At 69.6% G+C, this 230,686-nt stretch carries 183 protein-coding genes, 4 tRNA genes, 1 other RNA gene, 1 pseudogene and 1 riboswitch (1 of these 190 cut by a window edge); of the genes and pseudogenes, 86 read left to right on the top strand and 103 right to left on the bottom strand.

Translation table 11 applies throughout. The features are described 5' to 3' along the window. Positions 1 to 424, bottom strand: partial view of a hypothetical protein gene (locus U9J66_RS13045; RefSeq protein ID WP_017534342.1) — the 5' end (the start) only. The gene continues 623 nt to the left of window position 1, outside the view; the window shows 424 of its 1,047 coding nt (coding positions 1-424); its start codon is at positions 422 to 424; the stop codon falls past the left edge of the window. Positions 425 to 765: 341 nt separating this feature from the next. Beyond that, the gene (locus U9J66_RS13040; protein ID WP_326337787.1) at positions 766 to 1,596 is read right to left on the bottom strand and encodes a hypothetical protein; all 831 of its coding nucleotides are present in this window, start codon (positions 1,594 to 1,596) and stop codon (positions 766 to 768) included. A gap of 313 nt (positions 1,597 to 1,909) precedes the next feature. On the opposite strand from U9J66_RS13040, the gene U9J66_RS13035 reads away from it, so the two are divergent. Next, positions 1,910 to 3,664, top strand: a complete 1,755-nt coding sequence (locus tag U9J66_RS13035; protein WP_042284683.1) for a GAF domain-containing sensor histidine kinase — start codon at positions 1,910 to 1,912, stop codon at positions 3,662 to 3,664. 217 nt (positions 3,665 to 3,881) lie between these two features. On the opposite strand, the gene U9J66_RS13030 is transcribed toward U9J66_RS13035, so the two are convergent. The 6 genes from U9J66_RS13030 to U9J66_RS13005 form a co-directional block, all read right to left on the bottom strand. Further along, positions 3,882 to 4,889, bottom strand: a complete 1,008-nt coding sequence (locus tag U9J66_RS13030; protein ID WP_161111001.1) for an ABC transporter ATP-binding protein — start codon at positions 4,887 to 4,889, stop codon at positions 3,882 to 3,884. A gap of 3 nt (positions 4,890 to 4,892) precedes the next feature. Continuing rightward, on the bottom strand, positions 4,893 to 5,753 hold the full coding sequence (locus tag U9J66_RS13025) for an ABC transporter permease (RefSeq protein ID WP_017534338.1): 861 nt from the start codon (positions 5,751 to 5,753) through the stop codon (positions 4,893 to 4,895). Beyond that, the gene (locus tag U9J66_RS13020) at positions 5,746 to 6,552 is read right to left on the bottom strand and encodes an ABC transporter permease (protein WP_326337786.1); all 807 of its coding nucleotides are present in this window, start codon (positions 6,550 to 6,552) and stop codon (positions 5,746 to 5,748) included. The genes U9J66_RS13025 and U9J66_RS13020 overlap by 8 nt, the downstream gene beginning before the upstream one ends. A gap of 144 nt (positions 6,553 to 6,696) precedes the next feature. Beyond that, positions 6,697 to 7,440 (bottom strand): SDR family oxidoreductase, encoded by a 744-nt coding sequence (locus tag U9J66_RS13015; RefSeq protein WP_036568032.1) that lies wholly within the window; start codon positions 7,438 to 7,440, stop codon positions 6,697 to 6,699. A gap of 114 nt (positions 7,441 to 7,554) precedes the next feature. Continuing rightward, positions 7,555 to 8,193, bottom strand: a complete 639-nt coding sequence (locus U9J66_RS13010) for a DAK2 domain-containing protein (protein ID WP_326337785.1) — start codon at positions 8,191 to 8,193, stop codon at positions 7,555 to 7,557. Positions 8,194 to 8,207: 14 nt separating this feature from the next. Continuing rightward, positions 8,208 to 9,203 (bottom strand): dihydroxyacetone kinase subunit DhaK, encoded by a 996-nt coding sequence (locus tag U9J66_RS13005; protein WP_326337784.1) that lies wholly within the window; start codon positions 9,201 to 9,203, stop codon positions 8,208 to 8,210. A gap of 327 nt (positions 9,204 to 9,530) precedes the next feature. Here U9J66_RS13005 and U9J66_RS13000 point away from each other — a divergent pair, with 327 nt between their 5' ends. The 9 genes from U9J66_RS13000 to U9J66_RS12960 all read left to right on the top strand — a co-directional run bounded on the left by U9J66_RS13000 (position 9,531) and on the right by U9J66_RS12960 (position 21,815). After that, positions 9,531 to 10,730, top strand: a complete 1,200-nt coding sequence (locus U9J66_RS13000) for a DUF418 domain-containing protein (protein WP_326337783.1) — start codon at positions 9,531 to 9,533, stop codon at positions 10,728 to 10,730. Between the two features lie 123 nt (positions 10,731 to 10,853). Then, positions 10,854 to 11,615: a L,D-transpeptidase family protein gene (locus U9J66_RS12995; RefSeq protein ID WP_014913200.1), complete on the top strand. Its 762-nt coding sequence runs from the start codon at positions 10,854 to 10,856 to the stop codon at positions 11,613 to 11,615. A gap of 146 nt (positions 11,616 to 11,761) precedes the next feature. Further along, on the top strand, positions 11,762 to 12,508 hold the full coding sequence (locus U9J66_RS12990; RefSeq protein ID WP_014908656.1) for a hypothetical protein: 747 nt from the start codon (positions 11,762 to 11,764) through the stop codon (positions 12,506 to 12,508). A gap of 428 nt (positions 12,509 to 12,936) precedes the next feature. Further along, on the top strand, positions 12,937 to 13,398 hold the full coding sequence (locus U9J66_RS12985; protein ID WP_017534330.1) for a hypothetical protein: 462 nt from the start codon (positions 12,937 to 12,939) through the stop codon (positions 13,396 to 13,398). Positions 13,399 to 13,553: 155 nt separating this feature from the next. Further along, entirely contained in the window at positions 13,554 to 14,078 is a 525-nt protein-coding gene (locus U9J66_RS12980) for a PadR family transcriptional regulator (protein ID WP_014908322.1), read from the top strand. Then, positions 14,075 to 14,800: an ABC transporter ATP-binding protein gene (locus U9J66_RS12975; RefSeq protein WP_326337781.1), complete on the top strand. Its 726-nt coding sequence runs from the start codon at positions 14,075 to 14,077 to the stop codon at positions 14,798 to 14,800. The genes U9J66_RS12980 and U9J66_RS12975 overlap by 4 nt, the downstream gene beginning before the upstream one ends. After that, the gene (locus U9J66_RS12970) at positions 14,797 to 17,151 is read left to right on the top strand and encodes an ABC transporter permease (protein WP_326337780.1); all 2,355 of its coding nucleotides are present in this window, start codon (positions 14,797 to 14,799) and stop codon (positions 17,149 to 17,151) included. Before U9J66_RS12975 ends, U9J66_RS12970 begins: the two co-directional genes overlap by 4 nt. 54 nt (positions 17,152 to 17,205) lie before the next feature. Then, the gene (locus tag U9J66_RS12965) at positions 17,206 to 19,995 is read left to right on the top strand and encodes a DEAD/DEAH box helicase family protein (protein ID WP_326337778.1); all 2,790 of its coding nucleotides are present in this window, start codon (positions 17,206 to 17,208) and stop codon (positions 19,993 to 19,995) included. Positions 19,996 to 20,123: 128 nt separating this feature from the next. After that, entirely contained in the window at positions 20,124 to 21,815 is a 1,692-nt protein-coding gene (locus U9J66_RS12960; protein ID WP_042284669.1) for a choice-of-anchor I family protein, read from the top strand. A gap of 157 nt (positions 21,816 to 21,972) precedes the next feature. Here U9J66_RS12960 and U9J66_RS12955 read toward each other — a convergent pair whose 3' ends face one another. Further along, positions 21,973 to 22,287 carry an ArsR/SmtB family transcription factor gene (locus U9J66_RS12955; RefSeq protein WP_020379952.1) on the bottom strand — a complete coding sequence of 105 codons (315 nt, stop codon included), beginning with the start codon at positions 22,285 to 22,287 and terminating at the stop codon, positions 21,973 to 21,975. Positions 22,288 to 22,481: 194 nt separating this feature from the next. Here U9J66_RS12955 and U9J66_RS12950 point away from each other — a divergent pair, with 194 nt between their 5' ends. From U9J66_RS12950 to U9J66_RS12935, 4 genes are read left to right on the top strand one after another with little or no spacing between them, the layout of a single operon-like run. After that, a complete protein-coding gene (locus U9J66_RS12950) occupies positions 22,482 to 24,089 on the top strand; it encodes an ABC transporter substrate-binding protein (RefSeq protein WP_326337777.1) in 1,608 nt (535 codons plus the stop codon). Beyond that, a complete protein-coding gene (locus U9J66_RS12945) occupies positions 24,077 to 25,120 on the top strand; it encodes an ABC transporter permease (RefSeq protein WP_326337776.1) in 1,044 nt (347 codons plus the stop codon). Before U9J66_RS12950 ends, U9J66_RS12945 begins: the two co-directional genes overlap by 13 nt. Further along, the gene (locus U9J66_RS12940) at positions 25,113 to 26,885 is read left to right on the top strand and encodes a dipeptide/oligopeptide/nickel ABC transporter permease/ATP-binding protein (protein WP_326337775.1); all 1,773 of its coding nucleotides are present in this window, start codon (positions 25,113 to 25,115) and stop codon (positions 26,883 to 26,885) included. Before U9J66_RS12945 ends, U9J66_RS12940 begins: the two co-directional genes overlap by 8 nt. Next, on the top strand, positions 26,869 to 27,558 hold the full coding sequence (locus tag U9J66_RS12935; RefSeq protein ID WP_326337774.1) for an ABC transporter ATP-binding protein: 690 nt from the start codon (positions 26,869 to 26,871) through the stop codon (positions 27,556 to 27,558). Before U9J66_RS12940 ends, U9J66_RS12935 begins: the two co-directional genes overlap by 17 nt. A gap of 54 nt (positions 27,559 to 27,612) precedes the next feature. Here U9J66_RS12935 and U9J66_RS12930 read toward each other — a convergent pair whose 3' ends face one another. From U9J66_RS12930 to U9J66_RS12905, 6 genes are read right to left on the bottom strand one after another with little or no spacing between them, the layout of a single operon-like run. Further along, entirely contained in the window at positions 27,613 to 28,383 is a 771-nt protein-coding gene (locus U9J66_RS12930) for an urease accessory protein UreD (RefSeq protein WP_014909026.1), read from the bottom strand. Beyond that, on the bottom strand, positions 28,380 to 29,081 hold the full coding sequence (gene ureG, locus U9J66_RS12925) for an urease accessory protein UreG (RefSeq protein WP_051067462.1): 702 nt from the start codon (positions 29,079 to 29,081) through the stop codon (positions 28,380 to 28,382). The genes U9J66_RS12930 and ureG overlap by 4 nt, the downstream gene beginning before the upstream one ends. 40 nt (positions 29,082 to 29,121) lie before the next feature. After that, positions 29,122 to 29,838: an urease accessory UreF family protein gene (locus tag U9J66_RS12920; protein WP_161110992.1), complete on the bottom strand. Its 717-nt coding sequence runs from the start codon at positions 29,836 to 29,838 to the stop codon at positions 29,122 to 29,124. An 8-nt stretch (positions 29,839 to 29,846) separates the two neighbouring features. After that, the gene (locus U9J66_RS12915; protein WP_161110991.1) at positions 29,847 to 31,556 is read right to left on the bottom strand and encodes an urease subunit alpha; all 1,710 of its coding nucleotides are present in this window, start codon (positions 31,554 to 31,556) and stop codon (positions 29,847 to 29,849) included. After that, positions 31,553 to 32,086, bottom strand: a complete 534-nt coding sequence (locus U9J66_RS12910) for an urease subunit beta (RefSeq protein WP_017534319.1) — start codon at positions 32,084 to 32,086, stop codon at positions 31,553 to 31,555. Before U9J66_RS12910 ends, U9J66_RS12915 begins: the two co-directional genes overlap by 4 nt. Next, entirely contained in the window at positions 32,083 to 32,385 is a 303-nt protein-coding gene (locus U9J66_RS12905) for an urease subunit gamma (protein ID WP_017534318.1), read from the bottom strand. The genes U9J66_RS12910 and U9J66_RS12905 overlap by 4 nt, the downstream gene beginning before the upstream one ends. Before the next feature lie 958 nt (positions 32,386 to 33,343). On the opposite strand from U9J66_RS12905, the gene U9J66_RS12900 reads away from it, so the two are divergent. Together U9J66_RS12900 and U9J66_RS12895 are read left to right on the top strand one after the other, a co-directional pair. Then, a complete protein-coding gene (locus U9J66_RS12900; RefSeq protein WP_326337773.1) occupies positions 33,344 to 33,835 on the top strand; it encodes a hypothetical protein in 492 nt (163 codons plus the stop codon). Between the two features lie 140 nt (positions 33,836 to 33,975). Continuing rightward, positions 33,976 to 34,365, top strand: coding sequence for a helix-turn-helix domain-containing protein (locus U9J66_RS12895; RefSeq protein WP_326337772.1), 390 nt, complete (start codon positions 33,976 to 33,978; stop codon positions 34,363 to 34,365). Positions 34,366 to 34,487: 122 nt separating this feature from the next. Here U9J66_RS12895 and U9J66_RS12890 read toward each other — a convergent pair whose 3' ends face one another. The 4 genes from U9J66_RS12890 to U9J66_RS12875 all read right to left on the bottom strand — a co-directional run bounded on the left by U9J66_RS12890 (position 34,488) and on the right by U9J66_RS12875 (position 37,535). Further along, on the bottom strand, positions 34,488 to 34,850 hold the full coding sequence (locus U9J66_RS12890; RefSeq protein ID WP_014910472.1) for a hypothetical protein: 363 nt from the start codon (positions 34,848 to 34,850) through the stop codon (positions 34,488 to 34,490). A gap of 258 nt (positions 34,851 to 35,108) precedes the next feature. Beyond that, positions 35,109 to 35,300, bottom strand: coding sequence for a hypothetical protein (locus U9J66_RS12885; protein WP_326337771.1), 192 nt, complete (start codon positions 35,298 to 35,300; stop codon positions 35,109 to 35,111). Positions 35,301 to 36,046: 746 nt separating this feature from the next. Continuing rightward, positions 36,047 to 36,122: transfer RNA gene (locus U9J66_RS12880), tRNA-Arg, on the bottom strand. A 159-nt stretch (positions 36,123 to 36,281) separates the two neighbouring features. Then, on the bottom strand, positions 36,282 to 37,535 hold the full coding sequence (locus U9J66_RS12875; protein WP_014913256.1) for an aspartate aminotransferase family protein: 1,254 nt from the start codon (positions 37,533 to 37,535) through the stop codon (positions 36,282 to 36,284). Positions 37,536 to 37,695: 160 nt separating this feature from the next. Here U9J66_RS12875 and U9J66_RS12870 point away from each other — a divergent pair, with 160 nt between their 5' ends. Further along, entirely contained in the window at positions 37,696 to 39,159 is a 1,464-nt protein-coding gene (locus U9J66_RS12870; protein WP_017534313.1) for an NAD-dependent succinate-semialdehyde dehydrogenase, read from the top strand. A 66-nt stretch (positions 39,160 to 39,225) separates the two neighbouring features. On the opposite strand, the gene U9J66_RS12865 is transcribed toward U9J66_RS12870, so the two are convergent. From U9J66_RS12865 to U9J66_RS12850, 4 genes are all read right to left on the bottom strand, one after another. Beyond that, the gene (locus U9J66_RS12865) at positions 39,226 to 39,924 is read right to left on the bottom strand and encodes a GntR family transcriptional regulator (RefSeq protein WP_014911865.1); all 699 of its coding nucleotides are present in this window, start codon (positions 39,922 to 39,924) and stop codon (positions 39,226 to 39,228) included. A 96-nt stretch (positions 39,925 to 40,020) separates the two neighbouring features. Further along, positions 40,021 to 40,767 carry a maleate cis-trans isomerase family protein gene (locus tag U9J66_RS12860; protein ID WP_014911557.1) on the bottom strand — a complete coding sequence of 249 codons (747 nt, stop codon included), beginning with the start codon at positions 40,765 to 40,767 and terminating at the stop codon, positions 40,021 to 40,023. 88 nt (positions 40,768 to 40,855) lie between these two features. Continuing rightward, the gene (locus U9J66_RS12855; protein ID WP_042284738.1) at positions 40,856 to 41,647 is read right to left on the bottom strand and encodes a maleate cis-trans isomerase family protein; all 792 of its coding nucleotides are present in this window, start codon (positions 41,645 to 41,647) and stop codon (positions 40,856 to 40,858) included. Positions 41,648 to 41,790: 143 nt separating this feature from the next. Then, positions 41,791 to 42,273, bottom strand: a complete 483-nt coding sequence (locus U9J66_RS12850; RefSeq protein ID WP_026124966.1) for a DUF3830 family protein — start codon at positions 42,271 to 42,273, stop codon at positions 41,791 to 41,793. A 326-nt stretch (positions 42,274 to 42,599) separates the two neighbouring features. Between U9J66_RS12850 and U9J66_RS12845 the strand changes: the two genes are divergently transcribed. The 9 genes from U9J66_RS12845 (at position 42,600) to U9J66_RS12805 (ending at position 51,378) form a co-directional block, all read left to right on the top strand. After that, positions 42,600 to 43,628 (top strand): D-2-hydroxyacid dehydrogenase, encoded by a 1,029-nt coding sequence (locus U9J66_RS12845; RefSeq protein ID WP_014912812.1) that lies wholly within the window; start codon positions 42,600 to 42,602, stop codon positions 43,626 to 43,628. Positions 43,629 to 43,654: 26 nt separating this feature from the next. Continuing rightward, positions 43,655 to 45,175, top strand: a complete 1,521-nt coding sequence (locus U9J66_RS12840) for an amidase (RefSeq protein ID WP_017534311.1) — start codon at positions 43,655 to 43,657, stop codon at positions 45,173 to 45,175. Between the two features lie 286 nt (positions 45,176 to 45,461). Beyond that, on the top strand, positions 45,462 to 46,133 hold the full coding sequence (locus U9J66_RS12835; RefSeq protein WP_014913384.1) for a response regulator: 672 nt from the start codon (positions 45,462 to 45,464) through the stop codon (positions 46,131 to 46,133). Between the two features lie 294 nt (positions 46,134 to 46,427). Continuing rightward, entirely contained in the window at positions 46,428 to 46,964 is a 537-nt protein-coding gene (locus U9J66_RS12830; RefSeq protein WP_326337769.1) for a DUF1062 domain-containing protein, read from the top strand. Between the two features lie 180 nt (positions 46,965 to 47,144). Further along, complete coding sequence (locus U9J66_RS12825; RefSeq protein WP_326337768.1) at positions 47,145 to 47,519, top strand: hypothetical protein; 375 nt, start codon at positions 47,145 to 47,147, stop codon at positions 47,517 to 47,519. Continuing rightward, entirely contained in the window at positions 47,509 to 49,140 is a 1,632-nt protein-coding gene (locus tag U9J66_RS12820) for a sensor histidine kinase (protein ID WP_014911494.1), read from the top strand. The genes U9J66_RS12825 and U9J66_RS12820 overlap by 11 nt, the downstream gene beginning before the upstream one ends. Then, on the top strand, positions 49,137 to 49,796 hold the full coding sequence (locus U9J66_RS12815; protein WP_042284648.1) for a response regulator transcription factor: 660 nt from the start codon (positions 49,137 to 49,139) through the stop codon (positions 49,794 to 49,796). The genes U9J66_RS12820 and U9J66_RS12815 overlap by 4 nt, the downstream gene beginning before the upstream one ends. A 113-nt stretch (positions 49,797 to 49,909) precedes the next feature. Then, positions 49,910 to 50,509 carry a DUF4956 domain-containing protein gene (locus tag U9J66_RS12810; RefSeq protein WP_014912105.1) on the top strand — a complete coding sequence of 200 codons (600 nt, stop codon included), beginning with the start codon at positions 49,910 to 49,912 and terminating at the stop codon, positions 50,507 to 50,509. Beyond that, a complete protein-coding gene (locus U9J66_RS12805; RefSeq protein WP_014910772.1) occupies positions 50,506 to 51,378 on the top strand; it encodes a polyphosphate polymerase domain-containing protein in 873 nt (290 codons plus the stop codon). The genes U9J66_RS12810 and U9J66_RS12805 overlap by 4 nt, the downstream gene beginning before the upstream one ends. A gap of 206 nt (positions 51,379 to 51,584) precedes the next feature. Here the strand turns inward: U9J66_RS12805 and U9J66_RS12800 are convergent, their stop codons facing one another. From U9J66_RS12800 to U9J66_RS12790, 3 genes are all read right to left on the bottom strand, one after another. After that, the gene (locus U9J66_RS12800; RefSeq protein ID WP_014908637.1) at positions 51,585 to 51,869 is read right to left on the bottom strand and encodes a hypothetical protein; all 285 of its coding nucleotides are present in this window, start codon (positions 51,867 to 51,869) and stop codon (positions 51,585 to 51,587) included. A 414-nt stretch (positions 51,870 to 52,283) separates the two neighbouring features. Next, on the bottom strand, positions 52,284 to 54,338 hold the full coding sequence (locus U9J66_RS12795; RefSeq protein ID WP_326337766.1) for a heavy metal translocating P-type ATPase: 2,055 nt from the start codon (positions 54,336 to 54,338) through the stop codon (positions 52,284 to 52,286). Positions 54,339 to 54,523: 185 nt separating this feature from the next. Beyond that, positions 54,524 to 55,279 carry a phosphatase PAP2 family protein gene (locus U9J66_RS12790; RefSeq protein WP_036568029.1) on the bottom strand — a complete coding sequence of 252 codons (756 nt, stop codon included), beginning with the start codon at positions 55,277 to 55,279 and terminating at the stop codon, positions 54,524 to 54,526. A 740-nt stretch (positions 55,280 to 56,019) separates the two neighbouring features. On the opposite strand from U9J66_RS12790, the gene U9J66_RS12785 reads away from it, so the two are divergent. The 5 genes from U9J66_RS12785 (at position 56,020) to U9J66_RS12765 (ending at position 61,888) form a co-directional block, all read left to right on the top strand. Continuing rightward, the gene (locus U9J66_RS12785; protein ID WP_014911282.1) at positions 56,020 to 56,697 is read left to right on the top strand and encodes a GntR family transcriptional regulator; all 678 of its coding nucleotides are present in this window, start codon (positions 56,020 to 56,022) and stop codon (positions 56,695 to 56,697) included. A gap of 499 nt (positions 56,698 to 57,196) precedes the next feature. Further along, on the top strand, positions 57,197 to 58,300 hold the full coding sequence (gene pdhA / locus U9J66_RS12780; RefSeq protein WP_014913521.1) for a pyruvate dehydrogenase (acetyl-transferring) E1 component subunit alpha: 1,104 nt from the start codon (positions 57,197 to 57,199) through the stop codon (positions 58,298 to 58,300). A 16-nt stretch (positions 58,301 to 58,316) separates the two neighbouring features. After that, entirely contained in the window at positions 58,317 to 59,330 is a 1,014-nt protein-coding gene (locus tag U9J66_RS12775; protein WP_014908958.1) for an alpha-ketoacid dehydrogenase subunit beta, read from the top strand. A 10-nt stretch (positions 59,331 to 59,340) separates the two neighbouring features. Continuing rightward, complete coding sequence (locus tag U9J66_RS12770; protein WP_014912256.1) at positions 59,341 to 60,624, top strand: dihydrolipoamide acetyltransferase family protein; 1,284 nt, start codon at positions 59,341 to 59,343, stop codon at positions 60,622 to 60,624. Positions 60,625 to 60,787: 163 nt separating this feature from the next. Beyond that, a complete protein-coding gene (locus U9J66_RS12765) occupies positions 60,788 to 61,888 on the top strand; it encodes a hypothetical protein (RefSeq protein WP_017534306.1) in 1,101 nt (366 codons plus the stop codon). 150 nt (positions 61,889 to 62,038) lie between these two features. Here U9J66_RS12765 and U9J66_RS12760 read toward each other — a convergent pair whose 3' ends face one another. From U9J66_RS12760 to U9J66_RS12735, 6 genes are all read right to left on the bottom strand, one after another. Continuing rightward, the gene (locus U9J66_RS12760) at positions 62,039 to 62,806 is read right to left on the bottom strand and encodes an ImmA/IrrE family metallo-endopeptidase (protein ID WP_017534305.1); all 768 of its coding nucleotides are present in this window, start codon (positions 62,804 to 62,806) and stop codon (positions 62,039 to 62,041) included. Positions 62,807 to 62,823: 17 nt separating this feature from the next. Further along, positions 62,824 to 63,162, bottom strand: a complete 339-nt coding sequence (locus tag U9J66_RS12755; protein ID WP_326337765.1) for a helix-turn-helix domain-containing protein — start codon at positions 63,160 to 63,162, stop codon at positions 62,824 to 62,826. 89 nt (positions 63,163 to 63,251) lie between these two features. Continuing rightward, complete coding sequence (gene ccrA / locus U9J66_RS12750; RefSeq protein ID WP_014912743.1) at positions 63,252 to 64,613, bottom strand: crotonyl-CoA carboxylase/reductase; 1,362 nt, start codon at positions 64,611 to 64,613, stop codon at positions 63,252 to 63,254. Between the two features lie 80 nt (positions 64,614 to 64,693). Then, positions 64,694 to 65,701 carry an NAD-dependent epimerase/dehydratase family protein gene (locus U9J66_RS12745; protein WP_326337764.1) on the bottom strand — a complete coding sequence of 336 codons (1,008 nt, stop codon included), beginning with the start codon at positions 65,699 to 65,701 and terminating at the stop codon, positions 64,694 to 64,696. 10 nt (positions 65,702 to 65,711) lie between these two features. Continuing rightward, positions 65,712 to 66,512 carry an ABC transporter permease gene (locus tag U9J66_RS12740; RefSeq protein ID WP_014911462.1) on the bottom strand — a complete coding sequence of 267 codons (801 nt, stop codon included), beginning with the start codon at positions 66,510 to 66,512 and terminating at the stop codon, positions 65,712 to 65,714. Beyond that, complete coding sequence (locus tag U9J66_RS12735; protein WP_202421495.1) at positions 66,505 to 67,446, bottom strand: ABC transporter ATP-binding protein; 942 nt, start codon at positions 67,444 to 67,446, stop codon at positions 66,505 to 66,507. The genes U9J66_RS12740 and U9J66_RS12735 overlap by 8 nt, the downstream gene beginning before the upstream one ends. Before the next feature lie 305 nt (positions 67,447 to 67,751). On the opposite strand from U9J66_RS12735, the gene U9J66_RS12730 reads away from it, so the two are divergent. Then, positions 67,752 to 68,516, top strand: a complete 765-nt coding sequence (locus tag U9J66_RS12730; protein WP_326337763.1) for a TetR/AcrR family transcriptional regulator — start codon at positions 67,752 to 67,754, stop codon at positions 68,514 to 68,516. 74 nt (positions 68,517 to 68,590) lie between these two features. Here the strand turns inward: U9J66_RS12730 and U9J66_RS12725 are convergent, their stop codons facing one another. The 13 genes from U9J66_RS12725 to U9J66_RS12665 form a co-directional block, all read right to left on the bottom strand. Further along, positions 68,591 to 69,331 carry a methyltransferase gene (locus U9J66_RS12725; protein WP_042284735.1) on the bottom strand — a complete coding sequence of 247 codons (741 nt, stop codon included), beginning with the start codon at positions 69,329 to 69,331 and terminating at the stop codon, positions 68,591 to 68,593. A gap of 32 nt (positions 69,332 to 69,363) precedes the next feature. Next, positions 69,364 to 70,101, bottom strand: coding sequence for a thioesterase II family protein (locus U9J66_RS12720; RefSeq protein WP_108914158.1), 738 nt, complete (start codon positions 70,099 to 70,101; stop codon positions 69,364 to 69,366). Positions 70,102 to 70,121: 20 nt separating this feature from the next. Further along, positions 70,122 to 76,091, bottom strand: coding sequence for a polyketide synthase (locus tag U9J66_RS12715; protein ID WP_326337762.1), 5,970 nt, complete (start codon positions 76,089 to 76,091; stop codon positions 70,122 to 70,124). Next, on the bottom strand, positions 76,075 to 79,362 hold the full coding sequence (locus U9J66_RS12710) for a non-ribosomal peptide synthetase (RefSeq protein WP_326337761.1): 3,288 nt from the start codon (positions 79,360 to 79,362) through the stop codon (positions 76,075 to 76,077). The genes U9J66_RS12715 and U9J66_RS12710 overlap by 17 nt, the downstream gene beginning before the upstream one ends. A 90-nt stretch (positions 79,363 to 79,452) precedes the next feature. Continuing rightward, a complete protein-coding gene (locus U9J66_RS12705) occupies positions 79,453 to 86,301 on the bottom strand; it encodes a non-ribosomal peptide synthetase (protein ID WP_326337760.1) in 6,849 nt (2,282 codons plus the stop codon). 5 nt (positions 86,302 to 86,306) lie between these two features. Beyond that, on the bottom strand, positions 86,307 to 90,947 hold the full coding sequence (locus U9J66_RS12700) for an SDR family NAD(P)-dependent oxidoreductase (protein ID WP_042284627.1): 4,641 nt from the start codon (positions 90,945 to 90,947) through the stop codon (positions 86,307 to 86,309). A gap of 36 nt (positions 90,948 to 90,983) precedes the next feature. Beyond that, the gene (locus U9J66_RS12695) at positions 90,984 to 95,555 is read right to left on the bottom strand and encodes an SDR family NAD(P)-dependent oxidoreductase (protein ID WP_326337758.1); all 4,572 of its coding nucleotides are present in this window, start codon (positions 95,553 to 95,555) and stop codon (positions 90,984 to 90,986) included. Continuing rightward, positions 95,552 to 96,799, bottom strand: coding sequence for an ACP S-malonyltransferase (locus U9J66_RS12690; RefSeq protein WP_042284624.1), 1,248 nt, complete (start codon positions 96,797 to 96,799; stop codon positions 95,552 to 95,554). Before U9J66_RS12690 ends, U9J66_RS12695 begins: the two co-directional genes overlap by 4 nt. After that, positions 96,796 to 106,863 carry a non-ribosomal peptide synthetase/type I polyketide synthase gene (locus U9J66_RS12685; RefSeq protein ID WP_326337757.1) on the bottom strand — a complete coding sequence of 3,356 codons (10,068 nt, stop codon included), beginning with the start codon at positions 106,861 to 106,863 and terminating at the stop codon, positions 96,796 to 96,798. The genes U9J66_RS12690 and U9J66_RS12685 overlap by 4 nt, the downstream gene beginning before the upstream one ends. A 60-nt stretch (positions 106,864 to 106,923) precedes the next feature. Then, positions 106,924 to 108,072, bottom strand: a complete 1,149-nt coding sequence (locus U9J66_RS12680) for an acyl-CoA dehydrogenase family protein (protein WP_326337756.1) — start codon at positions 108,070 to 108,072, stop codon at positions 106,924 to 106,926. Then, positions 108,065 to 108,319, bottom strand: a complete 255-nt coding sequence (locus U9J66_RS12675; RefSeq protein WP_017534292.1) for a phosphopantetheine-binding protein — start codon at positions 108,317 to 108,319, stop codon at positions 108,065 to 108,067. Before U9J66_RS12675 ends, U9J66_RS12680 begins: the two co-directional genes overlap by 8 nt. A gap of 31 nt (positions 108,320 to 108,350) precedes the next feature. Further along, positions 108,351 to 109,370 carry an HAD-IIIC family phosphatase gene (locus U9J66_RS12670; RefSeq protein WP_234305902.1) on the bottom strand — a complete coding sequence of 340 codons (1,020 nt, stop codon included), beginning with the start codon at positions 109,368 to 109,370 and terminating at the stop codon, positions 108,351 to 108,353. 51 nt (positions 109,371 to 109,421) lie between these two features. Beyond that, a complete protein-coding gene (locus U9J66_RS12665) occupies positions 109,422 to 110,279 on the bottom strand; it encodes a 3-hydroxyacyl-CoA dehydrogenase family protein (protein WP_326337974.1) in 858 nt (285 codons plus the stop codon). Between the two features lie 590 nt (positions 110,280 to 110,869). Here U9J66_RS12665 and U9J66_RS12660 point away from each other — a divergent pair. Beyond that, on the top strand, positions 110,870 to 111,241 hold the full coding sequence (locus U9J66_RS12660) for a DUF952 domain-containing protein (RefSeq protein ID WP_326337755.1): 372 nt from the start codon (positions 110,870 to 110,872) through the stop codon (positions 111,239 to 111,241). A gap of 7 nt (positions 111,242 to 111,248) precedes the next feature. Here the strand turns inward: U9J66_RS12660 and U9J66_RS12655 are convergent, their stop codons facing one another. Both U9J66_RS12655 and U9J66_RS12650 read right to left on the bottom strand, forming a co-directional pair. Then, the gene (locus tag U9J66_RS12655) at positions 111,249 to 111,524 is read right to left on the bottom strand and encodes a hypothetical protein (RefSeq protein WP_326337754.1); all 276 of its coding nucleotides are present in this window, start codon (positions 111,522 to 111,524) and stop codon (positions 111,249 to 111,251) included. Then, the gene (locus tag U9J66_RS12650; RefSeq protein WP_326337752.1) at positions 111,422 to 111,868 is read right to left on the bottom strand and encodes a helix-turn-helix domain-containing protein; all 447 of its coding nucleotides are present in this window, start codon (positions 111,866 to 111,868) and stop codon (positions 111,422 to 111,424) included. Before U9J66_RS12650 ends, U9J66_RS12655 begins: the two co-directional genes overlap by 103 nt. A 290-nt stretch (positions 111,869 to 112,158) precedes the next feature. On the opposite strand from U9J66_RS12650, the gene U9J66_RS12645 reads away from it, so the two are divergent. Both U9J66_RS12645 and U9J66_RS12640 read left to right on the top strand, forming a co-directional pair. Continuing rightward, on the top strand, positions 112,159 to 112,428 hold the full coding sequence (locus U9J66_RS12645; protein WP_326337973.1) for a Scr1 family TA system antitoxin-like transcriptional regulator: 270 nt from the start codon (positions 112,159 to 112,161) through the stop codon (positions 112,426 to 112,428). Then, positions 112,425 to 112,604: a DUF397 domain-containing protein gene (locus U9J66_RS12640; RefSeq protein WP_326337751.1), complete on the top strand. Its 180-nt coding sequence runs from the start codon at positions 112,425 to 112,427 to the stop codon at positions 112,602 to 112,604. The genes U9J66_RS12645 and U9J66_RS12640 overlap by 4 nt, the downstream gene beginning before the upstream one ends. Before the next feature lie 73 nt (positions 112,605 to 112,677). Here U9J66_RS12640 and U9J66_RS12635 read toward each other — a convergent pair whose 3' ends face one another. Then, the gene (locus U9J66_RS12635) at positions 112,678 to 112,839 is read right to left on the bottom strand and encodes a hypothetical protein (protein WP_326337749.1); all 162 of its coding nucleotides are present in this window, start codon (positions 112,837 to 112,839) and stop codon (positions 112,678 to 112,680) included. A 242-nt stretch (positions 112,840 to 113,081) separates the two neighbouring features. Next, positions 113,082 to 113,450, bottom strand: coding sequence for a PLD nuclease N-terminal domain-containing protein (locus U9J66_RS12630; protein WP_017536052.1), 369 nt, complete (start codon positions 113,448 to 113,450; stop codon positions 113,082 to 113,084). A gap of 348 nt (positions 113,451 to 113,798) precedes the next feature. On the opposite strand from U9J66_RS12630, the gene U9J66_RS12625 reads away from it, so the two are divergent. Continuing rightward, positions 113,799 to 114,524, top strand: coding sequence for a GntR family transcriptional regulator (locus U9J66_RS12625; protein WP_014912880.1), 726 nt, complete (start codon positions 113,799 to 113,801; stop codon positions 114,522 to 114,524). 103 nt (positions 114,525 to 114,627) lie between these two features. On the opposite strand, the gene U9J66_RS12620 is transcribed toward U9J66_RS12625, so the two are convergent. The 5 genes from U9J66_RS12620 to U9J66_RS12600 form a co-directional block, all read right to left on the bottom strand. Next, positions 114,628 to 115,689 carry an aspartate-semialdehyde dehydrogenase gene (locus U9J66_RS12620; RefSeq protein ID WP_017536053.1) on the bottom strand — a complete coding sequence of 354 codons (1,062 nt, stop codon included), beginning with the start codon at positions 115,687 to 115,689 and terminating at the stop codon, positions 114,628 to 114,630. Beyond that, entirely contained in the window at positions 115,686 to 116,957 is a 1,272-nt protein-coding gene (locus U9J66_RS12615; protein WP_014910675.1) for an aspartate kinase, read from the bottom strand. The genes U9J66_RS12620 and U9J66_RS12615 overlap by 4 nt, the downstream gene beginning before the upstream one ends. A gap of 181 nt (positions 116,958 to 117,138) precedes the next feature. Then, positions 117,139 to 117,738, bottom strand: a complete 600-nt coding sequence (recR, locus tag U9J66_RS12610) for a recombination mediator RecR (protein ID WP_014912795.1) — start codon at positions 117,736 to 117,738, stop codon at positions 117,139 to 117,141. 175 nt (positions 117,739 to 117,913) lie between these two features. Beyond that, positions 117,914 to 118,252 carry a YbaB/EbfC family nucleoid-associated protein gene (locus tag U9J66_RS12605; protein WP_014910247.1) on the bottom strand — a complete coding sequence of 113 codons (339 nt, stop codon included), beginning with the start codon at positions 118,250 to 118,252 and terminating at the stop codon, positions 117,914 to 117,916. A 61-nt stretch (positions 118,253 to 118,313) separates the two neighbouring features. Further along, positions 118,314 to 118,721 carry a MerR family transcriptional regulator gene (locus tag U9J66_RS12600; protein WP_014910327.1) on the bottom strand — a complete coding sequence of 136 codons (408 nt, stop codon included), beginning with the start codon at positions 118,719 to 118,721 and terminating at the stop codon, positions 118,314 to 118,316. Positions 118,722 to 118,806: 85 nt separating this feature from the next. Here U9J66_RS12600 and U9J66_RS12595 point away from each other — a divergent pair, with 85 nt between their 5' ends. Both U9J66_RS12595 and U9J66_RS12590 read left to right on the top strand, forming a co-directional pair. Beyond that, positions 118,807 to 119,928, top strand: coding sequence for an alkene reductase (locus tag U9J66_RS12595; protein ID WP_326337748.1), 1,122 nt, complete (start codon positions 118,807 to 118,809; stop codon positions 119,926 to 119,928). Positions 119,929 to 120,063: 135 nt separating this feature from the next. After that, complete coding sequence (locus tag U9J66_RS12590) at positions 120,064 to 121,212, top strand: rRNA adenine N-6-methyltransferase family protein (RefSeq protein ID WP_026125277.1); 1,149 nt, start codon at positions 120,064 to 120,066, stop codon at positions 121,210 to 121,212. A gap of 60 nt (positions 121,213 to 121,272) precedes the next feature. Here U9J66_RS12590 and U9J66_RS12585 read toward each other — a convergent pair whose 3' ends face one another. From U9J66_RS12585 to ffs, 3 genes are all read right to left on the bottom strand, one after another. Beyond that, the gene (locus tag U9J66_RS12585; RefSeq protein WP_014909422.1) at positions 121,273 to 121,467 is read right to left on the bottom strand and encodes a DUF6243 family protein; all 195 of its coding nucleotides are present in this window, start codon (positions 121,465 to 121,467) and stop codon (positions 121,273 to 121,275) included. Between the two features lie 219 nt (positions 121,468 to 121,686). After that, complete coding sequence (locus U9J66_RS12580; RefSeq protein ID WP_326337746.1) at positions 121,687 to 123,852, bottom strand: DNA polymerase III subunit gamma and tau; 2,166 nt, start codon at positions 123,850 to 123,852, stop codon at positions 121,687 to 121,689. A 116-nt stretch (positions 123,853 to 123,968) separates the two neighbouring features. Next, positions 123,969 to 124,064, bottom strand: an RNA gene (ffs, locus tag U9J66_RS12575) — signal recognition particle sRNA small type. 116 nt (positions 124,065 to 124,180) lie between these two features. On the opposite strand from ffs, the gene U9J66_RS12570 reads away from it, so the two are divergent. Further along, positions 124,181 to 124,268, top strand: a tRNA-Ser gene (locus U9J66_RS12570). A gap of 68 nt (positions 124,269 to 124,336) precedes the next feature. On the opposite strand, the gene U9J66_RS12565 is transcribed toward U9J66_RS12570, so the two are convergent. From U9J66_RS12565 to U9J66_RS12555, 3 genes are all read right to left on the bottom strand, one after another. Continuing rightward, positions 124,337 to 126,076: a pyruvate dehydrogenase gene (locus U9J66_RS12565; protein ID WP_161110960.1), complete on the bottom strand. Its 1,740-nt coding sequence runs from the start codon at positions 126,074 to 126,076 to the stop codon at positions 124,337 to 124,339. A gap of 102 nt (positions 126,077 to 126,178) precedes the next feature. Further along, entirely contained in the window at positions 126,179 to 126,505 is a 327-nt protein-coding gene (locus U9J66_RS12560) for a helix-turn-helix domain-containing protein (protein WP_014908786.1), read from the bottom strand. Further along, entirely contained in the window at positions 126,502 to 126,882 is a 381-nt protein-coding gene (locus U9J66_RS12555) for a type II toxin-antitoxin system RelE/ParE family toxin (RefSeq protein WP_326337972.1), read from the bottom strand. Before U9J66_RS12555 ends, U9J66_RS12560 begins: the two co-directional genes overlap by 4 nt. 170 nt (positions 126,883 to 127,052) lie before the next feature. On the opposite strand from U9J66_RS12555, the gene U9J66_RS12550 reads away from it, so the two are divergent. After that, positions 127,053 to 129,068 carry an NADPH-dependent 2,4-dienoyl-CoA reductase gene (locus U9J66_RS12550; protein ID WP_161110959.1) on the top strand — a complete coding sequence of 672 codons (2,016 nt, stop codon included), beginning with the start codon at positions 127,053 to 127,055 and terminating at the stop codon, positions 129,066 to 129,068. Between the two features lie 64 nt (positions 129,069 to 129,132). After that, positions 129,133 to 129,687: a PadR family transcriptional regulator gene (locus U9J66_RS12545; RefSeq protein ID WP_161110958.1), complete on the top strand. Its 555-nt coding sequence runs from the start codon at positions 129,133 to 129,135 to the stop codon at positions 129,685 to 129,687. A gap of 39 nt (positions 129,688 to 129,726) precedes the next feature. Here U9J66_RS12545 and U9J66_RS12540 read toward each other — a convergent pair. The 4 genes from U9J66_RS12540 to U9J66_RS12525 all read right to left on the bottom strand — a co-directional run bounded on the left by U9J66_RS12540 (position 129,727) and on the right by U9J66_RS12525 (position 131,354). Beyond that, positions 129,727 to 129,811, bottom strand: a tRNA-Ser gene (locus U9J66_RS12540). A 10-nt stretch (positions 129,812 to 129,821) separates the two neighbouring features. Further along, on the bottom strand, positions 129,822 to 130,274 hold the full coding sequence (locus U9J66_RS12535) for a nucleoside deaminase (protein WP_036568561.1): 453 nt from the start codon (positions 130,272 to 130,274) through the stop codon (positions 129,822 to 129,824). 49 nt (positions 130,275 to 130,323) lie between these two features. Continuing rightward, positions 130,324 to 130,812: a tRNA adenosine deaminase-associated protein gene (locus U9J66_RS12530; RefSeq protein WP_017536063.1), complete on the bottom strand. Its 489-nt coding sequence runs from the start codon at positions 130,810 to 130,812 to the stop codon at positions 130,324 to 130,326. A 41-nt stretch (positions 130,813 to 130,853) separates the two neighbouring features. Next, positions 130,854 to 131,354, bottom strand: a complete 501-nt coding sequence (locus tag U9J66_RS12525; RefSeq protein WP_036568550.1) for a tRNA adenosine deaminase-associated protein — start codon at positions 131,352 to 131,354, stop codon at positions 130,854 to 130,856. Between the two features lie 324 nt (positions 131,355 to 131,678). On the opposite strand from U9J66_RS12525, the gene upp reads away from it, so the two are divergent. From upp to U9J66_RS12485, 8 genes are all read left to right on the top strand, one after another. Further along, a complete protein-coding gene (gene upp, locus U9J66_RS12520) occupies positions 131,679 to 132,332 on the top strand; it encodes a uracil phosphoribosyltransferase (protein ID WP_326337745.1) in 654 nt (217 codons plus the stop codon). A gap of 438 nt (positions 132,333 to 132,770) precedes the next feature. Continuing rightward, a complete protein-coding gene (locus U9J66_RS12515; RefSeq protein WP_017536064.1) occupies positions 132,771 to 133,013 on the top strand; it encodes a three-helix bundle dimerization domain-containing protein in 243 nt (80 codons plus the stop codon). 364 nt (positions 133,014 to 133,377) lie between these two features. Further along, complete coding sequence (locus U9J66_RS12510; protein ID WP_014913358.1) at positions 133,378 to 133,542, top strand: hypothetical protein; 165 nt, start codon at positions 133,378 to 133,380, stop codon at positions 133,540 to 133,542. A 19-nt stretch (positions 133,543 to 133,561) separates the two neighbouring features. Continuing rightward, positions 133,562 to 134,071, top strand: coding sequence for a PH domain-containing protein (locus U9J66_RS12505; protein ID WP_014911622.1), 510 nt, complete (start codon positions 133,562 to 133,564; stop codon positions 134,069 to 134,071). 291 nt (positions 134,072 to 134,362) lie between these two features. After that, a complete protein-coding gene (locus tag U9J66_RS12500; RefSeq protein WP_014911583.1) occupies positions 134,363 to 134,593 on the top strand; it encodes a hypothetical protein in 231 nt (76 codons plus the stop codon). 665 nt (positions 134,594 to 135,258) lie between these two features. Continuing rightward, positions 135,259 to 136,317 carry an AraC family transcriptional regulator gene (locus U9J66_RS12495; RefSeq protein ID WP_326337744.1) on the top strand — a complete coding sequence of 353 codons (1,059 nt, stop codon included), beginning with the start codon at positions 135,259 to 135,261 and terminating at the stop codon, positions 136,315 to 136,317. Between the two features lie 41 nt (positions 136,318 to 136,358). Continuing rightward, positions 136,359 to 137,369 carry an NADP-dependent oxidoreductase gene (locus U9J66_RS12490; protein ID WP_326337743.1) on the top strand — a complete coding sequence of 337 codons (1,011 nt, stop codon included), beginning with the start codon at positions 136,359 to 136,361 and terminating at the stop codon, positions 137,367 to 137,369. 31 nt (positions 137,370 to 137,400) lie between these two features. Beyond that, positions 137,401 to 137,985 (top strand): NAD(P)H oxidoreductase, encoded by a 585-nt coding sequence (locus U9J66_RS12485; RefSeq protein WP_017536067.1) that lies wholly within the window; start codon positions 137,401 to 137,403, stop codon positions 137,983 to 137,985. Positions 137,986 to 138,230: 245 nt separating this feature from the next. Here U9J66_RS12485 and dnaB read toward each other — a convergent pair whose 3' ends face one another. Further along, a complete protein-coding gene (gene dnaB / locus U9J66_RS12480) occupies positions 138,231 to 139,583 on the bottom strand; it encodes a replicative DNA helicase (protein WP_014911375.1) in 1,353 nt (450 codons plus the stop codon). A gap of 348 nt (positions 139,584 to 139,931) precedes the next feature. Between dnaB and U9J66_RS12475 the strand changes: the two genes are divergently transcribed. Continuing rightward, positions 139,932 to 141,281 carry an MATE family efflux transporter gene (locus tag U9J66_RS12475; RefSeq protein WP_326337742.1) on the top strand — a complete coding sequence of 450 codons (1,350 nt, stop codon included), beginning with the start codon at positions 139,932 to 139,934 and terminating at the stop codon, positions 141,279 to 141,281. A 44-nt stretch (positions 141,282 to 141,325) separates the two neighbouring features. Here U9J66_RS12475 and U9J66_RS12470 read toward each other — a convergent pair whose 3' ends face one another. The 6 genes from U9J66_RS12470 to U9J66_RS12445 all read right to left on the bottom strand — a co-directional run bounded on the left by U9J66_RS12470 (position 141,326) and on the right by U9J66_RS12445 (position 147,190). Further along, positions 141,326 to 142,159 (bottom strand): peptidoglycan recognition protein family protein, encoded by an 834-nt coding sequence (locus tag U9J66_RS12470; RefSeq protein WP_326337741.1) that lies wholly within the window; start codon positions 142,157 to 142,159, stop codon positions 141,326 to 141,328. 181 nt (positions 142,160 to 142,340) lie between these two features. Continuing rightward, positions 142,341 to 142,787 carry a 50S ribosomal protein L9 gene (gene rplI / locus U9J66_RS12465; protein ID WP_014908814.1) on the bottom strand — a complete coding sequence of 149 codons (447 nt, stop codon included), beginning with the start codon at positions 142,785 to 142,787 and terminating at the stop codon, positions 142,341 to 142,343. A 27-nt stretch (positions 142,788 to 142,814) separates the two neighbouring features. Then, entirely contained in the window at positions 142,815 to 143,051 is a 237-nt protein-coding gene (gene rpsR / locus U9J66_RS12460; RefSeq protein WP_013155832.1) for a 30S ribosomal protein S18, read from the bottom strand. A 108-nt stretch (positions 143,052 to 143,159) separates the two neighbouring features. Further along, positions 143,160 to 143,744 (bottom strand): single-stranded DNA-binding protein, encoded by a 585-nt coding sequence (locus U9J66_RS12455; RefSeq protein WP_042284593.1) that lies wholly within the window; start codon positions 143,742 to 143,744, stop codon positions 143,160 to 143,162. A 107-nt stretch (positions 143,745 to 143,851) separates the two neighbouring features. After that, on the bottom strand, positions 143,852 to 144,142 hold the full coding sequence (gene rpsF, locus U9J66_RS12450) for a 30S ribosomal protein S6 (RefSeq protein WP_014910833.1): 291 nt from the start codon (positions 144,140 to 144,142) through the stop codon (positions 143,852 to 143,854). 237 nt (positions 144,143 to 144,379) lie between these two features. After that, a complete protein-coding gene (locus U9J66_RS12445; RefSeq protein WP_326337740.1) occupies positions 144,380 to 147,190 on the bottom strand; it encodes a transglycosylase domain-containing protein in 2,811 nt (936 codons plus the stop codon). An 862-nt stretch (positions 147,191 to 148,052) separates the two neighbouring features. Here U9J66_RS12445 and U9J66_RS12440 point away from each other — a divergent pair. Both U9J66_RS12440 and U9J66_RS12435 read left to right on the top strand, forming a co-directional pair. Then, entirely contained in the window at positions 148,053 to 149,129 is a 1,077-nt protein-coding gene (locus tag U9J66_RS12440; protein ID WP_017536073.1) for an inositol-3-phosphate synthase, read from the top strand. Between the two features lie 66 nt (positions 149,130 to 149,195). Further along, positions 149,196 to 150,488, top strand: a complete 1,293-nt coding sequence (locus U9J66_RS12435) for an MFS transporter (protein ID WP_326337739.1) — start codon at positions 149,196 to 149,198, stop codon at positions 150,486 to 150,488. On the opposite strand, the gene U9J66_RS12430 is transcribed toward U9J66_RS12435, so the two are convergent. Further along, a complete protein-coding gene (locus U9J66_RS12430) occupies positions 150,489 to 151,004 on the bottom strand; it encodes a GNAT family N-acetyltransferase (RefSeq protein ID WP_326337738.1) in 516 nt (171 codons plus the stop codon). It lies immediately after the preceding gene. 157 nt (positions 151,005 to 151,161) lie between these two features. Between U9J66_RS12430 and U9J66_RS12425 the strand changes: the two genes are divergently transcribed. Next, entirely contained in the window at positions 151,162 to 151,887 is a 726-nt protein-coding gene (locus U9J66_RS12425) for a class I SAM-dependent methyltransferase (protein ID WP_014909823.1), read from the top strand. A gap of 8 nt (positions 151,888 to 151,895) precedes the next feature. On the opposite strand, the gene U9J66_RS12420 is transcribed toward U9J66_RS12425, so the two are convergent. After that, a complete protein-coding gene (locus U9J66_RS12420) occupies positions 151,896 to 153,398 on the bottom strand; it encodes a CCA tRNA nucleotidyltransferase (RefSeq protein ID WP_326337737.1) in 1,503 nt (500 codons plus the stop codon). Between the two features lie 351 nt (positions 153,399 to 153,749). On the opposite strand from U9J66_RS12420, the gene U9J66_RS12415 reads away from it, so the two are divergent. The 6 genes from U9J66_RS12415 (at position 153,750) to U9J66_RS12390 (ending at position 163,626) form a co-directional block, all read left to right on the top strand. After that, a complete protein-coding gene (locus U9J66_RS12415; RefSeq protein WP_326337971.1) occupies positions 153,750 to 156,275 on the top strand; it encodes a DUF6049 family protein in 2,526 nt (841 codons plus the stop codon). Between the two features lie 179 nt (positions 156,276 to 156,454). Next, positions 156,455 to 158,338, top strand: coding sequence for a murein biosynthesis integral membrane protein MurJ (murJ, locus tag U9J66_RS12410; protein ID WP_326337736.1), 1,884 nt, complete (start codon positions 156,455 to 156,457; stop codon positions 158,336 to 158,338). A gap of 168 nt (positions 158,339 to 158,506) precedes the next feature. Continuing rightward, positions 158,507 to 160,297 (top strand): murein biosynthesis integral membrane protein MurJ, encoded by a 1,791-nt coding sequence (murJ, locus tag U9J66_RS12405; protein ID WP_234305899.1) that lies wholly within the window; start codon positions 158,507 to 158,509, stop codon positions 160,295 to 160,297. A gap of 246 nt (positions 160,298 to 160,543) precedes the next feature. Next, positions 160,544 to 162,115 (top strand): protein kinase family protein, encoded by a 1,572-nt coding sequence (locus U9J66_RS12400; protein WP_326337735.1) that lies wholly within the window; start codon positions 160,544 to 160,546, stop codon positions 162,113 to 162,115. A gap of 33 nt (positions 162,116 to 162,148) precedes the next feature. Beyond that, on the top strand, positions 162,149 to 162,775 hold the full coding sequence (sigM, locus tag U9J66_RS12395; protein WP_014912916.1) for an RNA polymerase sigma factor SigM: 627 nt from the start codon (positions 162,149 to 162,151) through the stop codon (positions 162,773 to 162,775). Then, the gene (locus U9J66_RS12390; RefSeq protein ID WP_326337734.1) at positions 162,772 to 163,626 is read left to right on the top strand and encodes an anti-sigma factor family protein; all 855 of its coding nucleotides are present in this window, start codon (positions 162,772 to 162,774) and stop codon (positions 163,624 to 163,626) included. Before sigM ends, U9J66_RS12390 begins: the two co-directional genes overlap by 4 nt. Here U9J66_RS12390 and U9J66_RS12385 read toward each other — a convergent pair. Both U9J66_RS12385 and U9J66_RS12380 read right to left on the bottom strand, forming a co-directional pair. Beyond that, positions 163,623 to 164,300 carry a response regulator transcription factor gene (locus U9J66_RS12385; RefSeq protein WP_326337733.1) on the bottom strand — a complete coding sequence of 226 codons (678 nt, stop codon included), beginning with the start codon at positions 164,298 to 164,300 and terminating at the stop codon, positions 163,623 to 163,625. The genes U9J66_RS12390 and U9J66_RS12385 overlap by 4 nt on opposite strands. Continuing rightward, positions 164,297 to 165,460, bottom strand: coding sequence for a sensor histidine kinase (locus U9J66_RS12380; RefSeq protein WP_326337732.1), 1,164 nt, complete (start codon positions 165,458 to 165,460; stop codon positions 164,297 to 164,299). Before U9J66_RS12380 ends, U9J66_RS12385 begins: the two co-directional genes overlap by 4 nt. Before the next feature lie 174 nt (positions 165,461 to 165,634). Here U9J66_RS12380 and U9J66_RS12375 point away from each other — a divergent pair, with 174 nt between their 5' ends. The 3 genes from U9J66_RS12375 (at position 165,635) to trxA (ending at position 167,511) form a co-directional block, all read left to right on the top strand. After that, complete coding sequence (locus U9J66_RS12375) at positions 165,635 to 166,072, top strand: hypothetical protein (RefSeq protein WP_014910065.1); 438 nt, start codon at positions 165,635 to 165,637, stop codon at positions 166,070 to 166,072. 137 nt (positions 166,073 to 166,209) lie between these two features. After that, entirely contained in the window at positions 166,210 to 167,142 is a 933-nt protein-coding gene (gene trxB, locus U9J66_RS12370) for a thioredoxin-disulfide reductase (RefSeq protein ID WP_014912754.1), read from the top strand. A 45-nt stretch (positions 167,143 to 167,187) separates the two neighbouring features. Continuing rightward, positions 167,188 to 167,511, top strand: a complete 324-nt coding sequence (gene trxA / locus U9J66_RS12365; protein WP_014912343.1) for a thioredoxin — start codon at positions 167,188 to 167,190, stop codon at positions 167,509 to 167,511. A gap of 101 nt (positions 167,512 to 167,612) precedes the next feature. Here the strand turns inward: trxA and U9J66_RS12360 are convergent, their stop codons facing one another. The 8 genes from U9J66_RS12360 to rpmH all read right to left on the bottom strand — a co-directional run bounded on the left by U9J66_RS12360 (position 167,613) and on the right by rpmH (position 173,437). Next, entirely contained in the window at positions 167,613 to 168,605 is a 993-nt protein-coding gene (locus U9J66_RS12360) for a ParB/RepB/Spo0J family partition protein (RefSeq protein ID WP_326337730.1), read from the bottom strand. Between the two features lie 75 nt (positions 168,606 to 168,680). Further along, the gene (locus U9J66_RS12355; RefSeq protein ID WP_187294547.1) at positions 168,681 to 169,508 is read right to left on the bottom strand and encodes a ParA family protein; all 828 of its coding nucleotides are present in this window, start codon (positions 169,506 to 169,508) and stop codon (positions 168,681 to 168,683) included. A gap of 203 nt (positions 169,509 to 169,711) precedes the next feature. Next, a complete protein-coding gene (rsmG, locus tag U9J66_RS12350; protein ID WP_041561778.1) occupies positions 169,712 to 170,443 on the bottom strand; it encodes a 16S rRNA (guanine(527)-N(7))-methyltransferase RsmG in 732 nt (243 codons plus the stop codon). A 336-nt stretch (positions 170,444 to 170,779) separates the two neighbouring features. Further along, positions 170,780 to 171,268 (bottom strand): Jag family protein, encoded by a 489-nt coding sequence (locus tag U9J66_RS12345; protein ID WP_014910891.1) that lies wholly within the window; start codon positions 171,266 to 171,268, stop codon positions 170,780 to 170,782. A gap of 146 nt (positions 171,269 to 171,414) precedes the next feature. After that, the gene (yidC, locus tag U9J66_RS12340; protein ID WP_014908764.1) at positions 171,415 to 172,353 is read right to left on the bottom strand and encodes a membrane protein insertase YidC; all 939 of its coding nucleotides are present in this window, start codon (positions 172,351 to 172,353) and stop codon (positions 171,415 to 171,417) included. Between the two features lie 28 nt (positions 172,354 to 172,381). Then, positions 172,382 to 172,696, bottom strand: coding sequence for a membrane protein insertion efficiency factor YidD (gene yidD, locus U9J66_RS12335; RefSeq protein WP_014909391.1), 315 nt, complete (start codon positions 172,694 to 172,696; stop codon positions 172,382 to 172,384). Continuing rightward, positions 172,693 to 173,166, bottom strand: coding sequence for a ribonuclease P protein component (rnpA, locus tag U9J66_RS12330; RefSeq protein WP_014911370.1), 474 nt, complete (start codon positions 173,164 to 173,166; stop codon positions 172,693 to 172,695). The genes yidD and rnpA overlap by 4 nt, the downstream gene beginning before the upstream one ends. Before the next feature lie 127 nt (positions 173,167 to 173,293). Beyond that, the gene (gene rpmH, locus U9J66_RS12325) at positions 173,294 to 173,437 is read right to left on the bottom strand and encodes a 50S ribosomal protein L34 (protein ID WP_014909187.1); all 144 of its coding nucleotides are present in this window, start codon (positions 173,435 to 173,437) and stop codon (positions 173,294 to 173,296) included. Positions 173,438 to 174,194: 757 nt separating this feature from the next. Between rpmH and dnaA the strand changes: the two genes are divergently transcribed. The 12 genes and pseudogenes from dnaA to U9J66_RS12265 all read left to right on the top strand — a co-directional run bounded on the left by dnaA (position 174,195) and on the right by U9J66_RS12265 (position 189,753). After that, positions 174,195 to 176,111 carry a chromosomal replication initiator protein DnaA gene (gene dnaA / locus U9J66_RS12320; protein ID WP_442789856.1) on the top strand — a complete coding sequence of 639 codons (1,917 nt, stop codon included), beginning with the start codon at positions 174,195 to 174,197 and terminating at the stop codon, positions 176,109 to 176,111. A 1,198-nt stretch (positions 176,112 to 177,309) separates the two neighbouring features. Next, complete coding sequence (dnaN, locus tag U9J66_RS12315) at positions 177,310 to 178,449, top strand: DNA polymerase III subunit beta (RefSeq protein WP_014912073.1); 1,140 nt, start codon at positions 177,310 to 177,312, stop codon at positions 178,447 to 178,449. Positions 178,450 to 178,543: 94 nt separating this feature from the next. Beyond that, positions 178,544 to 179,452, top strand: a pseudogene (gnd, locus tag U9J66_RS12310) (phosphogluconate dehydrogenase (NAD(+)-dependent, decarboxylating)); the annotation flags it as partial. Between the two features lie 102 nt (positions 179,453 to 179,554). Continuing rightward, positions 179,555 to 180,685, top strand: a complete 1,131-nt coding sequence (gene recF / locus U9J66_RS12305) for a DNA replication/repair protein RecF (RefSeq protein ID WP_326337728.1) — start codon at positions 179,555 to 179,557, stop codon at positions 180,683 to 180,685. A gap of 25 nt (positions 180,686 to 180,710) precedes the next feature. Further along, the gene (locus U9J66_RS12300) at positions 180,711 to 181,238 is read left to right on the top strand and encodes a DUF721 domain-containing protein (protein ID WP_017536091.1); all 528 of its coding nucleotides are present in this window, start codon (positions 180,711 to 180,713) and stop codon (positions 181,236 to 181,238) included. Between the two features lie 472 nt (positions 181,239 to 181,710). Further along, positions 181,711 to 183,648, top strand: coding sequence for a DNA topoisomerase (ATP-hydrolyzing) subunit B (gyrB, locus tag U9J66_RS12295; protein ID WP_081536485.1), 1,938 nt, complete (start codon positions 181,711 to 181,713; stop codon positions 183,646 to 183,648). 49 nt (positions 183,649 to 183,697) lie between these two features. Next, positions 183,698 to 186,298 (top strand): DNA gyrase subunit A, encoded by a 2,601-nt coding sequence (gene gyrA / locus U9J66_RS12290; protein WP_017536092.1) that lies wholly within the window; start codon positions 183,698 to 183,700, stop codon positions 186,296 to 186,298. 101 nt (positions 186,299 to 186,399) lie between these two features. Then, entirely contained in the window at positions 186,400 to 186,978 is a 579-nt protein-coding gene (locus U9J66_RS12285; protein WP_026125284.1) for a DUF3566 domain-containing protein, read from the top strand. A gap of 199 nt (positions 186,979 to 187,177) precedes the next feature. After that, positions 187,178 to 187,251: transfer RNA gene (locus tag U9J66_RS12280), tRNA-Ile, on the top strand. 202 nt (positions 187,252 to 187,453) lie between these two features. Further along, positions 187,454 to 188,290 carry an alpha/beta fold hydrolase gene (locus tag U9J66_RS12275; RefSeq protein WP_326337726.1) on the top strand — a complete coding sequence of 279 codons (837 nt, stop codon included), beginning with the start codon at positions 187,454 to 187,456 and terminating at the stop codon, positions 188,288 to 188,290. Positions 188,291 to 188,361: 71 nt separating this feature from the next. Further along, positions 188,362 to 188,949, top strand: a complete 588-nt coding sequence (locus U9J66_RS12270) for a TetR/AcrR family transcriptional regulator (protein ID WP_326337725.1) — start codon at positions 188,362 to 188,364, stop codon at positions 188,947 to 188,949. Between the two features lie 105 nt (positions 188,950 to 189,054). Continuing rightward, entirely contained in the window at positions 189,055 to 189,753 is a 699-nt protein-coding gene (locus U9J66_RS12265) for a type 1 glutamine amidotransferase domain-containing protein (protein ID WP_017536096.1), read from the top strand. Between the two features lie 110 nt (positions 189,754 to 189,863). On the opposite strand, the gene U9J66_RS12260 is transcribed toward U9J66_RS12265, so the two are convergent. Further along, positions 189,864 to 192,053, bottom strand: coding sequence for a sensor histidine kinase (locus tag U9J66_RS12260; protein ID WP_326337724.1), 2,190 nt, complete (start codon positions 192,051 to 192,053; stop codon positions 189,864 to 189,866). After that, positions 192,043 to 192,741, bottom strand: coding sequence for a response regulator transcription factor (locus U9J66_RS12255; RefSeq protein WP_161110940.1), 699 nt, complete (start codon positions 192,739 to 192,741; stop codon positions 192,043 to 192,045). Before U9J66_RS12255 ends, U9J66_RS12260 begins: the two co-directional genes overlap by 11 nt. Positions 192,742 to 192,948: 207 nt before the next feature. Between U9J66_RS12255 and U9J66_RS12250 the strand changes: the two genes are divergently transcribed. Next, positions 192,949 to 193,710, top strand: a complete 762-nt coding sequence (locus U9J66_RS12250; RefSeq protein WP_326337723.1) for a L,D-transpeptidase family protein — start codon at positions 192,949 to 192,951, stop codon at positions 193,708 to 193,710. A gap of 40 nt (positions 193,711 to 193,750) precedes the next feature. After that, positions 193,751 to 194,026 carry a hypothetical protein gene (locus U9J66_RS12245; RefSeq protein WP_159068804.1) on the top strand — a complete coding sequence of 92 codons (276 nt, stop codon included), beginning with the start codon at positions 193,751 to 193,753 and terminating at the stop codon, positions 194,024 to 194,026. A 357-nt stretch (positions 194,027 to 194,383) separates the two neighbouring features. Here U9J66_RS12245 and U9J66_RS12240 read toward each other — a convergent pair whose 3' ends face one another. Further along, a complete protein-coding gene (locus U9J66_RS12240; protein WP_042284560.1) occupies positions 194,384 to 195,067 on the bottom strand; it encodes a TetR family transcriptional regulator in 684 nt (227 codons plus the stop codon). Between the two features lie 39 nt (positions 195,068 to 195,106). Here U9J66_RS12240 and U9J66_RS12235 point away from each other — a divergent pair, with 39 nt between their 5' ends. Beyond that, positions 195,107 to 195,988 carry a CPBP family intramembrane glutamic endopeptidase gene (locus U9J66_RS12235; RefSeq protein ID WP_326337722.1) on the top strand — a complete coding sequence of 294 codons (882 nt, stop codon included), beginning with the start codon at positions 195,107 to 195,109 and terminating at the stop codon, positions 195,986 to 195,988. 9 nt (positions 195,989 to 195,997) lie between these two features. Here U9J66_RS12235 and U9J66_RS12230 read toward each other — a convergent pair whose 3' ends face one another. Both U9J66_RS12230 and U9J66_RS12225 read right to left on the bottom strand, forming a co-directional pair. Continuing rightward, the gene (locus tag U9J66_RS12230; RefSeq protein WP_326337721.1) at positions 195,998 to 196,600 is read right to left on the bottom strand and encodes a TetR/AcrR family transcriptional regulator C-terminal domain-containing protein; all 603 of its coding nucleotides are present in this window, start codon (positions 196,598 to 196,600) and stop codon (positions 195,998 to 196,000) included. Between the two features lie 16 nt (positions 196,601 to 196,616). After that, entirely contained in the window at positions 196,617 to 198,068 is a 1,452-nt protein-coding gene (locus U9J66_RS12225) for an FAD-dependent monooxygenase (RefSeq protein WP_326337720.1), read from the bottom strand. 118 nt (positions 198,069 to 198,186) lie between these two features. Between U9J66_RS12225 and U9J66_RS12220 the strand changes: the two genes are divergently transcribed. Then, positions 198,187 to 200,520, top strand: a complete 2,334-nt coding sequence (locus U9J66_RS12220; protein ID WP_017536106.1) for an ATP-binding cassette domain-containing protein — start codon at positions 198,187 to 198,189, stop codon at positions 200,518 to 200,520. Positions 200,521 to 200,590: 70 nt separating this feature from the next. Here U9J66_RS12220 and U9J66_RS12215 read toward each other — a convergent pair whose 3' ends face one another. Next, the gene (locus U9J66_RS12215) at positions 200,591 to 201,910 is read right to left on the bottom strand and encodes an LLM class flavin-dependent oxidoreductase (RefSeq protein ID WP_326337719.1); all 1,320 of its coding nucleotides are present in this window, start codon (positions 201,908 to 201,910) and stop codon (positions 200,591 to 200,593) included. After that, entirely contained in the window at positions 201,910 to 202,698 is a 789-nt protein-coding gene (locus U9J66_RS12210; protein ID WP_017536108.1) for a 3-oxoacyl-ACP reductase, read from the bottom strand. Before U9J66_RS12210 ends, U9J66_RS12215 begins: the two co-directional genes overlap by 1 nt. A 56-nt stretch (positions 202,699 to 202,754) precedes the next feature. Continuing rightward, positions 202,755 to 202,861, bottom strand: a riboswitch (TPP riboswitch). Positions 202,862 to 203,150: 289 nt separating this feature from the next. On the opposite strand from U9J66_RS12210, the gene U9J66_RS12205 reads away from it, so the two are divergent. Beyond that, complete coding sequence (locus tag U9J66_RS12205) at positions 203,151 to 204,518, top strand: MFS transporter (RefSeq protein WP_042284549.1); 1,368 nt, start codon at positions 203,151 to 203,153, stop codon at positions 204,516 to 204,518. A gap of 69 nt (positions 204,519 to 204,587) precedes the next feature. Here U9J66_RS12205 and U9J66_RS12200 read toward each other — a convergent pair whose 3' ends face one another. Further along, on the bottom strand, positions 204,588 to 205,256 hold the full coding sequence (locus U9J66_RS12200; RefSeq protein ID WP_014911450.1) for an esterase/lipase family protein: 669 nt from the start codon (positions 205,254 to 205,256) through the stop codon (positions 204,588 to 204,590). Between the two features lie 119 nt (positions 205,257 to 205,375). Here U9J66_RS12200 and U9J66_RS12195 point away from each other — a divergent pair, with 119 nt between their 5' ends. Beyond that, positions 205,376 to 208,153, top strand: coding sequence for an AAA family ATPase (locus U9J66_RS12195; RefSeq protein WP_042284546.1), 2,778 nt, complete (start codon positions 205,376 to 205,378; stop codon positions 208,151 to 208,153). Between the two features lie 85 nt (positions 208,154 to 208,238). Here the strand turns inward: U9J66_RS12195 and U9J66_RS12190 are convergent, their stop codons facing one another. Then, the gene (locus tag U9J66_RS12190) at positions 208,239 to 208,736 is read right to left on the bottom strand and encodes a phosphoribosyltransferase (RefSeq protein WP_017536110.1); all 498 of its coding nucleotides are present in this window, start codon (positions 208,734 to 208,736) and stop codon (positions 208,239 to 208,241) included. A gap of 348 nt (positions 208,737 to 209,084) precedes the next feature. Here U9J66_RS12190 and pdhA (U9J66_RS12185) point away from each other — a divergent pair, with 348 nt between their 5' ends. Genes pdhA (U9J66_RS12185) through U9J66_RS12175 form a run of 3 tightly spaced genes read left to right on the top strand, consistent with a single transcriptional unit; the run spans position 209,085 to position 212,517 of the window. Further along, complete coding sequence (gene pdhA / locus U9J66_RS12185) at positions 209,085 to 210,170, top strand: pyruvate dehydrogenase (acetyl-transferring) E1 component subunit alpha (RefSeq protein WP_014913225.1); 1,086 nt, start codon at positions 209,085 to 209,087, stop codon at positions 210,168 to 210,170. Between the two features lie 2 nt (positions 210,171 to 210,172). Beyond that, entirely contained in the window at positions 210,173 to 211,159 is a 987-nt protein-coding gene (locus tag U9J66_RS12180; protein WP_026125285.1) for an alpha-ketoacid dehydrogenase subunit beta, read from the top strand. Next, positions 211,156 to 212,517: a dihydrolipoamide acetyltransferase family protein gene (locus U9J66_RS12175; RefSeq protein WP_326337718.1), complete on the top strand. Its 1,362-nt coding sequence runs from the start codon at positions 211,156 to 211,158 to the stop codon at positions 212,515 to 212,517. The genes U9J66_RS12180 and U9J66_RS12175 overlap by 4 nt, the downstream gene beginning before the upstream one ends. Positions 212,518 to 212,563: 46 nt before the next feature. Here U9J66_RS12175 and U9J66_RS12170 read toward each other — a convergent pair whose 3' ends face one another. The 3 genes from U9J66_RS12170 to U9J66_RS12160 all read right to left on the bottom strand — a co-directional run bounded on the left by U9J66_RS12170 (position 212,564) and on the right by U9J66_RS12160 (position 215,991). Next, positions 212,564 to 213,040 (bottom strand): SRPBCC family protein, encoded by a 477-nt coding sequence (locus U9J66_RS12170; protein ID WP_014908164.1) that lies wholly within the window; start codon positions 213,038 to 213,040, stop codon positions 212,564 to 212,566. A gap of 108 nt (positions 213,041 to 213,148) precedes the next feature. Then, the gene (paaZ, locus tag U9J66_RS12165; protein WP_326337717.1) at positions 213,149 to 215,182 is read right to left on the bottom strand and encodes a phenylacetic acid degradation bifunctional protein PaaZ; all 2,034 of its coding nucleotides are present in this window, start codon (positions 215,180 to 215,182) and stop codon (positions 213,149 to 213,151) included. 287 nt (positions 215,183 to 215,469) lie between these two features. Then, on the bottom strand, positions 215,470 to 215,991 hold the full coding sequence (locus tag U9J66_RS12160) for a YbaK/EbsC family protein (RefSeq protein WP_014910690.1): 522 nt from the start codon (positions 215,989 to 215,991) through the stop codon (positions 215,470 to 215,472). 149 nt (positions 215,992 to 216,140) lie between these two features. Here U9J66_RS12160 and U9J66_RS12155 point away from each other — a divergent pair, with 149 nt between their 5' ends. Both U9J66_RS12155 and U9J66_RS12150 read left to right on the top strand, forming a co-directional pair. Beyond that, the gene (locus U9J66_RS12155; protein WP_326337716.1) at positions 216,141 to 217,865 is read left to right on the top strand and encodes a DUF2207 domain-containing protein; all 1,725 of its coding nucleotides are present in this window, start codon (positions 216,141 to 216,143) and stop codon (positions 217,863 to 217,865) included. 96 nt (positions 217,866 to 217,961) lie between these two features. After that, positions 217,962 to 219,731: a PASTA domain-containing protein gene (locus tag U9J66_RS12150; RefSeq protein ID WP_326337714.1), complete on the top strand. Its 1,770-nt coding sequence runs from the start codon at positions 217,962 to 217,964 to the stop codon at positions 219,729 to 219,731. A gap of 25 nt (positions 219,732 to 219,756) precedes the next feature. On the opposite strand, the gene U9J66_RS12145 is transcribed toward U9J66_RS12150, so the two are convergent. From U9J66_RS12145 to U9J66_RS12135, 3 genes are all read right to left on the bottom strand, one after another. Further along, the gene (locus tag U9J66_RS12145; protein WP_326337713.1) at positions 219,757 to 220,593 is read right to left on the bottom strand and encodes an SDR family oxidoreductase; all 837 of its coding nucleotides are present in this window, start codon (positions 220,591 to 220,593) and stop codon (positions 219,757 to 219,759) included. Positions 220,594 to 220,724: 131 nt separating this feature from the next. Then, a complete protein-coding gene (locus tag U9J66_RS12140) occupies positions 220,725 to 222,725 on the bottom strand; it encodes a helix-turn-helix domain-containing protein (protein ID WP_442789855.1) in 2,001 nt (666 codons plus the stop codon). Further along, complete coding sequence (locus U9J66_RS12135) at positions 222,710 to 223,579, bottom strand: 3-hydroxybutyrate dehydrogenase (RefSeq protein WP_187294546.1); 870 nt, start codon at positions 223,577 to 223,579, stop codon at positions 222,710 to 222,712. Before U9J66_RS12135 ends, U9J66_RS12140 begins: the two co-directional genes overlap by 16 nt. A gap of 233 nt (positions 223,580 to 223,812) precedes the next feature. On the opposite strand from U9J66_RS12135, the gene U9J66_RS12130 reads away from it, so the two are divergent. Next, on the top strand, positions 223,813 to 225,060 hold the full coding sequence (locus tag U9J66_RS12130; protein ID WP_326337712.1) for an extracellular catalytic domain type 1 short-chain-length polyhydroxyalkanoate depolymerase: 1,248 nt from the start codon (positions 223,813 to 223,815) through the stop codon (positions 225,058 to 225,060). Between the two features lie 187 nt (positions 225,061 to 225,247). On the opposite strand, the gene U9J66_RS12125 is transcribed toward U9J66_RS12130, so the two are convergent. The 5 genes from U9J66_RS12125 to U9J66_RS12105 all read right to left on the bottom strand — a co-directional run bounded on the left by U9J66_RS12125 (position 225,248) and on the right by U9J66_RS12105 (position 229,710). After that, positions 225,248 to 225,733, bottom strand: a complete 486-nt coding sequence (locus tag U9J66_RS12125) for a MarR family winged helix-turn-helix transcriptional regulator (protein WP_014913523.1) — start codon at positions 225,731 to 225,733, stop codon at positions 225,248 to 225,250. Positions 225,734 to 225,874: 141 nt separating this feature from the next. After that, on the bottom strand, positions 225,875 to 227,524 hold the full coding sequence (locus U9J66_RS12120) for an AMP-binding protein (protein WP_326337711.1): 1,650 nt from the start codon (positions 227,522 to 227,524) through the stop codon (positions 225,875 to 225,877). A gap of 234 nt (positions 227,525 to 227,758) precedes the next feature. Next, positions 227,759 to 228,430: a hypothetical protein gene (locus U9J66_RS12115; protein WP_014909430.1), complete on the bottom strand. Its 672-nt coding sequence runs from the start codon at positions 228,428 to 228,430 to the stop codon at positions 227,759 to 227,761. Positions 228,431 to 228,598: 168 nt separating this feature from the next. Next, positions 228,599 to 229,060 (bottom strand): DUF6114 domain-containing protein, encoded by a 462-nt coding sequence (locus tag U9J66_RS12110; RefSeq protein WP_014908274.1) that lies wholly within the window; start codon positions 229,058 to 229,060, stop codon positions 228,599 to 228,601. After that, the gene (locus U9J66_RS12105) at positions 229,051 to 229,710 is read right to left on the bottom strand and encodes a DUF6230 family protein (protein ID WP_014909571.1); all 660 of its coding nucleotides are present in this window, start codon (positions 229,708 to 229,710) and stop codon (positions 229,051 to 229,053) included. The genes U9J66_RS12110 and U9J66_RS12105 overlap by 10 nt, the downstream gene beginning before the upstream one ends. Between the last annotated feature and the right edge of the window lie 976 nt (positions 229,711 to 230,686).

Raw genomic sequence — 230,686 nt, 5'->3', positions numbered from 1 at the left:
TGGAACCCCCGCTGAGGGGCAGGGTCTCGCCGGCGCCGTTCAGCGGCAGGCTCTCGGTGGTCTCACCGAGGTCGAGGGGGCCGACACCGGTGGAGTTGTCCTTCCCGGTCTCCACCGGGGCCTGGGCGGAGACGCCGTCGCCGACGACGTGTCCGATCGCGTCCGTGGGGCTGCCCGACTGGTGCCGGACATCGGGCTGTGCGGAGATGTCGCCGGGCTCGACCTGGATCAGATCGCCGACAGGGGTACCGACGCCTTCGGTCAGGGCGGTGGGGACCTGGGATCCCAGGTCTCCCAGGGGGAGGCCGTCCGTGACACCGCCGAGCGTGTCGGCTCCCGCGATCCCGGCCCCGAGGGCGACGAATCCGGCGGCGCCGGCGGCCACCAGCATGGTCCGGGCGGAGGTACGGGCGGTGTGGAACATGAGAGTCCTTCCGGAGTGTGTTTCGTGTCCGTGTCGCTGATTCCGACGGGGCGGTCTCCCGCTCCGTCGCCGGGGTCCGTCCCCCTGGCCAGGGGTTCGGGATCCGGTCGTGCTCTGGTGGAGCTCCTCCGGTCGACTCCCCGTCGCGTCTCTGGAAGAGGCGGTGCGGGTCGGACCGGACACAGTCGGTAGGTCTGGCGGACCACCGGCTGACGTGAACCTCGTCGATGAGGTACGGGGCTCACGTCAACCCCCAGCTCCCGGCTGGGAAGGCGTGCCAGGGGACCGGTCGCGCGGAGGCGGGCCGTCGAGGGCCCGGCGCGGTACCGGTGGGTGGTCCGTTAGTCCGGAGAGAAGGTGGGCTCGTCCGTGGACTCGGCGGGAGCCGAGCGCAGGACGTGCCGGGCGGCCTCGAACAGGCCGGGCATGGGCGCCGGGGCGGAGACGGCGTTGAGGAAGCCGGCGACGGCGGGGCCGGTCGCGGTTCCGCCCGAGGCGGGGGCCGGTGCGGTGGCGGGAGCGCCGGCACCGGCGGAGATACGGTCGAGACCGTCCTCGACGACCTCGCGGGCATCGTCGCCCTCGTCGTGGACGACGTTCTCACCGGTGGGCGCGACCGCGGCCACCAGGGCCTCGGGCGGCTCGGGCGCTTCGGTCGTCGCGGGGTCGGTGGTCCCCTCGTCGGGGAGGGTCCTCTCCTCGGTCTCGGTGGGCTTCTCCACCTCGACCGGGCTCTCGCTCCACGCCGGGGCCGGGTCGGAGACCGGGCCGGTGAGCGGTGCGAGAGACTCGGGGAGTCCTTCGACGGACGGCGTGGAGGCCGCCCGCACGGTGTCGTGCACGGTCCGGACGGGCTCGGAGGCCTCGTTCTCGACCGCGCGAGCGGTCTTGGAGGCGTCCTCGACGGTCCGGGTCGCCCGCTCCCCCACGGCGGTGACGGTGTCACCGATCGAGCCGCCCAGCGTCTCGGCGCCCTCCACGACGGAGGGCCCGGTGGGCAGGGCGGGTTCGGTGAGCACGAGCTCCTCGGCCTGGGCCGAGCCGGAGGTCAGCCACACGGTGAACAGGATCCCCATGACCAGACCGGCGAACAGGAGGGCCCTACGGAGTGGTTCCGGGCACACGGAGGGACGGACGCCGGTGGCGCCGACCGTACCGTGGTATCCAGACACCGGGGGTTTCCTTCCGCCGTGCTGTGGGTCCTCCCCCGACGAACGAGGGGCCGACAACTTGTGGGGGTTCATGTGAATGGCACCGGAAACATGATCTTCCGGGCGTTCGGCACCAGGTCGCAGAGGCCTTCGTGTGCCGACTGACCGCGACGTTAGCATGAATTACCGGCCCCCCGTCCCCGTTTCCGAAGGAATTGATCCGCCCTCCCTGCCGACTTCTGAGCACCCAGATGTGGCAAAACGGGAAAAAACCAACGACAATTCAACTATTAGCCCTCAACCCCTCAACGGCTCTGCGGAGGTTGACCCACACATGACCGAGATCCCTCAGAGCCACCGGTTGTCCCCACGGCCCCTGGTGTCCCCACAACCCCTGGGCGAGCTTCTCGCCGAGATGCGTTCCCGAACGAACCCGGGACTGTCCGCCCAAGGACGGGTGGACTCCCTGCTCCAGGCGGTACTGACCATCGGTGGCGACCTGGACCTGGCCACCGTCCTGCGCAGGTTGACGGAGGCCGCCGCCCACCTCGCGGGCGCCAGGTTCGCCGGACTCGGCGTGATCGGCGAGGACGGCGGCTTCACCGAGTTCATCGCCGTCGGACTGAGCCGGGAACAGGCCGAACGGATCGGCCGCGCCCCGAACGTGCCGAGCGCGCCCTCCCACGGGGGTTCGGCGCTCCACTACTCCGACCTTCCCGACCATTCGGACCTGGGACACCTCTCCGACGACCTCCCCGGAAGGGCGGGGTTCCTCGGGGTACCGATCCAGGTCCGCGACGAGGTGTTCGGCAACCTCTACCTGTCCGAGAAGGAGAACGGCGGCGACTTCGACCGGGAGGACGAGGCGATGGTCACCGCGCTGGCGACCGCCGCCGGCGTGGCCATCGAGAACGCCCGCCTGTACGAGGAGACCCGGCTGCGCGAACGATGGCTGGGCGCCTCCACCGAGATCACCACCCGGCTGCTGTCGGGGGCCGACACCAACGAGGTGTTGGCCTACATGGCGGCCCAGGCCCGGGAGATCGCCGGGGCGGACACCGCCGTGGTGATGCTGCCGGACCCGCACGCGCGGGGGCACCTGTTCGCCGAGATCGCCGACGGGCCCATCGCCCAGGAGATCCTCGGGACCCCCGTGGACATCCACGACTCCGCCTGCGGCCGGGTGTACGAGACCGGCGAGGCCATGGCCATCCCCGATCTGCACCAGGCCAACTGCCCGATGCTGACGCACCGGGGCTACGGCCCGGGGCTGCTCGTGCCGTTGGGCACGCCCGGTAACACGCGCGGGGTCCTGCTGTTGGGCAAACTGACCGAGCGGGCCCCGTTCGACTCCAACATCCGACGGATGCTGCACTCGTTCTCGGCCCAGGCCGGGGTGGCGTTGGAGCTGGCCGAGGCGCGTCGGGACACCGAGCGGCTCGTGGTGCTGGAGGAGCGCGACCGCATCGCCAAGGACCTGCACGACGTGGTCATCCAGCGTCTGTTCGCCTCGGCGATGACCCTGATGAGCACGGTCCGCCTGATCGGCTCCTCCGAAGCGGAGGAACGGGTCCAGCGCACCATCGACGAGCTGGACGGCACCATCAGGGAGATCCGCTCGACCATCTTCGACCTCCAGAATCCGCCGAGCCGACGGGACACCTCCCTGCGCGGACGGATCCTGAGGTTGGCGGAGAACACCGCGCACAGCCTCGGCTGCCATCCGGGGGTGAGCCTGGACGGGCCGATCGACGCACTGGTCCCGGACGAGGTCGGCGAGCAGTTGTTGGCGGTGCTGGGCGAGGGGCTGACCAACGTGGCCCGGCACGCCCACGCCACGGAGGTGCACGTCTCGGTCGTCGTGGAGGAGATGGCGGTGACCGGGAGACCCACCGCGTTGACACTGACGATCACGGACAACGGTGTGGGGCTGCCCGAGGAGGGGCGCCGCAGTGGTCTGCGCAATCTGGACGAGCGTGCCCGGGCGCTGGGCGGCGGCTTCACCGCGCGGCGCGGCGAGCTCACAGGCACGGTGCTGACCTGGCGGGTCCCCGTTCCGGACCCGGAGCCCGGTGTGAGCACCCTCTGAGCGTTCCATCGCCGAGCGGGAGCGGACCCTTTCCGGGCCCGATCCGTTCGTTTCGTCACCCTGGGCGGAATGGCCACGATCGCCCCGGGGACGACGAAACGGCACGCACGTATCGTCCGTGACGCGACTCCGTCGTGACGGAACAACGCAACGAAAACGCGTTCGGCCCGAGAGGGGCGGGCCGGGCGCGACACCGCCCGGCCCGCCGGGCCGGCCCTCAGGAGGCGAGGGCGCCCCGTTCGGGGGCCGCGCCCCGGTAGAGGGCCGATACGACCGTCTCGATGTCGGGTTCGCGGAGGGTCAGATCGACCACCTCGTGGTCCCGCGCCACCCTCTCGATCACCCGGGCCGGGTTGTCGGCCAGTTCCAGCCACTGCCGCGGCCCCTCGACCCGAACGGTACGGGCCCCCTCCACCTCGATCTCCGGGACCGGCGCGACCAGGTCGACCACCAGGACCCGCGGGGTGGGGACGGTGGCGCGCAGCTCCGAGAGCCCTCCGTCGAAGGCCAGCCGTCCGTGGTCGATCACCATCACCCGATCGCAGAGACGCTCCACGTCGCCCAGGTCGTGGGTGGTGATGAGGATGGTGGTGCCGCGCTCGGCGTTGATCCTCAGCAGGAACTCGCGGATGGTCGACTTGCTCACCACGTCCAGGCCGATGGTCGGCTCGTCCAGGACCAACAGGCTCGGGGCGTGCAGGAGGGCCGCGGTGAGGTCGCCCCGCATGCGCTGACCGAGGCTGAGCTGCCGCACCGGGGTGTCCAGGAAGGGGCCGAGTTCGAGGAGTTCGGTGAGCTCGGCCAGACGCTCGGCGTGGAGGTCGGCGGGGACCCGGTACAGGTGTCGGGTCAACGTCAGGCTCTCGCGCAGCGGAAGGTCCCACCACAGGGTGGTGCGCTGGCCGAACACGACGCCGATCTCCCGGGCCAGCCGGGTCCGGTGGCGCGAGGGCTCCATCCCGGCGACCCGCACCGTGCCCGAGGTGGGGGTGAGGATGCCGGTGAGCATCTTCATCGTGCTCGACTTACCGGCGCCGTTGGGTCCCAGATAGCCCACGATCTCTCCGGGACGGACCGTGAAGGTGACGTCCTCGACCGCGGCGATCCTGCGTCGGGTCCTGCGCAGGAAGGGGCCTTCGGAGCGCACGTAGTCGCGCCCCAGACCGACCGCCTCGATGATCGGCCCCCGTTCGGGCGCCCGGTTCGTGTTCTCGTTCGAGGTCATGGCTCAACTCCCGGTGGATCGGTAGTGGCGCAGTCCGAACCGCCAGGCCAGGGCGGCGCAGACGCAGAGGAGGACGGCGACGAAGGGACCCGCGTAACGCAGGCCCTCGGGCATGCCGAGCGGATCCGACCGGTCCAGGACGAACAGCGCCGGCTGCCAACTGATGAAGGCGAGAGGGACCACGTAGGTGACCGACCGGACGATCTCGGCCCCGTAGATCGCCAGGGGGTACTCGGAGAGGGCCTGTCCGCCGTAGGTGAGCGTGTTCGCGGCCTCCCGGGCGTCGGCGACGAAGAACTGGAGACAGGCGGTGATCACCCAGATCGCCCCGCAGATCAGGACCCCGGAGAGCAGCATCGTCGGTAGCAGCAGCGCCTTGGCCACCGTCCACTCGATGTCGGCGCCGGCCAGGGAGACGCCCAGGAGCACCAGGGCGGGGACGACCTTGCCGAGCCTGCGCGGGGAGAACTCGTCCGCCGCCAGTTGGATCAGCGGGGAGACCGGGCGGATGAGCATGGCGTCGAGGGAGCCGGTGCGGATGTGCCGGCCGAGACGTTCCACCGAGCCGATGAACAGGTCCGCGATCCCGAAGGCGCTCGCCGCCAGGGCGAACACCATCAACCCCTCGTACACGGTGAACCCGGAGAGGGAGCCCGCGTGGCCGAACAGGATGATCACCGCGCCGGCCTGGGTGAGGACGCTCACCGCGACGGCCAGCGACATGAGGATCATGGAGAGCGGGTACTGGGCCGCGGAGCGCACCCACGTCCAGGCCAGCAGCCGGTAGTCCCGGAACGGGCGGAGGAGGTCCCCGACACGAGGACGCTCCGGGCCCGACCGGGCGGGGACGTTCGTGTCAGCCACCCTGGACCACCACCCTGCGCGTGGCGACGGTGCTGAGCCACGCGCCCAGAGCGAGCAGGACGACCGCCCAGAAGGCCTGGAGCGCCAGCCCGCCGAACGCGCCACCGCCCGGCAGGGTGTCCTTGCCCAGGAGGATCTCGGTGGGGATCTGCACCATCGACGCCCAGGGCAGCAGACGGAGCGTGTCGCCGATCGCCGTGGGGAACAGCGCCAGCGGCAACAGCATCCCGGCGGCGATGGGGCCGATCAGGCCGGTCACCATCCACACCCCGCGGGTGTCGAGGATCCAGAACCCGCTGAGCGAGTACAGATAGCGCAGACCGAAGCCGACCAGGGCGGCGAGCGCCACCGATACGAGGAAGGCCAGGGCGTCGCCCACCCCGCCGGGGAGGGTCGCGTCGAACAGGATCAGGCCGACCGCGAAGACCGGGGCCCCTCGGAAGAGGAGGCCGAACGTGGCCCTTCCCAGGTCCTGGGAGAGCCACCACCCCTGGAGGGAGAGCGGACGGAGCAGATCGGTGGCGATCTCACCGGTACGGATGTGCTCCGCGAGGTCGAGGGAGGGGGCGACGCTGATGACCATCGTGACGGTCAGGAGCATCTGCCCCACGAAGACCTGGGTGACGGCGTCACCGGCGTCGTAGCCGTTGATCTGTGGGCGCGCCTCGAACACGGCGAGCAGCACCATCGCGTTGATGGCGCCGAAGACGGCGTTGGTGAGGGCACCGGCCGCGGTGGCGGCGCGATAGGTGGAATGGCGGCGTAGCCCTCGGGCGTACACCGCGAGGTGGACACGCATGGACGCGGCTCCCCTTGGCGGATCGAGAACGTGCATTCGGCACGTCCCTGGGCCGAGGGGCCAGGTCCGGGTCGCCGCGAAGAAGCGACGTTAGCACGGCTCGGGCGGGGATGGTGGGGTGCTCGTCCCACCACCCCCGCCGGCTCACCCGCGTCCGGCGAAGGGCATCTCCCTGGCCATGACCGTGAGGGAGGGGACGTTGACGTCCAACGGCAGGGACACGATGTGCGCGATCGTGTCGGCGACGTGACCCGCGTCGATGGTGGGTTCGGGCCGGACCGAACCGTCCGCCTGGCGGGCGTTGGCGCCGATCCCCGCGGTCATGGCGGTGGCGGCGTTGCCGATGTCGATCTGGGTACAGGCGATGCCGTGGGCGCGCAGGTCCAGGTTCATGGAGGCGGTGAGGCCGCTGATCGCGTGCTTGCTCACCGTGTAGGCCACGCTGGAGGGGCGGGGCACGTGCGCGGAGACGGAACCGTTGTTGATGATCCGTCCGCCGCCGGGCTCCTGCTCCCGCATCATCGCGGCGGCCTCGCGCGCGCAGTACAGGGATCCGGTGACGTTGGTGTCGAGGGCCTCTCGCCAGGCCTCGTCGGTGATCTCGTCCACCGAGGCGGTCGCGCCGAACACCCCGGCGTTGTTGAACAGCACGTCCACCCGCCCGTACCGTTCGCGCACCGCGCGGAACAGCGCCCGGACCGACTCCGAGGAGGTCACGTCGGTCTCGACCACGCTCGCGCCGGGGCGCCCGTCCGCGGTCTCCTCCAACGTCTCGCGTCGACGGCCGGCCAGCACCACGGAGTGGCCGTCGTCGAGCAGACGGCGAGCGGTGACCCGCCCGATCCCCGCCCCGGCCCCGGTGATCACGACGACCTTGTGGTCGTTCACGGTCCTGCCCTCGGTACCCACGTCGGCCCCCTCGTTCGCTCTTTCGAACGGGAGCCTACCGAGCCGGTCCGCCCGGGGGTCCACGGGCCTCCGCGCTCCCCCGGGCGTCGTCGTTCACACGTCCTCGGCCGCCTCGAAGAACCAGGCCACGGCCACCGCCCCGGGGTCCAGCACGTCCTGGGCCCGCTCGCCCAGATAGCTGGCCCGGCCCCTGCGGGCGATCATCCCGCCGGTGGAGTCGGCCCCCGCGCGGGCGGCGCGGGCCGCCTCCGCCACGGCCTCGCGCCAGGTGTCCGAGGTACCGGAGGTGAGCACGTCGGTGGCCGGCACCATCGCGTCGACCATGGTCTTGTGGCCCACCTCGGCCCCGCCGAGTCGTCGGACCGCCTCGGTGGCCGTGCCGAAGGCCGCTCCCAGATCGACGACGGACCAGGGCCTCTCGGGCCCCGCGCCCAGTCGACCGAACCACAGGCCGAACAGCGGGCCGCTCGTTCCGCCCGAGGCCAGGAAGGCGTCGGACACGGTCTGGAACACCCGGGCCGGGTTCTCCCCGGTCCGGTCGTCACCGTCCAACCCCGCACGGGCGCGTTCGAGCGCGGAACCGATGTTCCATCCGAAGTCGCCGTCCCCCGCTCTGCGGTCCAGGTCGGTCAGCTCGTCCACACCGGCGGCCACCCGGTCGGAGAACACGGTCAGCCACGCCTTGGCCGCCTCGCCGCTCAGTTCGGCCTCGGCCCTCGTTCCCTCGGTCATCTCCACCGCTCCCCTCACCAGACCAGCGCCGGGGTCCGTACCGGCGCGTCCCACAACTCCACGAGCCCGTCGGTCATCGCGGTGAGCGTGATCGACAGCCCCTTCATGTCCAACGAGGTCACGTACGGGCCGACCAGGGAGCGGGCGACGCGGACGCCCCGGCCCCCGAGGACCCGGCGCGCCTCACGCGCCGCCACCCCCAACTCCAGGCCGTGGGTGGCGCCCAGGCCGTTGACGATCATCGACACCACGTCCCCCTGACGGACGCCCAGCCGCTCCATCAGGGGCGTGACGAGGGCTTCGACCATCGAGGCCGCCTCGGTGACCGGCCGGGTCTCGATCCCCCGCTCACCGTGGATCCCCACCCCGAACTCCATCTCCCCCGGTTCCAGGTCGAAGGAACGGAGCCCGCTCATGGGGTGGGTGCACGCCTCGAACGCGATGCCGAGGGTCGCCGACCGCGACACCACCTCCCGGCCCAGGTCGCGGACCTCGGTGATCGGCGCTCCGGCCTCGGCGGCGGCCCCGCAGATCTTCTCCACCGCGACGACCGCCGCGGTCCCCCGACGACCGGGGCCTCCGTCGTCCTCGCTCTGGGTGGCGAGATCGTCGTCGACCAGTACCCGTTCGACCCGGTGCGTCTCCGCGAGGAGTTCGGCGGCGATGGAGAAGTTGAGGACGTCACCGGTGTAGTTCTTGACGATCATCACGGTGCCCTCGCCGGAGTCGGCGGCCCGGATCGCCGCGCGCACCTGGAGGGCCGTGGGGCTGGCGAACACCTCGCCGGGTACGGCCGCGTCGAGCATGCCGTACCCCACGAACCCGGTGTGCAGGGGTTCGTGACCGGACCCGCCGCCCGAGATCAGGGCGACCTTCCCGGCGGCCGGTTCGCGTCGTGTGACGAACAGGGGGTCCGTATGCGCGTCGACCAGGTCGCCGTGGGTCTCGACGAGGCCCTCCACCGCCTGTCGTACCAGGGTCTCGCGCTCGTTCATGAAGAACCGGCTCATGCCGCCTCCCGGGTCGTCGGGGATCCCTCGGACCGGCGCTCGGTTGGCCGGACGCCGTTCCCTCGATCTACCCGCTTTCCACCGATCGCCCCACCCGTCTCCTCCGAACCGTCCTCACCGCTCCGACCGGCCGTCCCCCGTGGCCGAACGACCGACCCGCGCGCCCGTCGAACCGGTCGAAGAGCCGGCCGGTCGACCGATGCCTCCGAAGCGCCCCCGTCGGGACACTGGAGCTCCGGTGGAGACCGCCGCGCGCCCGCCCCTCGGGCCCCTCCGCCGGAACGCGAAGACAGGGTGCGGTACCCGCCACGAGAGAGGAAAGTCGACATGTCGATACAAGCGGGCGGTCCGGTCGACCCCGGGCTCCCACCCGCCTCGCCCCGTCGCCTGGCCCCGGACCTCGCGCGCGGGGCCATGCTCCTGCTCATCGCCATGGCCTACGCCGGTGTGTACGCGGGCGGTGGTTTCGGCACGGACGTGTCCGCCGACCCCATTCAGGACCGGATCGCGACCCTGTTCACCACGCTCTTCCTGGACAATCGGGCCTTCCCGATGTTCGCGATCCTCTTCGGCTACGGGATGGCCTGGATGGTCGCCCGACAGAGAGCCCGGGACACCTCCGAGCGGGAGATCCGCCGTCTGCTCCGCCGCCGGGGATTCTTCCTCCTGCTCTTCGGTGCCGTCCACGCCTTCCTCGTCTTCCCCGGCGAGATCCTCGCCTCCTACGGGCTGGCCGCGTTGGTGACCGGCCGGCTGCTGTTGCATTCGAACCGGACGATCGTGCGGGCGGCGGTGGTGTTCGCGGTGTTCTACGTCGTCACCGTGCCGCTCGCGTTCATCGGTATGAACATGGGCGAGTCGCAGGGCGGCGAGGTGGAGTTCGCCCTGCCCGGTTACCTGACCGCCGGGGACTGGATCGAACGCCTGGTCTTCCTGCCGTTCGGCCCCCTGTTCATCGCGGTCGCCTTCCCGCTGTTGCTGCTGGTGGTCCTCGGTTACCTGGCCGGGCGCGCGGGTCTGTTGGACGACCCGGCCGCGCACCGGGGCCTGCTCGTCAAGGTCGCCGTGTTCGGCGTCGGCCTGTCCGTGCTGGGCGCGGTGCCCTCCGCGCTCACCTCCCTCGGATACCTGTCCCCGGACACGGTCACCGGTGGGCTGTTCATGGGGGCGCAGGTGCTCACCGGTGTCCTGGGCGGCGCGGGCTACGCGGCCCTGTTCGCCCTCTGGGGGACCCGGCTGGAGGCGGACCCGGGGCCGGCGGTCCGGGCCGTCGCGGCGATGGGCAAGCGCTCGCTCACCTTCTACCTGTTGAATTCGGTGCTGGTCGCGATCCTCCTCCACCCGGACCTGGTCGGTCTGGGCTCCGAGGTGGGGTCCGCCGGTGCCCTCCTGGTGGCCGCTCTCGTCTGGTCGATCTCCCTCGTGCTGGCCGCCCTCCTCGCGGCCCGGGGCCGACCCGGCCCTCTGGACCTGTTGATGCGCCGCTGCGTCCACGGCGGCCGTGCGAAGAGCGAGGCACGGGCCTGACCTGCGCCGAGGGATCCGGAGCCTCTCGAGGCTCCGGATCCCTCGCTCCGCCGGGTGTTCCGCCTCTCACGGATTCGGGGGTCGAGGGGGCGAGAGAACGGGTTCTGTGGGTAAATGGAACGTATGGTCTCCCCCCGAACCCCCTTCAGACGGAACGCCGCCCGAACGACCCTTCTCCTCGGCCCGGCCTGCGCCCTGGCCCTGAGCGGAGCGCTGCTCGCCTCCCCCGCGCACGCCGCCCCGACCGCCCCCGCCTCCTCCCCCGTCGCCGAGAGCGCCTCGGCCATCACCTCGGACCTGCGCACCGGTGACACCGGCGACCAGGTGACCGCCCTTCAGGAGCGCCTGAGCGAACTCGGCTACTGGATCGACGGCGTGGACGGCCAGTTCGGCATGCACACAGAGCACGCCGTCATCGCCCTCCAGAAGGCCGCCGGCATCGACCGGGACGGCATCGTGGGTCCGGCCACCCGCGCCGCGCTCGCCGAGGGCACCGTCCCCACCCCCACCTCCTCGGGAACGGCGGTGGAGATCGACCTCGAGCGCCAGCTCCTGCTGGTGGTCGTCGACGGTGAACTGAACAGTGTCATCCACACGTCGACCGGTTCCGGACAGCCCTATGAGGGCTCCGACGGCGATGAGCGGATCGCCACCACCCCGGAGGGCACCTTCGCCGTCTTCCGCGGCGTCGACTCCTGGGACCCGGGGCCCTACGGTGCGCTGTACCGGCCCAAGTACTTCAACGGCGGCATCGCCGTGCACGGCTACCCCAGCGTCCCCGCCCAGCCGGCCTCCAAGGGCTGCGCACGGGTGAGCCTGGCCGCCATGGACTGGCTCTGGGAGCAGGGCCACCTGGAAGAGCACGCCACCGTGGTGGTGCGCTGACCCTCGACCCCGGGCCGTCCCTCCCTCGCCGGGAGGGGCGGCCCTCGTTGTGCGCGGTGCTCGCATCGCCCGTGTCGAAGGCGATGTGAGCCGGACGACCCCCTTCGGGGAGAGTGCGATCCCTCCCCTCGGGTAGGACGTGGCCCGTGCCCTTCCTCCTCGCCACCGAAGCCGCCTCCCCCGACCGCCCCAACGAGGACTTCGCCGCGGTGACCGCCTCCGCGGCGGTACTGCTCGACGGTGTCAGCGCTCCGACGGACATCGAGAACGGCTGCTCCCACGGGGTGGCCTGGCACGTTCGCAGACTCGGGGCGCTGCTGTTGGCCGGGATCGACGCGGGTCTCTACCTGCGGGACGCGTTGGCGGAGGCGATCACCACGGTGTCCGCGTCGCACGAGGGGATCTGCGACCTCGGGAACCGGGAGACCCCCTCCGCGACGGTGATCGCCGTCCGGATCGACGGGGACGAACTGGAGTACCTGGTGCTGTCCGACTCGGTGCTGCTGGCCGAGGAGCGGGGCGGACTCAGGCTGGTGGCCGATACCCGGTTGGACGATCTGCGGCCCCGTGTGGAGCCCGGAACCGCGATCCGCGCGTGGCGGAACGTCCCCGGGGGCTTCTGGACCGCCGGGGCCGACCCTCGCGCGGCGGAGGAGGCCCTGACCGGAACCCTCCCCCGAGGTCCCTTTCTCGCGATGTCCGACGGGGCGAGTCGCTCGGTGGAGGTCTTCGGGGACCTGTCCTGGCGTGAGGCCTTCGCCATGGCCCGTGACCTGGGGCCCCGGGCTCTGGTGGAGCGGGTCCGCGCCTTGGAGTCGGACGATCCGACGTGTCGTCGCTTCCCCCGGGGCAAGGTCCGGGACGACGCCACCGCGCTCTGGTGGACCCCCTAGTTTCGGTCGTCCTTAATTAATAGTTTCGGTCAACCTTTTCTAGAGTTCAGAAAGATCGTCTTTCCCGACACGCCCGAGCGGGACGGGTAAATGAATACACTCGGCTTTGTGATCACTTTCCGTGGCACCCCAGGTCACCTTTGGTGTTCTTTCCCGAAAAAAGATCGAGAGAGGGCCCCCTAGCGGACCGTAGGGCCCAAGCGAAAGAGACCAACGCCTCTCACAGACCCGGACACCAGGCGCTTTCGTGTGTCGCCTTCATCCGGTAGATTTCCCTGTAACCGATCGGTCGGTGTTCACGCCACAACATCCCCATCCGCCGATCGGTGATCACAGAACCCCCTTTGTCCCCACCCGTGTATCACGGGTGCGGGTGAGTGTATTTCCATGTCCTCGGCCGTCGTGGTGACCGCCGAAAAGGAGACCGAGTGAGTGTCCCTGGCGTCCTCGAACCGACCGGTCCCAACCGAGCGTTCTCCCGGGACGGTCGGCCCCAGCGTGCCCATATCGAACCCGTGAGATCGGAACCGGAACCCGAGACCCCCGAAGCGGACGACCGCCCCAACCCGGCGGACGCCCGTACTCCGGAGGAGTTCCTGCTGACCATGCGCCGCTATCTCGCCTGGGCGGGCGGCTGGTCCTATCTCGAACTGGAGTACAAGTGCGGCGGCGTGGTCGCCGCCGACAAGTTCCAGCGCGCCCTGGAGGGCACCGAGCTGCCCGGCTACGTGTTCCTCATGGCCTTCGTGACCGCCTGCGTCGGCACCGACGAGGGCGAACGTCTGCGCTGGGCCACCTCCTGGCATCGGCTGCGCCGCGCGGCCCGTGCCGCCGAGCCCGCCAGACCCCACCTGCACGGGCTGCCCGGAAACCGGACCGACCCCCGCTGATCCCTCCCGCCCCGGGCCTCGACGGCCCGGGGCGGGCCTTCTCACCACGGCCCCGCCCACGTGACCTTCGGGCCCGGCCCCCTCACCGACGTGCGCCCGATCCACCCACAGCCAGCTATACATGATGTGTATAGACGTTGTGTATAGTCACGATCATGTCCCTGGGAACCACCCTCCTCGGCCTGTTGGAGCGCAGCCCCCAACACGGCTACGACCTCAAGAACGCCTACGACGAACGCTTCGCCACCAGGCGCCCCCTCGCCTACGGGCAGGTGTACGCCACCCTCTCCCGCCTACTGAAGAACGGTCTGGTGGAGATCGAATCGGTCGAGGCCGGCTCGGGCCCCGAACGCAAGCGCTACGCGGTCACCGACGCGGGGGTCACCGACGTCGAACGGTGGCTGTCCCGACCCGAGAGCCCCGAGCCCTACCTCCAGAGCACCCTCTACACGAAGGTCGTGCTCGCCCTGCTCACCGGCCGCCCGGCCGACGAGATCCTCGACGTCCAACGCGTCGAGCACCTGCGCCGGATGCGGGAGTTCACCCGCCGCAAGAGCGAGGGCGACCTCGCCGAGCAGCTCATCTGCGACCACGCCCTCTTCCATCTGGAGGCCGACCTGCGCTGGCTGGAGCTCACCGCCGCCCGGCTGAACGACCTCGCGAAGGAGGTCCGCCGGTGACCACCGACCTCTCCCCCCACCCCGGTGGAACCCCTTCCTCCTCCGCCGTCCCCCTGCTCACCGCCTCCGGGGTGAGCCGCTCCTTCGGCCCCACACCCGCCCTGCTGGACGCCTCCCTCACCCTCTACCCCGGAGAGATCGTGGCCGTCATGGGCCCTTCGGGCTCCGGAAAGTCCACGCTGCTGCACTGTCTCGCCGGTGTGGTGCGCCCCGACGAAGGCCGGATCGAATACGACGGCACCGACCTCACGACCGCCTCCGACACCGAACTGAGCGCCCTGCGTCGGACCGAGTTCGGCTTCCTCTTCCAGTTCGGTCAGCTCGTCCCCGAACTCTCCTGCCTGGAGAACGTCGCGCTCCCCCTGCGCCTGGACGGGGAGTCCCGACGCCGGGCCGAGCGCACCGCCGCCCACTGGCTGGACCGCCTGGACGTGGGCGACCTCGCCGCGAAGACCCCGGGCGAGTGCTCGGGCGGCGAGGGCCAGCGGGTCGCGGTGGCCCGGGCCCTGGTCACCCGCCCCCGGGTGGTCTTCGCCGACGAGCCCACCGGCGCACTCGACTCCCTGAACGGCGAACGGGTGATCCGCCTGCTCACCGACGCCGCCCGGGAGAGCGGGGCCGCCGTGGTCGTGGTGACGCACGAGGCCCGGGTCGCCGCCTACGCCGACCGGGAGGTCGTCGTGCGCGACGGCCGTACCCGGGACCTCGGAGGGGTCGGATGAGCCCGCGCGAGGACCCGCCCCCCGGGACCCGACGCGGACGGTCCCGATCGTCCTTCCTCAAGGACCTCCGGCTGGGCGCGCGGCTCTCGCTGCGCGGAGGCCGTGAGGTCGTGGCCAGGACCCTGCTGACGGCGCTCGGGGTGGGCATCGCCACCGCCGCCCTCCTCCTGGCCGCCTCCCTTCCGGTCATCCTGGACAACCTGGGGGAACGGAACGCCGAGCGTATGGACTACCAGGTGGCGGAGTACCCGCCGCCTCCCCCGGGCGACGACACCCTGCTGTTCAAGGTCACCGACACCGAGTACGAGGGCTCGATGATCCGCGGGCGACTCCTCAGGGCGGAGGGGGACGACCCGCCGCTCCCGCCCGGGGTGGAAACGTTCCCCGGCCCCGGAGAGATCGTGCTCTCCCCGGCCCTGGCCGAACTCCTCGACGACCCGGAACGGTCGGCGCTCCGACGCGGGTACGACCACACCGTCATCGGAGAGATCGGCCCCGAAGGCCTCATAGGGCCGCACGAACTCGCCTACTACCTCGGCGACGACGACCTGACCCTGGACGACGGCGCCGGCCGGCTCCCCGGTTTCGGCGGTGAACAAGGATCCAGCGACGAACCCGTCATCCTGCTGCTAGGCGTGGTGGGCGTGGTCGTCATGCTCACCCCCGTGGTGGTCTTCCTCGGAGCGGCGGTGCGCTTCGGCGGTGAGAAGCGCGACCGTCGCCTGGCCGCGTTGCGGTTGATGGGGGCCGACCGCGGCGCCACCCGGCGCATCGCCGCGGGCGAGACCCTCCCCGGGATGGCGCTCGGTCTGGTGCTGGGCGCCGGGCTCTTCCTCGCCGGTCGCCCGATCGTGGAGGCGGTGCCGGTCTCGAGCGGCCTGTACACCGCCGACGTGGTCCCGCATCCCGTGCTCGCCCTCCTGGTCCTTCTCGGGGTGCCCCTGCTGGCCCTGTGGGTGGTGCTCGTCTCCCTGAGCCGTGTGGTGATCGAACCGCTGGGCACCGTTCGCCGTGCCGAGCGACGCCGCCCTCGACTGTGGTGGCGGCTCCTCCTGTTCGTGGCGGGCATCGCCCTCATCCTCCTGAGCATGCGGATCGACCTGGGCGGGGTCGGATGGGCGCCGCTGATGGCGACCGGCCTGTTGGCCGCGCTGTTCGGCACGACGGCCGTGCTCCCCTGGCTGCTCGACCGGCTCTTCGGCCGGGCCTCGGGCGGCCCGCTCTCCCTCCAGCTGGCCCTGCGCCGTCTGGCCGCGGCGGGCGACGGCCCCGTCCGCGCCGTCGCCGGGATCGTGGTGACCGTCGCGGGCGCCATCGCGTTGCAGAGCCTGTACGCCGGCGCCTGGCAACAGCTGACGGTGTTCCAGGCGGAGTCCGTCGAGGAGGCGTACGAGGAGATGGAGTTCGGAGCGGCCGGGTACCAACTCCAGGCCGATCTGCGCGAGGTCCCCACCTCAGCCGAGATCGACGCCCTCGTGGCGGAGGTCCCCGGGCTGGAGAAGGCCCTGGCCTACGAGGAGACGTGGGGCGTCACCGCCGAGGGCTCCGACGTCCGGATCGTGATCGCCGACTGCCCCTCCCTCCGACAGATGGCCGAGCTGCCGGGATGTTCCCCCGGAGACGTCTTCGGCGACGTGGCGGGGGTGGAGGCCGGCGACACGCTGCTGGTCGGCGCCGGGGAGGAGGTGGAGCCCGCCGAGTGGACGGTGCCACGATGGTCCACGTTCGAGGGACCTCCGCTCGACCACCCCTGGTACTCGGAGACCTCCGTGTCGGACGCCGTCCTCGCCACCCCGGAGGCCATGAGGCTGCCGGAGGGCGTCTCCGTCCGGGGCGAAGTGTGGCTTCGGAGCGACCCGTCCGTACCCGAGATGCGGGAGGAGCTCCAGGGTTCCATCAGGGCCCTGGACCCCGCCTCCAGCCTGATCTTCCCGGTCGCCTTCGTCGCCGATCCCGACATGATCGACATGCGTGACGCGCTCATCGCCGGCGCCCTCGCCTGTCTGGCGATGATCGCCGCCGGACTGGTGGTGGGCACGATCGAGCAGGTCAGGGAACGCAAGAGGGTGCACGCGGTACTGACCGCCTTCGGCACACGGCGACGCACCCTGATCGCCTCGGTGCTGTGGCAGACCACGCTCCCCGTGCTCTTGGGCATCGTCTTGGCCGCGGTGGCCGGGACCACCCTGGGGGCGCTGGCCCTGATCGCGGTCGACCTCCCCGTGACCTTCGCCCCGGTCGACATCCTCATCATCACCGGCGCGGGTGTGGTGGTCGCGATGCTGACCACGCTCCTGGCGGTCCCGGCCCTGCTGCGGACCATGAGCCCGGAGGGGCTGCGCTCGGAGTGAGCGGGAGGGCCGGGGCCGCCGAGGAGGCGGTCCCGGCCTGGCTAGTCTGGGGGGATGTCGCAGACCGGGGAACCGACCGCGGCCGGACCGTCACCGGGCACGGCCCCGCTGAGCGGCGCCTTCTGGCCGGGCGAACCCCGCCCGTACCAGAACGACGCGCTCGCCCGGGTGGACGAACGTTGGGCCGAGGGCGACCGGCGGACCTGGATCGTGCTGCCGCCCGGTGCCGGCAAGACCCTGGTGGGGTTGGAGGCCGCGCGCCGGCTGGGGCGCCGCACCGTGGTGCTGGTCCCCAACACCGCCATCCAGGGCCAATGGATCCGCCACTGGAGGGCCTTCGAGCGCCCCGAAGGGTGCGACGCGGGCGGCGATCGGGCTCTCGGCGACGCCGTCAACGTGCTCACCTACCAGTCTCTGGCGGTCTTCGACCCCGACGCCGAGACCGACGAGGAGGGACGCTCCGCCACCCCCGTCCGCGACAGGCTGCACGCCAACGGGCGGGCCCTGGTGGCCGCCCTGCACGGCGCGGGCCCGCTGACCCTGCTGCTCGACGAATGCCACCACCTGCTCCAGGTCTGGGGGCGTCTGCTCGCGGAGATCCTCGACGAACTGCCCGACGCCCACGTGATCGGGCTGACCGGCACCCCGGCGGGAAGTCTCACCGCCGCCGAACGCGACCTGGTCGACCGGCTGTTCGGGCCGCCGATCGTCGGCGCCTCCCTGCCCGCCCTGGTGCGCGACGGATATCTGGCGCCCTTCGCCGAACTGGTGCACGTCACCGAGCCCACCCTGACCGAGCACGAATACCTCGCCGGGCAGGGCGCCCGCTTCGCGGCCCTCTGCACCGATCTGCTCGAACCCGGGTTCGCGGACACCGATCTCCTCCCATGGTTGGACGCCCGCTTCGTCTCGCGGGACGCGGAGGAGGGCGGCGGTGTGGCCTGGGGGACGCTCGCCGCACGCGACCCCGCGCTCACCGACGCGGTACTCCGCCTGCACCATCAGGGCCTCATCGCGCTGCCCGACGGGGCCCGCCTCCATGAGCGGCACCGGCATCCGCCGAGGGCCGAGGACTGGACCGCGCTGATCGGCGACTACGCGCGGCACTGTCTGGACCCCGACTCCCCTCGGGACCGTGAGGCGCGCGAACGCATCCGCGCCGCGCTGCCGTCCGTGGGCCACCACCTCACCCGTAAGGGGGTCCGCAAGGGCGCCTCACCGGTGGACCGGGTCCTGGCCCGCAGCGCCGCGAAGTCCCTGGCCACGGTGGACATCCTCGCGGCGGAGTGGGAGGCCATCGGACCGCGGTTGCGAGCCCTGGTGCTGTGCGACCACGAACGCGCCTCCTCCCGCGCCCCGGCGGCGTTGCGCGGGGTGATCCCCGACGACGCCGGTTCGGCCTGGCTCCAGGTGGTCCGGCTCGCCGCCGATCCCCGCACGAGCGTTCTGGAGCCGGTGCTGGTCACGGGTCGGACCGTGGCGACCGGACCGGCGACCTCGGCGGCGCTGGTGGAGTTCGTCCGTTCGGAACTCCCCTCGGTGGACCCGGTCGCCCGCGAGGTCGACGGGCTGCACGTGTTGGAGGGGGCGTGGACCTCGCGTTCCTGGGTGGGCGCGGTGACGCGCTTCCTGGAGAGCGGCCGGTCGCACGTGCTGGTGGGCACGCGCGCCCTGCTCGGGGAGGGGTGGGACGCCCGCGGGGTCAACACGGTGGTGGACCTGACCACCGCGACCACCCCGACGGCGGTCGTCCAGAGCCGGGGGCGGGCCCTGCGGCTGGATCCCACGTGGCCGGAGAAGGTGGCGCACACCTGGACGGTGGTGTGCGTGAGCCGTGAGCATCCGCGCGGGGCGGCCGACTGGGACCGCTTCGTCCGCAAGCACGAGGGCTATCTGGGGGTGGACGCGGACGGCGGGATCATGAGCGGGATCGCGCACGTGGATCCGGAGCTCTCCCCCTACGAACCGCCCGAGGACCCGGGCCGGGTCAACCTCCGAATGATCGAACGCGCGGCCGACCGGGAGGGGACCCGCGCGCGTTGGCGCCTGGGTGCGGGCTACGAGGACGTGCTGCTGCCCACGCTCCGGGTGCGCGGCCCGCGTTCGGCCCCGGTCGACCACGGACCCGACGGGGTGGTGGCCCGTCCGGAGCAACCCGAGGTGACGGTCGGCGAGGGCGGGCTCGTGCCCGTTCCGAGAAGGCTGCCGGCCGCGCGCGACCTGGGGCTCGTCTGGATCGCGGGTCCCGTCATGGCGGTGTTCCTCGTGGCCGGCCTCCTCCTGCCCTGGCTGTGGGCTCCGGCCCTGGCCGCCGCCGTGCTCGCCGGGGCCTCGTGGTGGCGGGCGTTCGGGCGTACCGCCCGGGAGGCCGAGAGGCTCCGCGCCCTGGCCCGCGCTCCGGTCGAGACGGCCCGTTACGCCTGTGCCGTGGCCGACGCGCTGCGCTCGGTCGGTCTCTCCGGCACGGGGGCGCGAGGGGTGCGGATCCATGTGGACGGCGATGGCGTCTACCGGTTCACCCTCGACGACCCTGAGGCGGCGGCGCTGTTCACCGAGGCCCTCGACGAGGTCCTGGGGCCGTTGGTCGGCGAACCGCGCTATCTGGTCCCCCGTTACGTGCTCACCGGTTCCGATGAGGAGACGGTGGCCGTCTTCCACGCGGTGCCGTCGGCCTCGGGGCGGAACCGGAAACACGCGCTCGCCTTCGAGCGGGCGTGGAACCGGTGGGTCGGTCCGGGCGAGGTGGTCCACACCCGTTCCGACGCGGGCCGCGCCCTGCTGTCCGCCCACCGAGGGAGCGCCCCGCTGGAGGTGTCGACCGCCCACCGCCTGACCTGGGAGTGAATCGGACAGCACATCGAGGGGTATCGGGTACGCCCCTTCACCCGAAGGTCATCGGATGTTCGGGTTCCCCTCGTCCCGAGATGGTTGGGTTCGTGAGCATCCCCCTCTCACGAACCTCAGGAAACACCATGCGCAGATCCCTCACCGCCGCGGCCGCCCTCGCGTTCGGCCTCACCCTGGCCTCCCCGGTCCAGGCCGACGAGGCCCCCTCCTACGGAGCCCCCGAGGCCACCGAGGCCATCGGCCTCTCCGTGCTGGGCACCTACAACACCGACGTCTTCGACTCCTCCGGGGCCGAGATCGTCGCCCACGACCCGCGCACCCAGCGCCTGTTCGTGGTCAACGCCGCCGCGGCCGTGGTCGAGGTCCTGGACGTGTCCGACCCCGAGAACCCCGAGAAGCTCTTCGACCTGGAGACGGCCGGGGTCCGGGCGGCCGACGGTTCCGTGGTGGAGCGGGGCGGGGCCGCCAACTCCGTCGCGGTCCACGGGAACGTGGTGGCCGTGGCGGTGGAGGCCGCCGACCGCACCGACGACGGCTGGGTGGTCCTCTTCGACACCTCCGGCCGGTCGGTGAACGCGCTCCGCGTGGGTGCCCTGCCGGACATGTTGACCTTCACCCCCGAGGGACGCACCCTGCTGGTGGCCAACGAGGGCGAGCCGAACGACGAGGTCACGGTCGACCCCGAGGGTTCGGTCAGCGTGATCGCGGTGAACCGCAGGCCCGCCTCGCTCACCCAGGACGACGTGCGCACCGCCGACTTCCGCGCCTGGGACGAAGGCCGCGAGCTCCACCCGGACGTGCGGGTCTACGGCCCGGACCTGTCCACCGGCGAGCCCGGGACCCCGGGGCGGGTCGCCCGGAACCTGGAGCCGGAGTACATCGTCGCGGACAGCCCCCACACCGCCCACGTGATGCTCCAGGAGGCCAACGCCTTCGGCGTGCTCGACCTGCGCACCGCCGAGATCACCGACATCGTCCCCCTCGGCGTCAAGGACCACATGGAGCCGGGGAACGGGTTCGACGCCTCCGATCGGGACGGCGAGATCGCCATCGAGAACTGGCCGGTCCTCGGCATGTACCAGCCCGACGGCTTCGACGGCTACCGGTGGCGGGGACGGACCCTCCTGGTGACCGCCAACGAGGGCGACGCCCGTGACTGGGACGGCTACTCGGAGGAGAGCCGGCTCAAGAACCTGGACGTGTGCGAGGACTCCCCGCGCGTCCAGGAGTTCCTGGAGAACAACGATCAGGGGATCGAGAGCGTCGAGGAACTGACCGCCGACGAGAACCTGGGCCGACTCTCGGTCAGCGCCGCCGAGGGTCTGCGCGAGGACGGTTCCTGCTACGAGGAGATCCACTCCTTCGGCGGCCGTTCCTTCTCGATCTTCGGGGACGACGGCGAGCTGCTGTTCGACTCGGGCTCCGACTTCGAGCGGATCACCGCCGAGGCGGCCCCCGAGTTCTTCAACTCCAACCACCGCGAGAACAACTTCGACGGCCGCAGCGACGACAAGGGCCCCGAGCCCGAGGGCCTCGTCCTGGGCAAGGTGAAGGGCCGTACCTACGCGTTCATCGGCCTGGAGCGTGTGGGCGGGGTGATGATCTATGACGTCACCGACCCGCGGAACGTGACCTTCACCGATTACGTCAACAACCGTGACTTCGGCGCCGACCCGAGCAGCCGTGAGGCCGGTGACCTGGGCGCCGAGGGTCTGACCTTCATCAGCGGCGGCGACTCACCGATCCCGGGCGTCCCGGTGCTCGCCGTGGCCAACGAGGTCTCCGGCACCACCACGCTGTTCCGCATCGACTCCTAGAACCGGCATCGACCGCCGACGGGGCGGGTGCGTCACCTGTGACGCGCCCGCCCCGTCGGCGTTCCCGAGGTTCGCGCGCTGGGAGAGGTGGGCGGGTGTGCCCATGTGCGCGGGGACGTGAGATGTCGAGGGCGGCCGGGCGGCCCCGTCGGCGTTCTCAGTGTTCGGCGCCCATCTGGTGCAGCAAGGCGTGCACCGTGGTGTCGACCAGCGTGTAGCGCACGGTGCGCCCGTCCCTCTCGTCCTGCACCCATCCCTGAAGACGCAGGGTCCTCAGGGCCTGGGACGCGGCGACGTCGGTGATCCCGGCCATCTCGGCGAGCTCGCCGACCGAGGCCTTGGCCGGTCCGGCGTGGTGCATCGCGGCCAGCAGGCGCAACCGGGTCGGGTCTCCGAGCAGGCGGAACCGGTCCGCCCAGGCTCCGATGTCGATCTGGGCATCCGTAGGAGGTCGTTCACTGCGGGAGGTCATCGGGTCCATTATCCCCGATCCGGGCCGAAGGGTGACAGTCGTCTCCGATCCCCCCGAAAGGGGCGCGCCGTGACCGGGATCGAGGGCCCTGTGGTCGACCGCGTGGCCGGCGCGAACGGGACATACCTTATCATCTGATCAGATGGTCAACTATTCGCCATCGAAAGACCACGACTCCGACAAGGAAGCAGTGAATGACCGGAACCGTCCCTACACGTGCCCTCCTCGCGACCGCTCTCGTACCGACCCTTCTCCTGACCGCCTGCTCCGGCGCCGCCGAGACCGAGGCCTCCGGAACCCCCACCCGCATCGTCCTCGCCGACGCCCAACCCGTCGGTGAGTTCGACCCCGTCAACGGCTACGGCGAACTCGGCGTCTCCCCGATCTTCGAGGGCCTCCTGCGCCCCGAGTCCACCGGCGACGACGCGCTCCCCGAACTCGTACCGGCCCTCGCCGCCGCCCCTCCCGAACCCAACGACGACAACACCGTCTGGGACGTGGAGCTGCGCACCGACGTCACCTTCTCCGACGGCTCGGCCTTCGACGCCGAGGACGTGGTGGCCACCTACTCCGCCGTGCTCGACCCCGACACCGCCTCGGAGGTCGCCGGTTCCTACTCGATGATCGAGTCGGTCACCGCCCTCGACGACCACAACGTGCGCTTCACCTTGAACGCCCCCTACTACGCGATGCCCGCGCGGCTGACCCTGGGCATCACCTCGTCGGAGGAGATCACCTCCGGGCCGGCGGCTGACTCCGGGCGCGACCGGAACCCGATCGGCACCGGCCCCTACGTGCTGGCCGACCTGAGCGCCGACCAGGCCGTCTTCGAGGTCAACCCCGAGTACCACGGCCCGGAGCCCGAGGTCACCGAGATGGTCGTCCTCTCCATCCCGGACGACAACACCCGGGCCCAGCGCATGCGCGCCGGTAACATCGACGGCACCGTCCTCCCACCGGTGACCGCCGCGACCTTCGCCGACGTCGACGGCTCCGAGGTCCTCCCGGTCCGCACCGCCGAGTGGCGCGGTCTCTCCCTTCCCTCGGACAACCCCTTCACCTCCGACCCCGACGCCAGGCTCGCGATGAACCTGGCCGTGGACCGCGACGGTGTCGTGGAGAACGTGCTCGCCGGGCACGGGCGCCCCTCCCACACGCCGATCCCCGACGTCTACGGTGAGGCGCACGACCCGGACGCCGTCTTCGAGTACGACCCCGAGACCGCCGCCGACCTCCTCGACGAGGCCGGCTGGGAGGAGGGATCCGACGGGATCCGGGTCCGCGACGGCGACCGCGCCGAGTTCACCCTCTACTACCTCGCCTCGGACAACCTGCGCCGCGACCTGGCCACGGCCTTCGCCGCCGAGATGCTGCCCCTGGGCATCGAGGTGGACATCCAGGGCGCCTCCTGGGACGAGATGGAGAAGAACACCACCGAGGCGGGCATCCTCCTCGGCGGCGGGGACAAGCCCTACGACCTGGACACCCAGGTCTACGCCACCCTGCACAGCCGCGAGGACGGCACCTCCACCTACGAGAACCCGGGCGACTTCTCCATCCCGGGGGTCGACGAGGCCCTCGAAGAGGCCCGGGCCACCCTGGACCCCGACGAGCGCGTCGAGGCCTACCGCAAGGTCCAGCGGGCCTACATCGAGAACCCGACCTACGTGTTCATGGCGTTCGTCGACCACACCTACATCGCCGCCGAGGACGACTGGGATCGCGGCCCGCTCGTGCTCGAACCCCACGCCCACGGGGTCTCCTGGGGCCCCTGGTGGAACCTCGCCACATGGCGTCGATGAGCTCCGATCCCGCCCACCGGGTACAGGACCGGCGTCGCCGGACCCGGTGGCGGGATCGCCGCCGCGAGCTGGCGGGACTGGTGGCGCGCCGCGTCGCCATCGGACTCCCGATGCTCGTGGGACTGAGCGCGCTGGTGTTCCTGCTCGCCGCGCGCTCCCCGTTCAACCCTCTCGCCGCCTACCTGGGCGCGGGCTATCAGTGGACCACCGCCGAGCAGCGTGAGTCCCTCGGCCGGGCCCTGGGGTTCGACGTTCCCTGGTGGCAGGCCTGGTGGTCCTGGGCCGGCGACCTGCTCCGAGGCGACCTCGGCTGGTCACGGGGGTATTCGATGCCGGTCTCGGAGGTGTTCGCCGAACGTCTCCCCTGGACCCTGCTGCTCTCCGGCACGGCCCTCGTCCTGGCCATCATCCTCGCCCTGTTCTGGGGCACGGTCGCCGGTCTGCGCCCGGGGTCGTGGTCCGACCGGATCATCACCCGCCTCGGCGTACTGGTGCAGGCTGTGCCCCCGTTCGTCCTCGCCCTGGGCTCGGTCACCACGTTCGCGGTGATCCTGCGCTGGGCCCCGGTCGCGGGGGCCGCCGAGCCCGGCGAGCCCTACACGCTCGGCGGGGTGGCGACCCACCTGGTGCTGCCGGCCTGCACCCTCGCCCTCACCCAGCTCCCCTGGCTCCTGTTGGCGGTGCGCACCGCCGTGGCCCGGGCCCGCGGCTCCGAACCGGTCCGCGCCGCCCGGGCGCGCGGGGTGCCCCCGGCCACGGTGGTCACCGCGCACGTGCTGCCCGTCTCGCTCGCCCCCCTCGTGACGATCGTGGGCGCCCGGTTGCCCGAGCTCGTGGTGGGAGCGGTCCTGGTGGAGGAGATCTTCGCCTGGCCCGGGATCGCCGCCGCCCTGGTGGCCTCGGCCCAGTCGCTCGACTTCCCCCTGCTGGCCGCCCTCACCGTGGCCACCACCGCCGTGGTGCTGCTCGGTTCCCTGCTCGCCGACTCCGCCTACCTCTTCCTGGATCCGAGGGTGAGCGCCGATGTCTGAACCGACCACGCGGCCTCGCCGACGCCGGGCCCTGCGTCCTCTGCCGGTGGCGACGCTGCTCGTCCTCATCGGCTACGCCGTCCTCACACCCTGGTGGGCGGGAACCCAAACCGCCGACTTTTCCCAGGCCCTGCTCCCGCCGGGCCCCGGACAGTGGTTCGGCACCGACCACTCCGGCTACGACCTCTTCGTACGCTCCGCCGAGGGGCTACGGGTGTCGCTCCTGATCGCCCTGGTCTGCGCCGTGGTGGCCACGGTCCTCGGTGTGGCCGTGGGGGCCGTCGCCGCCACCGTCGGCGGCCGGATCGACCGATTCCTCATGCGCGCCACCGACGGGGTGAACGCCCTGCCCCACCTTCTGATCGGTGTGGTCATCGTGGCGCTCTACCCCGGGTCGCTGACGGCGATCATCGCCTCGATCTCGCTCACCCACTGGCCGCAGATCGCCCGTGTCGTCCGCGCCGAGATGCTCTCGGTGCGCTCCTCCGAGTACGTCGAGGCCGCCTATCTGTGGGGTGCCTCCCGTGGTCAGGTGCTGTACCGGCACCTGCTGCCCGCGGCGCTCCCCCAGGCCGCGGTGGGTCTGGTCATGCTCGTTCCGCACGCCGTCTGGCACGAGTCCACGCTCAGCTTCCTCGGTCTGGGGCTCTCCCCCGACGAGGCCAGCCTGGGAACCCTCCTCGAAGTGGCGCGCGGAGACGTGTTCACCGGGGCCTGGTGGACTCTGGCCGCCCCGGCCGGGGTGCTGGTGGCCACCACGTTGTCCGTGGCCGGGCTGAGCAACGCGCTCGGCGGCCGAAGCCGATCCGCCCTCGGTCGCGGGCGTGGCCGGGACCCGCTGGCCGGGATCGTGACGGAGGGGTCCGACCGGGACGGCGAGGGCACGGGGGCGACCTCCACCGCCCCACCGCTCGTCCGAGTGCGCTCCCTGACCCTGCGGCTGCCCACCGAGGACGATCGTTGGGTGCACGCGGCCACCGGGGTCGACCTGGACCTGCGCGCGGGCGAACTGACCGCCCTCGTCGGCGAGTCCGGTTCCGGGAAGTCCACCCTCGCCTCGGCCCTGTGCGGGCTGTCGCCCGCCGGCACCCGCTCGTCGGGAAGCGTGTCGATCGACGGCCGGGAGATGCTCGACGCCGACGAACGCGCCTGGCGCGGACTCCGAGGCCGGACGATCGGCCTGGCCGCCCAGTCCGGGGCCGAGACGTTCACACCCGTGCGACGGGTGGGACCGCAGATCGCCGAGGTGATCGACGCCCTGGGCACCGAGGTCTCCGTCCCCGAACTCCTGGAACGGGTCGGTCTGGCCGCCGACACCGCGGACAAGTTCCCGCACGAGCTCTCCGGCGGAATGGCCGTGCGGGCCGTGACCGCCGCCGCGCTCGCGGGCGAACCGGCCGTACTCGTGGCCGACGAACCCACCGCCGGGCTCGACCCGGAGCTCGCCGCGCAGATCCTGCTCCTGCTCCGCCGGGTCGCCGACGCGGGCACCGCCGTCCTCGTCATCACCCACGACCTCCAGGTCCTGGAGACCACGGACGTCGCCGACCGGATGGCGATCATGTACGCGGGACGGATCGTCGAACAGGGTCCCGCGCGCGACGTGCTCACCGCTCCCGAACACCCCTACGGTCGGGCGCTGATGGCGGCGCTTCCCGCGCACGGACTGCACCCGCTCCCGGGGCTGCCGCCGGAACTGACCGACCTGCCCGACGACCACTCCTTCGCCGACCGGACGGGAGGAACCGATGTCGCTGACCGCTGACCGCGTCACCTGCCGCTACGGGGATCACGTGGTCCTCGAAGAGGCGAGCCTGACCCTCGAACCCGGCCGCGTCCTGGGGCTCACCGGCCCCTCCGGCAGCGGCAAGTCCTCCCTGGCCCGGATCCTCACCGGGCTGCGTCCCCCCGACGGGGGGACGGTGCTGGTCGACGGCGAACCGGTGACCACCCGACGAGGGCGGATGGACGGCCGCGTCGGGCTGCTGCACCAGTCGCCCCGGGCCGCCACGGACCCGAGGATGCGGCTGCGGAGGATCATCGCGGAACCGTTCTCGGCCCGAGGTCGCTCCGGGCCACGCGGGTCGGAGGCCGACGACCGGGTCGCCGAACTGGCCCGGAAGGTCGGCCTGACCCCGGACCTGCTCGACCGTCACGGTGATCGGGTCTCGGCCGGCCAGCTCCAACGGGCGTGCGTGGCACGGGCGCTGGCGGCCTCACCGCGCTACCTGATCTGCGACGAGCCCACCGCCATGCTCGACGCCGCCTCCACCGCGACCATCGCGCACCTGCTGTCCGAACTCGCCGCCGAAGGGGTCGGCCTCCTCGCGATCAGCCACGACCACGCGTTGTTGAACGCCTGGGCCGACGAGGTGGTGGACCTGAAGGAGACCACCTCCCGCACGGCCGAACCGCTCGCCGATCACACCGTGCGGTGACACGACGAAGGGCCGGGGAGCGCGCTCCTCGGCCCTCGGCGATCTCGACGAGGCTCAGGCCGCCTCGTCCTCGTTCTCCTCTTCATAACCGACCGGGTCGGCGAACCCCGACCGCCATCTCCCCCAGGAGTCGGCGACCGCGGCCTCGGCCTCGTGTGCCTGGCCGGCCACGGCCCGGGACAGCGCCCCCGGACCGTGCAACAGGGTCTCCTGCACGCCCACCGACCGTTCCGGTCGGGCTCCGAGCAGGAAGGTCGAGGTCATGACACGGTTGCCGCCCATGACCCCGGGGGCCCCGGCCAGCACCGGATCGCGCAGATCCAGGTCCTCGACCAGCAGCGGCCGTCCGTCGACGTCCGCCCGGGTGAGCGAGCGCAACGGCCCCCCGGACGACTCGTAACTACGGCCCATCACCAGGGTCTCGTGCACCAACGCCCGACCGGAGCCGGACAGGTGGACGTTCATGTTCCGGGTGATGTCCGCGCCCGAGGTCACCACGAACGGGGCGCTGCGCCACACCAGACAGCCGCCGTCGGCCACCCGCAGATCGGCCCGCCAACTCGCGGAGCCGCCACGGGCGTCGTAGGCGACCATCCCCGACGGTTCCACCAGCTCCAGCCACACGCCGGGGCCGACGGAGACCTCCATCCGCAGGTCATCGCCGGCCAACAGCAGGGCGTAGGTCCCGAGCAGGGCCACCCGAGCGGCCCCGCCCCGAACACCCAGGGGCTGGGCCCTCAGATACGTTCCACCGACCAGGTCGGTCATGCGTACACGACCGCCGACCCGCTCGACGGTGATCCGAGCCGCCACGGTCCCGCTCATGCGTGCTCGTGGCCGTCCTCGCCACCCTCGTGGGTGTGCGTGGTGCCGTCGGCGTGGCTGTGCGGGGCCATCGGGCCCGGGTCGCGGGGCACGTGGGTGCCGGAACGGTAGTCCGCCAGCACCTGGTGCACCCACCCGGCCAGAGCCTTGATGGAGACCTCGTCGTGCTGGCTCAGAGCCAGCACCGGAAGCCCGCCGCGAGAGGCCTTGGCGTCGGTGACCATCTGCTCGGCGTCGACCCCCACGTGCGGGGCCAGGTCGGTCTTGTTGACCACGAGCAGGTCGGCGCGCTCGATGCCCGGGCCGCCCTTACGGGCCACGTCGCCGCCACCGGCGACGTCCAGGCAGAAGATCTGCGCGTCGGCCAGCGCCGGACTGAACGTCGCGGTGAGGTTGTCGCCACCGCTCTCCACGACGACCAGGTCCAACGGAGCGAACTCCGCCTCCAGGTCCTCCACGGCGAGCAGGTTCGGCGTGACGTCGTCACGGATGGCCGTGTGCGGGCACGCGCCGGTCTCCACAGCGTGGATCCGCTCGATCGGCAGGACCCCGGCCGCGCGCAGCAGACGGGCGTCCTCGTCGGTGTAGATGTCATTGGTGACCACGGCCATGCTCAGCTCGTCGGCGAGCTCGCGGCACAGGGTCGCGATCAGCGTGCTCTTACCGGTACCGACCGGCCCGGCCACACCCAGGCGCATGGCGCGGCGGGTGCCGGTGGTCGCGTTTCCTTCGGTCTGCTCAGGCAACGAAGATCCTCCTGGTCTTGACTTGATGTTCGAGAGACCACCCCTCGATCTGAGGAGCGGTACGGGCCGGCAGGTCGTCGATCCCCTCCACCGCGAGCGCCTCGGCGACCACGGAGGAGATCACCCCCTCGGCCCCGAGAACCCACCCGGCGGCGTCGACCGGGTCGACGGGTGCGAGCTTCAGCGCGGCGGAGGCCACCGTCTGGGCGTCGTCGTACAGACTCACCCGGGCGACCTCGGCCTCCTCCGACCCCATGACGGCGGCCACCACCCCGAGGGCGATCGGCCGTTGCGGGGCCCGTCCCAACGTGCGCAGCGCCTTCACCGCCGGATGTTCCGGCCACAGACGGTCGGCCAGACGGACCAGCCCGCGGCCGAGAAGCCCCGAGATCTCCCGGAGCGGAGCGCTCGGCGAACGGGCCAACAACGCCTCGTGCACGTCGGCCAGCGCCTCGGCGTCCACGCCGAGCCCCTCCGGTCCCGCCTCGATCCGGCCGGGGACGAACGCGCCCCCGACCGCTCGATACGCCAGGACCGAGGCCGCCGCCTCCGCCAGACCCACCGTGCGCATCCGGGCCTCGATGTAGGCGGGGATGCGCTCCACCGGCAGGCCGTCGAGGAGCGCGGGTTCGAGTCCGGCCGAATAGGTGTGACCGCCCACCGGCAGTCGGGCGTCGGCCAGCAGCAGTGTGCCCAGTCCCGTGCTCACACGAGGACCTAGAACATCGTGTACCGCTGCGCGAGCGGTACGACGTCCACGGGCTGCGGCTTCACGAACTCGCCGTTGATACTGATCGCGAACGTCTCCGGGTCCACGTCGATATCGGGCAGAGCCGTGTTGTTCGGCATGTCCGCCTTGGTGATGTCGCGGGTGGGCTTCACGCCCACCAGCTCGCGCTGGAGCCCCAGCCGCTCGGCCAACCCGTCCTCGATCGCCATCGGGGACACGAAGGTCACCGCCAGGTCGGCCGCCGACGTGGCCTGCGCGGCCAGGGTCGGCCGCACCAGCACCGGCTGCGGAAGGGGGACCGCGCCGTTGGGGTCGCCCAACGGGGCCGCGACGATCGCCCCGGACTTGATCACCGCGGTCGGCCGGATACCGAAGAACGCCGGGTCCCACAGCACCAGGTCGGCCATCTTCCCGGGCTCGATGGAGCCGATCACGTGATCGACGCCGTGGGCCACCGACGGACAGATGGTGTACTTGGCCACGTACCGGCGGGCACGGGCGTTGTCGGCGGGCAGCTCCGAGGGGAGCGGACCGAACTTGTTCTTCATCACGTGCGCCACCTGCCACGTGCGGGAGATCAGCTCACCGATACGCCCCATCGCCTGGGCGTCGGTCGAGGTGATCGCGATCGCGCCCATGTCCAGCAGGACGTCCTCGGCCGCCATCGTGGACGCGCGGATCCGGGACTCGGCGAACGCCAGATCCTCCGGAACACGCGGATTCAGGTGGTGCACCACCAGCAGCATGTCCAGGTGCTCGTCGACGGTGTTGACCGTGAACGGCAGCGTGGGGTTGGTGGAGGCGGGCAGGACGTTCGACTCACCGGCGGTGATGATGATGTCCGGCGCGTGACCACCGCCCGCGCCCTCCGAGTGGAAGACGTGGATACCGCGGCCGGCGATCGCCTCCAGCGTGTGCTGGACGTAACCGGTCTCGTTCAGCGAGTCCGCGTGCAGGGCCACCTGGAGACCGAACTCGTCGGCGCCGCGCAGCGCGGCGTCGATCGCGGCGGGGGTCGCGCCCCAGTCCTCGTGGACCTTGTAGCCGCCGGCCCCGGCCAGGGCGTCCTCGGCGAGCGCCTCCATCGACACCGTGCTGCCCTTGCTGAACAGCAGGATGTTGAGCGGGAACTTGTCCAGGGCGCGGTGCATCATCCGCAGCGCGTGCGCGCCCGGGGTCACCGTGGTGGCCTTCGAACCCTCGGTCGGCCCGGTACCGCCACCGATCAGTGTGGTCGTGCCCGTCGTGAGCGCCTCGTGCATCTCGATCTCGCTGAGGAAGTGCACGTGGGTATCGACCGCGCCCGCCGTGAGGATCTTGCCCTCACCGGCGATCACGTCGGTGCCCGGACCGATCAGCAGATCCGGGTGCACACCGTCCATGACGTCCGGGTTACCGGCCTTGCCGATCGCCACGATACGACCGTCGCGGATACCCACGTCACCTCGGACGATCCCCCAGTGGTCCAGGACCACCACGTTGGTGATCACCAGGTCCAGGGCGCCCTCGGAACGCAGGGTCATGCCCTGCCCCATCGACTCACGGATGGTCTTACCGCCACCGAAGACGACCTCGTCTCCACCCGCGGTGCGATCCTCCTCGACCTCGATCCACAGATCGGTGTCGCCCAGGCGGATCTGGTCCCCGACCGTGGGTCCGTACAGCTGCGCGTACTCACGGCGGTCGATGCGGCTCACGGCTGCTGCTCCTCTGTGTCCTCTGTCGCTTCCTCGGCGTCCGCTTCCTGATCGGCGTTCTCGGCGGGCGGGGCCTCGGTGGGTACCACCTCGGCCGGGTCACCGTCGTGCGCGTCCACCTCACCGACGCGCATCGCGGTACCGGAGGCGCGCTCCGGCTCGGGCACGTCGACGCCCGGGGTACCGAACGGGACCACCGGACGCGGGGTACGCTCCCCGGTCTCGGGCTGCTTGCTCAGGTCGTGGATCTGTAGACCCGGGACGTACCGTCGGCCGCCGAAGGCGACCAGTTCGACGGTGCGGCTCACGCCGGGCTCCAGACGGACCGAGGTACCGGCGGGAACGTCCAGACGGAACCCCTGGGACTGTTCGCGATCGAAGCGCAGAGCCGGGTTGGCGTCCGGGAAGTGCAGGTGAGAGCCCACCTGAATGGGGCGGTCACCGGTGTTGACGACGACGAGGGACAACCGTTCGCGGTCGTCGTTCAGGTCGAGGGGGGTGGAGCGGGTACGAATCTCACCGGGAATCATTGGATCGGCTCCGTGATCGTGACGAGCTTGCGTCCATCGGGGAAGGTGGCCTCGACCTGGACGTTGGGGATCATCTCCGGGACCCCGTCCATGACCTCGTCCCTGGTGAGGACGTTGCGACCCTCGCTCATCAGCTCGGCGACCCTGGCACCTTCTCGTGCCCGCTCGATCACCCAGCAGGACAGCAGCGCTACCGATTCCGGTTGGTTGAGCTTGACGCCCCGTTCCCGTCGATCCCGGGCGATCATGCCCGCGACGGCCAGGAGCAGCTTCTCGGTATCGGAGGGAAGTAGATGCATGAACCACCTCTCAACGATTCGTTATGGGTTTGGTAGCAAAAACCAACCCATCTAGGTTTTAGCACGTGAGAGGCGCGTGGCAAGCCCACCCCTCGCCAGAGAGACGCCTCAGAGTGCCTCCCGGTGTACCGGGAAGCCCTGTCGGACAAGGGAAAACACGGCGGCCGAGGTGCGACAAACACTGGTACATTTTTTGGTGAGATGACCCCCTCCGCCCCGCTCCGACGGAGTGATCGGGACGCCTCCGGAACGAACGCGCGTTCGCGTTCTTTCGAAGGCTCCGACGGGGTCGTTCGGCGTCCCCTCCGACGGCCCGGTCACCCCCTTCGACGTTCCACGGCATCGGGCCCGCGAGGCCTCCTCCCCCGCTCCGGCGACCCGCCCGGAACCCGACGGCCGGAGCGACGCGTCCGCGGACGGACCACACGAGGTCCTTTCGAGAACACACGACAGCACCCCGATTTCACGCCGATCAATCCGCCGTTACACCCGCGTGAAGAGATCCCGGAAAGGGAATTCCGGCACGCGAGGAGAGACCGATCCCGCCCTTCGCCGGAGGCTTCCGGTGGGCGGACGCCCCTCCCCCGAGCGTCCTTCTCCGAACCCCGAACCCGCACTCCACCAGGCGCTCAGCCCCGGCACCTCATCACCCCGTCAGGTTCGGGAACAGCGCCGATGGCGGAAAAACGCACCCCGCCGACACCACGGAGAACCACCGCCCCGGAACGAAGCGAAAGCGCCCCGGAGAAGCCCTCGCACAATTCCCTGATTCCCGACCTGACATGTATTGAATTCCTCATGGAGGGCCACCTCACCACCGCGCATGATCCCCCCGGACGCCTGAGCGGACCATTCCGTTGCCTCCATGGCTGAAATCGGTCACCAGCCCACAAATCAGCACATAGACAACAGTAGAGCCCTACAGTCCAGAGGAGATCGACGACAAGGAGCATCCCCCATGCGTTCCTCCTCCATCGCCGCCTGCGCGGCGCTTCTGCTCACCCTCACCGCCTGTGGCCCGGCCGACGCGGGTGACGACACCACGGACACGGCCACGGACCGGACGGCATCGAGCCCGGAATCCGCCCCCACCCCCGCGACCACACGCGAGGCCGCCGAACAGGCGATGGAGGGCGACCCCTGGTACGAGGGCCTCACCGACGAACAACTCGACCTCGTCCACAGTGGCTCCGCGGACCTGTGCTCCGTCGCCGACGAGGAGATCACCTACGGCGAGGTCGAAGACGGCGCGCAGTCCATGTCCTACACCCGGACCCTGGTGATGCAGATCGGCCTGGCCGGCGCTCTCGCGGCCGTGAACAAGGGCGAGGAGGTGGAGGAGTCCGCGCGTCGATTCCTGATGACCTACATCGGCGAGGACTGCCCCGAGCACACCGACGCGATGATGGTGATCCTCGACGAACAGCGCGACGTCCTCTTCGGCTCGTAGCCGGAAACCCCCGAGCGGCCCGCCATCACCGTCGGGCCGCCCCTCCCTTTTCAGAGAAGGCCACCCGGCGAACACCCGCACCATCCGAGCCATCTGCTTCGGCGATCGCAGCGTCCTCGAACGAGGACGGGGTGATCACGATGGTCGAAGAGTTCACTCTGACAGGGTGGTCCAAGCTGGGCGGTCTGGTCAGAGATACCCGACTCTCCAAAGGCCTCAGCCAAGCGACCGTGGCCTCACAGGCCGGTGTCGCCCGCTCCTGGCTGTCCCGGGTCGAGGCGGGGCACCGCGGTGTCGAGCTGGAACCCCTGCTCCGATTGCTCGGCGCCTTGGACCTGACGCTGATCCTGAGATCGACCGCCGAGAACGATCAGGCGACGGACCCGCCACCCGACCAGGCCTCCACAGGGACAGCGGTCCCCCCACGGAAACCACCGCAGGACCGGGCCCACACCGAGCTACGCTCCGTCTCGGAAGCCCGCCGAGCATCGTGGGGTCTACCCATCGGCGACGGGGACGATGATGCCTGAACGTCTGTACGTCCTGCTGTCGGGCGAGATCGTAGGCCACTTGGACCGCGAATCCCCTGATCAGGCACCTTCCTTCCTGCCCAACGTGTCCTCACGTGCTCTCGTTCGAGCTGCTCGAACCTCTATGTAGGGCCCTGGCAGGCCTGATGACAGGTCCAGGTGAACACCTCGTCGAGAATCGTCGGAACGGTCTCATCCGGATCCAGAAACTCACCGTCATAGCCGATCCCGTCCACCCCCGAAAAGACCTCCGAAAGATGGTCGAACAGACTCTCGGGCACCGCGGCCTGGTCATTCTCGTCGACCTCGGGTTCAGCGTGGGCGCGGGTCACCACACCTGGCCGAGGGGTGATCCAGTCCCCCGCAGCGTCCTTCCCGAAAATCCTCACGTAAAGGCGATGTGGGTGTGGTTCCCCTCGCTCCGGAGGAGACAGAGTCTCGTCCACCAGAACTTCCAGAACGGCGCCCTCGAACCTTCGCTCCATCGGTGCTCTTCTCCCTATCGACCGGCACGGCCCGACCACCCTCCCCGGATCACCGCGAACGCGAAGGCCGCTCGAAACGGTGTTCCGGGAGACGATGATCGGCGCGCTCACCCTGCCACAACAGTCCGGCGCCCGTAGAGGAATCCGGGAAACGCTCTCGGCCTGCGCGCCTATCGCAGGTGTCTTCCGTTAAGCGGTGGGCCGGCCCTCTCCTTCGGAAGAGGTGGCCACTCCGCGGGGACGTACACCGGCGTGCGGCTATATCGCCGACTCTCCTTCTGCCGAGGAGGTGAGCCGATGGGAGTCCGCGGCGTGTCGGCGCCTCTCCCGGGCGACCCATATGAACATCGGGGTGTACCAGAGCAGCAGTGCCGCGAGGGCGTAAGCCCATCCTGCGTAGGAGAGCAGAAGAAAGACGGCCAGGTTGGGCACTCCATGCCTGAGGACCATCCAGCGATCCACTGATCCGGTGTCGTTCATCGGGTGGGGGCTCCCGCTCTGTGGCCGTGGGGGTGACGCTGATGCCGCCCCCTACCGGTAAGACAACCCGGGCCGGACCACTCGCGCAAGCCCCCGGCCCGAGAGGCGGAGCGGACCATCCCTGCGTTAGAGGCCCACTCCCGACAGATCCTGAACCGCTTGAGCGGCTGAACCGTCAAGGCCCCGTTGCGGCGGCTACGACGTGGGGTCCTTGTCAGAGGCGTCCGCTCCACGGACCAGGACATCACTGAGATGGCCGGCGGCTACACATCGGGTTCTGTACCGGCAGGAGAGGCGGCCTGGCGGTGGCGGTGAGCAACCCATTTGCGGCAGTAATCGAAGATCGCCAGGACCAGGCACACCGACCACGTGATGAGTACGTCCCAAGCCACGAAGGCCGAGTAACCGTCGATCTCTCGTCCGTGAACAAGCCAGAGGGACGCTGCGACGACAAGGACCACACTGACCAGCAAGAACCACGGTCGTGGTGGATGAGTGCGCACTTCTTCGGGGCTCCCGCTCTGTGGCCGTGGGGGTGACGCTGATGCCGCCCCCTACCGGTAAAACAACCCGGGCCGAACCACTCGCGCAAGCCCCCGGCCAGGGAGGTGACCGAACAGGTCACCACCGACCATGGTGAGAGTTCCGGCAGTAGAAAAGAGACCGCCGGGCCTGTGTGGTGTGCAGGTCCGGCGGTCTTCTCCACTGTCTCAAGGTGGCGCACTCGGGAGGACTCGAACCCCCAACCTTCTGATCCGTAGTCAGATGCTCTATCCATTGAGCTACGAGTGCAGGTATTCGGTTGTGTGTCGCCCGGGCGGGCTCTGCGCTCTCCCTTGCGACGTCTCCGACTCTATCACGGTGTCGGAGTGCCTTTGCGCCATTTTCCGGTGTGACCCGGACCATGGGTGCGCCGCCACCTCGGACGGCGCCCCCATGGGGTCCTGGTCGCTAGGAGACGGTCTCCTCGACGGAGGCCGCCCACAGTTCGAGGGCGGTGTCGACCTGGTCGCCATCGACGATGAGCGGCGGGATGAAGCGGACGACGTTGCCGGCGGGGCCGCAGGTCAGCAGGAGCAGGCCGTTCTGCGCGGCCGCCTGCTGGGCCTTCTGCGCGGACTGGCCGTCGGGGGTTCCGTCGGCCTTGACGAACTCGCAGGCCCGCATGAGGCCCCGGCCCCGGACGTCGCCGATGGCGGGGTGGGCCTCGGCGATCTTGGCCAGCCCCTGGTGGAGGCGCTCGCCCTGGCGGGCGGAGTTCTCCACCAGACCCTCCTCCTGGATGACCTCCAGGGTGGCGAGGGCGCCGGCGCAGGCGACGGCGTTGCCGCCGTAGGTGCCGCCCTGGGAGCCCGGCCAGGCCTTGTCCATGATCGCGGCGGGGGCGGCGATGGCGGAGATCGGGAAGCCGCTGGCCAGCCCCTTGGCGGTGATGACGATGTCCGGACGCACACCGGAGGGCTCGTGCCCCCAGAAGGTGCCGGTGCGGCCGAAGCCGGTCTGCACCTCGTCGAGGACCAGCAGGAACCCGTGCTGGTCGGCGCGCTCGCGCAGCCCCTGAAGGAAGGCGTCGGGGACCGGAACGTAGCCGCCCTCGCCGAGGACGGGCTCGATGAAGACGGCCGCGGTGTCCTTCGGGGAGGTCACCGTGGCGAACTGGTAGTCGAGCTCGCGCAGCGCGTAGGCGACGGCCTCCTCCTCGGACATGCCGAGCCGGTAGGCGTACGGGAAGGGCGTGACCACGACGCCGGGGACGAGCGGGCCGATGCCGGCGCGGATCTTGGTCCCGGAGGTGGTGAGGGAGGCGGCGCCCATGGTGCGTCCGTGGAAGGAGCCCTGGAAGACGACGGCGTTCTGACGCCCGGTGGCCTGGCGTGCCAGGCGCAGGGCGGCTTCGACGGCCTCGCTGCCGGAGTTGACGTAGAACAGGCGGTCGAGCCCTTCGGGCAGGACCTCGCCGAGACGTTCGGTGAGTCGCAGCAGGGGCCGGTGCATCACGGTGGTGTACTGGCCGTGGATCAGGGTCGCGACCTGCTCCTGGGCGGCGGCGACCACCTTGGGGTGGCAGTGGCCCGTGCTGGTCACCCCGATGCCGGCGGTGAAGTCGAGGAAACGGCGGTCGTCCTCGTCGTACAGGTAGACACCCTCGCCTCGTGCGGCGATGACCGGTGTCGCCTGCTTGAGAACCGGGGAGAGTTCCGCCATGCGATGGCCTCAATTCCTTGTATCGGGTTCCGTAGGATTGTTGACAATCGACGCTGCTATGGAAACATCCGGGAGCGGCGGTGTCCAGAGGACGCACGCCGGGCAGTTCTGACACCACAGGCCGTCCCGTCGGGTCGGCCCGTCGACTGAGGAGCGAAACATGTCGGATCGGGAAGTACGGGTCGTCGAACAGGTGAACAAGGCGCTCTTCCTCGGCGGGAAGTGGCGTGAACCCGCCTCGGGTGCCTCCTTCGCCGTCGAGGACCCCTCGACCCGAAAGGTGCTGTGCGAGGTCTCGGACGCGGGCGAGCGGGACGCCATGGAGGCCCTCGACATCGCCGCCAAGGCCCAGCCGGGCTGGCAGCGGACCGCTCCGCGCGAGCGCGGCGAGATCCTGTACCGGGCCTACGCCCTGCTCATGGAGCGCCAGGAGGATCTGGCGACCCTCATGACGTTGGAGATGGGCAAGCCCCTCGCCGAGGCGCGTGGGGAGATCGCCTACGCGGCCGAGTTCTTCCGCTGGTTCTCCGAGGAGGCGGTGCGGATCGAGGGCGGGTTCTCCCTCTCGCCGGACGGGAAGTCGCGCTTCCTGATCATGAAGCAGGCGGTCGGGCCCTGCATGCTCATCACCCCGTGGAACTTCCCCATGGCGATGGGGACCCGCAAGATCGGCCCGGCCATCGCCGCGGGTTGCACGATGATCCTCAAGCCGGCCCACCAGACCCCGCTGTCCGCGCTGGCGCTGGCCGGGATCCTCACGGAGGCGGGGCTGCCCGAGGGTGTGCTCAGTGTCCTGCCGACCACGGACCCGGGTGGGATCACCGAGCCGCTGCTCACCGACGGGCGGATCCGCAAGCTCTCCTTCACCGGTTCGACGGCGGTCGGCCGCAGGCTGCTGGAGCAGAGTTCGGGTCAGGTGCTGCGCACCTCCATGGAGCTGGGCGGCAACGCGCCGTTCCTGGTGTTCGACGACGCCGACCTGGACGCCGCGGTGGACGGGGCGATGCTCGCCAAGATGCGCAACATCGGTGAGGCGTGCACGGCCGCGAACCGCATCTACGCCCAGTCGGGTATCGCGGAGGAGTTCTCCCGCAGGCTCAGCGAGCGCATGGGCGCGCTCCGCCTGGGCCGGGGGCTGGAGGACAACGTCGACGTGGGCCCGCTCATCGACGACAAGGCTCGGAAGAAGGTGCAGGACCTGGTCGACGACGCCGTGAACCTCGGCGCGAACGTGCTGGTGGGCGGCGGACCGGGCGACGGTCCGGGACACTTCTACCGGCCGACGGTGTTGGCGAACGTGCCCTTCGCGGCGGAGCTGTCCCGCACCGAGATCTTCGGTCCGGTGGCCCCGGTGATGCCCTTCGAGACGGAGGAGGAGGTGCTGCGGGCCTCCAACGACACCGAGTTCGGGCTGGTCAGCTACGTGTACACCCGTGACCTGAACCGGGCGCTCCGGGTGGCCGAGGCGCTCGAGACCGGCATGGTGGGGTTGAACCAGGGTGTCGTGTCCAACCCGGCGGCCCCGTTCGGCGGGGTGAAGCACTCCGGCCTGGGCCGTGAGGGCGGTCGGGTCGGCATCGACGAGTTCCTGGAGTCGAAGTACGTCGGCATCGGCGGGCTCTAGAGGGCGCGAAGACGGGCCCCGACCGCGACGGACCGTGGTCGGGGCCCGTCGGGTTCGTCGTTCCGGTCAGTCCGAGGTCTCGTCCTCGGCCGTCGCCTCGTCGGCCGTCTCGCCGTTGATCCGGTCGACGGTGTCGAGCATGTGGGTCTCGATCAGGCCGAGTAGACGGTTCTCCTCGCCCTCGACGATCGCGTCCAGGATCCTGCGATGTTCCTCCAGGAGCTCCTCGGGTTCGGGGTAGACGTCCTGCATCACGGTGAGGCACATACGGGTCTCGACCAGCAGTGTTCGCGCCATGCGCTCCAGACGCGAGTTGCCCGAACAGCTCACGAGGGTCTCGTGGAACTCCTGGTCGGCCTCGCTCATCGCGTGGCGGTCCGCGGCCGCGGCGGCCCGGGCCAGCCGGTCCAGGGCCGGGGTGAGGCGGGCCACGGCCTCACCCCTGTTGCCCCGCATGATCAGCTCGCAGGCGGTCCTCTCCACCGCGAGCCGGGCGACGTAGACGTCCCGGACGTCGTCGGGTGTCAGCTCGCGCACGAACAGGCCCCTGTGCCGTTCACTGCGGAGCAGCCCTTCTTGGACCAGGCGTTGCATCGCCTCACGGAGCGGACCCCGGCTCACTCCCAACCGTCCGGCCAGGTCGGCCTCGCCGAGCTGGTCCCCCGGTGAGAGGGAGCCGTACATGATCGCGGCGCGGAGCTGGTCGGCGATCAGCTCGGCGGTGGACCGCCGTGGGACGGGACGAAGTTGGCCGGGGGCCGACATGGGACTTCCCTTCTCGGGACGTGGTCTGAACTCGATCGAGAATACGGGGACGTGCCGGACATCAATGGACGAATCGGCACGGATGGGTCCCCGAGGTCATCGCCGTTCGAAGGCGTCGCGGACCGTGGAGGTTCCGGAGCGGAACAGGTTCCCGGGCCCCGGACGCGACTCGCAGCGGCCGACCAGACGCAGCCCCTCCCAGACGCTGACCTGGTTGGCTGTGAGCACCGTCTTGCCCAGCAAGGCCTCCATCGGGTCGATGAGGTCGGCGCTGTGCAGGGCGGTGTCCGGGACCAGCACGGCGTCGGCGCCCGGGTGGTCGTTGGAGATGACGAAGTCGAGCGCCTCGTCGGGGTCGAGCCGCCCCACCTCCGCGGCGGTGACGATGCCGTGGCTGGCCAGGGACAGGACGGTGACGCCGGCCTCGGTGAGGAACCGTTCGAAGCGTCGGGCGACGTCGTCGGGGTAGGTCGCGGCGATCGCGACCCGGGAGAGGCGCAGTTGTCGTAGGGCGTGCACGAAGGCGAAGGAGGTGCTGGAGGCGGGGACGCCGACGACGTCGCGCACCCCCTGGACCTGCCGACGCGCCCCGTCCCAGCCGAAGACGAAGCTTCCGCTGGTGCACGCCCAGATGGCGGAGTCGATCTCCATCGCGGAGAGCTCCTCGGCCCCCTTCGAGAGCACCTCCTCGCTGCCGACGTCCAGTAGGGCGTCGACCCGGTGGGCGTCCTCGCGCATGAGCGTGTGTACAAGGGGCAGTTCGACGTCGTCGATCTGCGAGGCGAAGGTCTGGTAGTCGTCCTCGGCGCTGAAGCCGGGGTAGAGGATTCCGACGCGGGTCATGCTTCTCCTCAAGGTCTGTGGGGCCCACCGGGGCGGCCGGCCGTCGAGGTCGGGACCGCCCCGGTGGGTCGTTGGTCGAACGGTCGGTTCAGCCGACCCCGGTGGGAGCCATGCCGATCAGGCTCTGTCCGTGGGCGACCGCCCGGTGGCCGGCGGCCCGCATGACCGCCCACATGGTGACCTGGTTGGCCGCGATGACGGGTTTGCCCAGCTCGCGTTCCAAGGGCGCGATGATGTCGTAGGTGAGGACGTTGGTGCAGCTGATGAAGACGGCCTGGGCGTCCGGTCGGTCGGCCTCGTGCACCGCGCGGGCGACCTCGGAGTAGGTGACCTTCCAGATGTGGCTGAGCAACCCCAGCCCGACGCTGGAGGTGACCCCGACGCCGTGTTCGGCCAGATAGGCCAGGAGCCGGTCGGTCACACTGTCCACGTACGGGGTGACCACCGCGATCCGGTCGGTGCCCAGGGTCTCCAGGGCGCTGATCAGCGCCCCCGACGTGGTGACGGCCTCGGGCGCCCCGGCCGTCAGCATGGTGTGGCGCAGCGTGCGCTCCCCGTGGGCTCCGTGGACGAAGCTTCCGGACGCGCAGGCGTAGCCGATGGCCAGGGGCTCGGGCGCCATGAGCTCGCGTACCGCCTTGCCCACCCTCTTGCCCTTGCTGAGCGCGGCGGCCTGGTCGACCGTCACCGGAACGCGCACGTAGGGCAGGCGGGTGATGAAGAGCGAGACGTCGTCGGGCGTCCACCGCCATAGTTCGCGGTCGAGAGCGAAGTCGTAGGGCGCGATGACGCCCACCCCTGCCTGCCAGGGTGTCGTCGTCGACGCCGACAGTTCGACGATCTCGGACGTCTCCGGCTGTACGGGGACGGCCGGGGTCATGGGGTCGAAGCCGCCCGCGGGGTTCGGTCCGTTTCCCTCGGTTCGCATCGGTCACTCACCTCCCGTTGATGTGCTCTGTGGTGATCGTTCGGGTGTGTCGGTCGATTCGTCGGTCTCGTGCCGTCTCGGCGCCACGGGGCCGGTCAGCGTTCCAGCCGTTCGTACAGGAGACGCTCACCGACGCTGCCGGAGCGCCAGACGTCGTTGCAGGCCTCGGCCATGGCGGGCAGGTTCTCCACGACGGTGGCGAACACGTTGCCCGGCACCCAGCCCACGTCGCCGTTGAGCAGCAGGTTGTTACGTCCGTAGAAGAGGGCCAGATCGATCACTCCGGGAAGGTGGCCGATGCCCTTGTCCTCCTTGAAGGAGCGGTCGAGCATGCCGGAGTCGAAGGAGAAGTAGACGATGTCCCCGGGGATGGGTGTGACGGTGGGGTTCTCCTGGCCCGGTTCCGGATCGGCGAACCTCGGGACCATCGTGTAGACCTCGTTGCGCGCGTACTTGGCGTGTTGGACCGCGTCCCCTTGCGGGAGGGCGTTCCATACCGCCTCGCAGGTGCGGGGCGCGTCCTCGTCGAGGAGTTCGGCGACGCAGGAGACCCCGCGTCGGGCGAGCGTGACTGTCATGTACCTGGGCAAGTGGGATCCCTTCGGCGGGGCCTACGTGCTTCCTTTGTGGGACGGTCGGCCCGGGGTCCTGTTCCGGGCCTGCGGGGTCACGGCACTGTTGATTGTCGACAATCTTATGATCAACCCTCCGAATGCGGCAATAGACCCGTCTAGTACGGGTATCCCCAGATCGCCGACCGGGTATGAGGTGGAGCTTTGTCGTACGACAGTCCTTTTGTGGATTGTTGACAATCCTATGCGGGCTCCCTAGCGTTCTCCGTGCAGGGCGAACCCTCACCCCGACGGCACCAGTCCAGAACCCGTCAACCGGAAAGCTCACGCCAGTGAACCGTCCGCCCAGTACCGCCACCGTCTCCGCACCCGAACGGCCCAGGCTCCTCGTCCTCCACGGAGAGGAGACCCCGTCGGGGCTCGAACGTCTCCACGACCACCCCGGACTCGGCGAGGTCGTCCACACCACCGCCGACGGACTCGCAGGAGCGCTCCCCGGAACGGACGCGCTCCTCGTCTGGGACCTGTTCACCGAGGCCCTGTCCGCCGCCTGGCCCAAGGCCGACTCGCTGCGGTGGGTGCACGCGGCCACCACCGGTGTGGACAACCTGATGTTCCCCGGGCTCGTGAACAGCGACGTCGTCGTCACCAACTCGCGCGGTGTCTTCGACGAGCACATCGCCGAATACGTCCTCGGGCTGATCATCTCCTTCGCCAAGGACTTCCCGCGCTCCTGGGAGCTCCAGCGAGAACGGCACTGGCTGCACCGCGAGACCGAACGCGTCACCGGCAAACGGGCCTTGGTCGTCGGCACCGGCCCGATCGGCCGCGCGATCGGCCGCAAGCTCACCGCCATCGGGATGCGGGTCGAGGCCTCGGGCAGCCACGCCCGGGAGGGCGACCCCGACTTCGGCCGTGTGTACGCCTCCCACCTCGACCCGGATCACGGCCCCGGCCTGCGCGAAGCGCTCCCCGAGGCCGACTACGTGGTCGTCGCGGCGCCGCTCACCGACTCCACACGAGGTCTGGTCGACCGGCCCTTCCTCGACCTGATGAAACCCACCGCGCGGCTGATCAACGTGGCCCGCGGCCCCATCGTCGTCCAGTCCGACCTGGTCCGAGCCCTGGAGGCGAACTCGATCGCCGGGGCGGCCCTGGACGTCTTCGAACGGGAACCGCTCAAGGCGATCAATCCGCTGTGGGGCCTGCCCGGGTCCGTCGTCTCACCGCACATGTCGGGTGACGTGATCGGTTGGCGCGACGACCTGTGGGAGCTGTTCCTGGACAATCTCGACCGCTACCTGGGCGGGCGGGAACTGCGCAATGCCGTGGACAAGGACCGGGGTTACGTACCCGGCTGACCCCTCGCGTGACTTGGGAGGCTGTAGTGACGATCCGTTCCGACCGAGCCGGGGCCGACGACACCGGCTCGGGCCTCGGTGCGGCCCCGACCGGAACCGAGCCGGGGGCCGCCCACACCGTCCCCAGGGCGCGTTCCGGCGACCGCACACCGGCCGACCTGTCCGCCGAGCAACTGTTGAGCGCCTACTCCACCGGGGAGCTGTCCCCGGTGGAGGCGGTCGCCTCGGTGCTCGCGCGTATCGAGCAGGACGATCCGGCGCTCAACGCGTTCTGCCTGGTCCGCCCGGAGGAGGCCTTGGAGGCCGCCCGCGCCTCCGCCGAACGGTGGCGACGGGGCGAGCCCGCGGGACGGCTCGACGGAGTGCCCACCTCGGTCAAGGACATCCACCTGACCAAGGGGTGGCCGACCCGCAAGGGGTCGAGGGCCTCCTCCGCGGAGGGGCCGTGGGAGGAGGACTCCCCCGTGGTGGCCCGCCTGCGCGAGCAGGGCGCCGTGTTCGTCGGCAAGACCACCACCCCCGAGCTCGCCTGGAAGGGGGTCACGGACAACCCGCTCACCGGTATCACCCGCAATCCGTGGGACCCGTCCACGACCCCGGGAGGGTCGAGCGGAGGTTCGGCCGCCGCCGTCGCCGCCGGCATGGGTCCGCTGGCCACCGGCACCGACGGAGGCGGTTCCATCCGGATCCCGGCGAGCTTCAGCGGGATCTGCGGCATCAAGCCCACCTGGGGGCTGGTCCCGCACTACCCGGCCAGCCCGTTCGGTTCGCTGGCGCACACCGGGCCGATGACGCGGACCGTCGGCGACCTGGCGCTCATGCTCGACGTGATCTCCGGCTTCGACTCCCGGGACTGGATGGCCATGCCCACCCCGCCCCCGGGGCTGGCCGAAGCGGGGCGCGGCGAGGACCCGAGGGCGCTGGTCCAGGGCATGCGGATCGCCTACAGCCCGACCCTGGGCGGCCAGTACGTGGACCCGGAGGTGGCCCGGGTGGTCGCCGACGCGGTGCGCGTGTTCGAGGAGCTGGGCGCCGAGGTGGAGGAGGTCGACCCGGGGCTGCCGGACTCCAGGCACGAGTTCCACGTGCTCTGGTACACGGGGGCCGCGAAGGCCACGGAGGCGCTCACCGACGCCCAGCGCGAACTCCAGGATCCGGGGCTGCGGGAGATCATCGAGGAGGGTCTGACCTACTCGGCTCAGGACTATCTGACGGCGATGGCGTTGAGGATGGCCATGGGCGCCCGGATGGGGCGCTTCCACGAGACCTACGACCTGCTGCTGACGCCGAGCATGCCGATCGTGGCCTTCGAGGCGGGCCTGGAGTCGCCTCCGGGGTCGGACGACCGCAGGTGGACGTCCTGGGCCGGGTTCAGTTACCCGTTCAACATGACGCAGCAGCCGGCCGCGAGCGTTCCCTGCGGGTTCGGCGGCTCGGGACTGCCGATCGGACTCCAGGTGGTGGGTCCCCGCCACTCGGACGCCCGGGTGTTGCGCGCCTGCCGCGCCTTCGAGCTGGCCCGCCCGTGGGCCGGCCTCAGGCCCTGATCCTCACCGCCGCCGCCCGTCCCGGATCCGCTCCGGGGCGGGCGTTTTCGCGACCGGATGCGGTCGGCCGGGCCGAGGGGCGATAGGTTGACTTCGGCACCGCGGCCACCACGTCCGAACCGTGGGTGAACAGGGGCTTTGAACGGTCGCTATGCACTTTGTCCTGAAATAGGACTTTTGGCAGGTCACTTCGATGCCCTAAGACCCCCGCTGGACCTCGTCCACGTATTAACGTCTTTCTCGGAGTGATGTCGCGAGCCTCAGGAGACGGGAAGAGGGAGAACCGATGGCGGGCGGTGGGACCGAAAGGCCTCAGAAGCGGATCAGGGTCTTCCTCGTCGACGACCACGAGGTCGTTCGACGCGGTGTCGCCTCGCTCTTGGAGACCGAGGACGATATGACCGTGGTCGGCGAGGCGGGGACCGCCGAGCAGGCCCTGTCGCGCATCCCCGTCGTCCTGCCCGACGTCGCCGTGCTCGACGTCCGCCTCCCCGGCGGCTCCGGGGTCCAGGTGTGTCGTGAGATCCGCTCCGACCACCCCGAGATCGCCTGCCTCATGCTCACCTCCTTCGCCGACGAGGACGCCCTCTACGACGCCGTCATGGCCGGTGCCGCCGGCTACGTGCTCAAGCAGATCCACGGCGCCGATCTGGTGGGCGCGGTGCGCACCGTCGCCTCCGGTGGCTCGCTGCTGGACTCCGGGAGCACCGGAGCGATGCTGGAGCGCCTGCGCGGCGCCCAGGCCGAGCCCGACCCGCTGGCCGAACTCACCCCGCAGGAGCGTCAGATCCTCGACCTCATCGGCGAGGGCATGACCAACCGGCAGATCGGCGAACGCCTCTACCTCGCCGAGAAGACCGTGAAGAACTACGTCTCGGCCCTACTGGCCAAGCTGGACCTCAAGCGCCGTACCCAGGCCGCGGTCCTGGTCGCCGAGCTGCGCGGCCGCCGCTACTGACGGTCCGCCCCTCGCCCCTTCCACGCGAGGGCCTTCGCGCACACGCCGGAAAACCCCTTGAAGTCGGCCCCGGAGCCTCGTAGGTTGCCCGGGACCGTTCATCGTGAAGACAGGGGAAGTACCCGCGTGACCCCGCCTGCCCTTTGACCTGACACCTTTCGCTCAACGTGAGGCCGACCATGCCGTCGGCTCCGCCGGGCTGCCTTCGAGCGCCCGGTAGTACAGCGTTCGAGGCCGCGCGTAATCGGCCTCGTGTCAGGTTCGAGAGCACTCATGTCTTCACAACCTCATACCGTGCCGTCCTGGACCGTCCGTCGGACCGGGCTGCCCCTGCTGTCGCTGCGCTGCGTGGACTGCCGATCGGAATCGGCCACCACCGGCGAGGGCAGGTTCCGCGTCAACGCCAACGGCGGACGACTGGACGTGTGGCTACTGGTCCGCTGCGTGGACTGCGACCGCACGAACAAGCTGACCGTGCACGAGCGCGCGGCGGTGGGTTCCTTCGACCCGGCCGTGCTGGACGGATACCACGCCAACGACCTGGAGCTCGTGACGTCCCGGCTGTTGGATCCGGCTCTGGCACGGCGCCACCACTTCACCCTGGACTGGCGTGACGCCTGGCGGCTGGACGCCCCGACGGTGCCGATCGACCATGCGTGGCCGATCGGGTCGAAGGTCGTCTTCGACGCTCCGGTGCCGCTGCGTCCCGATCGGCTCCTCGCCCGAGGTCTGGGCCTGAGCCGGAGCGAGGTGGCGCGCCGGATCAAGGCCGACGTCTCACTGCGCCGTCCGAGGAACACAGATTTCGCGTTCACACTGATGCCCGTCTGAGGACGGGACCCGTCCCGCCCGGGGAGGCCCGTCGACACGGGTCGCCCCGGGCGGGCCCTCCGGAGCGGAGGGGCCTCCCCTCCCCCCCGCGCGACCTGGGAACATGAAGATCTCCTCATCTTCGTTTCATGAGGACTTCGTGTGGATCGGGCAGGCTCGGCGAATATGAGATCACCTTTGATGCCACTGGTCACAGGGGCGTTGACGGTCGTCCTCGTGGCCTCCGCGGCTCTGGTCTGGGTGCTGTTCCTGCGCGCTCCGGAGTCGACACCCGTCTCCGAGGTGGTGATCGGGACCTCGCCCGAGGACGCGTCGCCCGACCCCACGGACGAGGGCGTGGTGTCGCCTCCCTCGACCGTCACCGGCGAGGAGGAGCCCGCGGCGAGCGAACGACCGTCGGAGCCCGGGGAGACGGAACCTCCCCCATCGCCGACCGGTTTCCCCGTCGACTGCCTCGACGGCGCCTCCGGCCACGAGAACTGGGGAGAGGACCAATGGGAGAGCTGGTGGGACGCCTGCCTGGAAGCACGGTTCGAGGACGACGATGACGACTGACCCCGACGAATCCCCCGACTCCACCACCGTGCGGATACCCCCCGGAGGCAGACCCGGGGGCGGGTCCGGCGCGACCTCGCTCTTCCCGACGATGGTCATCCGCGGACCTCAGCCCGAACTCCCCCAACGGCGGCGGATCCCCGCTCGCCTGCTCATCATGGCGTGGCTGGTCCTGCTGATGACCGCCGTCCTGGTCCTGGTCAACGTCGTGACCTGGAGCGCCCTGACCACCCGAGGCGAGGAACGGGTCGACCGGGCGTTGAGCCAGGAGACCGCGGAGTTCGAGGAGTTCGCCTCGATCGGGGTCGACCCCCGCACCGGCGAGCCCTTCACCGACGTCTCCTCGCTCATCCGGGTCTACCTGGAGCGTCAGTACCCGGACGACGCCGAGATCCTCTTCGGCTGGGTCGACGAGAGCACGGGCGAGTCCTCACGGCAGCGCGGCGGTGCCCCCGGCGGCGAGGCCCCGCCCGCCGACTCCGGGCGGCTCCGGCACGGCCAGGAGCCTCCGCACGACCTGTCGGCCGACCCCGAGGCGGTCGGGGAGATCCTGGACTCCCCCGACGCCCGCGGCTCCCTGGACACCCCGGCGGGCCCGGTCCGCTGGGAGAAGGTGCGCGTGCTGCCGCCGGACGGGCGGGACGGCCCGGCCGGATGGTTCGTGATCGGCTACTTCACCGCCGAGGAACAGGACACCATCGGTTCCACGATGGGCACGATCGCCCTGGTGAGCGGGCTCGGCCTGCTCGCGGCGGCCACCGCGGCATGGTGGGTGGCCGGGCGCATCCTCGCCCCGGTGCGGCTGGTCCGCCAGACCGCCGCGGCCATCGGCGAGGAGGATCTGACCCAGCGCATCGAGGTGTCCGGGCGGGACGACATCGCGGCCCTGGCCGAGCAGTTCAACAGCATGCTGGACCGGCTGGAGGGCGCGTTCACCGCCCAACGTCGGTTCGTCGACGACGCCGGACACGAACTGCGCACCCCCATCACGATCGTGCGCGGCCACCTGGAGCTCATGGGCGACGATCCGGAGGAGCGTCGTGAGGTGGTCCGGCTGGTCACCGACGAGCTGGACCGGATGGGCCGTATCGTCGAGGACCTGTTGCTGTTGGCCAAGGCGCAGCAGCCCGACTTCGTCCGCCCCGAACCCGTCTCCCTGGCCGAGCTGACCAGCGACATCGACGCCAAGGTCCGTCCTCTGGGAGACCGGTCGTGGCGGCTGGAGGCGATCGCCGACGGCACCGCGAGGCTGGACCCGCAGCGCGTCACCCAGGCGATGGTGCAGTTGGCGGCCAACGCGGTCCGCTACTCTCCCGCCGGTTCGACCGTCCGGATCGGTTCGGCCCTGGTCGGCTCGGACGTGCGTCTGTGGGTGTCCGACCAGGGGTCGGGGATCCCCGCCGAGGACCATGGTCGCGTGTTCGAGCGCTTCTCCCGGGGCCGCCGCACGGAACGCGGCGAAGGGGGCGCCGGGCTGGGGCTGGCGATCGTACGGGCCATCGCCGAGGCCCACCACGGCCGGGTCGATCTGCGTTCGGCCCCCGGTCAGGGGTCCACGTTCACTCTGGTCCTGCCGGTCGATCGGCCCGCGGGAGGAAGCATCGGAAGGGAACAGGCTTGAGTCGCGTACTCATCGTCGAGGACGAGGAACGGATCGCCTCGTTCGTCCGCAAGGGGCTGACCGCCAACGGGTTCACCACCACCGTGGTGGGGACCGGGGCCGACGCGGTCGACTACGCCGTCACCGGCGGCTTCGACCTGATGTTGTTGGACCTGGGGCTGCCGGACACCGATGGTTTCGACGTCCTGCGTCGGCTCCGGGCCATGGGGGTGGATCTGCCCGTGGTGATCCTGACCGCCCGGGACGGGGTGCGCGACACCGTGACCGGGTTGGAGATCGGGGCGGACGACTACGTCACCAAACCGTTCCGCTTCGAGGAGCTGCTGGCGCGGGTCCGGCTGCGGATGCGCAACGAGCGCACGGCCGACCTGACGGTACTGCGCGTCGGAGACCTGTCACTGGACCTGAGGACCCGTCGGGTGTCGGTGGAGGAGGCCACGGTGGACCTGACCGCGCGCGAGTTCGCTCTGTTGGAACTGCTCATGCGCCATCCGGGGCAGGTGATGACCCGACAGCAGATGTTGTCGCACGTGTGGGGCTACGACTACGACCCCGGTTCCAACGTGGTGGACGTGTTCGTGCGCGCCCTGCGTCGCAAGGTGGGCGCGGAGCGGATCGTGACGGTGCGGGGCATGGGGTACCGGCTGACCGGCTGATCCGCGGGTGCCGGAGCGCCTCGAGGGTTCGTTCCGGGGTCGTGCGGCGTTCATGAGGATTTCCTCATCCGAGGCTCATGGACGTCTCACGACCGCCCCACAGGATGATGGCCATGATCTGGTTCGCTCTCGCGGTCGACCTGGCCGCCATCACCGTGTTGTCCTACGTCCTCTACTTCCGTCGGCACGGCCGTCGTGATCTGGTGCTGGCCTACGTGGCCCTCAACGTCGGCATCTTCGCTGTGGTCGCGATGATGGCCCGCCAGGAGGTGGGGCTCGCGGTCGGGTTCGGCCTGTTCGGTGTCCTGTCGATCCTGCGGCTGCGCTCGGATCTGATCAGCCAGGGCGAGATCGGCTACTACTTCGTGGCGATCTCCCTGGGCCTGGTGAACGCGATCGCGCCGCCTCTGGTGATGGTGGGTCTGAACGTCCTGCTGCTGGGGGTGCTGTACGTGGCCGGACACCCGAGGCTGTTGCCGCGCACCCAGCGTCGGATCATGACGTTGGACGTCGTGCACGAGGACCCCCTGGCGCTCCGCCAGGACCTGGAGGGTCGCCTTCGCGGCAAGGTCCGGCACGTGGAGGTCACCGAGGTGGACTACGTGCGCGACCTCATGGTGCTGGACGTCCGCTTCCAGGTGCCCCCTCCCGAGTCGGTCCCCCGTACCGGGCAGCGGACCCGCCCCCTCGCGACGCTGTGGGGTGGCCGGTGAGCGTCCGCCCCTCCCCCGCCCCGACGGGGTCCCTCGCCGCCGGGAACGACCTCGACCCCTCCCCGCTCGGGCCGATGCCGCCCGGACTGGAGCGGCTGCGCCCCCTGTCCCTGGCCGAGACCAACGAACGCGCCTCCCTGGTCACCCGCACCTGCCGCAAGTACCTGGTGCCCGTGAGCTCGATGTCCGACCTCTTCGCGGGGGCCGAGCGCGACTTCGGGGTGCTGGAGATCGGCGGTCGGACCTCCTTCCTGTACTCGTCGACCTACCTGGACACACCGGACCTGAGGACCTTCCACGACCACCGGCAGGGGCGCCGACTCCGGTACAAGGTGCGCACCCGCACCTACCTGGACACGGGCACGAGGATGTTCGAGGTGAAGACGAAGGGCGCGCGGGGGATCACCGACAAGGTACGGATCGAGCTGCCGATGGAGACGCCGGAGGACCGGCTCACCCCGCGGACCCGGCGGTTCCTCGATCGGACCCTCGACCGGTGCCGGCTGGGATCCCCGGACACGTTGACCGCGTCGGCGGTGACCGACTACCGCCGGAGCACGGTGGTCTCCCTCTCCGGGCTGGAGCGGGTGACCGTCGACACCGGGCTGGTGGGGTACCGCGGGGATCGCATGGTGCGCATGCGGCCGGACGTGGTGCTGCTGGAGATCAAGACCCGGGGTGGCCTGACCCCGACCGAGCGTCGTCTGCACGAACTCGGGTTCCGTGAGGCCCGTTTCAGCAAGTACGCCGCGGCGCTGGCCGCGCTCGAGCCGGGACTGCGCGGCAACCGTTGGCTGCGGGCGATGGGGCTCTGCCTGGACCACCCCGAACCACGCCGCGATCTCCTCGCCGAGAGGCGTGGGGCATAGGAGGAGGTCACGGACGCGCGTGATGTTTCACGTGGAACATCCGCCGCTCTCCGGCTCCTTCTCGAAGAGAGCCGCCGCCTCGTAACCGGTCGAGGCGGCGGCCCCATCGCGTGCCCCTCCCGCTACAAGAGGGCGATCACGACCTCACCATGGTCGCAGTCGCGGTGACGCGGGTCCAGACCACCGACGAAGGTGGAACCGGAAAGTCATACGAACCCGGGATCGGTGAGGGCCCGCGCGACCCGACGCCAGTCCACGTCGCCGAGACCGCCCCACCGGAGGTCCTCCACCACCGCCTTCAGGGTGCGCAGATCCCAGTCGTCGGTGATGGGTATGTGGCCGTCGCGATGGTCGCGCACCAGCTCGGTCACATAGTTCCGCAGGTGGTCGGAGCCCCTGTGGGCGTGCCGACGCGCCTGGGCGTGCCATCGGGCGTCGTGCGGGATCCAGGCCTCGATGACCTCGGTGGGGTCGGGGGTGGCAGGGGGCACTAGGACCGCCCGTTCCCCGCCGATGTTCCGGAACGAACACCGAGTGGGCGTTGACAGTTCCTGCACTTCTGGTTCACTCCGCCGTTCCAGCTTCCGCAGTAGTCGCAGTACATGAGAGCTCCTCCCCGCCTTGTTCGTGCCGAGACTAAGGCCATTCCGGAGTCGGGAGGTGTGGAACGGGACAAGTGACCGCTCTGAGGTGGGTGTTCACAAAGTGCCCTCTGTGACGGCAGGGACTCATGTGAACTTTTCGTGGGCGAGGAGACGATCACCGCCTTCGGCACCGGGTGGGGCGTCGGGTCGGGATCGTGCCCTCCCTGGGCGAAGCGGATGGAGGGGCGCGACGATCCCGCCGCCGGCCGTGAATCACGTCCGACGGGATCCGTCGCGCCCCTCCCGTGGAGAGAGCGTCCCTCAGTCGGCCGGCCTCAGGTCGAGCCGCCGCAGAAGCTGGGCGTTGAGCGCCACGATGATCGTCGACAGGCTCATCAGCACCGCGCCGACCGCGGGCGCCAGCACGATCCCGATCGGGGCCAGGACACCGGCGGCCAACGGCACCGCGACCACGTTGTAGCCGGCCGCCCAGGCCAGGTTCTGGATCATCTTCCGGTAGCCCGCCTCCGAGAGCCGACGGACCGAGAGCACCCCGCGCGGATCGTCGGAGGCCAGCACCACTCCGGCGGACTCGATGGCCACGTCGGTGCCCGCGCCGATGGCGATCCCCACGTCCGCCCGGGCCAGCGCCGGAGCGTCGTTGACCCCGTCTCCGACCATGGCGACCCGGTGCCCCCGTTCCTGGAGGTCGCGGACGACCGCGTCCTTCTGGTCGGGCAGGACCTGGGCGAAGACCTCGTCCAGACCGAGACGATCGGCCACCGTGTCGGCGACGTTGCGGGCGTCGCCGGTCACCATCGCCACCCGAACGCCCTGTGCCTGGAGGTCGCGTGTCGCGGCGGCGGACTCCGGACGGATCTCGTCGGCCAGCGCCAGAGCGCCGACCACCTCTCCGTCGGAGACCACGTGCAGGACGGTCGCCCCCTGGTCCCGCCAGGTCCGGGCGCCCTCCACCAGCTCGGAGGGCTCGTCGAGCCCCAGGGACTCCAGCAGCGCCGGCCCGCCCACGTAGGCCTCGGCCCCGTCCACGGTGGCCCGGACCCCGCGTCCGGTGAGGGAACGGAGGTCGGTGGCGGTCGGCACCGCCCCCCGTTCCTCCGCCGCCCGGACGATCGCCCTGGCCAGCGGATGTTCGGACTCGGACTCCACCGCGCCGGCCAGGGCCAGGACGTCCTCGCTCCGGCGTCCCGTGGCGGCGATCGTCCCCGAGAGCGCCGGCGTGCCCTTGGTCAGGGTCCCGGTCTTGTCGAACAGCACCGTGTCGATCAGACGGGTGCGTTCCAGGGCCAACCGGTCCTTGACCAGGATGCCGTTGCGCGCGGACAGGGTCGTGGAGATCGCGATGACCAGGGGGATCGCCAGACCGAGGGCGTGCGGGCAGGCGATGACCAGCACGGTGACGGTCCGTTCGACGGCCTGGCCGCTCTCGCCGAGCAGCACTCCCCACACGAACGCGGTGATCACGGCGGCGGACAGGGCGAACCAGAACAGCAGCGCCGCGGCCCGGTCGGCCAGGGCCTGGGACCGGGACCTGGAGGCCTGCGCCTCGCTCACCAGGCGTTGGATCCCGGCGAGGGTGGTGTCGTCGCCGACGGCGTCCACCCGGACCCGGATCGAGGAGTCGGTGGCGACGGTGCCCGCCACCACCCGATCCCCTTCGGACCGGGTGACGGTGCGGGACTCACCGGTGATCATCGACTCGTCGACGGCCGCGCTCCCCCGGACCACGTTCCCGTCCGCGGGCACCCGTCCTCCGGAACGGACCAGGACGGTGTCCCCGAGCCGCAGGTCGGAGACGGCGACCTCCTCGATCCGCTCCTGATCGTCGACCCGCTCGGCCCGATCGGGCAGCAGGGCGGCGAGGGCCTCCAGGGCTCCGGAGGCCTGCCCGAGGGCGCGCATCTCCAACCAGTGCCCGAGGAGCATCACCACGATCAGGAGGACGAGCTCCCACCAGAAGTCCAGACGCATGCCGACCACCCCGAGGGTGGCGAGCATGCTGGAGACGAAGGCGACGGTGATCGCCATCGCGACCAGGGTCATCATGCCGGGGCGCCGATCGCGCAGCTCGGCGGGGAGCCCGGACAGGAACGGCCATCCTCCATAGAGGAAGATCACGGTCCCCAGGATCGGGGGGATCCAGGTGAGGGCCTCGGGGACCTCATAGCCGAGCCAGGTGGAGATCATGTGGCTGGTGAACACCACCGGGACGCTCAGCAGCAGGCTCCACCAGAAGCGTCGGCGGAACATCGCGGCGTGGTCGCCGTGCCCCGCGTGGCCGCCATGGTCACCGTGGCCCGCGTGTTCCTCTTCCTCTTCCCCGTGCCCGTGTTCGTCGTGTGCGCCGTGATCCATGTGTCGCGGGTCCGAGCCTGTCGTCGCGCCGTACCTCGCCCGGCCCTTCCTCCCCACCCATCCAGTACCCGACCGGGGTATCCGTTACGGGGATGTCCGCGAGTTCCGCGTGTCACACGCCTCGTCCGGACACGAGAAGGGGCGCCCGTCGATCTTCGACGAGCGCCCCTCTTCGCGCGGTCCGTTCAGGTCTTGAGCTCCGACTCCTTGCCGTACCAGGGCCACCACTGCACGGTGTGCCCGTGCGGGATCATCCGGTCCAGGCGGATCGTGAGCCGCAGCGCGAAACCCCCCGCGATCATCCCCGCCACCAGGTCCGTGAACCAGTGGAAGTGCAGGTAGATCGAGACGGTGGACTGCAACAGGGCGATGCCCACGATGCAGTACCCCAGGCGTTTGATGATGTGCGGCCGGGCCGCCCCGAACCTGATGATCAGGAACAGCACCAGCCCGTAGATGAGGATCGCGTTGGCCCCGTGCCCCGAGGGGAAGGCCACGTTCCCCATCCCGGCGAAGAAGTCGGGGTCGAAGTACTTGGCGTGCCCCCGGTTGAAGAACAGCTTCATCACCGAGACCATCGACATCATCCCGAAGACGCCGCCCGCCCCCAGGATGATGGGCCGCCAACTTCGATGCCAGTAGGCCAGTTGGAGCGTGGTCACCCCCAGGACCGGAAGCGCCACGTAACGGGAGGCCACGTTGTCGGGCCAGAAGATCAGTGGTTCGCGCAGCGTGTCCCAGTAGGGCCGCGGCAGTTCGTTGAGGAAGTTGTCGACCGGGTGGAGGGGCCCCGCCGCGAGCATCGTCACCACGATGAGGGCGACGAAGAGGATGATCGCGATCCGATCCGAGGCGAGCCCCCAGGCGATCTCGCTCACACTCGGCCACTTCACCGCGCGCACGACGGGCGGCCCCGGAGCGTACTCCTTGGCTCTCACCACGGGGATGGGACCGCTGTAGGGACCGGGCACGGGTCTGCTCCGTTCCGGTTCGTGATGCTCGGTCGTCTGTCCGGACCTTGCGTGCCTGGTCCTCGAAGAATGCGTCATGTGCTCAGTGCTGTCTCACACGTCGTGGGCTTGCCTGTGGCACTGCTTCAGGCGTGGGGGACGGGCTAGCCGCGGTTGTCGGGACTGGTTCTGACGTCCTCGGGGTCGACACCGGGTGTCGGTAGGGTGCCGAGGGGACTCTCCCCTCCACCCTGGTTCGACGGCCGAACCTTCCGACCGGTTCGCGTGGTTCGCGACCGGGCGTTCGCAGGTCCGGCTTCCGAGGGACGGAACCGGCAGTCGAGCGGCGCCGCACCGGCACTCGCTCCCACTCCGATTCTGTTCGCGCAGGTCAGGTCGGCCCTCTCGGGCCTGGACCGTGACGTGGACTACACTCCGTACGGCCTTGTCTGGATATCGCCGACAGACGAGCCTACCCGGACACACCCCTCCATTGGTGGTCTCGGGGGCCGAGTGTGACCCTTCTGCCTCGGACTTTGCCCGAGGCATCCCTCCCGGATCCCTCCGCTTCACCGGGGCGCGATCCGTTCGTGAGTGTTTCGTTAGTGGCCCGTGGCCGTTCGTCCGGGCGACCCGTCCGCATGTGGCACTCTTCAAAGAGCTTGTCAGACAAGAGAGTGCGTCGACCCGTGTGCCACTCGCGTACGGGACGGAGAACGGAAGGGCCCTGGATGGTCGACCTCCCGCGGTTGCCGGACGACCCCTCGAAACTGGCCCGAGAACCACTGAGGGAACAGATCCGGCAGGTACTGGTCGAAGGCCTGCTGTCCGGCCGATGGCAGCCCGGCGAGCGCATCGTCGAACGGCGGATCGCCACGGAGCTCAACGTGAGCCAGGCTCCGGTCCGCGAGGCTCTGCGCGAACTGGAGACCCTGCGTCTCATCGAGACGGTGCCGAACAAGGGTGCCAGGGTCAGGGCCTTCGGTGTACAGGACATGGCCGAGATCTACCCCGTTCGCGCGGGCCTCGAGCTCGTCGCCGCGCAGTTGGCCGCTCCTCGCCTGGCCAAGGACCCCTCCGCCCTGGAACACGAGGTGGAGGCGCTCAAGGACGCCACCGCCCGCGGGGACGTCACCGAGCAGATCCGCCACAGTGTGGAGTTCCACCGCGAGATCGTGAAGGCCGCCGACAACAGCGTGCTCCTGCACACGTGGGAGTCGTTGGGCGTGGAGGTGTGGACCGCGCTGTCGGTGCGCTGGCTCGACATGGAGCTGCACGCCAAGGCCGCCGACCACGCACAGATCACACGGGCCTTCCGCGAGGGGGATCCGGCCGTGGGTCAGATGCTCAGCGAGCATGTCCTGAACTACGTCGAGGCGGCCCTCAGAACCCACGGGGGCGGGCGCTAGGAGCGGTGGGGCGGACCCCCGTCCCACTCGATCCGCGCTCTGACCTGCCGACACCCCTTCCCTCACCGATCGTCATCACCTGACCCTCCACACAAAAAAACGGGCATCTGACGTAAAGTTGTATTGATCGATCATCGATCAGACCGTAGAGTGTGCGCGACGCACGTCACATCCATGCGCGCGTGCCCCCTGGTGGTACGGGATCGTTCATCCGGCTGGTGAGCGAGACCGGACATGCTTACCGCTCTCCGCAACGGGAAGCAATGCCCTCAAGGGTCGCGGCGCCACAACTGCACACGCGACCCGATTCGCTTCGCGTCCGTCCCCGGTCCCCGCCACGGCCCGAACGGACGCGCCCCGCAACAGCCACAGGTGTCGTCGCCGAATGAGCCCGGCGGCGACACACGCCAGGGCCACGCCTGACAGCGGGCCCGGGCAGGCCTCGCCACCCGTCCCACAGGCCGGAACGCGGGCCTTCTCGCACGTAGAAAGGCACACCATGGCTGACACGGCCAAGCCGAAGGGCGGCAGCGCCCGGGCCTCCGGGTCCAGGCGCCGGAGCCGCAAGGACACCAACGGCCTCGGCAACGAGACGCCGGAGACCCTTCTCGACTACTACCGCCAGATGCTGTTCATCCGGCGCTTCGAGGAGCGCACCGGCCAGGCCTACACTCAGGCCCGCATCGGCGGCTACTGCCACCTCAACCTCGGCGAGGAGGCCACCGTCGTCGGTCTGATGACGGCCCTCCAGGAGCGCGACTACCTGTTCACGAACTACCGTGACCACGGTTACGCCATCGGCAAGGGCATGGACCCCAAGCGGGTCATGGCCGAGCTCTACGGACGCGTCGACGGCGTGTCCAAGGGCTGGGGCGGCTCCATGCACATGTACGACACCGAGACCCGCATGCTCGGTGGCTACGGCATCGTCGGCGGCCAGCTCCCCCTGGCCACGGGCGCGGCCCTGGCCGTCACCTACCGCGGTGGCGACGAGGTCGTCATGTGCCAGATGGGCGACGGCACCACCAACATCGGCGCCTGGCACGAGTCCCTCAACATCGCCAAGCTGTGGAACCTGCCGATCGTCTTCGTGGTGATCAACAACTTCACCGGCATGGGCACCACCGTGGAGATGTCCTCCGCCGAGCCCGACCTGTACAAGCGCGGCTCCGCCTACCGCATCGAGGGCGAGCGCGTCGACGGCCGTGACGTCCTGGCCGTCCGCGACACCGCCTCCCGCCTGATCGAGCGCGCCCGCGAGGAGCAGACCCCCTTCATCCTGGAGGCCTGGAGCTACCGGAAGAAGGGCCACTCGGTCGTCGACCCGGCCAAGTACCGCACCGACGAGCAGCGCGAGCTGGCCTCGGCCGACGAGAACGACCCGGTCCTGACCTTCGGCGACCAGCTCGCCAAGGCCGGCATCCTCACGGACGAGCTCCGCGAGGAGATCGCCGCCTCCGTCAAGGCCGAGGTGGCCGAGGCCGCCGACTTCGCGGAGAACAGCGCGAAGCCGGACCCGTCCACGCTCTTCGACTACACATACGCCACCCCGGTCCCCAACGAGTCGCGGCGCATGCCCGCCGACCCGGTGTTCGCGGAGTAGGGAAGGAACCAGTCACATGTCCGTGATCACATACCGCCAGGCTCTGCGGGACACCCTGCGCGCCGAGATGGTGCGCGACGAGAACGTCCTCGTCATCGGCGAGGAGATCGGAGTCTTCGAGGGCTCCTACAAGATCACCGAGGGGCTCCTCAAGGAGTTCGGGCCCCGCCGCGTCAAGGACACCCCGATCGCCGAGGAGGGCTTCGTCGGCGCCGCCATCGGTGCCGCGATGCTGGGCCTTCGCCCGGTCGTCGAGCTGATGACGATCAACTTCTCGCTGATCGCCATCGACCAGATCATCAACCACGCCGCCAAGATCTACGGCATGTTCGGTGGTCAGACCAGCGTTCCCCTGGTCATCCGGACCCCCGGCGGCGGTGGCCAGCAGCTCGGCGCGACGCACTCGCAGAACATCGAGCTGTTCTACTCCTTCATCCCCGGCCTCAAGGTGATGGCTCCCAGCACCCCGGCCGAGGCCTCCTCCATGCTGCGCGCGGCCATCCGCGACGACGACCCGGTCCTGTTCCTGGAGAACCTGGGTCTGTACAACTCCAAGGGCGAGGTCCCCGACGACTACGCCGAGCCGAAGAACGACAACGTCGCGACCATCGGCCGCGCCGCCGTCACCCGCGAGGGCAGCGACATCACGCTGATCGGCTACTCCCGGATGGCCATGGTCGCCGGCCAGGTCGCCGAGAAGCTGGCCGACGAGGGCATCAGCGTCGAGGTCGTCGACCTGCGCAGCCTGCGTCCGCTCGACCGCCAGACCTTCGTGGACTCGGTCAAGAAGACCGGCGCCGCGGTGATCTGCGAGGACGACTGGCTCACCTACGGCATCGGCGCGGAGATCGCCGCCTCCATCCAGGAGGGGGCCTTCGACTACCTCGACGCCCCGGTCCGCCGGGTGGCCATGGCGGAGGTTCCCATGCCCTACGCCAAGCCGCTGGAGACCGCGGCCCTGCCGTCGGTCGAGTCGATCACCACCGCGATCAAGGAGACCCTGAGCGCCGTCGGCAAACGGGTCGGGTAGAGGAGTTTCAATGAGCGAGATCCACATGCCGCGCCTCTCCGACACCATGGAGGAGGGCGTCATCTCCACCTGGGTCAAGAAGGTGGGGGACAAGGTCGCGGCCGGTGACGTGCTGGTCGAGATCGAGACCGACAAGGCCGTCATGGAGTTCGAGGCCTACGAGGACGGCTACCTCGTCAAGCAGAACGTCTCCGAGGGCGACACCGTACCGATCGGCGAGGTCATCGGCCTCATCGCCGACTCCCCGGACGCCGTACCCGAGGAGAGCCCCGCCCCGGCCGCCCCCGCGGCCGAGGAGAAGGCCGAGGAGCCCGCCGCCGAGGAGAAGCCCGCCCCCGCCGCTCCGGCCGAGACCGCCCCCGCGGCCTCGTCGGACGAGGCTCCGGCGGACCGTCCCCGTACCTCCCCGCTGGCCCGCCGGCTGGCCAAGGAGTACGGCCTGGACATCACCAAGATCAAGGGCTCCGGACCCAAGGGTCGGATCGTCCGCGCCGACATCGAGGCCGCCGCCAAGGACGGCTCCGCCGAGCACGCCGCCCCGGCCCCCGAGCCGGCCGCGGCGAAGTCCGCTCCGGCCCCGGCCGCTCAGGCCTTCGACGATGGTCGCGACTCCGAAGAGCTCAAGATCAACAACGTGCGCAAGGTGATCGCGCGCCGTCTGACCGAGAGCAAGCAGACGGTCCCGCACTTCTACCTGCGCCGGACGATCGACGCCGAGGCCCTCAAGGCCTTCCGCGGCCAGATCAACGAGCAGCTGTCCAGTACCGGCGTCAAGATCAGCTTCAACGACCTGATCGTGAAGGCCTGTGCCACCGCGCTCAAGCTGCACCCGGCCGTCAACACCTCCTGGGTCGACGAGAAGCTGCTCCAGCACCACCGGGTCAACGTCGGTGTCGCGGTCGCAGTGGACGCCGGCCTGGTCGTTCCGGTGCTGCACGACACCGACAAGGCCACGCTGTCGGAGATCTCCACCCGCACGCGTGAGCTGGCCGGCAAGGCCCGCGACAACAAGCTCAAGCCGCAGGAGATGAGCGGCGGCACGTTCAGCGTGTCCAACCTGGGCATGTTCGGCGTGGACAGCTTCTCCGCGGTGATCAACCCGCCGGAGGCCGCCATCCTCGCGGTCGGCGCCATGCGCCAGGAGCCCGTGGTCGTCGACGGTGAGGTGCGGGTGCGCAACCGCATCTCGCTGGAGCTGTCCGTGGACCACCGCGCGGTGGACGGTGCCGTCGGCGCCGCCTTCCTCAAGGACCTCGCGGAGATCCTCGAAGAGCCGATGCGCATCATCCTGTAGGGATGTCGTGACGTCGTAGCACGTCGCGGCGTTCGGACGCCCCGGCCGGAACCTTCCGGTCGGGGCGTCCGTCGTCATGTCGGGCCCGCTCCCCGATTCCTCAAGGCGTTCTCGTCCCCTGCCCCTGGCAGGATCTTCTCGTCACCGAAAGGAACGGACACCCATGACGAACACCCTCTGGCCGGCCGACCGGGTCGCCGAACTCGCCGTCCTCCTCCGAGGGTTCCGCCCGGGCAAGTGGACCGAGGCGGACCTGTCCCAAGGGGCGGTCGCCCAGGGCTGGGAGTGGAGCGCGGGAGAGCTCGGACCGATCCTGCACACGGGCCGACCGTTCGGCGAGGGGCAGCTGCTGCCCGTCGAAGACCACATGGACATCCACGTGACCACCGAGGAGTACACGGGGCTGCACTTCCCGCTGGGACGGGTCGAGGGCGGTGTCCGGAAACAGGTCGAGGCCTTCCGAGAGATGGGTCGGGCCCTCCGCGAGCGGCTCGGCGAGCCGAACGTCATCGGCTCGGACGACCCCGACGATCCTCTGCACGGTTCGGCCCCGGAGTGGGGCGCGCCCTTCCTGCGCTGGAGGGATCGGGCCAACAGTCTGGAGCTGCGGGTCTCCGGAAGGGGAGACCCCGTGCTGTCACTGCTGCCCACCTCTCCCGCCGAGGGCCGGTACCGGTACGACCGCGAACACGGGGCGGGCCTCGTGGGCGGGTTCCTCGGGGTCTCCCTCACCGGGGACATCGCCGGTATGACCATCGCCGGGATCACCAGGGGAGACGACTGGAAGGGCTACGCGCGCCGGCTGGTCGACGTCCTGCGCACCATGCCCGCCGAGCTGACCGCCCTGGGGTTCGAACGCTCCTTCGGCCTGCACGGTGACATCCCCGGTGAAGGAGGGCCCTGGGTCTTCCAACTGGCGCTCGGGCAAGACGTGGAGCTGGGGCTGGACGAGGCCGCGGCCGACATCATGAAGCGCTCCCCCGAGATGCCCGATCCCGAGGAGCTGGGCTGGACCGAGGCCACCGAGGCACGTCACCTCCAGGAGGAGATCGCCTACCTCGCGCCGAGCTACCGGTACGACGAGGTCAACGCGGTGCGGCTGGCCATGCTGGTCCTGGAGACCGCCGAGGCTCTGGGCATCGCCTCTCCGGAGGGCCTGTCGCTGACCGACAACGGCGGTCGTATCCCCAACCCCGGCGGAGACGGCCCGCACACGGACTACCGGATCAGCGACTACGGCCTCGCCGTCACCGAGAACCCCTGACCGGAACCGGAAGGACCGCCATGGTCCGCGCTCGGAGGTGCGTCCCTCCCCCGCGTCCGTGGGCCGATCCCTCCACCGGCCACCACCGCCCCGGCCACCGATAGCGGCCGGGGCCTGGCCGTTCGGCGGCCGCCCTCGTGGGTCCGCGGGTCAACCGGCGAAGCGCGGACGCCGTACGGGGACCACGCCCGCGTCCCGCAGTTCCATCTCGGCCTCCTGCCTCGTGATACCGCGCAACGTGGCGATGGCCTGTACCGACAGGACGCCTTCGGCGTAGGCGTTGACGGCCCGGCCGAGGAGTCGTTGCGGTGCCCGGCGCCGGGCGGACTCTTCCCGCAGGGCACGGTATTGATCGCTCCACCCGAACCGCGTCGCCAACTGCGGCGTGGTGGGCGACAGCCACGCCCGTTTGGTGGCGTCGTCGATGTAGCCGGCCTGGCACAACGCGATCGCGGCGATCGGCGGTGCGACCAGGAAGCGCTGGACGACCTCGGAGAGTTCGGAGAGTTCGGCCTTGGCCGGTGATCCTCGTTCACCGAGGAACTCGCGCAGGCCGTCGAGGGGGACGAGCAGATGCCGTGCGAAGGCGTCGGCCCGGCTCTCCTCGAAAGGGGGGTGACCCCAGGCGCCCGCCGGACCGCCCATCGCGTCCCCGAACAGGACATGGCCCAGTTCGTGGGCGAGTGTCTTGCGTTGCCGCATGGGGCGACGAGTGGACGCGACACCGATGAACATGACGTCTCGTTGCCGGTCCCGCACCATCATGCCGTGATGGTCCTGGTCCGCTTCGAGCGCGGCCACGTTGATCCCCGTGGCCCGCTCGATGATCGCGATGAGGTCGCCCAAGGGCTGCACACCGAGATTCCGTTCCTCCCGGAACCGTTCGGCCGCGGTGCGGCCTTCGACTTCTGCGCTCACGTTTCGACCGTCCGGTTTCAGGTTGTGGCGGAGACGGCCTGGTCGTCCAGGTAGGCGTCCAGTTCCAGGAAGTCCAGCAGTGTCTGGCGCATGCCGCTCATCGCGGAGCCGGTGGTGAGGAGGGGCACGCACTGAACCCGCTCGGCCACCGTCCCGACCCCGGTGAGCTGGGTGACCGTACACCCGGTCTCCCAGGCGATCGCCGCGATCTCGGCCGTCTTCGCCTCCCGATTCCCGGAGATGATCCGCGACAGGGTGGACTGTGAGATGCCCGTGGCATCGGCGAGAGCACGCTGGCTCAGACCCGCCGCCGCCCGGGCTCGCTCGATCCGTGCACCGATATCCGTCAACGACATTGCCACCGACCTACCAATGTGAATCATTACCAACGGCCATCAGATCAGTAGAGGAATCACGAATTTCCCGATTCCGGAAAAGAGCGGAATCAACCGGAGACCGTGTCATGCGCGTCGCCCTCACGAAAACGTTCGATCTGCTCGACGTGCGAGGCCCGGAACTCGGGAGCGTCGATTCCCAGACCCGGCCGGGGTGCCAGGGCCAGCACACCGACCTTGCCGCTGTGCTCGTTCTGGTGCACCCGACGAGCGGCCAGTCCCACGTCGTCCAATCCGTACACCGCGGAAAGGGTCGGGTGGACCACGCCCTTGGCGATGAGTCGGTTGGCCTCCCACGCCTCGCGGTAGTTCGCGAAGTGCGTACCGACGATCCGCTTCAACCCCATCCACAGATAACGGTTGTCGTACTGGTGCTGATAACCGGAGGTGGACGCGCAGGTGACGATGGTGCCGCCGCGCCGCGCCACGTACACGCTGGCGCCCATCGTCTCCCGCCCCGGGTGCTCGAACACCACATCGGGGTCGTCGCCGCCGGTCAGGTCGCGGATCCGGGCACCGAAACGCTTCCACTCCTTGGGGTCCGGTGTGTCCGGGTCGCTCCAGAACCTGTAGCCCTCGGCCGCCCGGTCGATGATCAGCTCCGCGCCCTGGGACCGCACCAGGTCGGCCTTGGCCCGGCTGGAGACGACGCACACGGGGGTGGCCCCGGCGCGCAGCGCCAACTGGGTGGCGTACGAGCCGAGTCCACCCGCGGCCCCCCAGATGAGGACCACGTCTCCGAGCTTCACACGCGCCCCGTTGCGGGAGATGAGCTGACGATAGGCGGTCGAGTGCACCAGCCCTGAGACCGCCGACTCCTCCCAGGTCAGGTGGGCGGGCTTGGGCATCAACTGGTTCGCTTTGACCAGGCTGAGCTGAGCGAGCCCACCGTAGTTGGTCTCGTATCCCCAGATGCGCTGCTCAGGGTCGAGCATGCTGTCGTCATGACCGTCCGCTTCGGACAGTTCGACCGACAGGCAGTGCGCGACCACCTTGTCACCGGGCTTCCATCGCCGTACGCCCGCTCCGACCCTCAACACGACACCGGACATGTCCGAACCGAGCACGTGGAACGGCTGATCGTGGATCCCCGCGGAGGGGACCTGACTCGCGTACCGCCGGAGGAAGCCGAACGTGGGAACCGGTTCGAAGATCGAACTCCAGACGGTGTTGTAGTTGATGCTGCTCGCCATGACCGCGACGAGTACCTCCCCCACACCGGGCTCGGGTGTGGGCACTTCGCGGAGGGTCAGCGACTTGGCCGGGTCCCGGCTCTGCGACGGCAGACCGGAGAACATCTCCGTGTCCTCCCGCAGAACGACCGCCCCCTTGTAGCTCTCCGGGACGCCCATGCCGGCGACCGTGTCGGCGTCGATGTCACCTGAGGCAAGATAATCCGCGATTTCCCGCATTCGACCTGTCCCTTTCACGATTTCCGGCATTGGGGGCGTTCTCCTTTGTTCTCCGAGCCACGAGGGCCCGCGGCCCGGGGTCAGGGAACGGCGGTGTCGATCCTTTCGAGCAGTTCGGTCTCCTCCACCGAGGTCAGACCGGCCTGCCGTTCACGATCGAGCCCGGCCTCCTTTTCGTACGCCAGGGTCGCTTCGGCGGTTTCGGCGAGAGGACGGACGGACAGCCCCGCCTCCAGGGCGGGGGCGGTGTCCCGGTCGACCACTCCGTGATGGCTCTCGGGGAGCCAGAGCGGCAGCGAGTGCGGCCCCTGCCAGGGCATCACGCCCGCTTCGAAGAGCCGGTCCGGTGACACCGGAACCGGTTCCAGGTCGGAGGCGCCGACCGCGTCCGCTATCCCCTCCAGCACCGACCCCAGCGTCGTCCGCGGACCGGACGCGTCGAAGGTTCCGGTGAGTCCGCGCTCTCCGGAGAGCACGATCCACTCCGCGAGGTCGCGCACGTCGATCAGTTGGCACGGCTGGTCGGGTGCGTCGGGAACCAGCGCCCGCCCGCCGCGGGAGAACCGGGCCGGCCAGTACCCGAACCGGTCGTACGGGTCGCCGGGGCCGCAGACGAGACCGGGCCGCACCACCAGGGCGCGGTCGCCGACCGTCTCGACGACCGCCTTCTCGGAGGCGACCTTGATGGACCCGTAGGCGCCGAAGTCCTCGGGGCCCTCCGGGTCCGCGTAACGCGGTTCCAACAGGGGGTCGTCCACACCGCCGCCACGCCGGGACAGGTCGGAGTACACGTTCATCGTGGAGACGAACGTCCAGTGCCCGGCCGTATCCGCGAACTCGGCGAGGGCCTCGCGCACCCACCGGTAGGAGATGATCGCCGTATCGACCACGGCGTCGAACCTCTCGCCGCGCAGCGGGGCCAGTCCGTCCTCGTCGTCACGATCCACTCTCACCAGTCGGGCGCCCTCGGGGACGGGCCCGGACCGACCTCTCGCCGCGCAGACCACCTCGTGTCCGCGGGCCACCGCGGCGGCCGCCACCTCTCGGGACAGGAACTGAGTACCGCCCAGTACCAACCAACGACTCATTTCGTCACTCCTAACCACGTCGGATCACGGCGCGAACACTGATGATCAGCCCCAGCAGGCACCACACGATGAGCACCACCAGGCCCTGGCCGCTGGGCTCGAACCTGTCCGAGAGCAGACCGGCGCGCAGCAGGTCGGCCGCGGCCTGGAAGGGAAGGACGCTGTGAACGGCCTGGAACCATTCGGGCAGCTGCTCCTTCGGGAAGGTGACGGGCGAGAAGAGCATCACGAAGAACACCATCACCTGGCTGACCAGCTGCGACATCATCGGTGACAGCAGCATCGCCGTCGCGTAGCCCACCGAGACGGCCATGATCGTGGCGAGCACGAACGCCCCCACCAGCAGCGGCCAGTCGATCGAGTACTCGATCCCGTAGCGCAGGCGGGCCACCAGCACCGTCACCGGAATGCTGGGCAGGGCGATGACCAGCCAGACCACCAGATCGGCCACCAGCAGCAGCGGACGCGGAACGGGCAGCGCCCGCTGATAGGTCAAGGTGCCGCTGGTCCGGGCACCGGCCACCCCCCACGGGCACAGGACCAACCCGATGACGAGGATCAGGATCGTGGGAGCGCCCGTGGACAGCAGCTCGGCGGTGGGGGCGTCGATATCGGGGACGAGGAGCCCGAACCCGACGACGACCGCTCCCGCGATGGCCGCCTGGACCACGATGAACAACGGCATCATCGCCCCGGTCTGGGCCATCGTCCAGCGCAACAGGGTCCAGACCGTCATCCCCAGGTGGGCGCGCTCGGGGATCGGTGGGAGCGCTTGACCCTCACGGCGCTCGCGCGTGATCGCTTCAGACATGGGCGGACTCCTCGTGGATAGATTCGGCGTCGGCCGTGGCTGCGAGGTAGGCGTCCTCGAGCGTGGTGGGTGTGAGCGTGTATCCCTCGACCCGACCGGAGGCACGGAGCGCGGTCGCCCAGGCGACCGCGGTCGCGGCGTCGGACTCGGCGAGGCTCAACAGCACCCGACGCCCGTTACGGACTCGGCGGACGAACCGGAAGGGCGGTTCCTGGGAGGACGGGTCCTGGGCGTCCAGGGGCAGGGAGAGCTCGAGACGCATTTCGTCTCCCTCGGCTCCGCGCAACTGGCTCGGCGACCCGGAGGCCACCGCTCGACCGCGGTCGAGCACCACCAGCTCGTCCATCACGTGTTCGGCCTCGGCGACGTTGTGCGTGACCAGCAGGACCCCCGCGCCCTCGTCGCCGAGCCGGCGGACCATGTTCCACAGCCGCCTGCGGCGGGCCGCGTCCACGTCATTGGTCGGCTCGTCGAGGATGATCAGCGGCACCGGTGCGACCGCGGCCATCGCGAACGCGGTCAGACGGCGCACCCCGCCGGAGATCCCCCCGCCGTCGGGGGTGGCCCGCCGATCGATCCATTCCCGGATGTCCAGCTCATCGGCCATGCGCTCGGCGGCGTCCCGAGAGGCCGAACGGGACATGCCGCGCAGCCGCCCGGCGATCACGATCGCCTCCTTGGGCGTCAGCCCGTCCAGTGGTGCCTGGGCCTGGGCCTGAAGAGCCACACAGCGACGCGCCGTACCGGGGTCGGCGACGGCGTCGACCCCCACCACCCGGATGGACCCGCCGTGGGGTCGGAGCAGCCCTACGACCTGGGAGACCAGGGTGGTCTTGCCGGCACCGTTGTGCCCCAGCAGACCGACCACCTCTCCGGGTCTGACCCGCAGGCCGACCTCGTCGTTCGCCACGACCGAACCGAATCGCCGAGTCAAGCCCTCGATCTCGAGTATCGCGTCACCCACGCGTCACCTCCGTAGCTTCCTCGCGGCTCACAAACCATCAGACTTGAAATACCGCTGGTATCTTCGTAACAACAGTAGGAGCGTACCGATGGAACGTCAAGACTGCTACCGTTGAATGAGAGGTGACCCGAGAGTGACCGGCGGAGGGCGCTCTCCAGGGGGCGTCGGACAGGAGGAGACCCCGTGGCCGGACGAACTTCCATGAGCCCTCGGGCGGCGTGCCGCGCACGGCACGTGATCGCGCCAGATCCACGACGACCCTCCGGGCTTTCAGGATGAGCTCCGAACGGGATTACGCCAAGGGCTACAATAAGAACATGGATCAAAATCGGCTGACGCCCGTTCGAAGGAAACGAAAAACGCGGGCCGAGCAGAAGCAGGAAACCCGCAATGCTCTGATCGAGGCGGGTCTTTTGACCTTCAGCCGTGACGGTTACCATGGCGCTTCATTGGAGGAGATCGCCGATACCGCAGGATTCTCCAAAGGGGCGGTCTACTCGAATTTCGGAGGCAAATCCGAACTCTTTCTCGCGGTCCTGGACTACAATCTCAGCATCTTGCGCGGGGAACAATGGGACCCTCTCTCCCTCGCCGGTTCCACCGGGGAGGCCCTCCCCGGCCAGATCTTCGACGACCGGGACCAGGCCGAGAAGCTGGTGCGCGGATTCGAGCTCGCGACGCTGGAATTCATCACCACCGCCGCCCGGGACGACGCGCTCGTCCCGGCTCTGCGCACCCGGATCCAGGCTCTGCTCGATGCCTACCAGCGCGTCGTGGTCACCCACCGGGCACCCGACGAGGAGCTCGAGGTCGACGAGATCGCCCGGCTCATGGCCGCTCTCGAGCAGGGTGTGTCCGTCCTCGCCCTCAGCGGCATCTCCTCGATCGACGGTTCTCTGCTGCGCCTGGGGATGCGGCGACTGCTCGGCGACTCGGGCGGCTCCACCGACCGGTCCGATCACACCTCGATCCTGCCCACCGTCGAGCAGGTGCAACGGCTGATCAACGACGGCACGTCGGAGTCGGACACCTCCGATTAGGCCCGATCTCCGGCCGTGCCCACCGATCGGCGGGCACGGCCGGAGACCCGTACGACGGGCTCCGCGCGTGCGGGTCAGTGCCGTTGGAACTCGAACATGGTGAAGTCCACGTGGACGACGCCCTGTTCGTCGGCGGCGGCGGTGGCGGCGGGCGGAGACCCCATGAGCACCGCGGGGATCCCGATCGACTCACTGCGGTACACCCGGCCCGAGAAACCGGCGTCGGCCGCCAGTGTCCGCAGCCCCGCGGGGTCGCCCAGCGTCTCACTGGTCAACATGTAGATCCGCCCTCCGTCGGCCAGGTGCGGCCTGACCTCCTGGAAGAAGCGCCGGTGCAGCGCGTACCCGGGGTCGAAGACCGACCGCTCCACCTCGGTGGCGTGTCGACGCGATTCCGGCGCCCTGACCAGCGGGGGGTTCGAGCAGACCAGGTCGAACTCGTCGTCCGGGTCCAGTTCGGCGAACAGGTCGCTGGTCAACGCCTCCACCCGGCCGGCCAGACCGTGCCGGGCCGCGTTGCGCCTCGTGTTCTCCGTCGCGGCGGGGACCACGTCCAGGCCCACCACCCGCGTGCAGCCGCTCTTGGCCGCGACCACACAGGTGACGCCGGCGGCACAGCCGACCTCCAGGAACCGGGAGCCCTCGGCGAGTGGCAACCACGAGGTGAACAGGCGTGTCCCCGGATTGGGCTTCCAGACCCCGGGCAGCACGTCCCACCGCATCCCCATCAGGGTCGTGGTCGACCTCGCGCCGTCCGAACCCTCCGTTCGCGACAGCAGCCAATCGCCCACCTCGGCCGCAAGGGCGTTCTCCATGTTCCGTCCCTCCGTCGCCCGCGCTCGAACCATCAGAGAACCTCTCCCCCCGGGCGCGCAGGCGCGCCCACGGCCGTACGCGTCTCCCTCAGCTGCCACGCCAACTGGAGCCTCGACTCCATCAGCGCCACCATCGACTCACGGTGTCGATCCAGGAAGAAGTGCCCGCCCTCGTATTCGTTGACCTCGAGCGAGTGATCTGTGTAGTGCTCCCACTGATCGGGGGTCACCGTGTCGCCGCGCCCCAGCATCAGCACGAGGGGGCAGCGCAGGGGCACGCGCCCGGTGTCCTGATAAGCGCTCAAAAGGCGCAGGTCCGCCTTGATCGCGGGCGCGAAGTACGTCATGAAGTCCGCGTCCCGCAGGTACTCCTCCGGCACTCCGCCGTAGCGCAGCAACACGTCCCGGAAGCCCTCGGGCGTGTCCAGGTTCCCGACCCTCCTGAACCGGGCCCGGCACGGCGCCGAGGAGCCGGAGCTGAAAAACGTCAACGGCGCGTTTCCCAGCCGATCCTGGCACAGTTTCGCCACCTCGTAACCGAGGACGCCGCCCATGCTGTGACCCCAGATCGCGTAAGGACCGCGAAGCACGTCTTCGAACTCTTCGAAAATGTCTTCCGCGAGTTCACCGACCGATTCGGGCATCGGGGTGTTCAACCGGTTCTCGCGCAAGGGGTATTGGACGATGTTCAGGTCCACGATTCCACTGAACGCCTGCTGCCACCGGCTGTAGTAGAACCTGCCGGCGCCCGCGTGCGGAAAACACACCATCGAAATACTGTCCATAAGGATTACCGGGCACCTTCCGATTCGACGTTCACGTCCGACTCCCCGGACTCGGCCGCGGCCCTCCGCGCCAGGTACTCGACCTCCTCGTCGAGGATGGAGACCACCTCGGCGGGGTCCTCGACCCACGTGGACAGGATCACGATGTCCTGTCGGGTCCCGCTGACCTTGGACACGCAGTAGCAGTCGGCGTAGTCGAGCGTGTCCTGGTCCTCGGTGAGCAGTTCGAGGGTCATGTCCCAGATGGCGTCGTACTCGGCCTCGGTGCTGCCCGCGAAGTTGAGCATGCACGACGGTCGGAACCCGGTCCCCCGGGCCTCCTTGGTCGTCTGGAAGACCTTCCCGTACTTGAGCGCCGTCAGCGGGCCCGTGACGAGGTTCGAGAAGTTGACGTTGAACTTGTTCATCGATTGGAACTTCTGCTGGATGAGCACCTCCAGGTCCTCACGAACGCCCTGCTCTCCGGACACCACCAGGGGCAGGACGTCCGCCACCATCCCCATCACCCCGGAGTAGTCCACGTCCTCGTACACACGAGAGTTGAAGACCAGGTCGAGCGCGACCTTGTCGACGCCGAGCAGTCGGGCCACCAGACGCGCGTAGAGGTACAGGACCAGGGAGAACGGCTCGACGTCCTCTCCGTCACCGCTCTGTAGGCGCCGTAGGTCGACCGAGTAGCGGACGTCGCACATCCGACCGGTCCCCCGGCCCTCCGACGCGGCGAGGATCTCCTTGCCGTACCGCCCCCACGCTTCGAGATCGAACCTCTCGATGATCTCGTCGGCGCCGATACCCACCGGGCCCTTGCCCGTCTGCTCCTTCAGGTGCCGGAAGCTACGCGTGCGGGGCAGCGCCCGGGTCGTCCCCTCCGCCAGTTCCTGATAGCGCTTCACCAGGTCGGCGCGGAAGGCCTGACCGGACGCACCGTCGAAGATCGAGTGGTCGAACTGGAAGATCATGTCGTAGCTGCGTTCGTTGTACTTGACCAGCACCGCCTGGTACAGGATCGTGTCGGTCTTGAGGTCGACGTTCCATTCACGTTTGACCAGCTCCGCCCGTACTTCCTCCTGACGTCGCAGCGGGAGCGCCGAGAGGTCGATCCGGGGCAGCGTGAACGTCATCGGGGGCTCGTGCTCCTTCCACATCCTCCGTCCGAGGGATCTGACGAGGACACTGCGCATGAGCCCGTGGCGTCCGACGACGTCGCCCAGCGCACGCTCCAGCACGTCGACGTCGATCAGCTCACGGAACTGCACCAGGTACAGCTGCGGGCGCGCCCCGCGTGAGAAGTAGTGCTTCTGGGTCCCGCTGATGGGATAGGTCCATCGCACCGGCCGGGACAGGATCGAGCGCCGCATGTCCTCCTGTCGCCGGTCGATCTCGCCGAACAGCCGGTCCAGGCCTCCCTCCCGGGTCGGATCGCCGCCGAGCCGCAGGGAGGCGAAGTCCCGTCCGGCCAGGAAGTCCCGCTCGGCCTCCCTCGGCAGGATGTAGTGCGGTGTGAAGGCCTGTGGCAATCGCAGTTCGTTGATCCTCCTGACGATCGACACCCGGTCCTCCTCGCGGAAGCCGTCGACGAACAGGACGACCGACTCCTCCTCGTCGGCTCCGGCGGTGATCTCATAGAGGGCGCATCCGCTCTCCAGGCGCTCTCCGAGCAGGGCCGCCGCGCTCTCCAGCGAGTCGCACTCCTGATTGACCTGCTTGTCCGATCGGGCGAGCAGCCCGGCCAGCTCGCCGATGGTCGGATGGCTGTGCACGTCGCTGGCCAGAACGGTGTAACCGTGCCGCTCCAGGGCGCTGGTGAACTGGATCAGCTTCAGTGAGTCGAGCCCTGTGTCGAACAGATCGGCGCGCGCGTCGATCCCCTCCAGGCCGAGCAGGTCGGCCATCTCCCGCTCGATCACCGCCGCGACGGAGCTCCGTTCGTCGACCGCGCCGGACTCCTCCGGCTCCCCGATCGCCTTCCGTGTCGCCGCCGTCTCCAGCAGGTCCAGCCCGTGGTAGCCCGTCCGCATGCCGGAGACACGCATCTCGTACAGCAGGTCCAGCACCGACGGGTCCCCGTCATCGAGCCGCCCGAACGAGTACAGTCGCACGCCGTCGGCCTCCGCGTCGGTCACCGCGTTCCGGGCGAACCGGGCGGTGACGTCCGCGTTCCACTCGAACCGGTCGAGGTCGGCACGCGACACCACGCCGTACGAGGTTCCCAGTTCGTCCCCGGCCTCGCGGAGGCGGCGCGACAGCGTCCCCGGGTCCGGAGCGTCCGAGGCGTCGGAGCCGGTACGGGCGGCGTCCCGCAACGACGTGTCCCAGAGCACCAGGTGCGTCGTCCCCTTCAGAGCGCGGAGCCGGGAGATCAGACCTTCCGTGGTGTCCGCCCCCGTACGTCCGGTGACGGCGGCCATGACGGTGCTCCGTCCCTCCGTCCGGGCCCCGGCCTCCGTCGGCCCGTCCGCGCCGACGGCGAAGGGCAGGACGTCGACGCTGCGTTCGGGGCCGGTCGCCGAGAGCACGTCGTCGACCGCGTCGACCGGGCACACGACCACCGTCCGGCCGGAACGGGCCGCGGACCGACCACGATGACCGTGCAGCGGCACCATCGCGGGAACGAACCGGCCGCCGTCCCGGTAACGAGCGGCGACGGCCTCCTCCCTCTCCGCCTCCAGCTCCCTGCGCAGGCTCTCGCTCCAGGCCCTCGGGCCGCCGGGAGCGGTCAGCGCGGTGTCGCATCCGAGCGCCCGGACCCGCAGGTGCGGGTACTCCAGGTTCAGGCCGATCATCTCCGGCAACGATGATCCCTCGGGGCCGGCGGGGGCGACGGTCTCCAAGAGCACCAGATCGCGCACCGGCCTGTCCCGCAGACCGGATACGACGTCGCACAGCCGCCGCACCAGCACCGACGCGTCCGCGCCCGGCCGATGGTGGACCACCACGGTGTCCCCGACCAGCGCGTGTTCCTCCAGGTCCGCGGCCAACCTCCGCAGATCGTCCTCATGGCCTCGACGAACGCGGGCGCCGACCGCCCCGTCGAACCGGTACTCCCCACCGAACTCGACGTAGAGCGGCGTCCAGTACGGCACCTCGTCCATCACGCGCCGGATCCGCGACCGGTCCTCGGTGAACACGAGGAGCACCCTGTGCCTGCCGCTCTCACCCGAGTCCGGGAGCAGAGCGGAGGACCAGGTCAGCTGGAGCGCGTGCCGCGGTGCTCCGGTGGCGGGAACGGACACCGGCCGCCGTTCGACGACGGGGCGCGGCCGGTCGTCGGCCGTGGAGAGGAGCTGTTGGAACTCGCCGATGTCGATCGGGTACTCGGTCCGGTCGAAGGCGTAGAGCGGGAGCCGCACCTTGCTCGGCGCTCGGCCCTTGTGGAACGCCGGCCAATCCAGCGCGACGCCCGCCTCCCACAGCTTCCTGATCGCGGTGGCCAGGTGCTCGCCGTCGTCGACCTCCTCCAACCGGTGGCGCAGCATATTGATCGCACCGGTCCGCGTGCCCCGGGCGGTACCGCGTACGAACGACGACAGTGACTTCCCCGGCCCGACCTCGACGAACAGGGCGTCGCCCCGCTCCATGATCGTCTCCACGCCGTCCTTGAACCGGACCGTGCGTCGGATGTGCTCGCAGTAGTAGTCGGGATCGGTGGCCTGTTCCGGTGTCACCCACGTACCCGTCACGTTCGAGACGTAGGGGATCTCGGGCGCTCTGAGGTCCACCGACGAGGCGATCTCCCGGTACTCCTCCAGGATCGGCTCCATGTACTGCGAGTGGTACGCGTGGGCCGCCTCGACGTGGGTGAAGGTGATCCCCTGCTCGGCGCACCGCTCCTCGAACGCGGCGATCGCGGCGGAGGCGCCGCTGACGGTGCAGTCCTCCGGCGCGTTCACCGCCGCTATGGAGAGCTCGTCGGTCAGCATCGGCCGGATCGTGTCCTCGGACGCCTTCACCGAGGTCACCGCGCCCTCGGGGGTGGTGTCCACCAGAGAGCCCCGGGTCAGCACCAGCCGGAGCCCGTCCTCCAGGGAGAACACCCCGGCCACGCACGCGGCCACCAGTTCGCCGGTGCTGTGCCCGATCATCCCGCGCGGCCGGATCCCCCAGTCGAGGAGCGTGCGCGCCATCGAGTACTCGACGACGAACAGCAGGACCAGGCTGACCGCGATGTTGTTCAGCTGCTTCTCCTGCGCCACCGTCTCGCCGAAGAAGACCTCCCGCACCACCGGGCTTCCGAGTTCGTCGGTGATGGCCAGGCAGTCGTCCACACGGGCCCGGAAGACGCTCTCGGTCTCGTAGAGGCCGCGGGCCATACGCAGGTGCTGCGCGCCCGCCCCGCTGAAGAGGAGGTAGACGTCGCGCCGCCCGTTCCTGGGCAGGTGCGCCGGTTCGTCTCCGGCGTCCAACGACTCCTGTAGGCGCTCCCTCAGCCGACCGATCCCCCCGAAACCGACGGCGTAGCGATACGGCAGGTCGCGCTGGCGATTCTGGAGGGTCCAGGCGAGATCGGCGCCGTCGATGTCCGGGTTCGCGGCCAGATGGTCGACGAAGTCCCGCTTCATCCGCGTGATCGCCTCGGCGGAGGCCGCCGACAGCACGAACGTGTTGTGGGCGCGGCCGTCGGAGGCCGGACGCCGGGGTTCCGGGGCCTCCTCCAGCACCAGGTGGGCGTTGGTCCCGCCGATGCCGAACGCGCTGACGCCCGCCCGTAGCGGGAGCTCCCGCCCCGACTCGGACCGTTTGCGCCGCATCTCCTGTCGCTCCCCGGCGATGTAGAAGGGAGTGCCGTCGAGCCTGATCCCCGGGTTGAGCGTGTCGAAGTGCAGGCTCTGCGGGATGGTGCGTTCCTTGAGCACCTTGCAGGCCTTGATGAACGAGGCGACCCCCGCAGCGGTGTCGAGGTGCCCGATGCTCGCCTTGAGCGAGCCGACGCCGCACGAGTCCGGTTCACCGGGGCCGAACGCCTTGGACAGCGCCTCCATCTCCACCGGGTCGCCGAGGGCGGTGCCGGTGCCGTGCGCCTCCACGTAGGAGATCTCGGAGGGTTTCACCCCGGCGACGCGATGGGCCTTGCGGATGACCTCCGCCTGCCCCTCGATGCTGGGCGCGGTGTAGCCGACCTTGCGGGTGCCGTCGTTGTTGACCGCGGAGCCCTTGATCACCGCGTAGACGCGGTCTCCGTCGCGCAGCGCGGCCTCCAGCCGCTTGAGGACCACGATCCCGACGCCGTTGCCCTCGACGGTGCCGCCGGCCGCCGCGTCGAACGCCCGGCAGTGCCCGTCCGGGGAGTGCACCATGTTGGGCCGGTGCTGGTAGCCGTTCTTGTGGGGCAGGCTCAGACCGCTCCCGCCGGCCAGCGCGATCTGGCACGAGCCGGTCCAGACGTTGCGGCACGCCACGTCGATGGCGACGAGGGAGCTGGAACAGGCGGTGTGCAGAGTGAAGGCCGGACCCCTCAGACCGAGGGAGTGGGAGATCCGGGTCGCGGCGAAGTCCTTGTCGTTGAGCTGCATGCCGGAGAAGGCCGAGCCCGCGTCCTCGTTGAACCTCCGCTGGGTGTCGACCTCCCAGGGCATGTTGTTCGTCGCGCCCAGGAACAGGCCGATGGCCTCCTTACGTCCCTCGGCGGAGTAACCGGCGTCCTCGAGCGCGTGGTAGACCTCCTCGTGCAGGGCGCGTACCTGCGGGTCGAGCACGGTCGCGTCGGCGGGCGTGTAGTTGAAGAACCTCGAATCGAAATACTCGATGTCCGGGAAGACGCCCTTCGCCCGAACGTAGTGCTCGTCCTCCAGCGCCTTCGGGGAGACCCCCATCTCGATCAGCTCGTCGTCATCGAACCGGGAGATCCCTTCGACTCCGGCGAGCAGGTTGCTCCAAAGGTCCTCGACCGACGCGGCCGAGGGAAACCGACCCGCCATGCCGATGACGGCGATCTCCAGTCCGGTGTACCGGTAGTCGGGCTCAGTCGCGTCGGACATCGTCGACGCCCCCTTCACTGTCGTCCATCATCCGGGCCATCAACAGCTGTGTCCTTACCGCCTGCTCCTGCTCGGGCTCGTCCTCGGGTTCCTCGTCCACGGACGGTCCGGCGACCGAACCCGAGTCGAGGTGCTCCGCCAGCGCGGAGATCGAGGTGAACTCGAAGAACAACGTCAACGGCAGATCGCGGTCGGCCTTCGCGCGCAGCCGGTTCCTGATCGCCAACAGCGTCAACGAGGTCACGCCCAGGTCGAAGAAGTTCCGCTCGACGTCGACGTCACCGCTGTCGACCTCGAGGACGTCCGCCACGATCTCGTGCAGGATCCGCTCGGTGCCGTGGGCCGGTCCCGGGTCCCGGCGGGCGCGGTCGGCCACGGCGCGAAGACGGGAGCTCTCCAGCCCCTCCTTGTCGACCTTCCCGTTGCGGTTGATCGGGACGGCCTCGATCCGCGTCACCGAGGCGGGGATCATGTAGCCGGCCACCTTCGTGCCCAGCTCCCGCTGCACACGGTCGGGGGTCAGTTCCCCGTCGGCCACGTAGTATCCGGCGAGCCGTGTGCCGTGCTCGAGCTCGACGGTGGTCACCACGGCCTCCTTCACGCCCTCGACCGAGCACAGGGCGTTCTCCACCTCGCCCAGCTCGACCCGGAATCCGCCGACCTTCACCTGGTCGTCCATGCGGCCGAGGCAGTCCAGGGTGCCGTCGGGGAGCTCGCGAACCAGGTCCCCGGTGCGATAGAGGCGTTCTCCGGGGATCCTCGCGAGGGAGACGAACCGCTCGCGGTTCAGATCCGGCCGGTCGTGGTAGCCGGTGGACACGCCCTCTCCTCCGACGCACAGCTCTCCGACCGCGCCCGGCGGCAGAGGGTTCAGGCCGTTGTCCAGGACATGGGCGGTCGAATGGGCGATCGCCCGGCCGATGGGGACGCGCGCACCCTCGAGGTCCTCCGGCCGGATGGTGTGCGTCGTGGAGAACACCGTGTTCTCGGTCGGCCCGTATCCGTTGACGAGCTTCACGTCCGGACAGGCCTGGGCCACCTTCGCGACGTGTCGGACCGACAGCGCGCTGCCCACTACGCACAGGTATCGCAGCGGCGCGAAGATCTTCGGATCGTGGTCGCCGTGCTGGTTGAAGAGCACCGTCGGGATGGTGACGTTCCGGACTCCGTGCCGGACGATCGTGTCCCGGAAGCGATCGGCGTCGAGCAGGTCCAGTTCGTCGTCGGGGAGGACGAGCGTCCCCCCGCTCAGCAGCGCCCCCCACACTTCGAGGGTGCTTCCGTCGAAGGCGGGCGAGTTGACGAACAGAATGGACTGCTCCTCGCGGAAGTCCACGAACTCCTGGTCGGCGAAGAGCCGGAGCACGTTGCGGTGCGTGATGTAGCAGCCCTTGGGCACGCCCGTCGACCCGGAGGTGTACATGAGGTAGGCGCGGTCCTCGCCACTGATCCTCGGCGGCTCCGGGGCGTCCCGGCCGGTGTCCTCTCCGGGCCCCTCGACCAGGAGGGCCTCCACCGAGCTCGGGACCAGGTCGGTGAAGTCCGCGACGGTGCACAGGTGTCGCACCCCGGCGTCGGCCAGGACGGTCTCGATGCGTACCGGGGCGTCCTTGACGTCGACCGGGACATAGTGGTTCCCGGTCTTGAGGATCGCGAGAAGGGCCACCACCAGTTCGGGACGGCGGTCCGCCAGGACCCCGATCCCGGTGCCCCCGCCGACGCCCCGGTCGATGAGGGTCCGGGCGACCGCGTCCGACCAGCGGTCCAGGGTCCGGTAGGTGTACTCCGTACCTCTCCAGACCATGGCGGTCCGGTCGGCGTGCGTACGGACGACCTCCCCGAACACCTCCACCAGGGAGGAATCGATCGGGATCCGACCCGCGCCGGTCGGCGCGGGCTCCGACACGCGCGGCTCCGGCTCCCACATTCCGATGTCCCTGACCCGGACGTCGGCGTCCCGGACCACGGCGGACAGGACGGCGACCAGGCACCGTTCCAGCGTCTCCATCAGACCGTCCGAGTGGACGGCGGCGTTGTAGAGGAAGGCCACACCCAGGCGGGCGCCGGGGGTGACCACGATGTTGAAGTCGTAATCGGTCCGCTCGAAGACCTCGACGCCGTGGAGGCGAGGACCGCCGTCCTCTCCCGCCCCGAAGTCCCGCAGCCGCTCCGACAGCGGATAGTTCTCGAAGGCGATCACGTGGTTCAACAGCGCGTTGCGCAGCGGCGACAGGCTCTGCACCTCGTGCAGCGGGAAGTGCTCGTGGCCGCTCGCCCTCAGAGAGTCCGCGTGCACCGCACGGCACAGGTCCGCGAACCCCGTGTCCTCCCCCGCCGTCACCCGCACCGGCCGGGTGTTGGTGAACAGGCCGAGCATCTCCTCGATGCCGTCCATGTCGGCGTTGCGCCCGGAGACCACGCTGCCGAAGACGACGTCGTCGGTGTAGGTGAACTTCTGTAGCACCACGCCCCACACCGTTTGGAAGACACTGTTGGGCGTCACCGAGAGCCGACGCGCGAGGGACACCAGACCGTCGTGGAGGTGCCGCGGCAGCTCGAACCGATGGGTCGCGTCGACGTAGTCCGCTGATCTCTCGGGCACCGAGGACGGCGCGCCGCGACGGTCCCGAGGGAGCGACGCGGGACGCTCGTATCCGTCCAGCGCCTCCGTCCAGAACCGCCGCGCCTCGTCCTCGTCGTGCCGGTCCTCGTACCAGGAGACGTAGTCGGAGTACGGGCGGTCCTCGTACCGTTGGGTGAGCGAACCGGTGCGGACCAGTTCGTCGTAGTACCCGAACCAGGTCTGGAACAGCGGTGCCAGCGACCAGCCGTCCAGGATGATGTGGTGGAAGGTGACGACCAGGTGCCAGTGGCCGTCGCCGGTCCGCAGCAGCGCCGCCCGCAGCAGCACGTCCGCACCGAGGTCGAAGCCCCTGGCCCGGTCGGCGGCCTTGAACTCCTCGACCGCCTGTGCGGCGTCCTCCCGGTCGCGGTGGTCGATCACCTCGAACCGGGGCGGCCACTCCTTGAGGACCAGCTGGTAGGGGTCGTCGGTCCGCTCGAAGGAGAAGACCGTCCGCAGCACGCTGTAGTGGCGCGAGGTGGCCACGAGCGCCTCGCGCAGCCGGTCGGCGTCCACGTCGCCGGTACCGGTGAAGTCGAACTGTTCCACGTACGCGTCGGATCCGGTGTCGACGGCGTAGCTGAAGAACATGCCCTTCTGCATCGCGGCGAGGCCGGAGACCGATTCGATGTTCTCTGTGTCAATCATGAACTGAGCTCTCTCTGTACGCCACGTGCGGCGAGGACGCGGGTTCCGAGGGGGAGGGGTCCGTGCCCGGTCGGGGCCCGGCGGTGACCGTCACCGCTCTCCACCTCCGAGACCGGCGAGGATGTCGTCCAGCACACCCGGCCGGACCGAGGACGAGGTGCGAAAGCCCGGCCGGTCCGGTGCCGTCACCGCGTCACGGACGGTGTGGAACTCCTTCCGAACGGCGTCGGCCAGGGCCCGGTCGTCCCCGCGGGCCCGCCACGCCGCCGGATGACGCAGCTCGATCAGCAGATCCCCCTCTCTACGCCAGGCGATGACGTCGAGGACCCGAGGGGAACGGAGGTCCTCGTCGACGGTGACCTCCGCCGGCAGATGGACGACCTCGACACCCTCCGTGCGCCCGCCCTGCTCGCCGAGGTAGTTGACGCCGACCTGCGGACGGATCCCGGTGAGCAGGGCACCGTCCTCACCCGTCCCCGGGTCGAATCGGCGCAGAGGACCGTAACCGGACCCCTTGCCGGGAAGCCGGTCGAACGAGCGGCGGACGGCGTGCAGGGTGTCCGCGACCCCGTCCTCGACCCGCACGAGATGGGGGAAGACGGAGGTGAACCATCCCACCGTCCGGGTCAGGTCCCGCTCCTCGGAGAACCGCTCCCGCCCGTGCCCTTCGAGGGCGACCAGGATCCGGTCGCGGTCCCGCCAGGCGCCCAGGGCACGGGCGATGATGGCGAGGACGGTCTGACCGGGCTCCACGCCGTGGGACGTGCGGGCCGCGTCGAACACCTCCTTGACCTCGGCCGCCGGGAAGCGGAGCACTTCCGAGACGGTGTCCGCGCGCCGGACGTCGTCCTCGTCGAACATCCTTCCCGCCGCCTCGGCCCGCCGGGCCAGGCCGGTCCAGTACGGCCTCTGATCGCGAAATCCCCCTTCCCGCGCGTGTGCCGCCAGTTCCGCGGTCCACGACGGGAACGACACGGTCTTGGGGGCGAGCGGAGCGGACGGGTCCGCGAGGCAGGACAGCAGGTCCTCGATCAGGATCCCCCACGAGACCACGTCCACGGCCAGGTGGTGGACGGCCAGCGCGCACTGTTCGCCCCGCTCCCCGAGCCCCGTCGCCAGTGCGACGGCGGGGCCGGATTCCACGTCCACCCGCCTCTGGAGCGTCCTCAGGTAGTCGGTGAGCTCCTCCCCGGCCAGGCCGGCGGGCGCCGTCTCGGAATGGACCGATCGTTCCGCGTCGGGATCGCACAGCACCAGCGCGTCACCGTCGAGTCGAACGCGCAGGGCGTCGTGGAAGCGGACCAGCCGCTCGACCGCCTCCACCAGGGCCCGTTCGGGCAGCGGGGTCTCGGAGGTGAGCAGCACGCTCTGGGTGAAGACCCGGTGGCGGTCGTCGACCGCGTCCACGAACTCCTGTTGGACGGGGCTGGGGACCAAGGGCCCCGACACGGGGTTCTGGTCGTGGAGCCGTTCCTCGCCCCGGTCGACGGACGCCCGCCCGGCCAGCATGCGCACGGTCTGGTTCTCGAGCAGATCCGATGCCCGGATCACCAGCCCCTCTCGCTTGAGCGCGGCCGCGATCTGGATCGCCTTGATCGAATCCCCGCCGAGGGCGAAGAAGTTCGCGTCGATGTCGGCCACCTCGGCACCCAGGGCACGTTCCCAGGCCGAGGCGATCCGCCGCTCGGCCCCGGTCCGCGGCGGAGTCGCGGTCGCCGCCGCGGAGAGGTCCGGAGCCGGCAGCGCCGCCACGTCCAGCTTGCCGTTGTCGGTGAAGCGGACGTCCTCGTCGACCCGGACGATGAACGACGGCACCATGTAGTCGGGCAGCCGTCGGCTCAGGGCGGAGCGCAGGCGCGCCTCGTCGGCTTCGGCGCCGTCCTCGTAGCGGACCCACAGGCAGAGGCTTCCGCCGCCCTCGCCGGCCTCGTGGACCGCGGCGTGAGCCCACCGGACGTCCGGTTCGTCGACCGCGGCGTGCACGATCTCGGCGGTCTCGACGCGGTGGCCCCGCAGCTTGACCTGCTGGTCGATACGGCCCGTGTAGAAGAACAGCCCGTTGCTCCGGAGGGTGGCCAGGTCACCGGTCCGGTACAGCCGGACGCCGGGGACGTCGGGCGACTCCACGAAACGCTCGGCCGTCAGCCCGGGCTGGTTCAGGTAGCCGTCGGCCAACCCCGCGCCGCCGATGCAGAGCTCGCCGGGGACCCCGATCGGCCGCATCCTCAGAGCCTCGTCGAGGACGTACAGCGAGGTGTCGTTGATGGGACGGCCGATGGGTACGGCCTCCCGCTCCTCATAGGAGTCGAAGACGTGCACGGCGGCGAAGACCGTGGACTCCGTCGGCCCGTAGCCGTTGGCGATCCGTCCCGGGCCGAGGAGGCGGAAGGCCCGCTCGACGTGGGCGGGCGAGGCCGCCTCTCCCCCGAAGATCAACCTACGGATGCCTCCCAGGCGCTCCGGAACGTTGTCGATCAGGGCGTGGAACATGGTGGCCGTGATGAAGAAGCTGGTGACGCCGTGGCGTTCGATCTCCGAACCGAGCCGGTCGAGGTCCAGCACCTGCGCCCGTTCCAGGACGACGAGCGACGCACCGTTCGTGAGCGCGCCGAACATGTCGTAGACCGCCCCATCGAAGGAGTAGTCCGACATCAACAGGAAGACGTCGTCGGGGCCTGCGGTGTAGAACACCGATCCGCGCACCACGCGCAGCACGCTCTCGTGCCGGATCACCGTGCCCTTCGGGACACCGGTGGTGCCGGAGGTGTACATGACGTAGATCGGATCCTCGCCGCCGCCCGACAGGCCCGGGTCGAGGGCGTCCTCGGGACCGGCCGTGGACTCGGCCGTGGCCGACTCCACGATCCGGACCCGTTCGTCGGCGAACCCGGCGGCCCGTTCCGCCCGTCCGGCCGTGGTCACGACGAACTCCGCGCCCGAGTCCCGCAACATCAGGCCGAGACGTTCGCCGGGGAACTCGGGGTTGAGGGGCACGTAGTAGCACCCGGCCTTCAGCACTCCGAGGACGGCGACGACCATCTCCGGCGAGCGGTCCGCGAGGATCGCGACCGGCGACCCCGGTGCGGCCCCCTGCCGGGCCAGGTGGTGCGCGACCCGGTTCGCCCGCGCGTTGAGCTCGCCGTACGAGACCCGCTCGTCACCGGCGATCAGCGCCGTGCGCTCGGGTGCGATGGCGGCCTGTCGCTCGAAGAGCCCCGCGACACCGTGCTCCTCCGGCCGCGGAGACGGTGTCGTGGCGAAGCTCCGGATCAGCTCGGTCTCCCGCTCCGGCACCAGGGGGAGCGTGCCCAACGCGTCCGAGTCGTCCGCGGCGAGGACGGAGCGCAGCAGCGTCATGTAGCGGTCGGCGTAGAGCCGCAGCGTCTCCTCCCGGAACAGTGCGGTGGAGTACTCCCACTCCATCAGCAGCCGTCCGCCGGATTCGCGGGCGCTGAGCGTGATGTCGTACTTGGCGCTGCCGTCGTCGAACGTCACCACCCGTTCCCCGGAGTGCTCCAGACCCATGTCGGTGTTCTGGTAGACGAAGCAGGTGTCGAACAGCGGACGGCGCCCGGGTTCACGCGGCGGCCGCAGGTCCTCGATGATCAGTTCCAGCGGGCAGTTCTGGTGCTCGAACGCCTCGAGCACCGTGGACCGCAGGGCGGAGTAGAACCGACCGACACCGTGGTCGCCTTCGACGGACGTTCGCAGTGGCAGCGTGTTCACGAACATGCCCACGACATCGGAGTAGCCGGCGTCCGGCCGACCGTGGACGGGCATGCCGACGACGACGTCGCGCTGCCCGCCGAGCCGGCTCAGCAGCTGTTGGAAGACCCCCAGCAACACCATGGAGGGCGTCAGGTTACGGGCTCGCGCGTACTCCTTCACCGCGTCGAGGGTCGCGGCGTCCGCCTCGGTGAACAGGGTCGCCCCCGCCCCGGAGACGGCGTCGGTCCGCTGCCGGTCGGTGACCAGGTCCAGCACCGGGACACCGTCGGCGAACCGGTCCCGCCAGTACCGGCGCCCGCGCAGGACCTCCTCGGACTCCTCCAGTTCGAGCAGTCCGATCACCGCCGAACGGTAGCCGCGGGTCGGCGCGTGGAGTTCGGCCCCCTCCACGATCGCCGCGAGGTCGCGGAAGAGGATCCCCATCGACGTGCCGTCGGTGACGATGTGGTGGAAGTCGATCGCCACGCAGCTCACGCCGTCACCGAAGTCGAAGCAGCCGATGCGGAAGAGCGGGCCCCGGTCGAGCCGGAACGGCCGCACGAAGGACGCCATCTGCTCCCGGGCCCGGTCCTCGTGGCTCTCTCCGGGGCCGGGGGCGTCCAGGAGGCGATGTTCCACCGAGACCTCGACGTCGGCGTGGACGCGCTGCACCGGTTCGCCGTCGACGAGGTGGAAGGTCGCGCGAAGGCTGTCGTGGCGGCGCACGAGATCGCGCATACCCGCTTCGAGACGGGCGATGTCGATCGTCTCGTCACTGATCGTCAGCCCGGTGATGTTGTACGCGACCGAGTCGGCCACCAGGTCGGAGGAGTGGAACATGGACCGCTGGGACGCGGTGAGCGGGAGCTCGTACTCCCGGGGCTCTTCGCCGACGGGGCCGTCACCGTCTCCGGCGGTCTCCGGGGCGCGGGCGAGGTGGGCGCGGATCCGTTCCTCGGTGAGACCGAACTCCTCGGCGACGGCGGTGGCGAAGTCGTCGAACACCGGCGTCCTCAGCAGCAGGGGCGGAGGTACTCCGAGGTCGAACTCCGCGTTCAGCAGCTGGACGATCTTCAGGGAGGACACGGAGTCGCCCCCGAGGGAGAAGAGGTCCTGGTCTCCGCCGATCTCGGCGTGGCCGAGGACCTCCGACCACACCGCCGCGACGACGGTGTGCGCCGTGAGCGGCTCGGGCGCGTCGCCGGAGCCGTCCACGCCCCGTGCCCACCGTTCCAGGACCTCCCGCAGACGGCCCGTGCCCGCCGCGTCTCCCTCGCCGCCCCCGATGGGGGGCGTCGAGGCCGCGACCACAGTCTCGTCCCAGTAGCGGGCGTGGTCGAAGGGCTGTGGGGGAAGCGGGACCCGGCGGCCGCTCTCCTCGAGGGCCTCGAAGGGCCTGGCTCGACGGAGGAGATAGGCGGTCACCACGTCCCGATGGCGCCGGAACCGTTCGGGGAGGTCGGTCCATCGGTCGGTTCCGTCGCCGGAGGGGAGGGCGGCTCCTCCGCTCCGCCGCCCACGGTCGGCGGCGGAGGCCTCGGGGCGCCCGCGTAGGACGGCCGTACGCCCGTCGGGGAACGGCTCCTCGTGCTCATCGCACGGACGGAGGAGGCGCTCCAGGCCGGCCCGCAGGGCGGCGCGATCCTCGCAGAGGACGGCGGCCCGCACCGGCTGGTGCTCACGGCCCACGCGCATGGTGTGGCAGATGTCGTCGAGGTGGTACTCGGGGTTCCTGTCGAGGAACTCCAAGTGCCGCGCCGCGGACCGTGCGAGCAGCGATTCGTCGCGCGCCGAGATCACGAAGAGGTGGGGCTCCCCGTCCGTCCTCGGTCGTGGCGGGAGCGGAGGCGCCTCCTCGAGCACCACGTGGGTGTTGGTCCCGGTCAGGCTGAAGCTGCTCACACCCGCCCGCCGGGGCGTCTCTCCCGGTTCCCATTCCGCGAACCGGGAACTGATGTACACCGGCGAGTCGACGAGGTCGAGGTACCGGTTGGGGACGTCGAAGTGCAACGACGGGAGGAGTTTCCGGCGATCGAGGCACAGGACGGTCTTGACCAGCGACACCAGCCCCGCGGCCCCGACCGTGTGCCCGACGTTCGACTTCACCGATCCCAGAGCGCAGAACTGCCTGCGATCGGTGAACTCGCCGAACGCGGCTTTGAGGCCCTTGACCTCGATGGGGTCCCCGAGGGCCGTTCCGGTTCCGTGCGCTTCGATGTAGGACAGCGACTCCGGCGGGACGCCGGCCCGCTTCCAGGCCTTCACGAGCACCTCCTTCTGGGCCCGGGCGTTGGGGGCGGTGATGCCGTTGCTTCGACCGTCGTTGTTCACGGCGTTGCCGAGGATGACCCCGTAGACGTGGTCTCCGTCGGCCGTGGCCCTGGCCAGCGGTTTGACGTGGACACCGACGACGGCCTCGCTCCAGACCGTGCCTCGCGCACGGGCGTCGAACGCCCGCACGTGGTCTCCCGATTCGGTCTCGCTACCGAGGCTTCCCGGGGAGAGGAACAGGTTGACCCCGGCGACGAGGGCGCTGTCGCAGTCGCCCTGGCGGATGGCCTTCATCGCCGAGTCGAGCGCCACCAGCCCTGATGAGCAGCCGGTGTCGGTGACCGAGGCGGGCCCCCGCAGGTTCAGGTGATAGGAGAGCCGACCGGCCAGCATGCCCGGCCACGACCCCGTGAACGCCGCGAAGTCCGTCTCGGAAAGGAACGGCAGATAGGACATGCTCAACCGGTGCGAGTGGTCGTTGCCGACGAAGACACCGACCGGAGCGCCGTCCATGGAGTCACGGGCGTGACCCGCGTCCTCCATCGTCTCGATGAGGACCTCCAGCACCTGCCGGTGGTAGGGGTCGAGTTCCATGGCCGCGCGCGGAGGGATCCCGAAGTACTCCGGGTCGAACAGGTCGATACGGTCCAGGAACCCGCCCCGGCTGAGGTCGGTGGGGTTCGGAAGGACCCGGCGCAGATCCTCCATGCGAGCCGGGGGGAAGTCGCCGATCGACTCACGTCCCGCCGCGAGGTTGTCCCAGAACTCCTCCTTGTTCGACGCGCCCGGAAGGCGGCAGGCGATCCCCACCACGGCGATCGGATCGTCTCCCGAGCCCGCCGCGCTCTGGGGGGATTCGATGGCGCGGATGAACTCCTTCGCCCGTTCGACGCCCAGGCGCTCCTCCCGCACCTGCGTCAGCAGGTACTTCAGGAGCTCCTTGCGTGTCCGTTCCCGCACCCCGGTCACCATCGCTCTCCGCTGTCCTCGATGTCGTCGAAGACGGAGATCAGCTCCGTGTCGCCGATCTCGGCCAGTGCCTCCCGCAGGGACCGGTCGCCTTCCCGGTCGTCCGTCCCTCCGGCGTCCGCGCCGCGCTGCTCGTCGATGTAGGCGGCCAGGTCGACGACGGTGGAGTACGAGAAGAGGTCGGCGACGTCCACCGTCTCGGGATACGCCTGCTCGACCTTCGACAGCAGGTTCGCGGTCATCAGCGAGTTCCCGCCGAGTTCCTGGAAGCCGGCGTAGGCGTCGATCTCCGTGAGGCCGAGCACCGAACCGTAGATGGACGCGATCCGGAGCTGGGTCGGGGTCGGATCCGACACTCCGGCCAGGACGGCGTCACCGCCCGCTTCGCCGGTCTCCGACGGCTCCTTGGCCGCGTTGCGGGCGGCCGTGGCGACTTCGGCCGAGACGGTGAAGGGGAGCGTGTCCCACTCGCGCTCCAGTACCGGCAGGTTGAAGTCGGCCGGAACGGCTCCGTCGACCGGATGGCGCAGGAAGTACGCCAGCCAGGCCAGGCCGCCTTGGATCGAGACGGGCGTGAACGGGGCGTCGTCCGCGTCCACGTCGTGGTCGACGGCCATACCCGCACCGGTCCAGGTCGGCCAGTCGACGGACAGGACACGTGCGCCCTCCGCCCGTGCCCCGGCCGCGAGGGAGTCCATGAAGGCGTTCGCCGCGCTGTAGTCCCCCTGCCCGAATCCGCCCGTGACCGCGGTGATCGACGAGAAGAGCACCACGAACGGGTCCGGATGCTCGGAGGCGAGCTCCAGCAGCGCGACGCTTCCGTCGACCTTCGGGGCGAGGACGGCGTCGTAGACCTCCCGCCGCTTGGAGCCGAGGAAACCGTCGCCGGCGACGCCCGCCGCGTGGACGATGCCGGTCAGGAGCACCCCGTCGGCCTTCAGCCGTTCGCCCAGACCGCGGACCTCCTCGGCCCGCGACACGTCGCAGCGCACGTACTCGGCCGCGGGGAGCCGTTCCAAGCGCCGCTTCGTCGCCTCGCCCAACTCCGAGCGTCCGGTCAGGACGATCCTCTCCGCCCCCCGCGCCGCCATCTCCTCGGCGATGTTCAGACCCAGTCCACCCGCGCCTCCGGTGACGAGGAAGGCGCCTCCGGCGTAGGGGTTCTCGGAGACCTCGTCCTCGACCGCCGTGACGCGCTCCAGGCGCCGGGTGTACAGACGGGTCCCGCGGATCGCCCGCGGCACGGGTCCCGGAGCGCCCAGGCACGCGCGGACCAGCAGATCCGTGTCCGTACCCGGCGGCGCGTCGAGGACGCCGACCGGCAGGTGCTCCTGCCCGATCACCATGGCCAGTGCCGCGGTGGCCGCCGCGTAGGGGTCCGTGGCGGTGTCGTCGTCGGTCACCCGCCAGGCGTTGCCGCCGAGCACCCGCAGCCCGAGGGGGAGCTTGACCCGGTGGGTCAAAAGCTGCTTGTACAGCTCGAACAGAGCGTCGACGCCGCCGCCGCGACGGTCCGCGTGGGCGAGCCCCTCGTCGGCGGTGAGGTCGGCGGCGAACAGCAGGCCTTGGGCCCCTTCCGAACGCAGCCGGGCGCACAGGGCCCGTACGTCGTCCTCGTCGGGCGCGCCCGATCCCAGGTGGCACGGGAGGACCCGCACCCCCGCCTCGGTCAACGCTCCGATGAGCTCATGGCCGGCCGCGGTCTCGCCCACCACGACCCCCCAGACGGCGTCCGGGTCCTCCCGCTCCTCGGGCGGCTCGGTCTCCGTCCAGCCGACCCGCAGGAAGCGACGGGGTCCCGTGACGCTGAAGCGTGTCCAGTCGACCTTCTTGACGGTGTAGCCGCCGATCCTTCCGAAGACCGCGCCGTCGAGGTCGAGCAGGTCGATGTCGAAGGTGATCGTCTCGTCGCCGGGGGCACCGCGGACCGTGCGCACCAGCGAGTAGTACGACTCGGGTGCCGACCGGTGCAGGACGAAGTCCTTGTACATGTAGGGCAGGTAGGTCCGGCCCTCGCTCTGCGAACTGACGTTGACCGCGTTGTCGAGCATCGCCGGGTGCAGTCCGTAGACCTCGGTCTCGGCGTCGACGCCCTCCCGAGGCCGCAGCAACGCCAGGGTCCGATCCTCGCCCCGCCACTCCGCGCGTACGGAGTCCCAGCGCGGACCGAACCGGAAGACGCCGGTGTCGGCCTCGAAAGCGACCGGGTCGACCGTCCGGGCCGCCGCGTTCCGCACCGCGGGGACGTCCACGGTGCCCGGCCGTTCCTCGGCGGGCGCCCCGCCCACCCTGCCCTCGACGTGCGGGATCCAGTCCTCTCCGTCCTTGCTGAGCACCTGGAACGTGTAGTCGTCGCCCGACCGGTCGAGCCGTGTCCGGACGGCCGCCTCGGAGCCGGCGTCGACGGAGAGCGGCATGAGGAAGACCACGTCCTGGAACCGTACGGCTCCGGCTCCGGCGACGGCGGCGTAGGCGGCCCTGGCCATCTCCAGGTACGTGGTGCCCGGCACCACCGCCCTGCGATCGATCCGGTGGTCCGCCAGTACCCAGTGCCTTTCGACCGACAGCGTGTTCTCGAACACGGCACCGGTGTCCGTCCGACCGACCTCGGTGCCGAGCAGCGGGTGGGCCTCCGAGCTCCTGAAGTCCCGCACCCGGGTCCGCAGCGGCCTGGCCCAATGGCGGGTCCGCGCGAACGGATAGGTCGGCAGCGGAACCCGCCGTCGGGCGTCCCCCCGGTGGTACGCGGCGAAGTCGACCCGCGCGCCCCGCACATAGAGGGAGGCCAGCCTGTCGAGCGTCTTCTCCTCGCCGGACGTCCGATCGGCGACGACCGCGTCGGCCTCGGCCGAGAGGCGTTCCAGCGACTGCCGGGTGACGTCCCCGGGGGAGAACACGCCCTTCTTGTCGCTGACCACGGTGTGCGCCCCGTAGTGGACGCCCTGGTCCTCGTCGGTGCCCAGGCCCCGGGCGCGGACCCGGTCCACGGCCTCCGCGAGCTGCTCCTTGCTCTCCGCCGTGATCAGGAGCCGGTGCTCGTGGTGCGCGCGCCCGACGTTGGACGTGTAGCAGATGTCGGCGAGCGACCACGCGCTCTCCGCGAGCATCGCGGAGTAGCGTTCGAGCAGCTCGTCCAGGGCCTCGCCGGTCCGGGCGCTGACGGTGAGGCAGTAGCGCCGTCTGCTCTGCTCCGCGGGGCGGTACGCGGGGGCCTGTTCCAGTACCAGGTGGCAGTTGGTCCGGACGAAGCCGAACGAGCTGACCGCGGCGCGTCTCGGGGTCCCCGCGGGGGTGTCCCAACTCGAAAGACGGTCGTGGACGTAGAGCGGGCTCTCGGGGAAGTCGATGTAGGGGTTGGGTACCTCGAAGTTCGCCGTCGGGGGCAGCACGCCCGTCTCGAGGGCCTTGACCACCTTGGTGACGGCCGCCACCCCGGAGGCGCCCACCATGTGTCCCATGGTGGTCTTCAGCGACCCGACCCCGCAGAACTGCCGACGCGAGGTGTGTCGACGGAACGCGTCCGACAGACCCTTGATCTCGATGGGGTCTCCGAGCGCGGTACCGGTGCCGTGGGCCTCGACGTAGGTGATCGTCTCCGGGTCGACGCCCGCCCTCGACCAGGCGTCGAGGATGACCCGCTCCTGTTGCTCGGCCCTCGGCGCGGTGATCCCGCTGGACATACCGTCGTTGTTGATGGCCGAACCCTTGATGACCGCCAGTACGTGGTCCCGGTCGGACAAGGCGCGCGCCAGCGGCTTGAGGACGACCATGCCGGCGCCCTCGCCCCACACGGTCCCGTCGGCCCGGGCGTCGAAGGTGCGCACGGTGTCGTCATGGGACTCGACGCTGTCCATCGTCGCCCCGGACATGTACGCGGCCTTCACCTCACCGACCTGCGACATGTTGAGCCCACCGGCGAGCGCCATGTCGCACTCGCCGGCCTGCAACGACTGGACGGCCTGGTGGATGCTCACCGCGCCCGCGGAGCAGGCGGTGTCGGTCATCAGGCACGGGCCGGTCAGATCCAGCACGTAGGAGATCCGGCTGGCGACCAGCCCCTCCCACGAACCGGAGAGCTGCATCGGATCACGCTCGGAGAACATGCGGTAGTACGAGTAGTTCGTCTGGTCACGCCCGAGGAAGACCCCGGTCCGCGTGCCGCGGACGCCGTCGCCGCCGTATCCCGCGTTCTCGAGCGCCTCGTACGCGGTCTCCAGTCCGATCCGCTGGTACGGGTCCATGTAATCCGCCTCCAGCGGCGGAATACCGAAGAAGCGCGCGTCGAACCGGTCGATCCGGTCCAGATAACCGCTCTTCGAATAGATGCGGTCCAGGTCGGCACCGTCCACCACCGAACCGAGGATGACCTCGGAGTAGTAGGGGTTCCGCAGGACCTCGTACATGTCCTCCTTGCGGGAGCGCGGAAAGTCGCGCACGCTGTTCCTGCCCTCCCGTAGGAAGTCCCAGAACTCGTCGACGTTCCCGGCCGCGGAGTAGCGTCCGGCCATCCCGATGACGGCGATGTCGGGCCGGGGGGACGACGAGGTCGTCACCTCCTGCAACAGCGTCTTCGCCTCCTCCTTGCCGATCCGCCGCTGCGCGACCTGCTCGAGGATGAAAGCCTTCACCTTGTCCATCTGGCATCCCGATTCTGTCGAAATAGCGCGGTCCAGCTACAGAAGTCCACGGGTCTCCTCCACCGTGATCTCCCCTTGCTCCACCATGTCCAGCAGCCGGTCGAGGTCGTCGGCGCCCGCCGTGTCGTCCGTCGGCGTCGCCCCGCCGCCCGTACCGTCCCCTCCGGCGCCGAGGCGGGAGGCGACGCACGCGGCCTGGTCGGCGATCGTCAGGAATCGGAACAGGTCGGTGATGTCCATGAGGCCGGGGAAACGCTCGTCGTAGAGCTTCAACATCTGCGAGGTCAGCAGAGAATTGCCGCCGAGGGAGACGAATTCGTCGTAGGCGTCCAGTTCCGTGACGTCGAGCGTCCGTGCCCAGATCTCGGCGACGGCCCGCTCGATCTCCCCGACGTGGTCCAGGCCGTAGAGGGAGACGGGCCGGTCCCCGGCCGTGCCGGGCCCGTCCGCCCGCCGTGCCGGCTCCGCCACGTTCGCCGCCGGCCGTTTCCTGCCGGGCATGATGACCGGCGGCCGCCCCTCACCCGCCATGAGCTCCCGGAGCAGGCCGGTCGCCTCGGCGGGATCCAACGGAGGAAAGAGTTCGTCCTCGTCCACGGCGCCCAGGCGCTCGGCCATCCCGACCTCCCGCCACGCGGGCCACTGGACGCTCAGCGCGGGCAGGTTCCGCGCGCCGCGGTACTGGGCCAGGCTGTCGAGCACCAGGTTCGCGGCCGTGTAGTCGGTCTGGCCGTGGATCGGCAGAAGCCCGGAGACGCTCGAGAACACCACGAAGAAGCGCGGATCGTCGTCCCGGGTCGCCTCATGGAGGGCGATACCGCCCAGCGCCTTCGGTCGGTACACGGCCATGAACTCGTCGATGGTCTTGGTGTGCAGGAATCCGACGCCCGGCCGTCCCGCGAGGTGGATCACTCCCCCGATCCGTCCGTACCTTTCCCTGATCTCGCGGACGGTGCGCTCCACCGCCTCCGGGTCTCCCATGTCCAGGCGGAGGACCTCGGCGACGGCGGGGTCGTCCTGCGGTCCGAACGGAGGAGCGGAGGCGGGGTCCCGCCCTTCCGAGCCCAGCAGGACGAGGTTCCGGAACCCCTGTTCGGCCAGGTCCCGCGCCACCGCGGCGCCCAGGCCGCCCGTGCCACCGGAGATGATGACGGCACCGTCCGGAGGGGGCGGCCCCGGCGTCTCGTCCCGCGGCACCACGGCGTGCCGCTCGACGACCGGTTCGTGGGGCCGCTCCCCGCGATAGAACAGCAGCGGCGGCCGATCGGTGGCGCGTGCCTCCGTGATCAGGGCCTTCGGCGGGGTGTGCTCGTCGATGTCGACGCAGCGGATCCCGAGGGCCCGATACTCCAGGGCTGCGATCCGCGTCAGGCCGAGCACACCGGCCTGCCCCGGATCGACGGACTCCTCACCGGTGACGGCGAGCGCGCTCCGGGTCACGGCCAGCAGACCCGCGCCGAGCTCCGGCCGACGAGCGGCCAGCCCCTTCAGCAGGGAGACGGTCCTCTCCACGGGCTCGACCGCCCGTTCGGCCAGGGGCGTGCCGTCGTCCTCCGGAACACCGGCGAGGATCGCGAAGGCGAACGCGCGGCCCTCGTCGATCCGGTCGACGGCGGCGGTGTCGGCCACGTGCAGGTGGTCGTGACCGGCCGACCGGAGCTCGTCGGTGAGGTCGTCGAGCATCGGACCGAAGTCGCCGCAGAGCAGGACCGTCCCCGTCGGGGCGTCCCCGGTTCCGACCTCGACCGGTGGTGAGGCCTTCCGGTAGCCCTGCACGTGCCCGTATCCACCGGAGCCGCCCAGGTCGAGGCCGACCGCCGATTTGACGCAGTAGTTGTCCACCGCCAGTACGACCCGACCGTCGGGGTCGGTGACCGTTACGTCGAACGCGTACAACCGTCCCTCGACCGAGGTGGGACGCTTGCGGAAGTGCGCCAGTACGCGGGCGGGCAGCGGCCCGTGGACCGTCAGTTCGCCGTAGGAGAGCGGAAGGTAGAGCCGTTCGTCGTCGTAGAGGCCGTTGGCCGCGTTGATCAGGGTGTCGAGCAGCGCCGGGTGCAGGAAGTAGTCGTCGGTCTCACCGTGGTACCGCGATGGCAGTTCCAGCTCGTAGAGCATCTCGGTCGCGTCGGCGTTCGCCCGACCGCCCCGCAGGCTCCCGGTCCACCGTTCGCCCAGTGTCAGTCCGTTGGAGAGGTCGAGCCGGTCGTCGTAATGCAGTGCGCGGCTCATTCGGCTCCGCACCCCCGCGAGGTCGACCGGCTCCGGTACCGCGATGTCCGGCTCGGTGACGAGTTCGGCGGTGGCGTTGCGCACCCACGCGCCGTCCGCGCCCCGTGCGGCGACGGTCACCTGGCGGACTCCGCCGTCCGTATCGGCCTGCCCGAAGACGATGTGGACCTCGACCTCGGTACCGTCGTCGACCGCGAGCGGCGTGAGGAACCGAAGGTCGCGCAGCCTCATCCCGGAACCACCGTGGCCGAGGCCGCGGGCGGCCCGCACGAGCAGTTCCAGGATCCCGGTGCCGGGGAGCACGCCGACCCCGTCGATCCGGTGCTCGGACAGCTCCCAGAACCGCCGTGGGGAGAGTTCGCACACGGCGATGTCCGACTCCAGGGAACGCACCAGGTGGAGTTCCGCGCCCGGCCCGCCGCGGCGTTCCCCGCCGTCGGTCTTGAGCCAGCAGCGCAACGGCTCGAACGGATAGGTCGGCAACGGGATCCGGCGGGCGCCCGGGGAGGCGGCCCTGTTCCAGTCGACGTCGGCGCCGCGGACGTAGAGGCGGGCGAGGCGCCGCAGACCGTCGCGGTCGGGTGCCCCTCCGTCGAGCGACCGTGCCGCCTCACGGCTCAGCCGCTTCCTCTCGTCGGCGGTGAGGCCGCGGGGATCGCGTCGTTCGCCGCCGGCGGCCGCGAGTCGGAACTCCCCGGTGGCGATGTCGTCGGTGCCGTCCGTGCCGTCGGCGAAGCGTTCGAGGAGGGTCAGCAACTCCTCCCGGTCCTCGCACACGAAGGCGACCCTGGACCGGTGGTGCATGCGCCCCGTCGACGCGGTGTGGCACAGATCCGCCAGGTGCACGTCACGTCCGCCCAGGAACCGCCGATAGCGCTCCACCAGCCGCTTGAGGCCCTCGGTGTCCGGCGCGCTCAACGGGAGCAGCATCGGACCGGTCGCGGCGACCCGCTCGGGTCCGGGGTCCGGATCCGCGCTGCGCACCACGAGGTGGCAGTTGGTCCCGCTCAGGCCGAAACTGCTGATGCCCGCGTACAGGGTCTCGTCCGGGTCGCCGCCCCACGGCACCGTGCGGTCGTTGACGTACACCGGAGACGTCGGGAAGGAGATGTTGGGGTTGGGGTCCTCGAACCCGAGGCTCGCCGGCAGGGTCCGATGTCTCATCGACAACACCAGCTTGGCCAGGCCCGCCAGTCCGGAGGCGTTGTCCATGTGGCCGATGTTCGTCTTGACCGTGCCGATCCCGCAGAACTGCTTCCGCGTGGTGTGACGGGAGAACGCCCGCTCGATACCCCCGATCTCCACCGGGTCGCCCAGGCGGGTCGCGGTGCCGTGCGCCTCGATGAAGCTGATCCGTTCCGCGGGGACACCGGCGTCGGCGAGCGCCGCGTCGATGAGGTCGCCCTGGGCGTCCGCGTTGGGCGCGGTGATGCCGTTGGAGGCGCCGTCCTGATTGACCGCGCCGCCCAGGATGACCGCATGGACGGTGTCGCCGTCGCGCTGTGCCCGATCGAGCGCCTTCAGGACGAAGACGACGCAGCCCTCGGCCGCGCTCGTCCCGTCGCTCCTGCGGTCGAAGGTCCGCGTGCGGCCGTCCCGGGACGAGGTGTCCTGTAGGTCCTTGATGCCGATCCCGGAGCCGTCGTCCACGACCGGGAGCAGGTCGCTGTTGACGGCTCCGACGATCGCCATGCCGCAGTCCCCGCGCTGGATCGCGCGGCAGGCGGTGTGGACGGCGACCAGGCCCGAGGAGCACGCGGTGTCGACCAGCATCGAGGGGCCCCGGAGGTTCAGCAGGTACGCGATCCTGCTCCCGATGATCGACTTGACGTTTCCGGCGACGGAGATCTCCGGGGCGTCGGGGGAAACGGCCTGGATCATCGTCCGATAGTCCTCGCCGAAGTCGCTCGACATGCCCACGTAGACCCCGACCCTCCGGCCCTGGATCTCGGTGTTCAGGTGCCCGGCGTCCTCGAGCGCGGCCCAGGCGGTCTCGAGGAAGATCCGCTGGTCGGGATCGACGGCCCGGGCCTCCTGCCGGGACATGGAGAAGAACCGGTAGTCGAATCCGGCCACCGAGGGCAGGCGGGTGCCGTTCCAGTAGCGTTCGGGGGAGGGTCGTCGCGCCCCCCGGGCGGCCAGGTAGGCGTCGACGTCGGCGCGCCGCTCCTCGGAGAGCTCCCGGTGGCCGCGCTCGCCTCGCACGACCATCTCCCAGAACTCGTCGAGATCGGCGGCGTCGCCCACCCGCCCGCTCATCCCGATGATGGCGATCGGGGTATCCCGACTCCCGACCCCGGAGTGGTCGATCCGCACCTCGGCGTCCTCGGGGAGGTCGGCCAGGTCCAGGTCGCCGATGGACAGCAGGGGATTCATGAGACGGCCCCTCCGGTCGGCTCGAGCAGCGCGGAGTCGCCGGTGCGCCGCAGGATCGACGTGATCCGCTCCCGCTGCTCGGCTTCGGGGACGCCCTTCGTCCCCATGATCGTGCGCAGCAGGTCGAGGGCCTCCCTCTTCCCCGCGTCGGTGAGCTCCTCGTCCTCGGTGGAGGCGAGCTCTTGGAGCCGGCGGTAGGGCGCGATGACACCGGAGGCGTACTCGTCGTCGTCGAAGTTCCTGTTCCGGGTCGCGGCGGCCGCTCCCAGGCACAGGCCTACGAGACCGGGGCGGTTCCTCCGCTCCTCGATGGCCCGATCGAGCGCCGCGTACGTCCCCTCGGCGTCCTCGCCGAGGCTGTGGGCACGCGCGTCCTCGACGGCACCGGCGACCATCTTGCCGAGGACGTTCTTCGGCCCCACCTCGATCCACAGCCCGACACCGTCCGCGGTCAGCGTCGACATGACGGCGTCCCACCGGACCGGGCTGGTGAGCTGCTCGGAGAGGGCTCCCCTGATCTCCTCGACGCTCTCGTACACCCGGCCCGTGACGGTGCTACAGACCGGGACGGTCGGCTCCGTGAACCCGATCCTCCCGATCTCCGCCGCGTACGCGGGGACGGCGTCGGCCATGTGCGTGCTGTGGAAGGCGCCCGCCACGTTGAGCCAGGCGACCCTGGCGCCACGCTCCTCGAGCAGGCCGGCCATCCCCCGCAGCTCTTCGAGCGTGCCGGCCAGCACGGTCTGCTGCTCGGCGTTGTAGTTGGCCACCTGTACCGCGTGGCCGTCGGAGTTGAACTCCTCGGCCCATTTCTCGACCTGGGCCGCCGGCGTCCGGAGCGCGGCGATCATGCCCGTGTCACCGGCGGTGGTGCAGGCCTCCATGGCCTCGCCCCGGACCTTCACCAGCCGCACCGCGTCCTCGAAGCCCATCGCTCCCGCCGCGAGCAGCGCGGTGATCTCGCCCAGGCTGTGCCCGGCCATGTGGGTGACCGGCAGCCTGCGGTCCCTACTGATCACCTCGTACATACCGAAGCTCAGGACCAGCAGCGCGACCTGCGCGTGCCGCGTCCGGGTGAGCTCGGACGCGGGTCCGGTGAAGCAGAGATCGGCGAGCGAGTAACCCACTATCTCGGAGGCCTGGTCGAAGCGTTCTCGAACGCTGCTCTCCGACTCGAACCAGGAACGACCCATTCCGGTGAATTGGGACCCCTGGCCGGGAAACAGGAGCGCGAGGTTGGTCATGACTGATCCTTCCGGTCCGGTGCGTGCGCGTGTCCAGTTGTGGTGTCGACCGCACGGGGAGGGGTGCGGGAACCGGAGTCTCCGGTGGGCGGGGCGAGGAGCCCCAGCAGCCGCACGTAGCCGTCGAGCAGTCCGTGTACGGCCTCGGGGGCGATCTCCCCCCGGTGGGCGAGCGCCACGGTCGCCGGCCGCGCGGTCACGTCGGTCCCCAGAACGAGGTCGGCGTACCGGAGGAGCTCGCTCTCCTCCGTTCGTGCGCGATCGGTGCACGCGATGGTCACCCTGGCGCCGTCGCCGCGACCCGGGCGTATCCGGTCGAGCTCCACCTCGCGGTCGGCGTCGCCGACGGATCGCAGGTGATCGTCGACCAGCTCGGCGAGGTCGGTCCGGCCGACGAGGTCGAAGGTGACCGCGGCGACCCGTCCGGGGGCGGTCGCCACGTGGAGCGTGACGTCGTCACAGGACAGTGCCTTGCCGACGGTCAACGCGAACGCGGCGTGCGCCAGGGCCCGCGCCGTGGCCCCGTCGCCCGTGCCGTGCCGCAGCAGCGCGGACCGCACCCGGTCCGGCAGGGCGACCTCCGCGGTCCCGTCGACGCCCCGGCCCGGCACGAACCAGTCCTCGGGCGGCCGCACACCGCTGTCGGTCGGGGCGTCGGCCGGGCGGCTCCGCGCCGACCTCCGCTCCAGGAGTTCCTGCTGCCCTCCGAGAGTCGGTTCGGCGAACAGGTCGCTGACGTCGAGCGTCCCGGGGAAGGCGGCGTTCAGCTTCTCCAGCAGCAGGATGAGGCTGAACGAGTTGCCTCCCAGGTCGAAGAAGCTCTCGTCCGGGCCGAACGGGACGTCGCCGAGCACCGACCTCCACGCCATGAGAAGGTCCTCGCTCACCTCCGAGGGCTCGTCCGGCCGGCCGCCACCGACCGGTACGGCCTCCAGGAGGGCCAGGGCCGGGCGGTCGATCTTGCCGCTCGTCGTCATCGGCACGGCGGGGACCGCCGTGAGCGTGGCCGGGACCATGTGGCCGGGCAGTCTCCCGTTCAGGAAGTCCTTCAGCGACTCCGGCCCGACCTCCGCGTCCTCGCGTACTTCGTAGAACCCGCGGATGACCCGGTTCCCCGGCGAGACCTCGTCCACGATCACCCCGGCCCCGACCACGTGTACGTGCTCGGTGAGGGCCTGCTCGATCTCCTCGAGCTCGATGCGGTGCCCCCGGACCTTGACCTGGTTGTCCAGCCGACCGAGGCAGCGGACCTCACCGTCGTGCCACAGGGCGCGGTCCCCGCTGTTGTAGATCCGGCCCTCTCGGAAGGGGTCGTCGCGGAAGGCCTCACGGGTGAGCTCGGGACGGTACAGGTACCCGGGCGACACTCCGCGGCCACCGATCCACAGGGCGCCCTCGGTGCCCTCGGGGACGAGTTGGAGGTCGTCGTCGAGCACGTAGAAGGTGGTGTTGGCGATGGGCCTACCGATGGTGACGGGGGCCTGGCCGGTGAGCTCCTTGACGCTGGACCAGATACAGGTCTCGGTGGGCCCGTACACGTTGAAGATCCGGCCCGACGTCCCGGCCCGCAGATCCGGCAACAGGTCCTCGGGGAAGGCCTCGCCTCCGACGACGAGCCTCTCCAACGGCGCCAGTGCCCTGCGCGCCGCGTCCGGGTCGGCGCACAGCATGCGCAGGCGGCTCGGCGTCATCTGCATGTAGGCGACGCCGTTGGCGGCCACGAACTCCGCGATCTCCGCCGGTGTCCGTGCCTCCCCCTCGCCCGCCATCGCCACGGTTCCACCGGTGACCAGGGTCATCAGGGTCTCGAGGAGATGGATGTCGAACGACGGGGTCGTCAGGCACGCCGTCGTCACGTTCTCCTCCCAGTCCAGCGCCTTGGGCATGCCCCAGAGGAAGTTGGCCAGCGCGTCGTCGGCGACCGTGACTCCCTTGGGGCGACCGGTGGAACCGGAGGTGAAGATGATGTACGCGAGACCGTCGGGGTCGTCCTCCGAGGGTTCCGGTACGACCGTCTCCGGGAGGTCCCGGTCACGGATCGTCAGCGCCCTCCCGTCCGGTGGAAGGACCGATTCGTTCTCGGGAAGGCACAGGATCCTCGTCGGCTTCGCGACCTCGATCACGGAGTGCAGCCGCGCCGGCGGATCGGTCACGTCCAACGGCAGCCAGGTGGCACCGACCCGGTGGACGGCCAGCATGGTGGCCACGAGGTCCGGAGACCGTGGCAGCAGCAGCCCGACCGGATCCCCCCTTTCGACCCCGGAGTCACGGAGCAGGGCGGCGAGCCGCCCGGCCCTCTCGGACAGTTGGGCGTACGTCGTCACCTCGTCCTGGAAACGGATCGCCGGACGGTCGGCGTGCTCGGTGAACACCCGGTCGAACAGCTCCGCGAGGCCGGGCACGTCGGTCGTACGCGGACCGGAGCCCCAGGACAGGAGCCGCTCCGTCGTGTCGTCGTCGATCAGCGGGATCTCACCGATCCTGCGATCGGGGTCCCGCACGGCCTGCGCGACGAGTGCGTGGAACCGGGCCATCAGATCGGCGATTCTCCGCTCGCCGAACACGCCGGAGTGGTTCAGGTCGACGAACAGACCACCGTCGCGCTCGGTGATCTCCAGGGTCAGGGCGAGCATCGAGCCGCGCATGCCGAAGTCCTCGGTGGTGGCGGTGAGATCACCGAACCTGTGCGCGCGCCCCCGGGCGTTCGTGTAGATGAACATCGTGTCGTACAGGGCGTTGCGTCCGTGGTCGCGCTCCAGGTCCAACTCCTCGATCAACGTCTCGTAGGAGTAGTGCGCGTGTTCGATCGCGGCGAGACCCGTGTCGCGTACCCGCCGAAGGTGATCCGACAGGCGGGTACCGGAGTCCGGCCTCAGCCGCAGCGGCAGCGACTGGGCGAACATCCCGACCGTGCCCTCGAAGGAGCCCAGGGAACGCTGATCCAACGGCACTCCGACGCACAGGTCGCTCTCGCCGCTCGTCCTGGCCAGCAGTACAGACCACAACGACAGGTAGAAGAAGAACGGTGTCGTCCGGTGCTCGCGAATGACCTTCGTGGCCGCCTCGTGCACCTCGGGGTCGATGCGCGTGTAGTGGTGGCCCCCGCTGAAGTCGTTGATGGCGGGGAGGGGCTCGTCGGTCGGGACCGCGAGGGGAGGGGGCGGTGTCTCGAACTCGCGGAGCCACCACCGCCGGTGGTCCTGGTAATCGGGTCGATCGGGCAGCTCGGATCGGATCCGTACGTACTCCTCGTAGCCCGCGGGCTCCTCGGTGTCGGTCGGACGCCCGTTCGACAGGTGGTCGGCGAGCTCGCCGATGATCAGTTCCAACCCCCGGCCGTCGACGATGACGTGGTGGAACGAGACGACGAGGTCATCGGTGCCGTCCTCGCCGACGACGATGCCGTAGCGCCACAGCGGCGCCCGGGTCATGTCGAGCGGAGCGTTCATCACGTCCGCGATCTCCTCCGGTCCCGCCCCGTCGAAGAGGTGGGCCTCGGGCTCGATGTCCTCGAGGACACGGCAGACGACGTCTCCGGAATCGATCTCGTAGCGGCTACGCAGTTTGGGGTGCCTTCGGGCGATGGCGCGAAAGGCCGCGTCCACCCGGTCCGGGTCCAGCGATCCGTCGAAGTGGAGGCGGGCCGGGACCTGGTAGGCCTCGTTCCCGCCACGCATACGGGAGTTCACGTAGACCCGCTTCTCCTCCGCGGAGAGCGCCATGGAGCGGGGCCCGCTCCGCGTGGCCGCGGGCTCCGTCCCGGTGCCCACCGCGTCGGAACCGGAGCGGGAGACCGACCGCGAACGCCGGAATTCGAAGCCCCCGGCCCGGATCTCCCGCACGGCCGTCCGGAACGCCTCGAGGACGCGTTCCTTGTCCTCCTCGGTGTGGGCCAGCGAGAAGTACCCCGACCGGCGTTCCCACACGAACACGCCGTGGTGGGCCATCAGTTTGAAGAAGAGGTTCGTGGTCAGGGTCATCAGGGCCATGTCGCGCTGCGCCACGTTCTCGTACTTGTACATCGAGGCGCAGTGCGACAGCCGGATCGGTACCTCTTCCCGATCGAAGAAGTCGTTGGCCCTCCGCACGAAGTCGTCCGTGAACCTGTTCAGCTCGGCGAGCCGCTCCTCGCCGTTCTCCTTGAGGAAGGTCAGCACCGCACGGCAGGCGGCCATGGTCAAGGGGTGCTTGCAGAACGTTCCGGCGAAGAAGGTCGTCGGCACCGCCGGCCGGGAATCGTCGACGTCGGAGAACCCTCCACCGTCGACGGCGTCGAGATAGGTGCTCTTGCCGGCGACGATGCCCACCGGCATACCGCCGCCGACGAGCTTGCCGTACAGCGAGATGTCGGACTCGACCCCGAAGTACTCCTGGGCTCCGCCCAGTGCGAGCCGGAAGCCGACGATCATCTCGTCGAAGATCAGCGCGATCCCGTGCTCGGTACAGATCCGTCGGAGCTCGCGCAGGAACTCCGCGGGTCGCAGGCCCGGATTGCGGGACTGCACCGGTTCCACCAGCACGGCGGCCAGGTCGCCGCCCTGCCGGCGGATGCGCTCCAGCGATTCCTCGGCCCCGTAGCGGAGAACCACGGTGTCCTCGACCATGGCCGGGGGGATACCGATGGTCAGCGGAACGCTATCGGTTCCGTCGCTCTCGGCCAGGACCGCGTCGGAACCGCCGTGGTAGGAGTCGGTGAACCGTACGATCTTGTCCCGTCCGCTGACCGCCCTGGCGAGCCGCAGCGACACCATCACCGCCTCGGTACCGGTGTTGCAGAAGGCGACCCGTTCGGCACCGGTCATGTCGTGGATCAGTTCCGCGACCTCTCCGGCGACCCTGTTCTGGGGGCCCAGCTCGAACCCCGACTCGAGTTGCTCGCGCACCGCGCGTACGACGAAGTCGGGCTGGTGTCCGAAGAAGTGGACGCCGTAACCGATCCCGGTGTCGACGTACCGGTTGCCGTCCACGTCCCAGAACGCGGCGCCTTGGGAGCGGGAGGACACCAACGGATAGGAGGTGTCCCTCAGGTCCGTGTCGAAGTTGAGCGAGTTGATCCAGTCCGCCATGTGCCGGCGGTGGGAGTCGGCATAGGCCCGCGACCCCGCGGTCCTGGCGGTGTAACGGGCGACGAAGTCGGCGATGAACCGCCGCTGCCGTTCGGTGAGCCTGCTGCCGCTCAGCGAGATGTTGTTGGTGTACGCGCCGACCTTGCGAGACCTGCCCGGCGCCCGGCGCCGCGGCACGGCCTCGAGGTCCGGCTCCGGTGCGCCGGCCGCGCCGGCCGCGGGCGCCGTGCCCCCGAGCACCTGGAGCTGTTCCCGCATGAGGGCCAGTTGGGAATGGACCACCGCCTCGATCCCGGAGGCCGAGGTACCGCCCGGCCCGGCGACGGGCGGGGACGACGCCTCGCCCGGCCGCGGATCGGGCACGGACGACACCGAAGGCGCCGGCGCCGGTTCCGGGGAGGGTTCGGGCTCCGGACGGTTCCGCAGGACGAAGTCGGTCACCCGTCCCACCGTGTGGAGCGATTCGAAGAACGTGGTGATCGGGATGTCGAGCGCGTAGTGCTTCTCGATGCGCTTGCCGAGCTGCACGAGCATGAGCGAGTCGACACCGAGCGAGAACAGCTCCACGTCCGGGTCCAGTTCCGAGGTCGCCACGCCGGTGACCTCGCTCAGCGCCCGCGTGATGACCTCCGCCACGGCCTTCTCCTCGGCGTGCCTGCGGGGGGCGTCGGCGGGAACGGCCGCGGTGTCCCCCGCGGAGCCGCTCGTCGGACCACTCGGCGTGACGTCGGCCGTCACGGTGTCGTCGGCTCGGACGTCCACGGTCGCGCCACCCTCTCCGGTGCGGTCTCGGTACCAGATCCGTTGCCTGTCGAACGGGGTGTGCGGTAGGTCGTGGAGCAGCCGCCCCGTGCCAGACGGTCGGCCGAGGTCGAGCTCGGCGCCCAGCTCCCACAGCCGGCCGACGCCCTCGAGGAACTGCCGCACGTCGGACCTGCCCTTGCGCAGACTCGGGAGGACCACCACGTCGTCACCGAACTCCTGGGCGACGAGCCCGCCCAGCGTCGCCGTGGAGCCGATCTCGACGAAGGTACGCAGACCCGCCCGGACGGCCCAGGCCACGGCGTCCTTGAACAGGACGGGTTCGACCATGTGCCGACTCCAGTGGTCGGCGTCGACCGGAGAACCGGGTTCGACCGGCCTCGCGGTCCGCGTGGAGATCCATTCGATCGACGGGGCGTCGAAGTCCCATCCGCGGATCCGATCCCGCAGGCTCTCCGCCGCCGAGGCCATCCGTGCCGAGTGGAAGGGATGCGACACGTCGAGCCGCTCCACGAAGACGCGGTTCCGACGCGCGGCCTTCAGGACCGCGGCCAGGCTGTCGGCCGGGCCTGAGACGGTGACGTTCTCCGAGGAGTTCACGGCCGCCAGTGAGACGTCCGGGGCGGAGGCGAGCAGCTCTCTCGCCCGTTCGGCGGAGCACAGAAGGGTCGCCATCGAACCGTCGGCCGGAGAGTCCGCGACCACGCGCGCCCGGTGAACGACCAGTTCGACGGCCTGTTCGCGGCTCATGGCCCCCGCGAAGCAGGAGGCGGCGTACTCGCCGATGCTGTGGCCCATGACCGCGGCGGGGGTGACGCCCCGGCTCGCCCAGTATCGGGCGAGCGCCAACCCGACCGAGAAGATCATCGGCTGGGTGTACATCGGCGACCGGAAGCGCTCGTCCTCCTCCTCGGCGAACATGACCTCCAGGAGGGAGATGTCGGCGACCCTGCGGAACTCCCGGTCGAGCTCGTCCAGTTCGCGCCGGAACTCCTCCGCGTGGTCGTAGAGCTCACGGGCCATGCCCGGGTACTGCGTCCCCTGACCGGAGAACATGAACACCGGCCCCGACCCGTGCGGGTCGGCCTTGACCATCTCTCCGGCGGATTCCGTTCCGGCGACGGTCCGCATCTCCTCCATCGAGGCGCAGACCAGGGCCCTCCGGTACTTCAGGCCGCGCCGCCTGCCCAACGTGTGCGCCACGTCGCCGAGGTCCGCCGTGCTCTGGGCGCTCCAATCGGAGAGACCGCGCAGCCCGCTCCGGAGCGCCTCGGCGGAATTCGCCGAGACCGGCAGCAAACGGGGTGTGTCCGAAGCGCCGAGGGTGGGCCGTGTCTCCTCCCGCCGCTTCTCGTGCTCCGCGACGATGACGTGGGCGTTGGTCCCGCTGACGCCGAACGAACTGATCCCCGCCACACGGCGCCCGTTCGAGGGCTCCCATGGAACGTCATCGGTGATGACCTCGACCGGGGCGTCGTCCCAGTCGATGAGGCGGTTTCCTTCGCGGAAGTGCAGTGTGGCCGGCAGACGCCCGTGCTGGAGGCTGGTCACGACCTTGCAGAGCGCCGCCATGCCCGCTGCGGACTCCAGGTGCCCCAGGTTCGACTTGACGCTGCCGACGCCGACCTTCTCCGTACGGCCCGCGAAGACCCTGGCCAGGGAGTTGATCTCCTGAGGATCACCGATGGGTGTTCCGGATCCGTGGGCCTCGACGTAGGAGACGTCCTCCACCCCCACCCCGGCCTCGGCCATCGCGTCCCTGATCACCTGGCTCTGGGCGACGCTGCTGGGTACGGTGAATCCGCCGCCGCGACCGTTGTGGCTGACCGCGGAGCCGTGCAGGACGGCGAGGACGTCGTCGCCGTCACGCTCGGCGTCCGCCAGCCGCTTGAGGATGACGACGACGCCACCCTCACTGCGGATGTAGCCGTCGGCCCCGTCGTCGAAGCTGCGGCAGCGGCCCGATGGCGACAGGGCGCCCAGCCTCGACCACGACAGGTGCCCCTCGGGGCTGAGGATCAGGTTGACGCCCGCGGCCACGACGAGGTCGCATCCGCCCCGCTTCAGCTCCTGACCGCCCAGGTGGAGGGCGTACAACGAGGACGAGCACGCCGTGTCGATCGCCATGCTGGGGCCCCGGAAACCGAAGGTGTAGGAGATACGCCCGGCGGCGGCGTTGGCCATGTTGCCGGTGTACGTGTACGCCTCGTGGGAGTATCCGAGGTCCTGCCCGACCTGGCGGTAGTCGTTGTTGTAGATGCCGACGAACGTTCCGACCCGGCCGGCGGTACCCGCGGCGTACGGGTCGAGGCCCGCGTCCTCGAAGGCCTCCCAGGTCAGCTCGAGGAGCAGCCGCTGCTGCGGGTCGATCAGCTCGGCCTCGCTCGGCGAGATACCGAAGAACGCCGGGTCGAACCGGTCGACGTCGCGCAGGTAGCCGCCCTGCGTGGTGGTCACCTCAGCGGTGTCCAAGGAGCTCTGCGCCCATCGGTCCTCGGGGATCGGCTCCACGACGTCGGTCTTCTCGATGAGCACGTCCCAGAGCCGTCGCCGATCGTCGATGCCCCCGGGCAGCCGCATCCCCATACCGACGATCGCGACGGGTCCGCCCGACGCCGCCGGAGCGGGGGACGGAGACGGACGGGGGGCCGGTTCCCTCGCCCGGTCGGGGGGATCGAGCGTCCGCCGTATCTCCTCGACCAACGCCATCGGCTCGGGGTGGTCGATGATGCACGTGCTCTCCAGGCGAATGTCGAGCCTGCGCTCGAGCTTGGCCTGTAGGGAGACCAACCGGATCGAGTCGAGGCCGAGGGAGAACAGGTTCGCTTCGCGCAGCGCCGGGTCCAGGAGGACGTCGTCGGCGGACCCGCCCTCCAGTTCGCCGACGATGTACGAGACGATCGCGTCGACCAGCTCACCGCCGGCCGCGACCGGCTCGGAGGGCGCGTCCGGCCCGGTGGACACGGTCGGCCCGGTGGCGTCGTCGTCCACCGGCAGCGGTCGGCTCCAATCGACCGGCGCCCCGTGCGTCCAGGCCTCCGCCAGGGAGACGACGAAACGGGACGCCCCCTGACGGTCACGACGCAGGGTGCCGATCACCCGCGCGTCGCTCCCGAGATCCGCGACGACCTCCTTCGTGGGACGAACGAGCACCGGGTGGGCGCTGAGCTCCACCAGTGTCCGGTGGCCGTCGGCGAGCACGGCACGAGCCGCCCGCTCGTACATCACCGGACTGCGTAGATTGCGGTACCAGAACTCGGCGTCCAGCTCCGCGGTGTCGATACGTCCACCGGTGGTACCGGCGTAGAAGGGGAGTTCCGTCTCCCGCGGGGAGACACGACCGAGCGAGGCGAGCAGGGACTCGCGTTGCGGTTCGACCCTTGGAGAGTGCGCGGGGAACTCGACGGACAGCCTCTGGGCGTAGATCCCCTCGTCGCGCAGGTCCTCGACGATGCGGTCGACGGCCGGATCGGTGCCGGCGATCACCACCGAACGGGCATCGAACACCCCGGCGACGTCGATGGCGTCGGATCCGCCGGAACCGAAACGCTCATGAACCTCCTCGGTGGTCAGTCCGACCATCGCCATACCGCCCTGGCCCACCATCGGGACGTGCGCCCTGCTCCACAGCACGGCGACACGCGCGGCCTCGTCCAGCGGCAGAGCACCCGTCACGCACGCCGCGGCGATCTCACCGAGGCTGAAACCGAGGACACCCGCCGGCTCGACGCCATGGGAGCGCCAGAGGCCGGCCAGAGCGACCATGATCGAGAAGAGGACCGGTTCCACGACGTCGGGCCGCCGCAGCTCCGACTCCGAGCCCGCGCCGCGCAGGACGTCCACGAGGGACCAGTCGACGTGCGGGGCGAGAGCGTCGGCGCACTCGCCGATCCGCCGGGCGAACTCGGGAGAGGCCTCCAACAGGTCGACGCACATCCCCGGGAAGACCGTGCCCTGCCCGGGGAAGATGAACACCGGCCGCTCGTCGCGGTCGGCGACGCCCCACACCACCCGCGGGTCCTCGTGTCCCTTGGACACGGCGGTCAAAGGCTCCCGCCAGTCGTCTCCGCGGGGCAGCAGGACGGCCCGGTGCGCGCGTGCCGGGCGCGTCGACACCAGGGAGTCGGCCGCGCCCGAGGAACCGGCCGTCCCCTTCTCGACCTTCCTCAGGAGCCGTGTCGCGCGATCGCGCAGGGCCCTCTTACTCGGTGCGCTCAGAACCCATGGAGTCGTCATCGACACCGCCGCCCGTACCCGGAGGCGACCAGAATGCAGAAGCTGTACATCTTTCCCGAGTCAACCTTTCCTGGAAAAAGTTTTGAGACCGAAATCAGCAATGAGCGTCTCCTGCACCTGCGAGGTCCCCTCAATGATCTCCAGAATCTTCGCTTCCCTGAAAAAACGCTCGGCCGGATATCCGTTCCAACACCCGTTCCCACCGAGCACCTGAACCGCGTTCGAAGTGACACGGCAGGCGGCGGTCGAAGAGAAGTACTTGGCGATGTTCGTCGCCGCGATCGCGTCCGGGCTGCGTTCGGCGCTCAGCCTCCCGGCCCTCACGCACAGCTCGCGTGCGGCGGACACACTGGTGACCGCGTCCGCGATCATCCCCTGTACCAGCTGGAACGACCCGATCCTGCTGCCGAACTGGCGACGCCGGACCGCGTACGTGCACATCTCCTCAAGGGCGGCCTGCGCGAGCGCCACACCCGCCCAGGCGATGCTGTAGCGCCCGTGGAACAGTGCCGTATTGGCGACGAAGGCGAATCCCGCACCGATTCCCGAAACGAGGTTCTCAGCCGGGACCTCTACGTCGGAGAGGACGATCTCGGCCATGTGCGTAGCCCGGTTTCCGAGCATCCCCGACATCGAAAACGTCTCGACCCCCGGCATGTCCCGGTCGACGAGAAAGGCGCTGACGACGCCGTTGTCCACGGCGAAGACGAGGAATACATCGGCGATTCCGGCGAAGGAGATCCATTTCTTGCGGCCGTTCAGAAGGAACACGTCGCCCTTCCGCGTGTACCTCGTGGACATCCCTCCGGCCTCGGACCCCGCGTCGGACCCGGACTCGGCCTCCGACAACGCGAAGCAGGCGATCCTCCGGCCTCGCGCGAGGTCGGGCAGGTACTTCTCCTTGATCCTTCGGGACGTCCTGCCGGCCAGGGTCTGGGCGACGAGGGACGCGTGAACGGTCAGCAGCGCGCGGGTCGAAGCGCACGCCTTGCCGATGATCTCGGTGAGCTCGCCGTACTCGATCGGGGTCAGGCCCAGGCCGCCCCACTCGACCGGGACCGTCGCTCCGAGGAAACCCTCGTCCGCCATCCGCTCGACGACCTCGCGTGGAAGCCGCTCCTCGCGGTCGAACTCACCTGCGCGGGGCGCCAGTTCCATGGCGAAGGCCTCGGCCCGCTTCAGGACGGAGTCCGGGGAACGGTCACTCACGGCGCACCGCTCTCAGCTCCGACACCATCTCCGCCATCCGCTCGACCGAGCTGAAACGGTGCAGGTTCAGGTGCTCGTCGGGGACCTCGACGTCGAAGGCGCTCTCGATGTGGGCCAGAAGTTGCATGGCGAACATCGAGGTGACGAAGCCCTTCTCGAAGATGTTGTCGTCGTCTCGAAGGCCGTCCTCGCCCAGCGAGGCGATGTTGTCCTTGATGTAGCCCCGGATGCTCTCGCGAACATCCATGTCGGGAGCCGCATCGACCGGTGTTCCGCTGTCATGCATCGACGTTCACCCTTACGTGGTCGGGGTAGTCACGGACGATCTCGAGATCGTTCTCGAACAGGTGGTCCACTCCGTCACGTGAGACGACGTGGAAGTTCGCCAACCGGTAGGTGAGGAGCATCTGGCGGTTGCGGTCCGTACGCCGGAACCTGGCGAAGAGGCGGGCTCCGCGCTCCGCGGCCCGCTTGACCAGGAACTGCAACAGCACCGTTCCGACGCCCTTGGAGACCGTTCGGCAGGACATGAGCAGCAGCGCGATCGTCCACTGGTCGCCGGACTTCTCCACCAGCGCCATCCCGACCTTGCCGTAGGAGCCATAGCGGTCCGTCAGCTCACAGACCCACAGGTCATGGCCCGGATCGTCGATGAGCTTCTCGAGTTCGTCGTACGAGTAGTGGATGCCGGTGGAATTGAGCTGGCTGGTCCTGTGGGTCAGCTCCTCCAGACGCAGCAGGTCGTCCCCTCCGGCCGGGGAGATGTCGAGGACCATGTCGAGGCTGCGCAGGAACTCGTCGTGGGGTCCTTGGAAGGCGAGCTCGGACCGGTCGCGCTGTTCGCCCTCCCGGTACATCAGGCGCCTGCGCCTCGCGTCCTCGGTGACGTGGACCGGGGACAACCGCGGCAGGTCCGTCAGCAGGAACCGGTCGGCGGCGTCGATCGTCTCGACGTCCGGGTGGACGAAGGCGACCTCGTCACGTTCGAACTCCTGGTCGTCGATGAAGATGAAGGTGTCCAGACCGATGTTCAGCTTCGCCTGAAGCTCGGTCAGGGAACTGGACTTGCTGTTCCAGTTGATCTGCGGGTGGAGAAAGTACTCCGCGAGACCGAATTCCTCGAGTTTGCGCATGGCGTCGTCGTGGTTGTTCTTGCTCGCTATGGACTGTAGGATGCCGCGCTCGTCCAGCGTCTTGACGGTCTCGAGAATCCGCGGATCCACAACCACTTCGTCACCCGATGAGAGGGTTCCCTTCCAGAGCGTATCGTCGAGATCCCACACGACACATTTCGCCATCTTCACCGACTGCTTCACTCCCATGCGCGAACCGTCACATGACTTTCACGTTCAACGAGAAACACCGTAGGTGTAGAAACCCTGTCCGCTCTTACGACCGGTCAGTCCGGCGTCGACCATCTTTTTCAATAGCGGACAGCAGCGGAACTTCGGATCCTGTAGATCGTCGTACAGAACCCGCAAAGAGTCGACGACGGTATCCAGACCGATCAGATCAGCGGTGGCGAGCGGCCCCATCTTGTGCCCGTAGCCCAAGGTGAATATCTCGTCGATCTGTTCAGGGTCGGCGACCCTTTCTTGAACGAGAAACGCCGCCTCGTTCATGAACAGGTGGGACAGCCTGTTGGAGACGAACCCGGGGCTATCGCGCACGACGACGGGCCGTTTCCCCAGCGAGTCGACGAAACCCTCGGCCAGCTTCACCGTCTCGTCGGACGTGTGGTGACCTCGCACGAGCTCCACGCACTCGATGAGCGGTACCGGGTTCATGAAGTGCATGCCGATCACCGACTCGGGCCGTGCGGCCAGGGCCGCGAGCCTCGTGATCGAGACGCAGCTGGTGTTCACCGCGATCAGGGGGCCCTCCCCGCACACCTCCCGCAGCTCGCGGTGGACCTCCTCCTTGACGGCGGCGTCCTCGACGACATTCTCGATGATCCGGTCGGCCCCGGCGAACTCCGCCATGTCATCGGTGATACGAATACGGCCGGGAATGCCTTTGTCACGCCACCGAGGATCTTCTGGAGCCGTCATCCGGTAACGCCTTACGAGGGTGCGTATGTCACCTTCGGTCGCCCCGAGAACACCGGGGTCGTGATCGTAAAGCACCACGTTATACCCGCTGGCGGCGCAAGTAACGGCCACGTCCTTACCCATCACTCCGGATCCAATGATCCCGACAACGGACATCGCCACCTCACCTCCCTTGGCAGGATCATGCGACTGTTCCAATGACGCCCCGCGAAACCCTCGCTCGGCGGTTGGCAGCCTAGCGTCGTCCACTGCGCCAGGGAAGAGAGGATTCAAGACTCCTTCGGTTTGAATTGATCTTCCAGAGCGTGATTCAGGCGCTCTTGCGGGAGTTATCGCTGGCCCTGGGCGCGCGGACCGCGACAATCCAGGATCGTCAATTATTGGAATTACATTAGGAATTCCTCTTATGACGCCGAGTGACGATCCCCCCTTGAGTCGAGCAAATGTCCGAGAAGTGACTCCGAGATGTGGAAACCTCGACCCGTGTCCTTTCGGGGAGAGCGAACGGGGCGACCGCCCCTGGACCGGGATTCCGACGGAGTGGGACGGCGAGACGTGAATCACGCCTCCACCTGCGTTATCAGCTGGTTCGAGCGCGTCCGAAGCGGCCGGGCAGGGGGGGTTCTCCCTCCACCGTCCGACCGGAGAACGCGCCCCGATGCACCGACGCCCGTGCTCACTTCTGGACCGCCGGGGGCGAGCGGACCCCACGTCAGGGCCGCGCCCGAACGTGTAGCGTCCGGCTCATGACTCGCATCCTGCACCTGACCGAACTGTCCCGCTGGCGTGCCGGCGGGGACATCGAGGCGGAGTCGCTCGTCACCGAGGGGTTCCTGCACGCCTCTCCGGACGAGCCGACCATGCTCGCGGTGGCGAACCGGTTCTACGCGCGGACCGCGGAGCCGATGGTGGTCCTGGTGGTCGATACGGATCACCTCGAAGCCGAGGTCCGTTGGGAGGCCGCCGACCCCGCTCCCCCGCCCGGGGTCGGCGCGGAGGTGCTCTTCCCCCATGTCTATGGGCCGATCCCTCGCGCCGCCGTGGTCGAGGTCCTGTACCCGGTCCGCGACGCCCAGGGAACCTACACCACCTTGGAGGCGTCCCCCGAGCGAACCTGAGGGACTCCTACGGAAACGCCCCGATGACCGGGGCGATCATCACCCCGAGCACCGACAGCGCCCCGTGGAACAGGGCCCGCCGGCGGCACCATCGGCTCGGAGCCCGGTGACGTCCCCGTGCCCGAGTCCGATGGGGTGGGGTCAGGGTCTGTGGAGGCAGGGGCGGCGGGGGCGCCGTGTTCATGGCGGCGGCCTCGCGCTCACGGCGTTCCCGCGCCACGTCCATCCACTGCGGGAGGACCCCGTGCTCGATGCGGTGGGCGACCCTGGGGTTGTCGGCCATCTCGCTCGCGCACAGGGTGGCGGTCTCGACCGGTCATGGGGACGGCCGCCGGTGGCCAGATGGATGTCGGGCTTCGTGCGCGCCCAGGCGTTGACCAGGCTTCCCTGGGCTTTGAGCCTTCGGTCCAGGTACTCGGCGAGGTAGAGGGGGACGTCGGTGTCGCCCTTCTCGATCCGTTGGACCGTGGAGCCTTCTCGTATCTCCCTGGTGGACAGGTCACCGACGCTGAGCCCGACCGCTTCCCGTAGTTCCCTCACCCGCAGCCCGAACCGCGCCCACTCCTCCTCGGAACCTCCCTGCGGGTTACCCGGGTTCCCCTTGCCTCGATCGCTGGAACTCTTCATGCGGATACCCCCGAGAGGGACCGTCGGGACACCAGGCCACCGGATTTAGAAATCAGTTGAGGGAAACCCTCTACTCGACTTCGGAGTACCCCGATATCGCTCACTTTCGACTCTTTCAGAATCCATTTCACGTTCTTTCTCACAGCGCATCGACCTCCACGGGAGACCTTCCCTGAAGCACACTCACATGATGGATGACCTGGTCACATGGGCGTAAGTGCGAACGTGATTGTGAGCGACATCGAACATGAGTGTGGAATCACGAAGGATTCTGAGCACACAACACGAAACTGGCGGAGCAGGAGCGCGTGAACCTTCAGGTGGCCCCTCTGGATGTCCCTAAGCACCCAGGAAACGCTAGAGCTTTCAGCGTGCTCGTGACGCAGGACAATCCAGACTCGGGGTACGTGGAGAACGCCCGCGAAGGACAGTCCGTCACCGAGGCCGACGAGGTGGCACACCGCCGGATGCTGTTCGCCGCGCTCCAAGCCGTGGCGCCGGCCCCGGACAGCTCCCTGGAGCATGTCCGAGAAGAGATCAAGAGGTTGGACAAGGCATGAATCAGCAGTGGCACAAGTCGTCGTACAGCGGCGGAACCAATAACTGCGTCGAGGTCCGGGAGACGCCCACCATCGTGCACATGCGAGACACCCAGAACAGGGACCTCGGCCACCTCTCCTTCCCCGCCGAGGAATGGACCGCCCTGCTCACCGCCACCCACACCGAGCAGGCCTGAACCACCCGCACCCATGACGCCCCCGGTACCAGCCGGGGGCATCGTGTTGTCGGCCGCCGGATAAAACCGGCCTTCACTCGGGGACGCGGCAGGTCAAGGTGAACCGACCGCCCTGATCCGCCTCCACCCTCATCTCCCCGCCGAGACAGGCGCAGCGCTCGGCGATGCTCCTCAACCCCGTGCCCGGCACGATCTCCCCCGTCACCGGGGCCCCATCGTCGGCCACCGACAGCACGATCCACCTTCTCCGGGGATCCCTTCCTTTCTCCTTTGTCCGTGGGAAGGGCACTCCGCATGACTTCACCATGCGTTTCGCATGGTCGCCCTCACCTCCACCGGCATCTCGGCCAGGGGTGCGTCAAGACTCCGCGTGTTCTGTCCACAGGCTGTGGACAGAACACGCCGACACGACGAGGCCCCGGGGCGAAGGTCTCCCTCCGCCCCGGGGCCTCTACACGCTCGCCCGGGCGAGTCGCGTCAGGCGTTGCCGAGCCCGGTCTGGTCGGGCGGCGCGACGTTGCTGTGCTGGCCGACACTGGTGGGAATCGTGTGTCGAGCCTTCCCCTTGTCGATGCCGAGGAGCCGGTTGAGGTGGCCCTTCTTCCCGACCACGAACCAGGCGATCGCCCCGAACAGGGGGAACCAGAGGATGAGGACCACCCAGAGCAGCTTTCCGCCGCCGGAGGTGTCGGCGTCCATCAACGTCGAGACGATCGCCGCGATCACCAGCACCAGGACGGCCAGGAACACGATCAGGACGAGGACGCCGGCGATACCGCCCAGCCAGGTGATCTCCCGGCCACCCGGTTCCGCCAGACGCGACAGCTCCGACAGGTTCGTGAACATGACTCCCCCAAGCAATGCGTAGTTGCCTCAATACATAGGGTAATAATCGGGGTGGTCAGGAGCGTACATTCCTTTGGTTTCGGGCGTTTCCCCGGCCACGTTCCACCCGTGTCCGCCACCGCCCCCGACCCGAGCAGGGACGATCACTTTCCGAGAGCACCCCCCACCAGGCTTTTCCGCTGCTTTACTGGAACCATGGGCGAGCTTCGGCGATCTGGCAGGTTCACTCCCTCCCTCAGGCCCGGCGTCGGCACCGGCGACCACCGGGCCCCTGACATCCTCGACCACCGACCCCCTTCGAGAACGGCTCGGGCGTATCGGCCGCCGACCTCGAAGGTCGGGTGACCGGTGGCCAGGCAACCCCGATATCTCTGGCTGGCCGAACAACTACGCCGACCCATCCTCGACGGAGAGATGGCACCGGGGGCCAGGCTTCCCTCCCGCACCAGCCTGGCGCGCACGTACCGGGTCAGCGAGCAGATCTCGCGCACCGCGTTGCGGCTCCTGGTGACCGAGGGCCTCGTCGAGTCCCGACCCGGCTCCGGTTACTTCGTCCGCACCGTCCCCGAGATCTTCCGACTGTCCCGGACCGACGCCACCTCGGGCTCCGGCCTGGGGCGGCTGGGACGTGAGCGGATCAGCACCGAACAGGAACGCTGTTCCGGCCGTCTCGGCGCACGGCTGCGGCTCCGCGACGGGGACCCGGTCTACCGCACCACCTCACGTGGGCTCTCCGCCGACCGACCGGTCACCCTGCACCGCTCCTGGGAACCCGCGGTCCTCACCGCGGGCACCCTGCGCACACCGTTCGACGCCGCCGACGTCGGTCCCCTCGAACGGCTCGGCGCGGCGGGCTACCCCGTGGACCGGGTCGTGGAGGAGGTCGGCGTGCGCGCGCTGCACGACTCCGAGGCCATCCTCCTGGACTCCGCCCCCGGGGTACCCGTCCTCGTGGTCGAGCGCACCCACTTCAGCGGTGACCGGCCCGTGGAGACCTCCGACCTCATCGGCGCGGCCGAACAGTGCCGCCTCCTCTACAAATTGTCCCTCGGCCGCCCGCGTATCCGCGGATAGCGGCGGCCCCGACCACGAAGCGGAAACGACGAAGGCGGTGGCCCCTCCCCCACGCTGGGAGAGGGGCCACCGCCCCTACCGTTTCACGCGCTGGACGGCCGGGTCAGGCCTGGGTGAACTCCTTGGCGACGACCTCGGCGATCTGCGCGGTGTTCAGCGCGGCGCCCTTGCGCAGGTTGTCCCCGCACAGGAAGAGGTCGAGCGACTTCGGGTCGTCGAGCGACTGGCGGATACGGCCGACCCAGGTCGGGTCGGTGCCGACCACGTCGTTCGGGGTCGGGAACTCGCCCTTGGCCGGGTCGTCCAGGACCTCGACACCCTCGGCCCCGCCCAGGAGCTCACGGGCGGCGTCCGCGGTGACCTCCCGGTCGAAGGTCGCGTGCACGACCAGCGAGTGCGTGGTGATCACCGGGACGCGGACACAGGTCGCGGAGACGCGCAGGTCCTCCAGGCCCAGGATCTTGCGGGACTCGTTGCGGACCTTGAGCTCCTCGGAGGACCAGCCGTCGTCCTTGAGCGAACCCGCCCACGGCACGACGTTGTAGGCCAGCGGGGCCGGGAACGGGCCCAGCTCGTCGACGGCCTCGCGCATGTCGCCCTTGGTGTCGCCGAGGGAACGGTCGCCGCCGGCCTTGGCCATCTGGTCGCGCAGGACGTCGATGCCCTCCTGGCCGGCGCCGGAGGCGGCCTGGTAGGAGGAGACCACGAGCTCCTTGACGCCGTAGGTGCGGTGCAGGGCACCGATCGCCACGATCATCGACAGGGTCGTGCAGTTGGGGTTGGAGATGATGCCGCGCGGGCGGTTGCGGACCTGGTCCGCGTTGACCTCGGGCACCACCAGGGGGACATCGGGGTCCAGGCGGAAGGCGCCGGAGTTGTCGACGGCGACCGCGCCGCGGGCGGCGGCGATCGGCGCCCACTCCTTGGACACCTCGTCCGGAACGTCGAACATGGCGACGTCGACGCCGTCGAAGACCTCGGGGGCCAGGGCCTGGACCACGACGTCCTCGCCGCGGACGCGCAGGACCTTGCCGGCGCTGCGCGGGGAGGCGATCAGACGGATCTCGCCCCACACGTTCTCACGCTTGCTGAGGATGTCGAGCATGACGGTGCCGACGGCACCGGTCGCGCCGACGATGGCGAGGGTGGGAAGACGGTTGCTCATCGGCCGGTACCTCCGTAGACGACAGCCTCGACCTGGTCCGCGTCGAGCTGGAACTCACTGTGCGCGGCCTGGACCGCGGCGTCGACCTGGTCCTCCTCGACGATGACCGAGATGCGGATCTCCGAGGTGGAGATCATCTCGACGTTGGTGCCGGAGGTGGCGATCGCGTCGAAGAAGCGGGCGGTCACACCCGGGTAGGAGCGCATGCCGGCGCCGATCAGCGAGACCTTGCCGATCTTGTCGTCGTAGCGCAGGGAGTCGTAACCGACCTGCTCCTCGACCTTCTTCAGGGCCGAGACGGCCTGCTTGCCGAAGTCCTTCGGCACGGTGAAGGAGATGTCGGTGCGGGAGGTGGAGACCGCCGACACGTTCTGGACGATCATGTCGATGTTGATCTCGGCGTCCGCGAGCGCCTTGAAGATCGTGGCGGCCTCACCGACCTTGTCGGGGACGCCGACGACGGTGATCTTGGCTTCGCTCCGGTCGTGGGAGACCCCGGAGATGATCGGCTGTTCCATGCCTTCGCTTTCCTCGACTTCCGAGACGATCCACGTTCCGGTCTTCTGGCTGAAGGACGAACGGACGTGCAGGGGGATGTTGTACTGACGCGCGTACTCGACGCAGCGCAGATGCAGGATCTTGGTGCCGCTGGCGGCCATCTCCAGCATCTCCTCGTAGGAGACCTGGGGGATGCGCCGCGCGGTCGGCACGACACGCGGGTCGGCGGTGAACACGCCGTCCACATCGCTGTAGATCTCGCAGGCGTCGGCGTTGAGCGCGCCCGCGAGGGCGACGGCGGTGGTGTCCGAACCGCCACGACCCAGGGAGGTGATGTCCTTGGTGTCCTGGGAGACACCCTGGAACCCGGCGACGATACAGATCGAACCCTCGGAGATGGCCTCCTGGATGCGCCCGGGCGTCACGTCGATGATCTTGGCGTTGCCGTGCAACGACGTGGTGATGACACCGGCCTGGGAGCCGGTGAAGGAGCGCGCCTCGTAGCCGAGGTTCTCGATGGCCATCGCCACCAGCGCCATCGACATGCGCTCTCCGGCGGTGACGAGCATGTCGAGCTCGCGCGCCGGGGGCATCGGGGAGACCTTCTCCGCCAGGTCCAACAGTTCGTCGGTCGTGTCGCCCATCGCGGAGACGACGACCACGACGTCATGTCCCGCCTTTTTCTGAGCCACGATCCTTTGGGCTACTCGCTTGATGGCTTCCGCGTCGGCCACGGAAGACCCACCGTACTTCTGCACGATTAGGGCCACGATCGATGCTCCTGAGGAGTTGGGATCAAGACAATTAACAATGGAGTGTAATCAGGGACGCACACCGCACCCGCTCCGACCTGCGATGGAAGGGGCGTGGCGTCTTGACACGCCAGCGCTCGGACCTACCCGTTAAGGCGGAGGTTACTCATATTTCGCCCGTATCACGGGGAAATGTGACCTAGAACTCCAGGCTTCGGCGGCCTTCGAAGGCCCGCCCGAGAGTGACCTCGTCGGCGTACTCCAGATCGCCGCCGACGGGCAGCCCGCTGGCGAGGCGGGTGACTTTCAGACCCATCGGTTTGACCAGCCGCGCCAGGTAGGTCGCGGTGGCCTCCCCTTCCAGGTTCGGGTCGGTCGCCAGGATCAGCTCGGTCACCGTGCCGTCGGCGAGACGGGTCATGAGTTCCTTGACCCGCAGGTCGTCCGGGCCGACGCCCTCGATGGGGCTGATGGCGCCCCCGAGCACGTGGTAACGGCCCCGGAACTCCCGGGTCCGCTCGATGGCGACGACGTCCTTGGACTCCTCCACGACGCAGATGACGGCGGCGTCGCGGCGGGGGTCACGGCAGATACGGCACTCGGACTCTTCGGCGACGTTGCCGCAGATGGAGCAGAAGCGGACTCGCTCCTTGACCTCCACGAGCGCGTTGACCAGGCGTTTGACGTCCGCATGTTCGGCGGACAGCAGGTGGAAGGCGATGCGTTGCGCGCTTTTCGGACCGACGCCGGGCAGCCGCCCGAGCTCGTCGATCAGATTCTGTACCGCGCCTTCGTACATGCCTACCCGCCTGGTCGAAGCCGGGGCGAGGGCCCCGGCGGGGCGTTCTCCGCCCCTCGCCCTCCACCGTATCGGGGGCCGGCGACCTCTTGGGCCGAGGGTGCGCGTGTCGTGTCCGCGTCGTCCCGGTTCTCTCCCACCGGGACGACGCGTACCGGGCGGCCTCGGGTATCGACTAGAACCCGGGGAGACCGGGGATGCCGCCGCCACCGGGCATGCCCTGGGTCAGCGGGCCCATCTTCTCCTGCTGGAGACGCTCGACCTGGGCCTCCGCGTCACGGATGGCCGCCAGGACCAGGTCGGCGATGGTCTGGGCGGTCTCCTCGGCGTCCTCGGGGTCCACGGCCTTGGGGTCGACGGTGATGTCCTCGACCTGACCGCGCCCGCTCAGCTTGACCTTGACCAGGCCGCCACCGGAGGTGCCCTCGACCTCGCTCTCCTCCAGGGCCTGCTGGGCCTCCACGAGCTGCTGCTGCATCTGCTGGGCCTGCTGGAGCAGGGCCTGCATGTCCATTCCGCCAGGGTTCACGGCCGTCTCCTCGTCACACGCGTGGTGCTGGGTGTCGATGCTGGTGTCACTTGTCTGCGAGGGTAGCCGCTGCCTCCACCCGCGATCCTCCGACGAGTGTCCCTCCGACGTCCGCGCTCCGGTGGATGACGCTGTCCAGGGCCTCCCTCATGTGCTCCAACTCGTGGATGGAGCGGGTCACCCGTTCGCGTTCGGCGCACAGGTGGTCGAGGAGGTCGGGGGCGGGCTCTCCGCGTTCTCGCGCGTACAGGCAGGGCAGAAGGTCGCGGATGGTGGCGAGGTTGAGGCCGGCGCCGAGGAGCCCGCGTACACGGTCGACCCTTTCCAGGGTCTCCTCGCCGTACTCGCGGTGTCCGCCCGGGGTCCGCCGGGAGGAGATCAACCCCTGGTCCTCGTAATGGCGCAGGGAGCGGGGGCTGGCCCCGGTCCGTCTGGACAGTTCCCCGATCCGCATCGGCGCCTCCCCGTCTCGCCCGACCGGGTGACACCGGCCACAAAGGCTTGAATCTCACATGGGTGTCAGATTCTACGCTCCTGCCATGAGCACCGCACGGAATCTCACGAACCCGCTGTTGACCGCCTACGACCTCGGCCCGATCCGCCTTCCCAACCGGGTCCTCATGGCCCCGATGACCCGTCTTCGCGCCGACCGCGACGGGGTGCCCGGCGACCTCATGGTCTCCTACTACGCCCAGCGGGCCGGAGCCGGACTGATCGTCTCCGAGGGCATCACGCCCAGCGTCGAGGGCCGCCAGTATCTCACCGAACCCGGACTGCACACCGAGGCCCAGGTCGAGGGCTGGCGCCGGGTCACCACCGCCGTGCACGAGGCCGGGGGGCGGATCTTCGCGCAGATCATGCACGCCGGACGCGGCGGCCACCCCGAGAACCGGCCCGACCACGGTGTCCCCACGGCGCCCTCCGCCGTGGGCAGGACCGCCCTCGTGCACACCCTGGACGGCAAGGTCGAACCGGTCGTCCCCCGGGCCATGACCCTCGAGGAGGTCGAGAGGACCGTGGAGGACCACGCCGAGGCGGCGCGGGCGGCCGTCCGCGCCGGGTTCGACGGGGTCGAGCTCCACGGCGCCAACGGGTACCTGATCCACCAGTTCCTGGCCGACAACACCAACCTGCGCACCGACCGCTACGGCGGCGACGTCGCCGGACGCCTCCGGTTCGCGGTGGAGGTGGCCGAGGCGACCGCCGACGCCATCGGGGCCGACCGGGTGGGGATCCGGCTCTCGCCCGGAAACCCGGAGGCCGAGATGGTGGAGGCGGACCCGACCCCGGTGTACCGTTCCCTGCTCTCCGCCCTGTCCCCGCTCGGCCTGGCCTACCTGCACGTGGCCGACGTCCGGGACCACCCGGCCCTGGACGAGGCCCGCCGCCACTGGAACGGCACCCTCGTCGGCAACACGGGGGAACACGTGGAGACCACGCAGGAGGGCGCCGCGGCGCTGATCGCCGAGGGGAGGGCCGACCTGGTCTCGATCGGCCGCCCCTACATCTCCAACCCCGACGTGGTCGAGCGGATCGCCGACGGGTTCCCCTGGGAGCCCATCGCGGAGAAGGACTTCCACTACACGTCCGGCCCCCACGGCTATGTCGACTACCCCGACCGCTTCTCCCGTCGGGCGGACTTGGTGGCACCGTTGTCCTGATTTCACCAGCCGCAAGGACGAAGAACGGGGCACGGCGGGACACGGGTTGAAATGATGGTCGGCAAGAGGAGATCACTCCCGGCGGTGTCATCGACACCGCCCCCGACCAGCGAAGACCGGGGGACTGAGGACGTGTTGACCGCCAAGGAGCGCAACTCGGCTCTGATCGAGGCGATAATCGCGGACGGCACGCTGACGGACACCGCGCTCGTCGAGACCTTCCGTGCCGTGCCCCGCCACCTGTTCATCCCGGAGAGCGGTGTGTCGACCACCCGGGGCGACACGTTGAACGCCGAGACCGACCCCGACCGGTGGCTGGCCGCCGTCTACGCGGACAACGCCATCGTCACCCGGGTGGACGACTCCGGGACACGGAGCCGGAGCAAGGCGGTCAAGGAGGGCGGCACCTCGTCCAGCTCGGCGCCGACCGTGCTCGCCCGCGTCCTGGAGATGGCCGACCTCTCCGAGGGTCTGGAGGTCCTGGAGGTGGGGACCGGCACGGGCTGGAACACCGCCCTGCTCTCCCACCGGCTCGGAGGCCACGCGGTGACCTCCGTGGAGATCGACGAACGGCTGTTGGAGACCGCGCGCAAGGCGCTGCGCGGGGCCGGTCTCTCCCCCACGACCCATCTGGCCGACGGCCTGCACGGCTACCCGGCGGGCGCGCCCTACGACCGGATCATCAGCGTCTGCGGGATCGAACGGGTGCCCCGGGCCTGGGCCGAGCAGATCCGTCCGGGCGGCCTGGTGGTGTGCCCGTGGGGGTTGTTGGAGAACGCGGGCGTACTGATGCGTCTGGAGTTCGACGAGGAGGGAGCGGCTTCGGGTCGCTTCCGCTCCGGGGTGGGTTTCGTCCCGCTGCGCACCCCCGATTCGATCCGGCCTCCGATCAGGGACACGGGCCGACAACCGGACGAGTACCGACTCACCCAGGCCGACCCGGTGGCCCCGCTCATGGCCTTCCCCTCGGCCTTCGCCCTGTCGGTGCTGGTCCCGGACTGGCGTATGCGCAGACGCTGGATCGGCACCGGTTCGGGCATGTGGCTGTGCGACCGGGAGGGCGAATCCTGGGTCCGGATCTACCCGTACGGCACCTCGTGGATGGTCGAGCAGGGCGGTCCCAGGAGCATCTGGGACGAGGTGGAGGAGGCCCTGGAGCTCTGGGGCGACCTGGGCGAACCGGAACCGGAGCGGTTCGGGCTGACCGTGACGCCTTCGGGCGGACAGCGGGTGTGGCTGGACTCCCCCGAGGGTCGTTCCTGGCCGGTCGACTCGCCGGCCTGAGCGGCCCGTGGAACGACGACGGCCCCCGTCCCGAAAGGCGCGGGGGCCGTCGCAACGTGTTCAGGCCTGCTTATCGGCGCCTTCGTCCGTGCGCTGTTCCTGCTTCTCCCGAAGCCGGCGCAGGAGGTCCTGCTTGCGTTCGCGGGCGTCGCCGTCGGCGCCGCCCCTGCCTCCGGCCTGACCACCGCGCAGTGCGGAACGGGAAACGGTGGAGCGTTGACCGCCCACGCCGAGCAGGCTGTTGTTCTTCGCCAACACGACCCCCTCAAGATAAAGAAACGAGTCGTCTCGTCTTGTTTTAGCGGAACATCTCGATCCTAGCCCGGATGGAACGAAACGTCCCCTCCTTTTCCGGGGCCGCTCCGTGAACACCGCTCGAACCACCCCCACCAGGGGGAACACCCTCCGATAAAGAAGCGGGGCCGGGTCGGCCACGTATATCCACGCGGTCGGCCCGGCCCCGCCCCGAGGTTTCTAGAACCCTTCGGAAGGCTCGTGCTCGATCTCCTCGATCAACTTGCCGCCCAGCTCGGTCTCGATGAGGGAGACACCCCCGCCCCCGGACCCACCGGAAGAGGAGGGGCCGGCCGAGGCCGCGCCGGCGGAGGCCGGACGAGGCGCCGGAGCGTTCGCGGGCCGCTCCTCACGGGGCGCGCTCTCCTCGGGACGCCCGTTCCCGGGGCCGGCGTTCCGAACGGGGGCCGGGGGCCCGTGGTCCTCGGGCGGCGGGGCGGCCGCGGCGTCCTCATAGGGGTCCGGCGGAGGCTCCGGACGGTCGCTGAGCAGCCGTTCCGGCGGCGGCCCCGCAGGACGTTCGGGCTCCGGAGCCGGTTCCGGACGGGCCTGGACCGGGGCGGGTTCGTTCCGTACCGGAGGCGCGTCCCACCCCGATGGCTCCGCCGGGCGCGGAGCCGGTTCGGGGCGGCGGGGCGGAGCCGGCGGACCGCCCACACCCGCCGGGGCCACACGGACCTCGGCGCCCAGCACCTGCTGGATCGCGCCCGCCACCACCTGATCGCTGCCGCTGGTGGTGAAGCCCTTGGCCTCGTTCGGCTTGGAGAAACCGAGCAGCACCGTGTTGCCCTCGACGCCCACCGGCTGCACGTCGCCGCCGTGCAGCATCATCCAGGTGAACCGGCGACGGCCCTTGACCGCCTCCATCACCTGATGCCAGGCCCCCTGGAGACGTCCCAGGTCCAACGGGCCACCGGAGGCGGGCGCCGCCGGACGGGGCTCGGCCGGAGCCGGGGCCGGGGCGTCCCACCCCGACGGCTCGTTCCGAGAGGCGGGCTGCGAAGGCCGGGGGGCCTGCCGCGGCGCGGGTTCGGGGGCCTCCGTGCGGGCCGGCCGCTGAGGCGGCGCGGCCTGAGGGGCGGGAGCCGCGGGCTGAGGCGGAGAGGGCTGACGCACGGGGGCCGGAGCCGCCGGGGCCGCCGGGGCCGGGGCGGGAGCCGAGGCCTGCGGGGCGATCGCGCCCGAGGCCACTCGACGTTCCATCTGCTCCAACCGGGCCAACAGCGCGACACCCTGGTCCCCGTCGGTGGCCGGCAGCAGGATCCGCGAGCACAGCAGTTCGAGGAGCAGACGCGGCGCGGTCGCACCGCGCATCTCGGTGAGCCCCTGGTTGAGCACCTCGGCGGCTCGGGACAGCTCGGCCGGGCCCAACCGGGCGGCCTGCTCCTTCATCTGGTCCACCGACTCCGGAGAGACGTTCACCAGACCCTTGTCGATGGCGTCCGGCACCGCCGAGAGCACCACCAGGTCGCGGAAGCGCTCCAGCAGATCGGTGGTGAAGCGACGCGGATCGTGACCACCCTCCACCACCCGGTCCACCAGGCCGAACGCCGCCGCGCCGTCCCGGGCGCCCAGGGCGTCGACCATCTCGCCCAGAAGGCTGGAGTCGGTGTAGCCGAGCAGGGAGACGGCGCCCTCGCGGGTGATGCCGCCCTCGTCCGAACCGGCGATGAGCTGGTCCAGGACCGACAGGGTGTCGCGCGCCGACCCCGCCCCCGCGCGCACCACCAGGGGAAGCGCGGCCGGGTCGTAGGTCACCTCCTCCTCCTTGAGGAGGTCCTCCATGAGCTCCTTGAGGGTGCTCGGCGGGATCAACCGGAAGGGGTAGTGGTGGGTGCGCGAACGGATCGTCCCGATGACCTTCTCGGGCTCGGTGGTCGCGAACACGAACTTCAGGTGCGGAGGGGGCTCCTCGACGAGCTTGAGCAGCGCGTTGAAACCCTCACGGGTCACCATGTGCGCCTCATCGATGATGTAGATCTTGTAGCGCGAGTTGACCGGCGAGAAGAAGGCACGTTCACGCAGGTCACGAGCGTCGTCGACACCACCGTGGGAGGCGGCGTCGATCTCGATCACGTCGATGCTGCCGCCGCCGTCGGGGGCCAACGACACACACGAGTCACAGGTGCCGCACGGATCCGGGGTGGGACCCTTCGCGCAGTTGAGGGAACGCGCGAGGATCCGCGCGCTGGTGGTCTTGCCGCAACCACGCGGCCCGCTGAAGAGGTAGGCGTGGTTGATACGTCCGCTCCGCAGCGCCTGGCGCAGCGGGTCGGTCACGTGCTCCTGCCCGCGCACCTCGCCGAACGTCGCGGGACGGTACTTGCGGTACAGCGCGATGCTCACGGTGTGATCACTCCCCTGGTCCCTGCCACGGTCCCATTCAACCCGCCGGCGGTGACAACTCACGCCAGGTCCGGGAAACCGGAAGGGGTGGATTCGGGATGAGCACCCCCGAAAACAGAAAGGACCCCCCGCGCACCCGCCAGAGCCTACTTATCCTTGCTGCCTTCCGGCCCTGGGGAGGTTCATAGGGTGACGCCGCACGAGGGGTCTGCCTCGAGTGTATCCGAACCGGGGACCCCCGCAACCCCGGCGCCGTGTGCCCCGCGCCGCCCCTCCCGTCGACGGAACCCGTTCGAAGCACTCCCCGGAAGCCTGTAGAGTTGTCCGTGGAGGATTCGCCTAGTGGCCTAGGGCGCACGCTTGGAAAGCGTGTTGAGGGCAACCTCTCAGGGGTTCGAATCCCCTATCCTCCGCCACAGGAGCGAAGGCCCCGACCGGGAGACCGGTCGGGGCCTTCGTCGTTTCCGCACCCCGCCCGCGCCTCTCAGGGGCGGGGGATGTTGCGGAGGTTGGAGCGGGCCATGTCGATCATGGTCCCGACCCCGCCCTGGAGGACGGTGCGTCCGGCCGACAGGGCGAAGCCCGTCACCTGCCCGGCGGTGATCCGGGAGGGCACCGAGAGCGCGTTGGGGTCGGTGACCACGTCCACCAGCACCGGCTCGTCCGCGGACAGGGCGTCCTCGAAGGCGGCGCGCACGTCGGTGGGGCGCTCCACCCGGATCGACCGCATACCGATGGCCTCGGCGATCGCCGCGTAGTCCACCGGCGGATGGTCGGTCTGGAAGGCGGGCATGCCGTCCACCATCATCTCCAGGCGGACCATGCCGAGCGAGGAGTTGTCGAACACCACCGTGGTGATGGGCAGACGGTGCTGGACGACCGTGATGAGCTCGCCCAGGAGCATGCTCAGACCTCCGTCGCCCGACATCGACACGATCCGACGTTCGGGGGCGGCGTAGGCGGCGCCGATGGCGTGCGGCAGGGCGTTGGCCATGGTGCCGTGGGTGAAGGACCCGATCACGCGACGGCGCCCGTTCGGGGTGAGGTAGCGGGCCGCCCAGACGTTGTTCATGCCGGTGTCGACGGTGAACACGGTGTCGTCGGGCGCCACGTCGTCCAGGATCCCGGCCACGTACTCGGGGTGGATCGGCGTGTGGTGTTCGATGTTCCTGGTGTAGGCGTCCACGACCTTGGTCAGGGCCCGCTCGTGGCGCCGCAGCATCTCGTCGAGGAAGCGGACGTCGGTCCGTTCCCGGATCCTCCCCTGGAGGGCGCGCAGGGTGGCGCCGACGTCGCCCTGGACCCCCAGGTCGAGGGGGACGCGGCGGCCGAGCCGGCGCGGATCGTGGTCCACCTGGACGACGTTCCTCTTGGGCAGGAAGTCGTCGTAGGGGAAGTCGCAACCCAGCAGGATCGTGAGGTCGGCCCCTTGGAGCGCGTCGTAACAGGCCCCGTAGCCGAGCAGGCCGATCATGCCGACGTCGTAGGGGTTGTCGTACTGGATCCACTCCTTGCCGCGCAGTGTGTGCCCGACCGGTGCCTTGAGCCTCTCGGCGAGGTCCATCACCTCGGGGTGGGCATCTCGGACGCCGGCCCCGCAGAACAGGGAGATCCGGTCGGCGCTCTCGATCCGGCGGGCGAGCGCCTCCACGTCCTCCTCCGCGGGCTGGGAGACGGCGTTCCCCGCGGTGACGGGGGTGGTGTCGGCCGGACCCACGGCCTTCTCCCCGGCGATGTCACCGGGCAGGACGAGGACCGCCACTCCGGGGGCGCCCAGGGCGTGCTGGATCGCGATCCGGGCCAACCGGGGCATCTGCTTCGGGTGGGCGACGAGTTCACGGAACTCGGTGACGTCGGCGAAGAGCCGTTCGGGGTGGGTCTCCTGGAAGAAGCCGGTGCCGATCTGGTGGGAGGGGATGTGCGAGGCCAGGGCCAGAACGGGGGCGCCGCTGCGCTGCGCGTCGTAGAGGCCTTGGACCAGGTGGGTGTTGCCGGGGCCGCAGGATCCGGCGCACACCGCGAGCCCGCCGTCGACCTGGGCCTGGGCGGATGCGGCGAACGCGGCGGTCTCCTCGTTGCGGACGTGGATCCACTCGATGCCGTCGATCTCGTGTACGGCGTCGACCACCGGGTTGAGGCTGTCCCCCACCACTCCGTAGATCCGGGTGACCCCGGCGGAGATCAGGGTGCGGACGAGCTGTTCGGCGACGGTGTTCCTACTCAAGACGAACCCTCCCGGGAGCGTGAGGCGGCCGGGGGACTCTGCGTCGCCCCGGGTCAACGCTAGGAGCGCCTCGCCGTCAGCGCCCGCATCGCCACACCGGGCTCATCCCACGCGCAGCGCCTCGTCCCCGAACCGGGCCACGATCTCCACCGTTCCACCGAGGGCTTCGACATAGCTCTTGATGGTGGCAAGCTCGGAACGGTCGATCTCTCCCCGTTCGATACGGGACACCCTCGACTGCGAAACCCCCAGCTTCTCCGCCAGTGTCGTCTGGTCGATGCCATGCCGACGCCTGATCTCGGCCAGGCGATAGGCACGCTCCGCCGCCCGCATCCTCCGCCCGAGTTCGGTGATGCGTTCCTCATCGAGCCCACCGGCCGCGATGACCTCCGCACGACTCTCACCCCAGGTTCTCGCCAAGGCGCTCATCCCCTCTCTTCCGAGTAGCCGCCGGCCAACCACCTCTGATAACGGATCTCCGCCAGAGGGATGTTCCTGTCGTACCACTGCTTCCAACGCCACGTCTTGTCCCCCGCGACCAACAGGACGGCCTGTCTGTCCGGGTCGAAGACGAACAACACCCGAACCACCGCGTTCCCGGTGGATCGGGGGCGCAGCTCCTTCAGGTTGTGGATTCGAGAGTGATTGATGACGTCGACGAAGGGGCGGCCGAGCGTCGGCCCCACCTCCGCCAACGTGTCGATCGCCGCGACGACGCCATCGGCCGTTCTCGGATCCTCCTTGGCCAGAATCATGAGCCAGTCGTGCACCTCGTCAAGCAGAATCACGTTCCATGACACAGTCATTATGCTATAGGCATCATAGAACGCCAAGGTTCTAATCACCGAGATCCCTCACACCGACACGGTGGACCCCCGTTCCTTGAGAGGCGCCCTTTCCTGTGTTTTGCAACTTGTTGCATAATGAGATGAGGTCGGCCGGACACCGACCGAGAGGCACCGCGCGAGGAGAGACGATGAGCGACTACCCGCACCTTCTGGAACCCCTGGACCTGGGCTTCACCACCCTCAAGAACCGCGTGATCATGGGATCCATGCACGTGGGCCTGGAGGAGGCCCCCAACGGCTTCGAGCGGATGGCCGCCTTCTACGCCGAACGCGCACGCGGCGGCGTCGGCCTGATCGTCACCGGAGGCATCGCCCCCAACCCCGAGGGGGCCACCTTCACCGGCAGCGCCAAGCTCACCACCGGCGAAGAGGTCGAACAGCACCGCCTCATCACCCAGGCCGTCCACCGGGAAGGCGGCCGCATCGCCATGCAGATCCTGCACACCGGCCGCTACGCCTTCAGCGAGGAGTCCGTCTCCGCCAGCGCCCTCCAGGCCCCGATCAGCCCCTTCGTCCCCCACGCCCTGACCGAGGAGGAGATCGAGCGCACCATCGAGGACTTCGCCCGCTGCGCCGAACTCGCCCGCGCCGCCGGCTACGACGGCGTCGAGATCATGGGCTCCGAGGGCTACCTCATCAACCAGTTCATCGCGCCCGCCACCAACAAGCGCGAGGACCGCTGGGGCGGCTCCTTCGACAACCGCGTCCGGCTCCCCCTGGAGATCCTCCGCCGGGTCCGTGAACGCGTGGGCACCGACTTCATCATCGTCTACCGCCTGTCCATGCTCGACCTCGTCCCCGACGGCTCCACCTATGACGAGGTCGTCGAACTCGGCCGCCGAGTGGAGACCGCCGGCGCCGACATCGTCAACACCGGAATCGGATGGCACGAGGCCCGCGTCCCCACCATCGCCACCTCCGTCCCGCGCGGCGCCTACACCTGGATCACCGCCCGACTGCGCAAGGAACTGTCGGTACCGGTGGTGGCGGTCAACCGCATCAACACCCCCGAGGTCGCCGAGCGCATCCTCGCCGAGGGCGAGGCCGACATGGTCTCCCTGGCCCGCCCGATGCTCGCCGACGCCGACTTCGTGGCCAAGGCCGCCGCCGGCACCCCGGAGGAGATCAACACCTGCATCGGCTGCAACCAGGCCTGCCTGGACCACACCTTCAGCCTCAAGATCACCTCCTGCCTGGTCAACCCGCGCGCCTGCCACGAGACCGAACTGATCCTGTCCCCCACCAGGGTCCGTAAGAACGTGGCCGTGGTCGGCGCCGGACCCGCCGGGCTCGCCTTCTCGGTCTCCGCCGCCTCCATCGGCCACAGCGTGACCCTGTTCGACTCCGCGTCCGAGATCGGCGGCCAGCTCAACATGGCCCGCCGGGTCCCCGGCAAGGGCGAGTTCGACGAGACCCTCCGCTACTACCGGGTCCAGCTCGACAAGCACGGTGTGGACGTGCGGCTGAACACCACCGTCACCGAGTACGACCTCGGCGGCTACGACGAGATCGTCCTCGCCACCGGGGTGAGCCCGCGCACCCCCGACATCCCCGGCATCGACCACCCCAGCGTGGTCGGCTACGTCGACGTGCTCCGCGGCGGGGCCCCGGTCGGCGAGAAGGTCGCGATCATCGGCGCCGGCGGGATCGGCTTCGACGTCGCCGAGTTCCTCACCGACACCGGGGAGAACGCCGGGGAGGACCCCGAGGCCTTCTTCCGCCAGTGGGGCGTGGACACCGACTACCGGGAGCGCGGCGGTCTGACCGGCCCCTCCCGGGTCGCCCCGCCCCGCCGGGTCCACCTGCTCCAGCGCAGGGAGACCAAGGTCGGCAAGGACCTCGGCAAGACCACCGGTTGGATCCACCGTCTCGAACTGCGTCACCGCGGCGTCGAGATGGTCGCGGGGGCCGACTACCGGCGGATCGACGACGAGGGCCTGCACCTGACCGTGAACGGCGAGGAGCGCGTGCTCGACGTCGACACCATCGTCGTGTGCGCCGGCCAGGACCCCCGACGCGACCTCGCCGACCGGCTCATCGCGGCCGGGCACACCGTGCGCCTGATCGGAGGCGCCGACGTGGCCGCCGAACTGGACGCCAAGCGCGCCATCAAGCAGGGCACCGAACTCGCCGCCGCCCTGTAGCCGTCGTCGGCGCGGTCGGGCCGAGAACCGGTCCGGCCGCGCCGATCCTTCCTAGAATGCGCTCATGTCCCTGCCCCACGCGATCCTCACCGCCCTGCTGGAGAAGCCCTCGTCGGGGCTGGAGCTGACCAGACGGTTCGACCGTTCCATCGGCTACTTCTGGTCCGCCACCCACCAGCAGATCTATCGCGAACTGGGCAAGCTGGAGAAGGCCGGGCTCATCCGCGCGCTGCCGACCGACGTCCCCGCCCGGGGCGGTCGCAAGGAGTACGAGGTGCTGGCCGCCGGACGGGGCGAACTCGAACGCTGGGTGGCCGGGACCGAGGAGCCGCGCGCCCTCCGCGACCCCCTGATGCTGCGCCTGCGCGCGACCGGCGTCGTGGGCGTGGGACCCGACTTCGTGGCCGAACTGCGCAGGCATCGGGAACTGCACGCCGCCCGGCTCGCCGAGTACCGCGAGTTCCAAAGGCGCGACACCGCCCGGGACCGTGGGACCGAACGCGACCGGGCCCAAGGGCTGGTGCTCCAGGGCGGCATCGATCTGGAACTGTTCTGGGTGGATTGGCTCGACAAGGCCATCGACGAACTGGACCGGGACACCGACCGGCCCCGGACATGAGAAAGGCCGCCCCCGGAACGAACCGGAGGCGGCCACATGCGGTGGATGAGGGATTTGAACCCTCGAAGGGTTGCCCCTTACCCGCTTTCGAGGCGGGCGCCATCGGCCACTAGGCGAATCCACCGAGAGGTACTCTACCGGATACGTCGCCGTGCGAAAAACCGGCTGAGCAGATCCGAGCACCTGAAGGCGACGTCCTCGCTGATCAGATCCGGGGGAACGACTTCGGGACGATGGTTCTGGCGCGGGTCGCGGACCAGGTCCCACCGGGAACCGACCGCCCCCGCCTTGTCGTCCCGGGCCCCGTAGACCAGGCGGTCCACGCGTGAGAGCACCGTGGCGCCGGCGCACATCACACAGGGCTCCAGGGTGACCACCAGGGAACATCCGGACAGTCGCCACTCGCCGCGACGTTCGGCGGCCGCGCGCAACGCCAGCACCTCGGCGTGTCCGGTCGGGTCCCCTGTGGCCTCGCGTTCGTTGTGCCCTCGCCCGAGGATCGCCCCGTCGGGACCCAGCACGACGGCTCCGACCGGAACGTCGCCGGTCCTCAAGGCCAGCTCGGCCTCGGCCAGAGCCTCGCGCATCGCCTCGTCCGCGGCCTCACGGTCGAGTTCGGGCAGGCCGCTCACCCGATCACAGCCGCATCGTGTCGAGGAGGTCGGCGAAACCGGAGCGTTCCGCCACCACGGCGAGCACATCGCCGGGCAGCACCCCGCCGCCGACGGAGAGGGACCGCAGTTCCTCCCCGTCCACCCCCAGATCGCTCAACAGGTCGTCGTCGCCGTCCGGACGGGGGTCCGGGCGGGCCCCCGCGCTCTCGACCGGGGCCGGAGAGCCCAGCCCACCGGCCTCGGACAATATCCCGGCCACCGGATGGTCGTGGACGACCCGTTCGTCGGAGAGGTAGACCCTCGGATCCGATCCCGTCTCGTCCACTCTGACGACGGCGAACCACTCGTCGTCCGCCTCGATCAGGAGCAGGGTCATGTCACTGCCCGACTCCGTCCCGAAGTCCAACATGAGGTCGGTGATGTCGTCGATGGCATCCGCATCGCCGAGATCGACCTCGGTTCCCCGCCACGTCCCGCCATCGGGAGCGAAGACCGCTGCGAAGGTCGACACCGCGCACCCTCCCGTCTCTCCAGGTCGCTTCCGAGGCGTCCTTACCCCATCCCGTCGAGGACACGCTGAAAGGCCTGGGCGAATCCCAGACGCTCGGAGACGCTGGCGAGCACTTCGTCCGGGTAAAGGTCCAGATCGCCCGCCAGGGCGCCCAGTTCCATCTCGTCCAGACCCAGGTCGGCGACGACGGACAGATCCCCCGCCGGCAGCACCTGGTCGAGGTCGTCATCGTCGGGAAGGTCGATGTCCAGGTGGTCGAGGACGTCCCGGGCCACCTGCCAGTCCACGGACGCGGTCACATCGGACAGGAAGAGGGAGACCTCCTCGCCGTACACCCGGACGATGATGAAGAAGTCGTCTCCGACGGAGACCAGACCGAGGGAACCGCTGATGCTCGGCTGCTGGCGCAGGGCGTGGATCAGGCCCTTGAGATCGTGTGTCAGCGCGACGGGGAGAAGATCGACATCCCAGTACTCCTCTTCCCTGTACGCGACGGCCGCGAAGTCACCCGAGTCGTCGTCACCATGATCGAGCACTGTCATCGTCACCCCAACCCGGACGGTATATCGGCGCGGACGAGAGGATCCGGAACGCCCGCGCGAATGCCATCGTAACGATCACCCGTGCGCCACCGCCGCCGCTCGTCCAACGTGGACCGGACCCACGTTCTCACGACAGGCCGTTCCTCCGCGCCCCCACCAGCGAACCCGTTTCCCACCTGTATCTCTCCTCCGAGAGCCGATACCTCCTCACCCTTCCTCCGACCGCGTCGAGAATCCCCGGTTCGGGGGATACGCGCGGTTAGACTCGAAGCGTCCCCTCCACACGCTCAACGTCCTGTTGTCCCAGCTCACCCGGAGAACGTTTTGGAAACCCTGGTCGTCGACCACCCCTTGGTCGCGCACAAACTGACCACCCTGCGCGACGTGCGGACCGACTCCCCCACCTTCCGGAGGCTGACCGACGAGCTGGTGACCCTGCTCGCCTACGAGGCGACCCGCGATGTTCGAGTGACAGAGGTCACCATCCGGACCCCGCTCGTGGAGGCCACCGGCACCCAGCTCTCCCGGCCGACGCCGTTGGTCGTGCCGATCCTGCGCGCCGGCCTGGGCATGCTCGACGGCATGACCCGTCTGCTGCCCACCGCCGAGGTGGGCTTCCTCGGCATGGCCCGTGACGAGGAGACCCTTCAGCCCGCCACCTACGCCGACCGGCTGCCGCAGGACCTGTCGGGTCGCCAGTGCTACGTACTGGACCCGATGCTGGCCACCGGCGGCACCCTGGCCGCCGCCCTGAAGCTTCTGGTCGAGCGCGGCGCCGACCACATCACCGCGATCTGTCTGCTGGCGGCCCCCGAGGGCCTGACCGCCGTGGAGCGGAAGCTGGCCGAGAGCCTCCCGGAGGACCACGGGGCCACGCTGCGCGTGGTGACCGCGGCCGTGGACAAACGCCTCGACGAGAACGGCTTCATCCTCCCCGGACTGGGAGACGCCGGAGACCGCCTGTACGGCTGCTCCTGAACCCCACCGAGGCGCGGCGCCCCCGCCGAACCCTTCCCTGAGCGTCCAGCCGGATCACCGGCTGGACGCTTTTTCGGTTCTTTTCGGCTCGGGGTGAATGATCGTCCGAAAATCGGGCATTGGTCCCTCATGACCGCCTCCCCGACCGACGTCCCTCCAGGTCGAGCCCGCTCGTCCGGTCACCGGGAGACACGATGCCGCATTAGCCGAATTCATTTCGAGATTGGAACGTAACAGATTAGGGTGATCATAGTTCTTGGCCACCCGTAACCGGGTAGATCAGCCAGACCGAAACCGCCCCCAGGGGATCCGCCACCGATATCAGCACCCAGCCGCCCGCTTTCGGAGCGGCACTCAGGCGACCCCTCGGTCGCTACGCAAAGCCCCCGAGCGCGCACGCAACGTGCCGACCCGCCGCACAGCCCTCGAAGGAGTGAGATGCCCGAGACCCCCTCCACCTCGACCACCCAGGCCGCCCACGACCCTCATTTCAGCCGAGTCGTCAGCCGCCTCGCCTCGGAGTTCTCGAACGTCCACCACTCCTCCACCGTGTCCCGTTGCGTGGACGCCGCGCACCACGGGGCCAAGGACGTGACCGGGCGGGCCACCCCCGACCTCGTCGAGCGGATCGCCCGACAGCACCTCCAGGTGCTGGCCCTGGCCTTCGCCGAACAACACTGACCCCAGGCGTTTCCTTTTCGGCCCTGCACCACCCCGGAACTTCGGAAGACCGGGATGACCCGGCGCTCACGCGCCCGACACCCCTCTTCCCGAGTTCCGGGTCCGCTGTGCGGTACCGACTCGCCCTTCCGGAATCACCCTCCCGCTCCTCGACACCACACCTGACCTGGGTCGCGAGAGGGATCCTTTCCGGGCTGCCATTACCAGGGTTAACAACATCACCGAAACCGGACACAGACCACAAGCGTGGAAGGTCCGACATAACGCCACGCCGAGGGTGCGCCCGAGGCTTTACGGGCATGATGGTCGATGGAACAATCACTGCTGGGTCGGTGGGTCAGGTGGATTCCAAGGGGAGTCAGTCGTGGCGAAGTTGAAGAAATGGGGCGGTTACGCGCTCATCGGTTTCGTGGCTTTTTATCTGCTCACGCAACCGGAAAGCGCGGCCGGGGTCATCCAGGGCGCCCTGGGCGGCCTGATGGGCGGCGCGGAGTCGATGTCCCGCTTCGTCAACGCACTACTGCCGTAGGCGTGAGAGAGCGGGTGCCATGAGGCTCGTAGCGTCCAGCAACGCGGCACCGGCGTCGGTCAACCGCTACCTCCTGCCGCACGAGCAGGACGTGGTGACCATCCGACGCCACCCCGCGGTCCTCATCGGCCCGGTGGCCACGGTGTTGGCCGCGTTGATCCTCGCCGGGATCCTGAGTCGGACGATCGGCGGCAACAGCACCGCCACCCTCGCCGTCATCTGGTGGCTCTGGCTGCTGGTGCTGGTGTGGTTCGTCTGGCGGGTGGCGGAGTGGTCCGTGGACTATTTCGTCATCACCTCGGCGCGGTTGCTGTTGACCACCGGACTGATCACCCGCCAGGTGAACATGATGCCCTTGGGCAAGGTGACGGACATGAGGTTCGAGCGCACCCTGATCGGACGCTTCCTCGGGTACGGCACCTTCGTCATGGAGTCCGCCGGTCAGGATCAGGCGCTCAGTCGGATCGACTTCATTCCCTATCCCGAGCAGCTCTACCTCGAGGTCGTGGGGTTGATCTTCAAGGAGTAGCCGAGTACGGCACCCGATACGACAGTCGTCGAAGAGCACCCGTCATGTCGACGGGTGCTCTTTCGTATGCGCTCCGTCCCCCTCCGGGAACCGGGCACCGAACGGACCCGGGTTCGGATCACCGCTCCACGGGTACGCCTCGGTTACCCGGTTGTTCACCTTATGTTCACCTTGAACTCCACGCCCTCCCGGCACACCTGCGAGATCGGGCACATCGCCCCGAATCCAATTGACTCAAAGGTGAACAGATGGTTAACATGGGTCATCCACACAGGAAACGAGGAGGGCTACATGGCACGCAGGACCGAGCACGCGCCGCACCTCTCTCGCACGTCCACCGACCGTCGGCGCACCCGCTCCGCCGCTGCGAGCCGCCGCCTCTCCGGCCTGGCTCCCGAGCCCGCGCTGGTCCCCCGACCGCGCGAGGACGCCGACGCCACCACCACGGAGCACCCGATCATGCACTGGGTTCTGATCACCGACGAGAACGGCCGCACGCGCCCCGAGGCGCGCTGGCTCTAGATCGCAACGATCCCCGAAGGGCCGTCCGCATCGCGCGGGCGGCCCTTCGTCATGCCCGGCTCCACTCGCATCGACCAATCGGCGCGACATGAATGACGAATACGGACGTCCAGATCGCCCCTCTTGAAGTGACATCAAGGGTGATACCCGTCTCACCCCTCCTCCCTGAATGATAAATAAACGAACCGTATCGTCTTATTTATAGAGCACCGACTCTCTCTGAAACCGACATACGGGACACCCGCCCATCGGCCTCGGCTCGGCCCACGCCCTCACGGCGCGCCACCCTCGGCCGGCACCCCCACCTCTCGGCCAGGACGACCCTCGCCTTCCCACGGCGACCGACCCCTTTCGGACACCCATGAATCAGCGATCCACTGTCCGAAACCGACCCCCGCCCCCTAGGCCAGGACGCCGTCTCGCCCATGGGAGGACAGCGGCATCGGATCGACGCGGTCCGGCCGGACGACACGGCGGAGCCTCACCGGGCACGCGCCGCGCAGGAAGCGGGCCCTCACGGATGTCTCGTCGACAAATCCCCTTGTCGACTTTTCGGTCTACACATAAATCAGAAAATAGAGCGACCGATACCTGGGAAAGCAGTCCACGAAGGACGCACCCCCAAGGACAAAACCGCACGATAAAGGCAAGAATAGGATGCTTCCATGATCGATGGAACGTCCTCGACCGCCCTGGTCCGCCTGGTCCGCGACACCGCGCTGGCCTCCGGGGTGTCCGCACCGCTCATCACCGCGTTACCCGGCGCGACATCACTCGACGACGACCGTCTCCGCATCCCCCTGACCACTCTGGGCCGCCTGTGGGAGCTGCTGGCCTACTCCCTCCCCGAAGGGACCGCGGGACTACGCGTCGCCGAGTCCGCCCGACTGGGCAGCATGCCCGCCTGGGACTACCTCCTGGTCAACGGGGTCGACCTCGGTGACGCCCTCTCCGAAAGCCTCCCCTACCACCGTGTCGTCACCGCCGCCGAGGAGCACTTCGAGGTCCATGACCGCGACGGTGCCGTCGAGATCGAATACCGCACGACCATCGACGACCCCCGTACCTCGGCCGCCGTCCACGAGTACGTCCTCGCCTACTACCTACGTCGGGCACGCGAGGCCACCCGCCGGGACATCGTGCCCGCCAAGGTCACCTTCGGCCACGCCGCCCCTCCGCACCACGGACCCCTCGTCCGCGCCTTCGGCACCGACCGCATCGAGTTCGAGGCCGAGAGGGACACCATCCTCTTCGCCGCCGAGGACGCGCACGTCCCCCTGCCCGACTCCGACCCCCGCCTGGCCGCCCTGCTCCGCGACCACGCCGGAATGCTGTTGGAGACCTCACGCCCCCTCCCCGATTGGCGGGAGCACTTCCGCATCGCCTTGGAGAGCGAACTCGACCTGGGTGCTCCGACCCTGGACGCCGTGGCCGCCCGACTCGTCCTGAGCCCACGCACCCTCCAACGCAAACTCTCCGAGCACGGGACGACCTGGCGGGCGGAGGTGGACACGGCCCGATACCAACGGGCCCGCCGCCTCCTGGCCCAGGACCTCCCCGTCGACACGATCGCCGCCCGACTGGGATTCACCGACGACCGCGCGCTGCGCAAGGCCTTCCACCGTTGGAGCGGCCACTCCCCCGGCCGGGAACGACGACGCCTGACACGTACGGACCGGTTCGTGGCGCCCGCGGACCTGGGACGGGAGATCGTGCGCTCCTAGATTCGAAGGTGTCGACAGGACACCCGAGAAAGGCGCACACCATGCACTCCCTGCCCACCACCACCCGCGAGATCCACCTGGTCGCCCGCCCCGTCGGCGCCCCCGGCGACGAGCACTTCACCCTCACCGAGGTCCGTATCCCCGAACTCGCCGAGGGACAGATCCTGGTCCGCAACACCTGGATGTCGGTCGACCCCTACATGCGGGGCCGCATGGACGACGCTCCCTCCTACATCCCTCCCTTCGAACTCGGTGCCCCACTGGAGGGCAGCGCGATCGGCGAGGTCATCGCCTCCCGAGCGGACTCGATCCCGGTGGGCGCGCACGTCTCCCATTTCCTCGGCTGGCGCGAGCACTCCGTGGTCGACGCGACGGGCGTCGTGGTGGTGGACATCGACCCGGTCCCCGCCTCCGCCCATCTGGGGCCGCTCGGTACCACCGGCTTGACCGCCTACCTGGCACTCACCGAGATCGCCCCCGTCAACGAGGGCGACACCGTCTATGTCTCCGCCGCCGCGGGCGCCGTGGGAAGCGTCGCGGGACAGATCGCCCGCCGTCTGGGCGCCGCCCGTGTCGTGGGTTCGGCCGGCGGCCCGGAGAAGACGGCCCTTCTGACCACCGAGTTCGGCTATGACGCGGCGATCGACCGCCGAGAGGGCGATCTCGCGAAGAGCCTGGGCGAGGCCGCCCCCGACGGGATCGACGTCTACCTCGACTCCGTGGGAGGCGACCACCTCGACGCCGCCCTGGAGGCGATGAACCCGCGTGGCCGCGTGGCCCTGGTCGGCGCGATCAGCGGCTACAACGCGACCGGCCCTCTCGCCGGACCCGACCTGTACCGGGCCGTCACCAAGGAGTTGAGCCTGCGGGGCATGATCGTCGGCCACTACCTGAACCGGTTCCCCGAATTCCACGCCAAGGCCATGCCGTGGCTGCTCGACGGCACCCTGCGCACCCGGGAGACCGTGCTCGACGGCCTCGAGAACGCCACGAAGGCGTTCTTCGGAGTTCTGGACGGTGCCAACACCGGAAAGATGCTCGTCCGTCTCTGACCCCGCCCCGGCGACTCGAAGGAGCCCCGTCATGCACGCACTCGTCGTCCGGTCCCACCCGAGAACCGACTCCCTCACCACCGCGGTCGCGGAACGCGTCACCGAACGGCTGACCGACGAGGGATACACCGTGGACCCCCTCGACCTTCACGGAGAGGGTTTCGACCCGGTCCTGCCTCCTGAGGACGAACCCGACTGGACCGACCCGAACAAGGCGTACACGCCCGAAACCCGGGAGCACATGGCCCGCGTGTCCGCCGCCGACCTGATCGTGGTCGTCTTCCCGGTCTGGTGGTTCTCCCTGCCCGCCATGGCCAAGGGCTGGATCGACCGGGTGTGGAACCGGGGGTTCGCCTACGAACCGAGCACCCTCCACGGCAAACGGATGCTCTGGATCGGCCTGGCCGGCGGATCCGCGAGCTCCTACGCCGAGCACGGATTCGACCGGTCCCTGGAGATCCAGCTCGGGGACGGGATCTCCCGGTTCTGCGGAATCTCCGACGCGTTCGTGCACCTGATGTACGACAGTCTCGGCTCCCCCGACCTGGAGGCCGTGGACCGGAGCCTGAACCGGATGCTCGTTCGAGAGCCGGCGGAACGACTCCCGGTGTCCTGACCTCGAAGACAGGGAGCACCGCATCGACAAATCTCTTTGTCGACTTTTCGGCCATCACATAAACAGAATTACAGAGCGACCAATATTGCAGGGCGCGGCCTGGAAAGGCCGCGCCCCGCACACGTTCACATCACATCATCCCAGATCAAAAGGGTGAATCATCCGCTTGAAGGCATGGTGTCCATCTTCGGTCGAAACACCCGTTTGGAGCCGGACCAGAGGAACGACTCGTCACGAGATCGGGATCAGCTCGGCGCCATGTCCACGAAACGGCTGTAGTGACCCTGGAAGGCCACCGTCACGTCGGCGGTCGGGCCGTTACGGTGCTTGGCCACGATGATGTCCGCCTCGCCCGCGCGCGGCGACTCCTTGTCGTGCACGTCCTCGCGGTAGAGCAGGATCACCATGTCCGCGTCCTGCTCGATCGATCCGGACTCACGCAGGTCGGAGACCTGGGGGCGCTTATCGGTACGCTGCTCGGGACCACGGTTGAGCTGGGAGAGCGCCACCACCGGTACCTCCAGTTCCTTGGCCAGGAGCTTGAGCGAACGCGACATCTCCGAGACCTCCTGCTGACGGCTCTCCACCCTGCCCGGCGAGCTCATCAGCTGGAGGTAGTCGACGATCACGAGCTTGAGGTCGTGCTGCTGCTTGAGCCGTCGGCACTTGGCCCGGATCTCCATCATCGACATGTTCGGGGAGTCGTCGATGAACAGCGGCGCGCTCGCCACCTCGCCCATGCGTCTGGCCAGGCGGGCCCAGTCGTCGTCGGTCATCAACCCCGACCGCATGGTGTGCAGCGGCACCCGCGCCTCCGCCGAGAGCAGACGCATGACGATCTCGTTGCGCCCCATCTCCAGGCTGAAGAAGACCGAGGTCATCTCGTGCTTGATGGACGCCGCACGCGCGAAATCCAAGGCCAGGGTCGATTTACCTACAGCCGGGCGGGCGGCGATGATGACCATCTGACCGGGGTGGAGGCCGTTGGTGAGGGCGTCGAAGTCGGCGAAGCCGGTGGGCACACCGGTCATGCTGCCGTCGTTGGCGCCGATCGCCTCGATCTCGTCCAGGGCGCCCGGCATGATGTCGCCGAGGACGACGTAGTCCTCGCCCGTGCGTTTCTCGGCGACCTTGTAGATCTCGGCCTGGGCGTGGTCGACCAGGTCGTCCACCTCGCCGTCGCCGGAGTAGCCGATCTGCGCGATACGGGTGCCCACCTCGACCAGGCGTCGCAGGACGGCGCGGTCGGAGACGATCTTGGCGTAGTAACCGGCGTTGGCCGCTGTGGGGATGGCCTCGGTCAGGGTGTGCAGGTAGGGGGCCCCGCCGACGCGGGCGGCCTCGCCGCGTTTGGTCAGTTCGGCGTTGACCGAGATGGCGTCGACCGGTTCGCCGCGGGAGAAGAGGTCGACGACGCTCTCGTAGATGATCTGGTGGGCCGGGCGGTAGAAGTCCGCGGAGCGGATGATCTCCACGACCTGGCTGATGGCGTCCTTGGACAGGAGCATGCCGCCCAGGACGCTCTGTTCCGCCTGGATGTCATGGGGTGGGGTGCGCTCGTATCCGCCTTCTTCAGGTGGTTGCTCAGCGACACTCACGAACTCTCCCCCACACCGGCAACGTGCGCCGACCCCGGTTCGGGCCGTCCTCTCCAGGATGCCCCATCCCGGAGACGGAGGAGGCCGTGGAGGCACCCTGTGGAAAGCCCTTTACCATCACATCCGGAGCCCTGTGGGGCATTGTGCGGACAGGTTGTGCACATCACCTGTGGATAACTTTTCCCTGTGCCGGCTATACCCGCTTTGAACTGCGAAAACGCAGTTCCCGGCCAGGACGCGCAAGATGTCTCACAGAGGGGCTTTCCACAGGTTATCCACAGGCTTACGACCTCCTGTGGAAAACTTCACCCACCCGATCGAACGTCTGTCCGGTACTGTTGCCCCGTCATGGCCACTCTGCTCTCCGCCGCTCCGTTCCGGCATCGCCACGACCGCGAGATCTTCGCTCTCGCCGTCCCCACCTTCTTCGCCCTCATCGCCGAACCGCTCTTCCTCCTGACCGACACCGCGATCGTCGGCAGTCTCGGAACCCAGGCGATCGGCGGACTCGGCGTCGCGGGCCAGGTCCTGCTGACCCTCGCGGCGGTGTGCATCTTCCTCGCCTATGGGACCACCGCGGCCGTGTCCCGCAAGTTCGGCGCGGGCGACATCCCCGGCGGTATGCGTGACGGGATCGACGGCCTCTGGCTCGCCGTGATCCTCGGTGTCGTCGCGATCGGCATCGGCTGGCCGCTTGGCCCCTGGATGATCGACCTCCTCGGGGCCTCCCCCGAGGTGGCGCCCTACGCGCTGACCTATCTGCGGATCAGCCTGTTGAGCACGCCGTTCCTGCTGATCATCATGGCCGGGACCGGTGTGCTGCGCGGCCTTCAGGACGCCCGTACCCCGTTGGTGGTGGCGGTCGCCTCCTATATCGGCAACGCGGTGCTCTGCGCGACCTTCGTACTGGTGCTGGACTGGGGCATCGCCGGTTCCGCGTGGTCGACGGTGCTGGCCCAGGGCGCGGGGGCGTTCTGGTACGTGGCGTCCATCGCCCGGTCGGCCCGGCGGGAGGGCGTCTCCCTGGCTCCGAGCGTGGCGGGGCTGCGCGCCTCGGCCTCGGCCGGGTTCGCGTTGTTCCTGCGCAGTGTGTCCATGCGTGTGGTGGCGCTGGTGACCACGGCGGTGGCGGCCCGGCTGGGCGACGAGTCGATCGCGGCGCACCAGGTGAGCTACAACCTGTGGGCGCTTCTGGTGTTCGCGATGGACGCCATCGCCATCGCGGGGCAGTCGATCGTGGGGCGTTATCTGGGGGCGGGGGACGTGCGCGGCACGCGGGCCGCCACCCGTCGCATGGTCGAGTGGGGTGTACTGGCGGGACTGGCCTTCACCGTGGTGGTGTTCCTGGTCCTGCCCTGGGCCCACCTTCCCTTCACCTCGGATCCGAAGGTGGCCTCGTTGATCACGGCCTCGTTGGTGGTCGTGGCGCTGATCCAACCGCTCAGCGGGGTGACGATGGTGCTCGACGGGGTTCTGATGGGCGCCGGCGACCAGCGTTACCTGGCCTGGGCCTCTCTGTGGACGATGTTGGTCTTCCTCCCGTTCGCCCTGGTCCTGCCGTCGCTGGCGACCTCCCAGACCTGGGGGCTGGTCGGTCTCTGGGGCGCCTTCTCGGTATGGATCGTGGCGCGGGCGGTCACCCTGGGTCTGCGGGCCCGTGGCACCGCCTGGCTGGTGACCGGGGCCACTCGAGACTGACGTCCCGAGACGCGGGAAGGGGCCGGTCTCCCGGCCCCCGCGACTCAGCGCCCCGTGTCGAGGTCCCCGAGCGTGGGACCGTGGTAGAAGGTGGCGACGCGTTCGTCGGAGGGTGCTTCCGGGAAACCCGGGAGGCGGGACGGGTCGATGCCTCGGGAGGCCTGGCGGCTCATGTCCCCGAGCTGCTTCCGGAGCCTGCTTCCGACGTCGTCGCGCAGCTTGGGCAGCATCGAGTAGAGCTTGTCGCCCGGGCAGTTGGTGGAGTTGTAGTCGCGGTGGCCCACGATCGCCTCCCGGGGGTCCAACCCGTAGACGGCGCACAGCCAGACACAGGTCTCCACCAGAGAGGACATCAGGGCGGCGGGCGGGGTCTCCGACGAGTACGTGCCCTCGTTCTCGATACCGATGGTGTGCGAGTTGTGGTTCGCGGTGTGCGCGCCGATGACGTGACCGCCGTCGCGGATCGCCTTGAAGGAGTTGTCGCGGCCCTCCATGATGTGGCCGCCTCGGCTGATCGTCAGTTGCTGTCCGGTGTCGGTCCAGCCGTTGTTGTCCATATGGTGGCGTTGGATCGAGCGCGACAGTGCGGCGGCGTGGCTCGCGGAGGTGTCCGATGCGTTCCCGGTCGCGGTGTGGTGGACGACGATGTGGGTCGGGGCCTGCGACTGGATCGAGATCGGCGACTTGGGCACGCGCGCCTTCCAGTCGGATCGGGTGTACAGCCTGGGTTCGGCCGCGGCGGCCGCCGATCCCACCGCGGAGATCCCCAGCGCGCCACCGAGGAGTACGCCTCCGGTGGCCAGGGCCGTGCCGCGCAGCATCGTCCTTCGGTCCACCGCCAGGGGGTGGTCGGTCTCGGATCGTTTCTCAACGGCCATCGGTATGTTGTCCTCTCCGTGCGGAGCGTCGCGGAAAGCGACACGACACAGAGAACACGATAGGTTACAAACAGTAATCAAAGAGGATGTACGACCGGGCGTGTCCCGTGAACGACGAAGGCCCCGCCCCTCCAGAGGAGGGACGGGGCCGCGAGACCGTGGCCGGTCACCGGGTCCGTGATCAGACGCCGGCGATGTCCAGCTTGATCGTGGCGACGACCTCGGGGTGCAGGCGGACCTGGACCTTGTGGGCGCCGACCGACTTGATCGGGTTCTTGATCTCGATACGACGCTTGTCCAGCTCGGGACCGCCGGCGACCTTGACGGCCTCGGCGACGTCCGCGGGCGTGACCGAACCGAACAGACGGCCGCCTTCGCCGGCGCGCTGCTTCAGGCGCACGGTCAGGGCACCGACCTGGCCGGCGACCTGCTGGGCCTCGTCCAGGGTGCGGATGTCACGCGCCTTGCGGGCACGCTGGATCAGGTCGATCTGCTTCTGACCGCCACGGGTCCACCGAATGGCGAACCCGCGGGGCAGCAGGTAGTTGCGACCGTAACCGTTCTTCACCTCGACGACATCGCCGGGGGCTCCGAGACCGTTGACCTCGTGGGTCAAAATCAGCTTCACGACTAAAACCTCCCTCGGATATCGCCGCTAGCGAGCGGTGCTGGTGTAGGGCAGCAGGGCCACCTCGCGCGCGTTCTTGATCGCGGTCGCGACGTCGCGCTGGTGCTGGGTGCAGTTACCCGTGACGCGGCGGGCACGGATCTTGCCGCGCTCGGAGATGAACTTGCGGAGAAGCGTGGTGTCCTTGTAGTCGATGTAGGACTGCTTCTCCTGGCAGAAGAGGCAAACCTTCTTCTTGGGCTTGCGCGCTGCCGGCTTAGCCATCGTGGTGCTCCTTCGCAAGAGCCCCGGGGTCCTCCCGGGGATGGGCTGGGACATGGAAGAGATGACTCGGCGGTTCCGGACCGCCGGGTCGGGTGTGGTGGTGCCGGTCTAGAACGGCGGTTCGTCGGAGAAGCCTCCGCCGCCACCGCCGCCGAAGCCTCCGCCGCCACCACCGTTGGTCGCCCACGGGTCGTCGGCCGGGGGACCGCTGCGGCCGCCCTGGCCGCCCTGCGGGCCACCGAAGCCGCCGCCCTGGTTCCCGTAGCCGCCGCCCTGGGGCTGGCCGCCACCGAAACCGCCACCGCCGCCGCCGAAGCCGCCGCCCTGGCGCTGCGTCTTGGTCACCTTGGCGGTGGCGCTGCGCAGGGCCGGACCGACCTCTTCGACGTCGACCTCGAAAACGGTGCGCTTCTCGCCCTCGCGGGTCTCATAGGAACGCTGCCGCAGACGGCCCTGCACGATGACGCGCATGCCGCGCTGAAGGCTTTCGGCCACGTTCTCCGCGTACTGTCGCCACACCGAGCAGGTGAGGAACATGGACTCGCCGTCCTTCCACTCCCCCGACTGACGGTCGAAGGTGCGGGGCGTCGAGGCCACACGGAAGCTGGCGACCGCGGCTCCACTGTTCGTGAAGCGCAGTTCAGGGTCGTCGACGAGGTTGCCGACGAGCGTGATCTGGGTTTCGCCTGCCATGATCGGCTCCGGTTCGAGATAGTTCGGTTCAGGCGGTTACGCCTGTCCCCGCATCATCCTCGTCACCGAGGACAGAAACAGGGACAGGGGGACGGGCACCGGGGTGCCTAGTGAACCTCGGGACGCAGAACCTTGGTGCGGAGCACGGCCTCGGCGATGCCGAGCTGACGCTCGAGCTCCTTGACCGTTGCGGGCTCGGCGGTCAGGTCGATGACCGCGTAGATGCCCTCGGAGTTCTTCTCGATGTCGTAGGCGAGACGACGCTTGCCCCAGATCTCCGTCTTCTCGACCGAGCCGCCGTCGTTGCGGACGACGCCGAGGAAGTTCTCCAGCGACGGGGCGACGGTGCGCTCGTCGAGGTTCGGGTCGAGGATGATCATGATTTCGTAACGACGCATAGGCGTACGTTCCTCCTCTGGACTGTCGCGGCCATGGAATCTCCATGGCAGGAGGGCAGGAGCCCGGGGTTTTCACCGCCCCGTTCGGAGTGGGGCGGCCGCACAGGCTCTGAGCCATACGGGAGCCAAGATTACCAGCAGCGGCGTACCACCGGTGTTGCCCCTGTGGGAACGACCGAGGGCCGGTGCCGGAGGGTCTCCCCTCCGGCACCGGCCCTCATCGCCGGGTCCGCCGGATCACTCGCGCGGTCGGATCAGCCCCGCGGGGCCGTTCCCCGGCTGTCCGGGGCCGCCGTTCTCGCCACCGTTGTCACCGCCGTCCTCGTCTTCCTCACAGGGCGGGGTCCAAGGCCAGTTGCCACAGTCGTCGGGGTTGTCGGTCTCCCCGCCGTCCTCACAACCGACATCCCAGGGCTCGCACTCCTCCGGCTCGTCGCTGGGCTCGTCGCTCGGCTCGTCGCTGGGCTCCTCGCTCACCTCTTCGCTGGGCTCGTCGCTCGGCTCGTCGCTGGGCTCCTCGCTCGGCGGCGGCGTGGGCAGGAAGCTCTGGTCCTCGCCGACCCACTGGGGCGGCGGGAACTGCTGGTGCTCCTGGCCGGCCATGGCGACCTCCATGTAGGCCTTCCAGACCATCGCGGAGGTGGTACCGCCGTAGACATCGCCGAAATCGGTGCCGAAGTCCAGCGGCTGGCCGCTGTGGCGGCTCAGCCCCACGGCCGTGGAGAGCTGGGGGGTGTACCCGGAGAACCAGGCCGAGACCGCGTCGGAGGAGGTACCGGTCTTACCTGCCACCGGCCGTCCGTCGTCGAGCGCGGCCCTGCTCGCACCACCGTTGAGCACGGCCTCCTGCATGGCGTAGGTGGCGTCGGCCGCGACCCCCTCGGGGAGGACCTCGGTCCCGGTCTCCAGTTCGGTCTTGTCGTCCGGTTCGAGGACCTTGCCGTCGGCCGTCTGGACCTCGGTGACCATGTGCGCCGGGAAGTGGCGCCCCTGGGCCGCGAAGGTCGCGTAGCTGCTGGCCATGTCGAGGGAGTTCACCTGGTGGGTGCCCAGGGCGATGAGCGGACCGACCGTGGAGGTGGTGCTCCGGGCCGGATCGACGCCCATCTCGATCGCGAGCTCGTCGACGCGGGTCTCGCCGACCTCGATCGCCAGTTCCACGAAGCTCGTGTTCACCGAGTCGGCGGTGGACTGGATGAGGTCGACCGGCCCGTAGTCGACGTTGCCGGAGTTGTGCACCGGGCTGGCCAGTCCGGGGAACTCGCGCGCGTTGTCGCCGTCGAACTGGCTGCGCAGGCCGATATTGTCCATCAGCGCGCGCGCCAGGACGTAGGGCTTGTAGGCCGAACCCGCCTGGGTCTGGTGGACCAGGGAGTTGTTGATCACCGTGGCGACATCGGGACCGCCGTTGAAGGCGACGATCTCACCGGTGGAGGGGTCGACCGAGGTCAGGCTCCGCATGGTGTCGTCGGCGGCGGACTCGGGCAGGACGCTGAAGGCCTCCTCGGCCGCGTCCATCAGCTCCTTGTCCAGGGAGGTCTTGATGACCAGACCCTCGGTGGCGATCTTGGCGCCGGTCACGCCTTCCTCGGTGTAGCGCCGTTCGACCTCTTCGATCACGGCCTGACGGACGTAGCCCTGTTGGGGATCGGCCGCCTCCTCCGGGTTGTACTCCAGGGTCTCGGGGATCTCCAGGTTCTGGGCCTCGGACTCGGGGAGGCCGCGTTCGCCGCCGGTCTCCTCGTACATCTGGGCGAGCTGGTTCTGGACGTAGGGCCAGCGCTCGTTCTCCAGGTAGTTCTGGGTCCAGGGGCCGAGTTCGGTGCCCTCGAAGTTGCTGGGCATCTGGATGATGATGCCGAGGTAGGCGCCCTGGGCCTCGTCGAGTTCGCTCACGCTCTTGCCGAAGTACTCCTGGGAGGCCATCTCGATACCGGAGGCGCCGCGACCGAAGTAGATCGTGTTGAGGTAGGTCGTGAGGATCTGGTCGTGGGTGAGCTGCTGGTTCAGCTTGATCGCGATGAAGATCTCGCGGATCTTCCGGGTCAGGGGGGGCTGCCCGTCGAGGTCGCTGTAGTAGTTACGGGCCATCTGCTGGGTGATGGTCGAACCACCACCGTCCTCGCCTCGGCTGAGGATGGCGCGGCCGATGCCGCGGATGTTGATGCCCGGGTCCTCGTAGAAGGTGCGCTGCTCGGCGGCGAGCACACCGTTGACGACCTCCTCGGGGATGTCGTCGCGGGTGATGGAGACCCGCTTGACCTCACCGGTGGTGACGGCGAGTTCCTCCTCGCCCTCCTCGCCGGCCCAGTAGATCTGGGTGGCCGAGGCGGTCTTCTCCGCGTTCTCGGTCAGGTCCCTTTCATCGGGGGCCATCGCGTAGAGGATGACGAAGGCGGCCACGCCGCCGATGATCATCAGGCCGCAGAAGGCCAGCGCGGGCTTCCACGCCTTGGAGAGGAAGCGCTTGAACCAGGGACGGTCGTCCGGTTCCTTGTCGCGGGGGCGTCGGCGTCCGCCGCCTCCACCGCCGGAGCCGCGTCCGCCTCTGCCGGAACCCCGGCCTCCTTCGGAGCGGGCACCGTGCTCACGGTCGCGAGGGTCACGGGGCCCGGAACCGGCGCGCCGGCGGCCTCCCGCCCGGGGGTCGTCGGGACGGCGGCGGGGGCGGTCGCCGTCTTCGGGGCGGCGCGGGCGTTGTCCCTCGGGGCGGCGGCGCGGCCGGTCCCCGTCGTCGGGACGACGGCGCCGGCCCTCGGGGTCACGAGGCCGTTCGCCGTCGGCGCGGCGGCGTCCGCCCTCGGGGCGCGGACGTCCTTCGGAGCGGGCGCCGGCCTCGGGCGGGCGGGCCCTGCGTCGGGGTTCGGCTTCGTCGTTCCCCCAGAAGCCGCCCTCGTCCTCGGGGTCGGGACGGCGACGCCCACCGGCACGTTCTTCCCGGGGCGGGCCGTCGGCCCTGCGCCTTCCGCCGTTACCGCGCGGACCGTCGTCCGGGCCGTTGGCCCGGCGACGGCCGCCGTCGGCACTCCGTCGTCGTTCGGTACTCACGTGGTCCTCGATTGCCTCTCACGGCCGGTCGGCCTGACGATTCCTTGGTGGAAACGGGGGACGGTCCCCCTGGGGGATCGGTGGTTCGCGACCTGTCGCGGTATACCGGCGAGGGTCCGGGCCGGTGTGGCCTGTCTCCACCGCTACGCCTGTCGTTCAAGGCTTGATAAAGAGACGCCCACTTGAGGTCGAAGGTTTTCAACAGGTCGCGAAGACGTTGGCCGCTACTTCCTCCTGGTCGTTGGCCCGCGGGTGCGTTTGCCCCTGTCATCGGCGCTTCGAGCCGACGTGAACGTCGCCGCGGCGGTGGCTTCGTTCCGGGTTCCTACCGGCCGCACACGCAAAGCAAAGGTCACGTTAGAGCGACCGAACGGTAGAGCACAACCCACGCGCGAGAGTATCGCGTGCTTTCACCGTGATCGTCACCTTGCACCGGAATACGCACATCCCCGCTGCTCAGGGGTGGTGCGAACTTTCGTGGACGCCATTGTGATCGCGGCCACTCCCGTTACCCGAGAGGGGGCGGGGCCTTCGGTGACCGGCGAGGTCGGGGCCGGTGCCGCGCGCCGGCCGGGAGACCGCGGGGATTCTTACCCTCGTGTGAACATCACGTTTCCGCCGCACCCCGCCGGAGACGGCCCACATGACAGGCAAAGATAGAGTCATAGCAGAACAAACCAGCCGGACATTCACAGTTCGCCCCCCGTGGTCGACCACCATGAGGGGGAACAGAACCGCCGTGTGCGCTGCTGACCACATACGGGATACGGACGCAGGACGACGAGCCCCGGACCGCTTCGGCGCGGGCCCGTCGCCATGCGCTGTGGAATCCATGTTCACCAAGAAGAAGGAGCAAGGACCAATGGGTTCGGTACGTGTAGCCGTCGTGGGCGTCGGCAACTGTGCGGCGTCGCTCGTCCAGGGCGTGCACTATTACAAGGACGCCGACCCGGAGTCCCGGGTGCCCGGTCTGATGCATGTCCGATTCGGCCCCTACCACGTGCGCGACATCGAGTTCGTCGCGGCCTTCGACGTGGACGCCAAGAAGGTCGGCCATGACCTGTCCGACGCCATCGTCGCGAGCGAGAACAACACCGTCAAGATCTGTGACGTCCCGCCGACCGGCGTGACCGTCATGCGGGGCCCGACCTACGACGGTCTGGGCCGGTACTACCGCGAGACCATCCAGGAGTCCTCCGAGGACGCCGTCGACGTGGTCGCCGCGCTCAAGGCCTCGAAGGCCGACGTCCTCGTCTCCTACCTCCCGGTGGGTTCCGAGGAGGCCGACAAGTTCTACGCCCAGTGCGCCATCGACGCGGGTGTCGCCTTCGTCAACGCGCTCCCCGTCTTCATCGCCTCCGACCCCGAGTGGGCCGAGAAGTTCACCAAGGCCGGGGTGCCGATCATCGGCGACGACATCAAGTCGCAGATCGGCGCGACCATCACCCACCGTGTGCTGTCCAAGCTGTTCGAGGACCGCGGCGTCGTCGTCGACCGCACCTACCAGCTCAACTTCGGCGGCAACATGGACTTCAAGAACATGTTGGAGCGCGAGCGCCTGGAGTCCAAGAAGATCTCCAAGACCCAGTCGGTCACCTCGCAGATCCCGCACGAGCTCAACGCCGGTTCCGTGCACATCGGCCCCTCGGACCACGTGCCGTGGCTGGACGACCGCAAGTGGGCCTACATCCGTCTGGAGGGTCGCGCCTTCGGCGACGTCCCGCTGAACCTGGAGTACAAGCTGGAGGTCTGGGACTCCCCGAACTCCGCGGGCATCATCATCGACGCGGTCCGCGCCGCGAAGATCGCCAAGGACCGCGGTATCGGCGGACCGATCCTGGCCCCCTCCTCCTACTTCATGAAGTCGCCGCCCGAGCAGTACAGCGACGCCGAGGCGCACGACCGTGTCGAGCGCTTCATCGAGGGCGAGAACGTCTGATCCTCCGCCCGGGGCCGTCTCCGGCCCCGGGCGTTCCTCATCCGGCGCACGCTCTACCCTGTGTCGGTGTCCTTCTTCGGTGATCTGCGCGAGGTCCTGCGGGGCCCACGTTTCCGCCGGTTGTTCGGTACCCGGTTGGTCTCGCAGTTCTCCGACGGGATCTACCAGGCCGGTCTGGCCGGTTTCGTCTTCTTCAACCCCGAGCAGCACACCGGCGCGGGCGAGGTCGCCATGGCGTTCGCCGTGCTGCTCCTCCCCTTCTCCGTGGTCGCCCCGTTCGCCGGGGTGCTCATCGACCGCATGCCGAGGCGTCAGGTCCTCTTCCTGTCCTCGCTGATCAAAGCGGCCCTGGCCACGGTGACCGCGCTCCTGATCGCCCACGGCGAGGGGCCCGCGTTCTTCATCGCCGCGCTCCTGGTGTTGAGCGTCAATCGTTTCCTGCTCTCCGGGCTCTCCGCCGGCCTGCCCTACGTGGTCCCGCGCGACCGGTTGATGATGGCCAACGCCGTCACCCCCACCTGCGGCACCGTCGCCAGTTCCCTGGGCACCGGGGTCGGGTTGGCCATCGGGATGATCGGCGGGGAACGGGCCCTGGGCACCGGGATGATCCTGTTCGTCGCCGCGTTGGGCTTCGTCGGGGCCGCCCTGGTCTCGCTCACCCTGCGCCATGGGGAACTGGGTCCGCACCTGGACGAGGAGCCGGAGGAGGTCCGTGCCGCCCTGCGCAACGTGGTGGTCGGTATGACCTCGGGGGTCCGGCACGTCTGGGGGCGGGTGCCGGCCCGGGTCGGGCTGCTCACCATCGGCGGCCACCGGGTCCTGTTCGGGATCTCCACCCTGATCACACTGCTGCTGTACAACAACACCTTCACCGGTGGCGGGGTCGCCGGGATGGCCGGTTTCTCCGTGGCGGCCGGACTGCTCGCCCTCGGGTTCTTCCTCGGGGCCGTGGCCACCCCGTCGGCGACCTCACGGATCGGGGAGAACGCCTGGATCGCCTCTCTGCTCTTCGCCGCCGGGACGGCGCTGCTGGTGTTCGGGCTGCCCTTCTCCCCCGCCCTGTTCCCGGTGGCCGCCTTCGTCCTGGGGTTCGTGTCCCAGGGGGTGAAGGTCACCGTCGACACCCTGGTGCAGCGCCACGTCGACGACGCCTTCCGAGGCCGGGTCTTCTCCGTCTACGACGTCCTGTTCAACGCGACCTTCGTCCTGGGCGCGGCGCTGGCCGCCGCTCTGATCCCCCCGTCGGGGACCAGCGTCCCCGTGGTCGCGGCGATGGTGATCGCCTTCCTGTCGATGGGCGCGGCCTGGACGGTACGCGCCCGCCGCGAGAACCGCCACGAGGTGACCCGGATCCCCTGATCAGGGCTCGGTCGTCTCCCGGTACAGCCGCAGGCCTCGTGCCCGGTAGTTGGCCAGGGCGTGCTCCCCGTCGAGGGAGCACGTGTGCAACCACACCCGGCGGGTCGCCTCGTGACCGGCCGGCCGCTCCCCCATCGACCAGGCGCGTCGCAGCGCCTCGGTGAGCATGTGGCCGCCGAGGCCGCGTCCGAGGAACCCGGGTAGGAGACCGAAGTAGACGATCTCGACGTCCCCGGCGTCCTGCCCCTCCAGCTCGACGTAGCCCGCCGGGGTCCCCCGTTCGTACAGGACCCAGGTCTCCACACGGGGATCCTCGGTCCGGGCACGCCACTCGTCGATCCCCCAGGAGCCGCGATCCACCCATTGGTAGTCGCGGCCGACCTCGGAGTAGAGGAAACGGGAGAGCTCGGCGGAGGGGAGCTCCGCGTGGACGAGGGCGACGTGGCCCCCCGGGTCGCGCCCCGGACGCAACTCGTCGGGGGCGGTGGTCTCCAGATACCAGATGGTGGTGCTCACCGGAGTATTCTCCCGATCCCCGCGTGATCGGCCGAGACCGGGGTCGACGGGGAGACCCCCGCCATGGGTCGACATATCGCCCCATCGTTCGGTGACCGGAGCGTCACCTGATGTAGTGTCCCCCGGGAGAACCCATCCACGAGCGGGAACGGTGGCCATGACCGGTGACCACGGACTCGGCGCCCCTTCGAGCTCCTTCGGGGAACGCGGGGTCGCCAAGCGGATCGAGACGGTGCGCCGACAACTCCCCGTCCGCGGCGATCGACTGCTCGACGTCGGCTGCGGAGACGGCACCTACACCGTCGAACTCGCCGGAGGATACGTGCGGGTCGACGCGGTGGACGTCGAACCCGGACGGTTGGAGTCCTTCTCCGACCGCATCGCCGGAACCGAACTGGAGGACCGGGTCGGCGTGCACAAGATGTCCGTGGACTCCCTGGCCTTCGACGCCAACACCTTCGACCGGGTCACCGCCTTCGAGGTCGTGGAACACCTCGACCACCTGGAGGAGGGGCTCTCCGAGATCCGCCGGGTGCTCAAACCGGGAGGCGCCCTCTCCCTCACCACCCCCAACCGCTGGTTCCCCTTCGAGACCCACGGGGTGCTGTGGGGCGCGCGGCGCCGTTCGGCCCTGACCGCGCCCTTCCTGCCCTGGGTGCGCCCCCTGCACGACAGGATGTCGGACGCCCGCGCCTTCACCACGCAGGAGATGGGCGGGCTGTTGCGCGGCGCGGGCCTTCGCGTACGCGCCATCGACTATCTGATGCCGCCCTTCGACCGCCGCCCCCGTGCCCTCCAGCACGTGGCGGACGGGCTGGAGGGCACCCCGCTCCGGGTCTTCGGCATGGCCATGGCCGTCACCGCGGTCAAACCCGGGCTGTAGTGAGGGGGCTAACGCTCCAGGTGGTCGGCGGCCCAGGAGCGCAGCTCGCGTTCGGCCGTCTCCTTCTCCATCGGACCGTGTTCCAGGCGCAGTTCGAGAAGGAAGCGGTAGGCCTTGCCGACCAGGGGGCCGGGGCCGACGCCGAGGATCTCCTGGATCTCGTTGCCGTCGAGGTCGGGACGGATACGGTCCAGTTCCTCCTGTTCGGCGAGGGTCTCGATCCGACGTTCGATGTCGTCGTAGGAGCGGGCGAGGGCCGCCGCCTTGCGCCGGTTGCGAGTGGTGCAGTCGGCGCGGGTGAGGATGTGCAGCCGCTCCAGCTGGTCTCCGGCGTCACGGGCGTAGCGGCGCACCGCGGAGTCGGTCCACTCCCCCTTGCCGTAACCGTGGAACCTCAGGTGCAGGGCGACCAGGTGGCCCACCTGACCGACGACGTCCTTGGGGAAGCGCAGCGCGGTGAGCCGCTTACGGCTCATGGAGGCGCCGACCACCTCGTGGTGGTGGAAGGTCACCCGGTTGCCGCCTTCGAAGGCACGGGTCTTGGGTTTGCCGATGTCGTGCAGGAGCGCGGCCAGACGCAGCACCAGGTCGGGCTCGTGTCCGCGCGAACGCTCCAGATCGATGGCCTGGTCGAGAACGGTGAGCGAATGCTCGTAGACGTCCTTGTGCCGGTGGTGCTCGTCGATCTCCAACCGCATCTTGGGGATCTCCGGAAGGACGTGCTCGGCGATGCCGAGGTCCACCATGAGTTCGATGCCCCGGCGCGGGTTCGGGCTGAGCAGGAGCTTGGTGAGCTCGTCGCGGACACGCTCGGCCGAGACGATGGTGAGCCGGTCGGCCATGTCGCGCGCGGCCTCGGCCACCTCGGGGGCGAGCGTGAAGTCGAGCCGGGCGGCGAAACGGACCGCGCGCATGATGCGCAGCGGGTCGTCGCTGAAGGAGTCCTCCGGCCTTCCGGGGGTGCGCAGCACCTTGGCGCGCAGATCGGCCAGGCCCCCGAAGGGGTCGACGAACTCTCCGCTCGGCAGCCGGACCGCCATCGCGTTCACGGTGAAGTCCCGGCGCAGCAGGTCGTCGCGGATGTCGGTGCCGTAGGACACCTCGGGCTTGCGCGACTTGGGCGAGTAGGCCTCGCTGCGATAGGTGGTGATCTCCAACTGATCGCCGCGCTTGCGCAGACCGACGGTGCCGAACTCGATGCCGACCGTCCACACCGAGTCGGCCCAGCCGTCGACCAGTTCGAGGATGCGCTGGGGGACGGCGTCGGTGGTGAGGTCGATGTCGTTGGAGGCGCGGCCGAGCAGAGCGTCACGGACCGGACCGCCGACGAGGGCGAGCTGTTGGTCGTGCGCGGCGAACCGGTCGCCGAGTTCCTCTGAGACCGTACGCATCGAGTCGATCAGCGCGGTGATCGCGGCGCGCTGCTCACCGGTCGGCTCGTCCACGACCGAGCTCCTTCCGATGCGCTCGTCACGTGCGGTGTCGTTACTCGAAAACTCTGTGTTCGGCACACAACGCAGATTAAGTGGCCGCGCGGGCAAACCGCGAATCGTCTCCGACCTTCGGCGGAGGGTGTGGAGACCCTGGCGTGGACCCCGTGGCGGATGAAAGGCTGGCCTCACCACACGCCAGGGCGAGGGCCGCGCCAGGACCGGGGTTCGGGGAACGCGGTATCTTCGGGTGCAGTGGTGGCTTGTCACGGTCAGCCCGAGGCCACCTGCCCCGCTTCCGCCGAGCGCGCCGTGCGGGCACCCCGCTCCGTCCCCGCCCTGTCACATCCACATCCCCGGCGGGATGGACATCTGGCCCCGAATCAGGAAACCGGTCAAGCGTTGCGTCGAACTGCTCCCGTGGCCGCGGTCATGACCATGGCCGCCGCGCTGCTCCCGATACCGGCCACGCTCTCGCCCGCCTCCGCGGAGCCCGAGAACGAGGAGTCGGCCCCTCCGGTCGCCGTGGAACGGATCACCCCTTCCTCGCTCGACGAGGACAGCACCCTGCGCGTCTCGGGTGAGGTGACCAACACCACGGGCGCCTCCGTGGAGGACGTCACCGTCCGGATCCGCTACTCCAGGAACGCCTTCACCTCGCGTGACGAACTCGACGGGTTCGCCTCGGGCGAGGGCCTCCAACCCGATTCGCGGGGTCCGAAGAAGGAGTTCGAGGGCGAGCTGAAGCCCGACGGCACCATCGAGTACTCGCTCAGTACCCCGGTGGAGGATCTCGAGCTGGGGTCCTACGGCGTCTACCCCTTGGTGGTGGAGGCCGTCGGCGGTGACGGCGAGCTGCTGGGCGCTCAGTACACCTTCCTCCCCTACGTGGGCGAGGACGACAAGGACGTGGACCCCGTCGATCTGGCCTGGGTCTGGCCGTTGATGGACGATCCGGGTCGGGCGGACGACGACACCTTCCTCGGGGAGGGTCTCCACGACTCCGTGACCGCGGAGGGGCGTCTCGGCCGTCTTCTGGAGGCCGGGGCCCAGGTTCCGCTCTCCTTCGACGTCGGGGACGAGGACCTCGTCAAGGAGCTCGGGCTGAACGAGGACCCGTCCGAGGAGGCGGAGGATCCGTCCCCCGAGGCCGGATCACCCTCTCCCGACGAGGAGCCGAGCGACTCCTCCCCCTCTCCCGAGGAGAGCGGTGAGCCTCGGGACGAGGCCTCCGCGTCGCCGAAGGACGAGGAGTCCGATGAGGACGAGGATCAGGACGGCGGCGAGAAGGAACGTTCGCCCGAACGCACCGAGGGCATCCCGGTGACCTGGGCCGTCGACCCGGGGACCATGGACGACATCCTCAGGATGGCCGCCGCCGACCACACGGTGGTCGAGGACCTCTCGGAGGTTCCGGCCGGCAGTGACCCCGAGCGGAACGAACGCGCCGCGGACCAGGCGGCGCAGGTATGGCTGCGGGAGGCCCGCGGTGTGCTCGCGGCCGACGCCGTGGTGGCGTCCTCCTACGCCGACACGGACCTGGCGTCCCTGCTGCGCAACGACATGCGCACGGACGCCGAGGCCTCGCTGAGCATCTCCAGGGAGGCTCTGCGACGTTCTCTGGCCCTGGAGGCCGATGAGCGCTTCGCCCTGCCCGCCGAGGGGTTGATGGACGAGGGCGTGCAGGAGTTGTTCTCCTCGGACGGCGCCGACCGCTTCCTGTTGACGGAGGAGGCCCTCCCGCCGGAGCCGTGGATCGACACGACCCTGACCGCCGAGGCCCCGCTGCCCGCCACCGGGGCCGAGGAGGAGGGCGTGGATCCCTTCGCCCTGGTCGCCGACGCCGGTCTGACCGACGTGCTGTCCATGCCCTCGCACGGCCCCGGGGAATCCGCGCTGGCGCTCCAACGGTTCGCCGCCGAGACCGCGATGATCGCCGGCGAGGACGGTGGGAAGGACCGCGTGGTGGTCGCCGCCCCCTCACGGGACTGGGACCCCAGCGCCGAACTCGCCGCCGGGGTGCTCAAGGCCACCGACGACCTGCCCTGGCTGTCGCCCGAGCGGCTGGACCGGGTGAAGACCCCCGACCCCGACGAGTGGGAGGACACCCGGCAGGACCTGAACTACCCCCAGGAGTCCTACGGGCAGGAGCTCAGCTCGACCTACCTCGGCCAGATCGAGGACGTGAGCCGGGACGTCCGACTGTTCAACAGCATCCTCGTCGGGGACAGCGACCCCTTCCGCCCCTCACTGGTGCGGCTGGAGTCGGTGTACTGGCGTGAGCGCGAGGCCCTGGCGGGGGCGACCCGTTCCCTCGTCAGCCAGGCCGTCCAGGGCCGCATGGAGGACGTGCGCATCATCCCGGGCGAGCCGGTCACCCTGGCCAGCCGGACCGGGATCACCGGTGTGCTCGTCGCCAACGACCTGGAGGACGAGTCCGTCTACGTGCACCTGTCGATCTTCTCGGAGAACTCCGAGCGGCTCAGCATCGGTGACTACACGTCCTCCTTCGAGATCGCCCCGGGAGCGAAGACGACGGTCTACGTTCCGCTCTCGGCCCGGATCAACGGCAGCACCACCGTGCACGTGAGCCTCCAGAACGCGGACGGCGAGCCGATCAGCCCGCAGGACACCATGCTCCAGGTGAACGCCACCGGCCTGGGGACCCAGGCTCTGCTCATCAGCGGGATCGGCCTGTTGATCCTGATCGCGGCGCTCGCCCCTCGGGCGCTGCGCAAGTGGGCCCGCCGTCAGGCGGCCAAGGCCGAGAAGAACGAGGACGGCGAGTCTCCCTCCGCCGAGATCCCCCGGGACGAGGGCGCCGAAGCCGGTGACGGCGAGGCCGCCGGGTCCGAGACCGACGAACGGTCCGACGGGACCGAGGGGTCGGCTTCCCGGGACGACGGTTCCGAAGAGGCCGAGGACCGGCCCGACGACGACGGCGACGCGCGCAAGTGATCTCGCCGGCACCGCGGCCGACGGGGCGACGTTCCGACACGTCGCCCCGTCGGCCGTGTCACACCCCTTTTCCCTCCCCGGGTCCCCGGACCCGGGCTTTCCGCCCTTTCCGCGTATCCCCGCACGGAGCCGCGGTACCGATCTCCTTCCCTGCCGGACGAAAGGAACCCTGATCCACAGTGGTCACCGACTCCCCTAACGGCGACGAGTATCCGCCTCGTTACGCCCCCAGGCACCGCAGGCCGGCCTCCGAAGGGCCGCTTCCCGGAGAGGGTCCGATCCGGCCCTATCCCGGGCCGACCCCGTCCTTCGAGGAGGGCGAGCTCCCCGAGCCCGCCGCCGACCCGTACGGCCCCGTGCTCGGCGGAGACCGCCGGAACGCCGGGGAACGCCGGGAGACGGCCGAGGAGCCGGTGCAGGAGTCCGCGGGCGAGGCGGAGCCCTCCGGCGGCATGATGCGCTCCAGCGCGATCATGGCCGTGGGGACCATGGCCTCCCGCCTGACCGGGTTCGCCCGCACCATCGTGCTGGCCGCCGCCATCGGTACCCACCTGCTGGGCGACGCCTACCACACGGCGCACACGATCCCCTTCATCCTCAACGACCTCCTCATCGGTGGTCTGATGGCCTCCGTGGTCATCCCGTTCCTGGTCAAACGGCGCAAGAACGACCTGGACGGCGGCAAGGCCACCGAGGACCGGCTCTTCACCTCGATGGTGCTCGCGCTACTGGTGGTGACCACCGTCGCGATCCTGGCCGCCGAGGCGCTGATCTGGTTGTACGGATCGCGCTTCACGTCCCTCCAGTTCGACACGTCGGTCTATCTGGCCCGGTTCCTGCTCTCCCAGATCTTCTTCGTGGGTCTGAGCGGCCTGCTCAGCGCCATGCTCAACACCCGAGGCAAATTCGGCGCGGCCGTGTGGGCCCCGGTGCTGAACAACATCGTGATCATGGGTGTGGCGGCGATGTTCCTGGTCGTGGCCGGCCCGGGGCGGACCCCCGAGACGGTCACCTCCGCCGAGCTGACCCTGCTCGGCGCCGGAACCGCCGCCGGCATGGCCCTCCAGGCCGTGGTGCTGTTCGTCGCCCTGACCCGCACCGGATACCGCTGGAGGCCCCGCCTCGACCTGCGCGGCTCCGGGCTCGGCGAGGCTCTGCGCTCGGCCGGCTGGATGATGCTCTACACCCTGCTGACCCAGGCCGGTCTGTGGATCACCACCAACATCGCCAACGCCGCCAACGTCGCCGGTATCGAGCAGGGCCTGGACGTGGGTGCCGGTATCAGCGCCTACAACCTGGCCTACCAGCTCTTCCAGCTTCCGTACGCGATCATCGCGGTCTCCCTCATCACCGTGCTGCTGCCCCGGATGAGCGCTCACGCCGACGACCGGAACTGGGACGCGGTCCGCTCGGACTTCTCCCGCACGCTGCGGATCTCCGCGTTCGTGCTGGTGCCGACGGCGTTCGCGGTCGCGATGTTCGCCCAGCCCCTGTCGATCCTGGCCTTCGCCCGCGGTTCCGTCTCGGTGGAGGACGCGTCCGCCATCGGCCAGATCCTCGCGGTCATGTCGCTCGGTCTGGTGCCGTTCACCGTCTTCCAGCTCATGCTGCGGGTCTTCTTCGCGCTCGGCGACACGAGGACCCCGGCCCTCATCGGTATCGCCAACCTGGCCGTTCACAGCGGTCTGGCGCTGGTCGCCTACCTGCTCCTGCCGCCCGACATGGTGGTCGTCGGTGTGGCCGCGGGCTTCATGTTCTCGTTCCTGAGCGGGTTGACCATCGCCGGTCAGGTCCTCAGTCGGCGGATCGAGGGGCTTGACGGGAAGCACATCATTGGAACAATGTTGCGGCTGCACCTGGCAGTCGTCCCGAGCATCGCGGCGGGCTTCGGCGCGCTCTGGCTCTTCGACACCTACGTCGGTCCCGGTCTGGCCACCTATATCGGCGCCCCCGTCGCCGGTTGCGCGGTCGGCGCCCTGCTCTTCCTCGTCGCCGCGCGCGTACTGCGCGTCCCCGAGCTGAGCGCCGCGGTGGAACTCATCCGAGGCCGGCTGCGTCGTTAGTCACCGCCCCTCTCCTCCACCGGCCCCGCCCCGCCGGTGAGCACGTAGTCGTCCCACCCAGAAAAGGACCGCCCGACGGTGTCCAGCGACCACCCCCGTGAGAAGACCGAGGAGCCCTACCCGGGTCCCTCGGAACGAACGGAGCACCCCGCCCGTCGCCAGTTGGTGATGCCGGAGGACGTGCTCGACGCCTACGAACGCTCCGAACCGGAGTCCGCGCCCGAGACCGGTCTGAAGACCGTCCGGAACCCCGAGGACATCGGTGACGTCGGTACCGCGGACCGTGCCGGTCTGGAGGACGGCGACGAGATCGGCGGGTCCTCCCACACCGCGCCGGGCAACATCGCCAAGTCGACGGCGATCATGGCGGTCGGCACGATCGCCTCCCGCGTGACCGGGTTCGTCCGGACCATCGTCCTGGCGGCGGCGATCGGCACCCAGCTCCTGGGCGACGCCTATCAGACCGCGGGCATGGTCCCGTACATGATCTACGACCTGCTCATCGGCGGGTTGTTGGCCAGTGTGTTCGTACCGTTCCTCGTCAAGCGGCGCAAGCTGGACCCCGACGGCGGCGACAAGACAGAGCAGCGGCTCGTCACCTTGATGCTGCTGGCGCTGTTCGTACTGACCCTGGTGTCCGTGCTGATCGCGGAGTGGTTCATCCGGATCTACGCGGGCGGCTTCAGCGGCTCTCAGTACGAGGTCTCGGTGATCCTGGCCCGTTACCTGGTGCTCCAGATCTTCTTCATCGGCGCCAGCGGTCTGGCCAGCGCGATGCTCAACGCGCGCAACAGGTTCGGGGCCCCGATGTGGGCGCCGGTGCTGAACAACGTCGTCATCATCGGCATCTGCGTGTGGTTCCTGTCCATCGCGGGCCCGGGACGCTCCCCCGACACGGTGACCCAGAGCGAGCTGGCCCTGCTGGGGCTGGGCACCGCCCTGGGGCAGGTCGTCCAGGCCGCCGTGCTCGTGTGGGCGCTCGCGGCGGCCGGTTTCCGTTGGCGTCCCCGCCTGGACCTGCGCGGTTCGGGTCTGGGCGAGGCGGCCGGCGCCGCCTCCTGGATGATGCTCTACATCGTGGTCGCCCAGGTGGGCGCGCTCGTCTCCACCAACGTCGCCACGCGCGCCGGTTCGATGGCGGCCGAGCTGGGCTTCGACACCGGTTCGGGCATCGCCGCGTACAAGTTCGCGTCGATGCTGTTCCAGCTCCCGTACGCGATCATCGCGGTCTCGGTGATCACCGCCCTGCTGCCCCGAATGAGCGAACACGTCGCCGCCGGCCGTAAGGACCAGGTCCGCAGCGACTTCTCCCGGGGCTTCCGCCTCTCCTCGGTCCTGATCGTGCCGATCTCGGTGGCGATGATCGTCTTCGCCGTCCCGTTCTGCGTGATGATCTACGCGCAGGGCAGCACCAGCGCCGAGGACGCCGCCGCGATCGGCCGGATCCTCATGGTCTTCTGCGTGATGTTGATCCCCTTCACGCTGTTCCAGCTCCAGATGCGCGTGTTCTACGCGCTGGGCGACACGCGGACGCCCGCGCTGGTCTCGATCCCCTCCGAGATCGCTCACGCGGTCACGGCGATCGCGCTGCTGTTCGTGTTGGCGGAGAGTCCGCAGCACATCGTGGTGTGGCTGCCGCTCCCCTACGGGCTGTACTACATCGTGGGCTCGATCATCATGTGGTACATCCTCCGTAAGAGACTCAACGGGTTGGACGGGCGCCGCACCCTGGCGACCCTGTTCAAACTGCACCTGGCGGCCGTGCCCGCCGCGGTGTTCGGTGTCCTGATGATCTTCGTCTTCAGTGGTCTGCCCGGTGAGCTGTGGCCGGCGCTCGGGGCGATGGTGGCCGGGGGGCTGGTCGGTGCCGTACTGTTCGTGGTTGCCGCCAAGTTCCTCAATGTGACCGAAGTCACTGCGTTCCTTGATTTGGTCAAGACCCGCCTGCGACGCCGCTGATCACCTGGAATGGCCGACGTTGGGCGATCGGACCCGGATATGCCCCGGAAAGTGAATGAGTAGCCAATGTCCTCCAAAGAGGCTGTTCACGCGTCCTAGCATGGACAGACACCGCTTGACCACCAGAGCATCGTTTATCCGAGCTGCCCGAAGGGAGGCTGGGGACAGCAGACAGGGCCGACCCCCTCGCGTGAGCCCGCAAGGAGCACGCGCGACCCAACGGCACTGGCACCCGTCACTCCCATCATGAGCACCTTTCTGATCGAACCCGGGGCGAAGCTGGCCAACCGCTACCGACTCGACCACGTGGTGAGCGAGACCGGTGGAGCGACCCGCTGGAAGGCCACCGACGAGACGCTGGCGCGTCCTGTCGCGGTATGGACCTTCACCGAGGGTTTCCCCCGAACATCCGAGGTCGTCCGCGCGGCGAGGGCCACGAGCCGTATCCCCGACGCGCGCGTCACCCAGGTCTTCGACGCCGACGACACCACCCCCGTCCCCTACGTGGTCGAGGAGTGGGTCATCGGCTCCTCCCTGGCCGAACTCCTCGCCCAGGGCCCCATGGAGCCCGAGCGCGCCGCGGGTCTGGTCGCCGAGGCGGCCGAGGCCATCGCCGCGGCGCACGCGGGGGGTCTCCACCACCTGTGCCTGACCCCCGGCAAGCTCATGTGGAGCAGCGGCGGGGCCGTCAAGGTCACCGGCATCGGTGTCGACGCCGCGCTGCTCGGCAGCAACATCGCCGACCCCGCGGCCGTCGACACCCAGGGCCTGGGCAACCTGCTCTACGCGGCCCTCACCGGGCACTGGCCCGGTGGGCCGCAGAGCGGTCTGCCCGGTGCCCCCCAGGGCCCCATGGGCCCCTACCCGCCCGGCCAGCTCCGCCAGGGCATCAGCGACCAGCTCGCCACCATCACCACCCGCGCGGCCCTGCCGCAGTTCGCGGGCCAGATGGTGCCCGGCCCGCCGATCACCACACCGGCCGACTTCTGCGCGGCCCTGGCCGAGGTACCGCGGCTCATCCCGCTGCCCGTGGCCCCTCCGGAGGCCACCCCTCCGCCGGAGCAGGGCACCTCGCGGCGCACCGGAGAGTTCGGCGCCACCGGCCCCCGACGCAGTTCGCGCAACGCCTCGGCGCCCGCACGGAGCTCTTCCCGGCCCGCCCCGGCCCGGGAAGAGGAGTACACCGACCGCGAACGACGCCCGTCCGCCAGGCGACTGGTGATCGGGGCCCTGGCCCTGCTCCTGTTCGCCGCCGTGGTCACGGGGGCCTGGGTCGTCGGCTCCATGATGCGCCCCGGCGACGAGGGCGAGACCGAGGCCGACTCCGGATCCGAGACCACCGAGGAGACGGTCGACAGCGCCGACCTGGAGGTCCTGCCGATCTCCTCGTCCACCGGGTTCGACCCGTTGGGCGACGGCTCCGAGCACGACGCCAACGCGCCCCGGGCCCACGATGGCGATCCGTCCACCCAGTGGAACACCGAGGGCTACAACGACCCCATGGGCACCGAGAAGAGCGGTGTCGGTCTGCTCCTCGACCTCGGCTCCTCCCAGGAGGTCCACGAGGTGGACCTGACCCTGCCCGCCCGTGAGTACGGGGTCCAGGTCAGGGTCGGGGACACGAACTCGGTCTCCGACGACGCCTCCCTGGACGCCGGTCTCCCGGTCGCCTGGGAGGGTTCGATCAACGGCGAACAGGTCGTCACCCTCGACGAGAGCGTCTCCGGACAGTACGTCCTGATCTGGTTCACCTCCCTGCCCACGGACGAGGGTCGCTACCGTGGGAGCATTGTCGAAGTCGAGGTACGCGGACTCTAGATTCTCGAGTGACGGGGTATGTGATCAGCGCTGATGGAAGCGGCCCAGGAGCTTCCCGACAAGGAGCTGTTGTCGAGGCACGCTCAAGGTGACGAACAGGCGTTCGCGGTACTCGTTCGCCGACACCGTGAGCGCCTCTGGGCTGTCTCCATCCGGATCATGGGCGACCCGGAGGAGGCCTCCGACGCCCTCCAGGACGCCTTCCTGTCCGCCTTCCGCGCCGCCGACCGTTTCCGCGGCGAGGCACAGGTCACCACCTGGCTGCACCGGATCGTGGTGAACGCCTGCCACGACCGGCTCAGACGCAGGAAGGTACGTCCCGCCACACCGACCGAGGACGAGACCCTCGACGTCATCTCCAACGAACGGCTCGGGCGCACCGGCGGTGCGCCCGACCACGCCTCCCGCACCGAGGCCCGGCTGGACGTGCACGCGGCGCTGGAGCTCCTGCCCCTGGACCAGCGCATGGCACTGACCCTGGTGGACATGCTCGGCTACCGGGTGGACGAGGCCGCCGAGATCCTCGACGTGGCCCCGGGCACCATCAAGAGCCGGTGTGCCCGAGGTCGCGCGAAACTTCTTCCGTCTCTGGCCCATCTAAGGAACCCCGCATCTCCCCGAGACGTCACATCTGAGAGAGGAGGTGCCAACCCATCGTGACGTCCCATCCAGACGTGGAGGCACTCGCCTTCTTCGCCGAGGACCTTCTGGACCCCGACGAGGAACGTTCGGTCGCCGACCACATAGAGACCTGCGCGACCTGCGCGACCACCCTCGACGATCTCGCGGGGGTCTCCAGAACGCTCGCCGGGACACCGGCCCCCGCGATGCCGCGGGACGTCGCCGACCTCCTCGATGACGGGATCGCCCGTGCCGTCGCCGAACGCGCGGCGAACGAGGCTACGGACGAGACGGGACACGAGGCGCCTCCCGTCGAGGAGAACAGGCCCGCCACGGTGGTCCCGTTCACCCCGAAACGACGCGGCCTCGGGCTGCCCAGGCTCATGATGGTCGCCGCCGCCTCCGTCTTCGTGATCGGTGGCGGTACCGCCGTCCTCACCAACGTGCTCTCCGAGGACCGGGCCGACCAGGGCGTCGCCTCCTCTCCTCTGACGGAGGAGAGCGAATCCGACCCCGACATCACCCGGTCCTACTCCACCGAGGCCCTGGAGAGCGGCACGGCCTACACCGAGGAGCGGCTCGCCGAACAGGCCTCCCGGGTCCTGGCCATGACCGAGGAGGGAGAGAGCGGCACGGGCCCCGGTGTCCAGACCCTCTCCTCCGACCTCCCCGCCGGCGCCCAGGAGTGCGTGACCCTCTATGAGGAGGCCACCGGTTCCCGTGTGACGTTGCTCGACGACGCCCTCTGGGAGGGGGGATCCGAGAGCGGCGAACGCGCCTGGGTCCTGTTCGTCCGTGACGCCGACGGCGCCTCCGTGGTGGTCCTCGACCCGACCTGCGCCCGAGGCGGCGACGTCACCGAACAGGTACTCTCCGAGAAGCGTCTCTAGGAGCCGGGGCGGATCAGGCCGCTCTCGTAGGCGACCACGACGAGCCCCACACGGTCCCTGACCCCCAGCTTGGTGAGCAACCGCCCCACATGGGTGCGGGCAGTCGCGGGGCTCAGATGCAGCTCGGCGCCGATCTCCTGGTTGGACATCCCCCGGCCGACCAGGGCCAGAACCTCGCGCTCCCGATCGGTGATCCCCTCCAGTCGCCGGTCCGCCCCCGGTGGCGGCTCCACCTCCACCAGCCGTTCGACGACCCTGCGGGTGACCCCAGGCGAGAGGAGGGCCTCCCCCGCGGCGACCGTGCGGACCGCCTCCCTGAGCTCTCCGGGACCCGCGTCCTTGAGCAGGAAACCGGCGGCCCCCGAACGCAGCGCCCCGAACACGTTGTCGTCCTCACCGAAGGTGGTCAGCACGACCACCCGGGTGTCGACATGTCGGCGACCCGACACATCGGTACGTCGGCGTTCCAGCTCCCTCAGGACGTCCAACCCGTCCAGGACCGGCATTTGCAGGTCCAGCAACAGGACGTCGGGACGGAAGCGGTCGAGCTCCACGAGGGCCGCGCGGCCGTCGGACGCCTCCGCCACCACCTCGATGTCCCCGTCCCGTTCCACCAGGGCCCGCACACCGGCGCGGACCAGAGGCTGATCGTCGGCCAACAGCACCCGGATCACGTCCCACCTCCGAGGGGGAGTCGCGCCCGTACCCGGAACCCGCCGGCCGGATCGGGGCCGACCTCCAGCGTCCCCTCCGCCATGCGCACCCTCTCCCGCATACCCGTCAACCCGCTGCCCTCTCGTACCGGTGTCCGCACGGATCCTCCGTCGTCGGTGATCGTGACGGTGAGTCCGTCCCCGTCCCGTGCCATCAGGACCCGGGCGTGACGGGCCCCCGCGTGCCGGAGCGTGTTGGTGAGCGCCTCCTGGACCACCCGGTAGGCGACCGCGTCGACCAGCCCCGGCAGCCCCTCTCCCGGGGAACCGGACACCTCCACCCGGACCCCGGCGTCCCGGACCGAGGAGGCCAACGCCTCCAGGTGGGCCAGGCCGGCCACCGGCTCGACCTCTCCCCCGGGATCGCGCAGGGCCCGCACCGTGGCCCGCAGGTCCCGCAGCCCCTCTCTGGCGGCCCGGGAGACGTGATCCAGCTCCGCCCTCGCCACCGACGGATCCTCCACGCCCTCCTCCAACGCCTCCGAGGCGACCGCCGAATGCAACGAGACCACCGACAGATGGTGGCCGACCGCGTCGTGCAGGTCCCTGGCGATCCGGGTGCGTTCGCGCGCCGTCCGTTCCGCGGCCTCCGCCTCCCGCGCCTGGGCGTCCAGCACGGCGATGCGCCGCCGTTGCCGCGCGCCCTCGCGCCGTTGTCGCGTTCCGTCCCCCAGCGCGATCGCGGCGCCCATGATCGCGACGGTGGACGCCAGTTCGTAGCCGAGGAGATAGGCGGGGTCCTGTCCCTCCCCCAGCCTGATGAGGGTGGAGAGCGACAGGAGCGCCGTCGCCCCTCCGACCGCCCACCGGGTGTGCCCGGCCTCCGCCGCCGAGTACAACGCCCCGGCCAGGGGGACCGCGAGGCCGATCGTGGGCAGGTCGATCACGTAGTTGGCGACGACCAGGACACAGGTGGCCGCCAGGACGAAGAGGGGCCGACGGCGTCGGACGAGCATGAGGGCGCCGAGGACCACCGCCAGCCCGTATCCGAGCGGCTGGTTCCCCCTCCCGCTGACATCCGCGCCGACCGCGATCGCCACCACGGCGAAGACCGCGAAACCGAACAGCAGGTCGACGACGAGGGCGTGGCGGGTGGACTGCTCCGGCGGCGGCTCCGTCATGCGCCGATTCTACGAAGCGGGGGTGTCCGCTCCACCGGCCTTCGAGCGCGCGTCGGTACGCGTTCGGACGTAATGGTGAGCGCCCGGGATCCGACGCCGACGTCGAGACCGCGACCTAGCGTCGTCGACGTCGAACCGATCGCGTCGTCACGACGCCCGTCCCGGGAGGTAGCCGTGGGAGAACGGACACCGTCCACTTCGCGAGGCCCGTGGTCCGAGATCCCCTGGCCGCTCGTGCTGGGGCTCGGAGCCTTGGCGCTGATCCGCCCTTTGCTGAACGTCACGGGGATCGCCGACGCGCTCTCCCCCGGACCGACCGTCCCCGTGGTGACGACCGTGGTGATCACCGCGGTATGGGTGACCGCGGTGGTGGTGGCCCGGGTCCCCCGCCCCCTTCTCACCCTCGTCCACGCCGGGCTGGCCTACGGGGTGTTCGCCGTCGTGTCGAGCGCCATACTGTCACCGCTCCTCCAAGGAGAGCTCCAAGGGCCGCTCACCCACCCCTTCGCGCCGGTCTCGGTCCTGGCCGTGAACGCCCTCTGGGGCGCCCTTTCCGGGCTGCTCGCCCTGGTGGCGCGCGCGGCGCTCGACCGCGGTGCCCACCACCCCTGAGGGACATACCCCTCCTGGGTAAGCCGCGGGGATGTCGGACCGGGAATGCGGGGCCTCTACCATCGGTTGTGCTAACCATCTTTCCCCTCCGGTCACGCCACCGTGGCCAGGGCAACGACTGTGAAGGGCCTACGAGCGTGAGTGACGTCCGTAATGTGATCATCATCGGTTCCGGTCCGGCGGGTTACACCGCCGCCGTGTACGCCGCGCGCGCAGAACTGCGCCCCCTGGTCTTCGAAGGGTCCATCACCGCCGGCGGCGCTCTGATGAACACCACCGAGGTGGAGAACTTCCCCGGCTTCCCCGACGCGATCATGGGCCCCGACCTCATGGACAGCATGCGCAAGCAGGCCGAGCGCTTCGGTGCCGAGCTCGTCCCCGAGGACGTCACCTCGGTGGACCTGACCAAGCCGGTCAAGGAGGTCACCGCGGGCGACGAGACCTTCCTCGCGCACACCGTCATCCTGGCCACCGGTTCGGGCTACCGCGAGCTGGGCGTGCCCGGCGAGAAGGAGCTCTCCGGCCGCGGCACCTCCTGGTGCGCCACCTGTGACGGTTTCTTCTTCCGTGACCAGGACATCGCGGTCGTCGGCGGCGGCGACACCGCGATGGAGGAGGCCCTCTTCCTCACCCGCTTCGCCAAGTCCGTGACGGTCATCCACCGCCGTGACGAGCTGCGCGCCAGCAAGATCATGGCCGACCGTGCCTTCGCCAACGACAAGATCTCCTTCCTCTGGGACACCGAGGTCACCGAGGTCCTGGGCGAGGACCGCGTCAGCGGCCTGAAGCTGCGCAACACCCGTACCGGCGAGGGCGACACCCTGGACGTCACCGGGCTGTTCGTCGCGATCGGCCACGACCCGCGTGTGGAGCTCTTCAAGGACCAGATCGACCTCGACGAGGAGGGCTACGTCCAGGTGGAGTTCCCGTCCACCCGTACCAACCTCGAAGGCGTCTTCGCCGCCGGCGACGTGGTCGACCACCAGTACCGTCAGGCGATCACCGCCGCGGGCACCGGCTGCTCGGCCGCCCTGGACGCCGAGCGCTTCCTCGCCGAGCACGGCAACTGACCCCCACCTCCCACCCTTTTCCGTCGATCCAAGGAGAACCGAGCAGTGTCGACCGTCAAGACCGTCACCGATGCCGACTTCAAGGAAGAGGTCCTCTCCAGCGACCTTCCGGTCCTGGTGGACTTCTGGGCCGACTGGTGCGGCCCCTGCAAACAGATGGCCCCGGTTCTGGACAAGCTGGCCGAGGAGCACGGCGCCAAGCTCAAGGTCGTCAAGCTCAACACCGACCAGAACCCGCAGACGCCCCGTGAGTACAACGTCATGTCGCTGCCGACCATGAACGTCTACAAGGACGGCCAGGTCGTCAAGCAGCTCATCGGCGCCAAGCCCAAGCGCGTCCTGGAGAAGGAGCTCGCCGAGTTCCTGTGATCGGGAGGCCGGAAGCACACGAAGGGCCCGCGGGGATCACCCCGCGGGCCCTTCGCCGTTCTCGGCTCGATGTTCCACGTGAAACATCGAGCCTCGCGTCCTCAGTTCTCGATCTGGCGGATGATCCGTTCCAGGTCCTCGACCGTCGCGAACTCCACGACGATCTTGCCCTTACGCCGGCCGATGTCCACCTTCACCGTGGTGTCGAGTCGGTCGCCGAACCGGGTCGCCCACTCCTCGACCTGAGGAGGATTCTCCATCCTCCCCGCCTGGACCCGGCGCGGCTTCTCCTCCTCCGGGATCTCCCGCAGGGAGACGATCTCCTCCAGGGAGCGCACCGACAGGCCCTCGTTGATCACCCGTTGGGCCAGGCGATCCTGAGCCTCGGGATCGTCGATCGACAGGAGTGCGCGTGCGTGTCCGGCGCTGAGCACACCGGCCGCGACCCTCGTCTGCACCTTCGGTGAAAGGTTGAGCAGACGCAGCATATTGGCGATGTAGGGACGCGACTTACCGACCTGCTGGGCGAGCTCCGCCTGGGTCGTGCCGAAGTCGTCCAGCATCTGCTGGTAGGCGGCGGCCTCCTCCAACGGGTTGAGCTGCTGCCGATGGAGGTTCTCCAGGAGGGCCTCCCGGAGCAGTTCGTCGTCCTCCGTCTTACGGACGATCGCCGGGATCCGCTCGAGCGAGGCGAGCCTGCTCGCGCGGAACCGACGCTCGCCCATGATCAGCTCGTAGCGCGGCCGGTCGCCGCCCTCGACCTTGCGGACCACCACGGGCTGGAGCAGACCGACCTCGACGATCGACTCCCGCAGTTCCTCCAAGGCCTCGTCGTCGAAGTGCGTCCTGGGTTGTCGGGGGTTGGGGACGATGTCGGAGAGGGCGATCTCCTCCAGGTAGGTGCCGTCCGGCAACTCCTTGGGATCCTCGGTCTTCGGAGGTTCGGTCACCGGAGCCACCGGAGCCACCGGGGCCGCCGGGATCACCGCGGGGTTCACCGTCTCTCGAACACTCTCCCCCGGCGCGGGGACCGCCGGCCCCTGCGGGATGAGTGCCCCCAGCCCCTTGCCCAATCCGCGCCGCTGCTGACTCACCGGCAATTCCCTTCACATTCCTAGCGTGCCGTCCGTCCGACCGGAGAACGGGTGTTCCACGTGAAACAATCGGCGTCAGCCGACACCGGGCCCCTCGGCCCGATGCGCGATCTCGCGCGCCGCTTCGAGGTAGGCCATCGCCCCGGTGGACATGGGGTCGTAGGTCATGACCGACTGGGCGTAGCTCGGCGCCTCGGAGACACGGACACTCCTCGGCACCTGGGTTCTCAGGACCAGGTCGCCGAAGTGGGAACGCACCTCGTCGGCCACCTGCTGGGAGAGCCGGGTCCGCGCGTCGTACATCGTCAGCAGAATCGTGCTGACCGAGAGCCCCGTGTTCAGGTGGGACTTGACCAGCTCCACGTTACGCAGCAGCTGCCCCAGGCCCTCCAGCGCGTAGTACTCGCACTGGATCGGGATCATGACCTCGTCGCACGCCACCATCGCGTTGACCGTCAGCAGGCCGAGCGAGGGCGGGCAGTCGATGAGGATGTAGTCGAGGTCGGAGGTGTCGTAGGCGCTGAAGGCCCTCTTGAGCCTGGCCTCTCGCGCGACGAGGGAGACCAGTTCGATCTCGGCGCCGGCCAGGTCGATCGTGGCGGGGGCGCACCACAGGTCGGGGATGTCCGGGACCGGCTTGGCCAGCTTCCGGATCTCTTCGTCCTCCACCAGACAGTGGTAGATGGACCGGGTCTGATCGTCGCGCTCCATACCGAGAGCGGTGGAGGCGTTCCCCTGCGGGTCGAGGTCGACCACGAGGACACGCTGGCCGTGCATGGCCAGGGCCGCGGCGATGTTGACCGTCGTGGTCGTCTTACCGACGCCGCCCTTCTGGTTGGCGACGCTGATCACCCGGCAGGACCGGGGACGAGGCCAGATCTCCTCGCGTCCTCGGCCGGACATGGCCGAACGGGCCGCCTGGGCGAGGGGGGTTTCGGGAGCGCCACCGTGAGCCGCCCCCCATGTTTCACGTGAAACAGGGGACTGACCCACCGCTGGATCCGCCGGTGCTCCAGGGGAAACATCGAGCAGGTCTCCATAGGCGCCTACCGGTGTTTCACGTGAAACACCGGCGTTGTCGGCTGGGTTCTGGGACACGAATGAGTTCACCTCTTCCGTCCGCGTTTCTTCTTGCCGCCCCGTCTCTTCTTCTGGGAACCTCCGGATCGGGACGGACCACCGTCGGATGTCACCGTGACGCGAACGACCGTGGTAGCGGGATCGACTTTACCCCGACCCACCCTGATCACATCGCACGCACTGGGCCGCAGTTTCGAAACGTCTTTCTCGGCCTCCGCGAGTTCGGCCTCCGCCTGCTCCCCCTTGAGGGCCAGCAGGCTGCCGTCCTTGCGCAACAGAGGTAGCGACCAACCGGCCAATCGGGAGAGCGGAGCCACCGCACGAGCCGTGACGAAGTCGGTGTAGAGCTCCCCGTGGGCCTCTTCCGCACGCCCTCGACGCACCGTCACGTTCTTCAGCCCCAGCAGTTCGACCGCCTCGTCGAGGAAGACGGTCCGTCGCAGCAGAGGCTCCAAGAGGGTCATCCGGATGTCGGGACGTACCAGGCCGAGCACCAGCCCGGGCAGGCCGGCACCCGATCCGACGTCCACCACCTCCGCGCCCTCCGGAAGCAACTCCTCGACGACGGCGCAGTTGATGAGGTGCCTCTCCCAGAGGCGGGGCACCTCCCGGGGGCCGATCAGCCCACGCCGCACACCATCGTCGGCGAGAAGTTCGGCGTAGCGGATGGCCACGGGCAGGCTGTCGCCGAACACCGCCTCCGCCTGCGGGGGCGGTGCGGGGAGCGTAGCGCCGGTCTCCTCAGCGCCCGAGGTCATCGGTCACCACCTGTCGGAACTCGTCCATCGTCACTTCCATGAACCGTTGAGTCGTCATGTCGACCTGTCCATCGGTCGACGACGAGCGGAGCGCACGGCGGATCACGGCAGTCCGCGCGCACAGAGACTCTCCCACCGAGGGATCGCGCGGTGCGCGGTTCAGGGTCGTCCTCACACTGCCGAGAGCGGGACGACACGAGGGAAGGGTCTCGGCTCGATCCTATGTGTGAGGCGCCCCCGGGTTTCACGTGAAACACCTCCCCGGACCGATCGAGCGCATACGAAAGGGGCGGTGTTCCACGTGAAACACCGCCCCCGACGCTCGAAGAGCGGACGTCAGTCCGCCGGGTGGACCACCACGTAGCGGTTGGGCTCCTCGCCCTCCGACTCGCTGCGCAGGCCGGCCGCGGCGACCGCGTCGTGAACGACCTTGCGCTCGAAGGGGGTCATCGGCTCCAACTCGCGGGCCTCGCCGGTCTCCTTGACCTTGTTCGCCGCTTCGGTCCCGGTCTGGAAGAGCACCTTGCGGCGCCCCTCCCGGTACCCGCCGATGTCCAGCATCAGACGGCTGCGCTCGCCCGTGGCGCGGTGGACCGCCAGCCGGGTCAGCTCCTGGAGGGCCTCCAGGACCTCGCCGTCCTCGCCGATGAGCTCGTCCAGGGTGGCACCGACGACGGAGACCATCGCCCGGTCGCCCTCGACGTCCATGTCGATGTCGCCGTCGAAGTCCGCGATGTCGAGGAGACCCTCGATGTAGTCCGCGGCGATGTCACCCTCGTTCTCCAGGGCCTCGACGTCGATTCCGGCCTCAGGTGCCTCAGCCACCGCTACTCCACCGCTCTCTTCCGCGCTACTTCCCACAGCGATCCCGTCTCCTCGTATCCGTCAAGTCCCTGACCGCCGTACGCCTCAGGGGCATTGTCGCCTGCGCACTCGCAAGTCACCGCCGTCGACACGAAGCGGATTCGACCCTACTTGGACCCACCGCCGCGCTTGGAACGCGACTGCTTCTTCGGCTGCCTGCGTTCGATCTTAGGCTGTTCCTGCGGCTCCGGCGTGGTTTCGGAGCTCTTCTTGCGACCCAACATCCCCTTGGCCGGCCCCTTGGAGGGGGTGCCCTTGGCGGAGGCGTCGGACTCGCCCGGAAGCGGCTGGTTCCGGTAGAGGAAGTGCTGCTGCACCATCGTCCAGATGTTGGAGGTGACCCAGTAGACGAGGACACCGATCGGCATCATGAGACCGAAGAGCCCGAAGAGGGGCGCCATGTACATCATGATCTTCTGGGTCTGCATCATCGGGTTGTCAGGCTGCTGCGCCATGCTGCGCTTGATGCTCTGACGCATGGTCAGGAACGTCGTCGTTCCCATGACCACACACGCGATCGCGATGACGATCTTCGCCATGATCGGGTCGGTGGCGCCCAGGGCCCGAAGCTCTTCGGGCGAGGTGTTGAACTGGGCCGCGATCGGAGCGTGGAAGATCAGCGCCTCACGCGCGCTGTCGGCCAGCTCCTGGGTGAAGCCGAACTGCACCTTGCCCTCGGCGACGCTGCGCAGCACGCTGAACAGAGCGAAGAAGACCGGCATCTGGAGCAGCAGCGGGAGGCAACCCATGATCGGGTTGGTGCCGCTCTCCTGATAGAGCTTCATCGACTCCCGCTGGAGTCGCTCCTTGTCGTGCTTGTAGCGCTCCCGAAGCTTCATGATCTTCGGCTGCACTTCCTGCATCTTGCGCTGCGTGTTCATCTGCTTGACGAACAGCGGCACCATCAGCAGACGCATCAGGCAGGTCAGCAGCACGATGGACAGGCCCCACGCCCACCCGCTGTCGGGGTTCAGGCCAACGATGGTCAGACCCGAGTGGATCCAGACCAACACGTGGCCGATGATGTTGTAAAGCCAGTCCAGCACCGGCCAACTCCTCGGTGATTCGGTTCAGCTACTGGTCCCCGGAAGCGGTGCCGGTGGACCCGGTTCCGCCCGTAGACTCCTCGGACTCCTCGTTCCGGCGCCCCCTGGGCGGCGGAACCGGATCAAGACCCCCCGGATGGAAGGGGTGGCAACGGGCGATGCGCCTGACGGCGAGCCACCACCCGTACAGCGCGCCGTGCACGCGGAGCGCCTCGACGGCGTACGCGCTGCACGAAGGATAGAAGCGGCAGACCGGGGGGAAGAGCGGGCTGATGAAACGTTGGTAGCCGCGGATCGGCAGGATCAGCAACCGCGCGAACGCCGTCGGTCTGTGCTCGGTCATCGGCTCGTCCACCGTTCTGCGCCCTCGTCGGGGCGGCGGTTCCCGTCTGTTCCGCTCTTCGTCGCCTCGGTCGGCGCGGGTTCGTCTCCCCCGCGTCCGCGTCGGCGTCGCGAGGCCCCACGGGGTCGTCGGGCCGCGGCGATCGCGCTGTCGAGTTGTACAGCCAGTTCCTCCTGCCGCAGATGCGCGGCGGAGGGTCGGGCACGTACTACCAGCAGGCTACCGTTTGGCAGAAACTCCGATCGAGCGCGCATCAGGTGACGCAGTCTGCGCTGGACGCGCTTGCGCACCACCGCTCCCCCGACCGCCTTGCTCACGACGAAACCGATACGTGGCGGGTCGGCGGCGTCGGTCTCCTTCTTCGGAGCGAGATAGACCACGCCCAGGGCGTCACGCGAGGCGCGCCTGCCCGAACGCATGACCGATCCGAACTCGGAGCTGTGACGCATCCGATTCCGCGGCGACAACATCGGCGTTCCTCCGGGAGCGGAAGGTGGCACGGCCGGACGCCTCGACCGACGCCGTCATGCCACGACAAAGGGACCGGCCGGCGAGAAGGCCGGACGGTCCCAGTGAAGACTTGAGGCTGCGCGTGGCCTAGTGGCTCACGGTCAGCGCGGCGCGTCCCTTACGACGACGCGAGGCGATGATGGCGCGACCGGCGCGCGTACGCATGCGCAGCCGGAAGCCGTGGACCTTCGCGCGACGCCGGTTGTTCGGCTGAAACGTACGCTTGCTCACTACTGGCTCCAGGGGCGTGTCAGGAAAGTACTACGACAGACCCCCAGGATATGCGGGGCCTTACAGTGCGTACGCCGTCGCCGCGACATCGTGATCTCACGAGCGCAGGCAGAATCCTCGGCATAAGCATAAAGAAGATACGACCTGGTCGGGTCGGGGTCAAATCAGACCGCTGCGTGGGCCTCCGGGCGGGGGCCGGGCGGTGGTGGAGACCACTGCGCGCGCTCACTCCGACGGCCTGTGGACAACCCGCCCGGTCGGCGTGTGAGACTTCCACAGAAGGTGGGGTCTGTGGATAACCTCAACCTGTGGATAACTCGCCTCCGAAGCTGTCCACAGCCTCCCCGCCGTCGAACAGAAACGCTATAAACCCCTTCTGAACAGGGGATTGTGGATAACCTCCCACTGTGCACAGACTCCTGACATCCTGTGGATAAACCTGTGCACAACCTGTGGACAACCCCGGGAACCTGTGGAAACCCGGGGGACCTCGCCGCCCCCGCGACACGCGGGCGGTGGAGTTCTCCACAGGGTGGTTCCGGCCCGAGAGTCCGGATCCGTACCTCCATCCCTGCCCCGACACCTCCCTCAGGGGAGGACAATGGGAGTGACGGACCTCCCGGGGTCCGACACCGAGACACGCAGCACCTATCTCCCCCGTCCCCTCACCGCCTCCGAAACCCACCCGAACAGATCCGCACCGAAGGGACAGCAACCATGGCAGGTCACCTTGGCTGACGCACAGGTCAACCTCGCAATGGTCTGGTCGAGCGTGTTGGACGGGATCGACAACGACGCCCTCCCCGCACACCAGCGCGCCTGGCTGCCGCAGACCCGTCCGCTGGGCCTGATCGAGGACACCGCGCTGATCGCGGCGCCCAACGAGTTCACGAAGAAGGTCCTCGAAAGCCGGCTCCACCCGGCGATCAGCAAGGCTCTCTCCGCCCACCTGGGACGGGAGATCCGTGTGGCGGTGACGGTGGATCCCACCGCCGTCCCCACCCCTCCCCCGACCCCGTCGCCCTATGGCGGGCCCCGAGAGCCCGTGCCCGGGCCGTTCTCCCCCGGGCGGGACCAGGGCCCGGCCCTGCCCGACCACGCGCCGCCGGTCTCCGAACCGCGCCCCTCCCCCGCCCGGCCCTCCTTCCAGGAGCCGCGCGGTCAGCACGCGCGCCCGGCGAGCCCTCCCGCGCCGCCCGCCCCCGAGCGAGGCCCGGTCCCCGCCGACCTGCTCGGCCCCGAGGGGGCGCACGGGACCCAGGAGCCGCTCCCCACCGCGGGCGGATCCGCGGAACCGTGGCCCGAGGCACCCGCGCCGGAGACCCCGGCCGAGGCGCCCGGACTCCAGGAGACGCCGCCGGAGACCCCCGCGTCCTGGGGGGCGGCCGGAGGATGGCCCACCCAGGAGGAACTCTGGCGACAGCAGGGGTGGGGCGAGGCCGACTGGGACCGCCCCAACCGCTGGGAGACCCCGGCGCCCGAGGCCGCCGAGACACCCGAGGTCGGCGCGGTGGCCCCGAACGAGGTCGAGGACGCGAAGACCGCGGAGGAGGAGCCCCCGGAGTCGGCGAGGCCCGCCGCCGAGGCCCCCTCCCCCACCGCGCCGCCCGGGCGCTCTCCGGAGATCCCGCCGGGCGATCACGCGCGGCTGAACCCGAAGTACACCTTCGACACCTTCGTCATCGGCTCCAGCAACCGGTTCGCCCACGCGGCCTCCGTCGCCGCGGCCGAGGCCCCGGCCAAGGCGTACAACCCGCTGTTCATCCACGGCGGTTCCGGTCTGGGCAAGACCCACCTGTTGCACGCCATCGGCCACTACACGCACCGGCTGTACGAAGGCTCGCGGGTCCGCTACGTCAGCTCGGAGGAGTTCACCAACGAGTTCATCAACTCGATCCGGGACGGTAAGGCGGACGGGTTCCGCCGCCGCTACCGGGACATCGACGTGCTCCTGGTGGACGACATCCAGTTCCTGGAGAACAAGGAGCAGACGCAGGAGGAGTTCTTCCACACCTTCAACACGCTCCACAACTCCGACAAGCAGATCGTCATCTCCAGCGACCGGCCTCCCAAGCAGCTCACCACGCTGGAGGACCGCATGCGCAGTCGGTTCGAGTGGGGTCTGCTCACCGACGTCCAGCCGCCCGAGCTGGAGACCCGCATCGCCATCCTGCGTAAGAAGGCGGCCCAGGAGGGCCTGGCGGCACCGCCCGAGGTGCTGGAGTTCATCGCCAGCAAGATCTCGACCAACATCCGCGAGTTGGAGGGCGCCCTGATCAGGGTGACCGCCTTCGCCAGCCTCAATCGGCAGTCGGTCGACCTGGACCTCACCGGCCAGGTCCTGCGCGACCTGGTGCCCAACAGCGAGGTCCCCGAGATCACGGCGAGCACGATCATGTCCCAGACGGCCGCCTACTTCGGGCTGAGCCTGGAGGACCTGTGCGGGACCTCCCGTTCCCGGGTGCTGGTGACGGCCCGTCAGATCGCGATGTACCTGTGCCGGGAGCTGACCGACCTCTCCCTGCCCAAGATCGGCCAGCAGTTCGGTCGGGACCACACCACCGTCATGCACGCCGACCGCAAGGTACGGGCGCTGATGGCGGAGCGCCGCTCGATCTACAACCAGGTCCACGAGCTCACCAGTCGGATCAAGGACCAACCGACGCTCACCTGACCGTCCCGGTCGGGGACGACGCGCGAGAGGAGGAGGGGCACCGTGCGGTGCCCCTCCTCCTCTCTTCTCTCCCGCTCTCCGTCGCCCACGTGTGGACGAGTCGCCTCGTCGCTCCGTCCACAAGTCGACACGTCCACATCCCCCGGAACGGGGCCCTCGCTCCTCCGAGAGCCCCGTTCCGCCGTCCACAGCCCCTCCGCCCCGAGGAGGGAGACGTTGTCCACAGGTTCCGCGTCCCTCCGTCGTCCGAACCCTCCGGGGTCCGCCCACGGAGAGTTATCCACAGGCTTGTGCGAGGTTTCCTCCCCTCTCGGGGGATAGGAGAGTGTCGTCGCCGGGTGCTACCGTCCGTGCCCGACACGTATGGTTCGCCCCTGCTCCTCAGGGCTTTCGGGAGGTGGAGCGACCCTTTGTCCGTGCCGGCCAGGGGGGTGCGACCACCGTGACAACGAACGTTGCTCACAAAGTTCCGGTGACCTGTGGAAAACCCTGTGCACAGACCTTTCGCCCTGATTCGAGAGGTATGCGCGAGGGTCGGGAAAAAAATTTTTGCCGCACCGGAGCCGAGTTATCCACAGCCAGGCCCCAAAATCTGTGGATAACCCTGTGGACAAGCTGTGGACAACCGCCTCGGCCCTGTGGGTAACCCGGGGTCGCCCTGTGGACAGGGGAACCCATGATCCGACCACCGCATCACCGGCTGTTGTGGAAAAGATGGGGAAAACCTGTGGATGAGACTGTGGACGGCGTGTGGAAAAACTGAGAGGCCTCTGCTCCGTCCACAGGCGGCCCGAGTTACCCACAGGGTTCTCCACAAGGCCTGTGGACAAAAATTCCTGAGCTGACCTGCGGAAACAATGGTTATCCACATTATCCACAGGCCCTACTACTACGACGCACCTACCTAAGCTCAGTTGGGGCTTCAAAGCAGCTTCGCGGAAAAACTGTGGACAACGCCTCCAGATCGAGGTGACGGCGGTCGAGTCCCGAGCCGGCAGCGACAGCGGGTGAATCCGGGTAACGTGTGTTCTCGCCCCTGTCCTTCGCCGTCCCGCTTCGGGCGGTGGTCCCACGGGCATCGAGGCGGCTCCCGCGATCGGCGCGTCCACACCCTGTTGACGGAGCCCTCGGTGGGCCCACGAGCTGCAACGTTGAGGCTATGGCCGGTCCACCGGCCTTGCGGAAAGTGAGTCGGTAAGTGAAGTTCCGGGTCGAACGCGACGTACTGTCCGACGCTGTCGCCTGGACAGCGCGCACACTCCCGACACGCCCCTCGGTACCGGTCCTGGCGGGCATCCTGCTCGACGCCTCCGAGGTCGACGGTCGTCAGCGGGTCCGCCTGTCCGGGTTCGATTACGAGGTCTCCGCCCAGGTCTCGGTCGACGTCGAGATCGAGGAGCCCGGGCAGACCCTGGTCTCCGGTCGTCTCCTCGCCGAGATCACCCGCAACCTCCCGCCGCAGACGGTGGAGATCTCCACCGACGGCCCCAAGGTCGTGGTGACCTGCGGCAGCGCGAAGTTCACCCTGAACACCATGCCGGTCGAGGACTACCCCTCCCTGCCGGAGATGCCCGGTGTCAGCGGCACCATCGGCAGCGACGTCTTCGCCGCGGCCGTCGGCCAGGTGGCCGTCGCCGCCGGACGTGACGACACGCTCCCCATGCTCACCGGCATCCGGGTCGAGATCGAGGGCGAGACCATCACGCTCGCCTCCACCGACCGCTACCGCCTGGCCGTGCGCGAACTGAGCTGGAAGCCGGAGAACCCCGAGCTGTCCGCCGTCGCCCTGGTCCCGGCCAAGACCCTGCACGACACCGCCAAGTCGCTGACCTCCGGCGCCGAGGTCTCCATCGCCCTGTCGGGCGGCGACTCCGGTGAGGGCATGATGGGCTTCGAGGGCGGCGGTCGCCGGACCACCACCCGTCTGCTGGACGGCGAGTTCCCGAAGTACCGCGCCCTGCTGCCGGACACCTTCAACACGGTGGCCGAGGTCAGCCGCTCGGAGTTCATCGAGGCGGTCAAGCGCGTCTCCCTGGTCGCCGAGCGCAACACCCCGCTGCGTCTGGCCTTCTCCCAGGGCGCCCTGGTCTTGGAGGCCGGGACCGGCGAGGACGCCCAGGCCGTGGAGACCCTGGAGGCCGAGCTGGACGGCGAGGACATCCAGATCGCCTTCAACTCCGGCTACCTGCTCGACGGGCTCGGCGCCATCGGTACCGACGTGGCCCGCCTGCACTTCACCACCTCGACCAAGCCCGCGATCCTCACCGGAAAGCCGGCCGAGGAGGGCGGCTCCCCCGAATACCGCTACCTGATCATGCCGGTGCGCCTGTCCGGTTGACGGATCCGGCGAACTCGAAGACCGGCGTCCGCCGCCCGGCCCGCGGCTCCATGCCCGGGCCGGTCGGCTTCCACGTGTCCACAGGTGCCCAAGGGAGAGCCCAAGCATGCAACTCGGAATGATCGGACTCGGCAAGATGGGCGGCAACATGGCCGCCCGCCTGCGGGAGAAGGGGCACGACGTCGTCGGCTACGACGCCTCCCCCGGTGAGCGCGACGTGGAGAGCCTGGAGGCCCTCGTCGACCGCCTTCAGACGCCCCGCGTGGTCTGGGTGATGGTCCCGGCGGGCGACCCGACCTCCGCCACCATCGACCGGCTCGGCGAGCTCCTGGCCGAGGGCGACCTGATCGTCGAGGGCGGCAACTCCCACTACGTCGACGACCGCAACCGCGCCGAGGCGCTGGCGGCCAAGGGCATCGGCTACGTCGACGCCGGGGTCAGCGGCGGTGTGTGGGGCCGCCAGAACGGTTACGGGATCATGGTCGGCGGTGGGGCCGAGAACGTGGAGCGTCTGCGCCCGGTCTTCGACTCCCTGACCCCCGACGACGGCGGTGGCTTCGTGCACGCCGGAGCGGTGGGTGCCGGCCACTTCGTGAAGATGGTCCACAACGGCATCGAGTACGGCATGATGCAGTCCTTCGCCGAGGGATACGAGCTCATGGTCGCCTCGGGCATCGTGGACGACGTCCCCGGCACCTTCGAGAGCTGGCGCGAGGGCACCGTGGTCCGCTCCTGGTTGCTCGACCTGCTCAGCAGGGCCCTGGAGGAGGACCCGGACCTGTCCGGGCTCCGTGGTTACGCCCAGGACTCCGGTGAGGGCCGCTGGACCGTCCAGGCCGCCGTCGACCTGGCCGTCCCGGCCCCGGCCATCACCGCGGCGCTCTTCGCCCGCTTCGCCTCCCGCCAGGACGACAGCCAGGCCATGAAGGTCGTCGCCGCCCTGCGCAACCAGTTCGGCGGACACGCCGTCACCAAGGCCGACGACGCCGGATCACAGAGCTGATCCCCGCGTCATGGGGCGGCCGGGCCCGACCCGGACCGCCCCTCTCCCTTTTCTCACCCTCTGTCATCGTTCTGCGCTCCCCCGCACCAGGAGGAAGGCCGGATGTACGTCTCTCACCTGCAACTGGCCGATTTCCGCACCTATGAGTCGGCTCTGCTCGAACTCGAACCCGGCGTGAGCGTGTTCGTCGGCTCCAACGGTCAGGGCAAGACCAACCTGGTCGAGGCGATCGGTTACGTCTCCACCCTGAGCAGCCATCGTGTCTCCTCCGATACCCCGCTGGTCCGTCAGGACGCCGCCCGGGCGATCGTGAGCGCCAGGGTCATGCGGGACGGTCGGGACATGCTCGTCGATCTGGAGATCAACCCGGGCCGGGCCAACCGGGCCCGGGTGAACCGAGGCGCGGCCGGGCGCCCCCGCGACGTGCTGGGGATCCTGCGCACGGTGCTCTTCGCCCCCGAGGATCTGGCCCTGGTGAAGGGTGATCCGGGAGAGCGACGCCGCTTCCTCGACGACCTCCTCGTGGCCCGTACTCCCCGGATGGCGGGGGTGCGTTCCGACTACGAGCGGGTCCTCAAACAGCGCAACGCCCTGCTCAAGTCGGCCTCCGCGCGTCTTCGTCAGCGGGCCGCCCCCGACCTGAGCACGTTGGAGGTGTGGGACGCGCATCTGGCGGAGGCCGGCGCCGAACTCCTGGCAGCCCGTCTTGCTCTGGTGGAGGAGCTGCGGCCCTTGGTGGCGGAGAACTACGCGGGGCTGACCGACTCCGGTGGGCCCGCCGTCCCCACCTACCGGAGTTCCGCGGTGGAGGAGGGGGAGGAGACCCCCTTCGACCGCCCGGCGCTGGTGGACCTCCTGCGTGGCGCCCTGGAACGGGAACGCGATCGCGAACTCCAGCGCGGGGTCGGTCTTGTGGGGCCGCACCGCGATGAACTGCACCTTCGCCTCGGTGAGCTGCCCGCGAAGGGGTATGCCAGTCAGGGGGAGTCCTGGTCGTACGCGCTGGCCTTCAAGCTGTCGGCGTTCGATCTGCTCAGGGCGGAGGGGGACGATCCGGTCCTGATCCTGGACGACGTGTTCGCCGAGCTCGACGCCGAGCGGCGACGTCGTCTGGCGGAACGGGTCGGCGACGCCGAGCAGGTCCTGGTGACCGCCGCGGTCGGCGAGGACATCCCCGGGGAGTTGGACGGCGTGAGATACGGGGTGCGTCGGGGGGTGGTCGAGCGTGAATGAGCGTCATCCACAGCCTGTGGATCCGATGGCGGGACGGGGAACGTTCGGAGGCGGTGGCGACCGACACCGTCCACAACCTGTGGACGGGTCGGCGGTCTCGGGGGAGGCGGTGGTCCCCACCGTGCCGCACGCCTCGGGGGCCGATCTGGCCCGGCAGGCCCTGGCCCGCGCCAGGGCCGAGGCCCGTGAACGAGGGGCGGTCCCCAGAGGCACCTCGCGCCCGCGCGCGCGTGGCCGATTGCGGTCACGGAACGAGCCCCAACTCTTCGGAGACGCGGTCCGCACCTGGCTGATCGAACACGGTTGGCAGGAACAGGTGGCCATCGGCGGGGTCTTCGGCCGGTGGAGCGACATCGTCGGCGAGTTCAACGCCGAACATCTGCGACCGGAGAGCTATTCGGAAGGTGAATTGGTCGTGGTGGCCGATTCGCCGACCATGGCGGCCCATGCGCGAGCGATGGTGCGTGATCTCATGCGCCGGCTCAACGAGGAGTTGGGGGACGGGACCGTCGTCTCCATCAAGGTGAAGGGGCCCGGTTCCCGTCGTCGCTGAACGCGTCGGGAGCGGGGTGGTTCGTCCGAGACCGCCATGAACAGGGGCTTTACGGCCTGTTCGGGAGGATCGAGCGGTCCGGTCGTTCCGGGCGACCCCACGAGGACCGGACCTCACCCTTCGGGCGGGAACGGGCGAAGGGGCGCGCAAGGGCACTGAACCGCGCCGGGAGTTGCGAGAAGGCCCTCCCGCGTGTAGGGGCTCGGCTCCCTCCCTGATCGTTCGTTCTCGGGCGGCACAGCGCCGCCAATGCCACTTTGTCGTACCGCGCGAGGTATCATGGAGAAGGTTCTTCAGACGCCTGTAGCCGGTACCACGCCCCCATGTAGAGGGTGGGCGGGCGGCCCGTGCGGCGAACGGTGATCTCCCAGGTGCTGCGATGTACGTCGCCCCTCCGATCGCCCTGTCGTGGGTTGACCGTTGTCCGCTCGGCCGCGGCCGACAGGCGTCCCCAGCAGGAGGGTGTTCCCACTTGGCCTACGACGCAGGATCAATCACGGTTCTCGAGGGGCTTGAGGCAGTACGCAAGCGCCCGGGTATGTACATCGGCTCCACCGGCGAGCGCGGTCTGCACCACCTGGTGTACGAGGTGGTCGACAACTCGGTCGACGAGGCCCTGGCGGGCCACGCCGACGCCATCGAGGTGACCTTGCTGGCCGACGGCGGCCTCAGGGTGACCGACAACGGGCGCGGTATCCCGGTCGGTATCCACCCCGTGGAGCAGCGTCCGGCCGTGGAGGTCGTCCTCACCACGCTGCACGCGGGCGGAAAGTTCGACGGAAAGTCCTACGCGGTCTCCGGCGGTCTGCACGGCGTCGGTATCTCCGTCGTCAACGCGCTGTCCACGGCCCTGGACGTGGAGATCCGTCAGCAGGGGCACGTCTGGCGTCAGCACTACGAGATGACCGCCCCCACGGGCGAGCTCGTCAAGGGCGAGGCGACCGACGAGACCGGTACCCAGATCACCTTCTGGGCCGACGGCGACATCTTCGAGACGACCACGTTCTCGTTCGAGACCCTCGCCCGCCGGATGCAGGAGATGGCCTTCCTCAACAAGGGGCTGTCCATCACCATTCGGGACGAGCGTCCCGAGCACACCGACGACGGCCCGGTGGTCAACACCTTCCACTACGAGGAGGGTCTGTCGGACTACGTCCGACACATCAACAACAAGAAGGAACCCGCCCACGCCTCGATCATCTCCTTCGAGGAGGAGGGCGAGGGCATCGCGGTCGAGATCGCGATGCAGTGGAACCAGTCGTACACCTCGTCGGTCCACACCTTCGCCAACACCATCAACACGGCCGAGGGCGGCACCCACGAGGAGGGTTTCCGCTCCGCGCTCACGACCCTGGTCAACCGGTACGCCCGTGACCAGCGGCTGCTGCGCGACAAGGACGACAACCTCACCGGCGACGACATCCGCGAGGGTCTGACCGCGATCATCTCGGTCAAGCTCGCCGACCCGCAGTTCGAGGGTCAGACCAAGACGAAGCTCGGCAACACCGAGGCCAAGTCCTTCGTCCAGAAGGTCACCAACGAGCACCTGCGCGACTGGTTCGAGCGCAACCCGGGCGAGGCCAAGGACATCGTCTCCAAGGCCAGCCAGGCGGCCCGCGCCCGCGTCGCGGCGCGCCAGGCCCGCGATCTGACCCGCCGCAAGACCCTCCTGGAGACCACCTCCCTCCCGGGCAAGCTGTCGGACTGCCAGTCCACGGACCCGGAGGAGTGCGAGGTCTACATCGTCGAGGGTGACTCCGCGGGCGGCTCCGCCAAGGGCGGTCGTAACCCGCACAACCAGGCCATCCTGCCCATCCGAGGCAAGATCCTGAACGTGGAGAAGGCCCGCATCGACCGGATCCTCAAGAACCAGGAGGTCCAGGCGATCATCACCGCCCTGGGCACCGGTATCCACGAGGATTTCGACGCGGAGAAGCTCCGGTACCACAAGATCATCCTCATGGCCGACGCCGACGTCGACGGTCAGCACATCCGCACCCTGCTGCTCACCCTGCTGTTCCGCTTCATGAAGCCGCTGGTCGAGGCCGGTAACGTCTACCTGGCCGCGCCGCCGCTGTACAAGATCAAGTGGGACCAGAAGGGCAACGACGCGAGTTACGCCTTCTCCGACGCCGAGCGCGACCAGGTCATCGAGGCCGGCATCGCCGCCGGCAAGAAGGACCCGCGCCCGCGCGACATGGTCCAGCGCTTCAAGGGTCTGGGCGAGATGAACGCCAACGAGCTGTGGGACACCACGATGGACCCCGACCGCCGTGTCCTGCTCCAGGTCACCCTGGAGGACGCGGCCCAGGCCGACGAGATGTTCAGCGTGCTCATGGGCGAGGACGTCGAGTCCCGGCGTTCCTTCATCCAGCGCAACGCCAAGGACGTCCGTTTCCTGGACATCTAGGGAATCCCGCTCTCACCCGCTCAAGCCAGCCTAGAAGGGATCGACATCCGTGACGGATGCGAACAACCCCGACGCCCCTGAGGGCGGCGACTCCCAGGTGGAGTCCCTGCCGCGCGTGACGGACCGGGTCGAACCGGTCGACATCCAGGTCGAGATGCAGCGCAGCTACCTCGACTACGCGATGTCCGTCATCGTCGGCCGCGCCCTCCCCGACGTCCGAGACGGCCTCAAGCCCGTCCACCAGCGTGTGCTGTACGCGATGTACGACGGCGGCTACCGGCCCGACCGCGGCTACTTCAAGTGCGCCCGCGTCGTCGGCGACGTGATGGGCAACTACCACCCGCACGGTGACAGTGCGATCTACGACACCCTGGTCCGCCTGGCCCAGTGGTGGTCGATGCGGATGCCGCTGGTCGACCCGAACGGCAACTTCGGCTCTCCGGGCAACGACCCGGCGGCCGCCATGCGCTACACCGAGTGCAAGCTCGCGCCGCTGGCCATGGAGATGCTCCGGGACATCGACAAGGAGACCGTCGACTTCCGGCCCAACTACGACGGCCGCTCCGCCGAGCCCGTCGTACTGCCGGCGCGTTTCCCGAACCTGCTGGTCAACGGCTCCTCCGGGATCGCGGTCGGTATGGCGACCAACATCCCGCCGCACAACCTGCGCGAGGTCGCCGACGGCGTCAACTGGTACCTGGACCACCCCGAGGTCGACGACGAGCAGCTGCTCGACGAGCTCATCGCCCGGGTCAAGGGCCCCGACTTCCCCACCCGCGGACTCATCGTGGGCAAGCGCGGGATCGAGGAGGCCTACCGGACCGGCCGCGGCTCCATCACCATGCGCGCCGTCGTCGAGGTCGAGGAGGACGGCCGGGGCCGGCAGACCCTGGTCATCACCGAGCTGCCCTACCAGGTCAACCCGGACAACCTCGCGCTGAAGATCGCCGACCTGGTCAAGGACGGCAAGATCACCGGCATCGCCGACGTGCGCGACGAGAGCAGCGGCCGTACCGGTCAGCGTCTGGTCATCGTGCTCAAGCGCGACGCCGTGGCCAAGGTCGTGCTGAACAACCTGTACAAGCACACCCAGCTCCAGGAGACCTTCGGTGCCAACATGCTGGCCCTGGTCGACGGGGTGCCGCGCACCCTGCGCCTGGACCAGCTCATCCGGCACTGGGTCAAGCACCAGGTCGAGGTCATCGTCCGCCGGACGAAGTACCTCCTGCGCAAGGCCGAGGAGCGGGCGCACATCCTGCGCGCCCTGCTGCGGGCCATGGACCGCATCGACGAGGTCATCGCCCTCATCCGCTCCAGCGCGTCGGCCGACGAGGCCCGCACCGGACTGATGGGGCTCCTGGAGATCGACGACATCCAGGCCCGCGCCATCCTCGACATGCAGCTCCGCAAGCTCGCGGCGCTGGAGCGCAACCAGCTCACCGCCGAGTACGACGAGCTCATGACGCTCATCGCCGACTACAACGACATCCTCGCCTCGGACGAGCGCCAGCGCTCCATCATCCGCGAGGAGCTCGGCGAGATCGTCGAGAAGTACGGCGACGAGCGGCGCACGCACATCATCCCCTTCGAGGGCGACATGCGCATGGAGGACTTCATCGCCGAGGAGGACGTGGTCGTCACGATCTCCCGCGGTGGATACGCCAAGCGCACCCGCATCGACAACTACCGGGCGCAGAAGCGCGGTGGCAAGGGCGTGCGCGGGGCCCAGCTCAAGCAGGACGACATCGTCCAGCACTTCTTCGTCACCACCACCCACCACTGGATCCTGTGCTTCACCAACCAGGGACGGGTGTACCGGACGAAGGCCTACGAGCTGCCGGAGGCCGCACGTGACGCGCGCGGCCAGCACGTGGCCAACCTGCTGCCCTTCCAGCCGGGCGAGGAGATCGCGCAGATCATGGCCCTGCGCGACTACGAGGCCGCCCCCTACCTGGTGCTGGCCACCCGGGAGGGCCTGGTCAAGAAGTCGCGTCTGGAGGACTTCGACTCCGCGCGTTCGGCGGGCATCATCGCGATCAACCTGCGCGAGGACGACGAGCTGATCGCCGCCCGACTGGTCTTCCCCGAGGACGACCTGCTGCTGATCTCCAGCGACGCCCAGGCGATCCGCTTCTCCGCCTCCGACGAGTCGCTGCGTCCGATGGGTCGCGCCACCAGCGGTGTGATCGGCATGCGCTTCCTGGAGGGCGACTACCTGCTCTCCATGGACGTCATCCGGCCCGGTGACGGTTCGACCGACGTTCTGGTCGCCACCGAGAACGGCTACGCCAAGCGCACCCCGTCCGAGCAGTACCCGACCCAGAACCGGGGCGGCAAGGGCGTCCTGACCGCCAAGGTCGTGGAGGCCCGGGGCAAGCTGGTCGGCGCCCTCATGGTGGACCCGGAGGTCGACGAGATCTTCGCGATCACCTCCGCGGGCGGGGTCATCCGCACCGGGGCCGCCGAGGTGAAGCAGTCCGGCCGTACCACCATGGGCGTCCGGCTGATGAACCTCGACAAGGGCAACAAGATCGTCGCCGTCGCCGCCAACGCCGAAGCGGCGGAGGACGCCGAGGAGATCGACGACACGGAGGGTCCGCTCGACACGGGCGATCAAGAGGTCGCGGGTGAAGGCAACCAGGAGGCCTAGACTGCGCGTTAAGCGCAGTACGTCCCGTGGGGTGCGTTTCGGCGCCCCCACGGGGCACACGGACCGATCCGTCTCAACGAAAGTCCACCGGTAACGTTTCTATGTCTGAGAATCAGCCGAACGCCAGCAGCAAAGATTCCGACGCGGCGGGTGTCGCCGGGGACTCGGACGTGGAGACTGCGGACTCGACCGCTGCGGACTCCACCGAGCCTGCCGGTGAGAAGGAGGCAGAGGGCACCGACACGGTGACCGAGGCCGAACCCGCTCCCGCGACCCCCGGCGCCGTCAAGGCGACGCTGGCGAGTCGTAAGGCCCACCTGACGGTCTCCCGCGTGGAGCCCTGGTCGGTCATGAAGTTCAGCTTCGTGGTCTCCCTCGTGTGCTTCATCATCCTGTTCGTCGCGGTCGCGGTGATCTACGCGACCCTGTCGATGCTGGGTGTGTTCGACGAGCTGACCAACATGATCAACGCCCTCCTGGAGGGGGACGGAGGAGACGACGAGCTGGGCCTGAACCCGGCCGCCTGGTTCTCCCCCGGCCGTGTCCTGGGCTACACCGGTGTGATCGGCGCGCTCAACGTCGTGCTGATCACCGCCCTGTCCACGGTGGGCGCGATGGTCTACAACCTGGTCTCCGACCTGGTCGGCGGGGTCGACGTGACCCTGTCCGAGGCCGAGTAGGACCACACGGCCTCCTTCGGGCCCGGACCCTTCGCGGGGCCGGGCCCGACCTCTTTCCCGGACCGTCCCGAGCACTGTCGGGAACCGGCTAAAATGGGAGGTGAAGAGGGACGCGGGAGACCCGTGTCCCCTCTCTCGCGCCAGGAGGTCGCCGGTTCGCCCCGGTCCCCCGGATGCGGTAGAGTTCCTGACGGAACGAGGGCGTATAGCTCAGTCGGTTAGAGCGCATCCCTGATAAGGATGAGGCCCCAGGTTCAAGTCCTGGTACGCCCACCTCGAAGAAAAAGGCTCCCATGCGGGGGCCTTTTCTCATGTCCGGGGTCTTTCGAGGCCGCCGGTCCCAGGGGCCCGCCGAGCGGATCGGTGGGCCCTCGTCGTATTCCGCGACGGAGGGGGTTGTCATTAGAGTAGACCGGTCGTATAGTCCTGTTGTCGGCACACGGCGGACACCGAGATCCTCGAAAGGGCGGACATCATGGGACGCATCAAGGTCGGCACGGAGAACAGCACCGACATCGAACTGCACTACGAGGACAAGGGGGCCGGGCGGCCGGTCCTCCTCATCCACGGCTACCCCCTGAGCGGCGACTCCTGGGAGGGGCAGATCCCGGCCCTGCTGGACGCCGGCCACCGGGTCATCACCTATGACCGGCGCGGCTTCGGTAGGTCCGACAAGCCCTCCATCGGCTACGACTACGACACGTTCGCCGCCGACCTGCACACGGTCATGGAGGCCCTCGACCTGCGCGACGCGGTCCTGGTGGGCTTCTCGATGGGCACCGGCGAGGTCGCCCGCTACCTGTCCACCTATGGCTCCGACCGGGTCGCCAAGGCCGTCTTCCTCGCCTCGCTCGAGCCGTACCTGGCCATCACCGACGACAACCCCGACGGCGCCGCTCCGCCCTCCTTCTTCGAAGGTGTCTCCGAGGCGGTGAAGAAGGACCGCTACGCCTTCTTCACCGGCTTCTACGCGGACTTCTTCGACCTCGACGAGAACCTGGGCACCCGGGTGAGCGAGGAGGCCGTGCGCAACGCCTGGAACGTGGCGGCCGGCGCGGGTCCGATCGCCTCGGCCGCCGCGCCGCTGACCTGGCCCACCGATTTCCGGGCGGACATCCCCCGGATCGACGTGCCCGCCCTGATCGTGCACGGTACGGCCGACCGGACCCTGCCCATCGACGCCACCGGGCGCCGCTTCGCCGAGGCCCTGCCCGCCGCCGAGTACGTCGAGATCGAGGGTGCTCCGCACGGGCTGCTCACCACCCACACGGCCGAGGTCAACGAGATCCTCTTGGACTTCCTGGGCCGATGACGCGGCGGGTCGCCCGGGTCGACGCTCGGACTCGCTTAGACGACTGGTCTAATGAGCGATAGGGTGAGATCGTGACAGTCAACCAGGGCGACACGCGTCGCAGCATCCTCGACGCCGCGCAGCGGATCATGTCCCGTAAGGGGTTCGCCGCGGTGGGCATCAACGAGGTCCTCTCCGCGGCCGGGGTGCCGAAGGGGTCGTTCTACCACTACTTCGGTTCCAAGGACGCTTTCGGCGAGGCGATGATGAAGGCCTACTTCGCCGACTACCTGGCGGACATGGACCGCGTCCTCGGCGAGCCGGGTACGACCTCGGCGGAGCGACTGATGAACTACTGGCGGAACTGGCGCGAGTCGCAGAGCGTCGACAAGTGCCAGGGCGGGTGTCTGGCCGTGAAGCTCGGCGCCGAGGTCGCCGACCTGTCGGAGTCGATGCGGATCGCCCTCAAGGAGGGCACCACCGCCATCATCGACCGCCTGGAGCGGACGATCGCGGACGGCCTGGAGGACGGCTCGATCGTCGTGGACGGTGCCCCGCGCGACACCGCGCAGGTCCTGTACGACATGTGGCTCGGCGCGAGCGTCATGGCCAAGATCCACCGTGACATCGGCCCGCTGGACACCACGACGCGGGTCACCCGTCGACTCTTGAACCTGTAGGACCCGGGGCGGGCCCGCCCCGGGACGCTCATCACCCGTGATCACCCGACCGGTCGCCGTTCTGTCTGCTTTGAGACGACCGGTCTACTTAAACAAGGAGTCATCATGAAGGTCCTCATCGTCCTCACCTCGCACGACCGACTCGGCGACACCGGCCGCGAGACCGGCTTCTGGCTGGAGGAACTCGCCGCCCCCTACTACCGCTTCAAGGACTCCGGAGCCGACCCCGTCATCGCCTCGCCCAAGGGCGGCAGGCCGCCGCTGGACCCCAAGAGCAACGAGCCCGACTTCCGGACCGACGAGACCCGCCGGTTCGAGGACGACCCCGAGGCCATGGCCGCCCTCGAGCACTCCGTCCGGCTCGACACCGTCTCCGTCGACGACTTCGACGCGGTCTTCTACGCCGGCGGCCACGGCCCCCTCTGGGACCTGGCCGAGGACCCCGACTCCATCCGGCTCATCGAGACCACCTCGCGCGCCGGCAAGCCCCTCGCCCTGGTCTGCCACGCCCCCGGCGTGCTGCGCCACGCCGTCGACCCCGACGGCGCCCCCTTGGTAGAGGGACGCCGGGTCACCGGCTTCACCAACGGGGAGGAGGAGGCCGTCGGCCTGACCGAGGTCGTCCCCTTCCTGGTCGAGGACGAACTGAAGCGGCTCGGAGCCGACTACTCCAAGATCGGTGACTGGCTGCCCTACGTCCTCACCGACGGACTGCTCGTCACCGGCCAGAACCCGGCCTCCTCCGGTCCGGCCGCCGACGCGCTCCTCGCCCTCATCGCCGAAACCGGCGAGGGCCGCGTGTAGCGGCGTCACGGGCGCACCCGTACGGCCCCGGCCCTCGACGGCCGGGGCCGTGCCCATGGCGATCGGACCTTGGGAGTGCCGTCCCAGGGGTGGACTCGACCTTGCCGAGGTCACCCAGGGCCCGAGGCGGCCCTCCCCCTTCCGGTGTCGTCCGTGTCCCCCTCGGGGCGGCCGTTCAGGGGCAGCCGCAACGTGAAGGTCGTGCCCTCCCCGACCGTGCTGTCCGCCGTCACCGAACCACCGTGCAGTTCCACCAGTCCGCGCACGATGGCCAGCCCGAGCCCGCTGCCGCCGGTGCGTCGGTTACGGGACCGGTCCGCGCGCCAGAACCGGTCGAAGACGTGCGGCAGGTCCTCTTCGGCGATGCCGACCCCGGTGTCGGCCACTCGGATCACGACCTGGGAGCCGGCCCGGTGAGCGCCGACGGTGACGGTCCCGCCCTCCGGGGTGTGCCGCAGCGCGTTGCCGACCAGGTTCCCCAGGACCTGGAGCATCCGGGACCGGTCGGCGACGAGGGTCACGTCACGGGCCTCGCCGACCAGGCGCACCCCGGCCTCCTCCGCGCGCAGCCCGTGGCCCGCGATCACCTGGTCGATCAGGGGCGCGACCTCCACGGCCTCCGGGGACAGGCGCAGCCGACCGGCGTCGGCCAGGGCGAGATCCTGGAGATCGTCGATGACCGTCTGGAGCAGCAGGGTCTCCCCCAACAGCATCCTCACGCGTTCCGGATCGGGTTCGACCATGCCGTCCTGGACGGCCTCCAACCAGCCGCGCAGGTTGCTCAGCGGGGTCCGCAACTCGTGCGATACGTCGCTCACCATCGCCTTGCGCTGGTCCTCGGCCCGCTCCAGGTGCTCGGACATCTCGTTGAACGCCTCCGCGAGCCGGCCGATCTCCCCGGAATCGCGAACCCGCACCCGGATCGAGGGCCCAGCGCCCTCCCGCATGCGGTTCACAGCGTCGGTGAGCGCGTGCACGGGGCGCAGCAGGCGGGTCGCCAGGGTCGTGCTCACCACCACGGTCAGCAAGAGCACCAGTAGGACCACGCCACCCAGCCGCAGGGCGCCTTCCCTGGACAACGACAGTCCGGTCTCCGGGCCCTCCGCGGGGTCGTCGATGAACAGCAGGGCGGCGGGCGCGACGTAGGGGTCGAGCTGGGCGCGCCGGGCGGAGTCCAGGCAGGCGGCGGTCTCCCGACTCAACTCGACCCTCGACCACGTCAGGCTCTCGGCACCGGGGGGATCGGAACCCGGGTCGTCCGGCCAGGCCCCGGGGCTCGCCTCCGAAGGCTCTTCGGTCGGGAGCGGATACGACTCGACGGGGGCTTCGTCGTACGGGGGCGCGGGCGGCTCCGGCCGGCCGGACGGGAGCTCCGGGCCGGGGGTGGGTTCGGTGACTCCCCCCATGGGGTCGGTGCCGTCCGGGGCGTCCTCCGGGAGTTCGGCCGTCGGGTCGTCCGGAGCGGCGGGGGGTCGGGCCTCGTCCGGGGCCGGTCCCGGGGAGTCGGGGGGCGTGCCCGTGATCACGAGGCCCCCGGTGCGGCCGTCCATCGCGTAGACCAGGTCCGTTCCGGCGTCGCCGCAGTCGGAGGCGCGCTCGTTCAGGTCGGCCAGTGCCTCCACCTCGCCACCGAACGGACGGTCAAGGGCGGTGAGGCCGCAGCCGGCCCACATGTAGGCGTCCCAATGCTCCGATTCGACCGCGGGACGTCCCGTCGGCCCGGTCACCACATCCGCGGTGACGCCGTAGACCTCCTCCAGGCAGGACGCGCCCTCTTCCGCCCGGGAGCGCAGCGCGCCGCGCTCCTCATCGGTCAGGGTGAAGGGTCCGGTCGCGCGCGGATCGATGCGGTCGCCGTTCCCCGAGACCAGGGTCACGTCCACCGCGAGCGGGTCCACCACGGACGACGTTCGAGCGGGCAGGGGAGGGGTCTCACCCTGGGCCCCCGCGGCCGGGGAGGCGGAGTCGACGATCACCGCACGGCCCTCGGTGGTGAGGACGATCCGGCGCCCGGTCTCCTCCGCCAGGTCGTGGACGCTCTCCGACACCTCCGTCCAGTCCGAGTGCGTGGCCGCGTATCCGACGAGGGTGTCGTGGATGTGGGTGTCCACGGTCAGGGTCTCGCCCTGTTGGTCGGTGATGGATTCCGAGGTCCTCTGTACCGCCAGCCAGGCCGTCGCGGTGATCGAGCAGACCGCCACCAGGGACGATCCCGCCAGCAGCCGGAAGAGAAGCCCGTGCCGTAGGGAGGCCCGTCGCCGTTCCCCGTGAGGTCGGGGAGAGGACCCCTCAACGGACACGGTCGGGCCCCGCCAGCTTGTAGCCGACGCCGTAGACGGTGATCAATCGGACCGGTCGTCGGGGGTCGGGTTCGAGTTTGCGGCGCAGGTTCTTCACGTGGACGTCGATGGTGCGCTTGGTGATGTACCCGCTGATCCCGTGGATGGTCTCCAGGAGTTGGGTTCGGCTCAGTACCCGTCCGGGCCGGACCGCCAGGGCCCGCAACAGTTGGAACTCCACGGGGGTGCACGTCACCGGCTCCCCGTCGACCCGCACCATGTGCCGGGCCGGATCCACGGTGATCGGTCCCGCCTCCAGCACCCGTTCCTCGTCCGGGACCGTCGCACGGGAGCGGCGCAACAGTGTGCGCACCCGCGCCATCAACTCGCGCGGGCTGTACGGCTTGGTGACGTAGTCGTCGGCGCCCAGGTCCAGCCCGGTCAGCAGGTCGTCCTCCGTGGAGCGTGCGGTGAGCAGCAGGACCGCGACGTCGGACTCGGCGCGCAGGACCCTGCACGCCTCCAGTCCGCTCATGACGGGCATCATCACGTCCATCACGATGAGGTCGGGGCGGGCACGGTGGTGCTCGTCCAGCACGGACCGGCCGTCGTGGACCACGCGGACCGTGTGGCCCTCGTGCTCCAGGTATCGCCGGATCAGCTCGGCCTGGTTCACGTCGTCCTCGGCCACCAGGACATGCGCGCACACGTGGAGGGCCTCCGTTCTCCGGTCGGGGAGGGAGGCCCCCCGACGTCCACGATCGTACGACCGCGGACACACGGGGCGAAGGGGGTGTCGGGTGACATCGCAGGTCACCACATGGGACGCACACGGCGGCCACACGGGTTCTTCACATTCCTCGGCCAGTCTTCATGGTGTCCGGTGCGGAGAGGCCCACCGGACCCCCTCGACCGGATGGACCCCATGTTCCGATCCCTGACACCCGGTGGGCCGGCCGGGACGCTTCCCGTCCTGGCCGCCGTCGCCGTCCTGGCCGTCGCCTCCGCCTGCTCGTCTTCGGAGCCCTCGGCGGGGTCCGAGGAGACCGCCGAGGCGCCGGAGCGGGGAGAGGGGGCGACGGGCGGCCGCATCGCCACGGTCCTCGCCGACGAGATCGAGATCCGCTCCGAACCCGACGGCGGCGAGGTGGTGCACACCCTCGCGAGCCCGAACGATTTCGGCGCGGACCGGGTCTTCCTCGTCAGGCGGACCCGGGGCGATTGGCTGGAGGTGCTTCTGCCGGTACGGCCCAACGGTTCCACCGGCTGGATCGAGGCCGACGACGTGGAGGTCACCGTCACCGCCTTCCGCGTGGTGGTCGACATGTCGGAGTTCTCCTTCACCGTGACCGAGGGAGAGGAGGAGCTCCGGACCGGACCGGTCGGTATCGGTACGAGCGACGCCCCGACACCGCCCGGTGAGTACTACTTCACCGAGCTGCTCCGGCCCCCGGACCCCGGAGGGGAGTACGGGGCCTACGCCTTCGGCCTCAGCGGGCACTCCGACACCCTGGAGAGCTTCGCGGGAGGGCCCGGCCAACTCGGCGTGCACGGAACCGACGACGAGTCGGGTCTGGGCGGCGAGGTCAGCCACGGCTGTATCCGGGTGTCCGACGACGACATCACCTGGATGGCCGAACGCCTGCCGATCGGCACCCCGGTCGAGATCACCGAATGACCGCTCAGCGAGCGGACACCCACAAGACCAGAGGTCGATCATGCGAGTGAATTCCCGAACGCTCATCGTCGCCGCCTTGGCGGTGGCCTTCCTCGGCGCCGCCCCGGCGTTCGCCTCGGAGGACGTCCCGGATGTTCCGGCGGTCTCCACCACGGAGGGGCCGGAGGTCCCGACCCCGGCCCCCGAGGTCACGACCCCGGCCACCGACGACCCCACCTTCGAGCCGGAGGATCCCTCCGTCGAGGAACCGAGTCCGGAGTTCCCCGAGGCGGCGCCGTCCGAACCGATCGAGCGGGAGCCCTCCTACACGGGCTGATCCCACCGTCCCGCTCAACGGCCCCGGCCCTTGACGGCCGGGGCCTCATGAGGACCATCGGCCACACGGTTCCCCGTTTCCGGCCGGGTCCGGTCAGGGGCTTGGTGTCGTTCCCGGACGTTCCTACGTTGGTGGGAGAGCCGAGAAGGAGGTCGACGTGCGTCTGAAGATGAAGCCCTACGAGAACCGCCCCGACGAGGACACCGACACCCCGAACGCCCCCGAGGATCGTCCCGAGGAGACCGAGGGCGATCGTCGGGACTGACCGGCCGGCATGAACGTCACGAGGGCCCACCGATCCGTTCGGTGGGCCCTCGGTCGTGTTCCGGAGCGGGGCCCGCCCGCCCCGCGCTCGGTTCAGGCGTCGTGGCGGGCCTTGATGCCCAGCACGATCAGGTCCAGCACCTGGTCGAAGTAGGTGTTCTCCACGGCCAGGGCGTCCGCCTCCGAGACCGCCGAGGCGACGGCCTCCTCGTGCTCCCCCGCCCCGCCGGATCTGGCCACACGCATGGCGACGGCGGACGTGGCGGCGCCGAGGAGCTGGTTCGACACCGCCCGGATCGCGACCGCCCGCTTCTCCTCCTCCCCGCCGAGCGCGGCGAGGGCCTCGATGATCCGCCTCGACAGGGCGACGGCGTTCGGTCCGACGAGGGGACGGGACCCGGCGAACTCGGCGGCCCAGGTGTGCGCGGTCAGGGCCGAATAGAAGCGTTGGGCCGTCTCCTTGAGGGCGACGTCCCAGGGCAGGCCGGCGGAGGGGAGCCGGGAGGCGGCCTCGGCGAGGATCTCGTCCACGGCCAGGTCCACGAGATCCTCTCGGCGGTCCACATGCCAGTAGAGGCTCGTCGCGTGCACCCCGAGTTCGGCGGCGACCTTGCGCATGGTCAGCGCCGAGGCCCCCTCCCGGTCGAGCAACGCGATGGTCGCGGTGACGATGCGTTCCCTGCTGAGGGCCGGTTGCGACCTGCGGCGCCGTTGTGGGCGGTGGAAGACGCTGTCGACGTGCCGGTCGGAGCCTGTTTCGTCCATGTCCGACAGCATACAAGTAATCATACGTTGTAGGTTTCTCTCCAACGGTGTATGTTTCTCGTCATGGTTACCGAGACCCCCTCCACGCACCCCGTTCCCCCTTCCCCCGCTCCCGCCCACTCCCCCGACCCGTCACGGACGACGGCCGTCGACCCCCGAGGCCTCACCGCCTTCCTGGTGATCTCCTTCGCCTTCTCCTGGACCGCCTGGTGGCTGGGCCCCCGCCTCCTCGACGGCGGTGATCCGACCCCGGCCGTCCTGGTCGGCGGCTTCGGCCCGATGGTGGCCGCGATCCTCGTCACCGCCGCCACGAAGGGACGTGCCGGGGTGGGCGCGCTCTTCCGGCGCCACTCGCTCCGACACAGGGGAGGCATCGCCCCCTACGCGATCACGGCGCTCGTCGTCCTGGCCATCGCGGGGTCGGCCGCGCTCCCCGCGTACCTGGGGACGGCCTCGGTCGAGGAGGAGGCCCTGAAAGCGGCGCTGATGACGGTGCCCGTCCAGTTCCTGCTCATCGCGTTGGTCGGCGGCGGCAACGAGGAGCTGGGGTGGCGAGGGTTCGCGCTGCCCCGTCTCCAGGGATCACTCCCCCCGCTCGCCGCCAATGTCGTCCTCGGCGCGATCTGGGCCGTGTGGCACGCCCCTCTGTTCGAGGTGGCCGGCACGATCCAGTCCGAGGTGTACTTCCCCGCCTACGCCCTGCTCTGCGTCGGTCTCACCGTCGTCCTCGGCCACGTCTTCAACTCCGCCCGGGGCGGGGTGCTCGCCGTCGTGGTCGCCCACGCCGCGGTCAACGTCGTCGCCGGACTCAAGGGCATGCTCGTCGGCGATCCGGCCGGTCTGTTCGAGGTCTCCGCGGTGCTCCTCGTCGCGGTGGTCCTCACCCTGGCCACCCGCGGTCGCCTGGGCCTGCGCCGCCCCGCCGACTCCTGAGGGTCGAGGTCAGGCGAGGGACGAGAGCACGCGGTCCATCCCGTATTCGAACCGCTCCTCGAACGATCCTTCGGTCAGGTGCGGGAAGACGCGCACCAACGCGGGATGGGCCCGGACGTCCAACGCCGAGGCCAGACGGTCGGAGAGGGAGCCCTGCTCACGCTCCGCGCCCTGCTCCTCCTGGACCAGACCGAGGGCGAAGTAGATCAGCGTCCAGGCGGTCCAACCCGCGGCCCGCTCGTCGAGACCGCCCTCCAGCAGGGCACCGACGAGCCGGTCGGCGTAGCGCAGGGTGGCCGGTTCGGCGGTGAACGTTCCGGCCACGACCCGTCCGCCGTCGCGATGGGCGAGCATGGCCCTCCGATAGCGGCGGAGCAGTGCGCGCACCGCCTCCTCACCGGGGGAGGGCAGGTCGTCGAGCCGGATCTCGGCGAGGATCGCGTCCGCCATGAGGTCGCGCAACCCGGCCTTGGTCTTGACGTGCCACGAGACGGTGTTCATCCGTACCCCGAGCCGGTCGGCGACGGCGCGAAGGCTGACCGCCTCCAGCCCCTTCTCGTCCAACAACTCCAACGCTGCCCGGACGATCTCGGCCCGACGATCCCTCACCATGACCCGAAAGCCTACGTCATCCGCCGGCTTCGGCCCTGGTCGCGCCGATCCCCACCGCTCTCAGGGCCGCCGGAACACCGGAGGCGTCGCCCGCCCAGGCCACGTGTCCGTCCGGACGTACGAGCGCCGCGTCGACGTCCGTCCACTCTCGACGGCCCTCGGTCGAGGAGACCCGGTGGGCCGGCAGGTCCGGGTCTTCGAGACCGCCCGTGAGGTCGAGCAGGACGAACCCGCCGGAGCGCATGGCCGTGAACAGCCCGCCGGAGTCCGCGAGCGGGAGATCCGGGGCCCTCGTCCCCACGAGCGGGTGCGCGTCCGGCGGGGCCGGGTAGCGGACCTTCAGTCCGGAGAGGCGTCGGGCGAGGTCGTCGGCGAGGGCGGGGACCTCCGAGATCAGCTCGCTCATCAACTCCCGAAGTCTCCGCCCGTCCGGGGAGAAGTCCGTGAGCAGAGCGGTCTGGGCCTGCGTGGCGCGCAGCAGATCGACGCCCACGGGGTGGCGTTCGTCGTGGTAGCCGTCCAGTAGGTCCTCGGGGGCCGTCCCCAGGGCGGTCGAGGCGAGTCGCCAGCCCAGGTTCGCCGCGTCCTGGATCCCCACGTTCATCCCGACACCGCCGGCGGGCATGTGCCGGTGGGCGGCGTCCCCGGCGAGCAGGACCCGGCCCGAGCGATAGCGCTCGGCGATCCGTGCGGCGTTCCCGTACCGGGAGAGCCAGACCGGTGAGTGCGCGCCCCAGTCCCGTCCGGTGACCGCGGTGATCTTGCGCCGTACCTCCTCCAAGGTCGGTTCGCCCGGTCGGTCCTCGCGCACGTCCTCGCGCGCGATGCCCACGAATCTGTAGAGGTCCTCCGACAGGGGCACCCCGAGGACCTGTCCCTCGTCGTTCCAGGCGTCGACGATCGGAGGGTCGGGCCGTTCCGCGACGCGGACGTCGGCCAACCATCCGAGGCAGGTCGAGGAGGTTCCCGGGAAGTCGATGCCCGCCGCCGTGCGCACGATGCCGCGGGTGCCGTCGCACCCGACGACCCACGGCGCGTCGATCCTCTCCCCGTCCTCGGTCAGAACGCGCACCTGGTCCTCGCCGAACTCCAGACCGGACACCGTGACCCCGCGGCGGACGTCGGCGCCCCTCCCTCGGGCGTGCTCCTCCAGGATCCGCTCGGTGCGCTCCTGGGGGATCGCCACGGTGAACGGATGGGGCGAGTCGAGCCCGCGGAAGTCGAGTCGGCTGTCGAGTACGGCGAAGTGCCCGTTCGGTATCCGGGTGCCCTCCGCCAGCAAGGGGTCGAGCACCCCTCGGGAGTCGAACAGTTCGAGTGTGCGCGCGTGGACGGTCAGTGCCCGGGAGTTCGCGTTCCGTTCCGTGCGCCGCTCCAGGACCGTCACCTCGACCCCGCCGTACCTCAGTTCCGCGGCCAGCCACAGGCCCACCGGACCCGCCCCGACGATCACGACCCTCTGATCCATGTTCCGCCCCTTATTGGTTGCTGAACAAGAGATAGTAGGTCACTGATCAAGAAAGGTCGATGGGGGCGCGGCGCCTCGTCGGTCGAGGTGAGCGGTCGAACCGGGTAGACCTGGGAACATGGCGGAAATCGACGATCACATCCGTGTCCGAGGGGCGCGCATCCACAACCTGAGGAACGTGGACGTGTCGCTGCCCCGCGACGCGATGGTGGCCTTCACCGGGGTGTCCGGATCGGGCAAGTCCTCGCTGGCCTTCGGGACCCTCTACGCCGAGGCCCAGCACCGGTACCTGGAGTCCATGGCGCCCTACGCCCGGCGGCTCCTGCGCCAACTCCCGGACCCGGAGGTGGGGTCGATCACCGGTCTGCCGCCTGCGGTGGCGCTGGCCCAGCCCAGGACGAGCCCCTCGGGCCGGTCCACGGTGGGCACGCTCACCATGATCTCCAACTCGTTGCGGATGCTCCTGTCCCGATCCGGAGAGCGCCCACCGGGAGACGAACACCTCGACTCGGACGCCTTCTCCCCCAACACGGCCGTCGGGGCCTGCCCGGTCTGCCACGGCGAGGGCGTCGAACACGAGGTCACCGAGGCCTCCCTGGTCCCGGACCCCTCCCTGAGCATCGCCGACGGGGCGATCGCCTCCTGGCCCGGGGCCTGGCAGGGCAAGAACCTGCGCGACATCCTCGACACCCTCGGATACGACATCCACCGACCCTGGCGGGAACTGCCCGAACGGGAGCGGGAGTGGATCCTGTTCACCGACGAGGAACCCGTGGTGACGGTCCATCCGGTCCGCGAGGCCGGTCGGATCCACCGCCCCTACCAGGGGCGGTACACCAGCGCCCGTCGACTGGTGCTCAAGGCCTACGGCACCTCGGCGAGCGAGGCCCGGCGACGCAAGGCCGCCGAGTTCATGGAGAACCGCACCTGTCGCGAGTGCGGAGGGCTCCGGTTGCGGCGGGAGGCCCTGAGGGTCACCTTCGCGGGATACAACGTCGCCGAACTGGCCCGTCTGTCCTTGACCGACCTGGTCGATCTGCTACGTCCTCACAACGACGACGAGGAAGGGGCCACCGGGGTCCTGACCCGGGACATCACCGGCCGGGCCGAGATCTTGATGGAGCTGGGACTGGGCTATCTGAGCGTGGCCCAGCCCGCCCCCACCCTCTCCCACGGGGAACTACAGCGCATTCGTCTGGCCACCCAGTTGCGCACCGGACTGTTCGGTGTGGTCTACGTCCTCGACGAGCCCTCGGCGGGGCTGCACCCGGCCGACCGCGAGGCGCTCTCCGACATCCTGCGACGGCTGCGCGACGGCGGCAACACCGTCTGCCTGGTGGAGCACAACCTCGACATCGTGCGCGGGGCGGACTGGGTGGTCGACGTCGGCCCCGGGGCCGGTGAGAACGGTGGCCGTGTCCTCTACAGCGGCCCGGTGGAGGGTCTGCGCGACGAGCCGGAGTCGGTGACGCGGCGCTACCTGTTCGAGAACGTCGTTCCCGAGCGTCCTCGACACGAGGCCCGGGGCGTGCTGGAACTACGCGGCGCCGACCGCAACAACCTGCGCGACGTCGACCTCGATCTCCCCTTGGGGGTGTTCACCGCCGTCACCGGGGTGTCCGGGGCGGGCAAGTCCAGCCTGCTGGCGGCGGTGGAGGAACGCGCGTCGGAACGCGGGCGCGTGGTGTGGGTCGACCAGCAGCCCATCGGTCGCACCCCTCGCTCCAACCTGGCCACCTACACGGGTCTGTTCGACACCGTGCGCAGACTCTTCGCCGCCACCGACGAGGCGAAGGAGTACGGCTACGGCGCGGGTCGCTTCTCCTTCAACGTCACGGGCGGACGCTGTCCCACCTGTGAGGGCGAGGGTTTCGTCTCGGTGGAGCTGCTGTTCCTGCCCACCACCTACGCCCCCTGCCCCACCTGTGGCGGCTCCAGGTACAACCCCGACACCCTGCGGGTCCTCTACCGGGGGCGCACCATCGCCGACGTCCTGGCGATGTCGGTCGAGGAGGCGTTGGAGTTCTTCGACGAGGTGCCGGCGGTGCGGCGCTCCCTGGAGACCCTGCGCGCGGTCGGTCTGGGATATCTGCGTCTGGGGCAGTCCGCGACCGAGCTCTCGGGCGGGGAGGCCCAGCGGATCAAGCTCGCGGGCGAACTCCAGCGGCGTCGGGTGGCCGACACGGTCTATCTATTGGACGAACCCACGACGGGGCTGCACCCGTACGACACCGACGTGCTGATGGACCGGCTCCGGGACCTCGTGGAGTCCGGGGCCACGGTGGTCGCGGCCGAGCACGACATGCGGGTGGTGGCCGGCGCCGACCACGTCGTCGACCTGGGGCCGGGCGGGGGCTCCGCGGGCGGTCGGATCGTGGCGGAGGGGACGCCGGAGCGGATCGCGGCCACCTCGGAGAGCCGCACCGGCCGCTACCTGAGGCACCTGCTCTGAGCAGACCACCGCGACGGCACCGCCGGGTCCGCCCACCGTGATCGAGGTGGGTGGACCCGGCCGGCGAGGGTCACCGATGCGAGGGGGCGGCCGGGCGCTCCAACCCCAGATGCCCGCGCAGGGTCTCCGACGCGTACTCGCGGCGGAACAGCCCCCGCTCCTGGAGGACGGGGATCACGTGGTCCACGAAGTCCTCGATCCCTCCCGGCAGGGACGGCGGCATGAGGTTGAAGCCGTCCGCGCCCTCCTCACGCAGCCATACGCCGATCCGGTCGGCGATCTGCTCGGGGGTGCCGGTCATGGTGCAGTGCCCGCCGCCGGCGGCCAGACGTCCGAGCAGCCCGCGCACCGTGGGCCTCTCGGACTCGATGATCCGCAGGATGGTGGCGTAGCGGCCCTTGGGTCCGGTGAACGCCTCCAACGGGGGGAGTTCGGGGACGGGCGCGTCCAGCTCCCAGTCCGAGCAGTCCTGCTCCACGAACAGGCCCAACTGTCGCAACGACTCCTCCACCGGAAGGAGCAGGTCCAGTTCGTTCCGCTTGGCCTCGGCCTCCGCCTCGGTGGAGCCCACGTAGGTGACCAGCCCCGGCATGATCGCCACCGAACGGGGGTCGCGGCCCGCCCGCCGGATCCTCGCCTTGACGTCCCGGTAGTAGTCCTGGGCGCTGGGGAGGTCGTAGGCCACCGAGTAGATCGCCTCGGCGCGACGGGAGGCCAGCGCGCGGCCCTGCTCGGAGGCGCCCGCCTGGAAGAGCACCGGGTGACCCTGGGGCGGGCGCGGTACGTTCAACGGGCCGTCGACCTGGAAGTGCTCCCCCTGGTGGTCGATGGGGCGGACCAGCTCGGGATCGGCGAAGACGCCGTCGCGGTCATGGCGCAGGGCGTCCTCGCCCCAGGAGTCCCACAGCCGCAGCACCACGTCCACGAACTCCTCGGCGCGGGCGTAGCGCTCCCCGTGCTCCGGCATCCTCTCGTAGCCGTGGTTGCGCGCTTCGGTGTCGAACATGGAGGTGACCACGTTCCACCCGATCCGACCGCCGGAGATGTGGTCGAGCGAGGCCAGCATGCGGGCGGCGTGGAAGGGGGTGTAGAAGGTGCTGGAGACGGTGCTGACCAGCCCGATCCGTTCCGTGGCCCGGCTCATCGCGGCCAGTGCGGTCAGGGGCTCGAGGAACCACCACGGCCCTTCGGCCACCTCGCCGGCGGCGTGGCCGTCGGCGAAGAAGACCGCGTCCAGGAGGCCCCGCTCGGCGGTGCGGGCCAGCTCCTCGTAGTAGCGGATGTCCCCGATCCGCTCGGCGGGGGAATCGGGGTGACGCCAGGCCGCCTTGTGGTGGCCGGAGCCGAAGATGAACAGGTTGATGTGCGCCTGACGTTCGATCTCGGACATCAGTCCATCACCAGCCCGCCGTCGACGACCAGGTTCTGTCCGGTGACCGACCGGGCCCAGGGGGAGGCGAAGAACAGGGCGGTGTCGGCGAACTCGGCCGGGGTGGTGACCCGGCGCAGCGGGGTGCCTGAGGCGATCAGGTCGAACACCTCCTCGGGGGTGGCCGAGCTGGCGTCGGTGGTGCGCAGCAGACCGCCCGAGATCATGTTGACGGTGATGCCGTCGGGGCCCAGGTCGTGGGCGAGGGTGCGGGTCAGGGAGAGCAGGGCCGCCTTGGCCGCGGTGTAGTCGTGGTAGGGCACGACCGGGTGCTGGAACAGGTTGGTGCCCACGTTGACGATCCGCCCTCCCCCGGCCCGGCGCATTCCGGGGAGGGCCGCCTGCACGGTGTTCAAGGCGCCCTGGACGGTCCCGCTGAACTGCCGGTCGAGGTCCTGCCACGTCAAGGTGTCGGCGTGCGGTCGAGCGTCGCCGTTGAAGGAGAAGTCGACGAGGGCGTTGTTGACGACGGTGGTGACGGGGGCGCCGAAGCGGCTCTCGGCCTCCTCCACCATCGCGGTGACCTGGTCGCGGTCACGCACATCGGCCCGGACCGCCAGGGCGGTGTCGGGGTGGGTCTCGGCCAGTTCGCGGGCGGCCTCGGCGCTGCTCCGGTGGTTGATCACCACACGAGCCCCTTCGCGCAGGAAGGCCCGGGCCAGATGGGAGCCCAGCCCGCGGGCTCCACCGGTGACGAGGACGACCTGTCGGTCGAGAGGGATCGCCTGTGCGGCTTCGGGGGAGGACATCGGTTCCCTTTCTGTCTGGCGGAGAAGGGAGCCGTGCACAGAGGAGTCACCGCCGGGGGCGGGTGAGTGGACATCCCTTCGCCGGCGTTACCCGGATCAGGTTCGACGGGTGTGATCTCAGCTCGGAACCCCTGTGCGGTCCGAAGCACCCCGTGTCACTGGTGCTCAAGGTAGTCCACCGTCCTTACGAGGACGTGGGGTGGGGTGCGGTACGGCGTCACGGAGTGCGTCGGAACCCGGACTTTCCGACCGACCGTTCGGTAAGGACATGTGTTCTCAACTGCGAAAGTAAGGCCCCGGTGTAGAAAGTGTCGTGCCTCACATGGCATGGTGTTCTGGGGCTCATGAGCATGTCGTCCGTTTTCCCCTTGTACGCCCCGAATACGCGGACGGCGCCTGCCGTGGCCCATCGACGGATCCGGCCCATGCCGGCAGAGAACTACGGAGCAGCAATGGCGACTTCCGACGCCACGACCCCCGAACCGGGTGCCCCTCTCGACCGAAGAGAGAAGCGCAAGGTCCTCGCCGGGACGATGGTCGGTACCACCATCGAGTGGTACGACTTCTTCATCTACGCCCAGGCCGCGGGCCTCGTACTCGCACCGCTCTTCCTGGAACCCCTGTCCGCCAGCAACCCGGGCGTCGCCCAGGTGCTCTCCTTCGCCACCATCGGCATCTCCTTCCTCTTCCGGCCGCTCGGCGCGATCGTCGCCGGCCACCTCGGCGACCGGTTCGGACGCAAGCGGATCCTGGTGGCGACCCTCGTCATGATGGGCGTGGCGACCTTCGTCATCGGCCTGCTGCCCACCTACGCGCAGATCGGCATGGCCGCCCCGATCCTGCTGATCCTGATGCGCATCATCCAGGGCTTCTCCGCCGGCGGCGAGTGGGGCGGGGCCGCCCTGATGTCGGTGGAACACGCTCCGGTGCACAAGAGGGGCTACTTCGGCGCCTACCCGCAGATCGGCGTCCCCTGCGGCATGATCCTCGCGACCTTCGTGGTCTGGGTCATCACCGCGATCATCGGTACCGACGCCTTCCTCGAGTGGGGCTGGCGCATCCCCTTCCTGCTGTCCGTCGTGCTGATCGTCGTCGGCCACCTCATCCGCAAGACGGTCGAGGAGTCCCCGGTCTTCAAGCACATGCAGGCGCGTCGGGCCAAGTCCTCCGCCCCGCTGGGCCGCCTGTTCCGCGAGAACACCCGTGAGGTCGTCCTCTCCGCGCTGATCTTCGTCTCCAACAACGCCGCGGGCTACCTCGTCATCGCCTTCCTCGCCACCTACGCCTCGAGGCCGGTCGAGGACATGGGGCTGGGGATGGAACGCGGCCCGGTCCTGCTGGCGACGACCCTGGCCTCCTTCGGCTGGCTGATCTCGACGCTGTACGGCGGATGGATCTGCGACCGGATCGGCCGGGTGCGGACCTTCCAGATCGGCTACGTGCTGCTCGCCGCCTGGGCGGTGCCGATGTGGTTCCTGGTCGACACCGGCGACGTCCTCCTGTACTTCGTGGGGGTCTTCGTCTTCACGCTGACCTTCGGCCTGAGCTACGGACCCCAGTCCGCCTTGTACGCGGAGATGTTCCCGGCGGAGGTCCGTTATTCGGGCGTCTCGATCGGCTACGCCCTCGGGGCGATCCTGGGCGGGGCCTTCGCCGCGATGATCGCCGAGCTGCTGCTGAACAGCTTCGGCGCCTCGTGGACCATCGGCGTGTACATCGTCGGGCTCTCCGTGATCTCCTTCGCCGCGGTCTCACTGGTGAAGGTCCAGGAGGGCCGGGACCTGCACGCGGACGAGGCCGACCCCGCCACCGCGGGGTAGGCCTCCGGTCGAGGACGGGGCGACGGTTCGTGGGAACGGACCGTCGCCCCGTCCCATGTCGGGGACGGGTCAGCCGACGACGCGACGGACGTGATCGATGACCTCGCCGTTCCACATCATCGAGATGTGCTCCACGCACCCGACCCGGATGTTGTCGGCCCCGGGCAGGGAGGTGCTCTCCGTGGGAGAGATGACGATGTCGCAGGGGGAACGCAGGGTCGTGTACCCGACCGGCCCGGGCGTGGGGTCGCCGGAGTTGAGGTCGGCGAGGAAGTCCGACCCGTGCCTCATCTCGGCGCAAGGGGTGATCGGCGATGGGCACAGGTTCGCGATGTCGGTCCCGTTGTTGGGGCCGCCGATGGAGATCCACTGGTCGACGGTCTCCGTGCCGCCGAGGTTCTTGATGTAGTAGCGCGAGGACAGGCCGCCCATGGAGTGGGTCACCAGGTGCACGCGGTCGACACCGTGCTCGCCGCGCACCTCGTCGATCCGCTCCGAGAGCCGTTCCGCGATGGTGGTGTTGGAACGGGCCCAGTCGTAGGAGAAGACGTGCAGCCGGTCCTCCGGGTAGCCGGAGTCGACGAGGGCGGCCCGCATGTCGTCCCACTGGCCGCCCTTGCCCATGAACCCGTGGACGAAGACGACGGGGGTGTGGGAGTCGGCGCCGGCGGGGGCGGCCTGGAGGGACATTCCGAGGGCGAGGACGAATCCGAGCAGGAGGGAGATCGGGCGTCTCATATGAGCTCCGAGGGTGGGGGAGGCGGGGGATCCCGATTGTGCGCCGCGGACCATGGCGCGCGCATCGGCCGAATCGCCGGTCCCTTTACTCGTTTTTAACCGACGAGTAACTTAAGGGGGTGAACAGCGTGAACCCGCTCACACGTACAGCGCCCCTGTACGGGCGCGACCACGAACTGCTCTCCCTCCGCCACCTGCTCGAATCCGCCCGTTCGGGACGGAGCGGCGGCCTGCTCGTGACGGGGCCTCCCGGCTCCGGCAGGACCGCACTCCTGGAGCGCGCCGTGTCCGAGGCACCCGACTTCACCGTGCTCCACGCCCGCGCGGCGCCGGGCGAGAGCCGGATCCCCCTGGCCGGCCTCCACCAACTCCTGAGGCCCGCGCTCCCCTACCTCCCACGTCTGCCGCACGTCCAACGCGAGACCCTCACCCGCGCCCTGGACACCGGAGAGCCGGGCGGCGACCTCCCCCTGGCCGGCGCGGCCCTGGGGCTGCTCACCGAGGTCGCGGCCCAGAGTCCGCTCCTGCTCCACGTCGACGACTTCCACCTGCTCGACCCGCTCTCCCGGAGGGTCGTGGCCTTCGCCGCCCGCAGACTGACCCACGACGGAGCGGTGGTCCTGCTCAGTGCCGAAGGTCCGGAACCGGGGCTGCTCGCCGGCGTCCCGGCCCTTCGTCTGCGCCCTCTGCCGGAACGGGCCGTTCTGCGCCTGCTGCGCGAGTCGGCCGCGGGGCACGGAGGGCGTGCCGAGGACGGGCCGACCGAACCGGTGGCCTCCGCGCTCGCCGAGGCCGCCGAGGGCAACCCCCGTGCGGCCCTCGAGCTACTGGAGGGGAGCACCCCCGACCAGCGTTCCGGGGCGGTCGCCCTGGAACGACCACCACGCTCTCACGGTGAACTCACCGACGCCTTCGTCGAGCGTCTCCATCGGCTTCCGGAGGAGACCCGACTCGCCCTGGTGCGGGCCGCCGCCGACCCGCACGCCCCCGCGTCGACGGACCCCGACGTCCTCGAACCCGCGCGTCGCGCCGGACTGGTCGTGGAGACGGGGGACCGGACGGTCTTCGCCCATCCACTGGCCCGCTCGGCCGGCTACCACCACGCCTCCCCCGCCGAACGGCGCTCCGCGCACCTGGACCTGGCCCGCGCGCACGAGGACGCCCGGGACACCGGCCGGGCCCTCTGGCATCGCGCGCTCGTCGGGGGCGGCCCGGACGAGAGGGTCGCGGCCTCCCTTCACGCGGAGGCGCACCGCGCCGTCGAGCGGAACGGCCACGCCCCGGCCTCCCTGCTCCACGAACACGCGGCCCGCCTGAGCCTCGATCCGATCCTTCGGGGGAGGCGCCTGGTCGACGCCGCCCGATCCGCCTGGCTGTCCGGTGCTCCGGCCCGGGCCGGGCGGCTCCTCGAACGCGTGCGCTCACTGCCCGTCCGGAGCGACCGGGGGTACGCCGTCCAGGACCACGCCGACCTGCTCCGGGCCGAGATGGACCTGCGCTCGGGGGTGGCCATCGACGCCGTCCAACGGCTCGGCCCGGCCGCCGAACGGCTGGCAAGGAGCGATCCGAGTACGGCCCTGCGGGCCCTGTTGCAGGCGGGCGAGGCCGGATGCCTGTCCGGTGACCACGAGCGTTTCTTCGCCACCGTCGAACGCGCCCGGACCCTCGTCTCCGAGGCCGCGCCCGATGGTGGCCGCGCGAGGCCCTGGGATCGTCTCGTCCTCGACTACATGACGGGGAAGGCCGCCATGTTCCAGGGCCGGCACCGTGAGGGCGCCGAGCTCCTGGAACGGGCCGAGAGGGTCGCGGAGCGGATCGGGGACCCCGAGGCGCTCGTTCTGGGCGGGATCGCCGGCCTGCTCCGAGGCGACCACATGCGCACCCGGTCCCTGGCCGGGCGGGCCGTGACGATCGCGCGCCGGACCGGTGCTCTGGCCCTGGTCCCGCAGGCCCTGGAGTTCCTGACCTACGCGGAGATGTGGTTCGGACGCCTCTCCCTGGCCGAGGAGAGCGCGGCCGAAGGGCTGCGGAGCGCGGTGGGGTCCGGGCAGGACAACTGCGCGAGCCATCACCGGGGCGCGCTCGCCTTCGTCGCCGCCCTTCGGGGTGAGGAGGACGACTGTCGGGAGCACGCGGAGACCGCGCTGGCGCTGGCCGGGGAACACGACGTCGGCCTCCCCGCGGGGCTCGCCTCCTGGGCCCTGGCCCTGCTCGATCTGGGTTCCGGCCGTACGGCGGAGGCGGCGATGCGGTTGCGCTCCCTGGCCCGTTCCGGCCCCGGACGCGGTCACGCGGCGGTGCGGCTGTTGATCACCCCGCACCTGGTGGAGGCGTCGGTACGCGGCGGGGTCGAGGTGCGGGTGCGTCGCGCGGTGGAGACCTTCGCGGGGTGGGCCGAGGCGACCGGCCAGGACACCGCCCGGGCCCAGGTGATGCGCTGCCGGGGTCTGCTCTGCGAGGGAGAGGAGGCGACCGGGTTCTTCGAGAGGGCGCTGGAACTGCACTCCTCCGGTTACTGCGACTTCGAAGAGGCGCGCACCCGGTTGTTGTACGGCGGCCATCTGCGCAGGTCACGCCATCCAGGGCGGGCGCGTGAGCATCTGTACACCGCGATGGAGGCCTTCGAACGGCTGGGGGCCCGGCCGTGGGCGCGTCAGGCCGGACAGGAGCTCCGGGCGGCGCGCGGTGGCACGGCGACGCCTGAGGCGGGCGGATTGGAACGGCTCAGCCCGCAACAGTTGCGGATCGCCCGGCATGTGGCGGGCGGCGCCACCAACCGGGAGGTCGCGGCGCGGCTCTTTCTGAGCACCCGGACGGTCGATCACCACTTGCGCAACATCTACACCAGGCTCGGGATCCGTTCCCGCGTAGAGCTGTCCCGCCTCGTCGGCGGTTGACCGGTGCCGACGACGGGTCCTGAACGGTCCGAACACGGAGGGAGCCGGCCCCCGCCCGGGGCCGGCTCCCTCCGGTGCGTTCGTGTCAGGCGTCGCGGACCTGGTCCTCGCGGTGGACCACCGGGGGCAGGACCGACCAGGGGAAGTTGATCCAGCGGTCGGTGTGCTTCCACACGTACTCGCACTTGATCAGGGACTGGGGCTTTTCGTAGACGACGGCGCTGCGCACCTCGGCGACGTGCTCGGAACAGAAGTCGTGCACGAGTTTGAGGGTCTTGCCGGTGTCGGCGACGTCGTCGGCGACGAGCACCTTCTTGTTGCTCAGGTCCACCACGTTGGGGACCGGGGGCAGCATGACCGGCATGTCCAGGGTGGTGCCGACACCCGTGTAGAACTCGACGTTCATGACGTGCAGGTTCTTGACGTCCAGGGCGTAGCCCAGGCCGCCGGCGACGAACAGGCCGCCGCGGGCGATGGACAGGATGATGTCGGGCTCGTACCCGTCGTCGGCGATCGCCTGTGCCATCTCGCGCATCGCGGTGCCGAAGAGCTCATAGCTCAGGTTCTCGCGCTCGTCGCTCACGGTCTTGTCTCCCCCTGATGTCCCTGCGGTGTCCGATGTGCGCGGCGCCTCGCAGGTCAGGCCGCTCGCGGCACCGACCCATGCTAACGACGCCCCCGCACCTCTCCGAGGCGCGGTGCCCCTCCCGAAGGCCGGACCGGGTCGGGTCGAGAAGAGGGTCACTCGGGTGTGAGGTGTAGGCCACATGTCCACGCGAAGTGGTGTCCCAGGTCACATATGTGGACACTCGGCCCGAAAACTCTGATCGATTTGCGACATTTTCTCGATTCTGACCGGTTTGTGGCGAACAGATGGTCGCGAACAGCACCATGTCTGCATACAGATCTTCCGCGCCCAGGAGGTTGCAGCATGGCGGAACATCAGGCCCTACTCCCCTCCGAGGAACCCCTTCGACTGCTCGACGAGTCGGGCTCACGGGTCGACGGCTCCGGCCTCCCCATGCCCGACACCCGACGCCTTCTGGAGGTGTACGGCTCCCTGGTGACGGCGCGCCGGGTCAACGACCAGGCAGGCGCCCTCGTCCGCCAGGGACGCCTCGCCGTCTATCCCTCCTCGCACGGCCAGGAGGCCTGCCAGGTCGGGGCCGCTCTCGCCCTCTCCGACGGCGACTGGCTCTTCCCGACCTACCGCGACACCGCCGCCGTCATCGCGCGCGGAGTCGACCCGATCGAGGTCCTCACCCTCCTCCAAGGCGACTGGCACGCGGGCTACGACCCCTACGAGCGCAAGGTCGCGCCCCAGGCGACCCCGCTGGCCACCCAGCTCCTGCACGCCGTCGGCGTCGCCCACGCGGCCAGGCTCAAGGGAGAGGACACCGTCGTCATGGCGCTGTGCGGCGACGGCGCCACCAGTGAGGGCGATTTCCACGAGGCCCTGAACTTCGCCGCCGTCTTCCGGGCACCGGTCGTGTTCTTCGTGCAGAACAACGAGTACGCGATCTCGGTCCCCCTCGCCCGACAGAGCGCGGCCCCCTCCCTGGCGCACAAGGGCGTCGGCTACGGGGTCCCCGGCGAACGGGTGGACGGCAACGACCCGGCCGCGGTCCTGGCCGTCCTGGAACGGGCGGTCGCGGACGCCCGAGCGGGGGGAGGCCCCCGCCTGATCGAGGCGCACACCTACCGGATCCAGGCGCACACCAACGCCGACGACGACACCCGCTATCGGAGCGGGGACGAGGTCGACCCCTGGGTCGCGCGCGACCCCCTGACCCGCCTGGAGAAGCACCTCAAGCGCAAGAGGGCCCTCACCAAGGCACGCCGGACCGAGATCACCGAGGCCGCCGAGGCCGTCGCCGCGTACATGCGCGAGGGCGTCGTCGAAGGGGCCGAACCCGAGCCCGCCGAACTGTTCGCGCACGTGTTCTCCGAGCCCACCCCCCAACTGGCCGAGCAGGCCGCCTTCCTGGCCGAGGAACTGAGCAGAGAGGGTCTGTGACGATGGCGACCGAGAAGCTCTCCATGGCGCAGGCCCTCAACCGAGCGCTGCGCGACTCCCTCGCGGAGGACCCGACCGTCCACGTGTTCGGCGAGGACGTCGGCCCGCTCGGCGGTGTCTTCCGCATCACCGACGGGCTGACCGCCGAGTTCGGCGAGGAACGCTGTTTCGACACCCCGCTGGCCGAGTCCGGGATCGTCGGTATGGCCGTGGGCATGGCGATGAACGGACTGCGTCCGGTGGTCGAGATGCAGTTCGACGCCTTCGCCTACCCGGCCTTCGAACAGATCGCCAGCCACGTGGCCAAGATCCGCAACCGTACCCGCGGCCGTGTGGAGGTGCCCCTGGTCATCCGGGTCCCCTTCGCCGGCGGCATCGGCGGCGTCGAACACCACTGCGACTCCTCAGAGGCCTACTACGCCCACACCCCCGGCCTGAAGGTGGTCACCCCCGCCACCCCCGAGGACGCCTACTTCCTGCTGCGCGAGTCGATCGCCTCCCCCGACCCGGTCGTCCTCATGGAGCCCAAGAAGCTCTACTGGGCCAAGGGAGAGATCGACGTGGAACGGCCCGCCGCCCCGCTGGGCCGCGCGGTCGTCCGGCGTGAAGGCGCCGACGCCACCCTCATCGCCTACGGACCGACCGTGCCCGTCGCCCTGGAGGCGGCCGAGGCGGCGGCGGCCGAAGGACGCGACCTCCAGGTCGTGGACCTGCGCTCCCTCGTCCCCTTCGACGACGAGACCGTATGCGCGGCGGTGCGCTCCACCGGTCGTGCCGTGGTGATCGCCGAGGCCTCCGGGTTCGCGAGCGTCTCCTCGGAGATCGTCGCCAGGGTCACCGAACGCTGTTTCCACTCGCTGGCCGCCCCGGTCCGCCGGGTCTCCGGTTTCGACATCCCCTATCCCCCGCCCAAGCTGGAGCGGTTCCACCTGCCCGGTGTGGACCGCGTCCTCGACGCCGTCGACGACCTTCAGTGGGAGGACCAGTGACCGCACGGACCTTCGACCTGCCCGACCTCGGCGAGGGCCTGACCGAGGCCGAGGTGGTCCGCTGGCTGGTCGCCGTCGGCGACACCGTCGCCCTCGACCAGCCGATCGTCGAGGTGGAGACCGCCAAGTCCCTCGTGGAGGTGCCCTCCCCCTTCGCCGGCACGGTCGGCGTACTGCACGGCGCGGAGGGAGAGGTGATGGAGGTCGGTCGACCGCTCATCACCGTGGAGACGGAGGCCCCCTCCGCGGAGGCCCGGGTCCCGGACCCGGCCGTGCCGGAGACCACCGAGGACCCCGCCGGTGAACGTTACCGGGAGGAGGAGCGCGCGGGTTCGGGCAACGTCCTCATCGGCTACGGCACATCCGAGGGGAGCCCTTCGGGACGTCGGCGCCGTCCGCGTGTCCGGGTGACCGTGCCCGAGGCCCGTCCTTCGGTGGAGACGCGCCGTGTCCCTCTGGTCACCTCTCCCCTGGTCAGGCAGATGGCCCGGGAGGCCGGGCTGCGCGTGGGCGACCTCCAGGGCAGTGGACCCGGTGGGCTCGTCACCCGTCGGGACGTACGCTCCGCGATCGAGGCGGCCGGCGCCAACACCGCTCCGGCCCCGTCCGCCCCGATCGCGGTCCCCTCTCCCCCGTCTCCGGTGGAGCCGGGCGCGGTCGACGCCCGCACCGGTCTGACCGAATCCCGCAGGGTGCCGATGGGCGCCTTCCGCAGGACGATGGCCGCGTCGCTCTCGCGCAGCCGCAGTGAGATCCCCGAGGCCACCGTGTGGGTGGACGTGGACGCCACCGAACTGGTGCGGCTGCGCGAGGCGAACCCGGAGGGTCCCGGCCTCCTCGCCCACGTGGCCCGGTTCGTCCTGGCGGGGCTGCGCGCCCACCCCGAACTCAACGGACTGGTGGACGCCGAACGTTCGGAACTGGTCCAGTACGACGGGGTCAACCTCGGTCTGGCCGTCCAGACCGAGCGAGGTCTGGTCGCCCCGGCCGTGATGGGGGCGCACCGGATGACCACGGCCGAGTTGGACACCGCGATCAGGGAGGTGACCCGACGGGCGCGTGAGGGCGGACTCTCCTCCGAGCAGATGACCGGCGGTACCTTCACCCTGAACAACTACGGATCGCTCCGGGTGGACGGTAGCGCCGCGATCATCAACCATCCCCAGGTGGCGATCCTCGGCCTCGGCCGGATCATCGATCGCCCCTGGGTCGTGGACGGGGAGTTGATGGTCCGCAAGATCACGCAGTTGTCCTTCGCCTTCGACCACCGGGTCTGCGACGGCGGCGCGGCGGCGGGCTTCATGCGCGTGGTCGCCGACGCGATGGAGGACCCGGGGCGGGCCATCGCCCACCTGTGACGGGCGGGCGTTCCGGCGGGGTCGGACCCCGCCGGAGCGCCCTTTCTCATCCACTCCCGAGCGCGGCGCGCATCCGACGCAGGCGGGGGCCGAACGCGCCGCGGATCGCGATCGCGACCGCGAGGTCGCCGACCGGCCCGAGCCCGGTGGAGAACTCCACGACGTCGGTGTGCCGGGTGCCCTCCGCGAACGGCTCGACCGTGTGCGTGTGCCGCCAATAGCGGAAGGGGCCGCTCACCTGGAGGTCGCTGAACGTGCGTCCCTCCTCGTAGGCGTCGATGACGGCGGTCCACCGTACGGGTGCGAGACCGGCCGCGCCCCAGCGCAGGTCGAGGATCCCGCCCCTGCCGAAGGGTTCGGGCCAGTCCCGGACCCCCACCCCCGGCGGCATCGCGTCCAGGAAGGCCGACCGGTCGACGATCAGGGCGAACACCCGATCCACCGGGGCGTCGAAGTCCTCGGTCACCCTCAGGACGGTGGTCCGCCGCGGACGGACCCTTCTGTCGTGTCCTCTTCTCGACACGTACCCTCCTCCGTCGTGCTCCCGGCGCGCCGCCGCCCCCGACGGATACCACGATCCGGTCGGGGGCGGCGGGAGACGGGCCGGAGGGTCACCGGCGCGGCGGGGCGACTACTCCTCGCCCTTGGCGACCAGGGTGAGGACGTCGTAGGTGGCGACGACCTCTCCGCTCTGATCGGTGACGACCGCGTCCCAGCGCACCTCGCCGTAGTCGGCGTTGGTGCGCGGCGTGATCTGCTTGGCGGTCAGGGTCACCTTGATGACCGCGTCCTCCTTCACCGGGGTGAGGAAGCGCAGGTGGTCGACGCCGAAGTTGGCGAGCACCGGGCCCGGAGCGGGGTCGACGAACAGCCCGGCGGCCAACGACACGACCAGGTAGCCGTGGGCCACGATCCCGCCGAACAGCGGGTTGGCGGCCGCGGCCTCCTCGTCGGTGTGCGCGTAGAAGGTGTCCCCGGTGAACTCCGCGAAGTGGTCGATGTCGGCGCGGGTCACGGCGCGTTCGGCCGACTCGATGGTGTCGCCGATCCGCAGACGGGACAGGTCCTTGCGGAACGGGTGGACGTCGTCGGCCAGGCGGCGCGAGCCCGGGGTCCACTGACCGGTGATCGCGGTGATCATGTCCGGGGAGCCCTGGAGGGCGGTGCGCTGCATGTGGTGCTTGACGCCGCGCACGCCGCCCAGCTCCTCGCCACCGCCGGCGCGCCCGGGGCCGCCGTGCACCAGGGCGGGGAGCGGGGACCCGTGGCCTGTCGACTCCTTGGCGTCGTCCCGGTCGAGCACCAGGACACGCCCGTGCCAGGGGGCGGTGCCCAGGACGACCTCGCGGGCCACGTCCTCGTCGTGGGTGACCAGGGAACCGACCAGGCCGCCCCGGCCCAGCGCGGCCAGCTCGACGGCCTCGGCCACCGTGTCGTAGGTGATGACGGTGGACACCGGGCCGAAGGCCTCGATCTCGTGCGGCTCACGCGCGCCCGGCTCGGCGCGCAGCAGGACCGGTGACATGAACGCGCCCGACCCGTCGTCGGCCCCGATGACCTCGACCCGGTCGGGGTCTCCGAACACGATCTCGGCGGAGCGTCCCAGAGCCCCGATCGCCTCGCGTACCGCCTCGCGCTGTTCGAGGGAGACCAGCGCGCCCATCCGGCTGTCGGGATGGTCGGCCGCCCCGACACGGACCTTGGACAGGCGGTCGGTGAGGGCTTCGATGACGGCGTCGGCCATGCCGGAGGGCACGAGCACGCGGCGGATGGCGGTGCACTTCTGGCCCGCCTTGACGGTCATCTCCGCGACGACCTGCTTCACGTACAGGTCGAACTCGGGGTCCTCGACCCGCACGTCCGGCCCGAGCATCGAGAAGTTGAGGGAGTCGGCCTCCACGTTGAGCTGAACGCCGCCGCGGACCACGTTCGGGTGTTCGCGCAGGAGCGCGCCGGTGGCGGCCGAGCCGGTGAAGCCGACGATGTCCTGGGGTCCGAGGTGGTCGAGCAGCCCCTCGTGGGTGCCGACGAGGACCTGGAGGGATCCCTCGGGCAGCAGCCCGGACTCGATGATCCGTCGGACCACGGCGACCGTGAGGTAGGCGGTCTGGTCGGCGGGCTTGACGATGCTGGGCAGTCCCGCGAGGAAGGCCGGGGCGAGTTTCTCCAGCATGCCCCAGACGGGGAAGTTGAAGGCGTTGATCTGGAGGGCCACCCCGGGGCGGGAGGTGTAGACGTGCTGTCCGACGAACGTGCCGCCCTTGCTCAAGGGTTCGGGGGGTCCGTCGAGGATGACGGTGGAGTTGGGCAGTTCGCGGCGTCCCTTGCCGGAGAAGCCGAAGAGGGTGCCGAAGCCGCCGTCGACGTCGACCATCGTGTCGCGAGAGGTGGCGCCGGTCCGGTGGGAGAGGGCGTAGAACTCGTCCTTGTACCCCATCAGGTGTTTGGCGACCTCCTTGAGGAGGACCGCCCGCTCGTGGAAGGTGAGCGCGCGCACGGCGGGGCCGCCCACGGAGCGCGCGTAGTCGATCATCCCGGCGATGTCGGGGGCGTTCTTCGAGATCCGGGCGACGGTCTCCCCGGTGTTCGCGTCGGCCAGGGGCGTGCCCTCGTCCGAGGGGGTGAACCACGACCCTCGGGCGTAACTCTCCAGTACTCCGGACACCTGGCGGTCCTCTCCTCGGCTGGCGGGTCTGGTGGAACAGTATTACAGACCGATCGGTCAGTAAATAGGACCGGTTCGGCGGAGACCCTTTCCGGTGGGTGTCGTCGCCGCTCGGGTGGCGTACAGGGCCCGTCGATCGGCCTCACGGGTGCGCTCGAGAACCGCTCACTCGGGCACTTCGAGGTACGGTCGGCCCGAAAACCCCAGGAAATCCGCCCAAACCATAGGTCGTTTTGTCGACAAATCGACTTCCACAAGGCTCCCCGGGAAGATCCCCAGGAGACCCCCTACTTCGTCAGGGAGAGGACCTCGGCGCCGGGCAGTTCGGCCAACAGCGGGCCCGGGACCCGCAGCTTGGAACGGCGCAGGCCGCTGCCCACCACCACCCACGGGGTGTCGTGGACCTCCTTGTCCACCAGGAGCGGCCACTCCTTCGGCAGACCGAACGGGGTGATGCCGCCGTACTCCATCCCGGTCTCCCCGGTCGCCTCCTCCATCGGGGCGAAGGACACCTTGCGCGCGCCCAGGTGACGGCGCAGCACCCCGTTGACGTCCGCGCGTCGCGTGGCCGGCACCACGCACGCCGCGTAGGAGACCTCTCCGCCGCGCTTGGCCGACAGCACCACGCAGTTGGCGCTCGTGTCCAGGGACAACCCGTAGCGTTCGCAGAACGCCGCCGTGTCCGCCGACTCGGGGTCGATCCGCGCGATCCGCGCGGAACCGTCGAACCTGGTCATAGCGGCGCGCACCGCCTCGGCCATCAACTCAGGGTGATCCAGCGCGGGTTTCCACTCGATCCGCTCCGTCATGACCGCTCCCCACTCGCGTTCCGCACCGTGCGGGACCATGATGCCGCACGGCCACCGACTGTACGGGTCGCACCCGACCGTTCGCGGGTACGCCGGCCACGGTCGGCCGGCGTACCCCGAAACGAGGAACGTCCCCCTATGGTCGATCCATGCCGAAAACCCTCCGAAGACGCTGTTCCGTGCTGACGGCGCTCCTGTTCACGGTCGCATCGTTCGCCTCTTCGGCCCCCGCCTCCGCGAACTCCCTGATGGGGGACGGCATCACCCGCTACCACACCGAGGCGGAGATCCGTGAGGACGGCACGGTCGAGGTCACCGAGTCCATCACCTACGACTTCGGATACCGACCGAGCGCGGGGATCTCCCGCCACATCCCCGTCGACCTGGGAAGCGGCCCCCTGCTCTCCAGGCACGTCGAGGTGCGCGACCTGGAGGTGCGGAGCCCCACCGGGGCCGAGACCGCCCTCGATTTCGAAGGGGTGGAGGAGGGGGAACACCTCGTGCTCATCGGTCTGGAGGACTCCCCCGAGACCCATGTCACCAAGGAACAGACCTACGAGATCTCCTACACCCTGGTCGGCGCGATCGTCGAGCGGAGAGGACACGACGAGTTTCACTGGAACTTCGTCGGGAGCGAGTGGGACGTCCCCAAGGACGACGTCTCGGTCGAGATCACCGCCCCCGAGATCAGCGATCTCTCCTGCCATCGAAAGGTGGAAGGAGAGGACCGTGGCTGCCACGGGTTCGAGCATGACGGGACGACCGCCGTCGTATCCCCGTCCTCCCTGACCGAGGACGAGGGGATGGCCGTCACCGTGTCCCTACCGTCGGGGGCCGTGGACACCTCGGCCGTCCTGACCGAGCTCAACGACTTCTGGCGCCCCACCCTCTGGTCGGGTTCCCTGGCCCTGCTCATGCTCGTCCTGGCGATCGCCTGCCCGATGTACCGGGCCCTGGCGGAGACGCGAGCCCGCCGGAGGATGCCCGATCTTCCCCGGGATCTGCACCCGTTGACCGCGTACTCGATGCTCCACGATCGGGTGCGGGTCTCGAGGGCCGCCCTGATCCTCCTCGCCCTCTCGGAGGAGAAGGGGCGGATGGTCTCCGAGCCCGCACCCGAAGCGCCGGGCGGCCGCCTCTTCCACCTGAGCAGCGACGAGCCGAAGCCCGCCCGGGGCCGAGCGGAGGAGCGGTTGCTCCTCAAGGTCTTCGAGGACAGGCGCACCGTCGACCTGGACACACTCGTCTCCTCGCTCGACCGGAGCGCGGGGAGAGAGTTGTTCAAGGCCACGCTCGCCGAACGGCGGTGGTTCATGAAGCTCACCGACCCCGAGCGCTGGACGACGTTCATCGTCACCGTGATCGTCCTCGCGGGGGTCTTCGTGTGCTTACTGGTCGGTGAACTGGTCGAGTTGTCGATATCCGGCGAGGCCATGGCCGGTCTCGGCCCGATCCTCCTGGCGACCCCGTTCATGATGATCGGCCTCTGGCGCGGCAAGGCGTTCTCCCGTCTCACCGCCGCCGGTCGGCACCTGAGGGACCTCTTGGACCAGGCCCGGAAGGACGTTCTGGATCGGGGGCCGGCTTCCACGGCCGTCGCGCCCTCGTTCGAGCTCGCTCTGGGCGGGGTCGACACACGGGAGGTGCCGAGAGAACGGCGGAGAACCCTGGTCTCTCCCTTCCACTACCGCGACCCTTCCTCCGTGGCCTGGTGGGACGCCCGGCTCCTCTCCTCCATGGGGTCCGAAGCGCCCTCCGGGCCGAGACGGGGGTGGGTGTTCTCCTCCCATCACCCCTCCTCCTTCCACTCCTCCGGCGGCTCGGGCGGCTTCGGCGGGGGCGGTGGAGGAGGCGGGGGCGGAGGCCGCCGCTGATCGAGAGCGGACGAGCGGGCGACACGGAGGGTCACTGTCCACATTCGGCCTGATGGGGGCGGTGATGTGTGGTTTCGGCACCATAGAATCCGGAACATGACCCCCGATCCCCTCACCGGTCTCGTTCTGCACGGTCGAGTGCTCCTCGAAGACCGGATCCACGGTGACGACACGGTGGCCGTGTACTCCGGCAAGGACACGACCTCCGGACTCCCCGTGACCGTGACCCTCCTCGAGCCCGCGGCGGGCGCCGATCCCGCGATCGCGCACGCCTTCCTCGGACGGGCGCAGAGCCTCGCCGGAACCGACGCGCCCGGGCTGGTCCGGGCCCTGGGAGACGGGCGCGACGGCGACCACGTGTACATGGTCACCGGGGCGGCCCGGGGCGAGAGCCTGAAGGCCCTGCTCACCGCCGAGGATGGGAACGATCGCTACGGGCCGCGTACGGCCCTGTCGATCGTGGCCGATGTGCTCGCCGTCCTCGCGGAGGCCCACGACCAGGGGTTCGTCCACGGTGGTCCGGGACCGGAGGACGTCCTCTTGGACGAGGACGACCGGGTACTCGTCACCGGGGTCCGCATGGTCGGTGCGGAGGAGGCGGACCCGCGCACCGACGTCCACGCCGTCGGGCTGCTGCTGTACACGCTCCTGACGGGGGAGTTCCGGGGCGGAGAGGGCGAGGCTCCGCGCCCCTCGGCGGTGGTGCCCGGGCTCCACCCCGACCTGGACATGCTCGTCGCCAACGCCACCGATCCCAACCCGCGTTACCGGCCGCGCGACGCGGGCCGCTACCTCACCCTGGTCGAACAGGTCCTCCGATCCCTCCCCGAACCGGGGGAGGGGCCGGAGGAGAACGTGAGCACCCGCCCGATCCCCGTGATCGAAGGCGCGGAGGCGGGCCCCGCGGATCGGAGGCGGCCTCCGCCCCCCTGGCGTCGGATCCCCGTCCTGGTGGGCGCCGGCGTTCTGGTCCTCGGTCTGTTCACGGGGTTCCTGTTCCTCGGATCCGACGACGAGCTCGTACTGCCCGACCTCGTCGGTCTCTCGGTGGAGAGCGCCGAGGACGAACTGGAGTCCCTGGAGTACGGACTGCGTCCCTCCTACGAGGAGGACTACAGCGACGACGTCGAACCGGGCGCGGTCGCCGTGACCGATCCGGCCGCCGGCGTGGTGGTGGAACAGGGGAGCCGGATCCTGCTGTCGATCTCCGTCGGCCCCCGGTACGTCGAGGTCCCCGACGTGGTGGGCGAGAGCGAGACGGAGGCCCGTGACCTTCTGCGCGCGGCCGGGTTCACCTCCGTGGTGATCGTCCAGGAGCACTCCTCCGAACACGACCCCGGCACCGTCCTGTCCTCCACCCCCGAAGTGGGGGAGGAGGGGGACCGGGAGGGTGAGATCACCCTCAACGTCAGCGAGGGCACCATCGTCCCCTCTCTCGTCGGGATGGCGCGCGCCGATGCCGTCTTCGCCCTCGAAGGGCTGAGGCTGCGGGCCGGTGTGGTGGAGACGCCCGACGACACCGCGCCGGAGGGCGAGGTCATCGGGCAGGACCCCGAACCCGGCACGATCGCGGCCGAGGACCAGGAGGTCGTCCTGACCGTCTCCTCCGGCCCGGACGAGGGGGCCGGACAGGAGGAGACCGAGGTCGAGGAGGAGGCCGGCGACGCCGGATCCGAACCGGGGTCGGGAGGCGGGGGTCCGAACGCCGTGTGCTCCGGTCAGCCCTGGAAGGAGCACAAGGTCTACGACGACGGTGACGTCGTCCATTACGAGGGGCGCTTCTACGAGGCGCGCTGGTGGGTCAGGGGAGACCCGCCGAGCGCCTCCGGTGAATGGGGGCCCTGGGCCGACCAGGGGCCGTGCTGAGCGGAGACCTCGCCCCCGGCGGAGGTCACCCCTCGGGGGCGAAGTCGGCCCGATGGTCCCCGACCCACTCCCGGTAGGTCAGGGCGGGGCGTCCCAACACGCGGGGGACGTCCTGGGAGACGGGTTCGACCACATCGACGTTGGCTGACCAGTGGGAGAGGAGCTGGTCGGCGAACTCCTCCCCCACCCGCTCGACGAGCCCGTCCCGGGCCTCCTCCGGTGACTGCTCCACCCACCGTGTCTCGCGACCGATGACCTCGCCGATCACGCGCACCTGCTCCGCCTGGCCGATCGATTCGGGGCCGGTCACCGTGTAGGCACGGCCCACGTGGTCCGGATCGACCAGGGCCCGGACCGCCATCGCCGCGACGTCCTTCTCGTGGACCAGGGAGCGCCGGGCCCGGCCGAACGGCTCCTCGACCACGCCGCGCCGGACCCCCTCCACCCAGAGCAGGGTGTTGGTGGCCAGCCCGCTCACCCGGAGGAAGGTCCATTCGGGCACGTTCCGTCGGACCAGGGTCTCGACGGCGCCCCAGACCCCGCCCTCCTCGGCTCCCTGCGCGGACAGGTACACCACTCGGGGGACGCGTCCTCCCAGCGCCTCGACGACCTCGGCCGCCCCCTCCGCCTCGTCGTCCGTGCCGGGCCACACCAGGTAGACGGCGGAGGCCCCCTCGGCCGCGGCGGCCACGTCCTCGGGATCGGTGGTCCGTCCTCGCACGATCTCCGCGCCGGCGGGCAGGGCGGCGCGCTCCGGGTCCCGGGTCATGGCACGGACGGGGATCCCCTCCGCGAGCAGGCCCGCCACCACGTGGCGCCCCGTGTTCCCTGTGGCTCCTGTGACCAGAACGGGTGCGGTCATCGTCTCTCCTCCGTCGGTGGAGACCGGGTGCGATCCCGGCCGGGCGCCTTTCGGTGCTCAGGAACCACTCAACGACCTCAACAAAGGTAGAGGTCAAGCCCTTCGGGGAACGTCCTCTGTCCGTGTTCTCGTCAACCGCCGTCCTGCTCGCCGAGCAGATCCACACCCTTGTCGAGTAGACCGTGCAGATGGAGGGCGAGCTGTAGTTCGAGCGCGCGGTCGGGACGCTGCCAGTCCTCCCCGATGAGCCGACCGATCCGCTCCAGACGCTGAGCCACCGTGTTCACGTGGACGTGCAGGTCGTCCTTGGCGCGAGAGAGGTTGCCCCCGGCCGCGAAGTAGGCGCGCAGTGTCCTCACCAGCAGGGTTCCTCGTTCGGCGTCGTACTCCAGAAGCGGCCCCAGGGCGGTCGCCACGAATCCGGGCACGTCGCGGTCCCGGCTCAGCAGCAGCCCGGAGAAGCCGAGGTCTTCGGTGGTGGCGGTGTCCCCCGTGCGCCCCAGCGCCCTCAGGGTCTGTAGACATCGGACCGCCTCGGTGAACGCGCTCCGGAAGGATTCCGGGCCTCGGGTGGGGCCGGCCAGCCCGGCCGTCACCGGACCGTTGACGGCGGTGGTCAGCTCGGTCGTCACCCTGCGGCCCGTGTCCGAGGGGTCCGTGCCGGGCAGGGCCAGCACCAGTCGGCCTCCCCTGACCGCGGCCAGGCCCCCGGTCGTCTCGGCGGCGAAGGCCGCGGCCGAACGCAGTCGTTGCGGGTCGCCTCCCGGTGCCTCGGCCACCACCAGGACGTGCGGGGCGTCCAGGTCCGTGTGGAGCAGCGCGGCCCGTTGACGCAGGGACTCCGGATCGCGGGCGGGCATCTCCAGGAGTTCGTTCAGCAGGTCGCCTCGGACCCGGTGCTCGGTCTCGCTCACCGAGCGGCGGATGAGCAGCAGGAGAGCGGTCACCATCGCGGCCCGCTCCAGCACGCGCTGATCGGTGCCGTCCAGTTCCACCCCGTGGAGCACGAGCGTCCCCAGCGGCTCGGTTCCCGCCGCCGCCGTGGCCACCCACGCCTCCCCCACGGATACGGCACGGCCACCGGCCAACGAGGCGCGGGCCGCCTCGGAGAGCGCCTCGTCCCCCTCCGCCAAGGGGTCCCCTCCGGGGGAGAAACCGCCGGCCGTCCCCTCGGGAGAGGCGGTCACCGAGGTGTCGGAGACCCGGTCGTGGACACGCACCGTTCCCCCCAGCACCTCGGCGACCGCGGCCGCGACCTCCCGCACACCGCCACCGCTCAACACGAGGTCGGTGAACCGGTCGTGCGCGTTCGCCGACCTCTCCACCGACGCCGTGTGCCGTTGCAGACGTTCGTTCACGACGTGCAGTTCGTCCAGGGCCCGGCGGGTGTCGTCGATGAGGTTGGCGTTGTCGATCGCGATCGCCGCGTGGGTGGCCAGGGACGACAGCAGGGCCACCTCCGAGTGCTCGAACGGCCGCTCTCGTCGGTTGGCCGCGAACAGCACCCCTACTCGGCGCCCGTTCATCCGCAACGGCACGCCGAGGATCGCCACCAGCCCCTCCTCGCGTACCCCGTCGTCGATGTTCTGAGCGTGCTCGAAACGGGGGTCCGCGAAGTAGTTGGCGGTCACGTAAGGCAGCGACGTGCTGGCCACCAGACCGCCCAGGCCCTTGCCCGGGGCCAGACGGAGCTGCTGGAAGGTGGCCGAGACCGACCCCGACGTCACCCGCATGTAGGTGTCGCCGGCCTCCGGATCGCTCAGGGTCAGGTACGCCACGTCCGTCCCGAGCAGATGCCGGGCCCGCTCCACGATCGCCCGCAGCACCTGGTCGAGACTGCTCATCCCGGCCAGATCGTTGGCGGTCTCGAAGAGCGCGCTCAACTCCGACTCCCGCCGTTGCCGATCGCGCAGCACCGACCGGACCCGCAACGCCGCCATCTTCGCGTTCTCCAACGCGGCGATCGTCTCCGCGTCCGCCCCGTCCGAGCGCGCGCGCAGCACCGGCCGTTCGTACTCCACGGCCGGCGCGTCACGCAGCAGGAGCCCGAGGTAGAGGGCCTGCCGTTCGGCCTCCGATCGCTCCGGGGAGGTGTCATGGGATCCGGGGGAGGTGCTCAGCTCGAACTCCAGGCTCCGTCGATGGGCAGGGACGCCCCGTTGACGAACGAGGCGTCGTCGGAGCACAGATAGGCGACCATCTCGGCCACTTCGGACGGTTCGATCAGCCGTTTCACGGGGGTGCGGGCCAGAAGCACCTCCGAGACCACACGGTCCTCGGGGAGGCCGTGCGCCTCGGCCTGCTCCGCGATCTGCCGCTCCACCAGGGCGGTCCGCACGTATCCGGGGTTCACACAGTTGGAGGTCACCCCGTGTGGGGCGCCTTCGAGCGCGACCACCTTGGAGAACCCCTCCAGCCCGTGTTTGCCGGCCACGTACGCCGACTTGTAGGCGGAGGCGCGGAGGCCGTGCACGGACGAGATGTTGACGATCCGGCCCCAGCCGCGCTCGTACATGTGCGGCAGGGCCCCGCGCACCACGCGGAACGGTGACTCGACCATGAGTCGAAGGATGAGGGAGAAACGCTCCGGAGGGAAGTCCTGTACGGCGGCGACCGTCTGCACCCCGGCGTTGTTCACCACGATGTCGGACCCCCGCGCCGCCTCCTCGGCGGCGTCCAGGTCGGTCAGGTCCAGTTCCACCGGTTCGCCCACGCCCAGTTCGGCGAGTTCGGCGAGGGCGGCGCCATCGATATCGACCAGACGGACGGTGGCTCCGGCGTCGGCCAGACGCGTCGCGCACGCCCGCCCGATACCGCCGGCGGCGCCGGTCACCAGAGCGGTCCTTCCGGTCAGGTCGACTCGTGTGGTGTGAGAGGTCGATGAGACCTGGGGGGTCGACGGGCCGGAGATGTCCGGAGTGGTGCCGGGGGCGCCGGGCCCGGTGGCCGGTCGCGCGTCGTCCCGCGGGGGCTCGTGCGTCGTCATGCCAGAAAACTAGGCGCGGTCCGCGTCACGGGGGATAGACCCGGAACACACACCCCCGGGTCTTCTCATGTGGATCGTGCCCATGCCCGACCGGGCTCCTGTGGACTTCCCACCCGTCGATCCACTGTGATCGGAGTCTCGCGTACATGTCGCGCGGATCACTTGAAGTCTAGGCTTCGACGCACCGGTTCGGCCGAACCTCCCGCTCGTCGACCCACTTCCGGAGCCGCACCATGCACCCCCACGCCCACCGGATCCTCCCCGACACCGGACCACCGATCCCGGCCCGCCTCGGCGCCCCCGTCCTCTCCGTGGCCGCCGTCCTCCTCCTGGCCCTGGCCGTCCTGGTCGTCACGGCACCGCGCGCCTCGGCCGCCGAACTCACCCCGGTGCCCTCCTTCGGGGCCGACCCCGGGAACCTCGCCATGCACGAGTACGTTCCCGACGGCCTCTCGGACGGGGCGCCCCTGGTCGTCCTCCTGCACGGTTGCACGCAGAGCGCAGCCGACTACCACCGCTCCTCCGGATGGGTCGAGCAGGCCGAGAGCTCCGGCCTGGCCCTCGTCTACGCCGAGCAGAGGACGGCCAACAACGCGAACCGGTGCTTCAACTGGTTCGAGCCCGGCGACGTGGCCCGAGGCTCCGGAGAGGCCCGATCGATCGCCTCGATGGTGGAGTCCGCCGTCTCCCGTCACGGCCTGGACACCGACCGCGTCTTCGTCTCGGGGCTGTCCGCCGGCGGCGCGATGACCGCCGAACTCCTGGCCGCCTACCCCGACCTCTTCGCCGGCGGCGGCATCGTCGCGGGTGTGCCGGTGGGATGCGCGTCCGGCATGATCGACGCGTTCACCTGCATGAACCCAGGGAAGAGCCTGACCCCGCAGCAGTGGGGCGACCGGGTCCGGGCCAAACTCCCCGACGGCGCCGAGCCGCCCCGCGTGGCGATCTGGCATGGAACCGCCGACACCACCGTCTCCCCGGCCAACGGACGGTCGAGTGTCGCCCAGTGGGTGAACGTCCTGGGACTTCCCTCCGAACCCGACGGCACGGAGAGCCTGCCGGGGCCCACCACCGTCGAGTACTACGGCGGAGGAGCGGAGGACGCCGCGGTCGCCTATTTCTCCGTCGCGGGGATGGGGCACGGGACCCCGGTCGACCCGTCCGCCGGATGCGGTGCCGCCGGCGCCCACTTCCTCGACACGGTCTGTTCCGCCGGGTACACCGCGCTGTTCTGGGGCATCGGGGGGAGCGACGGGGGACCCACGGATCCGCCGACCGGTGAACCGACCGAGGGGCCCGCGGGGGAGTGCGTGACGGCGAGCAACCACACCCACGTCGCACAAGGGCGGGCCGAACACCGTCTGGGATACGCCTACGCGCTCGGGTCCGGTGACCCGCTCGGGCTGTGGAACACGGCCGTGCGGACCTCGCTGACCGAGACCGCCGCAGGCCACTGGGAACTCACTCCGGGCGGCTGCTGAGACGCGGACCCGCGAGTGATCGGGGCCGCGCGATCCCGATCCGGGGCGACCCGTGCGGGTGGACAGGCAGGCCCATCCGCACGGGACGCCCTTCTTCTCTCGGTGACGGGCACGACCCCCGTGGTGCCCGCCCGCCGCCTCTTCGGCCTCGCCGCGGGGGCGAGGCCGAAGAGGGCGCGCTCCGACCTCAGGGTCCCTCGGTGACGCGGGCCTCGCCCGCGAGCACGTTGGTGGTCAGTCGGCGCAGCGCGAGTCTGGTCGCCTCGAATTCCTCTTCGGGCAGGTCGATCACCCGTCCGATGGCCTCCGGGACGCCTCGGGCCCGTTCGCGCAGAGCGGCCCCCTCCTCGGTGAGGGTGACCCGTACCGAGCGCTCGTCCTCGGGGTCCCGCTCCCGCCTGAGCAGACCATTGGTCTCCAGGCGCTTGAGCAGGGGGGTGAGCGTCCCGTAGTCGAGTTGGAGTACGGCCCCGATCTCCTTGACCGAACACTCCCCTCGTTCCCACAGGAGCATCATCACGAGGTACTGCGGGTAGGTCAGACCGAGCGGGTCCAGCAACGGTCGATAGAGGTTCGTGACAGCCCGGGACGCCGCGTACAGTGCGAAGCACATCTGCTCGTCGACTCGCGGGAGTTCGAAGTCGCCCTCCTGGGCGGGATCTCGGTCCGGCATCACGTCACATCGTAGTAACCCCGCACCCGATGTCAAAGCCCACGATTTAATCGTGCGCAAGGAATATGGGGCGTTCGTGACGAGTCGCCGCACAAGTGGGCACAACGGTGCCGGTGCGTTCCCGCACCGACACCGAACGACCTAGCCCTCCTCGGCTCCGCGCGCGCCGTCGGGGAGCCTGCGCTTGACCACCTTCCCGGTGGCGTTGCGCGGCAACTCCTCCAGCACCACCACGTCCCGTGGCACCGAGAAACGCCCCAAGACCTCGCGCACGTGCAACCTCAGCCGGTTCGGGTCGACGAAACGCCCCTCATAGGGAACGACGTACGCGGCGAACCGCTGCCCGAACTCCTCGTCGGGCACCCCCGCGACCGCCACCTCGCGCACCTCGGGCAGGGCCACGATCGCCTCCTCCACCGGCCGGGGGAACACGTTCTCCCCGCCCGAGACGATCATGTCGTCGTCCCGACCGGCCACGTGCAATAGACCGTTCCCGTCCACGTACCCCCGGTCGCCGGTCTCCATCAGATCCCCGGACATCCGCTTGTGGCCACCGTTCGTGTAGCCGTCGAAGAGCATCTCGTTCCCGACGTGGATGGCGCCCTCGACCCCGGGAGGGACCTCCCGGCCCTGTTCGTCCAACACCGCCAGCCGCGTACCGAGAGGAGCCCTTCCCGCCGTGGTGGGGGCGGAACGCAGCTCTTCGGGCGTGGCGATCGTCGCCCACGACACCTCGGTCGACCCGTACAGGTTGTAGACCACGTCCCCGAACGCGTCCATGAAGTCGCCGATCAACCGGGGATCCATCGCCGATCCGCTGCACGCCACGATCCTCAGTGAGGAGGTGTCGTACCGCTCCCGCGTCGACCTGGGAAGATCCATGATCCGCCGCAGCATCACCGGTACCGCGAACAGGGCCGTGCACCGCCGCTCCTCGATCGTGCGCAGCACGTCCTCGGGCTCGAACAGACGACGCGTCACCAACGTGGCCCGCAACGACATCCCCAACTGGACCCCGGCCAGCCCCCACGTATGGAAGATCGGCGCCGACACCAGGATCCGATCACGGGAGTTCAACGGGATCCGGGACAACACCGAAGCCGCGTCCTGGGGGCCCTTCGGGGTCGGGCGCCGCGCCCCCTTCGGCGCCCCCGTCGTCCCGGACGTCAGCACGATCAACCGCCCCGGCCGCTCCGGCGGCTCCGGGTCGGGCCCCGAGATCTCCCTCGCCTCCGTCGGCACCCGGGGACCGGGAACGTCCGGCTCCCCCCACGCCGTCACCCGGGGGAGCCCTTCCGGCAACCCCCGGCACAACCCCTCGAACTCCTCGTCCACGACCAGCAGGGACACCTCGTGCCGCTCGATCACCTCGGCCAGCGGCCCGGCGGCCAGCCCGGTGTTCAACAGGACCACGTCCGCGCCGAGACGGCCGCAGGCGACGGTGGCCTGCACCAGACCCGAGTGATTACGACACAGGAGTCCCACCCGGGCCCCCGGACGCACCCCCATGTCGTACAGCTCCCGGGCGAAACGCCGGGCCAACAGGTTCATCCGGCCGAAGGTGACGCTCCCCCCGTCATCGATCACCGCGATCCGACCCGGATCACGTTCACCAGCGGCCGCGTAGCCGCCCGCGATGGTGGCGCCCCAGGTGCGTAACCGGCCGAGCTGCCGGACGACCCTGTCGGGGCGGCCGGGGGAGATGACACCGGCCCGGACGAGCACGCCCACCACCTTCAGAGCGTGGCTCAACCTGGACCGGGCGGACGGGACACCGACGTGGGACGCCATGAGGTCTCCGAGGGGGTGTACGGGGACGGGCGAAGCGGTCCGCGCCCTCCGAGGAGCCTTCGCCTCATGACTCCACGGAGTACTGCGACCGTAGGTGAACGAACGGGCCGTGTCTTCGTCCCCATGTGAGCGAGCGTCGGTGGATCGTTGTCACCCGTATGAGCGCTCGAGGCGTGACGGGACATGGGGGACCGGGCCGGCGCGGCGGCGCCGACCCGGTCGGAGAGAGGACGATCAGCCGGTCACGGTGATCGGCGCGGAGGGATCGTCGGCGTTGGTCACCTCATAGGTGGCGGTGAACCCGGCCTCGTCGGTGTCGGGACAGCCCAGGCCGCCCTCCACCACCACGGGGGCCGTGGTGTCGAAGGCCAGGGTCGAGGCGGGGTCGCCGTTGGTCCACGTGCCGGCGATGGCGACGTCGGCGTCCGGACTCACTGTCGCGGTGCACGAGGCCAGACCGCTCGTGGTCACCACGATGCCGCCGGCCGGAACCGTCATGGAACCGGTCGAGGGCTCTCCCGCGAGCATCGACATCTCCCACACCGGGTCGTTCACGGTGACGGTGGCGTTCACCAAGGGCATGTTCGTATCGCAGTCCTCGAAGGTCGGCGCGTTGATCGCCCCGGAGACGGCCCCGTCCGGGTTGTGGTTGTCCGGCGCCTCGGGAACGAGGTTGTTACCGTCCCCCGGAGCGGAGACGGAGACACCACAGGTGACGAGCGTTCCGCCCGCGTCGAAGGTCGCCGTGCCGGTCAGAGCGGCCTCGAAGGAGGCACCGGCGGGTTCGACGGTGGTCGGGCCCTGTTGCGCCGCCAGGGCGGAACCGCCCCAGGCCAGGGCCAGGGCCCCGGCGGCGCAGACGGCCAGGACGGAGGAGTTGCGGGATCTCGGTCGCGGAACCGACATGGTTACTCCTTGTGATGACTGCCGGGCGTCGTGGACGCCCGGCGCGACTGGGGTGCTGTACGCGCCGACGTAGGTGGACGGAACTTGCCGGTGGACCACCGGGACACGTGGCGGACCGGACGGCCGGACCACGTGCCCCGGACACTGAGATGCCGGGGGAGGGGCCGATCAGGGTTCGAACGGAGGGAGCGGGACGGTCTCTCGCGCCCGCCGGGTCCTCGAGGCCTCGCCCTTCCCGCGCCGCCCCCGCTTCCGTCGAGGCGGGCGTGCGACCGGGCGCCAGGCGAAGGCCAGACCCCCGCCCGCCAGGGCCAGAAGGGTCCCGATCACGAGACCGCCGAGGTTGGACAGGACGAGCGCGCCCAACGCCACGAACCCGGCGAGACTGCCGGTGATCACGTGCTGGTTCGGGGTGCACCAGGTGATCAGTCCGAGGACGACCAACATGCCGGCGAAGAGCAGGGTGGAGACGGAACCGACGCCAAGGTAGACCATGAGCTCCACCGGCAGACCGGCGATCAGCACCATCTCGATCCCGGCGAGGATCATCAACAGCCCCCCGGAGAAGGGGCGACGCCGACGCCAGCGGGACCAGGCCTCCCACGACCTTCGAAGCGGACTCAGAAGCACTCGTCATCCCCCAGGGAGACGCCGAGGCTCAGGTTGTGCAGTCGGAAGGTGCCCGCGGAGGCGGCCCACGCGGTCTGTTCCAGGTTCTCGACCCGGATCACGTCCGACTGCATGCCGAACAGGTCGGTGTGCCCCTGCCCGCGTCCGAGACCTTGGGGCCCCTTGTCCAGGGTGGAGGCGTCCCTGCCGATCTCGATGTTGTCGAACTCGGCGTCGCCGTCCATCTGTTCCATGTCGATGACCAGGTCGGAGGCGCGCACCGGGGTGCCCGCGTCGCCTGCCGTCAGCATCAGGGAGATGGGTCCGACCATGGGGAACTCGGTGGTCAGCACCGATTGGCAGAGGCCGACGATCTCGGCCTCGCGGATACCGGCGACCGCCACGGGTACCGCCTCGTCGCGGACGGTGGCGTCGATCCAGCCGAACTGGGCGAACCCCTGGCCGGTCATCTCGTCGGCCGAGATCTTGAACTGCTGGCTGGAGATGCTGAAGGTGGCCGCGAGAGCCCCACTGGCCATCGCCACCAGGATTCCGCCGATCGCGGCTCCGGCGGGAACCGAGAAGAGGGCGAACCTCTTCCAGCTGATGTGACTCTCGGGTGCCCGGTCCGTGTCGGTCGGGGGCGCCTTGTCGGGGGATGTGGTGTCCATGCGTGTCCTTCCACAGGGTGCATGGCCGCGCTGCGCCTGTCGTCCCCCCGAACACCCGACACGCGGCCTGTTCCGGTCACTCGCGCCGGAGCGAGGGACCGAAGCGGAAACTGTTCCGATAAGCCGACATCATGTATCGGCCTTCGGGGGATTTCAAGGGCCTTTCGACAACTTTCTCTGCCTTTTCGGATTCCGCGAGGAAATGATCTTCGTCCCTTCGCCTGTGGGGCCCTGGCCTGCTTCGACGTGGGTGAAAAGGGGGAACTCGCCCCTGATCGAAGCCCCCTCCGTTCCACGGGTGTCGTTCCGATCGGAACGGTGGGGTGCTTTTCCGTTGTCAGGGACATGAGCGTTGTCGGGTACCCGTTTCATCAGTTCGGTGAGTGGCTGAGGTGGAGGGGAGAGCGATGGGGAGGGAGGGGAGGAAGGGAGGGTGACCCGTCTCGCCTCGCGCGCGAGGGCGCGGGCGCGCGAGAGGCAGAGTGTGGAGAAGGTCGGGGAGGGCGGGAACGGGGGTGGGGGAGCCCCGGTGGGAGACGGGGCGGCGACGGTTCTCCGGTGACCGCCGACACAGGCGACTCGGTTTGCTCGGGTCCCGGAGTGGGGGTAGTGTTCTCCGAGTCGCCGCGGGACGGCGAGCGGGAACCTCGGGTTCACCGTTCGGAACCGGGCCGCGAACTCTTGACACTTCTCTTTCTCAGCCGAAACGGTTCGGGCACTGCCCGGGGCATGTAGGATGAAAGAGTCGCTTCCCGGAAGCCTCCACCACAAAGGCGGAGAACAAAGGAAGCAAACGGGCTTTACCCCGATCGGGAACACCGAAAACCGCCGAGTTGCGGGACACGGAAGACCTGATAAAGTAAAGACACAACACAGCGGGAAACACCGGAAACGGTGCGAACGCGAACAAAGCCTTCCACGGAAGAGCAGAACGGGACACTGGTTCCGGAGCTTGTACGGGAAGCGTGATTGTTTC

Origin of the sequence: Nocardiopsis sp. LDBS1602, from assembly GCF_035818715.1 — a bacterium.
Classification (GTDB): domain Bacteria; phylum Actinomycetota; class Actinomycetes; order Streptosporangiales; family Streptosporangiaceae; genus Nocardiopsis; species Nocardiopsis alba.
The sequence above is the reverse complement of the archived record's forward strand: the minus strand, read 5'-3'. Positions and strand labels throughout refer to the sequence as shown.

What these genes read in the sequence shown, in the direction of transcription:
- U9J66_RS12745 (WP_326337764.1), bottom strand. Translation starts at nt 65,701, where the DNA reads ATGAGTCGTTGGTTGGTACTGGGCGGTACTCAGTTCCTGTCCCGAGAG.
- rpsF (WP_014910833.1), bottom strand. Translation starts at nt 144,142, where the DNA reads ATGCGTCGTTACGAAATCATGATCATCCTCGACCCGAACCTCGACGAG.
- U9J66_RS12355 (WP_187294547.1), bottom strand. Translation starts at nt 169,508, where the DNA reads ATGTCCGGCCGAGGACGCGAGGAGATCTGGCCTCGTCCCCGGTCCTGC.
- U9J66_RS12500 (WP_014911583.1), top strand. Translation starts at nt 134,363, where the DNA reads ATGGCACGCAGGACCGAGCACGCGCCGCACCTCTCTCGCACGTCCACC.
- U9J66_RS12560 (WP_014908786.1), bottom strand. Translation starts at nt 126,505, where the DNA reads ATGAGCGCCTTGGCGAGAACCTGGGGTGAGAGTCGTGCGGAGGTCATC.
- U9J66_RS12415 (WP_326337971.1), top strand. Translation starts at nt 153,750, where the DNA reads ATGACCATGGCCGCCGCGCTGCTCCCGATACCGGCCACGCTCTCGCCC.
- U9J66_RS13030 (WP_161111001.1), bottom strand. Translation starts at nt 4,889, where the DNA reads ATGACCTCGAACGAGAACACGAACCGGGCGCCCGAACGGGGGCCGATC.
- U9J66_RS12245 (WP_159068804.1), top strand. Translation starts at nt 193,751, where the DNA reads ATGCGAGTGAATTCCCGAACGCTCATCGTCGCCGCCTTGGCGGTGGCC.
- U9J66_RS12955 (WP_020379952.1), bottom strand. Translation starts at nt 22,287, where the DNA reads ATGACCTCCCGCAGTGAACGACCTCCTACGGATGCCCAGATCGACATC.
- U9J66_RS12620 (WP_017536053.1), bottom strand. Translation starts at nt 115,689, where the DNA reads ATGAGCAACCGTCTTCCCACCCTCGCCATCGTCGGCGCGACCGGTGCC.
- U9J66_RS12825 (WP_326337768.1), top strand. Translation starts at nt 47,145, where the DNA reads ATGCCACTGGTCACAGGGGCGTTGACGGTCGTCCTCGTGGCCTCCGCG.
- recR (WP_014912795.1), bottom strand. Translation starts at nt 117,738, where the DNA reads ATGTACGAAGGCGCGGTACAGAATCTGATCGACGAGCTCGGGCGGCTG.
- U9J66_RS12265 (WP_017536096.1), top strand. Translation starts at nt 189,055, where the DNA reads ATGAAGGTCCTCATCGTCCTCACCTCGCACGACCGACTCGGCGACACC.
- U9J66_RS12850 (WP_026124966.1), bottom strand. Translation starts at nt 42,273, where the DNA reads ATGACAGTCACGCTCGCCCGACGCGGGGTCTCCTGCGTCGCCGAACTC.
- murJ (WP_234305899.1), top strand. Translation starts at nt 158,507, where the DNA reads ATGCCGGAGGACGTGCTCGACGCCTACGAACGCTCCGAACCGGAGTCC.
- U9J66_RS12595 (WP_326337748.1), top strand. Translation starts at nt 118,807, where the DNA reads ATGAGCACCGCACGGAATCTCACGAACCCGCTGTTGACCGCCTACGAC.
- U9J66_RS12835 (WP_014913384.1), top strand. Translation starts at nt 45,462, where the DNA reads ATGGCGGGCGGTGGGACCGAAAGGCCTCAGAAGCGGATCAGGGTCTTC.
- U9J66_RS12700 (WP_042284627.1), bottom strand. Translation starts at nt 90,947, where the DNA reads ATGGACAAGGTGAAGGCTTTCATCCTCGAGCAGGTCGCGCAGCGGCGG.
- U9J66_RS12115 (WP_014909430.1), bottom strand. Translation starts at nt 228,430, where the DNA reads ATGTCGGTTCCGCGACCGAGATCCCGCAACTCCTCCGTCCTGGCCGTC.
- U9J66_RS13020 (WP_326337786.1), bottom strand. Translation starts at nt 6,552, where the DNA reads ATGCGTGTCCACCTCGCGGTGTACGCCCGAGGGCTACGCCGCCATTCC.
- U9J66_RS12685 (WP_326337757.1), bottom strand. Translation starts at nt 106,863, where the DNA reads ATGACGACTCCATGGGTTCTGAGCGCACCGAGTAAGAGGGCCCTGCGC.
- U9J66_RS12910 (WP_017534319.1), bottom strand. Translation starts at nt 32,086, where the DNA reads ATGATTCCCGGTGAGATTCGTACCCGCTCCACCCCCCTCGACCTGAAC.
- U9J66_RS12765 (WP_017534306.1), top strand. Translation starts at nt 60,788, where the DNA reads ATGACGAACACCCTCTGGCCGGCCGACCGGGTCGCCGAACTCGCCGTC.
- U9J66_RS12490 (WP_326337743.1), top strand. Translation starts at nt 136,359, where the DNA reads ATGCACTCCCTGCCCACCACCACCCGCGAGATCCACCTGGTCGCCCGC.
- U9J66_RS12670 (WP_234305902.1), bottom strand. Translation starts at nt 109,370, where the DNA reads ATGGCGAAATGTGTCGTGTGGGATCTCGACGATACGCTCTGGAAGGGA.
- U9J66_RS12475 (WP_326337742.1), top strand. Translation starts at nt 139,932, where the DNA reads ATGGCCACTCTGCTCTCCGCCGCTCCGTTCCGGCATCGCCACGACCGC.
- U9J66_RS12505 (WP_014911622.1), top strand. Translation starts at nt 133,562, where the DNA reads ATGAGGCTCGTAGCGTCCAGCAACGCGGCACCGGCGTCGGTCAACCGC.
- rnpA (WP_014911370.1), bottom strand. Translation starts at nt 173,166, where the DNA reads ATGTTGTCGCCGCGGAATCGGATGCGTCACAGCTCCGAGTTCGGATCG.
- U9J66_RS12120 (WP_326337711.1), bottom strand. Translation starts at nt 227,524, where the DNA reads ATGGCGTCCCACGTCGGTGTCCCGTCCGCCCGGTCCAGGTTGAGCCAC.
- U9J66_RS12655 (WP_326337754.1), bottom strand. Translation starts at nt 111,524, where the DNA reads ATGGCCGACAACCCCAGGGTCGCCCACCGCATCGAGCACGGGGTCCTC.
- U9J66_RS12400 (WP_326337735.1), top strand. Translation starts at nt 160,544, where the DNA reads ATGAGCACCTTTCTGATCGAACCCGGGGCGAAGCTGGCCAACCGCTAC.
- U9J66_RS12995 (WP_014913200.1), top strand. Translation starts at nt 10,854, where the DNA reads ATGGTCTCCCCCCGAACCCCCTTCAGACGGAACGCCGCCCGAACGACC.
- U9J66_RS12200 (WP_014911450.1), bottom strand. Translation starts at nt 205,256, where the DNA reads ATGAGACGCCCGATCTCCCTCCTGCTCGGATTCGTCCTCGCCCTCGGA.
- U9J66_RS12250 (WP_326337723.1), top strand. Translation starts at nt 192,949, where the DNA reads ATGGACCCCATGTTCCGATCCCTGACACCCGGTGGGCCGGCCGGGACG.
- U9J66_RS12890 (WP_014910472.1), bottom strand. Translation starts at nt 34,850, where the DNA reads ATGGAGCGAAGGTTCGAGGGCGCCGTTCTGGAAGTTCTGGTGGACGAG.
- U9J66_RS12970 (WP_326337780.1), top strand. Translation starts at nt 14,797, where the DNA reads ATGAGCCCGCGCGAGGACCCGCCCCCCGGGACCCGACGCGGACGGTCC.
- U9J66_RS12770 (WP_014912256.1), top strand. Translation starts at nt 59,341, where the DNA reads ATGAGCGAGATCCACATGCCGCGCCTCTCCGACACCATGGAGGAGGGC.
- U9J66_RS12895 (WP_326337772.1), top strand. Translation starts at nt 33,976, where the DNA reads ATGGTCGAAGAGTTCACTCTGACAGGGTGGTCCAAGCTGGGCGGTCTG.
- U9J66_RS12135 (WP_187294546.1), bottom strand. Translation starts at nt 223,579, where the DNA reads ATGACGACGCACGAGCCCCCGCGGGACGACGCGCGACCGGCCACCGGG.
- rpsR (WP_013155832.1), bottom strand. Translation starts at nt 143,051, where the DNA reads ATGGCTAAGCCGGCAGCGCGCAAGCCCAAGAAGAAGGTTTGCCTCTTC.
- U9J66_RS12950 (WP_326337777.1), top strand. Translation starts at nt 22,482, where the DNA reads ATGACCGGAACCGTCCCTACACGTGCCCTCCTCGCGACCGCTCTCGTA.
- U9J66_RS12515 (WP_017536064.1), top strand. Translation starts at nt 132,771, where the DNA reads ATGCCCGAGACCCCCTCCACCTCGACCACCCAGGCCGCCCACGACCCT.
- U9J66_RS12555 (WP_326337972.1), bottom strand. Translation starts at nt 126,882, where the DNA reads ATGACTGTGTCATGGAACGTGATTCTGCTTGACGAGGTGCACGACTGG.
- U9J66_RS12215 (WP_326337719.1), bottom strand. Translation starts at nt 201,910, where the DNA reads ATGTCCGAGATCGAACGTCAGGCGCACATCAACCTGTTCATCTTCGGC.
- U9J66_RS12865 (WP_014911865.1), bottom strand. Translation starts at nt 39,924, where the DNA reads ATGTCGGCCCCCGGCCAACTTCGTCCCGTCCCACGGCGGTCCACCGCC.
- U9J66_RS12930 (WP_014909026.1), bottom strand. Translation starts at nt 28,383, where the DNA reads ATGAGCGGGACCGTGGCGGCTCGGATCACCGTCGAGCGGGTCGGCGGT.
- U9J66_RS12870 (WP_017534313.1), top strand. Translation starts at nt 37,696, where the DNA reads ATGTCGGATCGGGAAGTACGGGTCGTCGAACAGGTGAACAAGGCGCTC.
- U9J66_RS12130 (WP_326337712.1), top strand. Translation starts at nt 223,813, where the DNA reads ATGCACCCCCACGCCCACCGGATCCTCCCCGACACCGGACCACCGATC.
- ureG (WP_051067462.1), bottom strand. Translation starts at nt 29,081, where the DNA reads ATGCGCCTGGGTGTGGCCGGGCCGGTCGGTACCGGTAAGAGCACGCTG.
- U9J66_RS12640 (WP_326337751.1), top strand. Translation starts at nt 112,425, where the DNA reads ATGAATCAGCAGTGGCACAAGTCGTCGTACAGCGGCGGAACCAATAAC.
- U9J66_RS12660 (WP_326337755.1), top strand. Translation starts at nt 110,870, where the DNA reads ATGACTCGCATCCTGCACCTGACCGAACTGTCCCGCTGGCGTGCCGGC.
- U9J66_RS12665 (WP_326337974.1), bottom strand. Translation starts at nt 110,279, where the DNA reads ATGTCCGTTGTCGGGATCATTGGATCCGGAGTGATGGGTAAGGACGTG.
- pdhA (WP_014913521.1), top strand. Translation starts at nt 57,197, where the DNA reads ATGGCTGACACGGCCAAGCCGAAGGGCGGCAGCGCCCGGGCCTCCGGG.
- U9J66_RS12275 (WP_326337726.1), top strand. Translation starts at nt 187,454, where the DNA reads ATGGGACGCATCAAGGTCGGCACGGAGAACAGCACCGACATCGAACTG.
- U9J66_RS12230 (WP_326337721.1), bottom strand. Translation starts at nt 196,600, where the DNA reads ATGGTGAGGGATCGTCGGGCCGAGATCGTCCGGGCAGCGTTGGAGTTG.
- recF (WP_326337728.1), top strand. Translation starts at nt 179,555, where the DNA reads ATGTACGTCTCTCACCTGCAACTGGCCGATTTCCGCACCTATGAGTCG.
- U9J66_RS12785 (WP_014911282.1), top strand. Translation starts at nt 56,020, where the DNA reads ATGGTCGACCTCCCGCGGTTGCCGGACGACCCCTCGAAACTGGCCCGA.
- U9J66_RS12885 (WP_326337771.1), bottom strand. Translation starts at nt 35,300, where the DNA reads ATGGTCCTCAGGCATGGAGTGCCCAACCTGGCCGTCTTTCTTCTGCTC.
- rsmG (WP_041561778.1), bottom strand. Translation starts at nt 170,443, where the DNA reads ATGACCTCGGGCGCTGAGGAGACCGGCGCTACGCTCCCCGCACCGCCC.
- U9J66_RS12545 (WP_161110958.1), top strand. Translation starts at nt 129,133, where the DNA reads ATGTCCCTGCCCCACGCGATCCTCACCGCCCTGCTGGAGAAGCCCTCG.
- U9J66_RS13005 (WP_326337784.1), bottom strand. Translation starts at nt 9,203, where the DNA reads ATGAGCCGGTTCTTCATGAACGAGCGCGAGACCCTGGTACGACAGGCG.
- U9J66_RS12380 (WP_326337732.1), bottom strand. Translation starts at nt 165,460, where the DNA reads ATGACGGAGCCGCCGCCGGAGCAGTCCACCCGCCACGCCCTCGTCGTC.
- U9J66_RS12235 (WP_326337722.1), top strand. Translation starts at nt 195,107, where the DNA reads ATGTTTCTCGTCATGGTTACCGAGACCCCCTCCACGCACCCCGTTCCC.
- U9J66_RS12210 (WP_017536108.1), bottom strand. Translation starts at nt 202,698, where the DNA reads ATGTCCTCCCCCGAAGCCGCACAGGCGATCCCTCTCGACCGACAGGTC.
- U9J66_RS12150 (WP_326337714.1), top strand. Translation starts at nt 217,962, where the DNA reads ATGACCCCCGATCCCCTCACCGGTCTCGTTCTGCACGGTCGAGTGCTC.
- U9J66_RS12300 (WP_017536091.1), top strand. Translation starts at nt 180,711, where the DNA reads ATGGCGGGACGGGGAACGTTCGGAGGCGGTGGCGACCGACACCGTCCA.
- U9J66_RS12820 (WP_014911494.1), top strand. Translation starts at nt 47,509, where the DNA reads ATGACGACTGACCCCGACGAATCCCCCGACTCCACCACCGTGCGGATA.
- dnaA (WP_442789856.1), top strand. Translation starts at nt 174,195, where the DNA reads ATGGTCTGGTCGAGCGTGTTGGACGGGATCGACAACGACGCCCTCCCC.
- U9J66_RS12125 (WP_014913523.1), bottom strand. Translation starts at nt 225,733, where the DNA reads ATGCCGGACCGAGATCCCGCCCAGGAGGGCGACTTCGAACTCCCGCGA.
- U9J66_RS12675 (WP_017534292.1), bottom strand. Translation starts at nt 108,319, where the DNA reads ATGGATGTTCGCGAGAGCATCCGGGGCTACATCAAGGACAACATCGCC.
- U9J66_RS12940 (WP_326337775.1), top strand. Translation starts at nt 25,113, where the DNA reads ATGTCTGAACCGACCACGCGGCCTCGCCGACGCCGGGCCCTGCGTCCT.
- U9J66_RS12440 (WP_017536073.1), top strand. Translation starts at nt 148,053, where the DNA reads ATGGGTTCGGTACGTGTAGCCGTCGTGGGCGTCGGCAACTGTGCGGCG.
- U9J66_RS12810 (WP_014912105.1), top strand. Translation starts at nt 49,910, where the DNA reads ATGATCTGGTTCGCTCTCGCGGTCGACCTGGCCGCCATCACCGTGTTG.
- U9J66_RS12725 (WP_042284735.1), bottom strand. Translation starts at nt 69,331, where the DNA reads ATGGAGAACGCCCTTGCGGCCGAGGTGGGCGATTGGCTGCTGTCGCGA.
- U9J66_RS12205 (WP_042284549.1), top strand. Translation starts at nt 203,151, where the DNA reads ATGGCGACTTCCGACGCCACGACCCCCGAACCGGGTGCCCCTCTCGAC.
- U9J66_RS12160 (WP_014910690.1), bottom strand. Translation starts at nt 215,991, where the DNA reads ATGACGGAGCGGATCGAGTGGAAACCCGCGCTGGATCACCCTGAGTTG.
- U9J66_RS12965 (WP_326337778.1), top strand. Translation starts at nt 17,206, where the DNA reads ATGTCGCAGACCGGGGAACCGACCGCGGCCGGACCGTCACCGGGCACG.
- U9J66_RS12285 (WP_026125284.1), top strand. Translation starts at nt 186,400, where the DNA reads ATGTCTGAGAATCAGCCGAACGCCAGCAGCAAAGATTCCGACGCGGCG.
- U9J66_RS12650 (WP_326337752.1), bottom strand. Translation starts at nt 111,868, where the DNA reads ATGAAGAGTTCCAGCGATCGAGGCAAGGGGAACCCGGGTAACCCGCAG.
- U9J66_RS12795 (WP_326337766.1), bottom strand. Translation starts at nt 54,338, where the DNA reads ATGGATCACGGCGCACACGACGAACACGGGCACGGGGAAGAGGAAGAG.
- U9J66_RS12740 (WP_014911462.1), bottom strand. Translation starts at nt 66,512, where the DNA reads ATGTCTGAAGCGATCACGCGCGAGCGCCGTGAGGGTCAAGCGCTCCCA.
- U9J66_RS12495 (WP_326337744.1), top strand. Translation starts at nt 135,259, where the DNA reads ATGATCGATGGAACGTCCTCGACCGCCCTGGTCCGCCTGGTCCGCGAC.
- U9J66_RS12550 (WP_161110959.1), top strand. Translation starts at nt 127,053, where the DNA reads ATGAGCGACTACCCGCACCTTCTGGAACCCCTGGACCTGGGCTTCACC.
- U9J66_RS12855 (WP_042284738.1), bottom strand. Translation starts at nt 41,647, where the DNA reads ATGACCCCGGCCGTCCCCGTACAGCCGGAGACGTCCGAGATCGTCGAA.
- U9J66_RS12695 (WP_326337758.1), bottom strand. Translation starts at nt 95,555, where the DNA reads ATGAATCCCCTGCTGTCCATCGGCGACCTGGACCTGGCCGACCTCCCC.
- U9J66_RS12155 (WP_326337716.1), top strand. Translation starts at nt 216,141, where the DNA reads ATGCCGAAAACCCTCCGAAGACGCTGTTCCGTGCTGACGGCGCTCCTG.
- U9J66_RS12690 (WP_042284624.1), bottom strand. Translation starts at nt 96,799, where the DNA reads ATGACCAACCTCGCGCTCCTGTTTCCCGGCCAGGGGTCCCAATTCACC.
- pdhA (WP_014913225.1), top strand. Translation starts at nt 209,085, where the DNA reads ATGGCGGAACATCAGGCCCTACTCCCCTCCGAGGAACCCCTTCGACTG.
- U9J66_RS12600 (WP_014910327.1), bottom strand. Translation starts at nt 118,721, where the DNA reads ATGCGGATCGGGGAACTGTCCAGACGGACCGGGGCCAGCCCCCGCTCC.
- U9J66_RS12535 (WP_036568561.1), bottom strand. Translation starts at nt 130,274, where the DNA reads ATGCGCGAGGCTCTGGCCGAGGCCGAGCTGGCCTTGAGGACCGGCGAC.
- U9J66_RS12960 (WP_042284669.1), top strand. Translation starts at nt 20,124, where the DNA reads ATGCGCAGATCCCTCACCGCCGCGGCCGCCCTCGCGTTCGGCCTCACC.
- U9J66_RS12715 (WP_326337762.1), bottom strand. Translation starts at nt 76,091, where the DNA reads ATGTCCGACGCGACTGAGCCCGACTACCGGTACACCGGACTGGAGATC.
- U9J66_RS12105 (WP_014909571.1), bottom strand. Translation starts at nt 229,710, where the DNA reads ATGGACACCACATCCCCCGACAAGGCGCCCCCGACCGACACGGACCGG.
- U9J66_RS12730 (WP_326337763.1), top strand. Translation starts at nt 67,752, where the DNA reads ATGAGCTCCGAACGGGATTACGCCAAGGGCTACAATAAGAACATGGAT.
- U9J66_RS12875 (WP_014913256.1), bottom strand. Translation starts at nt 37,535, where the DNA reads ATGGCGGAACTCTCCCCGGTTCTCAAGCAGGCGACACCGGTCATCGCC.
- U9J66_RS12710 (WP_326337761.1), bottom strand. Translation starts at nt 79,362, where the DNA reads ATGATTGACACAGAGAACATCGAATCGGTCTCCGGCCTCGCCGCGATG.
- U9J66_RS12220 (WP_017536106.1), top strand. Translation starts at nt 198,187, where the DNA reads ATGGCGGAAATCGACGATCACATCCGTGTCCGAGGGGCGCGCATCCAC.
- U9J66_RS12945 (WP_326337776.1), top strand. Translation starts at nt 24,077, where the DNA reads ATGGCGTCGATGAGCTCCGATCCCGCCCACCGGGTACAGGACCGGCGT.
- U9J66_RS12605 (WP_014910247.1), bottom strand. Translation starts at nt 118,252, where the DNA reads ATGGACATGCAGGCCCTGCTCCAGCAGGCCCAGCAGATGCAGCAGCAG.
- U9J66_RS12470 (WP_326337741.1), bottom strand. Translation starts at nt 142,159, where the DNA reads ATGGCCGTTGAGAAACGATCCGAGACCGACCACCCCCTGGCGGTGGAC.
- U9J66_RS12455 (WP_042284593.1), bottom strand. Translation starts at nt 143,744, where the DNA reads ATGGCAGGCGAAACCCAGATCACGCTCGTCGGCAACCTCGTCGACGAC.
- yidD (WP_014909391.1), bottom strand. Translation starts at nt 172,696, where the DNA reads ATGACCGAGCACAGACCGACGGCGTTCGCGCGGTTGCTGATCCTGCCG.
- U9J66_RS12145 (WP_326337713.1), bottom strand. Translation starts at nt 220,593, where the DNA reads ATGACCGCACCCGTTCTGGTCACAGGAGCCACAGGGAACACGGGGCGC.
- U9J66_RS12860 (WP_014911557.1), bottom strand. Translation starts at nt 40,767, where the DNA reads ATGACCCGCGTCGGAATCCTCTACCCCGGCTTCAGCGCCGAGGACGAC.
- sigM (WP_014912916.1), top strand. Translation starts at nt 162,149, where the DNA reads ATGGAAGCGGCCCAGGAGCTTCCCGACAAGGAGCTGTTGTCGAGGCAC.
- U9J66_RS13010 (WP_326337785.1), bottom strand. Translation starts at nt 8,193, where the DNA reads ATGACCGAGGGAACGAGGGCCGAGGCCGAACTGAGCGGCGAGGCGGCC.
- U9J66_RS12425 (WP_014909823.1), top strand. Translation starts at nt 151,162, where the DNA reads ATGACCGGTGACCACGGACTCGGCGCCCCTTCGAGCTCCTTCGGGGAA.
- U9J66_RS12180 (WP_026125285.1), top strand. Translation starts at nt 210,173, where the DNA reads ATGGCGACCGAGAAGCTCTCCATGGCGCAGGCCCTCAACCGAGCGCTG.
- U9J66_RS12775 (WP_014908958.1), top strand. Translation starts at nt 58,317, where the DNA reads ATGTCCGTGATCACATACCGCCAGGCTCTGCGGGACACCCTGCGCGCC.
- U9J66_RS12485 (WP_017536067.1), top strand. Translation starts at nt 137,401, where the DNA reads ATGCACGCACTCGTCGTCCGGTCCCACCCGAGAACCGACTCCCTCACC.
- U9J66_RS12225 (WP_326337720.1), bottom strand. Translation starts at nt 198,068, where the DNA reads ATGGATCAGAGGGTCGTGATCGTCGGGGCGGGTCCGGTGGGCCTGTGG.
- U9J66_RS13035 (WP_042284683.1), top strand. Translation starts at nt 1,910, where the DNA reads ATGACCGAGATCCCTCAGAGCCACCGGTTGTCCCCACGGCCCCTGGTG.
- U9J66_RS13000 (WP_326337783.1), top strand. Translation starts at nt 9,531, where the DNA reads ATGTCGATACAAGCGGGCGGTCCGGTCGACCCCGGGCTCCCACCCGCC.
- U9J66_RS12755 (WP_326337765.1), bottom strand. Translation starts at nt 63,162, where the DNA reads ATGTCGTTGACGGATATCGGTGCACGGATCGAGCGAGCCCGGGCGGCG.
- U9J66_RS12720 (WP_108914158.1), bottom strand. Translation starts at nt 70,101, where the DNA reads ATGGTGTGTTTTCCGCACGCGGGCGCCGGCAGGTTCTACTACAGCCGG.
- U9J66_RS12525 (WP_036568550.1), bottom strand. Translation starts at nt 131,354, where the DNA reads ATGACAGTGCTCGATCATGGTGACGACGACTCGGGTGACTTCGCGGCC.
- U9J66_RS12905 (WP_017534318.1), bottom strand. Translation starts at nt 32,385, where the DNA reads ATGCATCTACTTCCCTCCGATACCGAGAAGCTGCTCCTGGCCGTCGCG.
- U9J66_RS12240 (WP_042284560.1), bottom strand. Translation starts at nt 195,067, where the DNA reads ATGCTGTCGGACATGGACGAAACAGGCTCCGACCGGCACGTCGACAGC.
- U9J66_RS12935 (WP_326337774.1), top strand. Translation starts at nt 26,869, where the DNA reads ATGTCGCTGACCGCTGACCGCGTCACCTGCCGCTACGGGGATCACGTG.
- U9J66_RS12630 (WP_017536052.1), bottom strand. Translation starts at nt 113,450, where the DNA reads ATGTTCACGAACCTGTCGGAGCTGTCGCGTCTGGCGGAACCGGGTGGC.
- U9J66_RS12900 (WP_326337773.1), top strand. Translation starts at nt 33,344, where the DNA reads ATGCGTTCCTCCTCCATCGCCGCCTGCGCGGCGCTTCTGCTCACCCTC.
- ccrA (WP_014912743.1), bottom strand. Translation starts at nt 64,613, where the DNA reads ATGCGGGAAATCGCGGATTATCTTGCCTCAGGTGACATCGACGCCGAC.
- U9J66_RS12980 (WP_014908322.1), top strand. Translation starts at nt 13,554, where the DNA reads ATGTCCCTGGGAACCACCCTCCTCGGCCTGTTGGAGCGCAGCCCCCAA.